The 230,686-nt window shown below is 44.4% G+C and carries 193 protein-coding genes, 3 tRNA genes, 1 rRNA gene and 1 riboswitch (2 of these 198 only partly in view); of the genes, 103 read left to right on the top strand and 94 right to left on the bottom strand.

All coding sequences use genetic code 11. The features are described 5' to 3' along the window. The 8 genes from C1N53_RS14035 to C1N53_RS14000 all read right to left on the bottom strand — a co-directional run. On the bottom strand, positions 1–680 hold the 5' portion of the coding sequence (locus C1N53_RS14035) for a MoxR family ATPase (RefSeq protein WP_137759907.1). It extends 286 nt beyond the left edge of the window; the window shows 680 of its 966 coding nt (coding positions 1–680); it begins with the start codon at positions 678–680; the stop codon falls past the left edge of the window. A 6-nt stretch (positions 681–686) separates the two neighbouring features. Beyond that, complete coding sequence (locus tag C1N53_RS14030) at positions 687–2,054, bottom strand: peptidylprolyl isomerase (protein ID WP_256377476.1); 1,368 nt, start codon at positions 2,052–2,054, stop codon at positions 687–689. 116 nt (positions 2,055–2,170) lie between these two features. Then, positions 2,171–4,480, bottom strand: a complete 2,310-nt coding sequence (locus tag C1N53_RS14025; RefSeq protein WP_137759905.1) for a peptidylprolyl isomerase — start codon at positions 4,478–4,480, stop codon at positions 2,171–2,173. A gap of 231 nt (positions 4,481–4,711) precedes the next feature. Then, complete coding sequence (locus C1N53_RS14020; RefSeq protein ID WP_137759904.1) at positions 4,712–5,122, bottom strand: ATP-binding protein; 411 nt, start codon at positions 5,120–5,122, stop codon at positions 4,712–4,714. Further along, complete coding sequence (locus C1N53_RS14015) at positions 5,115–5,453, bottom strand: STAS domain-containing protein (protein ID WP_137759903.1); 339 nt, start codon at positions 5,451–5,453, stop codon at positions 5,115–5,117. The genes C1N53_RS14020 and C1N53_RS14015 overlap by 8 nt, the downstream gene beginning before the upstream one ends. Positions 5,454–5,478: 25 nt before the next feature. Further along, the gene (locus tag C1N53_RS14010) at positions 5,479–7,539 is read right to left on the bottom strand and encodes a GAF domain-containing SpoIIE family protein phosphatase (protein ID WP_137759902.1); all 2,061 of its coding nucleotides are present in this window, start codon (positions 7,537–7,539) and stop codon (positions 5,479–5,481) included. Between the two features lie 324 nt (positions 7,540–7,863). After that, a complete protein-coding gene (gene guaB / locus C1N53_RS14005) occupies positions 7,864–9,333 on the bottom strand; it encodes an IMP dehydrogenase (RefSeq protein WP_137759901.1) in 1,470 nt (489 codons plus the stop codon). Between the two features lie 170 nt (positions 9,334–9,503). Continuing rightward, positions 9,504–9,821 carry a rhodanese-like domain-containing protein gene (locus tag C1N53_RS14000; RefSeq protein ID WP_137759900.1) on the bottom strand — a complete coding sequence of 106 codons (318 nt, stop codon included), beginning with the start codon at positions 9,819–9,821 and terminating at the stop codon, positions 9,504–9,506. Between the two features lie 118 nt (positions 9,822–9,939). Between C1N53_RS14000 and pnuC the strand changes: the two genes are divergently transcribed. From pnuC to C1N53_RS13990, 3 genes are all read left to right on the top strand, one after another. Further along, the gene (gene pnuC, locus C1N53_RS13995) at positions 9,940–10,692 is read left to right on the top strand and encodes a nicotinamide riboside transporter PnuC (RefSeq protein ID WP_137759899.1); all 753 of its coding nucleotides are present in this window, start codon (positions 9,940–9,942) and stop codon (positions 10,690–10,692) included. A 138-nt stretch (positions 10,693–10,830) separates the two neighbouring features. After that, on the top strand, positions 10,831–11,007 hold the full coding sequence (locus tag C1N53_RS22580; RefSeq protein WP_168194037.1) for a hypothetical protein: 177 nt from the start codon (positions 10,831–10,833) through the stop codon (positions 11,005–11,007). Positions 11,008–11,140: 133 nt separating this feature from the next. Further along, on the top strand, positions 11,141–11,656 hold the full coding sequence (locus C1N53_RS13990) for an AAA family ATPase (RefSeq protein ID WP_137759898.1): 516 nt from the start codon (positions 11,141–11,143) through the stop codon (positions 11,654–11,656). 57 nt (positions 11,657–11,713) lie between these two features. Here the strand turns inward: C1N53_RS13990 and C1N53_RS13985 are convergent, their stop codons facing one another. Next, positions 11,714–12,025, bottom strand: coding sequence for a hypothetical protein (locus C1N53_RS13985; RefSeq protein WP_137759897.1), 312 nt, complete (start codon positions 12,023–12,025; stop codon positions 11,714–11,716). A 264-nt stretch (positions 12,026–12,289) separates the two neighbouring features. Here C1N53_RS13985 and C1N53_RS22700 point away from each other — a divergent pair, with 264 nt between their 5' ends. From C1N53_RS22700 to queG, 7 genes are all read left to right on the top strand, one after another. Beyond that, positions 12,290–13,483: a sensor histidine kinase gene (locus C1N53_RS22700; RefSeq protein ID WP_206077577.1), complete on the top strand. Its 1,194-nt coding sequence runs from the start codon at positions 12,290–12,292 to the stop codon at positions 13,481–13,483. Between the two features lie 7 nt (positions 13,484–13,490). Next, positions 13,491–14,216: a LytTR family DNA-binding domain-containing protein gene (locus tag C1N53_RS13975; protein WP_137759896.1), complete on the top strand. Its 726-nt coding sequence runs from the start codon at positions 13,491–13,493 to the stop codon at positions 14,214–14,216. A gap of 200 nt (positions 14,217–14,416) precedes the next feature. Next, positions 14,417–15,292, top strand: a complete 876-nt coding sequence (locus C1N53_RS13970; protein WP_137759895.1) for an aldose 1-epimerase family protein — start codon at positions 14,417–14,419, stop codon at positions 15,290–15,292. A 591-nt stretch (positions 15,293–15,883) separates the two neighbouring features. Further along, a riboswitch (TPP riboswitch) is annotated at positions 15,884–15,980 on the top strand. 56 nt (positions 15,981–16,036) lie between these two features. Continuing rightward, positions 16,037–18,511 carry a TonB-dependent receptor gene (locus tag C1N53_RS13960; RefSeq protein ID WP_137759893.1) on the top strand — a complete coding sequence of 825 codons (2,475 nt, stop codon included), beginning with the start codon at positions 16,037–16,039 and terminating at the stop codon, positions 18,509–18,511. Between the two features lie 195 nt (positions 18,512–18,706). Beyond that, positions 18,707–19,885: an acyl-CoA dehydrogenase family protein gene (locus tag C1N53_RS13955; protein ID WP_137759892.1), complete on the top strand. Its 1,179-nt coding sequence runs from the start codon at positions 18,707–18,709 to the stop codon at positions 19,883–19,885. A gap of 668 nt (positions 19,886–20,553) precedes the next feature. Continuing rightward, positions 20,554–21,588, top strand: coding sequence for a Holliday junction branch migration DNA helicase RuvB (gene ruvB / locus C1N53_RS13950; protein ID WP_137759891.1), 1,035 nt, complete (start codon positions 20,554–20,556; stop codon positions 21,586–21,588). Positions 21,589–21,755: 167 nt separating this feature from the next. After that, positions 21,756–22,694 (top strand): tRNA epoxyqueuosine(34) reductase QueG, encoded by a 939-nt coding sequence (gene queG, locus C1N53_RS13945; RefSeq protein ID WP_137759890.1) that lies wholly within the window; start codon positions 21,756–21,758, stop codon positions 22,692–22,694. Here queG and C1N53_RS13940 read toward each other — a convergent pair. Beyond that, entirely contained in the window at positions 22,691–22,888 is a 198-nt protein-coding gene (locus C1N53_RS13940; RefSeq protein ID WP_137759889.1) for a hypothetical protein, read from the bottom strand. The two genes, queG and C1N53_RS13940, sit on opposite strands and share 4 nt — an antisense overlap. A gap of 508 nt (positions 22,889–23,396) precedes the next feature. Then, entirely contained in the window at positions 23,397–23,705 is a 309-nt protein-coding gene (locus C1N53_RS13935) for a LysM peptidoglycan-binding domain-containing protein (protein ID WP_137759888.1), read from the bottom strand. A 222-nt stretch (positions 23,706–23,927) separates the two neighbouring features. Between C1N53_RS13935 and C1N53_RS13930 the strand changes: the two genes are divergently transcribed. Next, positions 23,928–24,332, top strand: a complete 405-nt coding sequence (locus C1N53_RS13930; RefSeq protein ID WP_240773226.1) for a lipocalin family protein — start codon at positions 23,928–23,930, stop codon at positions 24,330–24,332. A gap of 61 nt (positions 24,333–24,393) precedes the next feature. On the opposite strand, the gene C1N53_RS13925 is transcribed toward C1N53_RS13930, so the two are convergent. The 3 genes from C1N53_RS13925 to dxs form a co-directional block, all read right to left on the bottom strand. Then, positions 24,394–25,581, bottom strand: a complete 1,188-nt coding sequence (locus C1N53_RS13925; protein WP_137759886.1) for a nitrate/nitrite transporter — start codon at positions 25,579–25,581, stop codon at positions 24,394–24,396. After that, entirely contained in the window at positions 25,574–26,359 is a 786-nt protein-coding gene (locus C1N53_RS13920) for an alpha/beta fold hydrolase (protein WP_137759885.1), read from the bottom strand. The genes C1N53_RS13925 and C1N53_RS13920 overlap by 8 nt, the downstream gene beginning before the upstream one ends. Before the next feature lie 173 nt (positions 26,360–26,532). Next, complete coding sequence (dxs, locus tag C1N53_RS13915) at positions 26,533–28,449, bottom strand: 1-deoxy-D-xylulose-5-phosphate synthase (RefSeq protein WP_137759884.1); 1,917 nt, start codon at positions 28,447–28,449, stop codon at positions 26,533–26,535. A 330-nt stretch (positions 28,450–28,779) separates the two neighbouring features. On the opposite strand from dxs, the gene C1N53_RS13910 reads away from it, so the two are divergent. From C1N53_RS13910 to C1N53_RS13900, 3 genes are all read left to right on the top strand, one after another. Further along, positions 28,780–29,550, top strand: coding sequence for a ScpA family protein (locus tag C1N53_RS13910; protein WP_206077576.1), 771 nt, complete (start codon positions 28,780–28,782; stop codon positions 29,548–29,550). Positions 29,551–29,679: 129 nt separating this feature from the next. Continuing rightward, the gene (locus C1N53_RS13905) at positions 29,680–30,732 is read left to right on the top strand and encodes a lysylphosphatidylglycerol synthase transmembrane domain-containing protein (protein WP_137759883.1); all 1,053 of its coding nucleotides are present in this window, start codon (positions 29,680–29,682) and stop codon (positions 30,730–30,732) included. Positions 30,733–30,985: 253 nt separating this feature from the next. Continuing rightward, the gene (locus tag C1N53_RS13900) at positions 30,986–32,128 is read left to right on the top strand and encodes an FAD-dependent monooxygenase (protein ID WP_137759882.1); all 1,143 of its coding nucleotides are present in this window, start codon (positions 30,986–30,988) and stop codon (positions 32,126–32,128) included. Between the two features lie 14 nt (positions 32,129–32,142). Here C1N53_RS13900 and C1N53_RS13895 read toward each other — a convergent pair whose 3' ends face one another. From C1N53_RS13895 to C1N53_RS13885, 3 genes are all read right to left on the bottom strand, one after another. Further along, a complete protein-coding gene (locus C1N53_RS13895; protein ID WP_137759881.1) occupies positions 32,143–32,346 on the bottom strand; it encodes a helix-turn-helix transcriptional regulator in 204 nt (67 codons plus the stop codon). Positions 32,347–32,348: 2 nt separating this feature from the next. Next, positions 32,349–32,927 carry a DUF2975 domain-containing protein gene (locus C1N53_RS13890; RefSeq protein WP_137759880.1) on the bottom strand — a complete coding sequence of 193 codons (579 nt, stop codon included), beginning with the start codon at positions 32,925–32,927 and terminating at the stop codon, positions 32,349–32,351. A gap of 703 nt (positions 32,928–33,630) precedes the next feature. Continuing rightward, on the bottom strand, positions 33,631–34,620 hold the full coding sequence (locus tag C1N53_RS13885; RefSeq protein ID WP_137759879.1) for an aspartate-semialdehyde dehydrogenase: 990 nt from the start codon (positions 34,618–34,620) through the stop codon (positions 33,631–33,633). A 317-nt stretch (positions 34,621–34,937) separates the two neighbouring features. Here C1N53_RS13885 and C1N53_RS13880 point away from each other — a divergent pair, with 317 nt between their 5' ends. The 3 genes from C1N53_RS13880 (at position 34,938) to C1N53_RS13870 (ending at position 39,993) form a co-directional block, all read left to right on the top strand. Beyond that, complete coding sequence (locus C1N53_RS13880) at positions 34,938–37,526, top strand: lamin tail domain-containing protein (protein ID WP_137759878.1); 2,589 nt, start codon at positions 34,938–34,940, stop codon at positions 37,524–37,526. Positions 37,527–37,862: 336 nt separating this feature from the next. Further along, a complete protein-coding gene (locus C1N53_RS13875; protein WP_137759877.1) occupies positions 37,863–39,527 on the top strand; it encodes a Zn-dependent hydrolase in 1,665 nt (554 codons plus the stop codon). A 250-nt stretch (positions 39,528–39,777) separates the two neighbouring features. Further along, positions 39,778–39,993 (top strand): hypothetical protein, encoded by a 216-nt coding sequence (locus C1N53_RS13870; protein ID WP_137759876.1) that lies wholly within the window; start codon positions 39,778–39,780, stop codon positions 39,991–39,993. Between the two features lie 71 nt (positions 39,994–40,064). On the opposite strand, the gene C1N53_RS13865 is transcribed toward C1N53_RS13870, so the two are convergent. From C1N53_RS13865 to C1N53_RS13855, 3 genes are read right to left on the bottom strand one after another with little or no spacing between them, the layout of a single operon-like run. Continuing rightward, on the bottom strand, positions 40,065–41,198 hold the full coding sequence (locus tag C1N53_RS13865; protein WP_137759875.1) for an FAD-binding oxidoreductase: 1,134 nt from the start codon (positions 41,196–41,198) through the stop codon (positions 40,065–40,067). Positions 41,199–41,200: 2 nt separating this feature from the next. Further along, positions 41,201–41,458, bottom strand: a complete 258-nt coding sequence (locus C1N53_RS13860) for a hypothetical protein (protein WP_137759874.1) — start codon at positions 41,456–41,458, stop codon at positions 41,201–41,203. Beyond that, a complete protein-coding gene (locus C1N53_RS13855; RefSeq protein WP_137759873.1) occupies positions 41,455–42,141 on the bottom strand; it encodes an alpha/beta hydrolase in 687 nt (228 codons plus the stop codon). The genes C1N53_RS13860 and C1N53_RS13855 overlap by 4 nt, the downstream gene beginning before the upstream one ends. A gap of 389 nt (positions 42,142–42,530) precedes the next feature. On the opposite strand from C1N53_RS13855, the gene C1N53_RS13850 reads away from it, so the two are divergent. From C1N53_RS13850 to C1N53_RS13840, 3 genes are all read left to right on the top strand, one after another. Further along, positions 42,531–43,370, top strand: a complete 840-nt coding sequence (locus tag C1N53_RS13850; RefSeq protein WP_137759872.1) for a UDP-2,3-diacylglucosamine diphosphatase — start codon at positions 42,531–42,533, stop codon at positions 43,368–43,370. After that, positions 43,367–44,353: a glycosyltransferase family protein gene (locus C1N53_RS13845; protein WP_137759871.1), complete on the top strand. Its 987-nt coding sequence runs from the start codon at positions 43,367–43,369 to the stop codon at positions 44,351–44,353. The genes C1N53_RS13850 and C1N53_RS13845 overlap by 4 nt, the downstream gene beginning before the upstream one ends. 71 nt (positions 44,354–44,424) lie before the next feature. Then, complete coding sequence (locus C1N53_RS13840; RefSeq protein ID WP_240773225.1) at positions 44,425–45,864, top strand: GH1 family beta-glucosidase; 1,440 nt, start codon at positions 44,425–44,427, stop codon at positions 45,862–45,864. A gap of 39 nt (positions 45,865–45,903) precedes the next feature. Here C1N53_RS13840 and C1N53_RS13835 read toward each other — a convergent pair whose 3' ends face one another. Beyond that, the gene (locus C1N53_RS13835) at positions 45,904–47,394 is read right to left on the bottom strand and encodes an APC family permease (protein ID WP_137759870.1); all 1,491 of its coding nucleotides are present in this window, start codon (positions 47,392–47,394) and stop codon (positions 45,904–45,906) included. Positions 47,395–47,741: 347 nt separating this feature from the next. Here C1N53_RS13835 and C1N53_RS13830 point away from each other — a divergent pair, with 347 nt between their 5' ends. Further along, on the top strand, positions 47,742–47,957 hold the full coding sequence (locus C1N53_RS13830) for a hypothetical protein (protein ID WP_137759869.1): 216 nt from the start codon (positions 47,742–47,744) through the stop codon (positions 47,955–47,957). 27 nt (positions 47,958–47,984) lie between these two features. Here the strand turns inward: C1N53_RS13830 and C1N53_RS13825 are convergent, their stop codons facing one another. The 4 genes from C1N53_RS13825 to C1N53_RS13810 all read right to left on the bottom strand — a co-directional run bounded on the left by C1N53_RS13825 (position 47,985) and on the right by C1N53_RS13810 (position 50,302). Then, a complete protein-coding gene (locus tag C1N53_RS13825; protein ID WP_137759868.1) occupies positions 47,985–48,326 on the bottom strand; it encodes a Rieske 2Fe-2S domain-containing protein in 342 nt (113 codons plus the stop codon). 4 nt (positions 48,327–48,330) lie between these two features. Continuing rightward, positions 48,331–48,708, bottom strand: a complete 378-nt coding sequence (locus C1N53_RS13820) for a DUF3221 domain-containing protein (protein WP_137759867.1) — start codon at positions 48,706–48,708, stop codon at positions 48,331–48,333. Positions 48,709–48,721: 13 nt separating this feature from the next. Then, the gene (locus tag C1N53_RS13815; protein ID WP_137759866.1) at positions 48,722–49,381 is read right to left on the bottom strand and encodes a DUF2461 domain-containing protein; all 660 of its coding nucleotides are present in this window, start codon (positions 49,379–49,381) and stop codon (positions 48,722–48,724) included. 222 nt (positions 49,382–49,603) lie between these two features. Then, entirely contained in the window at positions 49,604–50,302 is a 699-nt protein-coding gene (locus C1N53_RS13810) for a hypothetical protein (RefSeq protein WP_137759865.1), read from the bottom strand. 606 nt (positions 50,303–50,908) lie between these two features. Between C1N53_RS13810 and C1N53_RS13805 the strand changes: the two genes are divergently transcribed. The 14 genes from C1N53_RS13805 (at position 50,909) to C1N53_RS13745 (ending at position 69,746) form a co-directional block, all read left to right on the top strand. After that, entirely contained in the window at positions 50,909–53,458 is a 2,550-nt protein-coding gene (locus C1N53_RS13805; protein ID WP_137759864.1) for a PIG-L family deacetylase, read from the top strand. Positions 53,459–53,477: 19 nt separating this feature from the next. Beyond that, entirely contained in the window at positions 53,478–53,624 is a 147-nt protein-coding gene (locus tag C1N53_RS22575; RefSeq protein WP_168194036.1) for a hypothetical protein, read from the top strand. After that, positions 53,621–55,333, top strand: a complete 1,713-nt coding sequence (locus C1N53_RS13800) for a sodium:solute symporter (protein ID WP_137759863.1) — start codon at positions 53,621–53,623, stop codon at positions 55,331–55,333. Before C1N53_RS22575 ends, C1N53_RS13800 begins: the two co-directional genes overlap by 4 nt. A gap of 71 nt (positions 55,334–55,404) precedes the next feature. Then, a complete protein-coding gene (locus tag C1N53_RS13795) occupies positions 55,405–55,962 on the top strand; it encodes an NUDIX hydrolase (protein WP_137759862.1) in 558 nt (185 codons plus the stop codon). 169 nt (positions 55,963–56,131) lie between these two features. Then, complete coding sequence (locus C1N53_RS13790; protein WP_240773224.1) at positions 56,132–56,941, top strand: 1-acyl-sn-glycerol-3-phosphate acyltransferase; 810 nt, start codon at positions 56,132–56,134, stop codon at positions 56,939–56,941. Continuing rightward, positions 56,883–57,170: an Asp-tRNA(Asn)/Glu-tRNA(Gln) amidotransferase subunit GatC gene (gene gatC / locus C1N53_RS13785; RefSeq protein ID WP_137759861.1), complete on the top strand. Its 288-nt coding sequence runs from the start codon at positions 56,883–56,885 to the stop codon at positions 57,168–57,170. The genes C1N53_RS13790 and gatC overlap by 59 nt, the downstream gene beginning before the upstream one ends. Before the next feature lie 15 nt (positions 57,171–57,185). Beyond that, positions 57,186–60,221, top strand: a complete 3,036-nt coding sequence (locus tag C1N53_RS13780; RefSeq protein ID WP_137759860.1) for a hypothetical protein — start codon at positions 57,186–57,188, stop codon at positions 60,219–60,221. 12 nt (positions 60,222–60,233) lie between these two features. After that, positions 60,234–60,950, top strand: coding sequence for an ABC transporter ATP-binding protein (locus tag C1N53_RS13775; protein ID WP_137759859.1), 717 nt, complete (start codon positions 60,234–60,236; stop codon positions 60,948–60,950). 10 nt (positions 60,951–60,960) lie between these two features. After that, positions 60,961–61,512 (top strand): cob(I)yrinic acid a,c-diamide adenosyltransferase, encoded by a 552-nt coding sequence (locus tag C1N53_RS13770; RefSeq protein WP_137759858.1) that lies wholly within the window; start codon positions 60,961–60,963, stop codon positions 61,510–61,512. Between the two features lie 25 nt (positions 61,513–61,537). Beyond that, positions 61,538–62,611 (top strand): branched-chain amino acid aminotransferase, encoded by a 1,074-nt coding sequence (locus C1N53_RS13765; protein WP_137759857.1) that lies wholly within the window; start codon positions 61,538–61,540, stop codon positions 62,609–62,611. A gap of 99 nt (positions 62,612–62,710) precedes the next feature. Beyond that, positions 62,711–63,788 (top strand): peptide chain release factor 2 gene (gene prfB, locus C1N53_RS13760; protein ID WP_137759856.1). Its coding sequence is split into 2 segments (ribosomal slippage): positions 62,711–62,770 and positions 62,772–63,788, totalling 1,077 coding nucleotides; the frame shifts between segments, so codons are not numbered across the junction. Between the two features lie 615 nt (positions 63,789–64,403). Continuing rightward, positions 64,404–67,529: a TonB-dependent receptor gene (locus tag C1N53_RS13755; protein WP_137759855.1), complete on the top strand. Its 3,126-nt coding sequence runs from the start codon at positions 64,404–64,406 to the stop codon at positions 67,527–67,529. Positions 67,530–67,674: 145 nt separating this feature from the next. Beyond that, positions 67,675–69,060 carry a RagB/SusD family nutrient uptake outer membrane protein gene (locus C1N53_RS13750; protein ID WP_206077575.1) on the top strand — a complete coding sequence of 462 codons (1,386 nt, stop codon included), beginning with the start codon at positions 67,675–67,677 and terminating at the stop codon, positions 69,058–69,060. Positions 69,061–69,149: 89 nt separating this feature from the next. Next, positions 69,150–69,746, top strand: coding sequence for a ribonuclease HII (locus C1N53_RS13745; RefSeq protein ID WP_137759853.1), 597 nt, complete (start codon positions 69,150–69,152; stop codon positions 69,744–69,746). Between the two features lie 24 nt (positions 69,747–69,770). On the opposite strand, the gene C1N53_RS13740 is transcribed toward C1N53_RS13745, so the two are convergent. Both C1N53_RS13740 and C1N53_RS13735 read right to left on the bottom strand, forming a co-directional pair. Continuing rightward, on the bottom strand, positions 69,771–70,205 hold the full coding sequence (locus tag C1N53_RS13740; RefSeq protein WP_137759852.1) for a response regulator: 435 nt from the start codon (positions 70,203–70,205) through the stop codon (positions 69,771–69,773). 50 nt (positions 70,206–70,255) lie between these two features. Next, a complete protein-coding gene (locus C1N53_RS13735; protein ID WP_137759851.1) occupies positions 70,256–71,722 on the bottom strand; it encodes a CHASE3 domain-containing protein in 1,467 nt (488 codons plus the stop codon). 386 nt (positions 71,723–72,108) lie between these two features. On the opposite strand from C1N53_RS13735, the gene gcvT reads away from it, so the two are divergent. Next, the gene (gene gcvT / locus C1N53_RS13730) at positions 72,109–73,197 is read left to right on the top strand and encodes a glycine cleavage system aminomethyltransferase GcvT (protein WP_137759850.1); all 1,089 of its coding nucleotides are present in this window, start codon (positions 72,109–72,111) and stop codon (positions 73,195–73,197) included. Between the two features lie 96 nt (positions 73,198–73,293). Then, on the top strand, positions 73,294–74,016 hold the full coding sequence (locus tag C1N53_RS13725; protein WP_137759849.1) for a 2-phosphosulfolactate phosphatase: 723 nt from the start codon (positions 73,294–73,296) through the stop codon (positions 74,014–74,016). A gap of 59 nt (positions 74,017–74,075) precedes the next feature. Here C1N53_RS13725 and C1N53_RS13720 read toward each other — a convergent pair whose 3' ends face one another. The 3 genes from C1N53_RS13720 to C1N53_RS13710 all read right to left on the bottom strand — a co-directional run bounded on the left by C1N53_RS13720 (position 74,076) and on the right by C1N53_RS13710 (position 75,582). Then, entirely contained in the window at positions 74,076–74,402 is a 327-nt protein-coding gene (locus C1N53_RS13720) for a nucleotide pyrophosphohydrolase (protein WP_137759848.1), read from the bottom strand. Between the two features lie 11 nt (positions 74,403–74,413). After that, complete coding sequence (gene dtd, locus C1N53_RS13715; protein ID WP_137759847.1) at positions 74,414–74,866, bottom strand: D-aminoacyl-tRNA deacylase; 453 nt, start codon at positions 74,864–74,866, stop codon at positions 74,414–74,416. A 119-nt stretch (positions 74,867–74,985) separates the two neighbouring features. Further along, positions 74,986–75,582 carry a hypothetical protein gene (locus tag C1N53_RS13710; RefSeq protein WP_206077574.1) on the bottom strand — a complete coding sequence of 199 codons (597 nt, stop codon included), beginning with the start codon at positions 75,580–75,582 and terminating at the stop codon, positions 74,986–74,988. A gap of 189 nt (positions 75,583–75,771) precedes the next feature. Between C1N53_RS13710 and C1N53_RS13705 the strand changes: the two genes are divergently transcribed. Then, positions 75,772–76,674 carry a hypothetical protein gene (locus C1N53_RS13705; RefSeq protein ID WP_240773223.1) on the top strand — a complete coding sequence of 301 codons (903 nt, stop codon included), beginning with the start codon at positions 75,772–75,774 and terminating at the stop codon, positions 76,672–76,674. On the opposite strand, the gene C1N53_RS13700 is transcribed toward C1N53_RS13705, so the two are convergent. Continuing rightward, complete coding sequence (locus tag C1N53_RS13700) at positions 76,671–77,552, bottom strand: universal stress protein (RefSeq protein WP_137759846.1); 882 nt, start codon at positions 77,550–77,552, stop codon at positions 76,671–76,673. The two genes, C1N53_RS13705 and C1N53_RS13700, sit on opposite strands and share 4 nt — an antisense overlap. A 279-nt stretch (positions 77,553–77,831) precedes the next feature. On the opposite strand from C1N53_RS13700, the gene C1N53_RS13695 reads away from it, so the two are divergent. Beyond that, positions 77,832–80,558, top strand: coding sequence for a PQQ-like beta-propeller repeat protein (locus C1N53_RS13695; protein ID WP_137759845.1), 2,727 nt, complete (start codon positions 77,832–77,834; stop codon positions 80,556–80,558). Positions 80,559–80,688: 130 nt separating this feature from the next. Here C1N53_RS13695 and corA read toward each other — a convergent pair whose 3' ends face one another. Together corA and C1N53_RS13685 are read right to left on the bottom strand one after the other, a co-directional pair. Then, the gene (gene corA / locus C1N53_RS13690) at positions 80,689–81,816 is read right to left on the bottom strand and encodes a magnesium/cobalt transporter CorA (protein ID WP_137759844.1); all 1,128 of its coding nucleotides are present in this window, start codon (positions 81,814–81,816) and stop codon (positions 80,689–80,691) included. Positions 81,817–82,037: 221 nt separating this feature from the next. Next, a complete protein-coding gene (locus C1N53_RS13685) occupies positions 82,038–82,637 on the bottom strand; it encodes a YigZ family protein (protein WP_137759843.1) in 600 nt (199 codons plus the stop codon). A 264-nt stretch (positions 82,638–82,901) separates the two neighbouring features. On the opposite strand from C1N53_RS13685, the gene C1N53_RS13680 reads away from it, so the two are divergent. The 4 genes from C1N53_RS13680 to C1N53_RS13665 all read left to right on the top strand — a co-directional run bounded on the left by C1N53_RS13680 (position 82,902) and on the right by C1N53_RS13665 (position 86,610). After that, the gene (locus C1N53_RS13680) at positions 82,902–83,312 is read left to right on the top strand and encodes an FdtA/QdtA family cupin domain-containing protein (protein ID WP_240773222.1); all 411 of its coding nucleotides are present in this window, start codon (positions 82,902–82,904) and stop codon (positions 83,310–83,312) included. 7 nt (positions 83,313–83,319) lie between these two features. Further along, positions 83,320–84,441, top strand: coding sequence for a DegT/DnrJ/EryC1/StrS aminotransferase family protein (locus C1N53_RS13675; protein ID WP_137759841.1), 1,122 nt, complete (start codon positions 83,320–83,322; stop codon positions 84,439–84,441). Positions 84,442–84,453: 12 nt separating this feature from the next. Next, a complete protein-coding gene (locus C1N53_RS13670) occupies positions 84,454–85,416 on the top strand; it encodes a glycosyltransferase (protein ID WP_137759840.1) in 963 nt (320 codons plus the stop codon). A gap of 216 nt (positions 85,417–85,632) precedes the next feature. Continuing rightward, positions 85,633–86,610 carry an acyl-ACP desaturase gene (locus C1N53_RS13665; RefSeq protein ID WP_137759839.1) on the top strand — a complete coding sequence of 326 codons (978 nt, stop codon included), beginning with the start codon at positions 85,633–85,635 and terminating at the stop codon, positions 86,608–86,610. A gap of 162 nt (positions 86,611–86,772) precedes the next feature. Here C1N53_RS13665 and C1N53_RS13660 read toward each other — a convergent pair whose 3' ends face one another. Next, entirely contained in the window at positions 86,773–87,054 is a 282-nt protein-coding gene (locus C1N53_RS13660) for a DUF427 domain-containing protein (protein WP_137759838.1), read from the bottom strand. Between the two features lie 262 nt (positions 87,055–87,316). Here C1N53_RS13660 and C1N53_RS13655 point away from each other — a divergent pair, with 262 nt between their 5' ends. From C1N53_RS13655 to C1N53_RS13645, 3 genes are all read left to right on the top strand, one after another. After that, positions 87,317–88,414, top strand: a complete 1,098-nt coding sequence (locus C1N53_RS13655) for a VWA domain-containing protein (RefSeq protein WP_137759837.1) — start codon at positions 87,317–87,319, stop codon at positions 88,412–88,414. A 206-nt stretch (positions 88,415–88,620) separates the two neighbouring features. Continuing rightward, positions 88,621–90,144 (top strand): magnesium chelatase, encoded by a 1,524-nt coding sequence (locus C1N53_RS13650; RefSeq protein ID WP_137759836.1) that lies wholly within the window; start codon positions 88,621–88,623, stop codon positions 90,142–90,144. A 314-nt stretch (positions 90,145–90,458) separates the two neighbouring features. Beyond that, positions 90,459–90,962 (top strand): DUF6252 family protein, encoded by a 504-nt coding sequence (locus C1N53_RS13645; RefSeq protein ID WP_137759835.1) that lies wholly within the window; start codon positions 90,459–90,461, stop codon positions 90,960–90,962. A gap of 235 nt (positions 90,963–91,197) precedes the next feature. Here C1N53_RS13645 and C1N53_RS13640 read toward each other — a convergent pair whose 3' ends face one another. Beyond that, positions 91,198–92,028, bottom strand: a complete 831-nt coding sequence (locus C1N53_RS13640; RefSeq protein ID WP_137759834.1) for a hypothetical protein — start codon at positions 92,026–92,028, stop codon at positions 91,198–91,200. Between the two features lie 219 nt (positions 92,029–92,247). Here C1N53_RS13640 and C1N53_RS13635 point away from each other — a divergent pair, with 219 nt between their 5' ends. Continuing rightward, entirely contained in the window at positions 92,248–92,979 is a 732-nt protein-coding gene (locus C1N53_RS13635) for a hypothetical protein (protein WP_137759833.1), read from the top strand. A 55-nt stretch (positions 92,980–93,034) separates the two neighbouring features. Here C1N53_RS13635 and C1N53_RS13630 read toward each other — a convergent pair whose 3' ends face one another. Beyond that, a complete protein-coding gene (locus C1N53_RS13630) occupies positions 93,035–94,333 on the bottom strand; it encodes a dicarboxylate/amino acid:cation symporter (protein ID WP_137759832.1) in 1,299 nt (432 codons plus the stop codon). A 256-nt stretch (positions 94,334–94,589) separates the two neighbouring features. Continuing rightward, a complete protein-coding gene (locus C1N53_RS13625) occupies positions 94,590–95,048 on the bottom strand; it encodes a peptidylprolyl isomerase (RefSeq protein WP_137759831.1) in 459 nt (152 codons plus the stop codon). A 194-nt stretch (positions 95,049–95,242) separates the two neighbouring features. On the opposite strand from C1N53_RS13625, the gene C1N53_RS13620 reads away from it, so the two are divergent. Further along, positions 95,243–95,878 carry a fasciclin domain-containing protein gene (locus C1N53_RS13620; RefSeq protein ID WP_137759830.1) on the top strand — a complete coding sequence of 212 codons (636 nt, stop codon included), beginning with the start codon at positions 95,243–95,245 and terminating at the stop codon, positions 95,876–95,878. Positions 95,879–95,941: 63 nt separating this feature from the next. On the opposite strand, the gene rsgA is transcribed toward C1N53_RS13620, so the two are convergent. Continuing rightward, complete coding sequence (rsgA, locus tag C1N53_RS13615; RefSeq protein WP_137759829.1) at positions 95,942–96,865, bottom strand: ribosome small subunit-dependent GTPase A; 924 nt, start codon at positions 96,863–96,865, stop codon at positions 95,942–95,944. Continuing rightward, positions 96,862–98,115 carry a 3-deoxy-D-manno-octulosonic acid transferase gene (locus C1N53_RS13610; RefSeq protein ID WP_240773221.1) on the bottom strand — a complete coding sequence of 418 codons (1,254 nt, stop codon included), beginning with the start codon at positions 98,113–98,115 and terminating at the stop codon, positions 96,862–96,864. Before C1N53_RS13610 ends, rsgA begins: the two co-directional genes overlap by 4 nt. A 427-nt stretch (positions 98,116–98,542) precedes the next feature. Between C1N53_RS13610 and C1N53_RS13605 the strand changes: the two genes are divergently transcribed. After that, positions 98,543–100,969, top strand: a complete 2,427-nt coding sequence (locus C1N53_RS13605) for a TonB-dependent receptor domain-containing protein (RefSeq protein WP_137759828.1) — start codon at positions 98,543–98,545, stop codon at positions 100,967–100,969. Between the two features lie 284 nt (positions 100,970–101,253). Here C1N53_RS13605 and C1N53_RS13600 read toward each other — a convergent pair whose 3' ends face one another. Next, complete coding sequence (locus tag C1N53_RS13600; protein WP_137759827.1) at positions 101,254–101,892, bottom strand: peroxiredoxin; 639 nt, start codon at positions 101,890–101,892, stop codon at positions 101,254–101,256. Between the two features lie 39 nt (positions 101,893–101,931). Then, positions 101,932–102,396 (bottom strand): Fur family transcriptional regulator, encoded by a 465-nt coding sequence (locus C1N53_RS13595; RefSeq protein WP_137759826.1) that lies wholly within the window; start codon positions 102,394–102,396, stop codon positions 101,932–101,934. Between the two features lie 187 nt (positions 102,397–102,583). Here C1N53_RS13595 and C1N53_RS13590 point away from each other — a divergent pair, with 187 nt between their 5' ends. Beyond that, a complete protein-coding gene (locus tag C1N53_RS13590) occupies positions 102,584–102,961 on the top strand; it encodes a VOC family protein (protein WP_137759825.1) in 378 nt (125 codons plus the stop codon). Positions 102,962–103,031: 70 nt separating this feature from the next. Here C1N53_RS13590 and C1N53_RS13585 read toward each other — a convergent pair whose 3' ends face one another. The 6 genes from C1N53_RS13585 to yihA all read right to left on the bottom strand — a co-directional run bounded on the left by C1N53_RS13585 (position 103,032) and on the right by yihA (position 107,257). Next, a complete protein-coding gene (locus tag C1N53_RS13585; protein ID WP_137759824.1) occupies positions 103,032–103,805 on the bottom strand; it encodes an enoyl-CoA hydratase-related protein in 774 nt (257 codons plus the stop codon). 53 nt (positions 103,806–103,858) lie between these two features. Beyond that, positions 103,859–105,118, bottom strand: coding sequence for an aspartate kinase (locus C1N53_RS13580; protein ID WP_137759823.1), 1,260 nt, complete (start codon positions 105,116–105,118; stop codon positions 103,859–103,861). 175 nt (positions 105,119–105,293) lie between these two features. Then, positions 105,294–105,602, bottom strand: coding sequence for a hypothetical protein (locus C1N53_RS13575; RefSeq protein WP_137759822.1), 309 nt, complete (start codon positions 105,600–105,602; stop codon positions 105,294–105,296). Between the two features lie 85 nt (positions 105,603–105,687). Further along, positions 105,688–106,155, bottom strand: a complete 468-nt coding sequence (locus C1N53_RS13570; RefSeq protein ID WP_137759821.1) for a DUF5606 domain-containing protein — start codon at positions 106,153–106,155, stop codon at positions 105,688–105,690. Between the two features lie 21 nt (positions 106,156–106,176). Beyond that, a complete protein-coding gene (locus C1N53_RS13565; RefSeq protein WP_137759820.1) occupies positions 106,177–106,575 on the bottom strand; it encodes an energy transducer TonB in 399 nt (132 codons plus the stop codon). Between the two features lie 73 nt (positions 106,576–106,648). Then, the gene (yihA, locus tag C1N53_RS13560; RefSeq protein ID WP_137759819.1) at positions 106,649–107,257 is read right to left on the bottom strand and encodes a ribosome biogenesis GTP-binding protein YihA/YsxC; all 609 of its coding nucleotides are present in this window, start codon (positions 107,255–107,257) and stop codon (positions 106,649–106,651) included. Between the two features lie 428 nt (positions 107,258–107,685). Between yihA and C1N53_RS13555 the strand changes: the two genes are divergently transcribed. The 5 genes from C1N53_RS13555 (at position 107,686) to C1N53_RS13535 (ending at position 112,685) form a co-directional block, all read left to right on the top strand. Next, positions 107,686–109,965, top strand: coding sequence for an OmpA family protein (locus tag C1N53_RS13555; RefSeq protein ID WP_137759818.1), 2,280 nt, complete (start codon positions 107,686–107,688; stop codon positions 109,963–109,965). 155 nt (positions 109,966–110,120) lie between these two features. Then, on the top strand, positions 110,121–110,843 hold the full coding sequence (ubiE, locus tag C1N53_RS13550; RefSeq protein WP_137759817.1) for a bifunctional demethylmenaquinone methyltransferase/2-methoxy-6-polyprenyl-1,4-benzoquinol methylase UbiE: 723 nt from the start codon (positions 110,121–110,123) through the stop codon (positions 110,841–110,843). A 23-nt stretch (positions 110,844–110,866) separates the two neighbouring features. After that, entirely contained in the window at positions 110,867–111,550 is a 684-nt protein-coding gene (locus C1N53_RS13545; RefSeq protein ID WP_240773220.1) for a porin family protein, read from the top strand. Position 111,551: 1 nt separating this feature from the next. Continuing rightward, entirely contained in the window at positions 111,552–112,304 is a 753-nt protein-coding gene (locus tag C1N53_RS13540; protein ID WP_137759815.1) for an SDR family NAD(P)-dependent oxidoreductase, read from the top strand. Positions 112,305–112,403: 99 nt separating this feature from the next. Beyond that, complete coding sequence (locus C1N53_RS13535; protein WP_240773219.1) at positions 112,404–112,685, top strand: hypothetical protein; 282 nt, start codon at positions 112,404–112,406, stop codon at positions 112,683–112,685. Between the two features lie 103 nt (positions 112,686–112,788). Here C1N53_RS13535 and C1N53_RS13530 read toward each other — a convergent pair whose 3' ends face one another. The 5 genes from C1N53_RS13530 to C1N53_RS13510 all read right to left on the bottom strand — a co-directional run bounded on the left by C1N53_RS13530 (position 112,789) and on the right by C1N53_RS13510 (position 121,771). Further along, positions 112,789–114,387, bottom strand: a complete 1,599-nt coding sequence (locus C1N53_RS13530) for a hypothetical protein (RefSeq protein ID WP_137759814.1) — start codon at positions 114,385–114,387, stop codon at positions 112,789–112,791. A gap of 237 nt (positions 114,388–114,624) precedes the next feature. Further along, the gene (locus C1N53_RS13525; RefSeq protein ID WP_240773218.1) at positions 114,625–115,395 is read right to left on the bottom strand and encodes a family 16 glycosylhydrolase; all 771 of its coding nucleotides are present in this window, start codon (positions 115,393–115,395) and stop codon (positions 114,625–114,627) included. Between the two features lie 321 nt (positions 115,396–115,716). Further along, positions 115,717–117,150 (bottom strand): PKD domain-containing protein, encoded by a 1,434-nt coding sequence (locus tag C1N53_RS13520; RefSeq protein ID WP_137759812.1) that lies wholly within the window; start codon positions 117,148–117,150, stop codon positions 115,717–115,719. Between the two features lie 18 nt (positions 117,151–117,168). Further along, positions 117,169–118,665 carry a RagB/SusD family nutrient uptake outer membrane protein gene (locus C1N53_RS13515; protein WP_137759811.1) on the bottom strand — a complete coding sequence of 499 codons (1,497 nt, stop codon included), beginning with the start codon at positions 118,663–118,665 and terminating at the stop codon, positions 117,169–117,171. Between the two features lie 19 nt (positions 118,666–118,684). Next, complete coding sequence (locus C1N53_RS13510) at positions 118,685–121,771, bottom strand: TonB-dependent receptor (protein WP_137759810.1); 3,087 nt, start codon at positions 121,769–121,771, stop codon at positions 118,685–118,687. Positions 121,772–122,065: 294 nt separating this feature from the next. Here C1N53_RS13510 and C1N53_RS13505 point away from each other — a divergent pair, with 294 nt between their 5' ends. Then, positions 122,066–124,930 (top strand): triple tyrosine motif-containing protein, encoded by a 2,865-nt coding sequence (locus tag C1N53_RS13505; RefSeq protein WP_168194035.1) that lies wholly within the window; start codon positions 122,066–122,068, stop codon positions 124,928–124,930. A 15-nt stretch (positions 124,931–124,945) separates the two neighbouring features. On the opposite strand, the gene C1N53_RS13500 is transcribed toward C1N53_RS13505, so the two are convergent. The 3 genes from C1N53_RS13500 to typA all read right to left on the bottom strand — a co-directional run bounded on the left by C1N53_RS13500 (position 124,946) and on the right by typA (position 129,742). Continuing rightward, positions 124,946–126,265: a glycoside hydrolase family 2 TIM barrel-domain containing protein gene (locus C1N53_RS13500; RefSeq protein WP_137759808.1), complete on the bottom strand. Its 1,320-nt coding sequence runs from the start codon at positions 126,263–126,265 to the stop codon at positions 124,946–124,948. Between the two features lie 116 nt (positions 126,266–126,381). Beyond that, positions 126,382–127,800, bottom strand: coding sequence for a DUF6563 family protein (locus C1N53_RS13495; RefSeq protein WP_137759807.1), 1,419 nt, complete (start codon positions 127,798–127,800; stop codon positions 126,382–126,384). Between the two features lie 130 nt (positions 127,801–127,930). Continuing rightward, entirely contained in the window at positions 127,931–129,742 is a 1,812-nt protein-coding gene (gene typA / locus C1N53_RS13490; protein ID WP_137759806.1) for a translational GTPase TypA, read from the bottom strand. Between the two features lie 524 nt (positions 129,743–130,266). Here typA and C1N53_RS13485 point away from each other — a divergent pair. From C1N53_RS13485 to C1N53_RS13470, 4 genes are all read left to right on the top strand, one after another. Then, positions 130,267–131,052, top strand: coding sequence for a DUF3050 domain-containing protein (locus tag C1N53_RS13485; protein ID WP_137759805.1), 786 nt, complete (start codon positions 130,267–130,269; stop codon positions 131,050–131,052). 160 nt (positions 131,053–131,212) lie between these two features. Beyond that, positions 131,213–131,482 (top strand): hypothetical protein, encoded by a 270-nt coding sequence (locus C1N53_RS13480; protein WP_137759804.1) that lies wholly within the window; start codon positions 131,213–131,215, stop codon positions 131,480–131,482. An 81-nt stretch (positions 131,483–131,563) separates the two neighbouring features. Then, positions 131,564–131,896, top strand: a complete 333-nt coding sequence (locus C1N53_RS13475; RefSeq protein ID WP_137759803.1) for a hypothetical protein — start codon at positions 131,564–131,566, stop codon at positions 131,894–131,896. 277 nt (positions 131,897–132,173) lie between these two features. Next, on the top strand, positions 132,174–133,619 hold the full coding sequence (locus tag C1N53_RS13470) for an alpha-L-fucosidase (RefSeq protein ID WP_137759802.1): 1,446 nt from the start codon (positions 132,174–132,176) through the stop codon (positions 133,617–133,619). A 58-nt stretch (positions 133,620–133,677) separates the two neighbouring features. On the opposite strand, the gene C1N53_RS13465 is transcribed toward C1N53_RS13470, so the two are convergent. Then, entirely contained in the window at positions 133,678–133,905 is a 228-nt protein-coding gene (locus C1N53_RS13465) for a hypothetical protein (RefSeq protein WP_137759801.1), read from the bottom strand. 142 nt (positions 133,906–134,047) lie between these two features. On the opposite strand from C1N53_RS13465, the gene metG reads away from it, so the two are divergent. From metG to C1N53_RS13450, 3 genes are all read left to right on the top strand, one after another. Then, entirely contained in the window at positions 134,048–136,087 is a 2,040-nt protein-coding gene (gene metG, locus C1N53_RS13460) for a methionine--tRNA ligase (protein ID WP_137759800.1), read from the top strand. 497 nt (positions 136,088–136,584) lie between these two features. Beyond that, positions 136,585–137,682, top strand: a complete 1,098-nt coding sequence (locus tag C1N53_RS13455; protein ID WP_168194034.1) for a two-component regulator propeller domain-containing protein — start codon at positions 136,585–136,587, stop codon at positions 137,680–137,682. A gap of 44 nt (positions 137,683–137,726) precedes the next feature. Further along, complete coding sequence (locus C1N53_RS13450; protein WP_137759798.1) at positions 137,727–140,810, top strand: response regulator; 3,084 nt, start codon at positions 137,727–137,729, stop codon at positions 140,808–140,810. Positions 140,811–140,869: 59 nt separating this feature from the next. On the opposite strand, the gene C1N53_RS13445 is transcribed toward C1N53_RS13450, so the two are convergent. From C1N53_RS13445 to C1N53_RS22570, 6 genes are all read right to left on the bottom strand, one after another. Continuing rightward, on the bottom strand, positions 140,870–141,943 hold the full coding sequence (locus C1N53_RS13445) for an acyltransferase (protein ID WP_168194033.1): 1,074 nt from the start codon (positions 141,941–141,943) through the stop codon (positions 140,870–140,872). Continuing rightward, positions 141,943–142,506 carry an aminoacyl-tRNA hydrolase gene (pth, locus tag C1N53_RS13440; RefSeq protein WP_137761505.1) on the bottom strand — a complete coding sequence of 188 codons (564 nt, stop codon included), beginning with the start codon at positions 142,504–142,506 and terminating at the stop codon, positions 141,943–141,945. Before pth ends, C1N53_RS13445 begins: the two co-directional genes overlap by 1 nt. A 272-nt stretch (positions 142,507–142,778) precedes the next feature. Further along, complete coding sequence (locus C1N53_RS13435; protein WP_137759796.1) at positions 142,779–143,366, bottom strand: 50S ribosomal protein L25/general stress protein Ctc; 588 nt, start codon at positions 143,364–143,366, stop codon at positions 142,779–142,781. Positions 143,367–143,444: 78 nt separating this feature from the next. Then, a complete protein-coding gene (locus C1N53_RS13430) occupies positions 143,445–144,374 on the bottom strand; it encodes a ribose-phosphate pyrophosphokinase (RefSeq protein ID WP_137759795.1) in 930 nt (309 codons plus the stop codon). Between the two features lie 161 nt (positions 144,375–144,535). Continuing rightward, a tRNA-Gln gene (locus C1N53_RS13425) sits at positions 144,536–144,608 on the bottom strand. 595 nt (positions 144,609–145,203) lie between these two features. Next, the gene (locus C1N53_RS22570) at positions 145,204–145,371 is read right to left on the bottom strand and encodes a hypothetical protein (protein WP_168194032.1); all 168 of its coding nucleotides are present in this window, start codon (positions 145,369–145,371) and stop codon (positions 145,204–145,206) included. Between C1N53_RS22570 and C1N53_RS13420 the strand changes: the two genes are divergently transcribed. After that, positions 145,370–145,594 (top strand): hypothetical protein, encoded by a 225-nt coding sequence (locus C1N53_RS13420; protein WP_137759794.1) that lies wholly within the window; start codon positions 145,370–145,372, stop codon positions 145,592–145,594. The genes C1N53_RS22570 and C1N53_RS13420 overlap by 2 nt on opposite strands. Before the next feature lie 10 nt (positions 145,595–145,604). Here C1N53_RS13420 and C1N53_RS13415 read toward each other — a convergent pair whose 3' ends face one another. Together C1N53_RS13415 and C1N53_RS13410 are read right to left on the bottom strand one after the other, a co-directional pair. Further along, positions 145,605–146,033: a nuclear transport factor 2 family protein gene (locus C1N53_RS13415; protein ID WP_137759793.1), complete on the bottom strand. Its 429-nt coding sequence runs from the start codon at positions 146,031–146,033 to the stop codon at positions 145,605–145,607. 134 nt (positions 146,034–146,167) lie between these two features. Further along, on the bottom strand, positions 146,168–148,678 hold the full coding sequence (locus C1N53_RS13410; protein WP_137761504.1) for a DPP IV N-terminal domain-containing protein: 2,511 nt from the start codon (positions 148,676–148,678) through the stop codon (positions 146,168–146,170). A 334-nt stretch (positions 148,679–149,012) separates the two neighbouring features. On the opposite strand from C1N53_RS13410, the gene atpD reads away from it, so the two are divergent. The 3 genes from atpD (at position 149,013) to C1N53_RS13395 (ending at position 152,127) form a co-directional block, all read left to right on the top strand. Then, positions 149,013–150,524 carry a F0F1 ATP synthase subunit beta gene (gene atpD / locus C1N53_RS13405; protein WP_137759792.1) on the top strand — a complete coding sequence of 504 codons (1,512 nt, stop codon included), beginning with the start codon at positions 149,013–149,015 and terminating at the stop codon, positions 150,522–150,524. 75 nt (positions 150,525–150,599) lie between these two features. Next, positions 150,600–150,845 (top strand): ATP synthase F1 subunit epsilon, encoded by a 246-nt coding sequence (gene atpC / locus C1N53_RS13400; protein ID WP_137759791.1) that lies wholly within the window; start codon positions 150,600–150,602, stop codon positions 150,843–150,845. Positions 150,846–150,996: 151 nt separating this feature from the next. After that, entirely contained in the window at positions 150,997–152,127 is a 1,131-nt protein-coding gene (locus tag C1N53_RS13395) for a PLP-dependent aspartate aminotransferase family protein (RefSeq protein ID WP_137759790.1), read from the top strand. Positions 152,128–152,243: 116 nt separating this feature from the next. On the opposite strand, the gene C1N53_RS13390 is transcribed toward C1N53_RS13395, so the two are convergent. After that, complete coding sequence (locus C1N53_RS13390; protein ID WP_305790898.1) at positions 152,244–153,341, bottom strand: DegT/DnrJ/EryC1/StrS aminotransferase family protein; 1,098 nt, start codon at positions 153,339–153,341, stop codon at positions 152,244–152,246. A gap of 369 nt (positions 153,342–153,710) precedes the next feature. Continuing rightward, positions 153,711–154,328 (bottom strand): sugar transferase, encoded by a 618-nt coding sequence (locus C1N53_RS13385; protein WP_137759788.1) that lies wholly within the window; start codon positions 154,326–154,328, stop codon positions 153,711–153,713. A gap of 141 nt (positions 154,329–154,469) precedes the next feature. Between C1N53_RS13385 and ispE the strand changes: the two genes are divergently transcribed. After that, entirely contained in the window at positions 154,470–155,279 is an 810-nt protein-coding gene (ispE, locus tag C1N53_RS13380) for a 4-(cytidine 5'-diphospho)-2-C-methyl-D-erythritol kinase (RefSeq protein ID WP_137759787.1), read from the top strand. On the opposite strand, the gene C1N53_RS13375 is transcribed toward ispE, so the two are convergent. From C1N53_RS13375 to tgt, 3 genes are all read right to left on the bottom strand, one after another. Beyond that, positions 155,235–156,170 carry a DMT family transporter gene (locus C1N53_RS13375; RefSeq protein WP_137759786.1) on the bottom strand — a complete coding sequence of 312 codons (936 nt, stop codon included), beginning with the start codon at positions 156,168–156,170 and terminating at the stop codon, positions 155,235–155,237. The two genes, ispE and C1N53_RS13375, sit on opposite strands and share 45 nt — an antisense overlap. Then, the gene (locus C1N53_RS13370) at positions 156,170–157,246 is read right to left on the bottom strand and encodes an LptF/LptG family permease (RefSeq protein ID WP_137759785.1); all 1,077 of its coding nucleotides are present in this window, start codon (positions 157,244–157,246) and stop codon (positions 156,170–156,172) included. Before C1N53_RS13370 ends, C1N53_RS13375 begins: the two co-directional genes overlap by 1 nt. 120 nt (positions 157,247–157,366) lie before the next feature. Continuing rightward, positions 157,367–158,497, bottom strand: coding sequence for a tRNA guanosine(34) transglycosylase Tgt (gene tgt / locus C1N53_RS13365; protein WP_137759784.1), 1,131 nt, complete (start codon positions 158,495–158,497; stop codon positions 157,367–157,369). Between the two features lie 359 nt (positions 158,498–158,856). Here tgt and C1N53_RS13360 point away from each other — a divergent pair, with 359 nt between their 5' ends. From C1N53_RS13360 to rsmG, 3 genes are all read left to right on the top strand, one after another. Next, positions 158,857–159,897, top strand: a complete 1,041-nt coding sequence (locus C1N53_RS13360; RefSeq protein ID WP_168194031.1) for a glycosyltransferase — start codon at positions 158,857–158,859, stop codon at positions 159,895–159,897. Continuing rightward, positions 159,888–160,496, top strand: a complete 609-nt coding sequence (locus tag C1N53_RS13355) for an RNA polymerase sigma factor (protein WP_115567331.1) — start codon at positions 159,888–159,890, stop codon at positions 160,494–160,496. The genes C1N53_RS13360 and C1N53_RS13355 overlap by 10 nt, the downstream gene beginning before the upstream one ends. A gap of 191 nt (positions 160,497–160,687) precedes the next feature. After that, on the top strand, positions 160,688–161,320 hold the full coding sequence (gene rsmG, locus C1N53_RS13350; protein WP_137759782.1) for a 16S rRNA (guanine(527)-N(7))-methyltransferase RsmG: 633 nt from the start codon (positions 160,688–160,690) through the stop codon (positions 161,318–161,320). 6 nt (positions 161,321–161,326) lie between these two features. Here rsmG and C1N53_RS13345 read toward each other — a convergent pair whose 3' ends face one another. Continuing rightward, a complete protein-coding gene (locus C1N53_RS13345; protein WP_137759781.1) occupies positions 161,327–162,280 on the bottom strand; it encodes a YheT family hydrolase in 954 nt (317 codons plus the stop codon). Between the two features lie 130 nt (positions 162,281–162,410). Between C1N53_RS13345 and C1N53_RS13340 the strand changes: the two genes are divergently transcribed. Then, a complete protein-coding gene (locus C1N53_RS13340; protein ID WP_137759780.1) occupies positions 162,411–162,902 on the top strand; it encodes a hypothetical protein in 492 nt (163 codons plus the stop codon). Positions 162,903–162,940: 38 nt separating this feature from the next. Here C1N53_RS13340 and C1N53_RS13335 read toward each other — a convergent pair whose 3' ends face one another. The 3 genes from C1N53_RS13335 to C1N53_RS13325 are packed head-to-tail and all read right to left on the bottom strand — an operon-like array spanning position 162,941 to position 165,934. Beyond that, positions 162,941–164,038, bottom strand: coding sequence for a cytochrome-c peroxidase (locus tag C1N53_RS13335; RefSeq protein WP_137759779.1), 1,098 nt, complete (start codon positions 164,036–164,038; stop codon positions 162,941–162,943). 23 nt (positions 164,039–164,061) lie between these two features. Continuing rightward, positions 164,062–164,811 carry an MbnP family protein gene (locus C1N53_RS13330; protein WP_137759778.1) on the bottom strand — a complete coding sequence of 250 codons (750 nt, stop codon included), beginning with the start codon at positions 164,809–164,811 and terminating at the stop codon, positions 164,062–164,064. A gap of 4 nt (positions 164,812–164,815) precedes the next feature. Next, positions 164,816–165,934, bottom strand: coding sequence for a cytochrome-c peroxidase (locus C1N53_RS13325; protein WP_137759777.1), 1,119 nt, complete (start codon positions 165,932–165,934; stop codon positions 164,816–164,818). 194 nt (positions 165,935–166,128) lie between these two features. Between C1N53_RS13325 and rpsT the strand changes: the two genes are divergently transcribed. Further along, positions 166,129–166,389, top strand: a complete 261-nt coding sequence (gene rpsT, locus C1N53_RS13320) for a 30S ribosomal protein S20 (RefSeq protein ID WP_137759776.1) — start codon at positions 166,129–166,131, stop codon at positions 166,387–166,389. Positions 166,390–166,678: 289 nt separating this feature from the next. Here the strand turns inward: rpsT and C1N53_RS13315 are convergent, their stop codons facing one another. The 3 genes from C1N53_RS13315 to C1N53_RS13305 all read right to left on the bottom strand — a co-directional run bounded on the left by C1N53_RS13315 (position 166,679) and on the right by C1N53_RS13305 (position 170,077). Next, on the bottom strand, positions 166,679–168,148 hold the full coding sequence (locus C1N53_RS13315) for a sodium:solute symporter (RefSeq protein ID WP_137761503.1): 1,470 nt from the start codon (positions 168,146–168,148) through the stop codon (positions 166,679–166,681). Positions 168,149–168,243: 95 nt separating this feature from the next. Beyond that, a complete protein-coding gene (locus C1N53_RS13310) occupies positions 168,244–169,263 on the bottom strand; it encodes an MBL fold metallo-hydrolase (RefSeq protein WP_137759775.1) in 1,020 nt (339 codons plus the stop codon). A 142-nt stretch (positions 169,264–169,405) separates the two neighbouring features. Beyond that, positions 169,406–170,077 (bottom strand): hypothetical protein, encoded by a 672-nt coding sequence (locus tag C1N53_RS13305; RefSeq protein ID WP_137759774.1) that lies wholly within the window; start codon positions 170,075–170,077, stop codon positions 169,406–169,408. A gap of 160 nt (positions 170,078–170,237) precedes the next feature. On the opposite strand from C1N53_RS13305, the gene C1N53_RS13300 reads away from it, so the two are divergent. The 7 genes from C1N53_RS13300 (at position 170,238) to C1N53_RS13270 (ending at position 185,253) form a co-directional block, all read left to right on the top strand. Then, positions 170,238–172,166: a 7TM diverse intracellular signaling domain-containing protein gene (locus C1N53_RS13300; RefSeq protein ID WP_137759773.1), complete on the top strand. Its 1,929-nt coding sequence runs from the start codon at positions 170,238–170,240 to the stop codon at positions 172,164–172,166. A gap of 477 nt (positions 172,167–172,643) precedes the next feature. Next, a complete protein-coding gene (locus C1N53_RS13295) occupies positions 172,644–174,971 on the top strand; it encodes a glycoside hydrolase family 3 N-terminal domain-containing protein (RefSeq protein ID WP_206077573.1) in 2,328 nt (775 codons plus the stop codon). A gap of 968 nt (positions 174,972–175,939) precedes the next feature. Further along, on the top strand, positions 175,940–178,924 hold the full coding sequence (locus C1N53_RS13290; protein WP_240773217.1) for a TonB-dependent receptor: 2,985 nt from the start codon (positions 175,940–175,942) through the stop codon (positions 178,922–178,924). Positions 178,925–178,940: 16 nt separating this feature from the next. Further along, positions 178,941–180,431 (top strand): RagB/SusD family nutrient uptake outer membrane protein, encoded by a 1,491-nt coding sequence (locus tag C1N53_RS13285; RefSeq protein ID WP_137759772.1) that lies wholly within the window; start codon positions 178,941–178,943, stop codon positions 180,429–180,431. 113 nt (positions 180,432–180,544) lie between these two features. Next, positions 180,545–182,275: a SusE domain-containing protein gene (locus C1N53_RS13280; protein ID WP_137759771.1), complete on the top strand. Its 1,731-nt coding sequence runs from the start codon at positions 180,545–180,547 to the stop codon at positions 182,273–182,275. Between the two features lie 82 nt (positions 182,276–182,357). Further along, positions 182,358–183,785, top strand: a complete 1,428-nt coding sequence (locus C1N53_RS13275) for a glycoside hydrolase family 30 beta sandwich domain-containing protein (protein WP_137759770.1) — start codon at positions 182,358–182,360, stop codon at positions 183,783–183,785. A gap of 82 nt (positions 183,786–183,867) precedes the next feature. Continuing rightward, positions 183,868–185,253 (top strand): glycoside hydrolase family 30 beta sandwich domain-containing protein, encoded by a 1,386-nt coding sequence (locus C1N53_RS13270; RefSeq protein WP_137759769.1) that lies wholly within the window; start codon positions 183,868–183,870, stop codon positions 185,251–185,253. Positions 185,254–185,313: 60 nt separating this feature from the next. On the opposite strand, the gene C1N53_RS22565 is transcribed toward C1N53_RS13270, so the two are convergent. Continuing rightward, positions 185,314–185,484 (bottom strand): hypothetical protein, encoded by a 171-nt coding sequence (locus C1N53_RS22565; protein ID WP_168194030.1) that lies wholly within the window; start codon positions 185,482–185,484, stop codon positions 185,314–185,316. Between the two features lie 430 nt (positions 185,485–185,914). Between C1N53_RS22565 and C1N53_RS13265 the strand changes: the two genes are divergently transcribed. From C1N53_RS13265 to C1N53_RS13250, 4 genes are all read left to right on the top strand, one after another. Continuing rightward, positions 185,915–187,330, top strand: coding sequence for a hypothetical protein (locus tag C1N53_RS13265; RefSeq protein WP_137759768.1), 1,416 nt, complete (start codon positions 185,915–185,917; stop codon positions 187,328–187,330). After that, positions 187,317–187,784 (top strand): hypothetical protein, encoded by a 468-nt coding sequence (locus C1N53_RS13260; protein WP_137759767.1) that lies wholly within the window; start codon positions 187,317–187,319, stop codon positions 187,782–187,784. The genes C1N53_RS13265 and C1N53_RS13260 overlap by 14 nt, the downstream gene beginning before the upstream one ends. A gap of 44 nt (positions 187,785–187,828) precedes the next feature. After that, positions 187,829–188,296, top strand: coding sequence for a hypothetical protein (locus tag C1N53_RS13255; RefSeq protein ID WP_137759766.1), 468 nt, complete (start codon positions 187,829–187,831; stop codon positions 188,294–188,296). Between the two features lie 869 nt (positions 188,297–189,165). Beyond that, entirely contained in the window at positions 189,166–189,516 is a 351-nt protein-coding gene (locus C1N53_RS13250; protein ID WP_137759765.1) for a hypothetical protein, read from the top strand. Positions 189,517–190,662: 1,146 nt separating this feature from the next. Here the strand turns inward: C1N53_RS13250 and C1N53_RS13245 are convergent. The 5 genes from C1N53_RS13245 to thpR form a co-directional block, all read right to left on the bottom strand. After that, positions 190,663–190,866, bottom strand: a complete 204-nt coding sequence (locus C1N53_RS13245) for a hypothetical protein (protein WP_137759764.1) — start codon at positions 190,864–190,866, stop codon at positions 190,663–190,665. A 100-nt stretch (positions 190,867–190,966) separates the two neighbouring features. Next, the gene (locus tag C1N53_RS13240; RefSeq protein ID WP_137759763.1) at positions 190,967–192,805 is read right to left on the bottom strand and encodes a M61 family metallopeptidase; all 1,839 of its coding nucleotides are present in this window, start codon (positions 192,803–192,805) and stop codon (positions 190,967–190,969) included. Positions 192,806–192,868: 63 nt separating this feature from the next. Further along, positions 192,869–193,528, bottom strand: coding sequence for a trans-aconitate 2-methyltransferase (locus tag C1N53_RS13235; protein WP_137759762.1), 660 nt, complete (start codon positions 193,526–193,528; stop codon positions 192,869–192,871). Between the two features lie 51 nt (positions 193,529–193,579). Next, positions 193,580–194,071: a CinA family protein gene (locus C1N53_RS13230; RefSeq protein WP_137759761.1), complete on the bottom strand. Its 492-nt coding sequence runs from the start codon at positions 194,069–194,071 to the stop codon at positions 193,580–193,582. A gap of 40 nt (positions 194,072–194,111) precedes the next feature. Then, a complete protein-coding gene (gene thpR / locus C1N53_RS13225; protein WP_137759760.1) occupies positions 194,112–194,666 on the bottom strand; it encodes an RNA 2',3'-cyclic phosphodiesterase in 555 nt (184 codons plus the stop codon). A 154-nt stretch (positions 194,667–194,820) separates the two neighbouring features. Here thpR and C1N53_RS13220 point away from each other — a divergent pair, with 154 nt between their 5' ends. From C1N53_RS13220 to C1N53_RS13205, 4 genes are all read left to right on the top strand, one after another. Beyond that, positions 194,821–195,540, top strand: a complete 720-nt coding sequence (locus C1N53_RS13220) for a phosphatase PAP2 family protein (RefSeq protein ID WP_137759759.1) — start codon at positions 194,821–194,823, stop codon at positions 195,538–195,540. Between the two features lie 115 nt (positions 195,541–195,655). Further along, positions 195,656–195,737 (top strand) — tRNA-Leu (locus C1N53_RS13215). A gap of 186 nt (positions 195,738–195,923) precedes the next feature. Continuing rightward, on the top strand, positions 195,924–196,502 hold the full coding sequence (locus C1N53_RS13210; protein WP_137759758.1) for a histidine phosphatase family protein: 579 nt from the start codon (positions 195,924–195,926) through the stop codon (positions 196,500–196,502). A gap of 109 nt (positions 196,503–196,611) precedes the next feature. Then, positions 196,612–197,889, top strand: coding sequence for a DUF389 domain-containing protein (locus C1N53_RS13205; protein ID WP_137759757.1), 1,278 nt, complete (start codon positions 196,612–196,614; stop codon positions 197,887–197,889). 1 nt (position 197,890) lies between these two features. On the opposite strand, the gene C1N53_RS13200 is transcribed toward C1N53_RS13205, so the two are convergent. Together C1N53_RS13200 and C1N53_RS13195 are read right to left on the bottom strand one after the other, a co-directional pair. Then, positions 197,891–198,388 carry a methylated-DNA--[protein]-cysteine S-methyltransferase gene (locus tag C1N53_RS13200; protein ID WP_137759756.1) on the bottom strand — a complete coding sequence of 166 codons (498 nt, stop codon included), beginning with the start codon at positions 198,386–198,388 and terminating at the stop codon, positions 197,891–197,893. Positions 198,389–198,663: 275 nt separating this feature from the next. Next, entirely contained in the window at positions 198,664–200,103 is a 1,440-nt protein-coding gene (locus C1N53_RS13195) for a dicarboxylate/amino acid:cation symporter (protein WP_137759755.1), read from the bottom strand. Between the two features lie 300 nt (positions 200,104–200,403). Between C1N53_RS13195 and C1N53_RS13190 the strand changes: the two genes are divergently transcribed. The 5 genes from C1N53_RS13190 to C1N53_RS13170 all read left to right on the top strand — a co-directional run bounded on the left by C1N53_RS13190 (position 200,404) and on the right by C1N53_RS13170 (position 204,462). Then, complete coding sequence (locus C1N53_RS13190) at positions 200,404–201,393, top strand: enolase C-terminal domain-like protein (RefSeq protein ID WP_137759754.1); 990 nt, start codon at positions 200,404–200,406, stop codon at positions 201,391–201,393. 244 nt (positions 201,394–201,637) lie between these two features. After that, on the top strand, positions 201,638–202,309 hold the full coding sequence (locus C1N53_RS13185) for a YceI family protein (protein ID WP_137759753.1): 672 nt from the start codon (positions 201,638–201,640) through the stop codon (positions 202,307–202,309). A 243-nt stretch (positions 202,310–202,552) separates the two neighbouring features. Beyond that, complete coding sequence (locus tag C1N53_RS13180; RefSeq protein WP_137759752.1) at positions 202,553–203,002, top strand: MarR family winged helix-turn-helix transcriptional regulator; 450 nt, start codon at positions 202,553–202,555, stop codon at positions 203,000–203,002. Between the two features lie 42 nt (positions 203,003–203,044). Next, positions 203,045–203,692 (top strand): YceI family protein, encoded by a 648-nt coding sequence (locus tag C1N53_RS13175; RefSeq protein ID WP_137759751.1) that lies wholly within the window; start codon positions 203,045–203,047, stop codon positions 203,690–203,692. Positions 203,693–203,928: 236 nt separating this feature from the next. Beyond that, complete coding sequence (locus C1N53_RS13170) at positions 203,929–204,462, top strand: TetR/AcrR family transcriptional regulator (RefSeq protein WP_137759750.1); 534 nt, start codon at positions 203,929–203,931, stop codon at positions 204,460–204,462. Positions 204,463–204,532: 70 nt separating this feature from the next. On the opposite strand, the gene C1N53_RS13165 is transcribed toward C1N53_RS13170, so the two are convergent. The 3 genes from C1N53_RS13165 to C1N53_RS13155 form a co-directional block, all read right to left on the bottom strand. Then, entirely contained in the window at positions 204,533–205,960 is a 1,428-nt protein-coding gene (locus C1N53_RS13165; RefSeq protein WP_137759749.1) for a hypothetical protein, read from the bottom strand. Between the two features lie 95 nt (positions 205,961–206,055). Beyond that, complete coding sequence (locus tag C1N53_RS13160) at positions 206,056–207,375, bottom strand: M20/M25/M40 family metallo-hydrolase (protein ID WP_137759748.1); 1,320 nt, start codon at positions 207,373–207,375, stop codon at positions 206,056–206,058. 89 nt (positions 207,376–207,464) lie between these two features. Next, a complete protein-coding gene (locus C1N53_RS13155) occupies positions 207,465–208,028 on the bottom strand; it encodes a GNAT family N-acetyltransferase (RefSeq protein ID WP_240773216.1) in 564 nt (187 codons plus the stop codon). 261 nt (positions 208,029–208,289) lie between these two features. On the opposite strand from C1N53_RS13155, the gene C1N53_RS13150 reads away from it, so the two are divergent. After that, entirely contained in the window at positions 208,290–208,949 is a 660-nt protein-coding gene (locus C1N53_RS13150; protein WP_137759747.1) for an outer membrane beta-barrel protein, read from the top strand. 48 nt (positions 208,950–208,997) lie between these two features. Then, on the top strand, positions 208,998–210,344 hold the full coding sequence (locus C1N53_RS13145) for an HTTM domain-containing protein (protein WP_137759746.1): 1,347 nt from the start codon (positions 208,998–209,000) through the stop codon (positions 210,342–210,344). On the opposite strand, the gene C1N53_RS13140 is transcribed toward C1N53_RS13145, so the two are convergent. Then, a complete protein-coding gene (locus C1N53_RS13140) occupies positions 210,315–211,145 on the bottom strand; it encodes an NYN domain-containing protein (RefSeq protein WP_137759745.1) in 831 nt (276 codons plus the stop codon). The genes C1N53_RS13145 and C1N53_RS13140 overlap by 30 nt on opposite strands. 175 nt (positions 211,146–211,320) lie before the next feature. Here C1N53_RS13140 and C1N53_RS13135 point away from each other — a divergent pair, with 175 nt between their 5' ends. Both C1N53_RS13135 and C1N53_RS13130 read left to right on the top strand, forming a co-directional pair. Continuing rightward, positions 211,321–212,316, top strand: a complete 996-nt coding sequence (locus C1N53_RS13135) for a DUF1028 domain-containing protein (RefSeq protein WP_137759744.1) — start codon at positions 211,321–211,323, stop codon at positions 212,314–212,316. Between the two features lie 50 nt (positions 212,317–212,366). Further along, the gene (locus C1N53_RS13130) at positions 212,367–213,767 is read left to right on the top strand and encodes a M20/M25/M40 family metallo-hydrolase (RefSeq protein WP_137759743.1); all 1,401 of its coding nucleotides are present in this window, start codon (positions 212,367–212,369) and stop codon (positions 213,765–213,767) included. An 85-nt stretch (positions 213,768–213,852) separates the two neighbouring features. On the opposite strand, the gene clpX is transcribed toward C1N53_RS13130, so the two are convergent. From clpX to C1N53_RS13100, 6 genes are all read right to left on the bottom strand, one after another. Further along, the gene (gene clpX, locus C1N53_RS13125; protein ID WP_137759742.1) at positions 213,853–215,076 is read right to left on the bottom strand and encodes an ATP-dependent Clp protease ATP-binding subunit ClpX; all 1,224 of its coding nucleotides are present in this window, start codon (positions 215,074–215,076) and stop codon (positions 213,853–213,855) included. A 420-nt stretch (positions 215,077–215,496) separates the two neighbouring features. Continuing rightward, entirely contained in the window at positions 215,497–218,271 is a 2,775-nt protein-coding gene (locus C1N53_RS13120) for a pitrilysin family protein (RefSeq protein WP_240773215.1), read from the bottom strand. A gap of 277 nt (positions 218,272–218,548) precedes the next feature. Beyond that, a complete protein-coding gene (locus C1N53_RS13115) occupies positions 218,549–221,398 on the bottom strand; it encodes a pitrilysin family protein (protein WP_137759740.1) in 2,850 nt (949 codons plus the stop codon). A gap of 267 nt (positions 221,399–221,665) precedes the next feature. Further along, positions 221,666–222,364: a ClpP family protease gene (locus tag C1N53_RS13110; RefSeq protein ID WP_137759739.1), complete on the bottom strand. Its 699-nt coding sequence runs from the start codon at positions 222,362–222,364 to the stop codon at positions 221,666–221,668. An 89-nt stretch (positions 222,365–222,453) separates the two neighbouring features. Further along, the gene (tig, locus tag C1N53_RS13105) at positions 222,454–223,776 is read right to left on the bottom strand and encodes a trigger factor (RefSeq protein ID WP_137759738.1); all 1,323 of its coding nucleotides are present in this window, start codon (positions 223,774–223,776) and stop codon (positions 222,454–222,456) included. A gap of 77 nt (positions 223,777–223,853) precedes the next feature. Further along, positions 223,854–223,935: transfer RNA gene (locus tag C1N53_RS13100), tRNA-Leu, on the bottom strand. A gap of 439 nt (positions 223,936–224,374) precedes the next feature. On the opposite strand from C1N53_RS13100, the gene C1N53_RS13095 reads away from it, so the two are divergent. From C1N53_RS13095 to C1N53_RS13070, 6 genes are all read left to right on the top strand, one after another. After that, the gene (locus C1N53_RS13095) at positions 224,375–226,567 is read left to right on the top strand and encodes a bifunctional (p)ppGpp synthetase/guanosine-3',5'-bis(diphosphate) 3'-pyrophosphohydrolase (protein WP_137759737.1); all 2,193 of its coding nucleotides are present in this window, start codon (positions 224,375–224,377) and stop codon (positions 226,565–226,567) included. Between the two features lie 33 nt (positions 226,568–226,600). Further along, positions 226,601–227,095, top strand: coding sequence for a Fur family transcriptional regulator (locus C1N53_RS13090; protein ID WP_137759736.1), 495 nt, complete (start codon positions 226,601–226,603; stop codon positions 227,093–227,095). Further along, on the top strand, positions 227,070–227,420 hold the full coding sequence (locus C1N53_RS13085) for an STAS domain-containing protein (protein ID WP_137759735.1): 351 nt from the start codon (positions 227,070–227,072) through the stop codon (positions 227,418–227,420). The genes C1N53_RS13090 and C1N53_RS13085 overlap by 26 nt, the downstream gene beginning before the upstream one ends. A 7-nt stretch (positions 227,421–227,427) precedes the next feature. Beyond that, complete coding sequence (locus tag C1N53_RS13080) at positions 227,428–228,714, top strand: adenylosuccinate synthase (protein ID WP_137759734.1); 1,287 nt, start codon at positions 227,428–227,430, stop codon at positions 228,712–228,714. Between the two features lie 198 nt (positions 228,715–228,912). Then, the gene (locus tag C1N53_RS13075) at positions 228,913–229,413 is read left to right on the top strand and encodes a hypothetical protein (RefSeq protein ID WP_137759733.1); all 501 of its coding nucleotides are present in this window, start codon (positions 228,913–228,915) and stop codon (positions 229,411–229,413) included. A gap of 263 nt (positions 229,414–229,676) precedes the next feature. Continuing rightward, positions 229,677–230,686: ribosomal RNA gene (locus C1N53_RS13070) — 16S ribosomal RNA — on the top strand; it runs 514 nt beyond the window's last position.

The raw sequence follows: 230,686 nt of genomic DNA, 5'->3' as shown, positions 1-230,686 counted from the left end.
TCTACTACTGGCACGCGTCGTACCAGTTGCTGAAAAGCCAGTATATCATCTGCATGCAGTATCTTGTTCAGCGCGTTTTTAGCGGCTCCGGTTGTGTTCTTTACAATCTGAAGCTCCGATTCATAACTGGGGTAGCCAAGTGTGATGTTAAACATGAAGCGGTCGAGCTGTGCCTCCGGAAGAGGGTAAGTTCCTTCCTGTTCAATCGGGTTTTGGGTTGCCAGTACGAAAAATGGTTTTGGCAGCTCATATTTACGGCCAGCTACTGTAACAGAGTATTCCTGCATTGATTCCAGCAGGGCTGCCTGGGTCTTAGGAGGCGTACGGTTTATTTCATCCGCCAGAACAATATTAGAGAAAATAGGGCCGGAAACGAAGCTAAAGTTACGGTCCTTGTCCATTGTTTCTGCACCTACTATATCAGAAGGCATCAGGTCGGGTGTAAACTGTACCCTGCTGAACGACATGTCCAGCGAGGATGCGATTGTATGGATAAGTAAGGTCTTCGCCAGACCCGGAACGCCAACCAATAAGCAGTGCCCCTGACAAAAAACGGCTGTTAGCACCAGCCTGACTACCTCTTCCTGACCTACTATTACTTTCGATATCTCGGATGTAAGCTCCTGGTAAGAGCGGTATAGCGCATCAGCGGCTTCTTTGTCGGAGGTGTACTGCTTCATTCGGTTCTACTGCGTTAGTTGTTGGAGAACGTTACAATTCTGGAATTCAGGATCTATTTCTATAAAAACGGAATCAAAATTCTTTTTAAACCAGGCATCCACTGCTTTTCCTTTTTTCTGTCGAAGTGCTGCCGTTGCTATTTTCTGATAATCGTCGCGTAAGTTGGCCAGGTGAGGGGCAGACTTAGAAACTAGTTTAATGATGCGAACAGCCTCCTGGCCGTCTGCTGTACGAAACGCAATTGGTTTTGAAATCTCACCAACCTGCATCGTGTCAATCACAAAGAAAATCCCCGGATCAACCTGGTCCATTGGAAAATAAGTGCTTCCTGTTGCCGGGCTGCTCATCATACCGCCGTTATCCTTTGTATTAGAGTCGTCAGAGAAATCTTTGGCTGCTTTAGCAAATGTAATCGAGTCATTTAAAATCAAGGTACGAATGCTATCTAAAGCAGTAGCCGCCTCATCGATATCTACCGTTGCTGTAGCAGGCTTTATCAGAATATGGCGCGAATTAAACTCTTGACCTCTGCGTTCGATCAACTGGATAAGGTGAAAGCCAAACTGGGATTCTACGATGTTGGACAGTTGTCCCGGCTCAAGGCGAAGCGCTGCCGCTTCATACTCTGGCACAAGCTGTCTTCTACCCATAAAACCTATTTCACCACCTTGTTGCCCGGAGCCAACATCGTCAGAAAACTGTCTGGCAAGGGTTGCAAAATCTTCGCCTGCGAGTATACGGTCGCGTATGGCTTCCAGTTTCTGACGCGCCTCTGCTTTTTGAGCTTTACTAACGGCTGCGTATTTCACAATTTCTGCCAGTTCTACTTCACTGGAGAAATACGGAAGGCTATCAGACGGAATAGAGTTGAAATAACGTCTTACTTCTTTTGGCGTTACAGTTACTTTGCCACTAATTTCTTCCTGCATTTTAGCAGAAACCAATTCCTCACGTACAGAACGTCTGAGTTCATCTTTTAACTGCCTTACGCTCTTCTTGTAGTACTGCTCCAGGCGCTCTACGCCTCCTACCTGCGAAGCCAGGTAATTCATACGCCGGTCAAGTTCGCTGACAACCCTGGCATCTTCTACGGTAATAGAGTCGATGGCGGCTCTGGCTAGCAACAGCTTGTCTTGCACCATCGATTCGAAGAGCTGGCATTTTAATTCAGCAGAGGGTTGTTGCTTTGTTTGGTTTAAATACTGCTGGTAGCTGAACTCCAGTTCAGAACGTAGAATAATGTGGTTATCTACTTTGGCAATAATGCCGTCAACTTTTTGGCGTACTGGTGCTTGGGCGAAGGTAGCTACAGTAGCTAGCATTAAAAAAAGAGCTACTAAGGCTACTTTGGAAAATATACTATTCTTTTTCAATGTATATATAACTTAAAACTTGTATGCGCTGCTAAATCAACGCACAAATTAGTGCTTTATTCTGATAATATCTTACTTTAACTAAATCAAAAAGAGCTGCCGGAGTATGAACAGGTTTACTTTCTGATCAGCTTCTCGATTTCATCGGTTTTAACATTTACCGGGTATTTGCTTTTCAGTTCCTTTATCCATTCCTGCTCCAGGTAGTTCTGGTAATCTGATGTAGCAACTCCACGTACTTCGCTTAATTGCTTGTAACCCGGGGCCAGCACATCCGAAATAACAATCAGGTATTCGCGGCCATTGTGCTGGGTGGTGTAAGTGCCTTTTTCCCATTTAACCGAATCAAGTGCCTTGTTCTCACCTTTCTGGAATTTCTTTTCCGTTATCTGCACTCCCAGTGGGTTGCCAATATTCAGGTTGTCGGCCAGGTAGTTTAAGTCAGACGAATAAAGAACAAAAGAAGCTCTGCGGTTACGGCGACGGCCGGCTTCAGAATTATCCGATGCTACCTGCTTTGTTTTGCCTAACACCTGCGTTGCTATTTTATCGGCTGGCACACCTTTTTCTGTTAAGTAAGTTGCCGCTTTCTGCGCGCGTTCTGCTGCCAGGCTCTTCTTGCCTGTTGCTTCACGGGCATCTGTATGTCCGTTAATGGTTAAGCTTAGACTGGCATCGCTGTTAAGTCGGGCCACCAACTCATCCAGTTTTGCCTTACCCTCTTGTGTTAAGGTGCTGCTGTTGCTCTCGAATAAAACATCCGCCACTTTGGTAGAAACCAGCGGATAACGTCTTACAGCCAGTTGCTCCTGTACTTTGTTCAGGAGATCTTTGTTGGCAGCACTGATGATAGTAGCCTGAGCACGTTCGCCCCACTTATACTTCTCTTTGTTTTGTTCGAAGTAAGTTTTAAGTCCTGTAGTGTCTTCCACTGCTTTAGACCATACTTTTTCGTCCATTAACTGGAAAAGCAGGATACCATCGTGGTACTCTTTTACCAGCATGCGGTAGTCCGGGTACTTTTGCTCCAGGTTAGCCTTCTCGTAATCGAGCAACGCTTTGTTTACATAGTTGTCGTAAAGCAGGCTGAAAGCATGAGGCGCTGTACCTGTTGTTCGAGGGCGTTGTTCCGCTTTAGCATAAGCAAAGAAATCACCAACTGTATAGTTTTTACCTTGTATAGAAAACAAGTTCTGTTTTAAGGCTTTGTCGGCTGCATCGTAGTTCCATTTGCCTTGTAGGAGTTCGTCGGTTACCTTGCCAAGGGCGGCAGTTTTAGCAGCTTCGTTCTCCGTAAAGTTATTTTCAGCTTTAATGCGTTTTAAGAAAGCTGTTTTGTTAAGCTCAGACCGGGAATCTTTTGCCACTTTTGCTCGCAACGATTGCTCCATGTCTTCGAAAGATGGTAGTCCGCGTTTTTCTATTAACCGGATAATATGCCAGCCATAAGGAGTAAGTACAGGCTTGGCCACATCGCCTTCTTTCTGAAGGGCAAAGGCAGCATTTTCAAAAGACGGAATCATACGGCCTGTTCCAAACCAAGGCAACTCACCGCCATTTCCAGAAGAATTAGCGTCTTCAGAAAATTCAGCGGTTAGCTTCTCCCAGTTCTCTTTGCGTTGCACACGTTTGTAGATAGCATCAACCCGTTGCTTAGCAGCCAGAGAGTCTGCTTTTGGCATACCAGGAGTTGCACGCACCATGATATGGGCCACTTTTACCTCGCCGTTGGCAGAACGTACATCGTTTACTTTAATTAAATGATAACCGAAGCGGGTACGGACAGGCATTGAAACGTCGCCGGGGGCTGTTTTATAAGCAGCATCCTCGAATCGATAAACCATTTGCATGGCTGTAAAATAACCTAAGTTACCGCCATTTTCTGCTGCCGAAGGGTCTTGTGAGTTTTCCCTCGCCAGCTTTGCAAAATCTTCGCCAGCCAAAACGCGGTTGCGTAATTCCAGCACACGGTTATAGGCAGCTAACGTATCCTGTGGATCGGCATCGGCTGGTAAACTGATGAGAATATGCGATGCATTTACTTCTTTCTTCAGGCGCTCATACGCCTCGCGCACCAGGTTGTCTGTAACACTTTTTTCAGTGAGGTAGGGCTGTGCCATTTGCTCTTTATAACCTTCCAGTTCTCGCTTAAAAGCCATCGTGGTATCCAATCCACGGCCTTCGGCCTCCAGTACCTTCAGTTTAAAGTTGGTATACAGGTCGAGATAATCTGTTACGCTCTGGCGGGAATAGGCATCTTCGTTGCCTTCGTTATTCTTCTTATAAACGTACTGGAACTCAGAAGCGGAAATGGTCTGGGAGCCAAGAGTAGCAATGACAGGTTCTTTGTTATCAGACTTCTTGGATGCGGTACAGCCAGCAAGGGCCAGGGCAGTTACCGCAACAAGTAGATGGTTGCTGCGCATAAGTGAAATAAAAACAAACTCTTAATTAATCTGGTATGTAACCAGATGGTGCAATTTTAGTTATTTTTTCTGACAGATTTGTCATAAAGCATAACTATAATCCTATTGCACCAGATTTCGTTCCGATAACGGCTTATTATGCACGAAAAGTATAAAGGCCAGGATTTTAAAATCTTGGTTAATAGATAAGACTTTGTAAGAAGAATCTGTTAAGCGGGTAAAGCAGAGGCACTAGCCTATGCTCTTATACAGAATACAGATATTCTGGCCTCCGGTGCTTTTAAATTCGACTTTATCCATGATACGGTTTACAAGAGCAATTCCTACACCGCCCTTCTTGCCTGTGCGGATATTGTCCTGTATGTTCGGTTCTTTGTAGTCAGTCCGGCTGAAGGCAATACCGTTATCTGCTATCTCAAATTTCAGGTTCTTTCCTTTTTTGTAGATGGCAAGCGTGATAAATTTGGAGATATCCTCTTTGTTGGCGTGGATAATCAAATTAGCGCATATCTCATCTACAGCCAGCACGATCTGGTTTAATAGAATATCCGAAAGCGCACACGCCTCCAAATACTCTACTACAAAGTCGCGTATCTGCTTAAGATTTTTCTTAGAACAACTAACTCGAATTGAATTATTCATCCGCAATGGTCATTGCTTCTTCATAATTTGAAACGATGGTCATCAACAGATCGAGACCCAGAATTTCGAAGACATTGCGCACTTTATCCTGCATGTTAAAGAAGATGAGCTTTATCTGAGCGTCTTCGAAGCGTTGCAGGTGCGAAATAAATACGCCTAAACCTGCAGAAGAGATATAGTTGAGCTTCTCGCAGTCCACCAATATCTTGCTGTACTTCATGATTTCCGGATCAGAAAGCTCTTCGTCCAGCAATACAGATGAGCTGGCATCCAGTTCACCATCCAGTGTCATAACGATGGTGTTGTCTTTTATTTCATTTGTTATTTTCATCGGCGTAAGTACGTCTCGTTTATGTTTAGGGTTGAGTCTGTTTAAACTTTATCACGAGCAGTGTCTGGTCATCGTAAAGGATATCTGTTCCCGTGAAATCTTCTAAATCGTTAATAATGGCACACTTAATGTCTTCTGCTTCTAAATGGTAAGTTTGCGTAAGCATATAGAGCAACCTGTCTTCTCCGTATTCATCGTTTGCTGTGTTGCGGGCCTCTACGATACCATCTGTATAAACTACCATTACATCTCCGGGGTTGTAGTCGTAGTACATTTCCCGAATGTGGTTGGCATAGCTTTTATCCCGGATAATGCCCAGGCCTAAACCATCCGTTTGAAAGTAGAACGTATCTTCCGTCATGGAGTTATAGTAAAGCGTATGGCAATGGCCTGCCCGTGCAAACATAAAGCCCTTCATGCGGTAGTCGATAATGTATAGCGCAGAAGTAATAAAAGAGGTTTTCTCCAAGCAGCGGCTAAGGGCAGAATTGGCCTGTTTCATAAATTCGCTCGGTGCCATGTCCTGCTGCATAAGCCCATGAAAAATACCTTTCATCTGGGCCATGTGAAAGGCTGCTGAAATACCTTTGCCCGATACATCGCCAATAATAATTGCAATGCGGGACTCGCTGAGTTGCAGGAAATCGTAAAAGTCGCCGCCTACTTCTTTGGCTGCCAGTGCATGCGTGCTGATCTCAAACCAGCTGTCGCTCGGGAACGATTTCGGAATAAGGCTGTCCTGTACCTGGCTCGCAATTTTTAGCTCTTCCTTATAACGTTCGTTCTGCAGAGACTCAGCTATTAAACGCAGGTTCTCAATGGTAAGTACGGTCTGGTTTGTAAAAGTTTTCAGCACATTAATTGTTTCACGGTCAAAGCCCTGCTCAATGTCTTTCAGGAGGTATAACATCCCGAACTGGTGCTTTTTAGAGTGAATCGGCAGCATGATCAGCGACTTCCAGGGAATCCCCAGGTCGTGAAAACCAGCATTGCGGTCGAGGTTATTGTTAATGTAGTCGACACTTTGAATATTGTGCGCCACCAGCAACTGCTTAATGCTGTCGATTTCCTCCTGGCTGATGTTAAAAGGTTCGAAGGCAAGTTGCGTTGCACTGTTTTTAATGGTTTCGAACCAGGCTGCACTGGCATCTGATGCTTTAATGGTGCTTTCGAAAAGAGTTTCGTAAACTTGTGCCTCGCTCTGCCCCTGTTGTATCGATTGGCTTAACCGCTGAAAATTGAGAAGGTCTTCGCTTTTTTGCTCAAAAACACTTGATGTAGGCAAGCTGAATAAGGCCACCAGAAAGGCAAACAAAGAATACAGGCCCACAAAAAGCATGGCCAGAAGCAGGAAGCCCACATTAAAGTAATCAATCTGCAGTTCTGGCCTGTCGGACAGGTCGTAGAAAAAACGGGCGTAGATATAGCAGCTCACTAAAATAGCTCCCAATAACACCAGTGACCTTCCTTTTTTATTAAAGGTAAGGTAAGCCACCCATTTCAGGTTGGTGCACAGAAACAGAATGTAAAAGGAAAGCAAAGCCAGCAGCGGCAGGAAAATATAGCTGCTATAGTCGAAGTTTAGCACCGTAAGCAGCAGGGTGCTAAAGAGCAGCACCTCAAACCAATCCCAGGCAATCTGCAGGAACTTGTTTTTATGGTATAACAGTAGCTGCCGCCATATATAAAAGGCCTTTGCCAGAAAGAACACCATCAAACCAAAGTTAACCTGGTAAACCACCTGTAGCAGAACAGTAGCGTCTGATTCGGCAGAGTCGGCGGTGAGTAAATATCCCAAATAAAGCCCAATACCTAAATAGGCTGTTATGCCCGCTTTTGAAAACAGGTTCCATAAGTAGCCGATAAAGTCGATGCCTTTTAGGTTTTCTGACTGGATACGTTGGTAGAAGAAGACACTGACTATAAAAGCAACTATAAGGAAATTATTAGTATAAGGAAGTATGGCAGAGGGAGTACCGGTCTGGCGAACAGTTGCTGCCCCTAACAATGCACTAGAGAGCAGCAGTATCCAGCTTACAATAGCCGAAATTACCAATAAAGTTTTTGCGTTTTTGTTATTGAGCATAAAACGGTAAACCGCGTTTAGGTTCTGCTGTGACTGGTTATGGCTTGTCGGAGCCTTTAGTTGCCCGTAAGGTAAGAATTTTTTTGGTTGATGCCCAAGATACCTGCGTTATGAAACAAATGCATAACGTAAGAAATTTGGAGTTGGTTAGGCTTTTTTATGAAAGAAGCCTGAAATTTTAGCAACAACTATAAGAGTATAGTTGTTCTGTTATCTTAAAAAGCTGATTACATGTTAATTCCAGGCATCAGGTAAAAGGCAATTCTGCTGCCTCTACCTGATGCCCGTTGGAATTAATATTTGTTAAATTATACGAAAGAGGGCTTATCTGCTGTAGTTCGGAGCTTCACGCATAATCTGAACATCGTGCGGATGGCTCTCGCGAAGACCGGCTCCTGTTATTTTCACCATTTTGGCATCCTGCAGTTTTTCGATGGTTGGCGTGCCGCAGTAGCCCATACCGGCTTTTAAACCACCCACCATCTGGTATATAACCTCTGCTACAAGTCCCTTATAAGGCACACGGCCTACAATACCTTCAGGTACCAGCTTTTTGGTTTCTGTTTCGCTGCCCTGGAAGTAACGGTCTTTCGAGCCTTCTTCCATAGCTTCTACAGAACCCATGCCTCTATACGTTTTAAACTTGCGGCCTTCGTAAATAATTACTTCACCCGGGGCTTCCTCTGTGCCTGCCAGCAGAGAACCGATCATAACTGTACTGGCCCCTCCGGCCAATGCTTTTACAATATCACCGGAGAATTTAATTCCACCATCGGCAATTACTGGTACACCAGTGCCCTGCAAGCCTTTAACTGCTTCGATAACAGCAGAAAGCTGAGGCACACCTATACCTGCAATAATACGGGTAGTACAAATACTGCCGGGTCCTACACCAACTTTAACAGCATCTGCACCGGCATCGGCAAGCGCCCTGGCGCCATCGGCCGTGGCTACGTTACCGGCCATTACTTCCAGCGCAGGGTATTGTTCTTTTATGCGTCGAACAGCATCTATCACTCCCTTGGAATGTCCGTGGGCTGTATCCAGGCTGATAACGTCTACCCCTGCTTCAACCAATGCTTTAATACGGTCCATCAGGTCGGCAGTAACACCAACGGCAGCACCTACACGCAGGCGGCCATACTCGTCTTTGCAGGCGTTTGGTCTGTCTTTTTTCTTCAGGATGTCTTTGTATGTGATAAGCCCTACCAGTTTGCCATCCTGGTCTACCACTGGTAGCTTCTCAATCTTGTACTGCTGCAGAATGTCTTCGGCCTTAGCCAGGTCTGTTCCTTTTTCAGCAGTTATCAGATTGTCGCGCGTCATGATAGAAGAGACTTTCTGGGTAAGGTCTTTCTCGAAACGAAGGTCGCGGTTTGTAATAATACCTGTTAGCTTGTTCTCGGAATTCACCACAGGTATACCACCTATTTTGTGTTCTGTCATTATCTGAACCGCATCGCCAAGGGTGGCAGTTTCCTCAAGTGTGATAGGGTCCATGATCATGCCGCTTTCTGAACGCTTCACTTTGCGAACCTGTTCCGCTTGCGCCTTTACCGACATGTTTTTATGGATAATCCCGATACCACCTTCCTGCGCCATGGCTATTGCCAGATCAGCTTCTGTAACAGTATCCATAGCAGCCGATAAAAGCGGAATATTAAGACGAATATTGCGCGTCAGCTGAGTGGATGTATCTGTGTCTTTGGGTAAAACCTCAGAATAGGCTGGGAGAAGAAGCACGTCGTCGTAGGTGAGTGCTTCGAATTGAATCTTAGACTGATCAAAGATCATGGCAAATAAATTTAGGGTTCCTTATTTGCCGCGTAAAACTACGAAAAAGAAATGACAAAAATAAATAATCTGGAAAATTGAAGATTTGAAAATTTAGAGGAAAGATGTGTCAGATCTACTAACGCATTCTATCAGCGTTATTCCTCTTTTAAAAATTTACCTTATTAACCTCAGTAAACCGCCATTGTTGGGTCTATTTCTGTTGCCCAGGCATGAATGCCGCCCTTCAGGTTGAGCAGGTTCTCGTAGCCGAGGCGTTGAGAAAGGTAATTTATAGCTTGTGCGCTTCTGAAGCCGTGGTGGCAGATGACCACAACCGGTATATCCTGTCGCACGCGGTTTGCCTGCTTCGGAAGCTCTCCGAGCGGAATAAGTTCTCCTCCTAAATTGCAGATCTCGAACTCTGATGGTTCCCGCACATCCACTAGCTGCATTTTATTATGGCGGGCCAGTCTGTCTTTTAATTCTTGTACTGTAATCTCGTGCATATCTCTTATACAGGCTATTTTTGCTGCGGTTGCGCCTTTTCTTTGGCTGTTAAGCTTAGATTCGCAAAATTAGCAATCTTAATTACCTAACAGCTAAGTTTGCTTAGCATTTCTTCTAATGGAATTTTCTACACTTACCTCTAATCTGGCCGCATACAGCCAGGCAGCCTGTTCTCTGATTGCATCATTGCCTATTCCTGGAAAGCTGTTGCAGGCGCAGAGTATTACCAGCCTTGTTGGGGTGTGGCAGCAGTTTGTAGAGGGGATGCAGCAAACATCGTTACTGGAATATATAGCTGTGCTGGCCGGAATTGCCAGTGTATGGTTTTCCCGGAAAGAAAATATATGGGTTTATCCGGTGGGGCTTATCAGCACCATTATTTACGTATACTTAAGCTTTCAATATCACCTAATAGGAGAGGCCAGCGTTAATATTTATTACTCGGTACTGAGTATCTATGGCTGGGTACTTTGGGCCAGGAAAAACAAAAGCCAGGAGCATGCGCTGCAAATCACTTTTTCAAATAAAAAGCAGCTGTTGCAACAGCTAACTTTTTTCATAGTTCTGTATATTCTCATTTACTATAGCCTGATCTACCTGAAAGAGTCTTTTTACCCTGGTGTGATACCTTGGGGGGATGCCTTTGCCAGCGCTACTGCTTATACGGGCATGTGGCTGATGGCCAGAAAGAAGGTAGAGAGCTGGTACTGGTGGATTGCAACTAATATAGCCTCGATTCCGCTTTATTTTGTGAAGGGACTGGTTTTTACATCTGTTTTTTATTTTGTTTTGTTAGTGATGGCTTTTGCCGGATTGGCAGAATGGCAGAGGAGGGGCAATAAAATAAGGGCTGGTAGAGTTACTGTATAAGAAGATTCTTCTAAAAACCGAAAGCTTCTCTAAAATAGGGTAATCCAATCGTCAGTTAGTGACGTAAATGGTTTATGCCACCTTTAGCTGCGCTACCACTGAGGGTAGCGTTATGTTGAACCTTAAACCAACGGTACTATGAAGCAGCAAAAAATGGAGTTGCCCGACGAGCTTAAGTATGAAAACAGACTTAAGTGGGGATATGAGTCGCCAGATGAACGACCAAAGCGTGTTTTTTTTAGGCAGTATGGCGACAAAAGACCAAAGGAAGTAGAAGTATATAATTTCTTCGACTATAGTTTCTCTGAAAATTAGCCTTGGTTTACATTAATACAATTTCAGTATGAGTAACTTTTTCTATTATAGCCAGTGCCTCGTCTCTTTATAAAAGACGGGGCACTGGTTTTTTATAGCAGTTTTTTCTGCTGATTTTTAGCGAAATTGCCGCATGCTAAAAATTGCCGTTACGGGCCCGGAGTCTACGGGTAAATCAACCATCTCTGAAAAACTCGCCCGCCGCTATCACACCACTTGGGTGCCTGAATTTGCACGCACCTATATCGAAAACCTGAACAGGCCCTATACTTTAGCCGATATCGAAGCCATAGCCCAGGGACAGCTCGCTCTGGAACAGCAGCAAATACAGCAAGCACAGAAAGTGTTTTTTTCTGATACAGATATGCTGGTGCTGAAAATATGGAGTGAACATGCCTTTGGCTATTGCCCTGCTTTTATTGCTGAAAAGTTAGCACAACAGGAGTATGATCTATACTTATTAATGGGAGTAGACTTGCCCTGGGAGCCCGATCCGCAACGCGAACACCCGCACCTGCGCCAGTTCTTTTATGATTGGTACAAGCGGGAGTTACAGGCGCTGAAGGTAAATTTTGTGGAAATTTACGGTACCTATGAGCAACGGTTCCAGCTGGCTTGCCAACAGATAGATGAGCTCCTGAAGCCATAAAAAAAGAAAGCCATAAGCATTGCTTACGGCCTTACCTATCACACTTTTTCTAAAAATTTATTTCTTTGCATAGCTGCTCTTTAACTGAGAAGTTACAATGGAGTTGTTGACTACCTGTTGTAGCGAATTGTTGAGCAGCTTGATGGTGCTTTTGCGGGTCATGTCTAAAAAGATGCCCTCCATTTTTTCTTCATACACCAGCTGGTTCTGTGGGTTGTAAAACCGAACCACCGAAAATTTTTGTTTGCCGGGTACAGCTTCTACATTCCAGTAACCTTGTTTAGGGCCTGGAGCTTGGGCTAAGGCGGCTGTAGAGCTAAGGGAAAGCCCGAATAGAACCAGTGCAGTTTTTAAAAATTCTTTTTTCATAGTTGTAGGAATTAAGGGTTTGTGTTTGTTACTGTATTAAATGTACAACAACAAAGATTGCCTTGCTGGTATATTAGCTTAAGGAAGTGTAAATAAGGCTACTCTACCAAACAAGGTCGTTGGAGTTATTTTAGCGGCTGATTAGGTCGTTCGTCTATGTTTTTTGTAGTTCGTCTACAAACCCGCAGGAACCTCCTGTACGAGGCACACGTTTTCGTAACTTTACTTGTATAGTCCAGTTAATTTTTTGAGGAGCTTTTACAGATGCTGCATCAACAACCCGACTTTATATTTTCGAATAAGGCGCAGCATCGCATAAGCAGGCATGTTGTTTTCTGGATGTTCTGTGTCTTGTTCTTTACCCTGCTGTATGGGAGCAAACCAATCGATAACCTAACCTTTTTTGTAAAGGGGCTGCCGCAGAAAGAACTCCTGATACGCTCTTATGAGCTGGCTTTTATGGAGGCTTTGTCTTTTCTGCCGACGCACATTATACTGAGCTACACATTTATGTACCTGCTCATTCCGCGGTATCTGTTTAAAGGTAAATACCTTTACTTCTTCCTGGGCCTTACGTTTGCGGTGCTGTTGGTCGCCACGCTATCCAATGCTATTTCTGATTTTATAGTTATACCAATTCGGGAAGCTATCGGTGTTATTCATCCGGTTAGTAATTTTTACTATGGCCTGATGAGCGGTGTAAGGGGAGGGCTTACTGTTGCCGGATTTGCCGGAGCTATAAAGCTTGCCAAGCACTGGTACCAGAAAAACCAGCTAAACCTGAAGCTGGAGCATGAAAAACTGACTGCCGAACTGCAACTGCTCAAAGCACAGGTGCACCCCCACTTCCTGTTTAACACGCTCAACAACCTCTATTCTTTAACCCTTACACACTCTGCCGAGGCACCTGAAGTTGTTTTAAAGCTGTCGGGCCTGTTGCGGTACATGCTGTACGAAGGCAATGTACCAAAGGTACCGCTGTCGAAAGAAGTAAAGCTGATAACAGATTACCTGGAACTGGAAAAAATGCGCTATGGCAACCGCCTGGACCTTTCTGTAAACTTGAGCGGCGATTTTGATGGAAAACTAATCGCTCCTTTGTTATTGCTGCCCTTCCTGGAGAACAGCTTTAAGCATGGTGCCAGCGAGCACCTTGATCAGGCCTGGGTGAGCCTGGATCTTTCGGTGCGGGAAAATAAGCTGAAGTTAAAACTGATGAATGCATTGCCGGAAGCCAGTGCCTTAACTGCAGGAGGGGTCAGGTCTGGAGGTATTGGTTTGCAAAATGTACAGAAGCGGCTGCAGCTTATCTATCCTGATCAGCACGAACTGAAGATTATACGGGAGGCAGAGGTGTTTATTGTAACGCTGGTGCTGTACTTAGAGCCGGATACTATGTTTACGCATGCGCCTGCGCCTGATTATGAGATTACTCTTCCGCCTTTTTCTAATTCCTGAGCTGTATATGAAAATACGTTGCCTTCTTGTTGATGATGAGCCACCGGCCCTGGCAGTGCTGCGGTCTCATATTGAGGCGGTGCCGATGCTGGAAGTAACAGGCCAGTGCCATAATGCCATTGCCGCTTTCGATGCCTTGCAGAAACATCCCGTCGATCTGATGTTCCTGGACATAAAGATGCCACAACTGCTGGGTACAGATTTTTTAAAGTCGCTTCGGAATCCGCCAAAAGTTATACTTACAACTGCCTACAGGGAGTATGCACTGGAAGCTTTCGACCTGGATGTGGTAGATTACCTGCTCAAGCCAATCTCCCTCGACCGTTTTCTGAGGGCGGTGCAGAAGGTGATAAAATCAGATGCTCCGCTTGCACCCGCTATAACTAACCACTCAGAGCCTGCTCATACTAGCTCAGAACGATTCCTGTATTTCCGGGTAGATAGAAAAATGGTGAAAGTAATGGTTGATGACATCCTTTACATTGAAAGCCTGAAAGACTATGTGCGGATTGTAACCGCTTCCAAACAGCTTGTTGCCAAGCAAACAATTACCTCTTTAGAGGAAATGCTGCCAGAGGAGCAGTTTTTGCGCATTCATCGTTCTTTTATCGTTTCTCTTAAAAAGATAGATTCGTATTCGCCTGCGCACATCGATATTATGGGCAAAGAGCTTCCCATAGGCAGGCATTATAAAAACGAAACAGAAAGAGCCTTAAAGTTCGGGAAATCATAAAATGTTCAGTGTCAGCAGCAGTATAGTATGTCTTATATGCAAGTATCAAAGTGGCTACAAAATATTTTAGCTTCTGATGATACCTGTTCCTGCAAATACGTAAACAGCCCTGCCATAGAAGAATAAGCGCGTTTTTAATAAAAGCCTGGCTTGTATTCTAGGTAGCGTTGTTTTAATTTACAAGAGCAAATAATGTATTTATGCTATACTTTCTGGAGAATGATAACCTTAAAGTAGGTGTCGAGAGTTTCGGTGCCGAACTGCAACATTTCATCAGGCTTTCAGATCAGCAGGAGCTTATCTGGCAAGGCAATCCTGCTATCTGGCCCGGCCACGCGCCCAATCTTTTTCCTATTGTTGGTGCATTGCCCCATAATCAGTTTACGCACGAAGGCAAAACGTACCAGATGCTACGCCACGGCTTTGCCCGAAGAACCGAATTTGACCTGGTAGAAGAGAAAAAAGACAAACTGGTATTTCAGTTGAAGCAGAGCGAAGAGACCTTATCGCAATATCCTTTCAAGTTTAGCCTGCTGATTGCTTTTAAACTGGAAGGGAACAGCCTTTCCACCACTTACCAGGTAACCAACACAGATCATGAGGCTTTGTATTTCTCTGTTGGGGGGCATCCGGGTTTTAATGTGCCCTTGTACCCTGGGGAGCAATATTCAGATTATTACCTGGAGTTTGAGCAGCCCGAAACGTTGGTGCGTTACCTTATAGATGAAGCAGGCTTGCAATCAGGTGAAACAGAGCGGGTTTTAACTGAAAGTGCTGTGCTGCCGCTTCAGCATGAGTATTTTGAGAAAGATGCCATTGTTCTGAAAGATGTTAAATCAGAGAAGGTGATTCTGGCAAGCCGGAAGAGTGCCTATCGTTTAGAGATGGATTTTAAAGGTTTTCCTTACCTGGGCATCTGGACCAAGCCTGGCGCATCGCCTTTTGTATGCATAGAGCCCTGGTGCGGCATTACCAGCCACGAAGGCGATACAGGTGAATTAAAAGAAAAAGAAGGTATTGAAATGCTGAGCCCGGAAGCAATTTTCGAGCGCACTTATACGCTGACGGTTTTGTAGGCTTTGAATAGAAAGTGGGAACAGTCCCGGTTTAATAAAAAAACTGCCGCACTTATCTTTAAAGTAAAAGATCAGGTGCGGCAGTTTATATGTTGTATTCTGCTTAGAGTTCAGTTAAGAGAAGGTTCTGGAAGTTTCGGAAATCTAACTAATTTGAGATCATACTTTGGCTCAAAATCATTTATAGGTAAAGAAACCCCAGGTGGGAGATCAAGATCTGGCAAATCATCGCCTAGCGGTTCACCTCCGTCGTCGTCGCTATCTGTTGAAGAAGGGCCCTTCAACTTTTTCTGCGGAGAGAATGCGTAATATGCCAGTATTGTTAGCAAAGCTAATGTATACAGTAGGCTAATCATCATCACTTTAAAAATATTTTTAATTTTTCCAGTTTCACATTGGCTTATTCCTGTTTATAATCAGGCTTTTACGAAGCAGCAGGAAAAGCGCCTTTTATATGAGTATCAACGTACTTTACGCCTTTGTGGTTATTGCCTTTCACTAAAATTTTACAGCCACCCTCTCTTTAAGAATTTTGCTTTTACGGATAATACAGGTTTATCTTTCTGATTTGGCTTAAAACGCTGTACCTTTGTGGTACTTTAGGGGTGCCTTATTACAACGGGCTGAGATTATACCCATTGAACCTGATCCAGGTAATGCTGGCGAAGGGAAAACTGGTACAGAAACTTTGGTGGTATGCTAACCCCTGGCATAGGCTATGTTTCATTCTTAACTACTTACTTCATGAGATTTTTATTTTTTGTAATGGCGGCTTTGCTGTTGCCATTGCAGTTGCTGGCCCAGTTTGCTATAAGCGGGCGGGTAACAGATGCGACTAAAGGGGAGGCTTTAGTCGGGGCTAACATTGTTTTAGAGGGCACAGGTATAGGTGCTGTTACTACAGCGGGTGGCGAATACAGAATTCAAAATGTGTCGGCCGGCACCTACACTATTCGGGTAAGCTTTCTGGGTTTTGAGCCAGTGGTACGCCAGGTAAGCATTAGCGGAGACAGCCGTCAGGAATTTTCGCTTAGGCAGAACAACCTGCGCACAGGCGAAGTGGTAGTTTCTGCTACCAGAGCAAATGATAGAACAGGCACCACCTATACCAATGTGAGCAGCGAAGAAATTGCGGAGCGAAACTTCGGGCAGGACCTGCCCTACATTTTAGAGCAGATTCCTTCCGCTGTAGTTAACTCAGATGCTGGTGCTGGAGTGGGTTACACAGGTATCCGGATTCGCGGCTCCGATATTACCCGCATCAATGTAACGGTAAATGGCATTCCGGTTAACGATGCCGAGTCGCACGGAGTATTTTTTGTGAATATGCCGGATTTTGCCTCCTCGGTGCAGGATATACAGGTACAACGTGGTGTGGGTACCTCCACTAACGGAGCGGGAGCCTTCGGTGCCAGTATCAACATTCAGACGCAGGATGTACGCCCAGAGGCTTATGCCGAAACAGAGCATACCTATGGCTCATTTAATACCTGGCGTAACAATGTGCGTTTTGGTACCGGCCTTATCAATGGCAAGTTTGCTTTTGATGGACGCTTGTCGCGCATCTCATCTGATGGCTATATCGACAGGGCCTCCTCTGACCTGAAGTCTTTTTACTTTTCGGGTGGATATTTCGGTGAAAAAACCTCTGTTAAGTTTGTGACTTTCTCCGGCCAGGAAAGAACTTACCAGGCATGGTACGGAACACCAGAGGCATTAGTGTACGGCACTGCAGCCGACCTGCAAGCATATATTGATAGAAATTATATAGAAGGCGCAGACCTGCAAAACCTGTTGACCTCGGACCGCCGTTATAACTACTATACCTACGACAACGAAATAGATAATTATCAGCAGGACCATTACCAGTTGCACCTGTCGCACGACTTTGCGCCTACCTTAAGCTTTTCAGGTGCTTTGCATTATACCATAGGCAAGGGCTATTATGAGCAATTCCGTCAGGATGATGATCTGGCTGCTTATGGCCTGGCGAATGTTATTATTGGCGAAGACACCGTTTCATCTACAGACCTGATTCGCCGCCGCTGGCTGGATAACGATTTTTATGGCATAACCTATGCCTTGCAGTATAACCCAAACAGCCGCCTGCAGGCTTCTGTTGGCGGAGCCTGGAACAGGTATGTAGGGCAGCATTTCGGTGAGATTATATGGGCGCGTTTTGCTTCTGACTCTAATATCCGGGATCGCTACTATGACAACGAAGGCGTAAAAACAGACTTCAACTTATATGCAAAAGCAAATTATAGCCTGATGGATAACGTCAGCCTGTTTGGCGATATGCAGGTGCGCAAGGTTGGTTACTCCTTTCTTGGCTACGACAACGACTTGTCTAACATCACACAAACGGCAGCTTATACTTTTTACAACCCTAAGGCAGGTGTAACTTATAACCCTGATAAAAACAACCAGTTATATGCTTCTTTTGCCATCGGGAACCGGGAGCCGGTCCGCGACGATTTTACCGAGTCTACTCCTTCCGGCAGGCCAAGGCCCGAAACACTGCGTAACCTGGAAGCTGGCTACAGGGGAAACATGCATTTAGGAGAACTGGCAGGTACAGCGTTGCAGGCACAGGTTGAACTGAACTACTTTTATATGAACTATAAAAACCAACTGGTGCTGACAGGGCAGATTAATGATGTGGGGGCACAGGTGCGGACAAACATAGACAAGAGCTACAGGCAAGGCGTAGAATTAGCCGGCGCTTTAGCTTTGGGTGAAATTGCCTCACTGCGTACCAACGTGGCTTATAGTCAGAATATTGTCAACAACTTTCAGGAGTTTATAGATAATTACGACGATGATAGCCAGCTACAGAATAACTTCAGGAGAACAGATATTGCTTTCTCACCTGATTGGGTAACGGCTACGCAACTGGAAGTAATGCCTGTAAAAGGGTTAAGGGCAGCCTTCATTTATAAAACTGTTGGGAAACAGTACCTGGACAACACTTCAAACGAGAATCGTATTATTCCTGCTTTCCAGGTTGGAGATCTGCGTTTCCGGTACAGCATTGGCTTTCAGAATGTGCTGAAAGAACTGGAAGTGGGGCTGCTCATCAACAATGTATTTAATGAGCTGTATGCAGCAAACGGTTACACCTATAGCTATATCTCCGACGCAACCACAATTACAGAGAATTTCTATTATCCGCAGGCAACCCGAAATTTCCTTTTGTCTGTTGGTTTAAAGTTCTAAAATCAGGAATGGTTGCAGATAGTTTTCCACGTTGAGAGGTGCTTAACCCTGCCAAAGTTTTTTAGAAGTTCTTTTATACAAAACATTGGTAAAGCGGTTCCTGGTTTAAAGCCAGGAACCGCTTCTTTTTTTAAGCAATTGCGGCTTCTGCTTAAAACTTTATATTTGCGTATAGCCAAACAAACCAGAACAACTATGGCCTACGAATCTTCAGGGGCACCTGACTACTATAATATTGATGATCTGCTTACAGAAGAGCATAAACTCATCCGGCAAACAATGCGCAACTTTGTGATGCGGGAAATATCTCCGAACATTGAGCAGTGGGCGCAGGAAGCTCATTTTCCTTCGGAAATTGTGAAGAAGTTCGGTGATGTAGGAGCTTTTGGCCCGACTATACCTGCTGAGTATGGCGGTGGTGGCCTGGATTACATCAGCTATGGCCTTATTATGCAGGAAATAGAGCGGGGCGATTCCGGTATGCGATCTACAGCTTCAGTGCAGGGTTCTTTGGTAATGTACCCAATTTACGCCTACGGCTCAGAGGAGCAAAGGAAGAAATACCTGCCCAAGCTGGCAAGCGGAGAGTGGCTAGGTTGTTTTGGATTAACCGAGCCAGACTTCGGCTCAAATCCAGGCGGCATGATCACCAACATAAAAGACATGGGAGATCATTACCTGCTCAATGGTTCTAAAATGTGGATATCAAATGCTCCTGAGTGCCAGGTGGCAGTGGTGTGGGCCAAGAACGAGGAAGGTCGCATTAAAGGTGTGATTGTAGAACGAGGCATGGAAGGTTTTTCTACCCCGGAAATTCACAATAAATGGAGTTTGCGTGCCAGCTGCACAGGTGAGCTGGTTTTCGATAATGTAAAAGTGCCGAAAGAAAACCTGTTGCCAAATGTAGAAGGCCTCCGGGGACCACTTGGATGCCTCGATTCTGCCCGTTACGGGATTGCCTGGGGAGCTATAGGTGTTGCCATAGATTGCTACGAATCGGCCAGAAAATATGCGATGGAGCGGGTGCAGTTCGATAAGCCAATTGCTGCTTTTCAGCTTATACAAAAGAAGCTGGCCGAAATGCTGACAGAAATTACGAAAGCACAGTTGCTGGCCTGGCGTTTGGGTACCTTAAAAAACGAAGGCAAAGCAACTACGCAGCAGATCTCCATGGCAAAGCGCAACAACGTAGATATGGCGCTGCATATAGCACGTGAGGCCCGCCAGATTCATGGAGGAATGGGTATTACAGGTGAATATCCGATTATGCGCCACATGATGAACCTGGAGTCAGTGATAACCTACGAAGGCACACATGATATCCATTTGCTGATTACCGGAGCTGATATTACAGGTATTCCAGCCTTCAAATAACCTAAGGTTGCTTCCTGAGCATACTGACTTATGGAAGATCGGTTATTACATGAATCTAAAATAAAAAGCCTCCTCAGGATTTCTCTTGAGGAGGCTTTTTTGTTGCTGTAGGGGGAGGAGTCGAACCTCCACGGAGTAGTTAGGCAAATATCTTGGTACTAGTACGAAGGTAATATGGTTGCTTTATCCCAGATTCTCCACCCCCGAGATAGGAGGGCTTGTCTGCCAGTTTCAACACCCTACATTGTGTTGTTCTGTTATGATAATGTAAACGTACAAAAAGATATTTTTGTTTACAAATTTTTTATAAAAATTACTTATTATTTAATCTTATGTTAATGTATGTAATATAAGATTAAAAATATATTAAATGATTTGATGATCTTAAGGTATTGTAATCGAATTACTTAACTGAATAGCCGCGCAATTGGTTTTAGCTTTCTAGATTACAATATGTTGATTAATAACCAACTTAAAATTGATACACCTGCCTGTTCATAAAAGCTTTGAACTGCCAGATTACTAACAATGCTAATTATATTAGATTTATTTCTTTTTGTTATAAAATATTTAGCAAAATTCGTAATTTCGTGTAGGCTTTTGGACCAAATTACCTGAAGAATTTGTTACCTTTAGGTACAGCAAATTTGTAAGAATTAGGTTATACTATGCGGGAAGATTATCTTACAGGTGAAAACGACTATATGTCGTCTACCGAAAAAGAAATAGATAGGGCACTTCGCCCCCTCAGTTTCAGTGACTTTACTGGTCAGGAAAAGGTGGTGGAGAACCTGAAGGTGTTTGTGCAGGCAACAAAGCGAAGAGGAGATGCTCTGGATCACGTTTTGCTGCACGGGCCTCCGGGACTTGGTAAAACAACCTTGTCTCATATTATTGCATCAGAACTGGATGCCAATATAAAGATGACCTCTGGTCCGGTATTGGACAAGCCCAGCGATCTGGCAGGTTTGCTCACAAACCTGGAGCCGAATGATGTGCTGTTTATTGATGAGATCCATCGTCTGAATCCTATTGTGGAAGAGTACCTGTACTCGGCCATGGAAGATTATAAAATAGACATCATGCTGGATTCTGGCCCAAATGCACGTTCGGTACAAATCAGCCTGAGTCCTTTTACATTGATTGGTGCCACTACTCGCTCTGGTTTGCTAACAGCTCCCTTACGGGCACGGTTTAGCATCAACTGTCGCCTGGAGTACTATGATTCAGAACTGCTTACCTCTATCGTGAAACGTTCTTCCGCCTTACTGGGAGCCCCGATACACGCAGATGCAGCTTTTGAGATTGCACGTCGCAGCCGCGGTACACCACGTATAGCCAATAACCTGCTACGCCGTACCCGCGATTTTGCCCAGGTAAAGGGAGATGGTACCATAACAGTAGAGATTGCCAAGTTTGCCTTAAATGCACTCGATGTGGACCACAATGGTTTAGATGACATGGATAACAGGATTCTTTCAACCATTATTGATAAATTTAAAGGCGGGCCTGTAGGTATAACCACTATTGCAACAGCATGTGGTGAAGAGGCCGAAACCATTGAAGAGGTGTATGAGCCATTCCTGATACAGGAAGGATATATAATGCGGACAGCCCGTGGGCGTGAAGCTACAGAAGCCGCTTACAGGCACCTTGGCAAGATACCGCCTCAGCAGGCGTTAACAGGTACTTTATTTGATTAAATTTTAGTTGTTTGTTGATTACGTAAGAAGCAGGCCGAAAGCCTGCTTCTTTGTTTTGGGTGCTTTGGCATCTGTTACGGAAGCCTCTCTCTGCTAAAAATTACATAATGGATTTAAATTGCCGTAATTTTGTTTACCTGTAACATGATACGGCACACAACATTACTTTGACAAAAGCACAACATACTCAACTGATAAAGAAAAGAGCTCAGGAACTGGGCTTTATGTACTGCGGTATTTCCAAAGCTGAATTTCTGGAAGAAGAGGCTCCGCGCCTGGAGCGTTGGCTTAACCAGCAGATGCACGGCAAGATGCAGTACATGGAGAACCATTTCGATAAGCGCCTTGACCCACGGCTGCTGGTAGATGGGGCAAAATCGGTTGTTTCTTTGCTTTTAAACTACTTTCCTGAAGAGAAGCAGCCAGAAGAAAATACTTATAAAATTTCGAAGTATGCCTATGGTACCGACTATCACTTTGTTATAAAAGATAAGCTGAAAGAACTGCTGGCCTCCATACATGAAGAAATAGGAGAAGTAGGAGGGCGTTGCTTCGTAGATTCCGCACCAGTGCTCGATAAAGCCTGGGCTAAAAAAAGCGGTTTAGGCTGGATAGGTAAAAACAGCAACCTAATTACACCGCAGGTAGGTAGCTTTTACTTTATAGCTGAGCTTATTATAGATCTGGAACTGGAATATGACGGGCCGATAAAGGATTACTGCGGCTCGTGCACCCGTTGTTTGGATGCCTGTCCGACTGGCGCTATTGTAGAACCTTATGTAGTGGATGGCAGCAAGTGTATTTCTTATTTTACCATTGAGTTAAAAGACCAATTGCCAAATGAAATGAATGGGAAATTTGGCAATTGGGTCTTTGGATGTGACATTTGTCAGGATGTTTGCCCCTGGAACAGGTTTAGCAAACCTCACCAGGAACCTGCATTTGCACCTCACCCGCACCTGCTGAACATGAAAACGTCTGATTGGCAGGAGTTAACGCATGAGGTGTTTACGCAGCTTTTCAAGAAGTCAGCTGTAAAGCGCACCGGCTACAACGGGCTTGTGCGAAACATCTGCTTCATGGAAGATACTGGCGAGCTTCATTAAGCTACCATCTGTGTCTTGCCAAATACTTTGTTTAGTATGCGGAGGTATACCCCGGAAAATTTGTCGTAACACCATTTTTTAAGGTCCTGAATCTCTTCTAAAGCCAAAACCTTAAAGGCTTTTTTTAGTTCTTTCTCAAAAAGCATCTTATCGAAGCTTACCTTCAAAAGAATTGTTTTAATGTATTCTAACATTGGTATTAAAGAATTTATAGTTATTCGGCCAAAAATTAAATACGATACAAATTTATAAAAGTAAGTAGTCACTTACAAATATTTTCAAAAGTATTTCCTTTGTTTAATATTAAAGCTGGTGAACATCAAAAAATTAGCTGATTATTTATGTTCGCCTTGATCTCGATTGACTATAGTAGCCAATTATTACACCTACTGTATTGGTACCATACAGGTATGGCGAAGGCCGTTTTGTGCTTAATATACTCCCGAAATAAAGAATAGTTGCGGTTATAAATTAGCTCGTTTTGTTACGGCTGCTTATTTGTTTGATAATCAAATAGCTAGCCTGGTTAGAGCCCGGAAAAGAAAAATGCCATTTTGCCTCAGTGCCATTCCCTGATCTGGTAGTGGTGCAGGTGCAGGATAACTGCATGCAGTACCTGTCAGAGGCAATTACACGACCACAAAAAGAAAGGGTGCTTAAGTTATTTGGCTTAAGCACCCTTTAAATATAAGGCAGATAATTTTACCTTGGAATTACAAACCTTTGTCCTGGCCTGATCAGATCAGGATTATCTCCAATTTTGTCTTTATTGGCATTATAGATCTTTGTCCAGTCGTTTGCATTGCCATAGTGTTTCTTCGCTATTTTAGATAAAGAATCACCGCTTTGCACGGTATATACATCCTGATTTGCACTAGGATCAGTCACTTTTTGCTCGTCTTTCTGAGTAAAAAAGGAATGATCAGGAGTTTGTCCTGCGGTTATGTTTGGTTGGTTAGCGCCTTTGGCAGGCTCTTCCTGTCCTCTCTTAAAAAAATCTTTGAGTCCCATATTTTCAGGTATTTAGATTCAACATATTCAGCAACCTGTAAAAAGGATTGCCACTTAACTAAATACGCCTGTTGTGTTACATAGTTTTGTACTGCTGGTTGTATCCCTGGAGCAGGCAATTAACTTAATGCCCTGATTAACCGTAATCAATCAAATCCTGAAGCCATTGGTGCTGCAGGATTTTGTAAAATAAACCTAACTATGAAAAACATGAATGCGAATATGAAACGAATAGTTAATGCCTGGCAATTCTTATTGGTAGCCTTCGTATTGGTGGTGTCTTCCTGCGGCAACAACGAAAAAGTGGGCGATCAGCAAATGATTTCAGGATCGGGAAGTAAAACCTGGAAAGCATCCAAAGAATTGAACGCTTCAGGAGATAAAGAAAAATTATCGAGTGCTGAACAAGAAGAAACCATGCAGTTTTATTCTGACGGACGTTTTGCTCTGGGTGGCGGCGGTACTCTGGAAACAGGTACCTGGACATTTGATCAGGCTGCAAAACGGCTAAGCCTGCAGTTTCAGGATCAGAGTGTAACAGAAAACTTTGAAGTGGTGCAGCTAACCGAAAAGGAAATGCGCCTGAAAGATAACCAGGGAGGAGAAATGCAGCTTAAAGCACAGTAACAGGTGGCAGAAGTCAGCCCTAACACCAGGAAAGCCAGCATTCATGCTGGCTTTCCTGGTGTTAGGGCTGTTGCTTTACAGTTGTGAGTAGCTTCTGTAAAGCGCGCAGCCCCATAACAGGACCAAGAATAAGCAGCGGAAAAGCATAGGCTACAGGTATCCGGGCTAACAGCCAACCCATCAGCTGAATACTTACGATAGTGATGGCAAAACCTATGGAAGTAACAATGGTTAAGGCTGTGCCTATCAGGTGTTTTGGTGCCATTTTAGCAGTTAAAGCCGATAGCTGTGGAGAATCACCTGCTACCACTATGCCCCAGAAAAGCAGAAACGGCAGGATGATAAATGCCGCAACATCCTGAAATACGATTGCCGATAACAGGCAGCAGATACCTGAAAGAAGCAGTTGAGCAAAAGCTACCTTTGTGCTGCCCGCGCGCTCTGATATATACCCACCCCCGATACAACCCAAAGCACCCACCGCTATCACCATAAAAGCCCAGACAGACGTTTGCTCGGGAGTAAAAGCAGGTAGAAGTTTGGCGATGATAACAGGTACAAAAGCCCAGAAAGTATAAAGCTCCCACATGTGCCCGAAATAGCCAAGTGCTGCCGACCTGAAGTTGTTGTCGCGGAACACGTGCAGCATGTTGCGCGAATCGAAAACAGCACCTTTAGTCAGAAAAGGGCCATTAGGCACAAAAGCATACATTAAAATACCTCCGGCAGCAGCTATACAGCTAACCACCAAAAGCATGCTTTGCCAGTGGAGGCTGGCACCAAGGCTCCGGAGCAGATGCGGAAAGGCTGTGCCGAGTACAAGCGCCCCCACCAGGTAACCAATAGCCTTGCCTAAGTTGCCACTATACCAACCTGCCGCAATTTTCATACCTACAGGATATATGCCGGCCAGTAAAGCGCCTGTGACAAAACGCAGCAGTAAAACAATTGGTAAATTATCCGCAAAGACCAGCACCAGCGCATTGGCACCAGCTCCTGATAAAGCACATATCAGGAACAAAAGCCGTGGCGATACTCTGTCTGCCAGCGAAAGAACGGCAAAGCATAGCGTCCCGATTATAAATCCAAGCTGAACCGCAGAGGTAAGTAAGCCTAAGGCATTATCCTGTATATGAAGCGATTGCTGTAGCTCGGGCAGTACCGCATTACCGGCAAACCAAAGTGAAGTACCTGCAAACTGGGAGAGTACAATAACAGGCAGAATTCGTTTTGGCACTGCCTTAGCCATAAATAGTCTCTGCAAATTTTTCTAATGCCTTGCGTGTTTCATACGTGCGTTCAAACATGCCCATGTGCCCGGTTTTGCCTAAAAAGCAGACCGTGCTGTTATTGGGCAGGTGGCACTGTTCAAGTGCTTTCTCTAAAGGTACAGCCCCGTCATCTTTTCCGAACAGGAACAGCACAGGACACTTCAGATCTGCAAGTACCTGGCTGCGGTCGGGCCTGTCGCGCATAGCCGCAAGGGCAGCCAGTACGGCTGGTTGCGGGGTTTGTCTGCCAATCTCTTTCAGTAGTTCTATCTCTGCCTGCAGTCGTTCTCTGTTCTCTCTGTAGAACAGAGGCTCCACAAACGGATTGATAAAGTTTACAACCCCATGGCGCTCCACATAATCAATGGTCTTGTTTCTGTTCTCTTTCTTTTCATCGGTATCGGGTAGGGCAGAAGAATGAAACAGGCAGATGCCGGTAAGCATAGCACTATATTTTTCAGCGAATGCCATAGTTACATAACCTCCCATAGAATGCCCGATCATCAGGCACTTTCGGATGCCAAGGATATCCAGTTGTTCCTTCACATGGTCAGCCATGCCTTCCATGCTCATGGTGCTGCTGTTTAAGTTGCTGGTATGGCGGCCATGCCCGGGCAGGTCTAACGCAATAATTCTGAATTTCTGCTCCAGTGGCTTTGCAAATTCCTCCCATACCTGCTTGCTTTCGCAGAAACCGTGCAGAAAAACCAACGCGTCGCCAGTGCCGGTGTCTGTATATGTAGTAGTGTCTGTCATAACTTCTCTATCAAGGCTTTCAAAGAATTCAAAATTAGAAATTAAAAATCAGAAGTGGGGAAGCATCGTGATGCTTGGCAACGCAAAGTCTTTTTCCTGAAAAGCAAGAAGCCTCTAAGTGCTTTGGCAATTAGAGGCTTCTTAAAATCTTATCTTTAAGGTATGTATTACGATTAAACTTTTACCGTTGAAGCAATCATTTCTCTTACAGTGCGTTCAATAGCGGCCGGGTCTAAGCCTGCATCCCGATGCAATTCCATTTGAGAACCGTGTTCGAATATTTTGTCTGGTATGCCAAGGCGTTTTACCTGTGCCTGGTATCCGTGATCCGTCATAAACTCTACCACTGCACTGCCGAAGCCTCCGGGTAAACAGCCGTCCTCCACGGTGATAACTTTTTCGTATTTCTGGAAGATATGGTGCAGAAGTTCTTCATCTAATGGCTTGGCAAAGCGCATGTCGTAATGGCCTGGTGTAATGCCCTCTTTCTTCAGCTTCTGGCAAACCTCTACCGCATAGTTTCCGATATGGCCAAAGGTAAGAACCGCAACTTCCTCACCTTCCTGCAAAGTGCGGCCTTTGCCAATAGGAATAACCTGCAAAGGTGTACGCCAGGCCGGCATAACACCCTCACCTCTAGGGTATCGAATGGTAAACGGACCTGCACCTTCCTGAGTAGCAGTATACATCAGGTTGCGAAGCTCCTGCTCGTTCATAGGAGCACTGATGACCATGTTTGGCAGGCAGCGCATATAGGCTATGTCGTAAGCGCCGTGGTGTGTTGGACCGTCGGCACCTGCAAAACCTGCTCTGTCGAGGCAGAAGACCACATGCAGATCCTGTAAACACACATCGTGTACCACCTGGTCGTAGCCCCGCTGCATAAATGTACTGTAGATGTTGCAGAACGGAATCATACCTTGTGTGGCTAAGCCAGCTGAAAACGTAACCGCATGCTGCTCCGCAATGCCCACATCAAATGCACGGTCAGGCATAGCTTTCATCATAATGTTGAGCGAACAGCCAGAAGGCATAGCAGGGGTAACTCCCATTACTTTATCGTTCTGTTCGGCAAGTTCTACCATAGTGTGCCCGAAAACATCCTGGTACTTAGGCGGCTGCGGGGTATCGTGGTAGGTTTTATAAATTTCACCCGTGATTTTGTCGAACAGACCCGGCGCGTGCCATTTCGTCTGTTCTTTTTCAGCCTGGGCAAATCCTTTTCCTTTGGTGGTAAGGCAATGCAGTATTTTCGGACCCGGAATGTGTTTCAGATCATTCAGTACCGATACCAGATGATTGATATCATGGCCATCAATCGGACCAAAGTAACGGAAGTTTAAGCTTTCGAAGAGATTGCTTTGTTTCAGCAGAGCCGTTTTAAAAACACCTTCTATCGTAGAAGCAATCTGGCGGGCATTTGGGCCAAACTTGCTGATTTTGCCTAAAATATTCCAGATTTCATCGCGTACCTTGTTGTAGGTGCGAGATGTGGTGATGTCGGTTAGGTACTCCTTTAAGGCACCCACATTCGGGTCTATGCTCATGCAGTTGTCGTTAAGCACAACCAGCAGGTTAGCATTAGAAACACCAGCATGATTCAGGGCTTCAAAAGCCATACCACCAGTCATAGCACCGTCGCCGATTACAGCTATGTGCTGGCGGTTGTTTTCGCCTTTATATTGTGAGGCAACAGCCATGCCCAGTGCCGCAGAAATAGAGGTACTGGAGTGGCCAACGCCAAACGTGTCGTATTCGCTTTCTTTTCTTTTCGGGAAGCCGGAGATGCCGCCATACTTACGGTTCGTATGGAAGTTATCGCGGCGGCCAGTCAGTATTTTATGACCGTAAGCCTGGTGGCCTACATCCCACACCAGTTGATCGTAAGGCGTATTAAACACATAGTGCAGGGCTGTAGTTAGCTCTACAACACCTAAACTTGCACCAAAATGACCACCGTGGATAGACACCACATCGATGATATATTGCCTTAGCTCCTGGCAAACCTGCAACAATTGCTCTTCCTTCAGGTTCCTCAGGTCGGCAGGTGTGTCTATGGAGGCAAGCAGCTCTCCAGGTTGAATAATCATAGAATTGTCTTTATAGACTTTCAACAACTTTTTCCTGCAAAAGTTTGCAACGAGTGAATTTCATTTGCAGGACAAAACGTAAAGTTAACAAAATAATAGAAAAGGGAAGCCATTTGTGCTCTTTTCACTTCATCTTGCAATTAAATCAGAACTGAATAAGAGGCAATATATTTAAACTACTTCTGTTTCAGGCACCTGATTTGAATGTATACCTGTAAGTATAGCATATAGTTATATTATATGCTAAAGCTATGGTTGCATCTAATCAAACTAAATTGTTTATTTTTGCAGTTTTCTAACTGCGCCAGGCGCTTAAAACACTATAGTAGATTGAGTTTCGAGATAAAATTACCGTTGTTTGAGGGGCCGTTCGACCTGTTGCTATTCTTTATTGAGCGCGATGAACTGGATATCCACGATATCCCGATTTTCCAGATCACCAATGAGTTTATAGGATATATCAGGCAACTGGAGCAGCTGAACATTGAGGTAGCCAGCGACTTTATTTTAACGGCTGCCACGCTTATGCGCATTAAAGCGAAAATGCTGCTGCCGCGCACCGAGAAAGACGAAGAAGGCAACGAAATTGACCCGCGCCAGGAACTGGTGCAGCACCTGCTCGAGTACAAGAAGTATAAAAGTGTGCTCGGAGATCTGGCCGCTATGGAAGAAACACGCCTGGCACAGGAGAGCAGAGGGAACTTGGCGGGTGAGGTAGAGCAAATCGCTAAAAGCAACCATTTTGAATATGAACTGCAGGACCTGAGCCTGTACAAGCTGATGCGGGTGCTCGAGAAGGTGATGAACCGCTACGAAGAAGAGCAAAGCCGGCCAAAGCATACAATTATAACCTATCCCTATACTTTGGAGGAGCAGCGCGATTACATTATGCAGAAAATTCAGCAGCGAAAGAAAATGGCCTTTTCGGAAATCATCTCCGCCTTCCCCGATAAAATTGGTATGATCTTTAACTTTCTGGCTATTCTGGATATGCTGCAGCTGAACCTGATAGGCGTAGAGATTGGCGAAGGTTTCAACGATTTTATAATAACAGTTTCCGAAGGGGAAACGGCGCAGGTAACGCAGCTTATTTTAAATTAAGTTTAAGCCTGTTGTAAAATCATTAAAATATTCAAACCTCTTCCCCGTTTTGCCGAATAGTTTATAGTTTTACAACAGAAAAAAGCTAGCAAATTATCTTACAAGGAGACAGGTTGCGACGACACCTTCATGGATCAGAACAAAAAGACAATTCTCAAAAATTTCAGTCCTGTTAAGATACTCATTCCTGTTCTGCTAGGGTTAGGCGCAACGGTTTGGCTCTTTATTAAAGACGACCGCTTAAACGACCTGAAAGGCATAACAGAGGCAAACATATGGTGGCTATTGGCGGCGGTGCTGGTGCTGGTGATCCGCGATGCCGGTTATATGTACCGCATCCGGAGTTTAACCGATAAATTTCTTTCCTGGCGAAACAGCTTGGATGTGATTATGCTCTGGGAGTTTGCTTCGGCCATTACACCTTCTGTGGTAGGAGGTACAGCTATTGCCACTATCATCCTGAACAAAGAAGGTATACCCTTAGGCAAATCGCTGGCATACGTAATGTTTACAGCGGTGCTGGATAATATGTTTTTTATCGTGGCGGCCCCACTGGTACTGCTGCTCACACAAGGGGAGGTTTTTCCGCAGTTCGACCTTGATCCAGATTATGTAAACAGCCTGAAGATGGCCTTCTACATCAGCTATAGTTTAATTGCGATCTATACCTTTATCATGATCTATGCGCTTTTTGTACGGCCCCGTGCATTTAAGTGGCTGTTGTTAAAAGTTACTTCCTGGGGCTTTTTACGCAGATGGCGTGTAAGTGCTTTCCAGCACGGCAACGAAATTGTGTGGGCATCGCAACAGCTAAAAGGCAATAGCTTTAACTATTGGGCCCGGGCCATCATTTCTACTGTATTTGTTTGGAGTGCGCGTTATTTCCTGCTAAACTGCCTGATTGCCGCTTTTGCCGATGTTAGTTTCGGGGAGCACATGCTTATTATTTCCCGCAACCTGATTTTCTGGATTGTGATGCTGGTAGCCATTACGCCTGGAGGTGCCGGTATTGTAGAAATGGCTTTCCCAAGCTTTTTCGCTAGTTTCCTGGGGCGCTTCAGCAGCATTGTGGTAGTGCTTTACCGCCTGATTACTTATTATCCTTACCTGTTGCTGGGCTCTGTGTTTCTGCCAAAATGGGTAGCCAAGGTATTTGGAAGAAGCGGATTGAAAGAGAGTTAAAAGTGAAAAACTAGAATTCTGGAAGCACTTTGACTCTAAGATTAGGTAAAGCTTAATTCAATAGTGGGTATTTATTTCGGATAAGACCGTACAGGTATACCTTTAATGCAGGTGAAGGTATACAGCGGAATTAGCATCACCTCCAAAGATAAGAATGTATCATTCCAAGATAGGCAAAGGCGATCATTGAAATGGCCTCGCAGCGTGAGCAGTTCGTGCGAGTGCCTATACCTAAAGCAGCCATAGATAAACCATGAAAGCTATAATAGTAGGAGGTGGGATAGGTGGTTTATGTACCGCTATTGCACTTCAGCAAAGGGGGATAGAGGCAACGGTATACGAAGCAGCTCCTGAACTGAAACCAGTAGGGGCAGGCGTGGGGTTGGCAGCCAACGCCATTCAGGGTTTGGAAAGGCTGGGTGTGGCAGAGCAGGTTGTGGCAAGAGGAAAGCAGTTGAATGCCCTTGTGATATTTGATGAAAAAGGTCATGTGATCAACAACATGGATACCAGACCGCTCAGCAGGCGCTATGGCATCAATAACTTTGCTATCCATAGGGCAAACCTGCACGAAGTATTGCACCAGCATTTGCTGCCCGGCTCGCTTGTGCTGAACAAGCGTTGTGCTGAAGTCATACAACAGGGGCAGCAGGTGCAGGTAACTTTTGAAGATGGTACACACGCTACAGCAGATTTACTTATTGCTGCCGATGGGATTAACTCCAGAATCAGGAAACAGCTTTTACCCGATAGTCAACCACGCTATGCAGGCTATACCTGCTGGCGTGGCGTAACGGATAACCCGGGAGTAGAAATCAATACAATGATTTCGGCTGAAACCTGGGCTCCGCAAGGGCGCGTAGGTATTGCTCCTTTACAGGGAAACTCAATATATTGGTATGCTTGTATAAATGCGCCAGCCCAGGATGCGCGTATGCGGCAAATGACACCAACCGACCTGGCAGAACATTTTGAAAATTTACCAGAAGCAGTGCCTGCCATACTAAATGCTACAAAACCTGAACAGCTACTCTGGAACGATATTGCCGACCTGAAGCCGCTAAAGCAATATGCTTTCGGGCGTATAGTGCTGTTAGGTGATGCAGCCCATGCTACCACACCCAATATGGGGCAGGGGGCATGTCAGGCCATAGAAGATGCCGTGGTGTTAGGGCAATGCCTGGAGCAGGAGCGAGACATCACTGCTGCTCTTGCCAGGTATGAAAAGCGAAGAATTACGAGAGCCTCTAAAGTAATTCGCCTATCCAGAATGCTGGGAGCGGTATCGCAGTGGGAGAATCCTTTATTGGTTAAATCCCGAAACGCCCTGTTTCGCCTCATGCCTGCTGCTCTAAACCAGCAGCAGATGGAGGAGTTGTACCGGGTGGATTTTTAATGAGTAAACAGTAGCTACGGCCTATACTCTAATATATCACCAGGTTGGCATTCCAGCACTTTGCAAAGTGCCTCCAGTGTGGAGAAACGAATAGCTTTTGCTTTTCCATTCTTCAGGATTGAAATATTGGCCATTGTTAGGCCTACTCGTTCAGATAGCTCTGTAACAGACATTTTACGTTTTGCCAGCATTACATCGACATTTATAATAATGGGCATAGTTAAACAGTAAGTTGATTCTCTTCCAGTATGATATTGCCCTCTTTGAATATTTCTGCCATGATAAAGGCAATAAGCATTAATACCAGCGGTGTTAAATGTAAGTAGAAGCCATAAAATTCACCCTGTGTAGCTATCACGATATAGTAGCTGGTCAGTAAAAAGTACAGAAAAAGGTACTTCCCAATTTTCCTAAATGAGGTTATATTATTTGTCCTGAAGCTCTGTACCAGCCTTACCGATTTTATAATTGTTAAAAATTCCTTCATAATAAAAAAGACAATAAGATGTATGGCCGTTGATTGAAGGTAGATTAAATACAAAGGAATATGACTAATATTATTCAATGCAAATTGCTTTATTTCAAGTGTTTCTGCAGTGGTCCAAGTTTCCTTCCTTTCATATCCTAGAAAGTTAGTAGGGTGAGGACCATCATTTACTAGCAGAAAGTCAGCATAGAAATTTGGATTGAAGTGCCAATGGATTAAAGCTAATGTAGTTACAAACAAGCTTATAATTGCGACAGCGCAAAAAAACAGGCAGATAATAGAGGCTATGTTAAGGATTACATTCTTTTTCATTGTATAATATTGGCAAGGTGAAAGATCAGTATTGATATAGAAAGTATAGTCAAATGTTCATTGTTTTGTGGTGAGAGCTAGTTTCTTGGAAGCTGAGAGTAAAACGGGTTCAAGGCAAATGCTGGTATATAAGAATAAAAGTGAACCCAGAAAGAGTAACTTTTTTCATGGCTTTGATGAATTTGTATACTACAAGTATAAAGAGATATTTTCATATTACAATAAAAATTTATTGAATATCAATAAATTTTTATTGTAGCTATTTCTGTGTGGCAAAAGTATATCTTAGTAAGATTTACTATGAGGCGCAACAATGTAGTTGTATAGCTTAGGTCTTTGATGAAAGCGGGAGGTTGATAAAATACAGGAGGTAATATTTTATCAGGGGAAAGATTACTTAATTCTTAAGTATATTTTTTATCAAAGAAAAGCTGGCAATAGTTTACTGCTCCTGTTTTGTTACTACTGTTAATAATAGTTGTATACAGGAAGAAGTAGAAAGACTATGTCTGGTTACTGCTTACTTGAGAAATCTTTTCTTAAGCAGCTCTTTTTAAAAATTAACAACTTGTGATATTTTAAAACAAAACAGAAGCTGGATAAAATAAAAAAGCCACTCCGTTTCCGAAGCAGCTTTTCTGTTTATCACCCCCCTGTTGCTAAACAACAAGAAATCTCACTTCTAATATCTAACGTCTAACAACTATACCAGCTCTTTCTCTACCAAATACTCGGCAATCTGAACGGCGTTGGTAGCGGCACCTTTGCGCAGGTTATCCGCTACAATCCACATGTTCACGGTGCGCGGCTGCGTTTCATCTAAGCGGATACGGCCTACAAAAACCTCGTCTTTGCCGTGTGCATCTTTTGGCATCGGGTATTGCAGGTTTTTCACGTCGTCAACCACAACTACGCCTTCTGTTTCGCCCAGAATGCGGTAGATGTCATCCAGCGTAAAATCATGCTCAAATTCCACGTTTACCGATTCCGAATGGCCGCCCATTACCGGAATACGTACTGCTGTAGCGGTTACACGTATAGAGTCGTCGCTCATGATCTTTTTGGTTTCCAGGATCATCTTCATTTCCTCTTTGGTGTAACCGTTGTCCTGGAACACGTCGATGTGTGGCAGCACGTTCAGGTCGATGGTATAAGGGTAAGCTTTATCACCTTCTTTGCCGGCACGCTCATTCATTAGCTGATCAACTGCTTTTACCCCAGTACCTGTTACCGACTGATAGGTGCTTACTACAATGCGTTTCGCCTTCAGTTCCTGGTGCAGGTTGTTAAGGGCAACTACCATCTGAATAGTAGAGCAGTTCGGGTTCGCTATAATTTTATCTTCTTTTGTAAGCTCTTTTGCATTGATTTCCGGTACCACCAGTTTTTTGGTAGGATCCATGCGCCAGGCAGAAGAGTTATCTACAACAGTAGTACCTGCTTCAGCAAAACGAGGCGCCAGCGCCAGTGAAGTGCTGCCACCGGCAGAGAAGATCGCAATTTGCGGAGCAGCGGCAATCGCCTCTTCTACTCCGATAACCTTTATCTGTTTACCCTTAAACTCCATCTGTTTACCAACAGACTTTTCTGAAGCAACCAACAATAATTCTGTTACCGGGAAGTTACGCTCCGCCAGCACTTTCAAAATTTCACCGCCAACTAATCCTGTGGCGCCTACAACTGCTACTTTCATTGTTTAAAGGTTTATATAAATTACTAATGTGCTCAATGTTTAATGTGCTGGTAAATTAGAAGAAATTACTCTTCAGTTTTAGCAAGAACCAATATACTGCACTCCCTGAACTTCTTAATCTTCTAAATTTCTAACTAATCTCCTCTGCTTTAACTCATCTTCCTGGTTCCCGTAAAAGTTCTACAACATCACGTATAAAACTTATTTACTGGTTAGCACTGCCCTTACATGCCTTAGATGTTTGTGAGTGCTACCACGTTTGAGTCAAACTTTACGCGGGGGTGCAAAGTAAATAAGTTTTTGGCACAAATGTATACATGAAACAAACTTTACTCACTCTATTCCTGCTATTTCCGTTCATTTTATTTGCCCAGCTCCAGGAAAACTTTTCGGATGGCGACTTTACGCAGAACCCGCCCTGGACAGGCAATACCAACAGCTTCAGAATTAATGCCGAAGGACAATTACAGAGTGCTGGCCCGGCAGTAACAGGCACTGTTTTACAGCTGGCTACGGCTTCGCAGGCAGTAGTAGGCACCACCTGGGAGTTTTGGGCAAACCTGCGCTTTGCTACGTCTGCCACTAATTATGCCGATATATACCTGATGGCTGGCTCCGAAGATATGAATAACGCAGCTACCAGCGGATACTTTGTGCGCATCGGCAATACGCAGGATGAGGTGAGCCTGTACAGAAAAGAGGCAGGGAGAGCAGCCGTAAAGATTATAGATGGAGCAGACAGAACGGTTGGTACCAGTAATAATGTGGTGAGAGTGCGGGTAACACGCAGCTTAGAGCATGTGTGGCAGCTGTGGATTGATGTAACTGGCACTGGCCAGAACTTTGTGAGTCAGGGTACGGTAACAGATGCTGCCATCAGGCGCTCTGCTTATTTTGGCGTAGTGGCGCGTTATACTTCAGCTAACAGAGAGCGTTTTTATTTTGATGACTTCAGCATAACCGATACACAGCCGCCACTGCTGGAAGAACTGCAAACAACTAACCCGCAGGAGTTGGTCCTGCGCTTTAATGAGCCGCTGCATCCAGAACAGGCGCAGCAGGTTGCAAATTATACCTTGAACGGTAACACCAGGCCAGTGGTAGCGGAGTTAACAGAGGCGGGAACCGTGCGATTAGTATTTGCTCAGAATTACAGTGTCGGAACCAATACATTAGTGATAGGAAATCTGGCAGATTTGTATGGGAACGCCATCACCAGCCCGATTGAAAGAAGCTTTATGTATGTGCCACCAGCCGTACTACCAGGTTACAACGAACTGATCATTACCGAAATCATGGCGCGGGAGTCGCCGGCTGTCGGTTTGCCTGCCCAAGAGTATATTGAGCTTTACAATGCTACCACAGACAAAGTGCTTACGTTGCAGGGAATCCGCTATGCAGATGCTACTTCTACTGCTACTTTGCCCAATGCGCAGTTATTGCCCGGAGAGTATGCGGTTATCGTTCCGAATAATTCTGTTGCCAGCTTTACGCAGTTCGGCAGAGCCATCGGCATCAGTAATTTTCCGAGCCTGAATAACAGCGGTGAACTGCTGCAGTTGCGCCAGCCAAACGGCAGGCTGATTTATGCCGTGCAATATAGCGATACCTGGTATCGCGATAACAGCAAGCGCAATGGTGGCTGGAGTCTCGAAATGATTGACGTTGCTAATCCTTGTGGCGGAGCAGAAAACTGGACTTCCTCCACTGATCCTCGTGGAGGAACGCCTGCGCAGGCTAATTCCGTAGCAGCTTCTAACCCCGATAATACAGCACCTGTACTGGAAGATGCTTTTGCAGTTTCGCCCACACGCTTGTTACTTCGTTTCAACGAAAAGCTAGACAGCACCCAGGCTGCCGTTGTGGCTAACTATAGTTTAAATCCGAGTGTACCTATCACAAGTGTGTTGGTACAGGGTCCGCTGTTTACACAGGCAGAACTAATCCTGGACTCTCCGCTGCAGGAGCGAACGCTATACACCTTGTTGGCCAGCAGGATCAGGGACTGCTCTGGAAACACAAGCAGCCAACCTTTGCAGGTTACCTTTGCCTTACCCTCAGCACCCGAGCCGGGCGATGTAGTTATTAATGAGGTGCTTTTTAACCCCCGATCAGGAGGCTCTGATTTTGTAGAGCTGGTAAATCGCAGCGATAAGTTCATCAACCTGCAAAACTGGCAATTGGCCAATACCAGCAGCGACAGCATCACCAATTTAAGAGTAATAACTGGCTCCAATTATGTGCTCAGGCCAGGGCAGTATGTGGTGCTAAGCTCTAATCCGGAAAATATTAAAATGAATTATCCTGCTGCCCGCGAGGAGACGTTTCTGCGCATGAGCAGTCTGCCGTCTTATCCTGATGCAGCAGGGACAGTGGTGGTATTGCAACCCGATACACGCGTAGCCGACCGCTTCACCTATAGCGAACGCATGCACTTTAACCTGATCGACGACCTGAACGGTGTTTCTCTGGAGCGGATCAGGCTGGAGGGGCCAACTATAGGCAGTAACTTTCATTCGGCAGCCAGTACAGTAGGATATGCTACGCCTGGTTACCGCAACTCGCAGTCGCAGGCAGAGGTGCAGGCGCAGCAAATGTTTCAGGTAGATCCAAAGGTCTTTTCTCCCGATGATGATGGCTATGATGATTTTACCACCATCAACTATAGTACAACCGCCCATGGTTTTGTTGCCAACATTACTGTTTTTGATGCGCAGGGCAGAGAAATCAGAAAGCTGGCACGGAATGAGCTGCTAGCTACAAACGGGTTCTTCCGCTGGGACGGTGTTCGGGATGATGGCAGCAAAGCAGCTATGGGTTATTATGTTCTGTACATCGAACTCTTTGATCTGAACGGGCAAAAAAGCATGCACAAAGAAAAGGTAGTAATAGGGGGCAGGCTGTAAAATGCGACATACGTAGCACGTATCAAGTAGCACGATTTTATTTTGGAAAGTCATTTTGCGTTGATTATTAAAAGTTAGTATAATGATTTCTGGCCTTTTAAATAAACAGATGCTATAGGAGAATTATATATGTAGCAGGCAATTGCATTGCCGATAAAGATTTACAACAGGACAAAAAAGTCTAGCATCTAAGATATAGCTCCTAATAAAAAGTTTGTGTCTTGCTAATGGTCCCTGTGTCGTATTAAAACTCTACATCTGTCGCTTTAAAGAAAGCTTTTGTCTCCCGCTCAAAATTTCCTAATTTCCATCAGCTAAACGAAACAAAACGACTATATGAAACCACGTCATTTTATGGTTGCTTCGGCCCTGGCAGCAATAACCCTTGGCTGTACCAGCAATAAGCCTGAAGATGCCAGTGCTACCGCTTCTGAACAATCTGAGGCAGACACGGCACTACAGCAAAAGCTGAATACCTATACCAGCGTTCGCCTGACAGCAGATATAAACAGCTTAAGTAGCAACGAGCGCCAGATGGTCCCGCTACTGATCGAGGCCGCACAAATTATGGATCAGCTTTTCTGGTATGAGGCCTATGGAAAACAGGATTCGCTTTTAGCAGCCCTCACTTCAGATGCTGCCAAACAGTATGTGCAGATCAACTATGGCCCCTGGGACAGGTTAGACGATAATAAACCCTTTATACCTGGTGTCGGGCCTAAACCTGCGGGGTCTAATTTCTACCCGCACGACATGACAAAAGAAGAATTTGAGAAAGCGAATCTGCCAGATAAAAACAGCCAGTATACTTTCTTGCGTCGCGATGATAACGGAAAGCTGGTGACAGTGCCGTATCACGTACAGTTTAAGCAACAGGTAGAACGTGCCGCTGACTTAATGCGCCAAGCAGCCAGTTTAACCGATGATGCAGGCCTGAAGAAATACCTGAACATGCGTGCCCAGGCCTTGCTCACCGATAATTACCAGCCCAGTGATATGGCCTGGATGGATATGAAAACAAATAAAATAGACGTGGTGATCGGGCCAATCGAAAATTATGAGGATCAGTTGTATGGTTACAAATCAGCACACGAGGCTTACATACTTATTAAAGACATGGAGTGGAGTAAGCGGCTGGAGAAATACGCAGCTTTCCTGCCTGAGCTACAGCGTGGCCTGCCGGTTGGTGCCAGCTACAAAAAGGAAATGCCGGGTTCCGATGCAGATCTGAATGCCTACGATGTGGTATATTATGCAGGCGATTGCAATGCCGGAAGCAAAACTATAGCGATAAACCTGCCAAACGACGAAGAGGTGCAGTTACAGAAAGGAACGCGCCGGTTACAGCTAAAGAACGCTATGCAGGCGAAGTTCGACAAAATTATGGTGCCTATTGCCAACGAACTGATTGTAGATGACCAGAAGCAGCATGTTACCTTTGATGCTTTTTTTGCTAATACCATGTTTCATGAAGTAGCACATGGGCTTGGAATTAAGAACACGATAAATGGAAAAGGAACGGTGCGCGATGCCCTACAAGAACATGCAGGTGCCCTGGAAGAAGGCAAAGCCGATATCCTGGGACTATATATGATAACTCAGCTGCATGAGAAAGGAGAGGTAGAAGGTAGCCTGGAAGATTATTACACTACTTTTCTGGCAGGCATTTTCCGCTCTGTTCGTTTTGGTGCAGCCAGTGCGCATGGTAAAGCCAATATGGTACGCTTCAATTTCTTTAAAGAAAACGGCGCTTTTGAGCGCGAGGCACAAAGCGGCAAGTACCGTGTAAACTATATAAAAATGCGTGAGTCTATGAATAAGCTTTCAGAGCTTATCCTGACACTGCAAGGCAATGGCGATTATGCCGGTGTAGGTAAACTTCTGAATGAGCAGGGGCAGATAGATGCATCTTTGCAGAAGAGCCTCGACAAACTGAGCAGTGCCAATATTCCTGTAGACGTAGTGTTTGAGCAGGGAGTAGAAGTGCTGGGCCTGAAGTAGGCTCTGATCTTTTTTGCTGAAGTACGCTCAATAAAGCTGCCAAAGTAAATCTGAATGGCAGTAGAAATACAATTTATTTTAGGTGCCGACTATATCTTCTTGGTGTAGTCGGTTTCTTTTTTAGTAAGCGTGCTTCTACAGCCGTTGTTATGCATTATATGTTAGAATTTACTATAACAATTAAAGTTTATTAAGAGTATGTTAACTTTCGAACATATTATAAATCAATTTATTAACTTATAAGACAGCTATGAAAAAGAGCTTTTATGATTTTAACAGCAGCAATCCGCAAGAGCGACAGGAAAGAAACCAATTGTATCCGGAACTAGCCCAGTTTCACATTGCTTTAAGAGAGGAATTAGGGGAAGAAGAGTATCAGTTATTTTATAAAGCAGAAAAGGAATCCATAAGAAAGGTGCCGGCTGCTATGTTATACCAAAATACTACTAAATGGATAACCGCCTGAGTATGATGAATTATATGTAGAAGGGAAACTGACACCACAGTTTCCCTTTTTTATGTACAAAAAATAACTGATTACAGTTGCTGCATAACCAGTTCGGCTCCTTCTTCGCCAACCAGAGAGCCAATGGCGACACCCATGCCACTTAAACGAATAGCGCAACTAATTTTTTCTGAAACAGGCTGAACAAGAGTTGTTTTCTCGTTGCCCATACCCATAATGCCACTCCAGCGATGTTCCACTTCAAAAGGTGTGTCCGGCAAAATTACCTCCTGAAGCAGCTTTTCCAGTTTCTGTTGCACCAGGTCTGTTAAACCAAGTTCGGACGTTTCTTCTGCGTTAAAATCAAGATGGCGGCCTCCTCCAAATAAAACTCTATTGCCAATGTTGCGGAAATAATAATAGCCTCTGTCGTAGTGGAAGGTGCCTTTAACTTTTAGATCTGGTATGGGTTTGGTAATCAGTACCTGTGCTCTGGCAGGAACAACAGAAAGGTTGGGCAGAAGTTGTTGCGCAAAGCCATTGGTGGCCACTAAAGCAGCCCGGGCTTTTATTGTAATACCTTTATCGGTAGTGGCTGCTATGCCTGTACCTTCATCGTATAGCTGCTTTACTTCCAGTGCATTCAGTACCAGCACTCCCATCGACTGTACTTTTTGGGTAAGGGCCAGAATCATTTTGCCCGTATCTATCTGTCCTTCTGCTGTGCTTTCGATCAGGTGCAGTACCTTGTTAAATCCAAAAGCATCGATCTTATGGTCGGCATGTCGGTAAATATCGGGTTCGCCAACTATCCTTTGCAGGTGGCGGTTAAAATAGCTTAACCGATCAGCACAGGTTTCGTAAAGCGCTTCCTCATCGAAAAGTTCATAGCCGCCCCAGCGATGATAGTCGATAGCGGAATCGCCCAGGTTGTGGCGCAGGCGTTGCAACCCTTTCCAGCGACGCTCCACCAGGCTGAATACCTCATCTTCGGAATGGCGGCTAAGATCTTCGAGCAGTTCGGAGGGGCTGCCGAAGCAGGCAAAGCCTGCATTCTTCGAGCTTCCACCTGTTGGTAGCAAGCCCCGTTCTACAACCATCACCTTCAGCTGTGGCTGTGTGTTTTTCAGGTGCAGTGCCGCATTCAGGCCAACTATACCGCTGCCAATCACGAGCACATCAAGGTTGCCGAAGTACGTGTCGCGCTCCCAAAAGCTGAACTGCATGCTTAAAATTCGTCTTCTCTGATGTAAGGATGCTTATACGTGTATGCCTCTTCTTCATTTATCAGTTCGTAGCAAGTAAGCATAATTTCACGCGCTCCTGTATTCAATCCCTTTATAAAATAACCTTCTGGTGTTTCATAAATGGCATAATTGTGTTGTCCGAAAGGGTATAAATTATTGCTTTTTACCACTTTTGCCTGCGTAAGGTCTACCTGCTGACCATCCTGTACGGTAACAATATATCTGTTCTTATCTGTCATACCTGTTGTATTTCTTCTAAAATGCGGTTCAAGATAACATTTATTTCATCGAAGCGGTGTGTGATCATCAAATGTTCCCCACCTTTTATCTTGATGATATCGGGCCTGTCGCGCAAAGGAAGAATACGATCAGCTGTGCCATGAATATGTACCAGGCCGGGCCATACAGTTGCTTGCTTCCAGTTCAGCAGTTGTCCCAGCGCCCACCTCAGGTATGTTTCGTTGGTAGTGAGGATATATTCTTTGAGCAGCTTTTTCTCATAGTCAGATCTGGCACCAAACAGCAGTGGTGCTATAGGGTGCAGACTGCGCAGCAGGCTCATAGGCGTGTACCGGTGCATCCGGAGTAGTCCCATCAGGCGGTAGTACCAGGGTAAAGCACGGGAAGTAGACAAACTGGAAATCAGGATTACCTTTTTGGGGTGGAGTATCTTGGCCAGTTCGATGGCTGTTACACCACCAAAAGAAAGCCCGATCAAAATCGGGTTAGGGTCCGTTATCTGAACGGCCAGCCTTCTCGCATACTCCTGAAGCGGTTCGTTTATACTGTCAGGAGCAATCCAGGGAACGTGTTGATACGGCTGATCGGGCGGCAAACGTAGGAATTGGAAAGCCCGCCAGTCGGCCCCTAACCCGCTGACGAAGTAAATGGTGCTGCGCCTGCTTTTTGCTTCTGTAGCCAAAATAGGGTGTTGTTGATGTGTTGAAATTTACGGGTGAAGATAAGGATTGTTTTGGACCTTCCGTTTAGCTTCGCACATTCCCCTACCACCACCTGTCTTTTTGCTGTGCAATATTCTGACACTCGCAGAAGCAAGGTCTTTAAAATCCTTAACGTAATCATAACCATCTCATAACCTGTAGTTAATACTGGTTTAGTAGCTTTGGTATGAAGAAAAAATGCTTTAGCCAAAGGCAGTTTTCAACAAAAACAACAATACTATGAAACAGGCAAAAAACTTAATGCAGTTGGCAGCGGGAAAGCTGCTGAGCATTTTCCTGTACAGGCTACACTCATTCTACTCTCCTTTTAAATTCAACCGAACTTAAATCTCTTATCCTCGCCTTTCGAATGGCAAAAAAAAGAAAAGTAGAAGTAGCCGTTATTTCAGATGTACACCTTGGTACCTATGGCTGCCAGGCAAAAGAACTGCTGACCTACCTCAAAAGCATCAAGCCGAAGATCCTCATCCTGAACGGGGATATTATTGATATATGGCAGTTTAGTAAAAGCTATTGGCCCGCCTCCCACATGAAAGTGGTGAAGTACCTGTTAGGCCTCATCGCGAAAGGTACCAAGGTGTATTACGTGACGGGAAACCACGATGAAATGCTGCGTAAATTCGTTGGCTTTAAAATGGGTTCCTTTCAGATTGTGAACAAGCTGGTGCTGGAGCTGGATGGCAAAAAAGCCTGGGTGTTTCATGGAGATGTGTTCGATGTAACTATGCAGCACTCCAAATGGCTGGCAAAACTGGGAGCACATGGCTACGATCTCTTAATTCTGATTAATAGCATGGTAAACTTTTTCTGCCGGAAGTTCGACAGAAAAAAGGTACACCTCTCCCGCAACATAAAAAACCGGGTAAAGAGTGCTGTCAAGTTTATTAACAATTTCGAGGAGACCGCCTCTGATATTGCCATCTCCAATGGCTACAACTATGTGGTATGCGGTCATATCCATCACCCCGAAATGAAGGAAATTTCCAAAGAGGAAGGCACTGTTACCTACCTTAACTCAGGCGACTGGATCGAGAACCTGACTGCCCTGGAGTATGATAAAGGAGAGTGGAGCCTTTACAAGTTCCAGGATGATGTGGCCCTGGTGGAGGAGGAAGACGAAGAGCTGGTACCAACAAACGTGCAGCTGTTCCAGAGCCTGATGGTGGAATTTAACCTGAAAACTGCTTGAGAATATTGTATGCTATTCAGGGGACAGGCAACGGTCACCTGACCAGGGCAATGGATGTAATTCCGGCTTTACAGCATCATGGAGAGCTGGATATTCTGGTGAGTGGGTGCCAGGTTGATCTGAATTTGCCTTATCCGGTGAAATACCGGCTTAAAGGGCTAAGCTTTATCTTCGGAAAAAGCGGCGGTATAGATTACCTGCGTACTCTGGCCCAGGTTAACTCCAGAAGCTTTTACAAAGAAGTGCGGCAACTGCCCGTTAAGGATTACGACCTGGTAATTACAGATTTTGAGCCTATTTCCTCCTGGGCCTGTGCCATGGCAAAGAAACATTGTGTCGGGCTAAGCAACCAGGTGTCGGTGCTTAATCCTAAAGTGCCCAAACCCGAAGAAGCTGATTTTATAGGCAAGTTTGTCTTAAAGAATTATTCTCCTACTACTGTACAATATGGCTTCCATTTTGCCCGCTTCGACGACACCATCTTTACACCGATCATACGCAGGCAGGTGCGGGAACTGGAGATAAGCAATAAAGGACATTATACAGTTTACCTGCCTGCCCACGACGATCATAAAATCGTAAACAGGCTCATGCATTTTAAACATGTAGAGTGGCAGGTATATTCAAAACATAATAAGCAAGCCTTTCAGTACGAAAACGTGTCGGTGCAGCCGATACAGAACGAGGCGTTCCTGAAAAGTATGGCTTCTTCGGCAGGTGTGCTCTGTGCTGCCGGGTTCGGAACGCCATCAGAAGTGTTGTACCTGCAAAAGAAGCTGCTGGTAGTACCTATGAAAAACCAGTTTGAGCAGGTTTGCAATGCGGCAGTGCTGAAGCACATGGGCGTGCCTACTATTAAAAGCCTTAAGAAAAAACACCTGCCTGCCATACAGGAGTGGCTGCTGCATGGCAAGCCTGTAGCCGTAGATTATCCCGACGAAACAGCAGCTATTGTAAGCAGAATTGTGCAGGAAAATACCTGAGGTAGAAAATCAGATACAGAAGACTCATCCCGGGCAATAAAATCGCGTTAAGCAGTTGGGAGAAACACAGCATGGAAATGAACGCTAAAAGCGATAAACAAACAGCAGATCAAACTATATTCACTTCTAATCAACATCCTCCTGGAGCCATAGAGCACAGTGCTGCTGTAAAAAGAGCAGCTTTCGGCGCCGATTTTGCCTGGGGCGTTTCTACAGCAGCTTATCAGATTGAAGGAGCACACGATATAGAAGGCAAAGGCGCCTCTATCTGGGACGTTTTTTCTGGTAAAAAGGGCAAAGTAAAGCTAAACCATAACGGCAACTTCGCCTGCGACTTCTTTAACCGCTATCCCGACGATCTGGAGCTGATGCAGTCGCTCTCCATTCCGAATTTTCGTTTTTCACTGTCCTGGCCACGCCTGCTGCCTGACGGGCATGGGCGCGCCAACCAAGCAGGCATCGACTACTATAACAGGTTGATAGATCATTGCCTTGAGTTGGGGATTACACCTTGGGTAACGCTGTACCATTGGGATCTTCCGTATGAACTGGAGAAAAAAGGTGGCTGGGCAAACAGAGATATAGTAGGCTGGTTTCAGGAGTATGCGGCGCTTTGTGCCAAACATTACGGAGATAGGGTAAAACATTGGATGGTGCTGAACGAACCAATGGTGTTTACCGGAGCCGGATACTTTTTAGGCGTGCATGCACCAGGGCGCATAGGCTTTAAGGGTTTTGTTCCGGCGGTGCATCATGCCACGCTTTGCCAGGCAGAAGGCGGGCGTGTGTTGAGGGACCTGCTTCCTGGTGCAGAAATCGGCACGACTTTCTCCTGTTCACACGTGGAACCATACAGGCCCCAGGAGAAAGATATCAAGGCTGCTATACGTGTAGATGCGTTGCTGAACCGGCTTTTTATTGAACCATCACTTGGCCTGGGCTACCCACTGCAGGACTTGAAGTTTATGCGCCGCATCGAGAAATACATACTGGCGGGAGATGAAGACAAAGTTAAGTTCGACTTCGACTTTATCGGGATTCAGAACTATACCCGGGAAGTAGTGAAGCACTCTTTCTGGACGCCTTTTGTGCAGGCAAACCTGGTGCCGCCTAAAAAGCGGGGCGTGCCGCAAACGCAGATGAACTGGGAGGTGTATCCGCAAGGCATTTACCACATTCTGCACAAGTATAACCAGTACAAAGGCATTAAGAAACTGATTGTAACTGAAAACGGTGCGGCTTTTGCCGATCAGTTGCTGGATGGGGAAGTGCATGATACCAACAGGGTAGATTTTCTGCAACGTTACCTGCATCAGGTACTGCGCGCAAAGCAGGAGGGGGTAAAGGTGCAGGGGTATTTCGTGTGGTCCTTTGTAGATAATTTTGAATGGGCAGAAGGCTATCATCCCCGCTTTGGCCTGGTGTATATCGATTATGAAACCCAGCAACGTACGATTAAAGATTCAGGACATTGGTACCGGGATTTCCTGGAGGGGAAACAGAAGTTTTAAACAGAAAGGGCTGCTTCTACAGCGGCCCTTTCTGTTAGCTTAAGATGCTGCCTCGCTTTTAAACTTGCTTCCGAAGAAATAATACACAGGAATACCCAGGCCAACTATAATTAGTCCGGGCCAGGTGAAATAAGGTTTGTAGATAAGCAAGGTAATACAAATGGCGGATGCTAAAAGGATGTAAAGCGCCGGCAGGATAGGATAACCGAAGGCCTTGTAAGGGCGTGGCAGGTCCGGGCGTTTTACTCTTAACACAAATACACCTGCTATGGTAAGAATGTAGAACAGCATAACCGCAAAAATCACATAATCGAGCAACTGGCCATACGAACCGGAAAGGCAGAGAGCACAGGCCCAGATGCACTGTAGCCAAAGAGCTGCAGCAGGTACTCCGTTCTTATTCAGGTGCCCCATACGCTGGAAGAACAATCCATCTTTTGCTATGGCATAATACACGCGGGCTCCCGATAAAATAGCCCCATTATTACATCCGAACGTAGAGATCATGATCAGGATAGCAATGGCAATCGTAGCAGGGTATCCGCCTATGACATCAGCTACTGCGGTAGCCACACGATCGTTGGTGGCGTGCTTTATACCCTGCCCAATGGCATCAGCTGCCGCAGGATCTCCATTTATAGGCAGCACCAACAGGTATACCAGGTTAATGAGCAGGTAAATAACGGTTACTATACCAGAGCCTATCACCATACTCATTACAATGGTACGTTTCGGATTTACGATTTCATCGCCGGAAAACCCAATGTTGTTCCAGGAGTCGGAAGAGAAAAGCGCTCCTACCATTGCAATACCTATAGCCGATATAAATGCCCAGCCTGTCGGCGGAATTTCGTCTGGTGTACCCGCTGCCGTGGCTGCCTCACCCCAAAAGTCGGAGAAGTTTGCCTGAACAGCAGTCTCGTTTATCCCGAAGAGGAATCCAAAAAGAATCAGGCCAAACAGAGCGATAAGCTTGGTGCTGCCGAAGATGTTCTGAATCAGCTTTCCGCTTTTCACGCCCCTGGAGTTAATATAAGTAAGATAGATAATACTGGTGATTGCCAGCAGTTGTACGGTGGTAAAGTTACGACCTGCAAAAGAGAACAAGGCATTGCTCTCGCTGAACCAGGGAATGATAACACCGGTAAAGCGTGCAAAGGCCACAGCTACCGCTGCTATAATACCTGTTTGGATTACCAGGAAAAGAGTCCAGCCATACAGGAAGGCCACCATTTTATTAAATGCCTCTTTCAGGTATACATACTGGCCGCCCACATTGGGAAACATAGAAGAAAGCTCGCCATAACTGATAGCGCCTACCATTGTCAGGAAACCCGACAGCACCCACACCAGCAGCATGTTGCCAGGCGTTACAACGGTGCGCGATATATCGGCAGTTACAATAAATATACCCGAACCAATCATACCACCCGTTACAATCATGATGGCATCAAAAAGCGTTATTTCACGCTTAAAACCTTCTTTCGACTTCTCCGAAGTCTTTGCTATTCGCTCTTGCAGATCTTCCATATCTAAAGTAAAATGACACAAAAGTACTTCTTTTTGACCTGTGTATTGCTGAGCCGGGCCGGTAATTTATCAGAAGTATTTTCAGGAGGCAAAGTAATTGCCAGGAGAACTCTGCAAAACAGCTTCAGGAATTGTTGCAAAATGTGTTTTAAGCGTAGCGGCACATATACAAGAAGATATGGCAAGGCTGGCGCTTTTATAGCCAAGGTTTTATCTGATTTTTAAAGGAGTTAATGGGTAAGAAGAGCAGGTTTGTCTATTTGTTTATACAGTACCTTGCAATGCAAAGTACTGTAGCGTATCTTTGGAGCATCAATTAAATATTAACCGCTCTAAAAAATAAAACTATGAAAATGTTATTCGTATTCGCCGCTTATTTATTTGGTTTTGGTCTTGTATGCAACGAAACCGTTCGCACATCACATGTTCAACCTGCTGCAGCAGACGAAGCTGTTGCAATTGATGTAGAAGTACCTGTTATGACAGTAATGCTGGATACTGTGGTAGTATCCGCCTCTGCTTCTCATGTTACTACTGGTGCTGTAGCTGGTAACCTTAAATAAGGTGCCAGCCAGCAGCAGCTGGTATTTTCAAATACCGATAAACACACCGTCTTCGCGCACTTCTACAGGGTATACTCTGGCATTACGTGAGCGATAGTCGCATTCTTTGCCGTTGGTAAGATCATAGCGATAGCTATGCCAGGGGCATATCACTTCGTTGAGGTAATTAGTATTGCCTTTGCTAAGGGAGTGGCCCATATGCGGGCAGGCATCTTCGATGCCAAAGAAGCCGGCAAAGGTATGGGCAAAGCAGATGGTGCGGCCATCGAGCGTAAATTGCCTGAGCTTGCGCGGTGGCACCTGCTCTTTAGCCTCTGCCTCGGAGTTAAAGATCTTGTGCCAGGTATACGCTTTGGTAGTTTCTGCCATAGCTTTATTCTACAGTTATCCGGACAGCGGCTGCATGTGCCTGAACAGGTAACGATTCCAGAACAGGTTCATCAAACCAAACCTCTGCCGTTAATCCTTCCCGCAAATGTGTCGGTTTAAGTATCGTGCCTTCCTGATCCTGAATTATAGTCTTTTCATCCACCGTTATAGTGGCCTTCGGGTAATTGCTTTCGATGCCGCCTACGGTTTCAACCAATATTGTAGCCACCGACTTGCCGTTTTTAGCTGCCGTTCTTTTTAACTTCGAAATCGGGCCCTGAATATCAGGTTGCGTGTCGGGTATTCTGTTGTTGGTATTCTCGCCGCTACAGGCCGAAAACAATACAATACAAATTAATAAGAGTGATGATAGCCATTTCATAGGGTGCTTGCCATTATTCCACAGTTCTATTCAGAAAATCGTGTAAAGGTTTTACAGTTGTATACAGCGGCTTTAACTGTTTTAAGAAAGAGAGGTTACAGATTTCTTCATCTGTAAAATAATGTAGGGCCAGGTACTGTTTGTGCTGCAGTAAGCCGAGAGCTGTATGTGATTTGCTATAGCCTTTAGGAGTACCTTGCATCTTGTCTCCCTGCAGTGTCCCGAATTGTGCTTTAAAGTCAGGAGCCAGTAAGATTGCCTCCAGTTCGCCGGGGTTATAATCGATCTCTTCTCTGACCAGGGCAAGCTGAGCAGGCGTTGGGTTGGCCATGCCTCCTCCAATGCGCGACCTGCCCCCGGGCTCCAGTACTAGTATATAGTTTGCGTAAGGCGAATGCCGGCCACCTTCTGAGATGCCTGCTCCCATTCGTCCTTTGTAAGGTGCTTCTCCCTTTTTAGAAAAATCGTTTTTATTTATCCTGAACAAGCATTCCTGGGGCTTTACACCATAGAGCGTGGCATCCAGTTGCTGCAGCTCATCTATCGCATAAGCAACAAGTTCTGTGAAGCACTGCCTGGCCTCCTGGTACTGCTCCCTGTGCTGGTCCATCCACAGCTTAGAATTATTAGCCTGGAGTTGTCTCAGAAAACCGAGGATATAAGACGTATTCATTTCTTGTTGCCGTACTTTTGAACAGAGGGTTTTTATTTAGGAGTTTTAGCTTTAAACCAGATAATACCAATAACAATTACTATCACCAGCACTATTATAATCATCAGAGTCATGTGTTCTTGCATTTAAGGTGAAACATTACCCTGTTGTACTACATAACAAAGCCTCTTGTTGCAGCTAAATGTATGGCAACAAGAGGCTTTGTTGTTATATAGCCGTATTTTAGGCCACTTTCATGGCTGTGTCAGAGTCAAGGACTTTTCTGATAGTGGCTTCAGATGCATAGTGCACCAGGTAATCCCTGTAATATTTTTTAGAAGAATCTGGTTTGGTGTGTAGCACAACCTTCGAGCGCTTGCCAACAGTTATAAGACCAATGCCGCTTGCTTTGCATGCTTCCACTAAAGTTGTAGCCAGGGCATTGTTGCGGAAAACAAGGCTGCTGATGGTAATGCCTAACCAGAGGTTATTGGCAGGCATTTCTTTCAAGGTTTCAACAGATTTTAGTACTTGCGCTTTTAAAAAGCGTTTCTCCAGTATAGTATGGCCGGTAAAGCTTGCAACTAAAACTATAAATGTAGCTGGAATAACATAAACAAGGCCAGCCGCCATTACCTTAAAAACCAACGCAGCTACCAGCGTTGCTGAAAGTGTAGCACTTAAGAATCGCCATTTACTCACTCCCTGCTTCTTATACTTTTTAAGTATACGGGCGACATTTTCTGTGCCACTGGCCTGAAAAGATGCTGTAAAAACAGCGCCATCTTTCTCTTTCAGAGCAAGTAAACCATCTATAAACTGTCCTTTCTTGGTTTTCTCGTCTTTAAAAGTATAGGTGGGAGAATTAAATCTGGTAGAATAATATGATTGGAGATAGTTGTAGGCAAGATCTTCCATCTGAGCTTTTTCTGTTATAGCCATTTGCCTGATAGAAATTGAATTTGAATACCCTCTTAACACACAAACCTGATTATCTGAAACGGGCAGTTAGGATTTATGTCTTTCGAACAAAAAAATAAAAAATGTCAGTTCCGTTTGCGCGCTAAAATTAGGTGTAAATCTAAAATAATACAAAAATGAGGAACTGGTAATTGGAGAAAGAAGCTGGTGTTGTGAAGTTAATTGCATGAATTTCAATTTAGAGCAATGCTAAAAGGGGAATATTTTAGATAAAATGAATGAAAAGGAGTTGTAGTGTTTGGGTTTTTGTGTAATTTTTTCAAATTCATATTTTTGTAAAATGGTTTAGCTTTTAATGAAATATTAAAAAAGCAATATTATTTAACTTTAGACTATTGCTGTTTAGCTACTATAAAATTCTACAGGCCTGAAACGTTAAAATCAGTTTTCTATCACAAAAATCACTCTTTATATCCTTGAAATTAAGCAGGTGTGCCATAAGCTGCTATAAAATGGTTAGTTTTACCATTGCATGAAAAAGTATGCTGTGGTTTCTATATAGAAGGAATGATTATTGCTTGTGTAAATTGGGAATTACAGCCTGCTTGAATTGTATAAGAAGCCACTATGAAGAAGTTTATTCGTTTACACCTCCTCTGTTCGTTATCACTGCTTGGTTTGCTGCCTTTTACTGCACTGGCACAGGCTCCTCGTAAACCTACGGCATCGCAGGTGCTTCAGGATATAAAGAAACTGAATGTTCTGGGGAGTGTGTTATATGTAGCCGCTCATCCCGATGATGAAAACACCCGCCTGATCGCTTATCTGGCGAATCATGAACTTTATAACTCGGGCTACTTATCTTTAACAAGAGGCGACGGCGGGCAGAACCTGATCGGGCCGGAGATACGGGATGGGTTAGGTATTATCAGAACACAGGAACTCCTGCAGGCGCGGCGAACAGACGGTGGCAGGCAGTTCTTTACCAGAGCTAATGATTTTGGCTTTTCTAAAAATCCTGAGGAGACCTTTACGATCTGGGACAAAGAACAGGTGTTAGCCGATATGGTATGGGTAATCCGTAAGTTCAGGCCTGATGTTATGATTACCCGTTTTTCTCCGCTTCCTTCGGATACACACGGGCACCACACCAGTTCGGCAATACTGGCCGGCGAGGCTTTTGAGGCTGCTGCAGATCCAAAGCGTTTTCCGGAGCAACTGAAATACGTAGAAGTATGGCAGCCCAAGCGACTGCTTTGGAATACAGGTATTTGGTCTTTCAGAAGCCAGCAGGAGTTTGAAGAGCAGGGTAAACAACTGCTGCAGGTCGATGTTGGGAAGTATAACCCGCTGCTGGGCAAATCTTATACAGAGATTGCTGCAGAAAGCCGCAGTATGCACAAGAGCCAGGGTTTCGGCTCCAGCAGCTCGCGGGGAGTAGCCATAGAGTACCTGCAGCATACAAAAGGCGAAAAAGCCCAGGCAACGCTTTTTGAAGGTATAACATCCAGCTGGGCCAGGGTAAAAGGTGGCGATAAGGTGGCGAAGCTGGTGCAGCAAGCTATTGCCAACTTCAAACCTGAAAATCCTTCGGCTGTAGTGCCTGTTTTGCTGCAGGCAAAGCGAGAAATGGAGAAATTACCCGATAGCTACTGGAAAAGTACGAAACTGGCGGAGCTGGATGAGGTAGTTAAATCTGCCTTAGGCCTTTACCTGGAAGGAGTTGCTACAGAATATGCCGTAACCCCTGGAGAGGTACTGCAGGTACAGTTAGAGGCGGTAAACCGATCCGAGGTGGCTGTGCAGTTGCAGAGCATTCGCACAGGAGCCTCAAAAGACAGTACCATTAACCTGAAGCTTCAGCCGAATGAAGTAGTACGTATCCCGGTGAAGCTGCCATTGTCCGCTGCCAAAACCCCGATTTCACAGCCTTACTGGCTGAGCACCGAGGGAACAATAGGTATGTTTGCTATAGAAGGACAGCAAATGGTTGGTTTACCCGAAAATGAACCTGCTGCCTCTGTTGTGTTTCATCTGACTATAGGAGGGCTGCCTTTCAGTTATACAGTGCCTGTAGTTTATAAGCGCACTGATCCTGTGCATGGCGAACAATACAGGCCACTGGCTGTTACGCCTCCGGTGTATGTAAACATTCCGGAGAAAGTATACATGTTTGCTTCCAATGAACCAAAGGCGGTACAGGTGCTGGTTAAATCGGGTAAAGCAAATATAAAAGGGAGTGTTGCGTTGCAGCTACCTAAAGACTGGAAAGTAGAACCTGCGCAGGTAGCATTTAACCTGGGCCAGAAGGGGGCAGAACAGCAGGTGCAGTTTATGGTGTATCCGCCTAAAGGCCAGCAGGAAACCTTGCTGAAAGTGGTTGCTACTGTAGATGGAAACGCGTATACCCGGGGCTTGAATATCATAGATTACCCGCACATTCCCACGCAAACTACCTTTCCGGAGGCTACTGCTAAAATGGTGCGGCTGGACCTGAAAAAACAGGGAGAGCATATAGCCTATATTATGGGAGCCGGCGACGAAATACCAGCCAGCCTGCAGCAAATCGGTTATCAGGTAACACAACTGAAGGAGGAGGATATTACGCTGCAGAATTTAAGCCGTTTCGATGCCGTTATTCTGGGCGTTAGGGCTTATAATACAGTTGAGCGCATGCGCTTTTACCAGCCAAAACTGATGGAGTATGTGCAGCAGGGCGGCACCATGATTGTGCAGTATAACACAAACGCTGGGCTAACGACCAATAATCTGTCTCCCTACTCGTTGTCCTTGTCCAGGGATAGAGTTACGGTGGAAGACGCCGAAGTGCGGTTGCTGAAGCCAGAGCACCAGGTCTTAAACTGGCCAAATAAAATTTCGAAAGCCGATTTTGAAAATTGGGTGCAGGAGCGCGGGCTATACTTCCCAAATCAGTGGGGAAGCGAATTTGATGCTATCCTATCCAGTAACGATCCCGACGAGCCTGCCAGGAATGGAGGTTTGTTGGTAGCCAGGTATGGCAAAGGCCACTATGTGTATACTGGTTACTCCTGGTTCAGGCAGTTGCCGGCTGGAGTGCCAGGAGCCTATCGTATTTTTACCAACCTGATCTCATTAGGCAAACAAAGCAATACTAGCAGTAAAACTGAACAGGGCACAGGTTCTGTGCAGCAATAACATCCACCCTTTACTAACCATGATCAACCATACACCTGATAAGTACGATGAGGAGACAGATAAGCCGCCTTTGCTGGGTAGCTGGAGAAACATATACCTGCTGGTGCTAGCAAACCTGGCAGTGCTTATTGTTCTGTTTTATATCATTACCAGATTGTACGAATGAGGCCTCTTGACTGGATCGTGCTTCTAGGCACACTTGGATTTATTGTAATTTATGGCGTCTGGCGTACACGGGGTAGCAAAGATATCGAAGGCTATCTGAAAGGCGATAATTCCATGAAATGGTGGACCATCGGTTTGTCCGTAATGGCGACACAGGCCAGTGCAATCACTTTTCTGTCTACCCCTGGGCAAGCCTATGAAGATGGGATGCGCTTTGTGCAGTTCTACTTTGGCTTGCCGATAGCAATGGTGATTATCTCCATAACAGTTATCCCGATCTTTTATAAGCTAAAGGTTTATACAGCATACGAATACCTGGAAAGCCGATTCGATTTGAAAACCAGGACACTGGCTGCATTGCTCTTCCTGGTGCAGCGTGGCTTTGCAGCTGGCATAACCATTTATGCCCCTGCCATTATTCTTTCCACTATACTTGGCTGGAACCTGACTTTAACTAACCTGATTATAGGTGTGCTGGTGATTCTGTATACCATGTCTGGTGGAACCAAAGCTGTAAGCGTTACGCAGAAGCAGCAGATGGCTGTTATGATAGGTGGCATGCTGGTAGCAGGATATATGGTAGTTAGCTTTCTGCCGGAGGACGTTTCGTTTGGCGATGCGGTTGCGGTGGCAGGCAAAATGGGCAAAATGAACCTCGTAGACTTCTCCTTTGACTGGAACGATCGCTATAACTTCTGGTCTGGTATAACAGGAGGCCTGTTCCTGATGCTGTCTTACTTTGGTACCGACCAGAGCCAGGTGGCGCGTTATTTAAGTGGTAAATCTATAACAGAAAGCCGTCTTGGGTTGCTTTTTAACGGGCTGCTTAAAATACCGATGCAGTTTCTTATCCTGTTTGTGGGAGTGATGGTATTTGTATTCTACCAGTTTAACCAGCCGCCTGTTTTCTTCAACGATGCTGCCAGAAGCCGGGTATACAATTCTGACTATGCCTCAGAAATGCAGGAGCTGGAGGCAAAGCACACAATAATATTTAATCAGAAGCAGGCAGCGGTTAGAAGCCTGGTAACGGCTCTGAAAGCTGATAACGACATAGCGGCAGCCAATGCCGAAGAGCAGGTGAGCGTATTAGAGGCGGAATCCAGGGCGGTACGAAATGATGTGAAAGAGCTGGTGCAGAAAGCTTCGGCCAATGCCGAAACAAAAGACACCGATTATATTTTTATCTCTTTTGTTATGAAGTACCTGCCAACAGGTCTGGTAGGCTTGTTATTGGCTGTTATCTTTTCAGCTGCTATGTCGTCTACAGCTTCAGAGCTAAATGCCTTGGCTTCTACTACCGTTGTGGATATTTACAAGCGCTCTTTCAGGAAAGACGGTGACAGCAAACATTACCTGAATGCTTCGAAGCTGTTTACAACGGCCTGGGGTGTGCTGGCTATCTTTTTTGCTACTTATGCCTCTTTGTTAGATAATCTGATTCAGGCAGTTAATATTATAGGGTCCATTTTTTACGGAACCATTCTCGGTATATTTCTGGTTGCTTTCTATTTTAAATTTATAAAAGGCAACGCTGTATTTATAGCAGCTATTCTGGCTGAGGTAATTGTGCTGTACTGTCATTTTTTCACTGATATTGCCTTTTTGTGGTTCAATCTGATTGGTTGTATTTCTGTATTCGCCTTCGGGTTTATTATACAGATAATTATGGGAGATAGTGAGGAAGAGAAGACTTCTTCAGAGGCTTAGTCGTGCTGCACGATTTAGTGACTGCTTTTATTTAAAGATTATCGATATTTGTGGCAATCCAAAGCATCAACATGATAGACGAAAAACATAATCCCTGGACAACTCTTGCTACACGTGCAATCTACGAAAACCCCTGGATTAAGGTGCGGGAAGACCAGGTGCTGAATCCTAAGGGAGGTGAAGGTATTTATGGCGTGGTTAGCTTCAAAAATAAAGCGATTGGCATTATTCCTATCGATGATGAAGGTTACACTTACCTGGTGGGGCAGTATCGCTATGCCCTCAACGAATACTCCTGGGAAATACCAATGGGAGGGGGGCTGAATGAGCATGATATATTAGAATCGGCGAAGCGTGAGTTGCAGGAGGAAACGGGATTTACAGCCGCCAAGTGGACCAATATCTGTCGCCTGCATACAACCAATTCTGTAACCGATGAAGAGGGATTTGTTTTTCTGGCCCAGGAACTAAAGCCAGGTGAAACAGCATTTGAAGATACGGAAGAGCTTCATATAAAGCGTGTTCCTTTTGAAGAGGCTGTTCGCATGGCTATGAATAACGAAATTACAGATGCTATCAGTGTGGCCGGTATATTAAAGGCAGCCCTGTTGCTGAAAGACCAGAAGTAGCAGCTTTTATGAAGTATTCAGCAGAAAAGTCATACGATTAAGGTAGATAACTAGGTTCTTCGTAAGATTTGTGCTGTAATTTCCGTTTATTTAGTATCAATTACCGCTGCGATAAGTACAAACATTTAAGGGTGTATAATTGCAGCTTTTATTTAATGAGTGAAAGTGTATGAAGGCTCTCAAGTTTGTTGCACAACGCGTTTATGCTACCTGGTGTATTACCTGGTTTATACTGCCTTTTGTGGTAACATATCCGGCCCAGGCTGTTCTGGTGAGAAAGCCAAAGTGGTACAGGCATGTGCATAGCATTAACAGGGCCTGGTCTTCTATTTTCCTGCGCATGTTTATGGCGCCGCTTATTGTGGAGTGGCGTGCAAAACTGGACTACCGGCAGCAACAATATATCTTTACACCCAATCACAGCTCTTACCTCGATATACCCATGGTCATGCGTATTATCCCAGGTTTTCTTAACTTTGTTGGCAAAAGCTCGCTTTGCAAGGTGCCTTTGTGGGGAAAAGTGTATGAAAAGCTATACATCTCGGTAGACCGCAAAAGCGCCATTAGTAGTGCCAAGAGCTATATACAGTCGGTAAGATCGCTGGAACAGGGGCGGAACCTGGTTATTTTTCCGGAGGGAACTATCCCTCCAACGGCAGGAGAAAAACTGCTGACTTTTAAAGACGGCCCGTTTAAGCTGGCGATAGAGAAACAGGTGGCGGTGGTGCCGGTTACCATGCCTTATAACCAGAATTTTATGCCAGACCTGGATGGAAAGCTGAAGATACGCTGGCATCCGCTCAAGATAGTGGTGCATGAGCCTATCGAAACAAAAGGAATGACGCAGGCCGATTTGCCTGCACTAAAAGAAAGAGTACATTATATCATTCAAACAGAACTTTCGAAACATAACAAGACACATGTCAACAGATATTCAGACTATCAGGAAATTAGCACACTTAGCGCGGCTGGAGTTTAACGAGGAAAAAGAGCAGGAGATGCTGCAGGATCTGAATAAAATCCTGAACTGGGTAGATCAGCTGCGTGAGCTGGATACGGAGCAGGTAGAGCCCCTCATTCACATGACTGAAGAAGTAAATGTAATGCGCAACGATATAGCTCGAAACCAGATCACACATGAAGAGGGGCTGCTGAACGCCCCCAGAAAAGACTCCGATTATTTCCGGGTGCCGAAGGTGCTGGAATAGTCTGCCGGCTTATTTATGGATAAAATTAAATTTTATAAAAACTGGGATACTGATATAAAGTATCCCTATCTTTTTTTATTGCTGATCGGAATTCTCTCGCTGCTGCTGGGCGTTGTATGCTATTTTGCGGGAGATAACCTGGCTTATGCCTGGGATAAGCTATCTGAACTACAGGTAGTGCCTGTGCCGGTACATGAGTTTAACCGCCTGCTGATGCCATTTGCGCTGTCAGCTGATGGTTATTTAATTCTGGAACGATACGATGTGAGTGCTCCGGCAGTGCATACAGGTGCTGCCATACTGTTTTTAGGAGCACTTGCCTTATGTATTGCTTTTTATACAGCAGCGGCCAGTACGATGCGCCAATACGGATATTTTGGAGCAATCCTGCTGTTAATGCTTTTCCTTTCTTCTTTTAGTCTGGATGCGCTTGGTGTTTTTGCGGGGGGCTACAGCCAGACGCTTCTGATCGTATGTATTGCGGTGCTGGCTTCTTTAAGTTATGCGTTTCAGGCTTTTTTAACGAATGTAAGATTTTTGTGGCGCGTGTTGGCCATGCTGGCGGCGGTGCTGTTTCTGGGGGCGCTTATTTTTTCTGAGGCAAACTATCCGGCCCCACTTACCGCGCTGCATCTGGTAAACTATAGCAGTATGGGTACCTTAGTGGCTACCGTGTTATTCTTTATCTGGGTTTCTTATGCCAATGTGCAGGCCTTGCTGTGGGTAAACACGCAAGGGAAAACGCCAGAGCGAAGGTTTGGTCTTGGCCAGTTCTTCCTGATCGGGATGCTATACCTTGTTAATCTGCTCTTGCTGTTTTTAAACCACCTTGGCTATATACAATACTCCTTTATTGTAAACGGCTACGTCATTTTCCTGCTTTCTGCTATAGCCGGATTCTGGGGCATGCAGCAGCGGGAGGCATACTACGGAAAGCTTTTTCCTTTTAAGCCAACAGGTGCTGTTCTGTACCTGGTATTTGCCATCATCTCTTTTCTGAGTATAGGCTATGCCTTTGCTACAGCCAATGACACACTGGTTGTGCTATACCAGGACCTGGTGATTTATACGCACCTGGCGTTTGGCTTCATGTTCTTTGTATATGTGATCATGAACTTCAGGGTTTTGCTATCGCAGCGTTTAGCGGTATACAAGGTGGTTTATCAGCCTAATGTGCTGCCACTCTATACGGTTTATACTATGGGAACCATTATATTGGCCATTTTTGTATTCCGGACGCAGTATCGTTCCTATTTTTATGCACACGCAGGTTATTACAATTACCTGGGCGATCTGTACCATGCCGCTGATAACGATGTTCTAGCAGAACGCTTTTACCAGGAGAGCGATGTGTACGATAATCAGAATGTAAAAGCAAACTATAACTTAGCCAATATTTACCGCCTGCGGCAGGAGCGTAACAACGAAATTGTACAGATGAAGGAGGCGCTTTCGAAAAGGCCTAACCCGAAGATGTATGTGCGGCTGGCAAACCTGTATGACGAGAAGCAGTACTTCTTTGAAAAGCTATATGTGTTGCGCGAAGGAATTGAAGTGTTTCCCAAAAGTGCAGAACTATACAACAACATGGCACTGCTTTACATGCAGACCAGTGTTACAGATAGTATAGATTATTATTTTGATCTGGCGCAGCAGCACAGTAACAATCCGGAATTTATACGAAGTAACAGATTAGCCTACTATACCCGCCAGGCCATGCTGGATGAGGCCACTAATCTGTTAACTGAAAGCCACGGAGGCAACTACCTGCCATTGCGCACGAACATGTCGGCGCTTCGCCAGCTAATTGGCCGTAGCCCCGAATCCAGAAATGACTTTACGCCTGATTCTATAAAATCGGTAGAGGAATTCACCCTCTTTTACAATGCCTCTATCCGCAGGCTTGGGCGCGAAGATACTACCAGGCTTAACTCGTTGAACAGCTTTATTGCTTCTCCCGGAAATCAGTTGTTTTCCGAAGACCTGCATTACCTGAAAGGGCTGGTGCATCATTACGATGGCAGGCCAAAAGAAGGCAGAAGTATTGTAGAGAATCTGGCCTTAGCAGCGGGCGAGAGAAGCGCCTACTACTATCATGTGCTTGGCCTTTGGATGATGGAAGAGCGAAACTATATAGCGGCGGCAGCTTACTTTAAACTAGCGAAAGACAGGGGATACAGCGAGGCGTTTTTGCCACACGGGTATGCCCTGGCCCTTGCTCACCAACCTGTAGCGGCTGTTGATGCACTCGAGGAGGTAGGGTATCTGGATGTGGAGTCGGTTAAAGAAGTGGCACAGACGTTTATCCAGGTGCTGGAACAGGATGTGCTTTCTATTGTGGCACAGGCGCCTGATACAGATAAAGTACAGTACCTGCTTACCTACCTGCCTCAGCTAAGCTTGTACGACGTGAATTCTATTGTAAATGCGGTGCAGGAAAAGGAGCTGAAACGCCATGCATTGGTGGCAAAAGTAGAGTATTTAATGAACAAGCACCGTTGGAAAGAAGCTAATGAGGCTATAAAAGAAGCGGCACCAGTACTGCGGCCGGAAGATGAATTACGTTCACAGCTAAACTTGTTCCAGCTGGAGTTGTGGCTGCAAACCAACAACCATGATGTGTTGCTGAGCCGCATGAACAATTTATATTTGACAGAGAGGGACAAGCGGCAGAAAATCTATTACAGAGCCCGGATAGCTGAAGTGAAAGGCAGAGAACGAGAGGCAACAGAATACTATAACCAGGCGCTTGCCATGCTGCTGTATGATGAAAAAGTGGTTGAGGCTGCGGCAGCCTTCTTCCAAAAGCAAGCTCCGCAAGAGATGACAGCTTATAATATCCTGCTGGATGGGATCACTTATAATCCGTATGCTGTAAACCTTCATAAAGCGTATGCGCTGGAGAGCTTAAACCAAGGCTTAACAAGTTATGCCGATCAGGCATTATCTACTCTGGAAGATTTGCTTCCTGCCTCAGAATACACTACATTTAAACAGAAATTTGAGGAGCAACGCCAGGAAATACAGGCTAAAACTGAAGACTGGCAGTAAAAATTAAGCTGCATGAGCACGATCATCGAAACACACGACTTATCCAGGGTTTACCGTATGGGCACAGAAGTTATTCATGCCCTTAAATCTGTATCTATTACGATACAAAAAGGTGAGTATGTTGCTTTTATGGGACCATCAGGTTCTGGAAAGTCTACTTTGATGAATATTATCGGTTGCCTGGATACTCCCTCTGGCGGCACTTATGTTCTGAATAACAAGGATGTAAGCAACATGACCGATAATGAGCTTGCCGAAATCCGCAATAAAGAGATCGGCTTTGTGTTCCAGACCTTTAACCTGCTGCCACGGCAGTCATCGTTAGAGAATGTGGCGCTGCCCCTGATCTATGCCGGTTACGGAAAGTCGCAGCGGGAGGAAAAAGCACAGCATGCGCTGGAAAGTGTTGGCCTGGGCAACAGAGGCAAGCATAAGCCAAACGAATTGTCGGGTGGCCAACGGCAACGTGTGGCGGTAGCCAGAGCACTTATCAACGATCCAAGTATTATTCTGGCCGACGAACCGACAGGTAACTTAGATACCAAAACCTCTTATGAGATTATGGAGCTGTTTGAGAACCTGCATTCGAAAGGCAATACCATTATTATGGTAACGCACGAAGAAGATATAGCCAAGTACGCACATCGTATTATTCGTTTAAGAGACGGACTCATTGAATCGGACCTGATTAATAACGATGTGACTACTTTTGCTAAAATTCAGGCGTAGCGTTTTTTAGATGAAGATATACACTAAAACGGGAGATAAAGGTACAACAGCCCTGATAGGCGGTACCCGCGTTACTAAATCTCATTTGCGCATCGAAACATATGGCACAGTAGATGAGCTAAACTCCTATATCGGCCTTGTGCGCGATCAGGAAGTTAATAAAAAGCGTGCGGATCTTCTAAAGGAAATACAGGACAGGCTTTTTACAGTTGGAGCCACCTTAGCCACCGATCCTGAAAAAGCTACTAAAATGACTACTCCCGACTTGTATGAGGAAGATGTGGTACTGCTGGAGAAAGAGATAGATCTTATTACAGAGCAGGTGCCGCCACTAAAGGCCTTTGTATTACCGGGAGGGCATCAGTCGGTTTCATTCTGCCATGTTGCGCGTTGCGTTTGCCGCCGTGCAGAGCGCCTCGTTATCAGGTTGCAGGAGGAATCGTATGTAGACGAGCTGGTGGTAAAATATTTAAACCGCCTTTCAGATTATTTATTTGCACTTTGTCGTATAATGACGCAGGAGTTACAGGCGGAAGAAATAACCTGGAAGCCTCGCGTCTGAAATTTTGAAAATAAAAACTATCGTTATGTCAGTTGATACTTTTACAATACCAACGCAGCAGGTGGCTAAGTCGCGTGTTTCGGAAGTAGACTTTGAGAACCTGGTGTTTGGCAAAACATTTTCTGACCACATGTTTGTGGTAGACTATGTAGACGGAGCCTGGCAAAATGCTCAGATTCTGCCTTATGGTAACATGTCGATGAGTCCGGCAACATCTGCCCTTCATTACGGACAAGCTATTTTTGAAGGAATGAAGGCTTACCGGGACGAAAATGATGACATCCTATTATTCAGACCTCTGGACAACCATAAGCGTCTGAATGCTTCGGCGCAACGTTTATGTATGCCGGAGTTGCCGGAAGAGCTGTTTATGCAAGGCCTGGAGCAACTACTTCGTTTAGATGCTGCCTGGGTTCCTTCTAATCCTGGGTGCGCGCTGTATCTGCGTCCGTTCATGTTTGCCACCGATGCTTTTATCGGTGTTAGGCCTTCACTAACGTATCGTTTTGCTATTATTACCTGCCCGGTAGGAGCTTATTTTGATAAGCCGGTAAAGGTGGCTGTTGAGACAAACTATGTGCGTTCGGCAGAGGGTGGTGCAGGCTATGCAAAGGCTGCAGGTAATTATGCTGCGGCACTGTTGCCTACTCAGAAGATGCATGAAAGAGGCTTTCAGCAGCTTATCTGGACGGATGCGCGTGAGCATAAGTACATTGAGGAATCTGGCACCATGAACGTAATGTTTGTGATAGATAACGTTGTTGTCACACCAAGCCTAAGCACCAGTATTTTGCATGGCGTTACCCGTAGCAGCGTATTGCAAGTTGCAAAAGATCTGGGTTATACTGTAGAAGAACGTAAAGTTTCTGTAGATGAAGTTATAGAGGCGTATAATGCCGGTAAACTGCAGGAAGCCTTTGGCACCGGAACAGCTGCTGTTATATCTCAGATAGCCTTAATTCATCATAACGGGCAGGATTGTGAGCTTCCACCGGTCGAAACGCGTACGATCTCCAACAGCATTGCAGCCGAGCTTGATAAAATAAGAACAGGTAAAGCAGTTGATTCCCACGGCTGGGTATATAAAATCAGTCTGTAGTACAGCTTAGCATCAAGAAGTGCTGAGGTTAAAGCCGTTAGGTTTGAACCTCAGCACTTTGCTTTTATAAATTATTAATTACATAATTAAAATTCTACAATGACAACAGAACAGGTAAAAGATTTAAAAGCCAGAGTAGAGGCTTTGAGGAGGTATCTTTGACTACGATATCAAGAAGCAACAAGTAGAAGAAACCGAGCAACAAACAACAGCACCCGACTTCTGGGATGATCCCAAGGCTGCAGAAAAGGTGCTGAAAGAAATTAAATCTGTTAAAGTCTGGACAGACCATTACGATGAGGTAGAGAAATCGCTGGCAGATTTCGAAGTACTTTTCGACTTTTATAAGGAAGGAGAAGTATCGGAAGAAGATATCAGGGAGGAGTTTAAGAAAACTTCTGGAGCTATAGAACAGCTGGAATTCAAGCGCATGCTAAGCAGCGAAGAAGATCAACTGAATGCTATTATTGAAATAAATCCGGGTGCAGGCGGAACAGAAAGCCAGGACTGGGCAGAGATGCTTATGCGCATGTACATTATGTGGGCCGAATCGCACAAGTTCAGTGTAAAGCAGTTAAACTATACAGCAGGTGATGGAGCTGGTATAAAATCGGCTACGCTCGAAATTACAGGTGATTTTGCCTATGGATACCTGAAATCTGAGATAGGAGTGCACCGGCTGGTTCGTATCTCTCCATACGATTCCGGGGGCAGGCGTCATACCTCTTTTGCTTCAATATTTGCTTATCCTGTGGTGGATGATACCATCAATATCGAGATCAACATGAGTGATATTGATTGGGATACCTTTCGTTCGGGCGGAGCCGGAGGGCAGAACGTAAACAAGGTAGAAACGGCAGTTCGTCTGAAACACAGGCCAACTGGCATCGTGATTGAATGCCAGATTGAGCGTTCGCAGCTGATGAACAAAGAGCATGCGCTAAGAATGCTGAAATCGAGGTTATACCAGATGGAGATTGAAAAGCGTAACGAAGAACGCGATCGTATTGAAAGCACCAAAAAGCGGATTGACTTTGGTTCACAGATCCGGAACTATGTGCTTCATCCATACAAGCTGGTGAAAGATGTTCGCACTGGCGTGGAGCGTTCGGATGTGCAGAACGTGTTAGACGGAGATTTAGATGAGTACATTAAAGCCTATCTGATGCAAGCATAGGCAGTAAGAATGGTAAATATGATATTTTTTAGAAAAGCAGGCCAAAGGCCTGCTTTTTTTATTTTGAAGTAATGGGTAAAATGCAAAAATGATTGTATGGTAGGAGTTAACCGTCATTAAGGTATTTTTACTTAATTGTTGCGCTTATGTAATATAGTTAATTATACTTATTTTAACTGAAGTGCAAATTTTGATATGTAATGTTACATGAGTTATAAGTAAACTTAATGTTTAAACTTTTAATTTTATTTATGTTTACACATTAAGTTTTTATTTTAAGTGTCTTTTTGTTTTAATTTTTTAAAAAATTAACTGTGCTATTGCTTTTATTTAAAATGGTGGTTATTATTGAAAAAATAATCAAGCCTAAGCTATATGATATAACTTTACTAATCCCTCTTTAAACAAGTGGCTTAATCAAAGCCCTCGTAGCGGATTTAAAGTTTCTAATCCGGTATTTGATTTTCTTTCAAGGTATAATTGATAAGGCATTTTGTAATATAAATGCTTACAGGTAAGGTACGCCTTTACTTTTGTATTTATGCCTGATAAACTCTGCTGTGTTTCTTACAAACCTTAATAACTAACTCTAACTTTCACTTAATTCAAAACACAATGAGAAAATTACTGCTTATCTGTTTTGCTTTGCTATGTGTGCTGCATCAGCATGCTTATGCGCAGGGCAAAACTGTATCCGGAACTGTAACTGATCAGGCTACTGGTCAGGGATTACCTGGTGTATCCGTACTGGTTAAAGGTACAGGTACGGGGGTAACAACAGGAGCGAATGGTACTTATACTATTAATGTGCCTGCAAATGCTACTACACTGGTTTATCGCTTTTTGGGATATGTTTCAGTGGAAAGAGAAATTGGTAACCTTACATCTATCAATGTAACACTTGGTACAGATGATAAAGTGCTTAATGAAGTTGTTGTAACCGGATATGGAACAACGAACAAGCAAGAGTTTACCGGCGCGGCTGCTACTGTAACAGGTGAAGCTATCAAAGAAAGGCCAGTTCAAAGTTTTGCACAGGCACTTACAGGTCAGGCAGCAGGTGTTAATATTGTGCAGCCTAACGGACTCTTAAACAACCCGCCGGTTATTAGAGTGCGTGGTGTTAATTCCATTTCATTAAGCTCATTCCCTTTGGTTGTTGTGGATGGTATTCCAATTTCAACCGGAGGAGTTTCAGACAACAGTGCCTCAAACAACCCTTTAGCAGATATAAATCCTGCTGATATTGAGTCAATTGACATTCTGAAGGATGCCGCTTCTACTTCTATTTATGGATCGAGAGCAGCAGCAGGCGTTTTAATTATCACAACAAAGAAAGGAAAACAAGGGCAGACCAGAGTTAATTATGACGGTTGGGTTGGCGTTAGTAAGGCAACCAGATTACCTGATATGCTTAATGCCCAAGAGTTTATGGATTATAAAAACATGGCTCGTGCAAATGCCAATTTAGCAGAAGGCTTTCTGCCTTCTTATAATGCGGACGGCTCTATGGTAGATACAGACTGGCTGGATCTGGTTTACCGCAACGCTGTATCACATAACCATGCATTATCAGTATCCGGAGGTACAGATAGAACATCTTACTACTTTTCTGCAGGCGTTTCAGACCAGGAAGGTTTTATTAAGAACAACGTTTTTAATCGTAAAACAGCTCGTTTAAACATAAACCACAAGGTAACAGATTGGTTTAGTTTGAGAGGTAATGTTACTTACTCAAACAGCTTGAACCAGGCACCGAACAGTGGTTCTTTACCAGGTCAGGCATTCAGTGTTGCTGGTTTAGGTAGAATCGCTTTGGTGATGTCTCCAAACGTTTCACCTTATAACCCAGATGGTAGCTATAACCTAAGCGGCAACGCAATAGGCGCCGGAGCCAACGTGGGCAGTGTTGGTTATTATAACCCTGTAGTGCTACTGGATTTAGATAAAATGACATCTGAGTCTAACAGGATTATAGCGAATATGGGTGCAGACTTTACTCTTTTCAAAGGTCTTACATTTAAAACAACATACTCGTATGATCTAAATAACACAGAAGGTAAGTTGTTTTACAACCCTCTGAATGGTGATGGCTGGGTTGCAGCACCTGCAACAGGTGGTTCATCTTCAAACTCAAACGGCAGAAGAGAAAACTGGAACTGGGTAAATACTTTACAGTATCAGACAACTTTTGCAGAAAATCACAATTTTAGCCTTTTAGTGGGTACTGATGCTCAGGAAATGACGTCAGATTACTGGTGGGCAACACGTTCTCAATTAGCTATACCAACTTTTAATGACTATGGTGCGACATATGGCATCAATAGTGCTGGTGGTTCTTTAGGGAAGAGAGTATATGAATCTTATATCTCAAGTTTGAATTATAACTATGCCAATAAATATTTCCTGAATGCTAATTTCAGACGAGATGGTAACTCAGCGTTAGCTTCTGAGGTAAGATGGGGTAATTTTGGTGGTGCTTCTATTGGTTGGGCTCTGTCTGAAGAAGATTTCTTTAAAAATGCTTCTTTTGCGAACACAGTTTCTAATTTTAAACTGAAAGCCAGTTGGGGTAAAGTGGGTAATGGTAACATTGGAGATAATTACGGTTCTTATACGCAATATTCAGACGGACTTTATGCTACAGTTCCAAGCCTTGTGTATGCGCAGGCAGGAAATAACGAACTTACTTGGGAGACTAGTAATCAAACCAACATTGGCTTCGATTTAGGCTTATTCAACAACAGGTTAACTTTAGAGGCTAATTACTATAACAATGATGTTGATGGTTTGATATTGGCAGTTCCACAGGCACCTTCAAAAGGGATACCTGGTAACTCTATTTTGCAAAACGTAGGTTCCATGTATAATAAGGGCTTTGAATTTGCCATCAGCGGTTCCCCAATCGATAAAGGAGGATTTACCTGGACAACTAATTTTAACATCACAACAGTTAAGAATGAAGTTACTGCACTCGTAGGGGAAGATCCTATCTTAGGAGCAACCAGTTCTTTAGAAACAGCAAACATCACAAAAGTAGGTTATCCTGTGAGTAGTTTATATGTGGTTAAAACTGCTGGCATAAATCCTGAAAATGGTAGAAGAATCTTTATTAACAAAAACGGAGAGCAGGTACAATACTTACATGGAGGTGGTGCCAACGCCTGGACTTACCTTAACGGAACGCAAGCCTCAGCGGTGTCTGGTGCAGATGCTCAGATTGCAGGTAACACAATTCCAAAATGGTATGGTGGTTTTACAAACAACTTCTCCTATAGGAATATTGATTTAAACATCTTGTTTACTTACTCCGGTGGCAACTATATCTATAACGGTACTCAGGCGGGCTTACGTGATCAACGTATCTGGAACAACCACACAGATGTGTTAAACTACTGGTCAGAAACCAACAAAGATACAAATATACCACGCCCTGTATTTGGTGATAACGTTTCAAATGGCTCTGCTTTCCCGATTGATGCCAATGTGCAGAAGGGAGATTTTCTTCGCCTACAAAACATTCTGTTGGGCTACAGATTACCCAAGAGCTTGTTTGGTAAATCAGGTATTAATTCACTAAGAATCTACGCTCAGGCTGATAACCTGTTCTTACTTACTGGTTATACTGGTTCAGATCCTGAAATTTCTTCAAACGGAAACTCTAACATTGCTTCTGGTATCGAACGAAACTCTGTTCCTCAAGGAAGGGTGATGACTGTTGGCTTAAACCTAGGATTCTAATCTACTTTAAATTTGAATGAAAATGTTGAATATAAAATCAAGTAAAAGATATATAGTTAAGCTTGCTTTTTTAACTATACCTTTAGTGCCTGTTGTTTCATCATGTGATGAAGATTTCCTTACAGCTGAACCAGAACTTACTGTTTTGGAAGGGAATAACTTTGCAACGCCGGCCCTTGTGCTGGCGCAGGTAAATGGATTGTACAGTTCTATAAAGCATGGTCGCTTTTTAGGAGGACGTTATCAGATCTATAACGATATCAGGGGAGAAGAATTTGTAAACAGAACAGCAAATAACGTTACAGGCTATAGTATCTGGAACCAGACAGGCGGTGCAGATGAACCATACTTAACAGATATCTGGTCAAGAGGTTACTTAACCATCAACAGAACAAACCTGTTCTTAAAAGGTTTAGCTGAAAACCCTAACAGCGTGCCTGCCGAAACGGCTAAACAGTATGAGGGCGAAGCTAAATTTATCAGAGCCATGTCTTATTTCTATCTGGTTCAGATGTTTGCAAAACCTTATGTGGCTGATAACGGAGCTTCACCTGGCTTGCCACTGCGCTTACAGGCTGAGACAACCAGTGCTAATAATTCTCTAGCCAGAAGTACTGTAGCCCAAGTATATACTCAAATTCTTAAAGATTTAAATGAGGCAGAAACAGCATTACCTGAAAAGTACAGCACTGGTGCGAACAACACTACTTTAAACATTACACGTGCCAACAAAGCAGCTGTAATAGCACTGAAGGCTAGGGTATATTTGGTGATGGGACGTTATGCTGATGTTATTACAGAGTCAGATAAAATAGTTTCTGCTGCAGCTCCTTTTACTAGCCCTTTGGCAGGAGCTTACGCCTATAAACTGGAAAGCTCATTGGCGAACAACTTTAGTAACTATTCTACTACTACTGCTACGGCCAATACAAATACTGAAGTGATATTAGCTGCCCCCTTCGCTGATTTAGATGCTCCTGGTACCCAAAACCAGATAGGATATTACTACAATGCCGGGAATATTGAGTTTACGCTGAATACTACAACAGGAATTTATGCTGATACTCAATTCAGGACTGAAGATGTACGTAAATCTGCTCTGACTGCTACTTATACTGGGTTAACTGCCCAACCTAGAATTTTAACTAAGTTTAGTGGAACTTCACCTTACACAACCTGGGTGCCCCTGATCAGGTATGGTGAAGTGCTTTTAAACTTGGCTGAAGCAGAGGCCAGAGTTGGAAGTGAAGTACGGGCTCTTGCTTTACTTTTAGCAGTTCACCATCGGTCAGATCCTAGCTGGATTTATGTGCCAACAGGCAAGCAAAATCTTATTAATACTATTTTAACAGAGCGTAGAATCGAATTATTAGGAGAAGGATTCAGAACAAATGATGTGTTCAGAACACAGCAGCCTCTACTTTCAAGAGGAGCTGGATCTGCCACTGTATTAGCAAGTATACCTACAACAGATCCTCGCTATCTGTTACCTATTCCAACAGCAGAAGTGCTGACAAATGGAGCCTTATAGTCTCTAATGTTTTCTTTTGAGAAGCCCGTTCTTTAGAACGGGCTTTTTTTTATACCCAAGCTTATTTACCTTGTCGAATAAAAATTCGAATGCTTTACTCTACCTACACCTCCTTACCCTTCGAAGCCGGCATCGACGAAGCGGGGCGTGGCTGCCTGGCAGGGCCTGTTGTGGCTGCTGCAGTTATATTGCCACTAAACTATACGCATCCCTTACTCAACGACTCTAAGAAGTTAAGTAAAATCCAGCGGGAGGCGATCAGGGAAGATATTAAAAGAGATGCTGTTAGCTGGGCCATAGGAGAGGCCAGTCCGGAGGAAATAGATGAAATCAATATTCTGCAGGCAACTTACCTGGCCATGCACAGAGCGGTAGAGGCGTTAGCCAATGTGCCTGCGCATTTAATTGTGGACGGAAACAGGTTTAAGCAGTACAAAGAAGTGCCTCATACCTGCATTATAAAAGGCGATGCAAAGTACTTGTCGATTGCTGCTGCCTCGGTTTTGGCAAAAACATATCGGGATGATAAGATGGCTGCTTTGGCAGCAGAATTTGCAGACTATGGTTGGGAGCAGAACGCAGGTTATCCAACCATAAAACACAGAGAAGCGATTCTAAAAGAAGGGGTGTCTCCCCACCATAGAAAATCCTTTAGGTTATTACCAGAGCAACTGCCTTTGTTCTAGCATCTCTATGGAGGGTGTTAAAGCTTATTTCAGCTTAATAAGATCTAAAAATAAGCTAAAGCTGTCCAGCGACGAAATGCTGTTTTCGAAGTTGTCAAACGATAAAGGCTTTACAATATAGCCTGTCACATTTAGTTTTTGCGCAGCGAAGCGGTCTGACTCTTCATTGGATGTAGTCATGATAAAAACAGGAACGTGGCTGAATTCCGGGTCGTGTCTTAATTCAGTAAGAAACTCAAGTCCGTTCATGCGCGGCATGTTAATGTCGAGTAAGATGACACTTGGCGCAGGAGAAATCTTCGGTACACCATTTCCTTTCAACATGTCCAAAGCCTCCCGACCGTTACGTGCAACGTGTATCGGATGGGTAATATTTATTTTTTTTAACTCTCTCTCAACGTTCATAATATCCAGATAGTCGTCTTCCACTAAAAGAATATTAACTGATTTATCACTCATATAGTAAGTTCGTAATCCTGTATTTTACAAATGTATAAAAATTATACCTTTTATGCTTCCACAATCGGCCATGTAAAGGTAAATGTTGCGCCTTGATCAGGTTCGGAGTTTATACGAATTGTGCCTCCCTGCCACTCTACAATTTTTTTCACAATGGCTAAGCCTACCCCTGTACTTTCTACGGCGTCTCTTTCTTGTAACGTTTGAAAGATAACAAAGATACGGTCGTGATATTCTGTATCTATACCCGGACCATCGTCTGTAACAGAGAAAACATGAAAATCATTTTCGATCTGATGTCTTATCCACACATTCCCCGTATCTTTATGATGGTACTTAATGGCGTTACTGATCAGGTTGGAGAACACTTGCTGCAGTTGTATGCGAACAGTGTATATAACAGGCATTTCGTCCTGAATATGGATGTTAAACCCTTTGGGAGGAGACAGCAGGTCTATTATTTCAGTTAAGAGCTGCTGCACGTCTACTACTTCTTCGGTATGGTTGGTTCTGCCAATACGTGCCAAAGCCAGTATACCATTGATAAGGTTTTCCATACGATGAACACGTACACGCATCATAACCAGGTATTCTCTGACATTGGCAGGCAATTCCTGTCCCATATCCTCTTCTACCCATCGCGAGGCCACCTCAATGCCCCGAAGGGGGGCTTTCAGGTCGTGCGATACTACATACGCAAACTGGTCCAGTTCTTTGTTTTTTCGCTCGAGTTCGCTAACCGTATCGTCAATGGTGGCCGACATACGGTTCAGTGATAACGAAAGCTTGCTTAGCTCATCCTGTGAGGTGTCAACTATTTGGGTTTTGTAGTCTCCCTGGGAGATTTTTTCTGCCAGAGACACCATTTTTATGATTCGGCCTGTAATAATTCGGGTAATATAAAAAGCCCAGCAAAGGCCTAGTACAACAGATACAACGGTAAGAATGGTAGATATCTGGCGCGTGTCCTGTATACTTTCGCTCAGGATATCGCTTCGGGTTTGCCGCAGTTGGTATTCAAAAGCATTAAACTCTTTAAAATCATTTCTGATTGTATCCATCAACGTTTTTTCACCTAGCACCAGGCTATCTATAAGTACGTTGAAGCGGCCATTTTCTAAAGTGTCGGCCTTTATCAGTTCAATAAGGGGTTCGGCGTAATTCTTATGCCACCTGCTATGTGTATTTTGGATATTATCCAGTTTCTTCAGCTGTTCTTCAGAGCTGCTTGTATAGCTTCGTACCTCCTGTAATAGTTTGGGAACCTGCTCCTTTGCCTGAAGATACGGCTCCAGAAATGTTTCATTTCCATTTAACAGGTATCCTCGTATACCTGTTTCCATATCAATTATATAGCGTTGAAGAGCCGCAGAGTTACGGACTACAATCTGCGATCTCGAAACCCATCTGGAGTTTTCTACTACTACTTCAGATAATCTGAAGTTTACGATTGCAACAGCAGTGAAAAGAATAGATATAAGGAGAAAGCCTGCAAACAGCTTAACAGATAACTTCATGTAATTAATAAAACCTTATAAGGGTAATTTATAATGTTAATTTAAAGATAACGGTCGGGTTCACCGGATGCTTTATGAGAACGAAAATAACAGGAATAAACGAAATTAAGGCTTTTTTGATATTGATAGCTATGTTTACAGGCTGGCGTAGTCATGTTGGCTGGTTAAGAATTTGCTATACGTATATATAGCAAAAAAGTTATAAACTGCGCACCACATATCACTGCAGCCAAATAGAAGCAAAAGGAATAACTGGTTATTTAATTAAAGGCAGTAAGGCTGCTAATACCGCACAAGAAGAAGCTACCCGATACTATATAAGGTTAGGATGGAGTATAAATTTAGTTAATTTTGTGACCCAATCGCTAGAACAAGCCTGATTAAGAATGGAATTAAAGAAGATTGCTTTAAATGATGTGCACGAAGCACTCGGAGCTAAAATGGTGCCTTTTGCAGGATATAAGATGCCTGTGCGTTATTCATCCGATTTAGACGAGCATCATACGGTACGCAATGCCGTTGGTATTTTTGATGTATCGCACATGGGTGAGTTTTTATTGAAAGGACCGCAGGCGCTGGATCTGATCCAGCGTGTTACTTCTAACGATGCCGCTAAACTTACCGATGGTAAGGTGCAGTATTCCTGCTTCCCTAATACAGAAGGCGGTATAGTAGACGACCTGCTGGTATACCGTTTAGGTGAAGAAGAATATATGCTGGTTGTAAATGCTTCCAACATCGAAAAAGATTGGGAATGGGTAAATAAATTTAACACCCAAGGCGTTGAATTAGAAAATATTTCTGATCAGGTTTCCCTTTTTGCCGTTCAGGGTCCTAAAGCTACAGATGCGCTGCAGTCGCTTACTTCTGTAGACCTGGCTTCTATGGTATACTATACTTTTGAAAAAGGTGAATTTGCGGGTGTGCCGGATGTTATTATATCAGCAACAGGTTATACTGGTGCAGGTGGCTTCGAAATTTATGTGCGCAACGAAGATGCTAAAAGAGTTTTCGATGTGATTATGGAAGCAGGCAAGGCGTACGGTATTAAGCCGATTGGTTTGGGAGCCCGCGATACGCTGCGCCTGGAAATGGGCTTCTGCCTTTACGGAAACGACATTAACGATACAACCTCTCCACTGGAGGCTGGACTAGGCTGGATAACGAAATTCGATAAAGAATTTACTAACTCCGATCAGCTGAAAGAACAGAAAGCAGCTGGCGTTTCGAGAAAACTGGTTGGCTTTGAAATGGTAGACAAGGCTATTCCAAGGGCGCATTATGAAATTGTGAATGCTGCCGGAGAACCGATAGGCGAAGTAACTTCAGGTACCATGTCTCCCTCTTTAGGAAAAGGTATTGGTTTAGGTTATATCACCCAGGAATTTACCAAACCTGGTTCCGAGGTTTTTGTGCGTGTGCGCAACAAAGACATGAAAGCTCAGGTAGTAAAACTGCCTTTCTATAAAAAGTAATTTATCAGGCAAAAACAAGGCATGAGCTGCTGCCGCAGAAAACACTGTGCTTTATGACCAGCTTTGTGTTTGCCTAATTAATAAAAACGATTTAGTATGCCTTCTATTGATGTTTGTTATAGCCCTGAGCTTATACATTTATATGATCTGAAAGGGAAAGCGGTAGTTGCGGTTGATATCTTACGGGCTACTTCTACCATGGTAACCGCTTTTGCCCATGGAGTTGCCCAGATTATACCTGTTATGCAGTTGGAGGAGTGCCTTACTTTTGCCAGCCAGGGTTGTTTAACGGCTGCCGAGCGCGATGGTATAAAGGCTGAGGGCTTCGACCTGGGAAATTCGCCTTTCAGCTATATGGAGGGGCTGGAAGGGCGCACAGTGGCTATTACCACTACCAACGGTACACGTGCTATACGCTTATCAGAAGATGCCCAGGAAATTGTCATTGGTTCTTTTCTGAACCTGCAGGCAGTGGTGCAGCATTTGGTAAACCTGCAGTTAGATGTAGTAGTGGTTTGTGCTGGCTGGAAAGGTAAGTTCAACCTGGAAGATACGTTGTTTGCGGGTGCTCTGGCAGAGAGGCTTCAGGAAGATTTTAGCTTTGAAAACGATGCCACATTGGCCTCTTTGCACCTATACCAGGCTGCAAAAGCAGATATCGTAAAGTACCTGGGCCAGTCTTCTCACGTAAAGCGCCTGGCAAACTTGAATATTCACAAAGATGTATCATTCTGCCTGCAGCACGATGTGTATGATGTAGTGCCTGTGTGGCAGCAGGATGCTTTGGTGGACGTAAGAGCCAACTATAAACTAGCATAAGTTATATTAATTCAGGTGAGAGCTTCACTAAGAAAAGCCGGCACTAGTGCCGGCTTTTCTTAGTGAAGCTTTTCGTTGTTTTTGTGGCGGTCTTTATCACGCTTCGTTTTTTTATCCAGGTTCTTCTGCATCGCCTCGGTCAGGTCGATACCTGTCTGGTTGGCCAGGCAGATGAGTACAAACAGCACATCTGCCAGTTCGTCGGCTAACTGTTTGTCTTTATCGCTGGCTTTAAACGATTGCTCGCCATACTGGCGTGCTATAATGCGTGCCACTTCACCTACTTCTTCTGTAAGAATGGCCATGTTGGTGAGCTCATTAAAATAGCGAACGCCGTTTTCTTTTATCCAGGTATCAACAATCTGTTGTGCTTCTGCTAAGGTCATGGTAAGGGAAATTATTCTCTGTTTTTAGAATCAATAACAATGGTTACAGGCCCGTCATTCAGCAAGGCTACTTTCATATCTGCACCGAATTCGCCAGTCTGTACCTTTTTGCCTAAAGCAGACTCCAGCAAAGAAATAAACTGCTCGTAAAGTGGAATGGCAATGGCTGGTGGGGCAGCATGAATATAAGATGGCCGATTCCCTTTCTTTGTATTGGCATAAAGCGTAAACTGGCTGATCACTAGTATATCCCCCTGTACATCCTGTACACTCAGGTTCATTTTATCCTGCTCATCGCTGAAGATGCGCAGTTGTGCCACTTTACCAGCAATCCACTTTAAATCTTCTTCGGTATCGTCGGAGGTGAAGCCTGCCAAAAGTAAAAGCCCTAAACCGATTTCCCCTTTTACTACCTGGTTGATGGTCACAGATGCCTGTGTTACGCGTTGTATCACTATCCGCATAGTTTGCAATGGTTTTATGAAGTCTGTAAAACCGGCAAGTTAGGAATACTGCATGCTTTGCCCAATTAAAAAAGGGAATAATGAATGGTGGGTACTAGGAAGATTTACAGGCACAGAGACTAATCTACATAGCTCTCATACCTGATGCGGTTCACTTTCCCGTTTTTGAGGTAAAACCTTAAGGCAATAGGGGCACCCTCTGCCGTGGTGGCTACCACTTCGTTGGTGGTTTGTAAAATGCGAACGTCGTGCGCTTTTAGTTTGGTCATTAGTTCAGGCTGGCTCATCCCCACTTTCATGTTATTGCGCAGGATAATTCCTGTGTTACGAATGTCGGCATCCTGCAAAAGCAAATCGCCTGTTTGAGTGGGGGCATAGAGCTCCAGCACCGACTCCCCAAAGCGGATCGTGTAAATGGTATCGCTTATATCTGGTTTGTGGCGGTTCTCAATGGGCATGGCATCCAGGGTAAAGTCAGCATTAATTCTGACAAAATAAGCCTCAAGCTTATTTCCCTGTTTACGGTCGGCAATAATCGGGTTTCCTAATAAATCATAGGTATTAGCGGCTATAGAACGGCTTACTTTGCTGGATAAGGTGTCTTCGAAGCTAAGTTCCTGAAAGTCTTGTTGTGGCATATCGTCGGCCTCGTTGCTGGTAATAGCGGTATTGCAGGCACCTGTAAAGGGACTGAACAAAAATACCAGTGCCAACATTCTGGATACGAAGCTATTATAGCAGCTCCAGCTGTTGTAAAAAAGAGACGACATCATGTAAGTGGTAAAAGAAGTGCGAGAACTATACCTTACATACGATAGTAGTCCTGGCAAAAGTTTTGACTAAAGGGCCTTTAATCTTGGTTTCTGCGAGGGAGAAAGTATAATTTCGCACAAATATCAACATTTATGCAAACTCTACAAATAGCGCTGGTAACTTGTGTAAGTTTAGGCAATTATACCGCGAATGCCGATAGCGAAGACGACCGCCTTTTCAGGTTTTTAAAAGATAAAGGACATCAGGTTTCCTTTCAGATCTGGGAGGATGAACGTGTGGATTGGTCGGCCTTTGATGTGGCTATTGTTAAATCGCCCTGGGATTATTTCGATAAAATTGAAGCTTTTTATATCTGGCTCCATAAAATGGAGCAGCAGAGATGCCAGGTGCTGAATCCTGTTAAAACGATCAGATGGAATGCCGATAAAATTTATTTCAGAGATCTGGAGAAGCAGGGGGTAAGCGTAGTGCCGTCTTACTGGCTGGAGCAGGGAAGCGAATTTAATGCAGCGGCTATCTTCGAAGAACTAGGCACACCTAAAATTATAGTAAAGCCCCGGGTAAGCGGCGGTTCCAAAAATACCTTTGCACTCAACAAAACAGAAGCAGCGTCTGAAACAGCTAAAATAAATGAGTTGCTGCAAAAAGAAGGCTTCCTGGCGCAGCCATTCCTGGAAGAGATAAAAACTAAGGGAGAGTGGTCGTTTCTTTTCTTTGGAGGCAAGTATAGCCACGCTGTGCTTAAAACTGCCAAACCAGGCGATTTCAGGGTACAGCATTTCTTAGGAGGATCTGTGCATACCCCAGAACCTCCGGCACACTTACTGGCAACGGCTGAAGATATTGCCTTAAAGTTTGCCTCAGATTGCCTTTACGCACGCGTAGATGGCGTTGAGATTAACGGTCGGCTGGTTCTTATGGAGCTGGAACTGATAGAGCCTTTCCTTTTCCTGTCTACCAATACAGAAGCTATAGAGCGCTACTATGCTGCTATGTTAGACCTGCTGGCAGTGCAAGAGGTACTGAGCCGTTAAACCGTCTGGCTGCTGTGAAAAATAAGAAGGGGTAAGTTGGTATGCAGAACCATCTTCTTGGCCAGGCTCGGTTTAAAGATGCTGTTCCAGGTGCTGCGCTCATGTGTGGTAAGCGCAATCAGGTCTACAGCTTGTTTAGAGCCGAAAGCCTGCAGCGCTTCTGCTACATCATCACCCTCCAGCAGGGCGAATTGAATAGGATGGGCAGCCGTAGTGGCAGTTAGTTCATCTTTGAGTTTAAGCAGCTTTTCTTGGTCTTCGTCGCCATCATTGGAAATATGTACACATAATATCGAAGGCTTGAAAGGCGCCAGCAGTTCTGCAAGTGTGGTAATGGCATTTACATCTGCCTGATCGAAATTTGTGGCATAAAGTACTTTACTGATAGCGCGTACTTCGTGGTGCAGAGGTACAGTAAGTACAGGCGTTTTGGCATCTTCTATCACCTGCGTGGTAACGGTGCCAAAGAAAGAGCGGGATATATTAGTCTCGCCTTTGGTGCCCATTATAATAATATCGGGTTTAAAGCGGGAAACTTCCTCTGTTATCACTTCCTCTGCCACGCCATTCATAAAAACAGGTTCAATGCGTACATGTGAGCCTGCTGCCCTTGATTCCCTAAGAAGCGTTTGGTGCAACTGCTCGAGCTGCTCCTGGGCATCCGCCTGGTTGCGGTATAAAACCCGTTCTGTAATCACTTCCGAAGCAACTACTTCTTCATCTGCGGGTATTGTGTTGTCGGCATCGGCTAAGTAATCATAAAAGCAGTGCAGCAACACAATATGGGCATTCGGTACCTTTTCTGTTAAACTAAGCGCGTATTCGCACGCATTGTCTGAGCTTTCAGAAAAATCTACTGGTAGCAGGATTCGGAACATGAGATTCTTATATTAACAAAATATGAACAGTAAATTATTAATGAATTGACAGGCTCAGATCAGCAATGCTGTACCAGCTATTACCCGATCGGATGAGCCTCTTTCTCTTCGACCTTGTATACGTGGCCGGTTAAAAATAAAGCTGAAGAATCTGAGCTAAAATAAGGCGGTACCTACACTAACAAACAATTTTCTAACGCATTAACTTGCTAACTTTTTACCGCTCTAACTTCCTAACTCTTTTATTTCGATTAAATTTGTAGCCTGACAAAGCTTGCCATGGCAAAACGCATCTTATTTATCTTTCTTGGATTTGTTGTGCTGGCATCGTTGGCCTATTATGGTCTTAACAGATGGAAGGATGCCAGAGAAAAAATAAACCTCTGGGATTTAGTGCCTGAGAACGCTGCACTTGTAGTAGAAACAAACAATCATACCCAACTGCTAGAGCACCTTAACCAAACGGAGCTGTGGGAGAGTTTTCGTGTGCTGCCCGCTGTACAGCGGTTCCAGGAAAATATTTCCTGGCTGGATAGCCTGTCACCCGGCAATCAGCGGCTGGCTCGTTTCCTTGATAAAAAAAATATTCTTACCTCGGTGCATGTAGTAGCCAGAACAGACATGGAAATGGTATACTATATACCTGTTGCTTCGGTAGGTGAACACCGGTTTCTGCGCACCTTAACAGAAAATGTAGCCAGAAGTACTATTTTTAAGGAGGAGTCGCGCGACTATCAGGGGTATTTACTTACCGATATAACCAATACACAGCTCAATACCAGCTTTACCTACTTTTCCTACCATAACAACATTATTCTGAGTGCCTCACCTGTGCTGATCGAGGAAATTGTGCGAAGGATAAACAGGGGAGTAAAAACGTCTGTTGCAGCCGACTTCAGAAACACGAATTACCTGACACAGCCAGACATCTATGCCAACGTTTTTATCAATTACAGGGAGCTGCCCGATGTGCTCGGCCTTTTTGTGCGGGAAGATATTATGCCGCAGGTTCGTTTTCTGTCGAGCTTTTGCCGGAACGGTATGCTGGAACTGAAGCTGGAGCGGAATAAGATCTTCCTGAATGGCTTTTCTAACCCTGAGGACCTGCAGGGTTCTTTGCACAATAAGATGAACCCTGTTGCGGCAAGGCCTTTCCAGGTGAAGGAGTATCTGCCAAACAGGACCGCCCTTATGTTTCATTTCGGAATAAACCAGCTGGCTAAGCTACAGGACGATTCGCAGGATAAAATTAAAACCGAAGCTGCTTACGCTGCCACAGTAGATAGTTTGTCGAAAAATTTCAGGCAGGAACTGGCACTGGTTTACCTGGAGTCTTACAACATCAATACCAGTCCTGAGAAAATTGTGTTTGCCCGCATGGGTAACCAAGAACATATGAGAAGCCTGCTGGCACAATTAAGCCGCCAGGTAAGTGAGGTGCAGAAAGAAAAGGAGTTTAGCGAGCAGTACGGTAACTCCACCATAAGCTTGCTGGATGTGCCTGAACTGCCCGCGCAATTGTTTGGGCAGCTTTTCACAGGCTTTGAGCAGAGCTATGTGGTGCAGGTAGGCGATTATCTGCTTTTCTCTTCTGAAATAGCCACATTACGCTCACTGTTGGATGATATAGCCAACGATCATGTATGGGGAAGATCGGTGCAACAAAAGGCTTTTCTGGAAGAAACACTGCAGGATGGGAATTTCAGTTTGTTCTTAAACACTGTAAATGCCTGGTATGTGCTGAGCCGTTACATGCAGGAAGAAAACAGGGAAGATCTCTTGCAGCATTCCTCGTTGATCAAACGCTTCAATCAGGTAAGCCTGCAGTTTTCCAAGGTTGAAAACCAGTACTACACCAGCTTCCTTTTTAGAAGGCAGGAACGTGCCGCTGTAGCAGGTGAGGCAGGTTTCGAAGAGGAGTTATCGCTTCCGTTTAACAGCAGAATTGTTTCAATGCCTTTCCCGGTTAACAATGCGGTAGATAGAAGCAGAGAAGTAGTGGTGCAGGATTCGGCCAATGTGCTGCACAACATTACGGCAGCCGGCACCAGAGGCTGGGCCGATACATTATCCGGTGCAGTGCGGGGTACAATAAAGCAAATTGAAGTTGGGCCAGATAAAAAACTGAGGTATGTGTTTGCCACCTCAAACAGGATACATGCCATCAATAACCAGGGGCAGGAACTAGAGAACTTCCCCTTTAATTTAACTGATACATTGCGTGTGCAGCGGGTTTCGGTGTTTGACTACGAGAAGGATGGTAACTATCGTTTTCTGGCTGATGATAACCTGGGCAACCTGTATATGTACGATTTCAGGGGCAATGCCATGCCTGGCTGGCAGCCCCGCCGTCTGGACTACAGGTTAGCTGCCGAACCGCAGCATATTCGTGTCGGAGGGCTGGATGTTATATTAGTGCTGCTTGAAAACGGCTATGTGTATGCACTGAATAAAGAAGGAGAAACATACCCTGGCTTTCCTTTTAGCTTAAGGGTGCCGCTTAACTCTGGCGCTATAGCAAAAGCAGGTGCCGATTTAAGAAGAACAGAAATCACTACAGTTACCAGGTATGGCGAAGTGGTGGTGTTTAACCTGCAGGGAACTGTGTTGCGACGAGAACAGCTCCTGCGGCCAAGCAAACGGGCCGTGTTTGAGCTGGTACCGGATAACAGCAACAGGTCGTTTATTATTGTAAGGCAGGATTTAGGTAAAGTTGCCGTATTTAACCAGGACCTGGAAGAGATTTTTGAAAAGAACTATGTTACTTCAGCTCCTAAGATTGTACAATATTTTCACTTCGGAGGCGATAAACGGGTGTATGCCATTACAGAAACCGGCCCTCAGAAAACCTACCTGTACGATGCCCGCGCAGCATTAATAGGTGGCAGGTCACTTGAAAGTAATCAGCCTGTAAACATCTTCTTTAACGAAGCAGCCAACAACTACACCCTATACAAAGTGTACAGAAGAGAGTTAAAGCGCTTGAGCTTCAGGCTGCCAAACTAGAGCATTACACCAGCTATAAGCCTGATAGCAACTCTTGTTTGACAGGCGCATGAATACTTTAGCAGCCAGGTTGCATTGCTTACCGGTAAGCACATTGGCAGGTAATGTAACTCTGCTATAGCTGCAAGCCTTAAAAGCTCTTAAACCAGCCTTTGCGGTAGAAGAAATAAAGCTGAAGAACCACTAAAACCGTCATTATAAAAAGAAGGATTGGGTAGGAGAAAGGCTGGTATAGTTCGGGCATGCTGTAACGGAACACTTCGCCTGTTTCCGGGTCCTCCCGTGAGAAATTCATGCCATATACCCCTGCCACAAAGCTTAAAGGTATAAATATACTGGAGATAATAGTAAGCACCTTCATGATGTTGTTCATGCGGTTACTGACTGTGGACATGTAAAGCTCCACTAAGCTGGAAGTCATCTCTTTATGGCTATCAATCAGGTCGATTAACTGAATTGTGTGATCATAAGCGTCCCGGAAGTAGATTTGCAGGCTGGCAGGTATAATATGTTCATCCATACGCAATAGCTCATTCATCTTATCCCGCTCCGGCCACACAATGCGGCGCAGCCTGATAAGCTCATTCTTCAGGCTCAGTACCTGCCCCAGTGTTTGCTTGGAGGGCTGCTCCAGAATAGTCTGCTCCAGTTCCTCCATGTAAGAACTTATCTTGCCTATAACAGGAAAGTAAAAATCCAGCACCACATCCAGGATGGCATAAGTAATGTAGATGCTGGGCCGCTGCCGTATGACACCTAAGCCTGACCTGATACGGTCGCGCAAAGGGTTCAGGCAATCGTCGTAATCGCTTTGCAGAGTGAGCACATAATTAGAGCCCGTAAAAACAGAAAGTTGCACATCCTCCAGAATATGCTGCTCAGCCGACCAGCGCAACATGCGGGTAATAATAAACAGCCTGCCCTGGTCCTGCTCAACCTTCGGCCTTTGGTAATCGTTAAGCACGTCCTCCATCTGGAGCGGGTGAATTTTAAAATCAGCAACTAACTTTTCGAACAGGCCCTGGCTGTTGTAGCCCCTGATATCGATCCAGTGTCTGGCATCGGGTAATTCGTGTACACGCTGCTTCAACTGCTCATACGTAGCATACTCCTTCTCCTCAAAAAACTGGTCGTGGAAGGAAATCAGGAAAAAACGGGGTGTGAAGGCCTCGGCAGGTACTGCTAAATGGCCAGGCCTGTTGCCTGCCTTCCTATCCAGAATCTTATTTCTCGACCTGCGTGTTTTTCTTTTAGCCATAAGAGCTTGTTTAATATTCATCCTGTATGCTGCAAATATCCTGTAAAATGCCTGCATCTTTGCCACGTAGCGCTGCTTCGCAGCTAAAAACCGCTTCACCAGCTCTGCCTCCAAAGCGAATATAAGCAAGTACTGAAATTGTACTAAGAAAGCAGATGAGTAATTCTTTGATAAGGCTGACAGCTATTTAGGTTATGCCTGGCAGAACCTGGTTCAGTGGTTTACAGTACTGCCACTTCTACGGCATCTAAATCTTCGAGTTTGGCCTTTACGTCTTCCTGTTGCTCCTTCCTTACTTCCAAGGTAATAAGGCACTCCAGTTCAAACTGCTGCTCCTTAATTTGGAGATTGTATTCCTTTATCAGGCCCATCACGTCGTTCATTTGCGGGTAGGTAAAGTGCACCTGCATGAGGGCTGTCTCGTGCCGCTCTATAATGGTGGCGCTGGCAATAGCTTCTGCAGCAGCTGTTTTGTAAGCGTTAATTAAGCCGCTCACACCTAGTTTGGTGCCTCCAAAGTACCTGATCACTGCAACTAACACATTGCTCAAGTTTGCAGAACGGATCTGGCCCAGTATAGGATCTCCTGCCGAATGATTCGGCTCTCCGTCGTCGTTGGCCCGGTAACGGCTTTTATCGGCTCCTAAGCTATAGGCGTAGCAATGGTGGCGGGCATCGTAGTATTCTTTTTTGAGCCCGGCCATTATTTCTTTTACTTCTTCTTCAGAATGCACCTGGTAGGCAAGCGCAATAAATTTGCTTCCTTTTTCTTTGTATAAGCCTTCGCTTGGCGATGCAATCGTATAATATGTATCTTCCATGTGGCCTTCTTTGGTGTGGAGCCATTGTGGAGCAAAGGTACAACAAGTGCTTCGCCAAATTAAAGATTAATTAAAAATTAGGAATTAACTAGCAGAAAGGGAACTTTAACGTAAGGCCAGCAACGTGTATTTAGTTTATCATTTTCAAAAGATTATGGTGCATACGGATAAGGTAGAGGTAAACAATCAGTTTGAAGATCAATTCTAATTTTTAATTTGGACGAGCAATAGTTAATTTGCCACTAACAAACCTGATAAAGATTGTTGCAACAGCCTTACCTTATACAATTTGATCAAATAGGCAGCGCAGTAGAGGGCTATATTGCCACCACTCAATATGCAGAGAAACTGCCTTTCCAGGTAAAGCGCGTTTTCTGGACTTATAACATCCCGGCAGGAGTTGTACGTGGTAATCATGCCAATAAAGCGACACAGGAAGTTCTAGTAGCAGTTCAGGGAGCGATTAGGGTAGAGGCGGAGTGGGGAAAGGGGCAGCAAGTTTTTTTACTCAATTCGCCTGCTATTGGGCTTTATATTCCGCCATTATGCTGGACTAGGCTCTCATTTCAGGATGGCGCGATGGCTGTTTGTTTAACTTCTACCGATTTCTCTGAAGAAGATTATATCCGGGACTATCAGGAGTTTCAGACGCATGTAACGAAAGCCTTTAAGTAGTGGTGATATGGCAGCAGGTAAGGTTCCTTTTTTTGAGTTCAGAGACTGGCCCGCCGGAATAGAAGGCAGCGTGACAAACGCACTGCTACAGGTGCTAGACGAAAAACAGTATATACTCGGAGGCGCAGTAGCAGATTTTGAGCAGGCTTTTGCTAAAGTTATCGGGGCTGGTTTTGCCGTAGGTGTAGGCAACGGCTATGATGCTCTTGTAGTTGCTCTGAAAGCAATGGGCATACAGCCAGGAGACGAAGTGATATTGCCTGCTAATACCTTTATAGCCACCGCTAACGCCGTAGTACAGGCAGGTGCTATTCCTGTTTTTGCCGAACCAGCCATTGATACCTATAACCTGACTGCAGCAGGTGCGGCCCCTTGGGTAACATCTAAAACCAAGGCTATCGTACCGGTGCACCTGTATGGGCAAACCTGCGCCATGGAAAGCCTGTTGAACCTGGCCAAAGAGGCAAATGTGCAGGTGCTGGAAGATGCTGCTCAGGCACACGGCGCCCGGTATAAGCAGCAATATGCAGGCGCCATAGGCCATGCAGGCGCTTTTAGTTTTTACCCCACCAAAAATTTAGGAGCTATAGGAGACGGAGGCGCTGTGGTAACTTCTGAACCTGGCCTGGCCAATTTTATGCGCATGTATCGTAACTATGGCGGGTTAAAAAAATACCGGCACGAGCTGGTTGGCATTAACACCCGCCTGGATACACTGCAGGCGGCAGTGCTGGAGGTAAAGCTTAAATACCTGAAACTGCTTAACCGGGAGCGGCAGCGCTTGGCTGCTGTTTACCTGCAAGAATTAAGTAATACCGGCGATCTGGTTTTGCCTTTTACAGAACAGGATTGTGAGCATGTGTACCATATCTTCTGTATCCGGACGAAGCACCGGGATGCATTGCAGGCATGGCTGCAGCAACTTGGAGTGCAAACTGCCACGCATTACCCTGTGCCTGTGCACCTGCAGCAAGCTTACAGGCAATTTGGGTATAAACCCGGCAGTTTACCTGTAGCAGAAGAACTGGCTGCTACCTGCCTGAGTCTTCCTTTGTTTCCGGGCATGCGGGAGGCGGAGCAGGAGGCCGTTATAGCAGGTATCAAACACTATTTTAACCAGCAACGTTAATTACCGCTACCCATGCACCCTCTGCCTATTATTTCTGTTATTTGTATTTGCTATAACCATGCACGGTTTCTGGCCGAAGCACTCGACTCGGTTTTAGCGCAAACCTATCCTGCTATAGAAATAATAGTGGTAGATGATAGCAGTACAGACAACAGCGCTGCACTTATAAAGCAGTATGTGCAGCAACACCCGCAAGTCAAATTCATCAGCACAGGAAAGAACATCGGAAACTGCGCGGCTTTTAACATGGCCTGGAAAGCCTGCAAAGGAGACTATATTATTGATTTTGCCACTGATGATGTTTTGTTGCCTGAGCGCCTGGCTGAGCAGGTGCGGGCATTTGAGCAATTAGGGCCGCAGTACGGGGTTGTGTATACCGATGCCCAGTTAATAGACGAGCAATCCAGACCGATTGGGTTCCATTATAAGCGGGATAAACAGGGGCGGCTGCAAAGTTTTGCACCCTCGGGAGATGTATTTATACCTTTGCTAAAGCGTTATTTTATCTCTCCGCCTACCATGATGATACGACGTGCTGTTTTAGAAGAGTTGGAAGGGTACGATACAATGCTGGCTTATGAAGACTTCGATTTCTGGATCAGATCCTCACGAAAGTACCTGTACTTTTACCTGGATCAGGTACTTACAAAACGGCGGCTGCATGCCAGGTCGCTCTCAAAGCAAGTCTACAAGAAAGGTGATAGGCAGTTAGCTTCAACTGTTAAAGTATGTTACAAAGCAGCGGGCCTTATTAGAAATAATTCAGAGAAACAGGCGCTGATACACCGGGTAAAGTATGAGTTGCGGCATGCGGTTTTTACCGAAAATTTTGAAGAAGCCAAGGCCCTGCAGCTATTACTACAGCAGTTGAAGGGGAGCAGTAAAACCGGCAGCATTTTTAAATTCATGCTGGATAAGCAGGTAAGGCTGAGATCTTTCTGGAAGCTTTACCAGTACCTGCGTTACAAAAAATAAATTATTAAAATGTTACTTCATACGGCTGAATGGGCCAATCAGTGAAAAACACTTCAATAACTATAAACACTTTCCGTATTTTACGTAAGAAGAAGTTACAGGCTTTACATTTCATGCTTCCTGTTTCTGCAGGCGATGGCTTATTTAAGCAGGAGGCGCGGTAATATAGCTTTAAACCCCTATATTTGATTTTTAAAACACTAACTACTAACTAGAATGATTTCAGCTGTTGCCACACGCGTAGAAGTAATTAAATGGATGGAAGATTTCGTCGGTGAAAAGATGTCTGAGCTTTTGAAAAAGGTAGAAGATAGCTGGCAGCCTGCAGATCTCCTGCCTGATTCGCGTTTAGATAACTTTTTCGACGAATTAAAAGCTTTGCGTGAACGTGCGAAAGATCTTTCTTATGACCTGCTGGCTGTTTTGGTTGGTGATACGATTACAGAAGAAGCGCTTCCTACTTACGAAAGCTGGCTAATGACCATAAAAGGTCTGCCTCAGGACGAGGAAAGCCCCTGGATGAAATGGAACCGTGCCTGGACTGCCGAAGAAAACAGACATGGCGATTTGCTTAACCGTTACCTTTACCTGTCCGGCCGCATAAACATGCGCGAAATGGAAGCTTCTACACAATATCTTATTGCCGATGGTTTCGATCTGCAAACAGATATGGACCCTTACCGCAGCTTTGTTTATACCAGTTACCAGGAAACAGCAACCAATATATCGCACCGCCGTGTAGCCCAGATTGCCAAAAGAGAGGGTGATACCATGCTGGCTAAGCTTTGTGGTTTTGTTGCCTCAGACGAAGCCCGCCACGCTAAAGCATACAAATCTTTTGTAAGTAAGATTTTCGAAGCCGATCCAAATGAAATGATGCTGGCTTTTGAAGACATGATGCGTAAGAAGATTGTTATGCCGGCTCACTACATGCGCGAACTGGGAGTAGACATTGGTAAAACATTCGGACACTTTACAGATGCGGCACAACGCATCGGTGTGTATACCGCAAACGATTATACCGACATCCTGGAAGGGTTAATTGAGGAATGGAAAATAGAAGCTCTTACAGGGCTGAATGAAGCTGGTGAACGTGCCCGCGACTATGTTATGGCATTGCCAAACAGGCTAAAACGTGTGGCAGAGCGAATGCGGGTTCCTCAGTTAGAGTATAAATTCCGCTGGATTGACTAGGTTAGAACAGACACAAGTATTACTACGACACAAGACACACGACTTTTGTTAAGATAAAAGCAAAGGCTAAAGAGATAAGTAGCAAACTTATACCTTTAGCCTTTTTTGTTGCCTGTTCAGAAGTTTTGCCCGAAGAGTAGAAGCAATTTTAGCTCATAACTTCTAACTTTTTACAGTTACTCCTTTCCAAAAGGCGGTATAGCCTTTTATTTCTTTCGCTGCTTCTTTCGGGTTTGGGTAATACCAGGCGGCATCAGGGTTAACATCTCCGTTTACTTTTACATGATAATAAGACGCCTGCCCTTTCCAGGGGCAGGTGGTGTGGGTTTCGCTTAGTTCGAAGAACTCTTGCTTGATAGCGTTCGGCGGGAAATAATGATTTCCTTCGATTTGTATGGTTTGGTCGCTTTCGGCAATTACCATTTCATTCCAGACTGCTTTCATAGGTTTATGTAGATGAAGTTTTTATCTATTATACTTACTGCATATCAGGCTGATTGTTTTGTGTTTAGCTTTTTACATTGTTCTTATACTTTGGAATAATGTATAGCAGTGAACATTGCCGCAGCATGAATTGTTGTAGAAACAACAAAAGCAGCAGTAGGAAGTATAAAAATAAAGTTCAGCTATCTTTTACCGCTGATTTTTCCGTTATTGAAGTAACAGCTGTACCGGCTGATCTTTTAACCTCAAATTAGGCCTCACTATGGCATCAGGATACAGATTTTCAGAATACATACCACCGCAGGGCAACGAAGCAAATTTTGAGTCGCTGCTTAAGATATTCCTGCAGCTGGTAACCATGACCTCGGGCGATGCGGCGGAAGCACTGTCGTGGATGAGCTCATTGGATAAGCAGTATAACCTCACCTCCGACAGCTACGGCATGGGTGACTTTATAGATGATTTAAGAAAAAAAGGCTATCTGCAGGAAAACCCGGAAGATGGCTCGATGCAGATAACTGCTAAAAGTGAGCAGAGCATTAGAAAAAGCGCACTGGAGGAGATTTTCGGAAAACTGAAGAAAGGCAATGAAGGGAACCATGCCACGCCACATACAGGTATAGGCGATGAGGCAACTACCGATAGGCGAGAGTACCGCTTCGGTGATGCTTTGGAGCAAATTTCCATGACAGATTCGATCCGGAATGCACAGGTAAACCATGGGCTTTCTGACTTTATGTTGACGGAAGACGACCTGGAGGTAAATGAGAGTGAGCACAAAACCCAGACCTCTACGGTGCTGATGATCGATATTTCGCATTCTATGATCCTGTATGGAGAAGACCGCATTACACCAGCAAAAAAAGTAGCCATGGCGCTGGCCGAGCTGATTAAGCAGAAGTACCCGAAAGATACACTGGATATACTGGTTTTTGGAAACGATGCCTGGCAGATAGAAGTAAAGGACCTGCCGTACCTAGAGGTTGGGCCATATCATACCAACACAGTGGCAGGACTGGAGCTGGCTATGGACATTCTGCGCAAGCGCAAAACAGGCAACAAGCAGATATTCATGATCACCGACGGAAAGCCAACCTGTTTAAAAGAAGGCATTCATTACTATAAAAACAGCTTCGGGCTAGATAGAAAAGTAGTTAACAAAACGCTGAATCTGGCAGCTCAGTGTCGTCGCATTCATGTGCCTATTACTACTTTCATGATTGCTTCCGATCCTTACCTGCAGCAGTTTGTGGAAGAGTTTACACGTGTAAACAACGGGCAAGCTTACTACAGCAGCCTGAAAGGCTTAGGGCACCTGGTGTTCCGCGACTACCGCCGTAACAGGAAAAAAACTTTTTAAATTTGAAAATGGCTTCAACTCCTGTGAGAAGAATCTTAGTAGAAGGAGGGTTAGACAGCGCTATTATATAATCCGTTTGATACTCACCCAATGGCAGTATACCAAATTTCATTTTAATCTATAATCTTAAAATATAGTTGTCTCATATCTATTCTAATAAAGGTTAATAGCAACCACACATATTAGCTAAACAAGACAAAATAAGCATGAACTACAAAGATATACCTGCAGAGAACCTGCATAAAATAAAGACACTCGGGCAGCTGAAAGCAGCTGGTTATGAACCGCAATCCGTAAAGCAGGAGCTTCGCCAGAACCTTATTGCAAAGCTGAAGGCAAAAGAACCTGTGTTTGCAGGCATCTGGGGTTATGAAGAAACTGTTATCCCTGATTTACAACGTGCGATTTTATCGATGCACCACATCAACCTGCTGGGTTTAAGAGGGCAGGCTAAAACCAGAATCGCCCGGCAGATGGTAGAGCTGCTTGATGAGTATATACCTGTTGTGCAGGGCTCCGAGCTGAACGATGATCCAATGCAGCCGCTCTCGCGTTTTGCCATAGACCTTGTGGCTGAACATGGCGATGATACGCCTATTGCCTGGTTGCACCGCTCTGACCGCTATACAGAAAAGCTGGCCACGCCTGATGTATCGGTTGCCGACCTGATTGGGGATGCCGACCCGATAAAAGCTGCCACCATGAAACTACCTTACTCTGATGAAAGGGTAATTCATTTTGGATTGATTCCGCGCTCTCACCGCAGCATATTTGTAATAAACGAATTGCCCGATCTGCAGGCGCGTATACAGGTAGCGCTGTTTAATATCTTACAGGAAGGGGATATTCAAATAAGAGGCTTTAAAGTACGTTTGCCACTTGATATTCAGTTTGTATTTACCGCTAACCCGGAAGACTATACGAATCGGGGCTCCATTGTAACACCTCTCAAAGACCGCATCGATAGCCAGATTATCACACACTATCCGAAATCAATTGAGATAGGCAAGCGTATTACACAGCAGGAGGCAAAGCAAAAGCCAGAGCAGCAAGGTATGGTACAGGTAAATGAGCTGGTGCGGGAGCTGGTTGAACAAATAGCTTTTGAAGCCCGTGAAAGCGAATACGTAGATGCCAAAAGCGGGGTATCAGCACGTTTAACAATATCAGCTTTTGAAAACCTTTTAAGTGCTGCAGAACGTCGTGCCTTACTAAACGACGAAGCTAAAACCTATATCCGTGTTTCAGACTTTATGAATACCATTCCTGCTGTTACAGGTAAAGTAGAACTGGTATATGAGGGGGAGCAGGAGGGAGCAGGCCATGTGGCGCAGATTCTGATGGGCAAGGCTGTGCGTACTTTATTCCTGAAACATTTCCCTGATCCCGACAAGGCAAAAAAGGCCAAGCAGGTAAGTCCGTACAAAACGATTACCGACTGGTTCGGCGACGGAAATACGCTTGATGTTTTAAATGATGCTTCGGCACAGGATTACAAGAAATCATTACAAAAAGTACCTGGTCTGGAAGAGCTGGTTAAGAAGCAGTATCCTGACACTCCGGGTGATGAAAAGCTGTTCCTGATGGAGTTTGTGCTGCACGGCCTGGCAGAGCATAGCCAGATTAGTAAAAACAGGTTAAACGCGGGGCTGCAATTTAAAGACATCCTGAGCGGCATGTTCTCCATGCCCGACTTTGGTGCTGAAGAAGACGAAGACGACCAGTACTGATAAGTTAAATAGTTAAACCCATAGAGAGGTAGAAAGTTTATAAACTTTCTACCTCTTTTTATTTATGCAGATGCCTGTTCACGCCAAGCCTTCTGGTTTCAGCAGTTAAACAAATCCTATTCACCAGCCTCCTTCACCAGGTACAGCTGATAATCCGTCTTGCGTAGAATTCTATCCTTTTAGCGTAAGCAGCTTCGCTCTGGCATTGTGCAACTTTGTACCATCATCAGGCAATAAAAGAAGCCGCACAAGAATGGGCCGCCTCATTTGCCACTCTGAAAGATTTTTGTTTAACCATTTAATTTTTTAAAACCATGTTTACCAATCTTCTAAAAAAGAGCATTCTTTATGTAACAATGGCTGCCATAGCCATCACCTCTGTAAGCTGCAGCGACAGCGATAATGCAGAGGAGAATCCGGGACCGATTATCAATGCAAGTGTAAAGGCTAAGATTAATAATGCAGAAGTATCGTTTGGCGGTGCCGCTGCTTCTGTGGAGGACAGTGAATTGGTTTTTGCTACCAGTGGAGGTACTGCTACAGTCGGTTTTATAGTACCGGCTGTGTTAGGAACCTATGAGTACGTTGCCAACGATGATGAGAATGAGCAGGGATACTATATAACGTACATAAAAGACGGGAAAATCTGGATAAGCGAGTTTGAAGGCGGCCATGTAAAAGTAACTATTACAAAGCTGGATAGAGCTGCCAATAAAGTGTCAGGCACATTCTCCGGAACGGTTTTATCACTTGAAGATGACATGGCTGTTACTATTACCAACGGCACTTTCACAGACGTAGCGCTGATAAAAGACTAGCATTACCGCATTCGAATTGCTTGAAATATCTGATTAGGAGTTCGATAGCCGGATGATCTGAAATTTTAATAGTGAAAGGCCGCTGATTCTGCTTGTTTTCTGAGAAACCTGTAGTGGTTACAGACTTCAGGAGCAATAAAACTATGATTATAAAATATTTGCAAAGAGCAGGGAGGTAAAAAGCTTCCCTGTTTCTTTTTAGGCTGGGTATATAAGCTCTGGTAATGATTATAACTCAACGTTTCAGGAACCAGTCTTTAAGTCTTTTAAAGATGTCTTTTTTCAGAGGCCTTGGCTTTCCATCATGCGTAATGTCATTATGGTAATTATAAGAGAGCTTTTCTGCGTATGCTGCTAACTCAGGTTCGGTTTTAAGTTTATCTATAAATGGCAGGGCAAAGGGATTTAAAGTACCATTTATAGAAACGCAGTAATATTCACTTCGGCTGTTTAGTGCCTGGTTTTGATTAATGGGAGAATGGCCATGTTCAGCAAAATAGTCGATGTGTAGAATTTCGGGGTTTAATTTTTTTAACCTTTTTGTTCCTTTTCTTTCGTTGCGCCAGGGGTGTTCGTTTGGCTTGAGTTGTTGCAGTAAAAATTTTTTGTTCCAGAGCGTTACCTGGTGAGACATGAGAAAGTCGCTTTCATCATTTTTTAACTTTGAAACATTAAGGCCTTCAATAGTTAAACGGCCTTTCTCAGTCTTAAATATACCTGATGAATTTAGCTTTACCTGATTCCAGTTATTAGTTATAGCCAGGTTGAAAAGCTCAGTAAAGAAACCTTTGCTAACAGGTTTGTTCAGCCACATATCCTCCTGAAAGTAAAGGATGTATTCTTCCTGTACCTGGTTCAGTATGGCTGCAAGGCGGTTGCTCCATTCACCCTTGCCTGATTTTATATTGCTGAACTGCCCTACTGTGGCAGACTTTTCTTCGGTTGCAAAATAGTAGGTGCACGGAATACTATAATCCCAGTTTTGATTGAAGAAGTACTCAAAGCCTTTGTACAATAATTCATACCTATCACAGCTATGCACAAGTAAGGCTACTTTATTTTTCATCTCTAGCGCTCAATATAGGAATTATTGTTTTTTAAGCTTCTCCTCATCAGGAAAGGTATACAGTTCTGGCTTCAAGTCCAAACATAGAGACAACTAGTCGTGTAGAGCCTGCTGTAAAGATTTGGTTGTTAGGTATAAGTGTTGCCAGGTTCTCTTTAAAAAAAGCTGTTGCTTTTAGGAGAAAGTAACATTAAGCTCTTAGCTCTAGTACCAAACGCTATGGAGCATCCTGTATCTATCTGGCCTATTATTGGATTAGCACTGATCCACTACTTTGGCAGCCGTATGTCTTTTCTGAGTGGCTTACCCCGCAGTGTGTGGTTATCAGTTGCTGGTGGCGTGTCAGTGGCCTACGTTTTTCTGCACCTGTTTCCGGAGCTTGGAGAAGGGCAGGAGCATATCAGCCAACTGGGAATAGCCATGGGGTTTCTAAAGCATCATGTGTACTTGGTGGCCCTAATTGGTCTCGCGCTTTTTTATGGGCTTGAGAAGTCAGTTGTGTCTTCTAAACAACGAAACGAGGCAAAAGGAGCAGATGATACAGCAGAAGCAGGCGTATTCTGGGTGCACATAGGCAGCTTTGCATTTTATAATGGCCTGATCGGGTATATTTTATTCAGACGGGAGGAAGGGGAACTGCAGGAAATGATTTTGTTCTCTATTGCCATGGCGCTGCATTTCATAGTAAACGATTACGGCTTACAGGAACATCATAAGCAGTCTTACAGGCGCATAGGCAGGTGGATACTAGTTATAACCTTAGTGCTGGGATGGGCAACAGGCTTTTGGGTTACCTTATCTGAAGCAGGTGTTGCCGTGCTATTGGCTTTTGTTGGAGGCGGGGTGGTGCTGAACGTGCTCAAGGAGGAACTCCCGGAAGAGCGTAAGAGCCGGTACTGGGCCTTTTTGCTTGGGGCCAGCGCTTATGCGGTGCTGCTACTTTCTCTATAACCAGGTACGAGCAGCGTTTCTACTTGTACCTGGTTAAGACATTCTCAGGTTTAATTTAATCGGGATGTTGAACGGGAACATGCTGGCCTTCTGTGCGAGCCACCATCATAGCCACCGTTGAGTCGCCTGTGATATTCACCGTAGTACGGAGCATGTCTAAAATACGGTCAGGAGCCAGAATAAGGGCAATGCCTTCAATCGGTATACCGGCCTGTTGTAATACAATTACCAGCATAACCACTCCTGCCCCAGGCACTGCAGCAGCACCAATAGAAGCCAGTGTTGCCGTTAACACAATGCCGATCTGCGTTGTCAGGCTCAGGTCCATGCCATAAGCCTGTGCTATAAAAACAGCGGCCACTGCCTGGTAAAGGCTGGTGCCATCCATGTTAATTGTAGCGCCTAACGGAAGTACAAAGCTGGTGATCTCACGATTGATGCCCAGGTTGTGCTCACAGCGCTCCATCGTGACAGGCAAAGTGGCCGCACTGGAGGAAGTAGAAAAAGCCAGCATCTGTGCCGGGAAAATTCCCTTAAAGAAGTCAAGGTACCTGGTTTTACCTATCGTTACGACCAAGGCAGGGTACACTATAAAGATCATGATGGCCAGTCCGATAATTACAATAATGCAATAGTAGCCCAAGACAAGGAGTAGCTCAACTGCTGCACCGGGATCGTCTCCTGCAAATTCTACCACCAGTCCGGAAAGCAGGGCAAATACGCCGTATGGAGCCGCTTTCATAATGATATCTACTACCTTCAGAATAACCAGGTTAACGCCCTCAAAAAACGCATTAACCGGGGCTGCTTTATCTATGGGTATCATGATCAGGGCGATACCAAACAGCAGGGCAAAGAAGATTACCTGTAGCATTCTTCCATTATCGGTAAGCGAGGAGAAGATATTAGCAGGAACAATATCGACTAAAGGCTGCAAAGGACCTTGCTGTTGCACCTGCTCAGCATCAGAGGACCGCTGGCTGGTGGTAGAGGCAAACTGCTCTTTAAACTCTTCGCGCTTCTCCTGAGAAAAAGCTTTGCCTGGTTCTGTGATATTTACCAGAAGCAGGCCAATAACAACTGCCAGTACAGTGGTAAATAAGTAAATGCCAATTGTTTTGGAGCCGATCCGGGAAAGTTTGCTGACGTCGCTCAGGCTAGTGACGCCTGTAATAAGAGAAACAAGCACAAGGGGAACAGCTATCAGTTTCAGGAGGTTGATAAAAATAGTGCCAAAAGGCTTAATCCAATCAGTTGTAAAGTTTACCAGGCCCATAGAACTGGCAAACATACCCCAGGCGATACCAAGGGCCATACCTATCAGAATCTGCCAATGCAAAGCTAAATTTTTCATAAAAGATAAAGGCAGGGCTGCTAAATAAAACCTGCAAATTTATTAGAGTAAAGAAATAAGTGGCATCATAAAGTATGGTTGTGGCAGGTATGCGTACCTACGGATGCCAGGTAGTTAAGGTAAATCTATGAATAAAAATGGAGCTATCGGAGAAAAAGATCAAAAAAGGATGGCTTTAGCAGCATTTTTATAGTCATTTTCATACAAAAGGCTGCCTTTTGAGCAGCCTTTTGTATGAAATAATCAGTGTAAGCTATTAAGCTTCGTTTACTACAATCTTCTCGATTTTATCGTTTGCTCTGATCTGGTCGATCACATCCAGGCCTTCTACCACTTTGCCAAAGCAGGTATGGTTGCGGTCTAAATGGGCTGTGTTGTTTCTGCTGTGGCAGATAAAAAATTGCGAGCCACCCGTATTGCGACCTGCATGTGCCATAGAAAGTACACCACGATCGTGGTATTGGTTATCACCGGTAAGTTCGCAGTCGATTTTGTAGCCTGGGCCGCCTGTGCCTGGTACACCTTTGGCGCCTTCGCGGCTGTTAGGGCAACCTCCCTGTATCACAAAATCAGGAATTACCCTGTGAAAAGTTAAGCCATCGTAAAAGCCTTTTTGGGCAAGTGACACAAAGTTTTCTACTGTTTTAGGAGCGTCTTTCTCGTAGAACTCCACTTTCATAACACCTTTACCTGTATGAATTTCTGCTGTCTTCATTCTGAAAAATTAATTCTGATGTAAATACTTATACAAAAATAAGCATTTTATAGTTTAGGAGTTCTATAAATGCGGCTTTGTACTATTTATAACTCAGTCAGAAGGTTTTAAGAACCAGCATCCTATAAAACTACGTACTACATAGTTAGTACAAGGGAGGTATCAGAACCGGAACTTAAAACCATGACCAAGCTATGAAAAAAACAAATTTAATGTGGGGGGCTATCTTTGTGCTTGGCATCAGTACAATGAGCTGCGACCTGCGCAGAGATACTGAGGCTGAAGAAGAAACCCAGAGTGAGAACCTGCGGGGAGAAACGCGGAATCAGAACCCTGCTTTTCATGTGGATACAAAAGACGGACCTGAAACAGGGCTTACCAGGGCTGATGTAGGAGGCCGGGAAATGACTTCCGGGAAGAATATAATGGAGAATGTGACTGTTAATAAAGAGTTAACGATGTTCACGTCTGCACTTAAACAGGCAGGTTTAATTGAAACGCTTAATGGTACGGGGCCCTATACCATTTTTGCACCTACTGATCAGGCCTTTGAATCGCTTTCGAAGGATGAAATGAAAGAAACCTTTGATCCTGATAACCGGGAAAAGCTAAAAGAACTGGTAAACAACCATCTGGTTACCGGCAAACTAACAGCAGCCGACCTGCAGGATGGCGCTATGCTGAAAACAGTTGGCGGAAAGCAGTTAAAAATTTCTAAAGCAGGAAACCAGTTAACAGTAAACGGAGCCGCAGTACAGGAAGCCGATCAGGAAAGCAGCAATGGTGTGATCCATACGATAAGCCAGGTACTGGAACCTGCTCAGCAATGAGAAAACACCAGGTCAGGCTGCAAGTGTAATGCGTTTGCAGCCTATTTTTTTAAAAGCATTCTGTTACTTCCGGTTGTCATCGCCGTGTAGCATGCTCAGGTAGCTTTCGAAGCGGGTAAGGGAGATCTCATTCTTTCGCACGGCCTCTACCACAGCACAACCAGGCTCGTTAAAATGCGTGCAGTTGTTAAAACGGCACTGATTCAGTCGTTCGCGCATTTCCGGAAAAAAATGGCTGAGTTCGTTTTTCGGAATATCTACTATGCCCAATTCTTTTATACCGGGAGTATCAATAATAAATGTTTCCGGGTCTATTTCAAACATCTCAGCAAAAGTAGTGGTATGCACGCCTTTGTCGGAAAAATTAGAAATCTCAGAGGTTTTTAGCTCCAGGTCGGGCACAATCAGGTTAATGAGCGACGATTTTCCAACGCCGGAATGACCGGAGAGGAGGGTGGTCTTGTGATGCAGCAGCTTCTTCAGCTCTTCTATACCTTCGTTGTTTCTGGCTGATACAGCCCTTACATCGTACCCGATCTGTTCGTACATGTGCGTGATCTGGCGCTGGTAATTCTGCATTTCCTCATCGTAGAGGTCAGTTTTGTTATAGACAATAACAGTTGGTATATCGTATGCTTCTGCGGTAACCAGAAATCTGTCTATAAAGCCGAAGGAGGTGCGCGGAGACACCAAGGTAACTATGAGCAGCGCAAGATCTATGTTAGCCGCAACAATGTGTGCATGTGCTGTTTTGTGGGTAGACTGCCGGATAATGTAATTTTCACGGGTCTCGATTTTATTGATTACAGCTGTATCTTCCCCTGTCGTTTCTACATCAAATTCCACTTTGTCGCCAACTGCCAGCGGGTTGCTCACCTTCATACCTTTTAGCTTAAATTTGCCACGCAGGCGGGCACGATGCAGTTTGGCTGCTTCGTCACGTACCAGGTACCACGATCCGGTGGATTTTACAACTACTCCTTTCATGAGTTAGGGTTTAACAGACGCTTTATATCTTGAATGATTTTAACAGTAGCACCTGCCTGCTGTTGTACGTATTGTTTTTCGCTATTGGTTATGCTTTGGTGCAGCGCTTGTTGCCGGTGCACTTTTTCAAAGGCACTTATAAGTGCATCGGCATTTGTAACCGGGAAGGCACAGCCCAGGTTTACCAGGTCTTTTGCTTCCTGAAACTTAGTATAGTTGGTGCCAAAGAAAAGCGGAAGTCCGAAAACGGCTGCTTCTAAAGTATTATGCAGGCCTTTTCCGAATGCGCCTCCCACATATGCGTAGGTGCCATAGCTGTAGAGCGATGAAAGCATACCGATGTTATCTATGATAAGAACTGTTGCTTCAGAAGCTGCTGAGGCAGTGGCTTGCGAAAACCGCACCGTGCCTGCACCCAGCACCTGCAGTATATCATGTATGCCTGCCTCATGTATTTCGTGCGGGGCAATAATAAACTTGAGCTGTTTCCTGTATTTTTGGATAAGAGGCACTAACACTTCTATATCAGCCGGCCAGCTACTACCGATAATAAATGCTTTTTGCCTTTGCAGAAAAGCCTCAACCAATGGTATGGCTTTTACACTGGCCGCAGTTTGTAATACCCTATCGAAACGGGTATCGCCGGCGACACTTACCTGGTGTATACCATTCTGGCGAAGTAGCTCGGCAGAACTTTGGTTTTGTGTATAGATATGCTGAAAGTTGCGCAGGATGTTTCTGTAAAAGCCGCCATAACTTTTAAAGAAAACCTGGTCTGGGCGGAAAATAGCCGAAACAGATAAAGCCGGAATATGGCGCTGGTGTAGCGCCTGCAGGTAATAGTGCCAGAACTCATATTTTACAAACACAGCCAGCTTAGGGCGCACTGTTTCCAGAAACTGGCTGGCATTGGAAGCACTATCGAGCGGGAGGTAGAATATATAATCAGCTCCGGGGTAGTTCTTCCTGATTTCATAACCTGAAGGAGAGAAGAAAGTGAGAAATACCTTATAGGTAGGAAACGCTTCTCTAAAAGCCTCTATAACAGGCCTGCCTTGCTCAAACTCACCCAGTGAAGCACAATGAAACCATGCGATCGGTGCCTGGTTGTGTTGTAGCGCCTGCTCTATCCGTTCGAACTGTTGCTTACGGCCCTCCAGCATTAACCTTGCCTTTTGGTTAAACGGTGCTGCCAGTGCAATGGCAGTTGTATAAGCTCTAAGTCCGATGTTGTAAAGTAATTTAGGCAAAACTGTGCTTCATGTTTCTTTTGCAAATATAACAGCTATTCAGCCAATTGTTGTGCAAAACAGTAGTGCCGGTAAAATGAGCTGCTAAACAGACAGTAGCTTCTCCGTTAAATCATGCAGCTGGTGCAGCTTGTTTCTTATTTTAAATTGAAGTGGCAACCTGCATCTTTTGGCAGTTAGTCCTCATAAAAGTGCAGTTTATCCATTTAATTATTCTGTTAATCACTTGTGTTTCTGCTTCCACTCTCTTTTCTGCATATTTGTATTAACCAACAGATAGTCAATAATATACATGCTAAATAAAATAAAGTATGAGGCGCAGGCAACCATATTATATTTTCTGCATCTTTTGGTTAACGCTAAGTGCGGCAGGAGGAGAGAAGACGGCAAAGCTTATCTGTGATTTTAAATTCTACAAAATAAAACCATGAAAAAACTTTTTACTCTATTGCTGCTATTGGTGTGGGCTGGTAGCGCAGTGGCACAGTCTGGTAATCCGGGTAAGCTTAGCGGTACTATTGTTGATTCGCTCACAAACGAGGCTGTGCCTTATGCTAATGCCGTACTTAAGGATGGCGGAAAATTACTGACAGGTACGGCTGCCGATGGTAAGGGAACGTTTGAATTCTCGAACCTTCCTTTAGGCAGCTTCACGCTTGAGCTGACTTTCCTGGGGTATCGTACCAAGATAGTTCCTGTAAAGCTTACAGCTGCCCAGCCTGAGCTTAAGCTTGGGCCTGTAAAGCTTAACTCGGATAGCAAAATGCTGGATGCCGTGGAGGTAACAGGTATGAAAGCAATTGTAGAAGATAAGGGCGACCGATTGGTGTATAATGCTGAAAAAGACATTTCCAATGCAGGAGGTACAGCTGCCGATGTATTACGTAAAGTGCCCACACTTAATGTAGACCTCGATGGCAATGTACAGATGAGAGGCAACAGTAACATTAAGGTGTTGATCAACGGAAAACCTTCTGGCATGATGGCACGGAACCTGGCCGATGCCTTAAGGCAAATGCCTGCCAATGTTATTAAAACAGTAGAGGTTATTACCAGCCCCGGTGCAAAATACGATGCCGAAGGTTCTGCCGGAGTAATCAACATTATTACTAAAAAAGGACTGCAGGGCTTTAACGGATCTACTAACGTAACTGCCGGCAACTTTAACAGAGGACTTGGCACAAATCTAAACTATAGAAAGAAGAAATTAGGCATCTCGCTTTCGGCGAATGGCTATCAGTACCGCAATCAGTGGGAAAACAGCATTACACGCACAGCTCTGGTAGATGGTGCTCCTGTATCTGTTCTCATGCAGAATAGCAGTGCCGACAATACCGGCACAGGTGGTTATGGCGAAATGAGCATCGATTACGATCCTGATTCCACAAGCCGTATCAACTTTTCAGCCAACGTGTGGGGCGGAAACTATCCTAATAATACTACCCTGTTCAGCAGGCTACAAGATACGGAAGGCAACAGCCTGCAGTCTTACCGGAATGAAAGCCGCTTTAGAAACCCATACGGAAACGGACAGTTGGATTTAGGCTATACTAAAACTTTGAAGAAAGAAGGGCAGGAGTTCTCTCTGTTAACACAGTTTAGCAGAATGCCGGATAATTACTTTTATGAAACAGATATCTATTCTGAAGCAAACGAAATCTTAAGCAGGCAGCACAGCGATAACTATAGCCGTAACAAGGAATATACGGTGCAGACCGATTATGTGCATCCCTTCAAAATTTATGGCAAGCGCGATACAACTAACCTTAAAATGGAAATTGGTATTAAAGCAATTCGCCGCGATATAGGCAGCGAGTTCCGGGTAGAAAATGCCTTGGGCAACAATACTACCTTTGTTCCTGATCCGACGCAATCCAACGACTTTAACTATTTTCAGAAGGTGTATTCTGGCTATACGTCGTTAAGGCTGGACACCAAAAGCAAATGGAATGTAAATGCTGGTGTGCGGTTAGAGCGTACTGAAATTGAAGGCGATTTTTATACTACTAACACAGACTTATCTAACCAGTATAATAATATCATACCTAGTGTTACTGTTTCTAAAGGCGTTAAAAACCAGACGTATAAGATGAGCTATACGCAACGCATTCAGCGGCCGCTTATCTGGTACCTGAACCCTTGGGTAAATGCGACAGATACCTTAAATCTTGTAACCGGAAATCCTAAGCTGAATGCAGAACTGAGCCATGCCGTAGAGCTGGCACACAGCCTGAACACAGAAAAAGGGTTATCGGTGAACAGTTCCCTGTACTGGCGCTATACCGACAACGCGATTGAATATCTGTCTACAGTCAGTGAAAACGGTGTGTCTACCAGCAAGCCGGAGAACATAGCTAAACGTGCAGCTTACGGCTTAAACCTTAACCTGGCAGGGCAGCTGAACAAGAACTGGAACCTGAATGGTGGTGCCGACCTGCGCTTTATAGAGTTAAGTAGCCCAAGCCTGGGGCAAAGTACCGATGGCTTTATCTGGAATTTTAATTTAAATACTTCCTATAAGCTGCCAAAAAATTACTCTGTTCAGGCTAACGGAAGCATGGGCTCTGGCTGGATTAACCTGCAAGGAAAAAATTCGGGATACTACTGGCATAGTATTGCTGCCAAGAAAGAGTTCCTGGACAAAAAGGCAAGCTTAACTGTAGGACTTAATAGTCCCTTCGCGAAAGGAGTAAGGCAAACCGGAACCCGCTCAGCCCCCACTTTTGAATCAGAGTCAAGGTCATTTTATGTGAACCGCTCTGCCAGAGTTACTTTTGAATGGAGGTTCGGCCAGATGAGCGACGGCAGTAGCAAACAAAGCAAAAAGATCAGAAACGACGATACAGGAAGGTAAGCGCAGCCTGTTAATTACTATGGTGATGTGCTACTGAGAAGAATGTGGAGATCTGAAAATTAATCTCTGTAAAAACAGAAAGCGGCTGTTCCAATTGGAACAGCCGCTTTCTGTTTTTACAGAGATTAAAGCGTTTCGTGCTGGCGTTCTTCCTGAATACCATCAGAAATATAGCAAAAGATACAACTGAGCCACTATTTCTGATTTATCGTTTGGCGATTACTGCCTTACAAGCAAACCGGAATCGTCAGGTTTTTGTAATTGTGCCGAAACGGCTTTATTTCTTAGTGAGCTCTCTGAGCCAGGTAGTTAGATACGCCTTCTTTTGTAGCTTGCATACCTTCTTTACCTTCTTCCCAGTTAGCTGGGCAAACTTCGCCTTTCTCTTCGAAATACTGCAATGCATCTACAACACGCATCGCTTCATCAATGCTGCGGCCAAGCGGAAGGTCGTTTACAACCTGGTGACGTACAACACCTTCTTTGTCGATCAGGAACAGACCGCGGTAAGCCACAGGCTCTCCAACGAAAGTTACTTCACCTTCTTCGGTGTAGTCATAGTGTCCAGCTAACACGTCATAGTTCTGAGCAATAGTTTTAGCCGCATCTGCTACTAATGGATAAGTAACACCTTGTATACCACCTTGGTCCTGTGGTGTGTTTAACCATGCAAAGTGAGAGAAGTGTGTGTCGGTAGAGCAACCTACCACAGCTACACCTTTACGCTCGAAATCAGCCAGCCTGTCCTGGAATGCAAGAATTTCAGTTGGGCAAACGAATGTAAAGTCCATTGGCCAGAAGAAGAAAACAACATGCTGTTTTCCGATGTATTGTTCTAATGAGAAGTTTTCTTCGAATTCTTCGCCGTTTACAACAGCGGTAGCTTTGAAAGAAGGTGCTTTTTTACCTACTAATACTGCCATTTTATTTTATGGTTTGGGGTTAAAAAATCTAAAAAATTATTATTCTGTTCTGGTAATACTTATTTGTTTGTCAGGATCTTTTTTAGTGCCCGTGAGCTGCACCGAAATACTTTTGATTTCGAAGTTTTCCATATTTCTTTTCTGGAAAAAACTAACCAGCAGTGCCTCCAGCTCTTCGTCCTGGTAATCCATTATTTCTTTGGTGTTGCTGCAATAGATGTGGTTATGGGCAAGGTTATTGGCATCGTAGCGTTTGCCTCCTTCCTCCGACAATACACGCTTAACAAGCTCCCTTTCTGCAAAAGAATCTAATGTTTTGTAAACGGTTCCCAGCGATATACTAGGGTTTACGGGCCTCAGGCGTTGAAAAACCTCCTCTGCAGTAGGATGGTGCCCGTGCAGTTCGTGCAATGCTTCATATACGACTATTCGCTGATGAGTAGCTTTTAAGCCAGCCTCTATAATCTGCTGTTTTAAGATATCTCTGCTATAATGCTGCTCCACTTCAGTTAAGAAAAATTCTTATTTAAGAATTACTGTGCAAAGATAGACTTCGATGTCTGAACACGCAAGCAGATTTTAAAAAGAGCAAGATGGGATTATTAAACCTAGCTAATATATAGTGTTATACTATGTTACTTTTTTACTATATTTAGGCGGCCTAATAACAAACTAAACACTAACAAACCACATGCAGAAGAATATTATTAGCTGGTTCGAAATACCAGTGAAGGATATGGCACGTGCTTCAAAATTTTATACAAATGCTTTTGGCGTTAACATAATGCCGGATGGAGTGGCAGGGCCAGAGTTTGAAATGGGTATTTTCGAATATTCAGAGAACCAGATTTCGGGTGCCCTTATAAAAGGAGAGGGGTATGAGCCATGTGAAAAAGGCTTGCTGATTTACATGAATGCTGAACCAGATATTGCTGCCTGCCTGGACCGGGTAGAGGCAGCAGGCGGGAAAATAGTTATTCCAAAGTTTAAAATATCAGATGAGTATGGGTATATCGCTTACTTCTATGATACTGAAGGTAATAAGGTAGGAATGCATTCGAGCAATTAAACATAGAGTGAGGTAATGTGCCAGTATACTATTTATCAAGAGCACATTACCTTCTTTTATGCCGCCATACCTATCTTCCTGAAAAAGAAGGTTTTCTTTTTTCAATAAATGCAGCCATACCTTCTTTCTGATCTTCTGAAGCAAAGCAGAGGTAAAAATTCTTCCGCTCAAAATAAAGCCCTTCTTCCAGGCTGGCTTCAAACGAACGGTTTACGGCTTCTTTGGCAAGCTTTGCAGCCACCGGAGACATTTGGGCAATTTCGCCGGCCAGTTTGAAGGCCTCTTCTAAATAGAGTTCCACAGGCACCACTCTGTTTACCAGTCCCTGTCTTTCAGCGTCTGTAGCCGTCAGAAACTTTCCTGTTAACACCATTTCCATTGCTTTGGCTTTCCCCAAGGCTTTGGTAAGCCTTTGTGTGCCACCTGCGCCGGGCATAACGCCAATTTTAATTTCCGGCTGGCCAAACATAGCTGTTTCAGAAGCAATAATCATGTCGCAGGTCATGGCCAGCTCGCAGCCTCCTCCGAGTGCAAAACCAGATACAGCCGCAATAAGTGGCTTTTTCGTTTTCTTGATCTGATCCCAGGTGGAGAACTGATCTATGTTCAGCATATCGATGGCTGTTTTGCCTGCCATTTGCTTTATATCGGCCCCGGCTGCAAAAGCACGTTCGTTGCCTGTAACAATAATTACACGCACCTGCTCATCTTCATCCAGTTGCTTCAGGGCGTCGCGAAGTTCTCCCATTAGTTGCAGGTTCAGAGCATTTAACTCCTTTGGGCGGTTTAACTGCACAAGCGCTACATATGGCCGGGCCTGTGCTTCTACTTTTATAAATTCCATTGTGTTGTCTATGAATTTAAACTATTTATACGACTATGGGCCTACAGGCTGCTTTACCTGCTCACTACCTGAAATGTTGTGCGGGTTCTTTGCTCCAGGAGTATTTCCTTTCCCTGAATTATTTTGGCAATATCGGAGCTGTTATAATTCTTGATAGTAGTAAGGGTAAGCTCTGTGTTGTAATGTATTGTAAAAGTATCCTGTAAGGTAAGCAGCAGTTGCTGAAGGCGATCCTGATTAACATCTGTGCAGATAGAGAATGAAATAGCGGAGTTCTGCATCATGTTTATTTTAATACGTAGTTCAGAGAGGGCGTTAAAAATGGTTCCCAGGTTCTTTTCGGTGATAAAGGTGAAGTCTTTTGCACTAAAGGAGATCAGGCACTGGTGTTCTTTCCTGATGAAGGCTGGAGCTATGATTTCAAATTTACAGTCACAGATTTTAGTGCCTTCCCCTGCCGGATTCAGAAAAGACTTAACATAAAGCGGAATAAGCTTGTTAGCCAGCGGCTTGATAGTTTTAGGGTGAATAACCGTAGCGCCATAATAAGCCATTTCTATGGTTTCCTGGTAAGATATTTCAGGGTAGCGCACCGTGTTTTCGAAATGTTTGGGATCGGCATTTAATAAGCCTTCTACATCTTTCCAGATATACATTGCTTCTGCTTCGAGGCAATAGGCAAAAATGGCCGCACTAAAATCAGAACCCTCACGGCCAAGGGTGGTGGTATAGCCGTTATTGGTACCACCCAGAAAGCCCTGGGTGACAATGAGCTGTTTTTCTAAAAGGGCTGGTAAGTCCCGTTTTATCATACGCTCTGTCCAGGCCCAGTCTACTTTTGCTTCCCGCCAGCTGTTATCCGTTAGGATATACTTTTTGCTATCTACTAATTGATTTTTGAGGTTCTGCTGCTGCAGGTAATAGTGCAGTATGGTAGAGGAGAGCAGCTCTCCGTAACTTACAATCTGGTCGTATGCCTGATCGTAATCGCTGATCTGCTTTATTTCGTGCAGGCTGTTCTGTAGCTGTTCGAACAGGTGCTCCAACTGTGCATGAACCTGGTGGTCTTTACCTGAAAAAAGCTCCCTGGTAATATCGGTATGATAGAGGTGGAGGGTACGAAGGGATTGGCTATAGTCAAGCGACTGATAAGCTTCGTTGAATACGAGTTCCAAGGCATTAGTGGTTTTACCCATGGCCGAAACAACAATCAACAAACGCTTATTGCCGCCATGCTCCTGTACGATGTGAGCCAGGTTTCTAAACGCATCTGCGTCTTTTACAGAAGCCCCGCCAAACTTGAATATTTTCATTCAGCTGTCTACGTGTTACTGCCTAAAAATAGTGCTTCTTCCAACGCTCTCCAAATAAATACCTTGTATAAGGGCAGGAGAAAGTTTCTGCAGCAGGAGTAACAATTACTGATTCGGCACAAACCAGCTTTCAGTTGAAAAATGCAAGAGCACTTTGCAGCAAATGAGGGCAGGTTTAGTTGTGGCGGAACATGGTACGGGTCCAGGCTCTTTGCATTTCCCTTTTTAAAATGAGGTCGGCCAGCTGCATACAGATTTGCTCTTCTGTTGGGGCCATCATTGCCTCTTTTACCAGGCGTTCTTCAACATCAATGCGGTACAGGATGTGCATAAGGCGGTTCAGATCGTTATGGAGTAATTTTTTTACCAGGCGCGCTACCTGTACTGAAATGCTTTCTACATCATCATCTTGTGTGAAGTCCAGATCAAAATATTTGCAAAGGTGTTGAACTGCACTTGCTAAAATAGCTGGATGGTATTGCATGGCTAAAGCTGAAAGAGTATTCTGATACACGTAAGAACGAAAAAGGCCCTCTGCTGGAGGGCCTTTTTCGGATGTATTAGCAGGTTTATGCCTTATCTTCTGTTTCGTTGTTGTCTGATTCTTCCCCTGATTCAGACGTTGCTTCTTCTGAAGCTTGTTCCGTAAAGCCTACGTACTTATGAACGATTGTATACCAGGTGGCAAGCTTCTTCATATCCGACACATATACACGATCTTCATCGTACTCCGGAAGCACATCTGCCATAAAGCTTTTCAGCTCCTCATTGCTTGGCTTGTCGTTAAGAGGAAGTTCTCCGCTGTATTTTTGATGAATGCGATCGAAAACATCAGCCAACGGAACTGTTGTTTCTTCGTCGGTAGTATAAATAGAAATCTCATCCAGTAACGACATGCGGTGGCGTGCCTGAGCCACTAAACGGCTTGGGTTATCGGCTAAACTTTCCACAATTACCCCAGTACGAGTAGGTTTTACAATGCGGTATAAGCCACTCATGCCAGAAATGGCAGCAACTTGTCTTAAATCAATAGGCATAGTTAAGAATAGAACTGTATGTTATAATTTAAATAGAATTGGCAGGCTGGTTACCTGGCTATAGCCGGGAGCTTTGAACTTGATAAGCTTAGCAACTCTAAGTGCTTCCTCACCTGTGCCTCCACCCGGGTTTTTTAAAATTTTAAATCCTGAAGTAGAGCCGTCGTCGTTTAATGTAAAGCTGATAATAGCTTCTCCCTGAATACGGTTGCGCTTGGCAAGGGGAGGGTACTTGGTCTCGTTTTTAATGAATTTATACATTGCCTCTTTGCCTCCTTCGTAGTGTTCGGCAGCGGCAATTACTTTATCAGGTACCCAAACCTGCTCTTCTTGTGGCTTTTCTGTACTGGCTGTTTGCGCATTAGAGGTAATCGCCATAAAGGCAAACAGAACCAATAAAAGAGAGAATTTTGTTTTCATATTGAATTAAACATTTAAAATTTTCAACAACACTTCAAAGCTACAACCATGCCATTTTAAATGACCAGAAAGGTTATTCCTGGTTTTTTATCTGCTTATTCACTTCGTCGATAAAGTTAAGAATTTCTTCTCTACCTTGGTTCCCAACAGCCGAAGTTTTAAACATCTGCGGTAGCTCATCCCATGTTTCCAGCAGTTTACGTGTATAGGCGGCAACGGTTGAGTCTGTTTTGGAGCCTGACTGCTTGTCTGTTTTTGTAAATACAATAACAAACGGAACCCCTATATTTCCGAGAGAATTTATAAACTCTAAATCCTGTTTTAGAGGTTCGTGCCTGGAATCTACCAATACAAACACGCAGGTTAGGTTTGGGCGCTCTTTAAAATAGAAGTTAATCATTTTGCGCCAACTCTCACGCGACTCTTTGCTAACCTTTGCATACCCATACCCTGGTAAATCAACCAGAAACCATTCGTTGTTAATGAGGAAGTGGTTGATAAGCTGCGTTTTACCTGGAGAGGATGATGTTTTAGCAAGGCCTTTATGTTGTGTAAGCATGTTGATGAGTGAAGATTTACCCACATTAGACCGGCCAATAAAGGCATATTCCGGTTTATCAGGTGCAGGGCATAGATCTACACGTGTATTACTTACTAAAAATTTGGCTTCTTTAATAATCATGTTCAGCTTAATCTGGTACAGCAGATGCAGCAAAATCAGCTTTATTAGTGCTGAAAACTACATTGGCTTGAAAGAGGCTTCAAAGTTACCAATAAATTTTAACATGAGGTACGGCACTAACCTTTTAGATTGTCTTCCTTAAACGGATTAATGTGCTATTGTTGTATAATGCACCCTTTTGAATTTACTTTGCAGTGTAAATCAGCAGGATGTGCTATTTTTAACTAAAGCAGAATATAGAAAGTAAGTAACCTAAAACATTAAATACTTGGTATATTTACCTGTTCTGTTTTATAACAGGTAAGCCCGTTCTTACAATTATAAATAGTTTAAGCCCTGGCACTACTTATAGTAAGTTGGGCAGGCGGCGGCTCTTCTGTATTTTCAGGCATTAGCTCATGTATTACAACACCCTTATTAATAGTTAAATGAATCAGTTAGGTAAACCGGCTTTCCGGTTTTCGGTTTTTCTCGTGTTCCTGCTATTGTGTACTACAGTAGCATCTGCTCAAAGTAACAGAAAGTTAATGCGTAGCGGGAATAAGTTTTTCGACAATAGTAACTTCAGGGCAGCTGTTCCTTTTTATGAGCAGATAATTGCCAACAGTCCTAACAATGCCTTGGCGTATTATTATGCAGGCATCAGCTATATGTCTTTCGACAAAGAACGGGCCGCCGACTATGTTTACCGTGCCCAGGAATTAGATGCAAATGTAAACCGTGACCTGCTTTACTGGATTGCCCGGATCGAACACATCAACTATAGTTTTGATGAGGCCATAGCCAACTTCGAAGCGTATAAAAAAACAATCAGCAAACGTGATAAGGCGCGTATACAAGAGATTGACATGCGGATACAGCATGCCCGTAACGCAAAAAAGCAAGTAGAAAATCCGAAAGATGTGTTTGTGAGAAATTTGGGCGGTACAATCAATACTGCATACTCAGAGCATAGTCCGGTAATTTCGACAGACGACAATTACCTGCTTTTTACCTCCAGAAGCGCTTCTGTAACAGGAGGTACTGAAGCAGAGGATGGGGAGTATTACGAAGATATTTTTGAATCGAGAAGAGTGCAGGGCGGAGATTGGGATGAACCACACTCATTAGCTGGCCGCCTTAGCAGCACCGGCCACGATGCTTCTATTCAGCTGTATGATAAAGATACGAAGATGCTCCTTTACCGGCAGGAGAACAACGGCGATATTCTATTTTCTGAACGTGGTGCAACAGGGCAGTGGGGGCTGCCACAAAGTGTAGGAAGCAATATCAATACCCGCGATTTTGAATCTGATGCCTATATTACAAAAGACGGGAAACGTTTATTCTATTCTACAAACCACTACTCTAAAAATCGCGACCTGGATATTTATGTGTCGGAGCGCCAGCCTGATGGCGAATGGGGGAAGCCGGTTAGCCTGGGAAACGTTATTAACACGCCTTACGACGACGACAGTCCTTACCTGGCTGATGATGGAGTTACCCTTTACTTTAGCTCCAGGGGACACAATACGATGGGCGGTTATGATATTTTTGTAGCCGTTTATGATACAGTGGCGCATCAGTGGGGGCAGCCTCAGAACATGGGGGCGCCTATTAACACACCCGACGACGATACATATTACCGCCTAAGCCCCGACGGGAGTTATGCCTACCTCTCCTCATATCGCATAGGAGGCTGGGGAGAAAAAGATATTTATACTATAAACTACCTTCGCCCGATCCGGATTGTGGGGCAGGTGTTTACCATGCAGGACAGCATTCCCATTCCGGATGTGAAACTGGTTTTCAGTTCTACTACAGCCGATCAGCGACCTATTTCTTACCTGGATATAACCAGAGCCGGCAAGGGTAACTATGAAGTAAATGTATTGTCTGGCAGAAAATTCCAGGTGCAGCTTTCCAAAGATGATAAAGACATACTGTATGACGAGCTGGAGGTGCCCGTAGCGTTATCTGAATCGAATACCATTGTGCAGAACTTCTATATACCAACAACGGGTGGTGCTATTGCAAAGGCCGAACCTAAAGCTAAAAAAGCAGATGGTTTTGTGATTTGTGGTACAGCCTTACAGCAAATGGAAGGTGCACGCAGAAAAACTCCGGTTCAGAACACGCTGGTGGTGCTGGAAGATGATAAAGGGCAGAAGCTGGGAGAAACCCATACCGATGCTAATGGTGATTTCTCTTTTGATGTGAAAATACTGGAGAACTACTCTATCCTGATTAAAAAGCAGCGCTTCTTTGCCTCCCGCCAGAGCTTTGAGCCGGACGCTAAGCGGGAGGTGCTGGAAGAAGGAGGTAGAAGATATTGCTTGGTGAGGCCTTTGCTGATTGAAGAAATTGTGATTGGCAAAAGCATTATCATAGATAACATCTACTATGATTTTGATAAAGATAACATCAGGCCCGATGCAGCAAGAGAGCTTAATAAGCTGGTGCAGGTGCTGAAAGATAATCCGGAGATTGAGATTGAGTTAAGCTCCCATACAGATGCAAGAGGTGTGGACATATATAACCTGGATCTGTCGCAGCGCAGAGCAGAGTCGGCTGTGAAATATATTATTTCGCAGGGGATAGATGCCAGCCGTATTACAGCTAAAGGATACGGCGAAACAAGGCATAAAGTGCCTGATGCCAAATCGGAGCGGGAGCACCAGATGAACCGCCGCACCGAGTTTACAGTAGTAAAAATCAGGGAAATTTAACAGACAAGGCTGCTCTCGCAGAGAGGGAGCTAAAGCTGCTAAAAAAGCAGGCTGAGGTAAAATCGGCCTGCTTTTTTTATAATTTGGAACATAAGTCAAGGATAATAGTTATAGGTAGCGTAATTTTGCCGGACATCACTATTTAAATTCAGCCCATGGCGGTAGTACCTTATAAAGACCAGAATGATGGAAAGAAGTCGCAGGTGGCTTCTATGTTTAATAACATTGCAGGGAAGTACGATTTTCTGAACCACTTTCTGAGCGCTGGTATCGACATTATCTGGCGACGCAAAGCGGTAAGTCTGCTGGCACCTGAAAAACCGAAGCTGGTACTGGATATAGCTACCGGTACGGCAGACTTTGCCATTGAAACACTAAAATTAAAACCCGAAAAAATAGTTGGCGTAGACATCTCGGAAGGTATGCTGGCAGTTGGCCGGGAGAAGCTTAAAAAGAAAGGCCTGTCTCATAAAATTGAGCTCAGATACGGTGATTCTGAAAAGCTGCCCTTCGAAGATAATACCTTCGATGCCATTACTGTAGCCTTTGGTGTTAGAAACTTTGAGAACCTTAGCAAAGGACTTGCTGAGATGAACCGGGTGCTAAAACCAGGAGGAACAGCTGTTGTGCTGGAGTTTTCCAAACCCAAAGCCTTCCCAATGAAACAGCTCTATCATTTTTATTTCAAAAATATACTACCAGTAGTAGGTAGAATCGTTTCTAAAGACAATGCTGCTTATACGTACCTGCCGGAGTCGGTACAGGCTTTCCCGGATGGGAAGGATTTCATCAGCATTTTTGAAAACGTTGGATTTAAATCGACTAAATGGCACTCACTCACTTTCGGAATAAGCTCAATTTATACAGGGAAAAAATAATCCTTGTTTTTAGTCTTATCATATTGCTTTCTGCCACAAACGTTGCCTCGGCACAAAAGAGGATCGTAGGGCTTAATAAACCAGGCTACGACGACAGGCCTGTACATTACGGATTTTACCTGGCGCTTCCTTTTACAAAGTATAACATTCAGCATTCGCAGGAGTATGTAAACCAATTAAATACTTCTGATCCGATGACGGTGAATGCGAAGGTTAGCCCCGGCTTCTATACCGGCTTGGTACTGAATGTGCGTTTAGCCGAATACCTGGATGCCCGTTTTGTGCCGGGCGTTGGCTTTTATGGCAGAACTATAGAATATGATAATGTGCCTCAGGCAACAGAAGAAAATGCTACTGAACTGGTAACTATACCTTCAACTATGGTGGAGTTGCCTCTTCTGCTGAAGTATAAATCGAAGAGGCGCACCAACTACAGAGTATACATGGTTGGAGGAGTAAAACCGGGTATAGACCTGAACAGCCGGAAAAACGATCGTGGGGTAGAGGGGCTTCGCGCTGAAAAGTTTGATTTAGCCCTGGAGTATGGCTTTGGTGTGGATATGTTTTACCCATACTTTAAGTTTGCGCCGGAAATCCGTTTTTCTCATGGTTTGCTGAACCAGCACATTGCTGATGATAACATGTATAGCCGTAGTCTGCAGCGCATGACCAATCATAACGTTTCACTAATACTTTACTTCGAGTAAAATGCCTAAAATTGCACTTGTTACCGGAGCAACGTCCGGTATAGGCAGGGCTACGGCCATTGCACTTGCCAAACAAGGTTATCAAATTATAGCTACAGGACGCAGAACAGAACGCCTGCAGGAGTTGCAGCAAGATTTAGCAGATACACCGATGCTGCCTTTAACATTTGATGTGCGGGATAAGGAAGCGGTGCAGCAAGCTATTGATTCTCTTCCTGATGCATGGAAAGAAATAGAAGTTCTGGTAAATAATGCCGGCAACGCGCATGGTTTGTCGCCCATACAGGAAGGTTCTCTGGAAGATTGGGATGCTATGCTGGATATAAATGTAAAAGGACTATTGTACGTCAGCCTGGCTGTGATGCCTTTGATGGTAGCTCGCAAAAAGGGGCATATCATTAATATAGGGTCTATAGCAGGGAAGGAAGTATACGCCAATGGCAATGTATACTGCGCTTCAAAGCATGCAGTAGATGCTATCTCCAAAGCCATGCGTATTGATATGGTGCACGAAGGTATTAAAGTATCGGAGGTGAATCCCGGATTGGTGGAAACTGAGTTTTCCGAAGTGCGCTTTAAGGGCGATAAAGAAAGAGCTGCAGGAGTATACAAAGGTTTAGAGCCGCTCAGAGCAGAGGATATTGCAGACGTGATAGCTTTTATCGTGAGCCGACCTGCACATGTAAACCTGGCTGAGGTTCTGATACTTCCAACAGCTCAGGCTTCTGCCACGGTGCTGGATAAGAAGCTTTAACTTCCATACCTGATAACCCCGTTAAGCCGGCTCCCGTAACTTAAAGAGAAGTCTGCAAAGGTTGCGGACTATTTTTCTAAGATTATAACAAACGGAGCTATGGCAAATAAAAATGAAATTCCAAACGGAGAAAACAGGAAGGGAGACGGACACGCAACAGGGAAGCCAAGCAGAAATGCTAATTCACAGCCCATGCCCGAAGAGTTCTCTAATACCGCAAACCACAAAGGCGCTATTGATTTAGGTACCGACGGTACTAAAGCAACAGCCAGTCAGCAACAAGGCCAGGGAGCCTGGAATGCAGCTGCACCAAATAAACGTACGGGTAGTTCTAGAGACAACAGTGGCGGACAGGGTGCAAAAAACAAAACGGGTAAGTAGCAAACAGCTATTTAGGTATAATTAGAAAAGAGCAGGAAAATGAGGTATAGCCTTCATTTTTCCTGCTCTTTTTCAGTTTTATAAAGAGGTGTTTTACCTGCTGTTAGTTGAATCCTTCCCGGTCAAAAGCATGTACCCGTACATCCGGCGTTCGTTTATCTTTAGTTTCTTTGCTGGTTTCGAGCTCTGTGCCTCTTTTGGTATCATATACAATGGTTTTTTTGCTCCAGCCCTTCACACTGGATTTATCGGTTATTTCGTCTTCTCCTCTACCGCCGATTATGACTACCTCAATACCCTTGTTCACGTCTCCCGTTATCGTAAACTCATCGTCTTCAGCCAGTCCATACAAAGAGATTTGTTTCGTGTCGTGTCGGTTAAAAATGCGGTGATAAAGTTGCTTGTTATCTGAATTGCGTAGCACCGTAACAGATGTTTCTTCGTCGTTTAGCCGTTCTACTTTAAATACTTCTTCATCATCGGTACCCACCACCAGCACATTTCTGGCCATTACCCGGTAAAATACATCAGCTGCCTCTTGGAGTTTATCTCGCCTGTTCTTTAACTTAGCCAGGGTGCTTGCCCCGATTAATTTATAGACCGAATCCGGATACTGGCGGACTGCCCGCTCCAGCACTTCATCTGTCAGAGCTTGCTGTAGTTCCTGGGCCAGGGCCTGATATTCTGCAGCTGTTACCTCTGAGAGTGCCCGATAATCTATAAAGTCTGAATTCACCATCAGGGCTTCCACATCTTTATACTCTTTACTAAAGGAATGGAATTTACGGATAGCCCATTTTCTACTTAGAATCCAGGTAATCAGGCCATCATCGAATTGAAAAAAAGCGTTGTCCCGATCTTTGGGAATGGGGCGGTAAACGGTCTCTCCATTTTCTTTATATTCTATCCACTCCCACTGGTCCTCATGCCTGTCCCAGTCTCCTACAAATACATCAAATAGCCTGGCTTTGGCAAAGGCACGCTGATCAATGTGGTGCGAGTTCTTCCCAAATCGCTTTTTGAGCATTTTTTTTGAGCTAACAATGTCCTCGGCACTGCCAAGTTCTGGGGTAATAGCTCGATCATCGGTATATTTTTCTTCTATCATGAAAAGCTTATCCTGCACCTCCTCGCTATGCGTGCCAAATGTTGTATCGTTGGGCATTACATAAACTAATGTAGGAGTAGAGTGCGGAATGCCTACACTCTCTGCCAGCACAGGTAGCACAAGAGCTGCATAAGGATTTACGGCAGAGGTCTGATAACGGACGATGTTGCCGACAAAGGTTTTCTGCCAGAAGTCAGGTAAAACACCAACAGGGTCTTTATCTATCGAACGTAAAGCATAAGGAAATCCATCTTTGCTTTCTAAGGTGAAGCTGGTGGTTTGCATGCCGCCTCCGATCTTCTCCACTTTAAGACCGCCCTTGGTGCGGTTCATATCAAAGACTTCTACCTTAACAGGAGCCTTCCAGGTATCGCTATAGTGTTTGCCCCAGAATAAATTATGTATCCCGCTTCTTTTATAGTGTTTACCTGCCTGTACTACGACACTGTCTACCTCGGCAGGAGACTTGTCTTTTATGGTTTGATAAACACTTTGTTCGGCAATAGGGGTGGTTGCAAAGAAGTTTTTCTTTGCACAGCTGGAAAATAGTATAATTGTTAGAACAAGTAATATTTGTTTTTGATGCTTTATCATAGAAATAGCGTAATCTAGGAATAACTCTATCTAACGTAAAAGCACTATAAAGTTTGCAGGTGAAAGCTGTATTTTGAAATGTGAACTAATAAAACTGAGAAGTTAATGATATTAAAAAAGGGCAACAGATTGATATGGAGGATGAATATCAGGAAGAAAGGAGAGAGACTCTTTAAATATAATTTTAAGCTGACGTGTAAAAAAATACCCCTGCAAGAAAGCTTGCAGGGGTAAAAGTTACTTTTCAATCATTTTATAAACCCTAACATAGTCGATTTCCATTGATTTAGGGTAAATATCCGGATCTACTCCTTCGGCACCTCCCCAATTGCCGCCTACTGCCAGGTTCAGCAATATATGGAATCTTTTATCAAATGGCCAGGAGCGGTAGCCTTTGCCGTCGTTTACGAATTCAAAAATCTGTTCATTATCTATAAATCCGCGAATGGCATAGGGTGTCCAGTCAATGCGGTAAAGGTGGAACGCTGTACTGGCAGTGGAAACTACCTTATTTTGCCCTACCTGTGTGCCGATGCCATGGTTATATGCCTCCGTATGAACTGTAATATGCACACGATTCTGGTCGTAACCTACGTGCTCCATAATATCAATTTCACCTGATTTAGGCCAGTTCCCGTACGCCCAGTCGGTTGGCAACATCCAGATAGCAGGCCAGGTACCTCTGCCCGTTGGCAATTTGGCTTTTACCTCTACTCTGCCGTATAAAAAGTCGCCTTTATTTTTGCTGATTACTCTGGCAGAAGTGTATTGCATGCTATTAGAAGCTTCTTTTCGAGCCGTTATAGTTAAAAGGCCATTGGCTACATTGGAGTTTTCTCTTTTGTCGCTATAGTATTGCAACTCGTTGTTGCCCCAGCCGCCGCCTCCAATGTCGTATCCCCATTTTGCCGGATCCGGCTGACCTGTATATTCAAACTCATCGGCCCACACAGGAGTAGTTTCAAATGTCCAGGCTTTGTCTTCGGGCGGACCCTGAGGTTGTGGCATTGTTATTATTGGTCGTGGCTCTTCCTTTGTAGCACAGGATGAAATGCTACTTAAAAAAAGAAAAGCAATAGCGGCACTTATCATTCTCATTTAATCAAAAGTTAAGATATACTTACTACATGTATCAACCGTAAAGCTGTGATACGTTTATAAACTTTAGTGAAAATAATAATCGGCCGACAAAACCGGCCGACTATCTTCACATTAACAATAATCCATATTTATTGTAACTGGGGCCCGTCGTTTTTACTACAAGCCTATTTCCTAAGGAATAGCCAGTGTACCATGTCTGGCATAAAAAGCTGGCTTCTAACCTTACTATTATTTCTCAAGTCTGAAATCGTCTAAGAAGAATACGCCAGGTATATAGTTGCCTTCGCCTCCTACCTGAATTACAACTCTGTCCAAGTCTTTCCTTTCAGCATATGGGCTAAAGTCGAAAGTAAGCTCTACCCACTTGTCCAGCACATTTACCGCCTGTTTTACCTCTACCTGGTTTACCCAAGGTTCAGGAGCTGAGCCATCCTGTAGTTTGATAGACACCTGGCGCAGCAGTGTTTTGATAGCCCAGGATTCACCGTTTTCTGTTGTGAAATCATTATAGCCTGGTATAAAAACTTTGATTTTAAAGATGTTACGATTTGTGATGTCAAGCTTGTGGTCGAAATCAGCAAACATGTTAGCAAATGCATAAGCCTGTCCTTCCTGCTTCGCATACATGGCCACCTTAGCCGAATTATTGATAGGGAATGGAGCAGGGTTGTCGTAAGACTCATTTAATGTAAGCGCGTCTTTCTTCCAAACTACAGTACCTTCTGTATCAAAGTTATCCTGAATGTCTACGATTTTGTAAGGTTTTGGCTCAACTGGCCTTGTGTAGCCTTTCGGTATAAGGCGCAGCCACCAACCATTGGCTGCATTGGCAGCATCTGTGGTTTTCAGGTACAATTCGTTCTCTGTTAGCTTTAGAACCTCATAGCGAGATGATCCTGTATAGTAAGCAATAAATCCTCTTTGAGAAATTACAAGGTATTTTTTCCCTCCTTCTTCTACCATACTCCAGACCATATTAGCAGGAGGTGTATGGTTTAAGGTATAATCATCTGTCTGGTTAGTACCTCCTAAGCCTGCTGCATTACCACCGTTCACAAAAGTATCACCTTTGTTGTCATACGTGTAGGCAAAGCCGTTTAGGTTGAAGGTCATTTCATCGTTGTATAAGCCTTGCCCTGCTTTGTCGTTAGCAGGAGCCTGCCACCAATCTGGTGTGGCAGAAGCAATAGGTCCTACACCCATATGGCCAACAAAATCTTTGTCGATTACCCAGGTTTTTCCAGTAGTGTTGCTTGCACCACCTGTCAGAAAATTATAGTCTTCCCGGTTTAGCATAGTTACATCTGTACTGGCAATACTTACCGTTTTTGTGTTGGAGGTATAGCCATCTTTGGTAAATACTGTAAGTTTTACTGTATAATTACCTTGTACTGGATAAGGGTTACTTACCTGATTCCCTTCACCGGTTGATCCATTACCAAAGTCCCAGATCGCCTTAATAGTACCAGGAGTTTCATTTTTAAACTCGATGATGTTTGGATTGCCAGTACTTGGTGTTGTGGAAAACTGCACCATTTCCGAAGTTGGCGTTGGGCCAAGTGTGAACTCGTTGTCATCGGGTGTACACGCTGCAAAGGATGCTAGCATCAGCAGGATTGCCAGGTGCATGTAAAAATTAGAAAATTTATTTATCAGTTTCATGATTCAGGTAGTTATGGATTAATTGTAACCAGGGTTTTGCTTAAGAGTACCTTTTGTGATATCTATCTCTTGTTGTGGAATTGGCAGCCACTCGTGCTTACCAGTCTGGAAACCAAGAGGACCAAGTACTGTTGCAGCTCTTCCTGTGCGTACCAGGTCAAAGAAGCGGTGTCCCTCTGTTGCTAATTCCAGTTGACGTTCCCGATAGATGTTATCTAGTGTTGGTGCAACTGATGGTAAACCCACACGGCCTCGCACAGCATCCAACAAGTCTTTTGCTCTGTTGGTATTGCCGCCACTACGAACTAAAGCCTCTGCCTCTAACAGATAAGTATCTGCTAACCTAATCTCAATTTCATTGATCGGCCAGTTAAGCTCAGGCGTACCTACCGAAGATCGATAAGCGCTAATTGGTGCGTATTTTTTAATAAAGTAATCTGTATTCTGGTATCTAGCTGAATAAGTTGCTCCGTTTTCTTTTAGAGCTTTACCATCTATGATAGTATGCTCAAAACGCGGATCACCTTGTAAAGCATTGACCAAGCTTAAAGAAATTGGAGCAAATCCCCAACCTCCAGAGTAAGTAGGGCCGTTATAGTCGGCTATTCCTATAAATTGTGGAGCGACATTGCCTTCTCCGCCGTTTACCCAACCCCAGTCTCCCCAGGCCGCCAGGTTTGAATGAGGAATTTCCAGAATAGATTCAGAATGAAATTTATTATCGGGCCTGAAAATGTCTCCATAATTCTGTAGCAACTGATAACCGCCTTCTGTGTTGACTCTGTTAAAAATCTGAGCTGCTTCGGCCATGCGTGCATTGTTGTTCTGGTGCATTATGGCTTTGCCTAGAATTGCCAGAGCGGCATATCTCGATAAGCGGCCTCTTTGGCCTGACGGAATCGTTGCAGGTAAGTTTGGAATGGCATCGTTTAAATCCTGCTCTATCTGACCAAAAATAACAGATGGTGCAGATTGTTCTAAACTATAAAGCTGGTTTGTTGGAATAGTTGCTGTTATAAGCGGAACATTACCAAAGTAGCGAACCAAATCGAAGTAAAAGTATGCTCTTAAAGTTTTAGTCTCTGCAATTACTCTGTCTTTGAATGCCTGGCTTAGTGGGGCAGTCTCAATTTTCTCCAGTAAAAGATTAGCGCGGTATATACCGGTATAACTCTTTTGCCATAAACCGGGTGCAGGACTGTCAAAAGGATTTACAGTAAAGTTGTCCCAGCGAACCCAGCTTGGTTGATCCGCTGCATCGCTACCTCCGGCATGAGCTTCATCTGATGCTACTGTGAGTAAGGGCATTTTCATGGTGTAGCCACCACTGGTACCCCATTGCATGACATCATAAACAGCTATCAGACCTTGATATACTTGTTCTTCGTTTTGGTAAAAGTTACCTTCCAGCTCAGTTCCTCTTGGCTGTAGCTCAAGAAATTCTCTGTCGCAGGAGCTGAATACGGTAATTCCTGATAATAAAAGGGCAGGATATAAAATATTTTTAAGTTTCATCTAGAATGAGTGTTAAATGTTAAAAACCAACATTAATACCTAGCATATATGAGCGAGCCTGAGGGTAAATACCCCTATCTACACCAAAACTTCCTCCTCCAATTTCAGGATCGAAGCCGCTATATTTAGTAAAGGTAAGTAGGTTATTGCCTGTTGCGTAAACGCGTAGTTTGCTTAACCCAACTTTGCTGATAATACCTTGTGGCAGCGAATAACCCAGTTGTAAAATCTTGATGCGGAAATAAGAGCCATCCTCTACATAAAAATCAGAGCTACGGCTGAAGTTTCTGTTTCCTTCTGCATCATTCAGGTTTAGTCTAGGGAAAGTGTTTGATGTTCCTTCACCGGTCCAGCGGCCTAAGGCAGCTGTAGTCCAGTTAGCTCCCTGTAAGTCGTAGCGTCTGATAGCCTGGAACACATCGTTACCTGCTACACCCTGTCCAAATACTGTTATATCAAACCCTTTCCAATTAGCTGAGGCAGTTAAACCATAAGTCCAATCCGGTGTTGGATTACCAATAATAGTGCGGTCGTCGTCGCTAATAACGCCGTCTCCGTTTACATCCACTCTTCTGAAGTCGCCGGGTTTTGCATTAGGCTGGAGTATCTGACCATCAATATTTTTGTACTGGTTAACTTCTTCCTGGTTCTGAAAGATGCCATTGTTTTTAAACCCGTAGAATGAACCGACTGCGTAACCAACCTGTGTGCGAGTAAACTGTTCTCCAGATGGGCCAAATGTTTGTCCTGTAAGGAAAGTTCTTTCATCCCCCAGGAAAATCACCTCATTTTTCAAGTATGATGCATTCGCATTTAAAGAAAAGTTAACATCGCCTAACACTTTACGATAGCCCACTTCAAATTCATAGCCCATGTTGTTCATGTCAGCAATATTTGCAACTGGCCCCGTATTTCCTACATACCAAGGCACATCTGTGCCAAGCAGCATGCCATATGTTTTTTTTGTGTAATAGTCGAAGGTTAAGCTAAAGTCTTGGAAAACAGTAGCCTCAAAGCCAATGTTGAACTGAGATGTTTCCTCCCATTTAAGGTCAGGGTTAGATATTCTATTTGGGCTTACTCCATTTACAAGGGTTGGATTAGGATAACCTAATGTATAATTTCTACCACCACCTACTGTGGATAAATATTGGAAATTGGGAATATTATTATTGCCAACAATACCATAAGAACCTCTAACTTTTAAGAAGTTTACTACTTCATTAGTTGGAAAGAAATTTTCACGTGAGACAACCCATCCTAAAGACGCAGAAGGGAAAAAGCCATATTTGTTGTTTGGGCCAAACCTAGAAGAACCATCTCTGCGAAGAATACCTGTAAACAGATATTTCTCATCGTAGTTATAAATTACCCTTCCAAAAATCGAAGATAAGACATTCTCGTATTCTCCTCCCCAAAAGAACTGGTTCTCGTTTGTTACAGGAAAGTTTAAAGAAGCATCATCAATATGGTTTACTGGTAAACCTGTTTTAGCACCACCCTGATTTTCGCCGTAATTTCTTTGAGCTGTTGTTCCGGCAAGTAAAGTTATATCGTGAGCACCTAATACTCTGCTATAAGATATAGTGTTTTCCCACAACCAGTTCAGTCCACGGTTGCTATTTCGGGTATACCTGTTAAGGGTATTGTTATTGGTAGTATTCAGGTAAAAGACAGGGTTAAAACCTTCATCCCCCCAGAAAGCTAAGTCGGCACCTATCGAAGATCTTAGCCTTAAGCCGCTAACGGGTTCAATCTGTACAAAGGCATTGCTCACAATTTTGTCAGCCCATCCTCTGCCTTGTGCTACCTGAAGGGCTGCAACAGGGTTCAGAATTTCAGAAGATATATATTGAGAGATACCATATGGTCTGCCATAAGCATCTCTTACCACAGGCTGGTTGCTGAAGATAGGGTTGCTAAGTCTTGCTGGATCTGTTTCAATTACAGGTGTCAGAGGATCCATGTTAATTGCTCTGGATAATGGAGATCCCCATTCGCTGTTAGTCTCTACTCCAATAGATGAGGTTCGTGTATAACCTATATTATTACCAAATGTGATTGCTTTGTTAATTTTGTGATTGGAGTTGAAGCGGAGCGTAATGCGGTTATACTTTGAGTTTGAGGAAGCTACGATACCTTCCTGATCCCAATAACCAAAAGAAGCAAAGTATGTTGATTTTTCACCACCACCAGATAAGCTAACATCGTGGCTCTGTATTGGTGCGCTGTTGTTGAAAACTGCATCCTGCCAGTCGGTGCCTTCACCTAATGAGGCCGGATCTTCAAATCTAATAGCACCACCACTAGCTATACTTGCTTCATTAAAGAGTGTAGCATATTCACGGGCATTTAGTAAATTAAGACGGCGCCAAGGCTGCTGTATACCATAGAAACCATTGTAGTTAACAGATAACTGGCCGCTTTTTCCTTTTTTCGTTGTAACTAGTATAACACCATTAGCTGCACGTGCACCATATATTGCTTGAGAGGCTGCATCTTTTAAAACTTCTATAGATTCTATATCAGATTGGTTCAGGTAATCAATACCTCCTTCTACTGGTACACCATCTACAACATATAGTGGGTCACTGTTTCCTATTGTGGTTGTACCTCTTACTCTTACAGTAGATGCAGCACCAGGCTGGCCAGAGTTTTGAGTAATAGTAAGGCCTGAAGTTCTTCCCTGTAAAGCCTGTTCAACACGAGTAATTGGCATGTTCTCTAAATCAGAAGCTTTGACGCTAGATATAGCACCGGTTACAACGCTTTTTTTCTGCTCGCCATAACCAATTACAACTACTTCTTCCAGTGTCTTCACATCTTCCTGTAAAGCAATATTAATAACAGAACGATTACCGATAGGCTCTTCGACTTTAAGATAACCAAGGAAGTTAATAACAAGTGTTTCTGCATTGTCTGGAGCATTAAGCTGGAAGTTACCTTCTAAGTTTGTTGTAGTAGCAACATTGGTTCCTTTCACAACTACACTAACACCAGGTAAAGGATCTCCTTCCTTAGCTGAAGTGACTTTACCAGTAATAGTGTTCTGAGCATAAACTATTCCTGAAGTCAGTAATAAAAAGATAAGTAATAGGTTTTTCATAAGCAGTTATTTTTGTGAGTACTCAATCATGAATGATGTTGTAAAGAACCCCCGGATATGTTATTATTGCAAAGAAATGAGTACAACATTACTACATCAGGAGCAGCAAAATTACTACAACAATACTACATCATGCAACTTAAAATATGCTTATATTACGTTATAATGCACTTTTTATTAAAAATAGTATGCAAGTGGCTTTAATTAATAATTACATCAATTAAGATTTTTGTTGCTGGTTTATTGGTCAATTTTAAAATGCACAGATTACAACTAGTGATTAAAATAATTCTAATGCTGCACTTACTTTTGCTGGTAACAAGCCTGCATGCACAGCAGTATTTTTTTGGAAACCCTATCATCAGGAACTATACACCTGAAGCTTTTAAAGGTGGTATACAGAGCTGGAGCATAGCACAGGATGCACGTGAGGTAGTATATATAGCCAACAACTTTGGCCTGTTAGAATTCGATGGCGCTACCTGGAACAGGTACAGTGTAGATAATTCTACCAAAGTGCGCTCAGTGCATATTGGCAAGAATAACAGGATATATGTAGGGAGCCAGGCAGACTTCGGATATTTTAAGCCAGGAGAAACGGGTGTTCTGAAATACTTTTCATTAGCGGATAGCCTGCCACAAGAATACAGAAACTTTGATGAGGTGTGGCGGATCTATGAAATTAATGATTGCATTTACTTTCTGACCTTCAAGTACATTTACTGTTATACACCTGGAAAAGCTGTAAAAGTTATCTCAACAAACAGTCCACTGGAATTTTCTTTTCTGGTGAACAAAAAGATTTACTCTCTGGCCTGGAATACAGGGCTGTCGGTATTAGATGGAAACAGGCTCAACCTGGTTCCGGGAGGAGAGTTTTTTGCACAACGCCAAATTGCTTCTATTCTGCCTTTCGATAAAGAAAAGCTCATCATTTTTACAATGCGACATGGCGTATATTTATATGATGGAAGAACGGCGGTGCCTTTTAAATTAAACGATGAAAGCCTGCTGAAGAGTTCTCCAATCAACCAGGTGATCACGCTTCGGGATGGCTCCTTTGCTGTTGCTACACAGAATACAGGTGTGGTTCTTTTAAACAGAGAGGGTGAAGTGCTGGCGCATATATCTAAAAGAGAAGGCCTGCTGGATAATACTGTTCACACACTGTACCAGGACACGCAGGACAATTTGTGGTTAGGCCTGAACAATGGCCTATCTATTATTGAAGTTAGCTCTCCCTTCACCAGGATCGACGGTACAATGGGGCTTTCCGGTACAGGGTATGCTGCTATAAAGGCAGGTGATGCATATTACTTTGGTACCAATAGTGGCTTGTTCAGGCTTAATAAGCCCAAATTCAATGCAAAGCAACTGTCACTGGTGCCGAATAGCACAGGACAGGTATATCATCTGCGGAGTATCTCCGGCCAGATATTAATGGGGCACCACAATGGCCCTTTTGTGGTGGAACAGGATGCTGCCAGGCAAATATATCCCGAGAAAGGCGCATGGGACTTTATTTCTATGCCAGGAAACCCGGATAAGCTAATACTTGGAACATACTTTGGGGTAAGGCTTTTAGATGCTGCTTCAGGCAAACTGAACCTGATGAATACCTTTAAAGGATTTGAAGAGTCTTCGCGGGTGCTTGATTTTGATAGTAATGGCGATTTGTGGATGGCACATGGGTATAAAGGACTATATCGGATTAAGTTCGATCCCGATTTAAAGAAAATCGCTTCCATCAGGTTCTATAACTCCAAAGATGGTTTGCCTTCCGATCAGCTCATTAATATGGAGCGAGTGAAGAATGAGTTGATATTCCCTGCTTTGTATGGCATTTACAGGCATGATAAAGCTACCGATAAATTTGTGCAGGATAAAGCATTGTCAGCACTATTTAAGCCAGATGAACATATTGTGGAAATGGAGGAAGATATACAGGGGAATATTTATTTTATATCTGATCAGCGGGTGGGGCGCTTGTCGTTTGACAAGTTTGGGAAGCCTTCCATTGAAGAAAAATTGTTCAATAGTATAAAGGACCAGCTAAACGACGATCTGAGCTATATTCATGTGCTGGACCTCAACAACGTGCTTTTTGGTGCGAAGGATGGCTTTATCCACTTTAAAGCTGATAAGGTGAAAGAAATAAAAGATTTCAAAACACATTTATCCAGCATTGTAATCACTTCTCTGAATGCCGATTCTCTCTTATTGTTTGGAAGAAAGATAGAAGAGAAAGAAGGTACTATACTGCCTTTCGATCTGAATTCTTTGCGCTTTACGTATGCGGCCTCTTTTTTCGAAAGCCCTGAAAAAACCCGCTACCAATTCTTCCTGGAAAACTTTGACTCCGGATGGTCGGAGTGGACAAACAAAACAGAGAAAGAATATACCAATTTACCTGAAGGCAATTATTCCTTTAAGGTAAGGGCAAAGAATGTTTACGGAGCCATAAGCGAGGCAAAGAGCTTTACCTTTACAGTAGAGCCCCCTTTTTACCGCAGCAAGGTATCTTATGTTCTGTATACGTTCTCTGGCTTTTTACTGATCGGGTTGATTTTCTTTCAGGCCGACAAAAGGTTTAAGAAGGCAAAGCACCTGATCATACAAGACAAGGAGGAGATGCTGAGCCAAAAGGAAACCGAGCTGAAAGAAATAACCACTCAAAGCGAGCAGGAAATTATTCGGCTTCGCAATGAGAAACTGCAGTTTGAGGTAGACCACATGAACAGGGAATTAACCTACTCTACTATCCACCTGATGAACAAAAGTGAGCTGCTGAACAGCATAAAGCTGGACTTGCAGGGCATTTTAAAGAAAGGCGATAAAACCAGCCATCAGGAAGAGCTTAAAAAGATTATCCGCAGTATTGATAACAACTTAAACAGCGAAGATGACTGGAAGCAGTTTGAGCTGCACTTTAACCATGTTCACGGCGACTTCACAAACAGGCTTCAGGAGAGGTACCCTAACTTAACGCCTCAGGAAATAAAACTATGCACTTACTTGCGCCTCAACCTGACTACAAAAGACATAGCGCAACTGCTTAATATATCGGTGCGGGGAGTTGAAATAAGCCGTTACCGTTTGCGTAAGCGCCTTGGCCTTGACCGAAGCGAAAACCTGACTGATTTTATGCTGAAGTTTTAGATAAGCAATCTGCCTTTAAGGTTTTACAAAGAAAGGAATATTGGCTGTGGCTACCTTATTTTTTCCATCCTGCGCATATATAAACAGTCGGTAGGCTCCTTCTTTATCCGGAGCCTTTAAGGTTGTTTCAGTTGCATTGCCTGTAACATAGCCTTCAAGCGCGGTTGGGCGGCTTTCTGCGTCTCCTCCCTCTCCTAAATCAGTGCTTTCCGGTAATAATTCCCAGCGGTAGGTAAGCTGGTTTTTATCCGGATCGGTAACAGAGGCTTGCACAGGATATGCTTTGCCTGGTTGCAGGTAAATAATGTCAGCTGCTTTTTTGCCCGCAAGCGTAAAAGAGTCAATGTGAGGCGCACGGTTCTGCGGCCAGCTGCCTGTCCAGAGGTATTGCATGGCGTCAATCACCTCTGTTTCTTCCCCATTTTCAGTAAACAGCCCATACCAGGTAGGAGTTCTTTCCTGCTTCTGTCCCCACAGAAACACATAGGAGCCAAGGCACTGCTCTTTATCCTTTGCCATAGAAGCCTGGTAACGGCTTTGGTATACGGCAGCCTTCTGGCTGCTGGTTTCCTCTATAGCAGCTTTCCAGGGCGTTTCTTTTACTTCCCAATGTCCGGTTGGTCCCCATTCTGTAATTATATAGGCGCCTTCCCAGCCCAGGGCTTTAATCTGGTCAGGAATGGTAGGCAGAGCGCCATAAACGTTTATAGCAAGTATATCAATTTCCGGGCAAGTAGCCTTGATAGCGTCTACTTCTTTTTTATTTAAACCGGCCAGCATGGTCGCAGTAGGGTGGTTGGGGTCCAGCTCGTGTATCATTTTAGCAATGTCGTTCACTGCCTCCCATACTTTAGGGTTAGTATAGTTAAGGTTAAGTTCGTTGCCGATGCCCCACATGAGAAGGGCAGGATGATCTTTGTACTTGAGTATATCTGCCTTTACTGCTTGCAGTTGTTTGGCAACAGCTGCTGTATCGTTATAGTCAAAACCGTGGCGCTCTGGCTGCACATACAAACCCATTGTTACGGTTAAACCATATTCATAGGCCTCATCTAACACCTGTTCTGCATTGTTGGTGCTCCAGGTACGTACCGAATTTCCTCCGTAAGCGGCTAATCTGTCTAAGTACTTCGAGCCGCCAGCCCCCTTAATATAGTAAGGCTTGCCGTCTCGGTAGAGACTGTAGTGCCCGTTTTGGTTGCGTAACTCTACTATTACAGCCTCTGATTCTTCTGTAGTTTGCTGTTTATCGGTAGGATTTGTACAGCTTAAGATCAAAGTCTGTGATAAGATTGCCAGGAAAAGTAGTATGTCTCGGTATGATGCATCTTTCATAGGGCCAAATATAGAGTTTATTCGTTATCTTGTATAGGTAGGGGATAAATATTGGTGAGGTAGCCTTTACTTAAAGGAGTAGGTGCCCTAGCTTTGAAAAGAGTATTTCTTTCTCCTTATTTTTTACTTTGTTTCTTTTGAGCGAATACTATACCCTTCACATCATATTCTCCTTTAGCTTTATCTACTTCTTGCAAACTGGCCTTGTTAGTTGTAGTCTTATCATTCAGGTTGCAGGCGATATAGTAGGTTTTTTTACCTGCGGGCAATAAGCTAATACAGTTGCTCTCATCTTCTGAAAGGCAAACTATGGTTTCAGCTTCGGCAGCACTCAGGTACAGTTCAATCATCTCACCCGGGTTCAGATCTCGCTCCACACCGTTAACCTTTACATGTACAGGCATAGCTTTTTCACCTTTGGCAGATCTGTAAAGGATCAGTTTTGTGTCCGTAATATTTGTTTCGCCATTTTGCTCCTGTGCATCGTTATAGCTCTTATCAGGAGCAATAATACCTGTAACCAAATCAAGAGAATAAACAGCAGGTTTGGCAGTGGCAGCAACGATACCTCCTGCAATTGCTCCCCCAATAATTCCGCCCACAGCAGCACCTGCAGCTACTGCACCTGTGCCGCTAGCTAATGGAGGACCTACAAATAAGAAGTTCTGACCGTTGGAGGCTAGCGGGAAATAAACGCCATAGTAATTAATGTAAAGACTGTTGTTGTAGGCAAAGCCCCAGGCGTCTTTCAATTTCTTATCCTTTCCATCAGAAGATAGCAGAACTGGTGTCAGGTCGCCTCCGCTTGTCATTGGTTTTTTAAAGTTGCTTTTAGATTTTATTTCATACCCAGAGGTAATACCAGGTGTGTTGGCACGGAATTCGTCCAGTGTCATGTAAATACCTTCAGTATAATTATCTGTTTGCATAACAGGAAAACTGGCTGTAATCCTGCTGTTATCATAAGGAGCTTTTGCTTCGGCTTCTGTAAGCGCTACAGACTGAGCAAGTAACATTGTAAAATCTTTAGAAGAGAAAGTTTGCAGGCATTTATCTAAAACTTTGGAGATATTGGCTGCATGCTTGTTGGTGACATCTAGGCCTCCTTGTGAAATAGTTGCGGAGGCTGTATACAATCTTTGGTAATTGTCCTGGTTCCTATATAGAAAATCAACCACTATTTCAGCTATTCCTGCCTCAGAGCTCATGGAGGTTACCTCTGAAATCCATAGCTTATTCACACGAAGAGTAACAGGTGTTTGTCCCTCCTGTTTCGGATAAGTGGCTGTTGCATATGCAAGCAACTCCTGCTCCAGGGGAGCTGCGAAATTAGCATTTACTTTATTGTTAAACACCCCTTTCTGCACTTCTCCGATAGCATACTTCACATTCCTGGTGTCGAGTACCTGTTCAATATAAAAATCTCTTTCGAGAGCAGGTAAGGCCTGGTTACTTAACTTTATAGTATGCACTTGTGCATAAGAAGCAATGGTAGTAATGAGCAGGAAAAATAGAAGGGTAAAAGTTGATTTCATATATTCAATGTTATTAATATTTAATGATAAAAATATTATAAAATCAGCTGATATCCAGCAATTAAGGCAAAAAAAATACCAGGTAGTTTACACTGCCTGGTATTCTAAAATTTAGAGTATGTTTTATTGCTTATACAGCTTCTTCTTTCTTAGACATACGGTTGCGCTCGTTCTCATCAAGATAGATCTTGCGCATACGGATGCTCTTAGGCGTTACCTCCAGGTACTCATCTTTCTGGATGTATTCCATGGCTTCTTCTAGAGAGAAGTTTTTAGCAGGAGCAATTTTTACGTTATCATCAGAACCGGAAGCACGCATGTTGGTTAGCTTCTTACCTTTCTGAATGTTTACTGTAATATCGTTCTGGCGGCTGTGCTCTCCAATAACCTGACCCATGTATACATCTACACCCGGGTCTACAAAGAACACACCACGATCCTGTAGCTTATCTATAGAATAGGCCGTACCCGGTCCTGTCTCCATCGAGATGATAGAACCATTGTTTCGACCAGGGATCTGGCCTTTGTAAGGCTCGTAGGCCAGGAAACGGTGGTTCATAATTGCCTCACCAGCTGTGGCTGTTAAAACGTTATTACGAAGACCGATTAAGCCACGTGCCGGAATGTTGAACTCCAGGTGCTGTAAATCGCCTTTTGGCTCCATAATAGAGAGCTCGCCTTTACGTTGCGTAACCAGTTCAATTACTTTACCGGCAGTTTCTTCCGGAACGTCAACAACCAGGTGCTCGATCGGCTCGTGGCGCTGGCCATCTATTTCTTTATAAATCACCTGAGGCTGACCTACCTGTAGCTCATAGCCTTCACGGCGCATTGTTTCAATTAATACCGACAAGTGCAGGATACCACGACCAAATACCAGGAAGGTATCTTCTCTGTCTGTTTCCTGTACGCGTAAAGCCAGGTTTTTCTCGGTTTCTTTGAACAGGCGGTCACGCAGGTGGCGTGATGTTACAAACTTACCTTCTTTACCGAAGAAAGGAGAGTTGTTAATCGTAAACAGCATGTTCATAGTTGGCTCATCTATAGAGATACGCGCCAATGGTTCAGGATTTTCTGCATCAGCGATTGTGTCACCAATGTCAAATCCTTCAATACCTGTTACAGCGCAGATCTCTCCGGCTGATACTTCCTGAACAGCTTTTTTGCCTAACCCTTCAAAAACCTGAAGTTCCTTAATACGGCCTTTTTTGATGGTGCCGTCTGCTTTACACAAGCTGATAGGCATACCTTCTTTTAGGGTGCCACGGTGCACACGACCAATAGCAATACGACCTACGAAAGAAGAGTAATCCAGCGATGTGATCTGCATCTGAGGAGAACCTTCACGATACGGAGCAGCAGGAATAACCTCAATAATTGCATCTAAAAGAGGCGTGATATCTTCTGTTGGTTGAGTCCAGTCGGTGCTCATCCAGCCTTGCTTCGAAGATCCGTACAGCGTTGTAAAATCAAGCTGGTCTTCTGTGGCATCCAGGTTAAACATCAGGTCAAAAACCTGCTCATGCACCTCGTCCGGACGGCAGTTTTCTTTATCTACTTTATTTACCACCACAATTGGCTTAAGGCCTAACTGTATGGCTTTGCTCAACACGAAACGAGTCTGAGGCATAGCTCCCTCGAAAGCATCTACCAGTAGTAGTACGCCATCGGCCATTTTCAGAACACGCTCTACCTCGCCACCAAAGTCGGCGTGACCAGGCGTGTCGATAATGTTGATCTTAACGTCTTTGTATCGAACAGACACGTTTTTAGAAACGATCGTAATTCCTCGTTCACGTTCCAGGTCGTTGTTGTCGAGGATCAGGTCGTCGAACTGCTGGTGATCAGCAAACAGCTTGGAAGCATGAATGATCTTATCCACGAGAGTAGTCTTACCGTGGTCAACGTGTGCGATAATCGCAATATTTCGAATGTTTTGCATTGAATAAGTTTTTCGAGCCGCAAAGGTACATAAAAGGCTTTACATTTATAGTATGCTTCTCGAAATAAACAGGTTATGTTAATATTAAGTTCTGATGCACCAATATGCTGCATCAGTATTGGGCAAACATCACACGCGTATTCTTTGTTCAATTTAAGGCTAAGATTCTCATAACTAGAGAGAAAGTGGTTCTACCCTGATTTACAAAGGCATTGGATCAACTGCTAAGCAGGCACTATTTCTGCTACAACTTTAATGCATCCTTCGCCCGGACATAAAGGCTAGCTTTTGGGAGGGAACATTTGGCAGTAGCTGATAATTTAGCCGGATTTGTAAACTAATATATGAGGCGTGTGTTATACTTTTGCAGCTGTAATAGTAGCTGTAGCGCTGTATTGCTTTTTTTATTTTGTATTTTTAATAGTATATTCACTATCCAGCAGCCTTTATAAATATACCTGACTTAAAGCTGCACCGGAACTTCAATTGTAAAAAAATATCTTTAGTACATTCGATTACCTATTATGAACAGCCGAATAGAAGAATTGCAGAAGGCTTTAAACGTGCATCGTAAGCGCCTGCTGCAGCATAATGTATACCAGTCGTTGCACACCCTCGACGATCTGAAAATATTTATGGAGCATCATGTTTTTGCCGTATGGGATTTTATGAGCCTTCTGAAAGCCCTGCAGGCAGACCTGACTTGTGTAACGCTGCCCTGGGTGCCCAAAGGTAGCCCTAGAACCCGCAGGCTTATCAATGAGATAGTGCTGGAAGAAGAAACGGATGTAGACCAGGCTGGTAATCCTGTGAGCCACTTTGAGCTATACCTGCAGGCTATGAAAGAATGTGGTGCCGATCATGCCCTGATCAACCAGATGCTGGAAAAAGTTGCAGCAGGAGAAACTGTAGAAGCAGCGCTTGGGCAGCTACCAATACATGCTTCTGTTAAAGATTTTGTTTACAATACCTTTAGCATTATAAACTCCGGAAAGAGCCATGCCATTGCGGCTGCCTTCACTTTTGGCCGTGAAGACCTGATCCCTGATATGTTCCGCCACCTGACAGCCGATTTGAATGCCCGTTTTCCTGGCAAACTGAATACCTTTATTTATTATCTCGACCGCCATGTGCAGCTGGATGAGGAGGTACATACACCGCTGGCTTTGCAGATGGTGGATGAGCTGTGCGGAGACGATGAAGATAAATGGCAGGAAGCACTGGAAGTTTCTATTGCCTGTATAGAACAGCGCATCCAGCTTTGGGACGGCATCAGGAACCAGCTCAATTCTGAAGTTCTGCTGAACTAGCATGCCCGGTTAAAGCTTGCGAGTCAGAAGCAGGATAATTCCATTCCTGACTCGCAGGCTTCTTGCCTTTCTAACAATAAGGCGCCTCGCGCTGCTTCTTGCCATATCTTTTAATAGTGTTCAGTCGTATTTTTTACCCTGAACTAAATCAAAAGATACTATGGCATTAACATCAGAAGCTGAAAACATACAAAACACAGCACAGCATATATTAAATGCTTTCAAGGAAATGAATATACAATCTGGTGATGTATTGCAATACCAGGAATTGTACCCATACCTGCAGGACCACTATCCAAAGTATAAGGATGTGCAAAAGGAGGCGGAACATCATTTAACCAAAGAGGCATTTGTAACACCCGCACCAGATGGACTGATGCTGACCCAGGTAGGGCACAAGCTGCTCTACGGCGAAAGTGCTGCAGAATAACTACTTTTGTACTTTATTTTGCGTATAATTTATATACAAGCTCTTTAATGAGTTTATTTTTAAATTATATGAAGAATAAAGATGAAGATATACAAAATTTACGGGTTGATTGGTGTGCTGTTTGGTGCCATTTCGTGTACTTCACTCTCAGAGGGGGAAGGAACTTTACCTCCTGATCCGGATCTGAACAGAAGGGTAGTGTATAGCAACAGAAGCAACCAGCAGTTGCGCCGCCAGATGTACGAACAATCCAGCGACATCAACCGGAAACGCAATATTGAAGAATTCAATGGTAATGGGCCTGCAACCACACCAAATACACTCAGGCCGAGGCTTCTTCCGGAAGCTCCTCCCGTTGATGAAAACAGACACAATGTGCAGGTGCCAATGCAGCACAGGGTACCTGTCGATTAACTTAAAGCGTTCTATTGTGGGTGATGCCATAGTAGAACGCTTTTTTGTAAGCAACTGGTAAAACTGTTTTAAAGCTGTGTTTGAAATTCTGGGGAGGTTGCTTATCTTTAAAAGAAGCTACTGGCTTTATGAATGTTATCCAGCAGGTGGAATTTGTGAAGGAGGCATGAAATTGTAAAAATGTCCTGCCAGCTAAGTGCTAAAACAGCAACCTAATTATTCTGCTTTGAATATAAGACAAGCAACCTGTAGAAGAAGCACCTTGATTTGTGCTTTTATGTGTGCAAGTATAGCCATTTCCTGTTCTCTCAGAACCAATACAGCTGCACCTGTTGCTCCGCCAAAGCCTCTCCACCCGGTCCCGTCGGAGGCTCAGCTGGCTTGGCACGAAATGGAAATGAATGCCTTTATTCACTTTACTACCAATACGTTCACAGATCTTGAATGGGGCTATGGCGACGAAAGCCCTGAAATTTTCAATCCCACTGAGCTGGATGCTGATCAGTGGGTGCGTACACTGAAGGAAACAGGTTTTAAAGGTATTATTCTTACCTGTAAACATCATGATGGATTTACGCTCTGGCCTAGCAAGTATACAGATCATTCTATCAAGAACAGTCCTTATAAAAGCGGTAAAGGAGATGTGGTAAGAGAGGTGGCAGAAGCCTGCAGGCGGCACAGCTTAAAGTTTGGTGTTTACTTATCTCCCTGGGACCGGAACAGGGTTGATTATGGACAACCTTCCTATGTCGCTTACTACCGGAACCAGTTGCGTGAGCTGTTCAGCAATTATGGCCCCATCTTCGAAATGTGGTTTGATGGTGCAAACGGAGGCGACGGATTTTATGGTGGAGCCAGAGAAAACAGGAAAATAGCCGGAGCTACCTATTACGACTGGCCGGGCACACTTGATCTGGTAAGGAAAGTACAGCCTGAGCCACAAGTGCTTTTTTTTAGCGATGCCGGTCCTGACCTGCGCTGGTGCGGCAACGAAAAAGGGATAGCTGGAACTACGAACTGGAACACCATCAACAACGATACACTTTATGCAGGCAAGGCTGGTATAGAAAGCCTGTTAAATAAAGGTGCTGCAGATGGTAGCAAATGGATTCTTGCCGAGGTAGACGTGTCCATTCGGCCGGGCTGGTTTTATCATGCCAAAGAAGATTCTTTGGTGAAGTCGCCTGAAAAGCTTTTTGAGATCTACCTGACATCGGTGGGGAGAGGTTCTACCCTGCTTCTGAATGTGCCACCCGATGGGAGAGGTTTGCTGCATGAGGCGGATGTAAAGGTACTGAAGGACTGGCGTAAACTATTAGAGGAGAGATTTAGAACCAACTTGGCTGCCCAGGCAAAGGTTAAGGCAAATGCTTACAGAGGAAACGCAAAAGCTTTTGCTGCTTCTAATGTAACAGATGGCGATAAAGAAACCTACTGGGCTACAGATGATGAAACGACAACCGGCAGCCTGGAAATTGACCTGGGGGAAGTAAAGCCGGTGCGGTATGTGCTGCTGCAGGAATACATAAAGCTGGGCCAACGGGTGAAATCTTTTACAGTGCACGCCTGGCAAAACGGAAACTGGCAACCAGTAGTGACGGATGGAACAACAATTGGCTATAAAAGAATTCTGCCTGTTAATTCCATCGGAACAGACAAAATAAAATTTACAGTTACAGCTGCAAAGGCTTGCCCTGTTATTTCTAATGTGGAGGTATATTAAACATAAGGCAAGCCCAGCAGCCGCCTTGCATCCATAAGCACTGCTGCTGGGTTGGCTTCTATTCTCTTACATCGATCTCTTCTAAATCATCTTCATCCGACAGGTGAAGTTCGTCCGGCTCAATGTCTACATAAACTTCATTTTCGGGAGGCGTGGTTTCTGATTCACGATCAGGATCTGTGCCTTTGGGGGCAGGGTTTTCTGATACTTTATGCTCATGGTCTTTTTTGCCCAGATTATCTCCGTCGTCGCGCCTTGTTCTGAAGTTATCATCTTTATTATGCATGGTTTCTATATCGTTGGTGATATAAAGGTTTACGGAAACAGGTAGGGGTAAGTAAACTTAATAAAGCAATTTTAGCTGAATAGGCTGTAGTATCGGTGCATTACGTATGTGATTTGTATATTTGCTTCTTTAATAAGAAAACATGACGCAAACACCAAAACGTTATACAATAACAGCTGCACTTCCCTATGCCAATGGTCCTGTTCACATTGGGCACCTGGCCGGAGTGTATTTGCCTGCCGATATTTATGTGCGCTATCTGCGCTCCCAGAACCGTGATGTAAAATTTGTGTGCGGATCTGACGAGCATGGCGTGCCTATTACCATACGAGCCAAAAAAGAAGGTATTACACCGCAGCAGGCCGTAGATAAATATCATGAGCTCATTAAAAAATCGTTTGCAGATTTCAATATCTCATTCGATATCTATAGCCGTACTTCATCGCAAACACACCACGAAACGGCTTCCGGCTTCTTTAAGAAGCTATACGACGATGGTAAGTTTATAGAGCAAACCACGCAGCAGTACTACGACGAGGGTGCGCAGCAATTCCTGGCCGATCGTTATATAGTGGGTACCTGCCCCAAATGTGGTAACGAGAATGCTTACGGCGATCAATGCGAGTCTTGTGGCACTTCGTTAAATGCAACTGACCTCATTAACCCTAAAAGTACCTTAAGCGGCCTTAAGCCGGTGATGCGTGAAACCAAGCACTGGTACCTACCTCTTAATGAGTACGAAGACTGGTTGCGGGAGTGGATTGTTGAGGGGCACAAGCAGGACTGGAAGCCGAATGTATACGGGCAGTGTAAAAGCTGGATAGACCAGGGGCTGCAGCCACGTGCCGTAACCCGCGACCTGGACTGGGGAGTGCCTGTGCCAGTAGAAGGTACGGAAGGCAAGGTGCTCTACGTATGGTTTGATGCTCCTATCGGTTATATTTCTGCCACAAAAGACCTTACGCCAGATTGGGAATTATACTGGAAAGACAAAGACTCCAAGCTGGTTCACTTTATCGGCAAAGATAATATCGTATTTCACTGTATTATTTTTCCGAGTATGCTGAAGGCGCACGGAGATTATGTATTGCCTGACAATGTGCCTGCCAACGAATTCCTGAACCTGGAGGGCGATAAGATTTCTACTTCCCGCAACTGGGCGGTATGGCTGCACGAATACCTGCAGGATTTCGAGGGTAAAGGCGATGTTTTGCGCTATGCACTTTGTGCCAATGCCCCGGAGACAAAAGACAATGATTTCACGTGGAAAGATTTCCAGGCCCGTAACAACAACGAATTACTAGCCATACTGGGTAACTTTATCAACAGGGCTGTAGTGCTTACTCAAAAGTATTATAGTGGTGAAGTGCCGGCTCGTGGAGAGTTAAGTGATTACGATAAAGAAGTGCTTGGCGTGCTCGAAAATATGCCCATGGTAATAGCTACTTACCTGGAGCGCTATCGCTTTCGCGATGCTTTGGGTGAGCTGATGAACCTGGCACGCCTGGGCAATAAATACCTGGCCGACACTGAACCTTGGAAACTGATTAAAACAGACCAGGAGCGGGTAAAAACTATCATGAATATTGCTTTGCAAATTTCTGGAAGCCTGAATATTCTGATGGAGCCATTTCTGCCGACAGCTGCTCAAAAATTAAGCAGCATGCTAAACAAACCAGTGGGCAAATGGGCAGAAGCAGGCTCTGCTGATCTTATAGCAGCAGGCCATACTATAGGAACCCCCGTACTACTTTTCGAAAAAATTGAAGATGCGGCTGTAGAGGCACAGGTTCAAAAGTTATTGGACACCAAGAAGGCTAACGAAATAGCAAATGCTGTAGCTGAACCGGCAAAAGAAAATATCACCTTCGACGATTTTACAAAACTGGATATACGTATTGGTACTATTCTGGAGGCGGAGAAAGTGGCTAAAACAAAAAAGCTCTTGAAGCTTAAGATCGATACAGGTATCGATCAGCGTACGGTGGTAAGCGGTATAGCCGAATTCTTTAATCCTGAAGAAATTATCGGGCAGCAGGTAAGCATTTTAGTGAACCTAGCACCGCGGGAAATAAAAGGTATCACCAGTCAGGGTATGATTCTGATGGCAGAGAATGCCGATGGTTCGCTGGCTTTTGTGCAGCCAGGTAAGGCTATTAAAAACGGCGGAAAAGTGTCTTAGTACTTTCCTGACTATTTAAAAAAGGCTCAGCCGCACCGGGAACCGGTGCGGCTGAGCCTTTTTTAAGGTATCTGTATGCTTACAGCAAGGCATGCTTTAGCTACCATATTTGAATTAAACTGCTATTATTCCTGTCTGAGTTCAAATACAGTTTAAATTAGGTTCTGAGAAAAGTATAAAAACAGTTTTTTGTTGTACCTGATGTTATAACTGATGATTTATTTGTTGTTTTGTTGTTTAAACATTGTTTTGTGAAGGTGATTATCTTTAGAATAAATCTATATAGGGTTGGTTTATATAGATTTATAGTTGATGATATGAAATAATTTATATTTTAGCAGTTGTATTGTCGGGAAAAGCAAATGTAGTTTTTCCTGATTTGAACTTTGATTAGTATAACAAATAATTGCAAAAATACGGGGTAGTAAAGTAAGGGGTAGGTGTTGGTAAAGTACATAAGGCAGCATATCCCGCTTTTACTGTTTCATTTTATGAACATGAAAACAATTTTATACCTGCTCCTGCTATGCTTAGGAAGTAGTGTGGTGGCTTTTGCGCAGCGAGAGGATGTAAAGTTTACACACCTGACAAACGTACAGGGGTTGTCACAGGGAACGGTGCGAAGCATTGTGAAAGACAACTATGGCTTTGTCTGGTTTGGAACACAGGACGGCTTGAATAAGTATGACGGCTATAAGTTTACAGTCTACCGGAACATTCCCAAAGATAAGTTCAGCCTACGTTCTAACGACATCAATGTTGTTTACGAAGATAGGCAAGGTAATCTATGGATTGGTACAAACGGTGGTGCCTTAAACCTGTATAACAGGAAGACTGATACCTTCACGAGGTTCTATGAGGGCAGAGAGGGAGCATCAGGGCTGAGTCACCGTGATATTACCTCCATTTACGAAGATAAAAAAGGCAATTTATGGATAGGCACGAACTGGGGCCTGAACTTGCTGGACCGGAAAACAAATGAAATTACGCCCTACGTACCTGATCCTGCCAAAAAGAACAGTTTGAGCCACGGCACTATAAGTGCCATTCTCGAAGACAGCTACGGAAACTTATGGGTGGGTACAGGTGGGGGGTTAAACCTCATGGATCGTGGTACCGGAACTTTCCAACATTTTTTACATCAGGAAGGTAGTAAGGGCTCTATTAGCCATAACCAGGTTACTTCTCTGATAGAAGATGACAACAAGAACCTTTGGATCGGGACGAATGGAGGCGGTTTAAATCGCTTCAATACCAGGTCGAACACCTTTACACACTTTGTTCAGCAGGCAGATCCTCTGTTTTCTGTAGGCAGCAATAACATTAACTGTATGGAGAGTGCAGGGGATGGAAAAATATGGATTGGTACAAGTAACAGCCTTGACCTGTTCGACCCTAAAACAAAAAGGTTTAGCCACTACAGTAGCAATACAAGTGATGTCAGTTCTCTCAGCAATGGCACCATTATATCTATGCTGCAGGATAAAGAAGGTATCCTTTGGGTAGGTACCTACTCGGGAGGCATCAATAAGTACGACCGCAACCTGATCTTTTCAAAACCTACCAAAGTAACTATTCCGATTACTTCAGTTTAAGCTTTAATGTAGTAAGTTCTTTTGCAGAGGCTTCACAGAAAGAGATGTGGGTGGGTACCGATGGAGGAGCATTAAACCTGCTAAATAAGCAGACGCATCAGTTTGTGCGTTATAATCCCGATCCGCAATACCCAGAGAATTCATTGCTAAACTATTCGGTGCTGGCACTGCTGAAAAGTAAATTTAACGACCATGTCTGGATTGGTTTGTATGGAGGTGGCCTAAACCGTTTTAATCCGAAATTATACGAGTTTAAGTATTTCAGAGCAGGCGAAGGGGCAGATAAGCTCAGCAACGATAATATTTATGCGCTGTTGGAAGACAGGAAAGGGAACATTTATGTTGGCACTAACGGTGGTGGACTAAATATCCTGGACTATAAAGCAAATGTTTTCAGGAAGCATCGCTATAATCCGGATTATGCTGATAGCCTTAGCAACGATTATATAAGAGCCCTGCTGGAAGACAAACAGGGCAATATATGGATTGGCACAGCCGGAGGTGGAATAAACATGTATGACCCCGATACCGGAAAGTTCGTGAGGCTGGACCGGGAAACCAGCGGAATTGGCAGTAACGTTGTCTTTTCTATTTTCGAAGACAGCAAAGGAAACATCTGGGCCGGGGCTATGGGCGGCGGGCTCAACAAATATGATAAAAAGACAAACAGCTTTGTCTCTTTTAATGAAGCAGATGGCCTGCCAAGCAATACCGTTAATTTTATAACAGAAGATGCAGCAGGCTTTTTGTGGTTGAGTACCAATAATGGGATATGCCGGTTTGATCCTGCTGCTAAGAAATTCAAAAGCTTTGGGGTGTACAATGGCTTACCGGGCACAGAGTTTTTACCGGGCGCCGGTTTTAGAGCAAGTACCGGAGAAATCTACTTTGGAGGAAGCAATGGTTTTAGTGTGATAAAGCCGGACAAACTGCCTGAAAACAAACACATACCTCCTGTAGTAATCACAGATTTCCTGTTGTTTAACAAGCAGGTGCAGATTGGTGCGAAAGATTCTCCTCTAAAGCAGCATATTAGTTTAACAGACACAATAGAGCTGGCTTATGGGGAGGATGTGCTCTCTTTTGAGTACGCATCTCTGAATTTTACCATTCCGCAGTTAAACCGTTATGCTTACATACTGGAAGGGTTTGACAAAGACTGGCATTATGTAGGCTCGCAACGCATTGCTACCTACACAAACCTTGATCCGGGAGAATATGTTTTCCGGGTGAAAGCTTCGAATAACGATGGCGTCTGGAATGAAGAAGGCACATCTGTGCGTATTATTATTCGTCCTCCTTTCTGGATGACCTGGTGGTTCCGTGTTATAGCCGGCATTCTGTTTATCTGGCTGATGGTGCTGATTTATCGGTTTAGGGTAAAAGTAATTGAAGAGCAGAAGCTTGAACTGGAGAAGCAGGTGCAGTCCCGTACGGCAGAAATAAATCAGCAGAAAGATGAGCTGGAGAGCCAGGCTGCCAACCTGAGTGAACTGAACAGGCAATTGCTTCGTCAGAAAGAGCATGAAGAAGCGGCCCGGAAAGAAGCGGAAGCAGCCAGGCGGGAGGCTGAAATTGCAAACCAGGCAAAGAGTGTTTTCCTGGCCACGATGAGCCACGAAATCCGCACTCCCCTGAATGGTGTGCTTGGCATGGCCTCGCTGCTTGCCCAGACAAATCTCAACGCAGAGCAACGGAACTATATCGAAATAATTAAAAGCTCCGGAAAAAGCTTGCTGTCAGTTATAAGCGATGTGCTGGACTTTTCTAAAATTGAATCGGGTAACCTGGAACTGGAACAGCAGGAGTTTAACCTGCGGGCTTGTGTTGAGGAGTCGCTGGAGATGTTTGCAGGCAAGGCCTTTGCGCAGCATATAGAGCTTTTATATGAACTAGCGCCTAATGTGCCGGAGCAGATAACAGGCGATAGTGTACGGCTAAAACAGGTGCTGGTAAACCTGATCAGCAATGCTGTGAAATTTACCTCACAAGGTGAGGTTCTGTTACGGGTACTTGCTGCAGATCAGGGGGCTGGCAAAACAGAACTTACTTTTGAAGTACATGATACCGGTATTGGCATACCTGCCAGCAAGCAGGAATACCTTTTTAAACCTTTCTCACAAGTAGATTCCTCTACAACACGTAAATATGGTGGCACAGGGTTGGGACTTGCCATTACAAAGCGGCTGGTTGAGCTAATGAACGGTAATATTTGGGTGGAAAGCAAACCTGGGCATGGCTCCTGCTTCCGTTTTACAGTGCAGGCTGCCAGAGTGGGGGCTTCAAAAGCAGAAGAGCAACATATACCAGAAGTCCTGATAGGCAAAACGGTACTGGTGGTATGTGGGCATGAGCGTTTACGTTCTATTATAGCAAGCCAGCTGCGAGCCTGGGGGCTGAAAACGCTGGAAGCCAGTTTGGCAACTGAAGCTCTGGCAACAGACGAAGTATATGATCTGGTAATTACAAATATCTCCTTACCCGATTATGACGGGGTATGGCTGGTAAAGAAGCTGAAAGGGAGAGTGCCTGTTATTCTTTCCAGCCCACTGGGAGAAGAACTATCTGCGGCTGATCAGGCACTTTTTTGCGGTGTTGTGCCAAAGCCGGTGCGTTATTCGCAGCTGTTAAACCAGGTAGTAACGTGCCTTCGTGCCAGGGTGCAGGAAAAGGTAGAGGAGGAAGTGCAAGAAACATTAACTGAGCATTTCGCTTCTGCTTATCCTCTCCGGATACTGATAGCAGAAGACTACCCGATTAACCAGCTTTTCGCACAGATGGTTCTTGAGAAACTTGGTTACCAGTGGCTGTTAGCCGAAAACGGGGTAGAAGTACTACAGCACCTGCAGGAACAGCACCTTGATGTAATTCTGATGGATGTACAGATGCCGGAGGTGGACGGGCTGGAAGCAACGCGCCTGATTAGAGCTGGAGGTGGCAGGCAGCCTTATATTATTGCCACCACTGCGAATGCTATGCCGGAGGATGAGCAGGAGTGTATGCTGGCCGGTGCCGATGCCTATATCAGTAAACCCATCGATCTGGACGATCTGATGGAAGCACTGAAAAAAGCTTTTTCCGCATTGAAAAAGAAAGTAAGTCTGGAGGACGATAGGGCAGGACATTAATCTAACAGCTATAAAAGCATGGCTGCTACCTCTGATAAATATAATGAGTCCGCTAATGATCAGAACCTGGAGGCAACAAACCTGCTGACTTTCTGACCCAGCCGGATAAATGGTCGTTCGTAAAACTGAAAGATGAACAGGCTGCTGATGACGGAAACGATAGTAGCAAGAAGCATAAAAAGCAAGGGAGAAGCAACCACAGCATCAACTTTAGCCTTTACAAGCTCATTATATACGATTGGGTGCAGGAGATAAAGCGCATAGCTGATTTCCCCTAGTTTTACCAGCAGTATATTAATAGGTGCCGGAAACTGAACTGGTAGCTTATAGATGCTAAAGCATATAAGCATGCAAAGGCCAGCCAACAGGAAGCGGTTGCCCTGGGCAACTAACACAGCAGTTTCTCCGCTGAACGGCAGAAAAATAAAAAGCAAGATGGCTGCCAGCAGGGCAGAGGCTAGGGCAAGCGTGTTATATCTTTTCGCTTTTGTAAAATAGCCGATGGCAAATCCGCCAAAGAACAGGAATACCTGGTTCAGCGGATTCGTATAATCGCGCCATTGTTTAGCCAGGGAAATGTTGGGGTCAATTTTCTGAAACGCAAAGTAGCAAGCAACTGCTACAGTCACACAGCCAAATAAGCTTAAGGCGATGCGGTTGTATCTTCCAAGAAATATAAAGAAAGGAAAGAGCAGGTAAAAAGTAAGTTCATTACCGATTGACCAAACACCTACACCAATAGCCTTATCCCAGTCAAGCAGGCTAAAAAGGCCGGTATAGTTTAAAAATATATCCCACCAATCCGGGAGGTTAGGTTCCCGGATCAGGTATACCGTGAATACTACCCAAAGGAGCGGGAAGAGCCTGAAAAGGCGCTTTATATAGAAGTCTGCTATAGGTTGTGCCTCAGGCCTTAGCCTGTCTTCATACACATGGTAGAGCGTCAGGCCACTCAGCACATAAAATATAGCTACACCGTAAATGCCTACGCGCCCCCAGAAGCTGCCAGCATCAAAATTACCAAAAATCCAGCTTTGATAGTGATACAGCAAAATGCCGAATGCAGCCAGCCCTCTTAAGTAGTCCAGGGAGCTGATTCTGCTTTGTTTGCTAAGGGGGCTGGAGTGCACCACTACTTCGTGTTGTATTGGTTCATGGTACGCTCTAAGCCTATCGTTCCGAAGGCAATAACAGCCTCGGCTGCTTTTTCTATCAATGTTTGTAGCTCTATCTGTTCATCGTTGCTGAACTTGCTGAGTACATAATCTACTTGTTTTCCCTTGCTAAAAGCGTCGCCCACACCAAAGCGCATGCGGGGGTAATTATTATGCCCGAGTGTTTGCTCAATGTGCTTGAGGCCGTTGTGGCCGCCGGCGCTTCCTTTCATCCTGATCCGAATCTTTCCGAAAGGAATGGCGATGTCATCGGTGATCACCATCAGTTGTTCTACTGGTAGTTTCTGGCTGCTTAAGTGGTGGCCGACTGCTTTGCCACTCAGATTCATGTAAGTGGTGGGCTTTACCAGCACAAAGGTTCTTCCTTTGGTTTTTATTTCTGCTGTAAAAGCGTGACGGTCGGAGCTAAAATTGCCATCATATTTCTGAGCCAGGTAGTCGAGCACCATAAAGCCGATGTTATGGCGTGTTTCAGCATACTCAGGCCCAATGTTACCAAGCCCTACAATGAGGTATTTCATAGATATATCTTCAAAAGTAGCTGGCTCATCTGCTGATAAGCCAAACCACTGTTTTATAGTTTGCAACATGGTGTTAATAGCAGCTGGATGATAGGCTTCTACGATGATACCAGGCTTTTAGGATCCTGTTATCAGCCTCTAAACTAAAGCATGATCACATAATATCTATAGCCTGACACCTTCTATCTAACGTCTGCCGGATCAAATTTAACAAAAAATCCTGCCCTACTCGGAGCAGGACAGGATTTTTGATGCTTTTAAAGCAGGGTAGATTACTTCTTACCGCCGCGAGCTTCTTCCATTTGTGCACTCTTAAGAGCACGAGGAATAGTAACAGTTGCTACTGGTGCAAGTGGGTTGGTAAGGATTTCGTAGTTACCAGTTTTAATCTTACTAACTTTGATAGACTTACCAAGCTCAAGCTCAGAAATGTCAACTTCGATTGCATCTGGCAAATTAGCCGGAAGAGCTTTTACTTTAAGCTTACGCAGCTTTGTAACAAGCTTACCACCCAGGATTACACCAGGTGAGTTACCTACAAATTTAACAGGCACCTCAAGTTTAACAGGCTTGTCATCCTGTAACTGAAGGAAATCTACGTGCAGTAATTGTTCGTTTACTGGGTGGAACTGCACATCCTGCATGATAGCTCTATAATGAGCACCTTCGATATTCAGGTCTACTTCGTATACTTCTGGAGAATAAACTAAGTCTCTGAACAGGATAGCTGGTGCATAGAAGTGAACTTGCTCAGCGCCGCCGTATAATACACCTGGTACATAAGACTCACTACGCAGCTCTTTAGACTGCGTCTTGCCGAGATTTGCTCTTTTAAACCCTATAATCTCTAAAGTTTTCATAAAAATGAATTTGTTAAATGTTTTGAGGGTGCAAAGGTAAAGAATTTTTTGTATTGGTAATTAGTAACTTGTAATTATTTATATAAACAGGGAACTGATTGACTCGTTTGTCACTACGTTATTAATAGCACGGGCAAATAACTCAGAGAAGGAAAGAACTTTGATTTTCGAGCACTCCTGCTTAAGTGGTATAGTGTCTGAAACAACCAGTTCTTCCAGCACTGAATTCTCGATGCGCTCATAAGCCGGTCCTGAAAGAACAGGGTGTGTTGCAATAGCTCTAACAGATTTGGCTCCTTTCTCTTTCAGTAGCTCCGCAGCCTTAGTGATTGTGCCTGCCGTATCTACCATGTCGTCTACCAATACCACATCCATTCCCTCTACATCACCGATTACCTGCATAGAGGCTATTTCGTTGGCTCGTTTACGATGCTTGTCGCACACGACCATCTCAGCTCCAAAATTTTTGGCAAAGGCCCTTGTTCTAACCACACCACCCACGTCTGGCGATGCAAAGATCAGGTTGCTGCCCAGGTTCAGGCTGCGCAGGTAAGGCACAAAAATAGCAGAGCCATCCAGGTGATCTACAGGTATGTCAAAAAAGCCCTGTATCTGGCCTGCATGCAGGTCGCAGGTCATTAAACGGTCAGCGCCGACAGATTGTATAGCATTAGCCACTACTTTTGCACCTATCGATACACGAGGTTTGTCTTTACGATCTTGGCGGGCAAGGCCATAGTAAGGCATCACGACAATAACTTTGTGAGCGGAGGCACGCTTTGCTGCATCTACCATCAGCATGAGCTCCAGCAGGTTATCAGCCGGTGGAAAAGTAGATTGAACAATAAATACTTCTGCGCCGCGAACAGATTCATTTAAATGGGGTGCTATTTCTCCGTCGCTAAAGTGCTGCAGGGTAGCATCGCCAAGTGGCTGACCATAAGCATTTGCAATCTTTTCGGCCAGGTAACGGGATGCGGAGCCGGAGAAAATCTTAACGTGTGGCATAGTGTTGCTAAAAGGGAAATGGTAAGTTTAGTTTGCTATGCCTGCAAAGCTACCAAAAAATAGCGATTTGCCACTCCTTATCTATCTATATTTTAGAAAGTTATAAAAGCCACAAAAAGCAAAAAGGGATAACACAAAGTAGCTGTGTTATCCCTTTTAAGTTGTCCGACCAGGTTTCGAACCTGGACTCTTCTGAACCAAAATCAGACGTGTTGCCAGTTACACCATCGGACAATCTCTACTAAACTTTGGAGTTTGTTACCCCTTTGTCGTTTGATGATGCAAAGATAGGCAGGCGATTTTAATCCGCAAACTTTTCCTGCAAAATTTTTTAAATATTTTAATCTAAAATCTGCTCCAGCGCCTTGTCATAGTGCTTTTTGGCAACTTTTAGCCATGGGAAAGCGTGCCGTCTATCTAGCAGTTATGGCCTGTAGAAGTATCTAACGGAGTGAATTTCACTTGCTTATTTTGAAGCTTTTGCCCAAAAGCCGCCTGTTGTTCTGGACTAACTGAAACTACAGCCCGGCTCTGACTGTTTTTGAATAAGGATGCGTCTTTTCCGAAATTTTTAGCGGTCTCAATATCGAGCTTAAGCTCTCTTGGTATGGCAGATTTCAGCAGTGCAATATATAAACCTCCGGTTGCCACATCGTAAGCCGACTGAATTAGTTTTTCAGATATCGGTTCTTCTAAAGCAGCCTGTAGCTGCAGTTGTTCTCCTATGCTAAATTTAAGGAATAGGCGAAAGCTCTACATGGTAGTATTATAATAAAGGGATTAGAGTAGTAGGAAATTACGGGCTAAGTGTACAGCTCAAATGCTCTTTTTATGTCTTAAGCATAAAAAGAGCGACATCTGGGGGCTTACATAAAGATGCAGGCACCTTTATACCTAATTTATATGAAAAAAATAGCTGATTTTCTGCTGCTTTGCTGTCACATCTTGAACCGTTATGCGTAAAGAAATCTGCTTTTATAAAATCTCTTTTAGCCATGATGACTACGCATTCCGAAATTATTACCACTACATGCGGCCGACAACTCGATTTAAGTAATACAGAACTTGTCATTGAGCGTTCTAACAGCCTGTTTAGCTATAACATACATAAGCTGACCACAGGAGAGTATGTGATAGCGGAGAAATTTTACGCGAACCCCTTTAACAACAGGTATATTTTGCTAAACGACGACCAGATCGAGATGCTGAAGAACCTCTGATTGTTCAACACTAAATTTTATATGCCTGCCTGGCAAGCAACTTCCAGGAGTTATTTTGTTTTTGCCAGATGAGCATAACACCTATCTTAACGTTGCCGGGGATGCCGCCGTCGTTTGTCTGCGCATCTAGTTGGTGTCGTACAATGGCAGTACTGCCCACAACTTTTATAGTTTGATTAGACAGTTCGAGCGTTACGAAATCAGATTTTCCGCTTACTATCGATTCTACAAAGGCTGCCTTGTCTTTTATTGTGCCACTGGAGTGCCCGTAGCTAAGTTCTGCGGCCGCCATATTTTCAAGCTGCTGTTTATTTGCATCTACCATGGCTGTTCTTAACTTTTCTACAGCGCTTGCCACTTCTTTTTCTTCTCTGCTTTGAGCAGTAGCGGCAAGAGTTATGCAAAGGAAGAGCAGAAGAAGGGATAAGTTCTGTTTCATAGATGTACCGGACTAATCCTGGTTAAAGAAAAGGGTGTAAAGAACTAATTTATACAAATTAATACATCAAACAAAAGAGGGTTGAAACTGATAGAATGCAGTTTCAACCCTCTTTTGTTTACCTGAAGCTATTTCTATTCCTCTTCAGGCCTTGCAGAAATCCTGCTTTTAGAGATTCCTGTGTTCTCTGTTTCCCTGTTGATTTCAGCAATATCCACTGTTTGGGAATAATCGCCTAGCAGGTGTTTTGTAAAATAATCGCCCATCAGCCAGAAGAAATACTCTGTCATGTCGCCAAAGGCATGCCGTTGCCCTGGCATCAGCATAAAGTCAAAGCGCTTATTGGCCTTTATAAGTGCGTTCGCCATCCGAATAGTATTGGCAGGATGCACATTATTGTCTACATCGCCGGTAACAAGCAGTAAGTGCCCTTTCAGGTTCTTCGCCAGATCGGGGTTCTTATCGATGGCATACTGAAAAGTGGTATCTCCTTTCGGAGAAATTATTTCTTTTACACCATGATGCTTCTCGCTCCACCAGCGGTTGTAGATGTTGTTTTCGTGGTTGCCGGCTCCGGATACAGCTACTTTAAAGAAGTCAGGGTATACCAGCATGGCGGCAGTAGACATAAAGCCACCTCCCGAATGCCCTGTTATACCTACACGGTTAATGTCGATGTAGCGGTAGCGGTCAGCAAGTTGTTCAATGGCCGCTTTTTTGTCGGCCAGGCCATAATCGCGCAGGTTGCCGTAGCCGTAGGTGTGGTACCATTTGGAGCGGGCAGGGTGGCCGCCACGGTTACCCACTGTAATAACAACAAAGCCAAGCTGAGCCAGGCGGTCTATGCGGTCCATGCTTCTGCCAAAAGATTTGTTGACCGCCTCCGTTTGCGGACCTGGGTAAACATAGGCAATAACAGGGTAGGTTTTGGTGGAGTCGAAATCGAATGGCTTGTACATTACCCCGTAAATGTCAGTTACGCCGTCATCAGCTTTCACCTGGAACGGTTCCGGGAATTTATATCCCGTTGTCATCAGGCGTGAAAGGTCGGCCTTTTCCAGGTCCATCAGCTTACGGCCTTTGCTGTTATATAAGGCAGAGACCGGAACTGTGTTTACTCTCGAAGCTGTATTTATAAAGAATGTGTTTGCGTCGTTCATGCTCACATTGTTATCAAAGTTGCCTTTGTTAAGCAAGGTGAGGCCCGTTCCATCCAGTTTTACACTGTAGAGGTGCATCAGGTAAGGGTCTTCTCCGTTTTCGCGGCCATTAGCTGTAAAGTATAGCACACGGTTTTTCTCATCAATACCTACAATCTCTTCACAGTGAAAGGAACCGGAGGTAATTCTGTTTTTTAGCTTTCCGGCAGCATCGTATAAATAAAAGTGCCCCCAGCCATCGCGCTCCGACCAATGTACCAGTTCCCGGCCATCGTTCACCAAGCCAACGCGCGTTACCTCCACATAGGTGTTAAAGCGTTCGTTAATTACAGGCGTTACAGTACCGCTTGCCAGGTCGTATTGGCAAATATCAATTTTCTTCAGGTCGCGGCTGGTGCGGGTAAAGTAAAATTTGCTGTTGTTGCCGTGCCACAAAAATGGCCTGTGCTCATCGTCACGGTTTTTTTGCAAGGCCGGAGCAGGCCATATAGATAGCTCCTGGTCTTTAAAAGCTGCTGCATTTATTTTGGCTGAAGTTTTAGCTGCTACATCAAATACCAGCATTTCACGCTTAGGTGCTTCTTTTTCGCCCGGCATGTGGTACTTGTATGTTTCAAGAGCTGGTCGGCCTTGTGCCGTATGGTGTATTACCCAAAGGTCTTTTACCTGTCGCTCATCTGTTCGGATCATGGCAAAATGCTTCGAATCAGGCGACCAGAGTATTTGCGCTGGCTTGCGGTCTTTTTTGTTTTTCTCGCGCTCCACGTTAGTTTCTCCCCTGGAGTCGCCGTAGCTGTAAAACTCAACACCATCTTTGGTTAACTGATGCTCTACGATAGTTGTGTCCTTGTCATTTTTAAGGGCCTTTTCGTAGTTGGCCTTATCCATCCAGTATAGGTTAAAGTTACGGGCAAAGACTACCATCGACTGATCCGGAGAAACAGAGGCCCATCGTGGTTTAGCCTTTGGTTTCTCATAATCTTTCAGTTCTTCCAGTTGCTCTGTTTGCAGGTTATACCGGAAAAAGAAAGTTTTCTTTTGTAGTGAATCCGGAGCAGTTTTGTTGGGCCTGTCTTTTTTTACCTCGTCTATCGTGCTTTTAATTTCAAACTGGATGCTTTTTTCATCGTCAGAGAACTTCAGGTTTTCGATAGGGAAGTGCTGGGCATCGAAAGGGTCCTGTACAATCATGGTAACAGCAGATGCAAGTTTATCGGTGTTAAACAGCAACTTTTTAGATTTAGTAGCCGGATCTACTATATACCAGTTTTTGCCATTAGACGTCTCATACTCATACCAGAAGCGGTCGGAGTTCCTGAGCCAGTGCGGATCGAGGTTTGTAGTGAAAATAAGCTTTTGCAGCTTTTTAGGTGAGAAGCGGGAAGCTAACTGGTAATTGCCTTTGGCCGGGGCAGAGGCAGTTGGCTGCGCCCACACACTAAGGCAGGTTAAGGTGGCTAAAAGGGTTAGATAAAGTTTTCGCATCATAAAAGTTAATTCAGCATAATTTATAATGTTACAAGAAAAATAAAGACATTTATAGCATGCAAGGTAAGTAAACCAGTGCGCTGGCAGGCAAGCGCCCCGGCTGAAAAATTTAGCACTGCGGTTTAGACTAAACTTTGATTTGGAAGTTTAAAGAAGGAAGAGCTACTGGCCTGAAAAAAAATTGCTGTAAGACCTTTAGATAAAGGTCTTACTATATGGCAATGAGTAAGTTAAAACTTTTTAATGTCTTATGTGGAATTACCAGATTTATGCATTAGTTTTGCACCCTGAAATAACTCCATTACAATAGTTAATCAATATATAAAGTCAAATGGCGAATATTGGCAGAATTACCCAGGTTATTGGTCCGGTTGTGGACGTTAGCTTTGTGGGTGAAAATAGTAAGCTACCAAATATTTTGGATGCCCTGCAAGTAACGAAAGACAATGGCCAGGTAATCGTTCTGGAATGTCAGCAGCACCTTGGTGAAGACCGTGTACGTACCATCGCGATGGACTCTACAGAAGGTTTAAGCCGTGGTGTGGAAGTACTTGATCTTGGTGCTCCAATTAAAATGCCGACAGGCGAAGGCATTAAAGGACGTCTTTTCAATGTAATTGGGGAGGCTATAGACGGTATTGCACAGCCTGTGAGCACTGGTGGTTTGCCAATCCACAGACCTTCGCCACGTTTCGAAGACCTTGCAACTTCTTCTGAAGTTCTTTATACAGGTATCAAAGTAATCGATCTTATCGAGCCTTATGCAAAAGGTGGTAAAATCGGTTTGTTCGGTGGTGCCGGAGTAGGTAAAACAGTACTTATCCAGGAGCTGATCAACAACATTGCGAAAGCACACGGTGGTCTTTCTGTATTTGCCGGTGTAGGTGAGCGTACCCGTGAAGGAAACGACCTGCTTCGTGAGATGATCGAGTCCGGAATTGTACGTTACGGCGAAGAGTTCTTAGAGTCGCTTGAGCACGGCGGATGGGATCTTTCTAAAGTGGATACTGCTGCACTGGCTGAATCTAAAGCAACATTCGTGTTTGGCCAGATGAACGAGCCGCCAGGGGCACGTGCCCGTGTAGCGCTTTCTGGTCTTACCATGGCGGAATATTTCCGTGACGGTGAGCCAGGTGAGAGTGGTGCTGGTCGCGATATCCTGTTCTTCGTAGACAACATCTTCCGTTTCACGCAGGCGGGCTCTGAGGTATCGGCTCTACTTGGCCGTATGCCATCTGCGGTAGGTTACCAGCCAACACTGGCAACTGAAATGGGTGCCATGCAGGAGCGTATTACGTCTACAAAACGTGGCTCTATTACTTCGGTACAGGCTGTTTACGTACCTGCCGACGACTTAACTGACCCTGCTCCAGCAACAACCTTTGCTCACTTGGATGCAACAACGGTACTTTCCCGTAAAATCTCTGAGCTGGGTATCTACCCTGCAGTGGACCCGCTGGATTCTACATCCAGAATCCTTACTGCCGACATTGTAGGTGCAGAGCATTATAATACAGCACAGCGTGTAAAAGAAATTCTGCAGCGCTACAAAGAGCTTCAGGATATCATTGCTATCCTAGGTATGGATGAACTTTCTGACGAAGACAAGCTGGTAGTACACAGAGCACGTCGTGTACAGCGCTTCCTGTCTCAGCCGTTCCACGTAGCAGAGCAATTTACAGGCCTTAAAGGTGTGTTGGTTGATATCAAAGACACCATCAGAGGCTTTAACGAGATCATGGACGGTAAGCATGACCACCTTCCTGAAGCTTCTTTCAACCTGGTAGGTACTATCGAGGATGCAGTAGCCAAAGGTGAGAAAATGCTTGCCGAAGCAAGATAGTTTTAATTAGTTCTGAGTCCCGAGTTCTGAGTTTTATGACTCTAACTCGTGACTCAGAACTCAGAACTCAAAGAAATGTATTTAGAAATAATCACACCTGATAAAAAGGTATTTGCCGGTGAAGTGGAAGCTGCTCAGTTTCCTGGCACAAATGGGTCTTTCGAGGTTTTAAACTCGCATGCTCCACTTGTAAGTACATTGGAGAGAGGCAGGCTTCGTATCACAACCAAACAAGGGCAAGAATTCTTTACTGTAGATGGTGGTGTGGTGGAAGTGCTGAACAATAAAATTATTGTACTTGCTGAATCTGTAGTTGAGTAAGAGTACCATCTAACATAAAAAACAGCAGCGCCTTCTGTTCTGATAGAGCAGAAGGCGCTGCTGTTTTCAGAGCTTGCCAAAGAATTTGTGCCGTGTGCCGCTCCTCCTTTCAATTTCCTTCTTATATTTAGCTAATCTATTTTAAACAGATATGTCTATCATCAAGCCAAAAACCACTCCCATATACCAAACATCTGTTTTTACTTTTGAAGATCTGAACGAGCTGGAGCTTTACTTTGAGGAGCCAGGGCAACATTATATGTATACCCGGCATGGTAATCCTAATTCAGATGAACTGGCAGAAGAGATTAATAAACTGGAAGGTGGGGCAGGAGCAATTGTAACATCTTCGGGTATGTCGGCTATACTTGCCGGAATACTGGCCTATTGCCAGGCAGGCGATCATCTGCTTTGCGCCGAAGAAATTTACGGAGGATCATCTGCCCTTATTTTACAGGAGCTTTCACGTTTAGGTATCTCCGTTTCTTTTGTGCCCAACGAAGAGCTGTATGCGCTGGATGCCTATGTGAAGCCGGAAACGAAGATGTTGCTTGCCGAAACCATGAGTAACCCTCTGCTCCAGGTAATGGACATTGAACAGTTGGCGCAAGAGACAAAGCGGGTTCATATAAAACTTTTAGTTGACAATACCTTTGCTACTCCGGCAGTAGTTAAGCCGCTGGAGTTAGGAGCTGATATAGTAATCCATAGTGTCACAAAGTATCTTTCCGGGCATAGTGATGTAACAGCTGGTGTGGTGATTGGTAAAGAAGAGGCAGCTTATCTGCGGGCAAAGCAAATTGTGATGGTATACGGTTTAAACCTGAGCCCTTTCGAAAGTTGGCTGGCAGCCAGGGGGCTGAAGACATTGCACCTGCGTATGCGGCAACACAGCAGCAACGCCTTAACCATAGCCAGATTTCTGCAGCAGCATCCGAAGGTAAGTCAGGTGTGGTATCCGGGCCTGCCGGAGCACCCGCAACATCAGGTGGCCAGCAAGCAGGGGCGCGGCTTATTCGGTGGAATGCTTTCTTTCAGAATCAGCGATACATTAGAAGACGTGAATCACTTTATGCAATCGCTGGAGCATATCCCGTTTGCGCCATCTCTGGCGGGAGTTAGTACTTCTATCTCTTCGCCTTTGCGCACCTCTCACCGTTCCCTAACACCCGAAAAGCAGCAGAGATTAGGTATCACGCTGGGTGTAATACGTTTGTCGGTAGGAATTGAAGAGCCGGAAACACTGATTGCTGACCTGAAACAGGCGCTGGATAAAATCTGAAACGATGGTCACCGTGGGGACCTAAGCCTGAATTCCTGACAGAGCTTTAGAAATGCTGTTTAAAGAGCCATTAGGGGTAGTTAATACAGCTAATGGCTCTTTAAATATGCCGGTACTTAATATACTTCAGGCAACACTTTCTTCAGCACCTGCACTACTTTGGCCAGTTCTTCTTCGGTTAAACTGCTGCTGGAAGGAAGGCAAAGCCCTCTTTCAAATAGCTTTCCACTCAGGTTGTCGCCGTAGTAGGCAGCTTGTTGATAAAGTGGTTGCAAGTGCATAGGCTTACACAGCGGCCTAGACTCAATGTTATGCTCCTCCAACTCCAGCCTAAGGTTTTCAGGTGTCTTTCCTGTTTCAGGATGAAGCAGTACAGTTGTGAGCCAACGGTTAGAAAAGCAGTTCTTAGGTTCAGGCAAAAACTCTAACCCGAAGCTTTCCAGGTTTGCCTTGTAGTAGTTGTATATTTCTCTGCGCTGCTGTACACGTTTTTCCAGTACCTCAATCTGGCCGCGTCCGATTCCGGCACTCACGTTGCTTAAGCGGTAGTTATACCCTAGTTGAGAGTGCTGGTAATGCGGAGCATCTTCTTTGGCCTGATTTGCCAGGAAGCGAGCCTGATTAGCTGTTTCTTCGTCGGGCGTTACCAAAGCTCCTCCGCCTGAAGTCGTAATGATCTTGTTTCCATTAAAGGAAAAAATGCCAATGCGCCCGAAGGTGCCAACCTGGTGGCCACTGTAACGGGAGCCTAAAGCCTCAGCAGCGTCCTCGATAATCGGAATGTCATACTCTTCGGCAATAGCTACTATTTTTTTTAGCTTGGCAGGCATTCCGTAAAGGTGCACCAAAATAATACAGGCAGGTTTTTCACCGGATTTCATGCAATCCTCTATCGCTTCGCGCAAGGTATCCGGGCACATGTTCCAGGAATTAGCCTCACTCTCTACAAAAACAGGCGTTGCACCCATGTATAATATAGGGTTGGCCGCTGCTACAAATGTAAAGGTAGAGCAAATAACTTTATGACCAGGTTGTACGCCTAATAAGCGTAATGCTAAGTGTATAGCTGCTGTCGCAGAACTTAATACTACAGCATGGCGGGCATTTGTGTGCTGGCAGATGTCGTGCTCAAATCCAGCCAGATTTGGTCCGGCAGTTGAAACCCAATTGTCTTCAAGTGCTTTTTGCACATAGTTCTTTTCGTGTCCGCCCATGTGAGGAGCTGATAAGAAAATTCGGCCAGGCTTATAATGCATGTGTCTGTTATGTTTTGAAGGAGCACCTGAGGCGCTTCGTTTCGGGTGCTGTTTATGGTAGTATGTTAGGTATAGGCCAATGCTGTTACATTTACCATCACATCGGCACCTCACAATACGCCTCTTTCTATTTTCAAGTTTTCCCGAAGGCTTTAAGAGCTAAGGAAACCTGGTTACAGGCTCTAAAGCGACAACCTAACTAATTATGTGTTAATTTCCCAATGCGGTTTAAAATTAATCAGAGCTTGCTTCACCTCTTTTCTTAATGTAAAGTTGTTTAATGAGGTTTATAGGTAAACAGCTTATTTTAGAAAGGCAAACGGGATTTCAATCTCTTAGCGGCTGAGTTCCTTTAAACTTACTGGTGGTGGCATGGCCTTCCAGGTTTACACCTCTGCCATGCCATACCTGTTTTATGCTTTTAAAAAGTATAAGCGTATCGGTTTTAAAAGAAATATGTTCCACGTACCACAAATCGAGTATAAATTTTTCTTCCCAGGAAATAGCGTTTCGGCCGTTAACCTGTGCCCAACCCGTTATACCGGGCCTCACCTCATGCCGCCTTGCCTGATCGGCAGAATAAAGAGGCAGGTACTCCATTAGGAGCGGTCGTGGCCCGACTAAGCTTACATCTCCGCATAGCACATTGTACAGCTGCGGCAACTCGTCCAGCGAGGTTTTTCGTATCCACTTGCCGATAGGTGTAAGCCTTTCCCCGTCTGGTTTAAGTTCTCCCAGAGCGTTGCAGGCATCAGTCATGGTTTTAAACTTATAGATGTAGAAAGGCTTTCCAAGCCTGCCGGGGCGTTGCTGCCTGAAAAGGATAGCACCTCTGTTTGCTATGCCTAAACAGATTGCCACACCTGCCAGCAAAGGCAGGCACAGTACCAACATAACCGCAGCTACTATTATATCCAGCAATCGTTTGACAAATTTTACATACATACGTATGGGGTGTTTAATTTAACAGCTTGCTTTACAACAGAAGGCTGGGTACCATAATTCATCCTCTACAAAAGTCTTGCACGTGATGCATGGATACTACTGCCTTCTTATTTACTTTGCAACATAAACAATAATGCTGCTATGCTCGATTTCCCGAATGCAAAATTAAATATTGGTTTGTTTATTACAGAGAAACGTGCCGACGGTTTTCATAACCTGGAATCGTGCTTTTACCCTGTGAAATGGTGTGACGCGCTGGAGATATTACCAGCCGAAGAAGAGCAGTTTTCTATGAGTGGCTTACCTGTGCCCGGCAATCCCGATACAAACCTTTGCCTAAAAGCATATAAGCTGCTTCAGGAAAAATATAACCTGCCTGCCGTGCACATACACCTGCACAAAATTATACCAATGGGTGCAGGCCTTGGAGGAGGGTCTTCGGATGCAGCCTTTACGTTAAAGCAGTTGGACAAGCTGTTTAGCCTGAACCTTAAAGTTGAAGAACTACAGGATTATGCCCGCCGACTTGGCAGCGATTGTGCTTTTTTTGTGAGAAACCAGCCTGTGCTGGCGATAGAGCGGGGCGATGTATTTAACGAGCTGCAACTCGATTTGAGTGGGTACAGCTGCCTGGTTATTTACCCTGGTCTACATATTACCACTGCAGAAGCCTATGGTAATGTGGTGCCAAAGCAGCCCAAAAATTCTCTAAAAGAACTGTTGCAGCAACCGATCGAAAGCTGGAAAGATAGCGTAAAGAACGATTTCGAGGAAGCGCTTTTCCCAAAATACCCGGAGCTTGCGCATCTTAAGGAGCAGTTGTATGCTGCGGGAGCAGTATATGCCTCTATGACAGGCTCTGGCTCTGCTTTGTTTGGTCTGTTTAAAGGAAACGTGCCGGAGAACTTACTTTTCCCCGACCACTACCTCCTCTGGAAAGGACTCCTTTAACTTTCTACGCCGCTCTGCCTGCGCATCCAGGATAGGGTAAATAAACACACTGAGTAGGATAACGCCGGTGCCATAGTAGAATCCGGCAGACATTTGTTCGTTTTCCTTAAAAATAAACCAGGCGAGTACAATGCCATACACAGGCTCCAGGTTTACAGTAAGGTTCATGGCGTATGCCGTAATCCGTTGCATCAGGCGAACAGCCGCTGTATAGGCATACACGGTGCAAACCAGTGCCAGCACCAGCAGGTATACCCAGTCCATCGTACTCAGGCCAAAATTTAATGTGCCGCCTTCGGCAAAAAGGTGTGCGTAAAGCGGGAAAAACAAGCCTGTGGCTATACAGGCACCTGCCATTTCGTAGCAGGTAATGGTGGTGGAGGCATGCACCTTTGCCAGTTTGGCATTAATGATGGTGAATACAGAAGCCAGGAAAGCAGAGCCTACCGCCATTAGAATACCCAGGGCATGATCAAACTCAAACTGGAAAATAATGTACAAGCCAATCATGATGAGCAGGGCAAGCAGAATCTCATGGGGTTTGATTTTTTTCCTGGTAAAGATGGGCTCCAGAATGGCTGTCCAGAGGCTGCAGGTGGCCATGCCCGCCAGGCAGATAGAGACCGATGAAACCCTGGCCGAAGCAAAGAACAGAATCCAGTGTGCCGCTATCATAAAGCCGACTCCCAGTATTTTAAGCACGTTGCCAGTACCCAGCCAAAAAACAGTTTTTCGCCTGTAAATGATAACACCTAATGCTATTGCTGTGATCATGGTACGCAAAAAAACAAGCTCAACAGCTGGTATGCTGATGAGCTTGCCTAGTATGGCTGTAAATCCCCAGAGGAATATGATAAAATGCAGTTCGAAGTAATCTTTCAGACGTGGCATTAACGCGGTATATAACGGTAGAGAACGAAGCCGATTCCTGTAAAAATAACAGTGGGAATCCAGGCTGCATATTGAGGTGCTATGTCGCCAACCTGTGCGAAGCTGCGGCTGGTAATTACAAAAATTATGAATACGAAAGCCAGAAAGAACCCTAGCGCGATTTGCAGTCCAACTCCTCCTCTTGCTTTACGGGCACTCACAATTACACCGATCACGGTTAGAATAATGATGGCAAAAGGATAGCTGAAACGCTCGTATTTTTCTATCAGGTATGTTTCGATGTCATCAGCACCACGTTCTTTTTTCTCAGCTATAAAAGCATTCAGTTCGGGCAGCGTTAATGTCTGCTCCAGTTTATAGGTGCTTTCAAAATCCTTTGGGTGCATGTTCAGGGTTGTGTCCAACGTGGTTCCTTTGTAGATGGTTTCCTTCTCTCCATCAAACGTGCGCAAGGTATAGCTGCTCACATGCCATTTCTCTTTATCCGGCATCCAGGTAACGCTGGGGCTGGAAAGCTTTGTCCGGAGATTAGTGCCGGATATGTTTTCGAGTGCGAAATTATAGCCTATATGGGCATTGTTGTTATAGCTCTCCATATACACATAGGTATTCGGAGCAACCTTCATATGAATATTGCGGCCATCAAAAAAGTAAGGCCCTTTGGTATACTTCACCTGAAAAGCAACACTTTCTTTATTGGCATTTGGTATGATCCAGCCAATTAAGCCGAATATAGCCGCTCCAATGATAGAAGCACCTATTACATAAGGTACCAGCATTCTCCTGAAACTCACACCGCTGCTCAGAATGGCTACAATTTCTGTGTGTGAAGCCAGTTTGGCGGTTACAAAAACGGTAGCAATAAATACGGTAATCGGGCTTAAGATATTGGCATAGTATGGGATCAGGTTGATATAGTAATCAAAAATGATCTCATTATAAGGCACATTGTTCTTGATAAAGTCGTCGTTCTTCTCTGTAAAGTCGATCACACAGATAACCGACACCAGTATCAGCACCACAAACACGAAGGTGGTGAGGAACTTCTTTAAAATATATTTATCGAGCAGCTTCAAACTTCGTTAAATTAAGAGTTAAAAGTTATGAGTTAAGAGTGTAAAAGTATTTCCTACAACAGGACTTGTCTGATTGCAATTTCCCATTAAACTTTTAACTCTTAACTTTTAACTGGCTCGCTAGAGCCTCGTCATTAGTTTCTTTACCATTATGTCTTTCCAGTCGCGGAAAGTTCCGTTTATAATTTGCTCTCTTGCCTGTTTTACCAGCCACAGGTAAAAAGTAAGGTTGTGCACGCTGGAAATCTGGGCTCCCAGCATCTCGGTACTGTGTACCAGGTGGCGCAGGTAAGCCTTGCTATAGAACGTACTTACATAGCCTCCTAGTTCAGCATCGATAGGAGAATGATCGTTTGCCCATTTCTGATTGCGGATATTCACAATACCCTGCGTTGTAAACAACATCCCATTGCGGGCATTGCGGGTAGGCAATACGCAATCAAACATGTCCACACCCAGCGCAATGTTTTCTAAGATGTTGGCAGGCGTACCCACACCCATCAGGTAACGGGGCTTATCGGCAGGTAATATATCGCATACCAGTTCTGTCATCTCATACATCATTTCGGCAGGCTCACCTACCGATAAGCCACCTATGGCATTTCCTTCACGACCGAAGCTTGCAATTGTCTCTGCCGATTTTACGCGCAGGTCTTTGTAGGTGCTACCCTGCACAATCGGGAACAGCGTCTGGTTATAGCCATACTTAGGCTCGGTGCTGTCAAAGCGATCTATACAGCGTTGTAGCCAGCGGTGCGTGCGCTCCATAGAGTTTTTAGCATAAGTGTAGTCGCAAGGGTAGGGAGTACACTCATCAAAGGCCATGATAATGTCAGCGCCGATGGTGCGCTGTGTATCCATTACATTTTCGGGGGTAAAGTTGAGGGTAGAGCCATCGATGTGCGACTTAAACCTTACGCCTTCTTCTTTTATTTTGCGAGTCCCTGCCAGCGAGAAAACTTGGTATCCGCCACTGTCGGTCAGGATAGGTCGGTCCCAGCCATTAAACTTATGCAGCCCGCCGGCATTCTCAAGCACCTCCAGCCCCGGGCGCAGGTACAGGTGATAGGTATTGCCAAGAATGATCTCGGCTTTTATATCTTCTTTTAATTCGCGCTGGTGCACTGCTTTTACTGTGCCTGCTGTACCAACTGGCATAAAAATAGGGGTTTCTATAGAGCCATGGTCGGTTTGTACCACACCTGCACGAGCTTTCGACTGCTTATCTTGGGCTAATAATGTAAATTGCATAGTTTAAAATTCAGGGGCTACTCTCGCAAGAATAACGCCACAAATAAGCTGCTCTACTTTAAATGCAGCTGGTATCAAGGTTAATTTAAAATAATCGGCAAAGATACAAACTACTGCGCACAAAGCTTCTATAATTATAAAATCGAACCTATGTATGGAATTGGCTGTAGAATAGCTAATTTTGAATATTAAACCTTGTAATGTGCTAATGAGGTAATGTGCTCATGTGGTAATTCAATTTACAACAAGATAAGCACATTAGCACATTGAGTAATTAACACATTAAATTTTCTCTTTTGATACCAACTATACTCCTTGCTTTACTGGGGCTCTGCGTATTGATCCAGCTTTTTTATGCTTTGTACTATTTCCTGCCGCTTGCCAAGTATAAAGATCCTGAACCGGATGTAAGGCCACCGGTTTCGGTAATAGTGGCGGCTCATGATGAACTGGAGAACCTGGTGGTGCTGCTCCCGATGCTGCTTGACCAGGAATACCCAGAGTTTGAAATAATTCTGATAAATGATCGTTCTGAAGATGATACAGAGTTCTATACTTATGAACTGGAGCGTCAATTCCCGAACTTCAGAGTAGTAACAGTTAAGAAAACACCAGACTATCTCAATCCGAAAAAGTATGCGTTGGCCCTGGGTATCCGATCAGCAAAATATGAGCACATGCTGTTTACTGATGCTGATTGCCGCCCCTGCAGTTCATACTGGATTGAGAAGATGTTAAGCGGTTATAAAGACGGGGTAGATGTGGTGCTTGGCTACTCGCCGTATATAAAATTAAAAGGATTTTTAAATCATCTTATCAGGTTTGAAACCTTACTGTCCGCAATTCAGTATTTGTCTCAAGCAAACAAAGGTCGAGCATATATGGGAGTCGGCCGAAACTTATCTTATACTAAAACGTGTTTCTTTAGGAATAAGGGGTTTGCATCGCATATCAAGACATTAGGCGGCGACGATGATCTTTTTGTTAGAGACGCTGCAAGTAATAGCAAAATAAATATTGTTATCGACAAAGAAGGGCAAACCTCCAGTATTCCCAAAAAGACGTTTCGGGAGTGGTTGATTCAAAAAAGAAGGCACATGTCTGTCGGAGGACAGTATAAAGCAGCTGATAGAAGGAGAATAGGGGCATTTGTGATGTCAAATATATTTTTTTACCTGCTTGCTATACTTCTTCTGGTAATACATAGTAATTTACCTATATTGGGTGCGATTGTAGGAATAAGATATCTGGCGGTTTTTATCGTATACATGCTTGCTGCACGCAGGCTTAGCGACAAATTATCTTTACCACTATTACCTGTACTAGATATTGTCTACTTTTTCAACTACCTGCTACTTGGGGTATCTGTTTTAATGTATAAAAAGTTCAGATGGAAGTAAACAAACAATTCTCAGCAAAAGCAAAGCATGACTTTAAGCTCATCCAGGCTGCCGTAGAGGAAAACGATGAGAAAGCGTATGCCGAGCTGATGAGTATCTATAAAAAGCCGGTGTATCACGTGGTTCTGAAAATGGTGCGTAATGCCGACGATGCAGAGGACTTAACCATTGAGGCCTTTGCCAAAGCATTCCGTAACCTGCACAAGTTTAACCCGGAGTACGCTTTCAGTACCTGGCTTTTCCGTATTGCCACCAATAATTGCATCGACTTTATCCGTAAGAACAGGATTAAGACGATGAGTATCGATTCGGCTATAAAAATCGATAATGGTGATGAAATTACCATTGATTTTAAAGACAAGAACCTGAACCCGCAGGAAGAAGCTATAAAAAATCAGAAAATTGAAATTATGCAGTATGTGGTGGCGAAGCTGCCGGATAAATACCAGCGCCTGGTAACACTGCGATATTTTAATGAGCTTAGCTACGAAGAAATTGCAACAGAGCTAAATGCGCCGCTTGGAACTGTTAAAGCACAGTTGCACAGGGCCCGCGAGCTGCTCTATGACATGGTAAAAAATAAGAAGCACTTAATATAATCCACCTCTGTAAAACAAACTTTTTTCTAAATTAGATTGCCTTTACTTAGCTGTGAAAATTTAAATTGAGTACCGCAACTTAATGAAAGCCCGGACTGCTGTTAAACAGTCTGGGCTTTGTTTTTGGTGGTATACCTATCTATTTACTAATTTGCACCCGTTTTAAACCTGATCTCAATCCTGTAAACGCTATGTCTCAAGCTATTCGAACACTTCTTTCCGGCTATTTTCCTGAGCTTACCGAATACCAGCTGCAGAAATATGAGCAAATGGGGCATTTATACCAGGAGTGGAATCAAAAAATTAACGTTATCTCCCGCAAAGACATGGATCAGCTGGGGACACACCACATCCTGCATTCGTTGGGTATTGCCAAGGTAATACAATTTCCGGAGCAGGCGCATGTGCTGGATGTAGGTACAGGCGGAGGCTTACCAGGTTTGCCTTTGGCAGTTATGTTTCCTGATGTCCGGTTTCACCTGGTCGACTCTATCGGTAAAAAGATTCATGTGGTAGAGGAAATTGCAAGAGAACTACACCTGCAAAACGTAACCGCCTCGCATGCAAGGGCAGAACAGGTGCGGGAAAAATTCGATTTTGTAGTGAGCAGGGCCGTAACACGACTGGCAAACTTCTATCCTTGGGTAGCTAACAGCTTTAAGAAAGGCGCTATACCTGATAAAGGCATTTATTACCTGAAAGGCGGCGACCTGGAGGAAGAAATTGCGGAGTCGGGACTAATTACAAAGGTGTATGACCTAAAGCACTATTTTGTAGAGGATTTTTTCGAAACCAAAAAAGTGGTGGTGGTGCCGATGCCCTAAAACAGGCTACTGCTCTAACAGAAATTCAATAGCTCTTCTTTCTGAGTAATACACATCTTTCCGGAAATCCTCTGCAAAGCCGACATGGCCACCTTGTGCAGGCGTTTCGAGGTAGAGATGAGTACTTTGTGCAGCTTCTTCTACGGGGTAACAGGCGCTTCCTAAAAAAGGGTCGTTTTGGGCGTTTACCAGCAGCGTAGGAATTTTAATTTGAGGTAAGAACTGCCTGCTGCTGACGCGGCTATAATAATCTTCGGCATCTTTAAAGCCATGCAACGGTGCCGTATACCTGTTATCAAATTCAGGAAAGGACCAGTACAGGCTAAAGTTGCTTAAATCTACCTGCCCAGGGAACATCTCGCTTTTTTGTTCCAGCTTTTTGCCGAGTGTTTTTAAAAAGCGTCGTGTATAAATAACGGGGATACGCTGTGCAGAGCTCTTCAGGTCTACCGGCACCGAAAATACCGCTGCACGTTTCACCTCCTGTGGTACCAGCTCGGGCTTCTCGCCCAGGTACTTTAAAGTAATATTGCCGCCCGCGCTATAGCCTAATAAATAAAGTGTCGTGTATTTGCCGGTTTTAAGCGCATGCTGAATTACAAAATTCAGGTCATCAGAAGCTCCTAAATGGTACGAGCTTAACAACTTGTTGGGTTCGCCACTACAACTGCGGTAGTTCCAGGCTAATGCATCTATTCCGTTCTGGTTTAAAGCTTTTACCATACCCAATATGTAGCTCCTGCTACTGTCGCCCTCTAAACCATGCGAGAGTATAGCCAGGCTTTTTGATCCTGTTTTATACCAATCGGCGTCCAAAAAGTCGTCGTCGGGTGTAAGTAGTCGTTCCCGCTCATAAGAAGGCATCTCTCTTACTTTTCGAAACAAAGCAGGTACGATAGTTTGTATATGCCCGTTAAATAAATATGCTGGAGCCCTGTAAGTAGAAGAAAGAAGTGGCATTAATTAAATATTAGTTATTATATATTGAACTTTTTAAAGTTGATATGCTGAAATTAATAAATTTAGCATATATCATATATCAATATTTTAGATTATCCGTATTAAGCACTAGAGTAAAAACTATTGAACTATGGAAATTTCGTCAAAGATAAGAACATTCGTGTTCGCATTGGCTTTGGGCGCTTTTATGTATGCCTGCAGCCAAGGGGCGGGCAGCGAGAATAATTCAGAAGTAAGTACAAACCAGACAGAGGTAAATGAAGGGTTGGTAGAAGATGACGCAACCTATGAAGCTGATAATACTTCTGCTGAGGCCAGGGTAGAGGCTGGTGAGGAGACGGCAGATGCCAGAAGGGAATTAGATGAATTTCAGGCCTGGGTATCTTCTAACGCAGCTCGTGCTGAAAATGCAACAGAGGAAGAATGGAAGCAACTGAAAGCAGAGTATAAAAGACGCGAAGATGCAGTAGAAGCTAAATCTGATGAAATGGATGCTAAAACCAAAGAAGAGTGGAAGCAGACTAAAGATAAGTGGAAAAATACAGAAGAAAGCTTGAAGCGTCGCTTTAAAAGCCTAGATGATGTACGTGTTGATGTAGATGTTGAGAGAGAAGATAATTAACACGGCATCATCTGTTTTAAAAAAACCAGCTGTGGTGTTTACTGCAGCTGGTTTTCTGTTTTAAAAGGGTTGCCATACCGTTTGTCCTGTATAAAGCTGCTATCGGTAAGGGTAAGCAGAAACGAAACGATTTTGTTCTTATCGGATGAAGAAAGTGGAATACCTAATTTATTGTTTTGCTGCAGTTGTAGTGCCAGAGAAGGAGAATATGTTACGCCCGTACTATAATGGTCCAGCACTTCCTCTAAAGTTGAAAACCTGCCATCGTGCATGTAAGGTGCCGTAAGAGCAATATTGCGTAAAGTTGGTGTCTTGTACTTGCCTATATCAGCAGCCTGGTTAGTAATGCGGCCCCTGGCAAAATGAAGGGCCTCGTTTGCATCTGAGAATTCACTGTCAAGCCCGTTGTTATGGTAGCTGTTATCGGTAAATAAATCGCTGGAGTGGCAGTTGCTACAGTGTTTTTTAAAAAGCGACAGCCCTTCCAGTTCGTAGCTGGTTAGCGTTCCCTGTGCTTCATTTCTGATGTACCGGTCATAGCGGGAGTTGCCGGAAATTAAAGTGCGCTCAAACTGTGCCAGGGCGCGTGTAACGAAAGCTGAGGTAATGCTATCAGTTTGAAAGGCCTTTTTAAACAGCTGTGGATATTGCTCGTGTTGCTGAAGCTTTTGTACCAGCTCTTTTACATGCTGGCCCATTTCATCAGGGTGGGTGAGAGGCCCAAACGTTAATGATTCTATATCCTTGGCACCTCCGTCCCAGAACAGGCCATCCTGCCAGGCAACATTAACCAGTGTAGGTACGTGTCGCTGCAAAGGGGCCCCGCTTACTCCGGCCCTGGAAAGAGCCACACCATCTGTAAAAGCTTTTTCGGGTTGGTGGCAGCTGGCGCAGGAAACAGTGCCGTTTTGTGAGAGGATAGGATCGTAAAATAACATCCGGCCCAATGCCACTCCTTCTTTTGTAGGCGGGTTACGTTCCGGGTAAGGTAGAGCCGCTGCAAGGTTCACAGGTACCTCAGGAAGGTAAATCGTTTCTTGGTTTGGTATAGATTGCTGGTATGGTGCAGAATCGCAGCTAACCAGCTGTAGCAGGCACAGGCTTACCAATATTCTGCCTATTCCGTGGAAAAACATTGTTGTAGCAGCTACGCAATAATTCATTCTGCCTGTAGTGCAGTAGTACTTACCACCTTCAGGAATCCATTACTATAGTTCTCCGCAATGATACTTGGCCCCATGCCATGACCTGAAGAGCTTGTCTGGTCAAAATCGATCAGGTTAGGATTTTGAAATATCTCATTTACATCGGCCTGCAACAGTACCTGATAGCGTTGACTTTTCTGGAGGTTTATAGGTTGAGGCAAAGTATACTGAAGCGTTTTGTAATTTACATCGCCTCCTACATGGAAAACAAGTCCGCCATTTCGGGTATTGCCCGTAAAATTGCCTACAACCATCAGAAATTTATAGCCGGAGTCCCAGTCCCACACCATTTCGTTGGCAGGATCAAGATCTCCCTGATGATCAATGCGGTGGTTCAGTTCCTCATCTACGCCAATGGATAGCTCCAGGCCGGAGTAAGTAGCAGCCGGTATATCTTTTAACTCAAAAAATGTTTTCCCGCCCTGTTCTATCAGATGATAACTTTCCGGCTCTACATAAGTAACCTGGCCGGCATCGTTGAGTAATTTTACATTACTGATATAATATTTAAAGCTACTAACAGTATAGGGAATGCCTGCCGGACTGGTATAAGATTCATCTTCAAGCTGTAGAACCTGAGAACCCACCATATGCTCAAATTGAAGCACTACACTTCCATTGGTGGCAATGTTGTCGTCGGAGCAGGAGGTGATAAGGGTAAGAAGCGCTAGTGCCGGTACTAAAGATGCAAAAAGCTTTTTCATATAACTACTGTTTAAAAGGGTCTGAAAAACGCGGATCAGTAATAAAAGACTCGTCGGTTAGGGTGTGAAGGAACTTGATGATTTTCTGTTTTTCTTCCTCTGTTAGCTTCAGGGTTCTGCCATTAGTCATATTGGATGCTTCCATAATAAGCGGATCAAGGTTTGGGTTGTTAAACAGGTGAAGTTCGTTATAATGATCCAGTACCTGCTCCAGTGTCTCGAAGCGGCCATCGTGCATGTAAGGTGCTGTTAAGGCAATATTGCGGAGCGAAGGCGCTTTAAACTTGCCATTGTCGGTTGCTCTGCCTGTGATAGCTCCTAAACCATTGTCTTTCAGTTCTACATCTAATCCATTGTTATGGAAAGTGCGGGTTGTCAGAAGGGTGCCGCCATGGCAGTCGCCACAGTTGCCGCCTCTTAAGTTTTGAGCTGGTTCGGGGTGAGTCATAAAAAGCGCCATGCCTTCCATTTCGTCAGGTGTCAGGTTAATCTTGTTTTCGAGATACTGATCATAGCGGGAATTGCCGGAAATGAGTGTGCGCTGGAACTGCCCAAGCGCTTTAAGCACGTTTTCTTCGGTAATAGTGCTGGAGCCAAATGCCTTCTGAAACATCGGGGGGTAAAGACCTGTTTCCTGTAGTTTTTTAACTCCGTCGCTCAGCGACTGGTGCATTTCCAGTTCGCTTTCCAGGGGAATAAGCGCCTGTTGTTCCAGGCTGTTTGCTTCGCCGTCCCAGTTAAAACGGTTGAACCACAACATATTGGCCAGCGACATAGCTCCACGTTTGGTAGGCCGCCTGGCAATGCCAAAACTTACTGCTTTGCCATCGGTAAAGGCTAATTGCTGTTGGTGGCAGGTGCTGCACGACATGGTGTTATCACCTGAAAGTTTTCTTTCGTAGAACAAGTGCCTGCCAAGTTCTACCCCTTCTACTGTAAGTGGGTTGTTTTCGGGTATAGTGAAGGTTTTAGGCAGGTTATTGGGGATAACCAGCTGGTAGGGGGTAGGTTTATTAGGTTCCACTACAACATCCGGCTCCTCTAATGGTCCTGGTTCGCTGGAGCAGGAGAAAAAGAAAGCAGAGGATAGTAAGAGTAAAGCTGTATATTTGAGGCGAATCATTACTGCAAAGGTAATTAGTAGGTAATCGGAAATCTAGTTACAGTGCTATATAGAGCAAACAGGGGCCTTTTGTTACGTTTTAACATAAAATAGATTTTATCCGAATGAGTTGTTGGAAATTAACTATTAAGGTTTTACCTTTGCAATCCATTTAAGAAACGGAAAGAAGCATTCATTTATTACGATAAAATAATATGGCTAATCACAAGTCGGCATTAAAGAGAATCAGATCTAACGACGCTAAACGTCTTCGTAACAGGTACCAGGCGAAAACTACTCGTACTTTCATCAAAAAATTGAAAAATACGACAGATCAAGGTGAAGCGCAGGAACTGTACAAGACAGTTTCTTCAATGATTGACCGTCTGGCTAAGAAAAACATTATTCATAAAAACAAAGCTGCTAACAATAAGTCTAAGTTAGCTAAATTCGTTAACAGTTTAGCGGCAGCTTAATTTTTTGAATTTCCTCTTCGTGAAGCCTTGCATGCCTATGCAAGGCTTTTTGTGTTTGGGTATAGCAGGAGTATTGCTGCTGCCCATGTTTTACCTCACCGGGCACTTGTACATAGCTTATTCAATCTCTGTTATTGAAAATCTGCTTCTGCAAGAGGTGGTGCTATCAAGCAGGAATAGCTTAAGCTTTTAATGGTGACTTTTTTGTCTCCATTAAAAGCTTATAACAAACGCAGCCCTTACTCACTCCTGCAAGAAGGTGCTTTCCTCCGGAATTAAATTTAGTCTCTTATAGTTGCTCCTGGGCTAATTCTAAATCTGTGGCTTTGGTAGAAATGCCATACAAGCCAATAAATGTCAGGAAACCGTTCAGAATAAGCACCTCAAAGCCGAATTCGTAGCCGCTAAACCATTCTGCGGAATTAGAACTGATGACATAGGTCAGGATAGGTGCAACAACACAGATGATCGGTACAAATCTGTCTCTGACAGGGCGCTTGGTATAGAGGCCAAAGGAGTAAAGGCCAAGTAAGGGGCCATAGGTATATCCTGCCACTTTAAATACAGCATTAATAACACTCTCGCTGTTTAGTATATCAAAAGCAATAATTACCAGCACCATCACTACGGAGACACCAAAGTGTACGATATAGCGCATGCGCACACGCTCTTGTTCGCTTCTGTTCCGGAAGTCCAGGAAATCAACGCAGAAAGAGGTGGTAAGTGCTGTGAGGGCAGAATCGGCAGAGGCATAGGTAATGGCAATAATGCCCAGTATAAATACAATGCCTGAGAAGCTGGAAAAGTGGTTAAGAGCCAGAAACGGAAACACATCATCGCCTTTTGCCGGTAAATTAATGCCTTTGGCGTTAGCATAAAGGTATAGCAGCGCGCCAAGAGCAAGAAACAGCAGGTTTACAAATACAAGTATAACGCTGAACCAGAACATGTTTTTCTGAGCCTCGCCAATGTTCTTGCAGCTCAGGTTCTTTTGCATCATATCCTGGTCCAGTCCTGTCATAACAATCGCTATGAAAGCTCCGGAAAAGAACTGCTTTAAAAAGTATTTGCTGTCTTTAAAATCCCAAAAGAATACCTGAGAGTAGTCGCTCTCTGATACAGTGTTTACAAGACCTTGAAACGATAAATTGAGTTCATCCGAAATAAGGGTGATACTTGTGATAACCGCTAAAAGCATAGCGGTAGTCTGGAAAGTATCTGTCCAGATAATCGTTTTCATGCCTCCCCTGAAAGTATAAATCCAGATCAGCAGAATGGTAATGATAACGGATACAGAAAAAGGCACACCCAGATCGTTAAAAACGGCTAACTGTAGCACCCCTGCCACCAGGAATAGGCGAATAGAAGCACCCAATGTACGGGAAAGCAGGAAAAAAGCAGCCCCTGTTTTATAGGACCAGTAGCCAAAGCGCTGTTCGAGGTAAGTATAAATAGAGACCAGGTTAAGGCGGTAGTAGAGCGGCATCAGGATAGTGGCAATTACCAGGTAACCCAGTAAGTATCCAAGCACCAGTTGCAGATAAGAGAATTGAGCTGTTCTCACCATACCAGGTATAGAAACAAAGGTTACACCAGATAAAGAGGTACCTATCATGCCAAAGGCTACAACATACCAGGGCGATCTTCTATTTGCCAGAAAGAACGTTTCAGAATCCGTGTTCCTGCTGGTCAGGTAAGAGATGAAAATCAGGATCAGGAAATAAGCTGCTATCAGGCCGAGTATTAATTGGGGAGATATATTCTGAGGAGTCATGGTTAGGTTTTGTAAACCGAAAGATTTATCAGTCTGCAAATATAGAAAATTATGTTGCTACTCCAGCCCCGGAGTCTTTTCTATACCTGTAGCTGGCTTAAAAGAACTGGCTCCCCGATAGCAGGTATTTTAAGCCCCTGCAGCATGCCTCCTGCGGCTATTTGCTCTAATATGCGCACAGGTTCGCCTGCGGGCTCATCTGATAAATCGAAGGTGCCGTAGTGCATTGGGATAAAAGTGCCGCCGCGGAGCAGGTTATAGGCTTTTACAGCTTCATGCGGGTTCATGTGGCTGCCCTGCATTAAATAGGCCGGCTTATATGCTCCGACAGGCATCAGGCACACATCCATAGGCCCAAAGAGAGCTTCTATTTCCTCAAAATGAGAATTAAGGGCGGTGTCTCCGGCAAAGTACAGCAGTGTGTTATTGGTTTTCAGCAAGAAGCTCCCCCATAACATTTTGTTCATGTCGAAGGGCGTGCGCCTGTTCCAGTGTGAGGCAGGTAAAAAGTATACTTCCACGCCATCCGGAGTCAGGTCATACTTCTGGTACCATCCGGCCTCCTGGTAGGGCAAGTGTGGGTTTATGCCTCTTAGAATACTTCCTACCTCAAGCGGAATAAGTGCTTTTAAGGATGGGCTGCTACTAAACACCTGGTTTACGGAGCTTTTATCGAGGTGATCGTAGTGGGCGTGCGAAAGCAGCAGGAAATCAATGTTTTTGAAATCTTCTGGCGCACAGGGCATACCTGCTTTGCGTTTAACCAGCGGAATGTCGTTAAAAACCGGGTCAGTAAGAAACGTAACACCATTCAGGCGGATAAAAAAGCTGGCGTGCCCGAGCCATACCACCATTTCTTCGGAAGAAGAGATAAAATCGGTACCTTTTTGAACAGGAGGAGTATAAGTATCTCTTTTTTTCTCTTCCCGCTGCGGGTTTTTAGATAGCTGCCACTTTAGTACATTGGCTAAGGCAGGTTTATATACTTTATCTCCGTTGGCAAAAACGCCATCAATCACCTTATTACCCCTGTAATCTGGTTTTATGGTTTCCAACCGCTCATTGCGGATATGCCTTTGTTTAAGTTTCTTTTGTTCCAAGCTTTTTCTACGGTTCTTCTGGTTACTTTACAGCTAAACGCAAAATAGGAGGAAGAGGTACAATGCTAAACTTTGAAACGCGGCTAAAATAAAAAAAGCACTTTCCTCTTTCAAGAAAAGTGCTTTATGTAATTTTTCATTCTCACCACCAGGCGCTACTTCTATAGCCACCTAATCCGGGGCCATACAAACCTTGCATCGGCGAGCCGCCATTAGAGTACCGCACACCACCTGTAACAGAAAGATTTTCTGTTATTTTATAGGTAGCTCTAAAATCGGCCCCTTGCCTGGATGGCTGAAAAAGGCCATTGTACAGTGGGTTTGGAGCCGGTACATTTGAAAAATCCTTCCAGACACTGCCACTCAGTATCAGGCGGTCGCTGGCGAGGTAATCTACTCCCGCATTCACGATGTAATGGTTGCTGGGGCCACTGTTAGCTACAACTGTACCGCCCTCCGGGCTATGCATGGTATACTGCTGCGACATTACATTCATGTAAGTAAAGCTGCCAAACACCCGAAAGCGATCGCTGACCTGGTGCCTGACCGAAGGTTCTGCAAAAGTAGCACCAAAGCCACTGCCAAAGCTGGAGCCTAAAGATAAACCATAGCTGAACCGGTTAAGAGGCAGTGTGGCAGCTGGTGTACTTTCAGTTTCCCGGGTTACAGGCAAAGTTTCTGTTGTTGCCTGCTCTACCGTTGCAGGTGCTGCGTCGAGGCTGGCTTTTACAGGAGGTGTGGCTTGCTGTGCCAGGGTTGTAGAGCCTGCAAAAAGCAGGCAGCAGGCAAATATTGTTTTTACTATATTTTTCACGGTGAAGTCGCTGATGTCTAAAATCTTATACTAAGATAAGAATGATGAAGTTTAGAAGCAAATATCTTACCAGTAAACGATAGACTGTAATTAAGATGCGTACTTTTGCGTTAGCTAAGTAAGTGTTATATTTAAATCTTTATCAGCATCTAATGCTACTATGCCTATTCATATAAAGTTCTCCTTTAATTTATTGTTGTTTCTGGGGCTTTCGTTGCTGCTCTTTCCGGCAATGGCACAAAAGCCCGTTCAGGTAGGGGATGAGGTACAGGAACATATCTTTACATTTAGTGAAATAGAGTATCTCGAAGATCCTGCAGGGGCGTTAACATTCGAACAGGTGCAGGCAAAAAGCAATAGCTTTCATGTTCTTAACAAATGGTGTCCGGTTATTAATAACCAATCTGCCTACTGGTATCGGATTAAAGTAAATTATGAGGATCAGTTGAAGGATAACTACATTATTGAGTTCTTCGACCAGACCATCGATGATATTACAGCTTACATACCAGACGGAGAAGGAAAATACAACGTTTATAGAACCGGAGCTAAACACGAGTTTGGGAGCAGGTTATTCAGCCACAAAAATTTTGAATTTGCCCTGCAGGATTTTGAGGGCAAGGAACAGGTTTATTACTTCAGGGTAACGGTATCGCAACGGGCGAATGTCATTATCGTGCTCCGGAGTGTAAGCTGGTTTATCCATTACGCGCTGGATGAATACTTTACGTTCGGGATCTTTTATGGCATGATTCTGATTTTCTGCTTTTATAATTTCCTGATGTTGTTGGTTATGAAGCAGCGGCAGTATGTTTTTTACATCTTATACATACTGAGCATCGGCTTTTACGAAATGTCTACCGATGGAATTGCTTTCCAGTACCTGTGGCCGGAGTCGCCCTGGCTGAACAGAAACGCCTATGGTATTGCGCTGTATTTTATGAGCACCTTTGCTTTGCTTTTCGCACGCGACCTACTGCACGTAAAGTCTAAGGCTCCTAAGCTGGATAAAGTGCTTCTGGCAGTTATAGGCTTACGAACGCTTTATTTTCTTTTCTGTATAATTGTTAAACCGGAATGGTTCGAATATCGCTTTGTCGAAATTATCCCGCTCTCGATCTCTTTTGCTACCGGTATTTACATATTTAAGCATGGATACAGAGCGGCTCGCTTTTTCCTGCTGGGCTACAGCTTTGTTTACCTGGGCTTCCTGGTAAAAGTACTGATTATATTCGGTTATGGCGATATATTTGGCAGTCCTGCAGGACACTATATTCTGGCAATATGTTTTGTGATGGAAATGGTGCTGCTTTCGTTTGCCATTGGCGATAAGGTGCGTTTACTTAAAAAGAAGAAAGAAAATGCGCAGAAGCGGATCATAAAGCAGATGGATGTAAACCTGAAGCTAAAGGATACGCTGAATAAGGAGCTGGAAAATCAGGTGCAGTCGCGTACCAAAGAAGTGGTTGAAAAGTCACGGGAAATTCTGCTGAAATCGCAGGTAATTGAGCAGAAAAACGATGAGCTGCTGGCGATGAATGTGCTGTTAAAGCAACAGGCAGAAGAGATATCCAGAATGAATGCGCTGCTAAAAGAAGACAATGTGGAGCTGCAGAGCAATATTCAGAAAGTAACGCAGGCCAGGGCTCTATCTACAGAAGTGGATTTCGAGGAATTCAGTAAGATTTATCCTGACAACGACTCTTGCTTTAAATTTCTGGCTGATCTGAAATGGGAAAATGGGTACAGCTGCTGGAAATGCGGGCATAAACATTTCTTTCATGGCCGTTATCCTTATAGCCGCCGATGCGCAGCATGTAGCTACGACGAGTCTGTTACTGCCAATACCATTTTCCAGGGCACCCGGATTCAGATTAACAAGGCTTTTTACATGGTATACCTTATTTATACTACCCAAGGAAAAATATCCTCTCATAAACTTTCAGAGATTCTTTCCATCCGGCAAGGCACCTGCTGGACTTACAGCAGTAAGGTGAAGAAAGTAATGGAGGAACGAAAAAAGGACCTGCACAATGCCGGAGAAAAAGGCTGGAGTAAGCTCGTGCTCGAAACAAACCAGTTTGCCTGAGCAGGCAAAGGTTACCTGGTAAGTGGGCTTCAAAATCAGAGAAATTTGTTTTGCATTATTCAAATAAGTTTAGGGATGGGCTAAAGCGTATCATCTATGGTTTACGGGAACCAATTGTAAAGCTGTACCTGATCTCTGGGCCTCTATCTTAGTGTCCTGGATGCTCCTTATCCCGTTGTTTTTTCGGTTTTTCCAGCCTGATGGCGTATTCTGTCACGATCATGAACCGTATCAGATGTCCATGAAACGCTTTTCTGTAAATTTCCCGGAAGAGAAATGGGTTTGACTATTTCGGTAAAAGGCATCTATCTTTGAAAAATAGAACCTGAGAAAGTAATTACTTACATCTATTATGAGGGGCAGTAATAAAGAGGAGCCTCTAAAAAATGATGAGAAGTAATGCCTTTTACAGGCGAGATGGATTGTAGAAGATGTTTAGATTTTGATTACCCTTATAGCAAATAGTTAAACTTTATTATGAAAATACACTCTTTACAGGTCGGCACAAGGGCATTGAAACGTTTATGCGTTTTAGCTGTAGCTCTTGGTTCGATGCAAAGCACTTTTGCGCAGGACAAATACGATGCTCAGATCAACAGTCTGCTGCAAAAAATGACAGTGGAGGAAAAGGTGGGGCAGATGGCCCAGATTACGCTGGACGTGATTGGAAAAGGTCCGAACCGTTATGCCAGCGATGAACCTGTTGTGCTTGATAAGGCCGAAACGAACAAGGCGCTGGTAAAATACCACATCGGATCGGTATTGAATACAGCTAATAACAGAGCCCGTACACCGGAAGCCTGGTACAAAATCATCAGCGACATTCAGAACATTGCCCTGAAACAAACACGCATGAAGATACCTGTGATTTATGGTGTGGATGCGATGCACGGGGTTACTTACACAGCAGGTGCTACTATGTTTCCGCAGCAAATTGCGCTGGCGGCTACTTTCAACCGTCAGCTGGTACGTTCAGGAGCCGAGATAACTGCCTATGAGTTACGCGCCAGCAGCATTCCTTGGAATTTTGCTCCGGTACTCGATTTAGGTGCAGATCCGCGTTTTCCGCGCCAATGGGAGACATTTGGCGAAGACCCATATCTGGTAACAGAACTGGGTAAGCAAATGATCAAAGGAATGGAAGGCGAAGACAATAATGTGGCGCATCCTGAAAAAGTAGCCACTTCTTTAAAACACTTCCTGGGCTACATGGTGCCTGTTTCAGGTAAAGACCGTACTCCTGCCTATATCTCAGATCAGGCGCTGCGTGAGTATCATTTACCTGCTTTTAAGGCAGCCATCGAAGCTGGAGCACACTCAGTTATGATTAACTCAGGTATTATCAATGGGGTGCCGGTGCATGCCAACTACAATATCCTGACAAAGCTGTTGAAGGAAGAGTTAGGCTTTAAAGGTCTGGTTATTACCGACTGGGGTGATATTGAGAACCTGCATACACGCGATCGTATTGCCAAAGACCACAAAGAGGCTATTATGCTGGCTATTAACGCTGGTATAGATATGTCGATGATTGCCTATAATTATGAAGTATTTTGTGATAACCTGATAGCACTGGTAAAAGAGGGCAAAGTATCACAGGAGCGTCTGGATGACGCAGTGCGTAGAATTTTGTGGGTTAAGTACAGATTAGGGTTGTTCGAAAAGCCGACTACCAATCCCAAAAATTATGCAAAGTTTGGCAGCAAAGAGTTTGAAACCCAAGCTTACCTGGCAGCACAGGAAGCTATTACGCTGCTGAAAAACCAGAACAACCTCTTGCCTTTGGCTAAAAATAAGAAGATACTGGTAACAGGGCCGAACGCAAACAACATGCGCACCCTAAACGGTGCCTGGACTTACTCCTGGCAGGGAGAAAAAGTTGATGAGTTTGCCGGGAAATACAATACTATACTGGAGGCAGTTCAGAAGAAAGCCGGTGCCGGTAACGTAACGTATGTGCCTGGTGTCAGCTACAAAATGGATGGCAAGTACTTCGAAGAGTATGCTGATAAGATGGACGAAGCCGTGGCTGCTGCCCGAAATGCAGATGTGGTGGTGCTTTGTGTGGGAGAGAATACTTATACTGAAACACCGGGTAACATGAGTGATCTATACCTGTCTGACCTGCAAACAGAACTGGCCCTGAAATTAGCGGCTGCAGGTAAGCCGGTAGTGCTGGTGCTGAACGAAGGCCGCCCGCGTGTAATCAGCAAATTTGAAGATAAAGTGCCTGCTATTGTACAGACCTTCCTACCTGGAAACTATGGAGGGGATGCACTGGCGGATGTGCTTTTCGGCGACATAAACCCTTCTGGTAAACTGCCTTACACGTACCCTCGCTTCCCGAACTCTATTGTAACCTATAACCACAAGCCTTCAGAATCAAGATCTACTGTGGAAGGGGTGTATAACTACGATGCTGATTATAACCCGCAGTTCGAGTTTGGTCATGGCTTAAGTTATACAACTTTCAGCTATGGAAACCTGAAGCTGAGCAGCAGCACCTTAAAAGCCAATCAAACGCTTACGATAACAGTAGACGTAACAAATACAGGCAAGCGCGAAGGAAAGGAGACTGTGCTGCTTTATATCAGCGACATGGTAGCTACGCTTATGACACCTGATGTTAAAAGGCTGAGAGGGTTTGATAAACTGAGTCTGAAGCCCGGAGAAACCAAAACAGTGAGCTTCCAGATTAAACCAGACGATATTGCCTTTGTAAACCTTGAAAACAAGCGAGTTACTGAGCCTGGGGAATTTAAAGTACAGATAGCCGATAAAACAGTTTCTTTTCAGTTCGAATAGAGCTACCTGATAAGATGTTGCATACATACCTTTTGGGTATGTGCTAGAACGAAATGTACACAGGTTTACTTAAACCTTTAGATGGTGTACACTCTAAACCGCCCCTGCATTGCAGGGGCGGTTTTTTCGTTTTAAAAAGGCGCCTTAAGGATGCTTTTATGGCTCTGCTGCTGACTTTTGAAGGGCCGCTGTTTTGCTGGTGCCACTTGTACATGTTGCTATACAAGAGGACATTGCGGATTATATGCCTGTTTTAAGATGCGTATTCAATTTACAATTCTTTACAGGTGGTTGAGCGTTCTCTCTTCTTTGGTATCTCTCCACCATATCATCTTTCGTTTTCTGCATAAAAGGCTAGGTTTGATGGCTGGAGGTGGCTGTTTTCGTTTGATAAATAATAGCTGCTAAGGTGTAAGTAACAGCTCAAATTGACGGTTTCAGTAGATGAGAAAGCAATGTTTGTGAACGAGGTAAGTAATGCCTCATTTTTAGCTAAATTAAAATTGTATCTTTTAAAGAATTTGATTGCGGTGTTAAAGCGATCAAATGTTTTTTACGTCATATTAAAGCAATAGCGCCAAACCGTATTAAATTTAACGATTATCAAACAAAGTATTCTGTTTTTACCTAAAAGATGTAGTGCTGATGTGATTTTGTGCCGATATGCTATGTTGCTAAAGCGTATCATGTTGTTGTTTGGGTTGCTTGGGTGAATATTTTGAGCATGTTCATGAGTTTGATTATTCCGTTAAATGGTTCATATTTGTTGTATAAATTCTAAAGTGATCACTTACATCATTTTGGAATTCAAGGACTCCTAATAATGTTATTCAAATATGAACCCAATTAATAATTTCTTCTAAAGTTAAGCCCTTGCTTCTGATTCGCTTACCAACCAGATCAGGGATCAGAGCACCCAGCTTTATTTACATTCACTTTTTTTGCTTTAACAATTAATCCAATAACAAATGAAAAAAATTTTATATCCGGCAGTCGGTTGTATTGCAATGGTTATTGGGATAGGCAATATATCCTATGCCAGTACTGCAGCAAGCACTCCGACTCCTTCCGTAGAAGGTAGATTCGATATAACAGTTACAGGTAAGGTTACTTCAGACACCGGTGAGCCATTAATCGGAGCAAGTGTTTCCCTGAAAGGTACTTCATCAGGTGCCATTGTAGGTGTAGATGGCACTTACAGACTTTCTGTTCCAGATGAGGGTGGTGTACTGGTTATATCTTATCTGGGCTATGTGTCACAGGAGGTTGCTGTAAATGGCCGAACCGTTATTGATGTTGTACTACAAACCGATGCCAAAGCATTGTCAGAAGTAGTTGTAATAGGATATGGTACACAGGAGAGAAAGGACATTACAGGTGCTGTGTCAACTGTTTCCTCTGAAGCTTTCGAATCGAGGCCAAATACGCAGGTAGCTTCACTAATACAGGGTAAAGCTGCCGGTGTGCAGGTAAACTCCAGTTCAGGTAGACCAGGGCAAGGCCTGAACATTAGAATTCGTGGAACGAATTCGATTAATGCGGGTAGCGATCCGCTATATGTTGTAGACGGCGTACCAACAACTGATACGCGCTCTTTGAATCCGGCTGATATAGAAAGCATTTCTATTTTGAAAGATGCTTCTTCTGCTGCTATATATGGTGCCCAGGGCGCAAATGGTGTTGTGCTGATAACAACAAAAAGAGGTAAAGAAGGTAAGCCCCGCTTCGAACTGAGTACCTATACTGGTTTCTCAAGCGTTTGGAAAACACAGCGTGTGCTCAACAGCGAGCAATACCGTGACCTGATGACAGAGCTAGGGTATAACACTGACTGGAGCCGTTATACTGAAAACACTGACTGGCAAAAAGAGGTGTTCCAGAATGGTTCTTCTCAAAACTACCAGTTGTCCCTTTCAGGTAAGTCAGACAAAACCTCTTACTATTTATCCGGAGGTTGGATGAAGCAGGAGGGTGCTGTTCGTAGTTCGGAAATGGACCGCTATAGCTTTAAATTAAACCTGGATCAGGAAGTGAACGACTGGCTAAAGTTAGGAACCAGTGTTAACTACTCCCGATATGCGGATGTTGATGTTACTCAAAATCAGGCCGTGAATCAGGGCGGTGTCATATTAGGCGTATTGTCTACGCCTCCTGTTATCGGTTTCTATAATTCTAACGGAACCTTTACAAGTAATCCGTTCCAGAACTGGGAGAACCCGATTTCAAGTACAGATGGTGCTATCAGAGGGTATACCAACCGCAGGTTCCTGGGTAATATTTACGGAGAGGTAGAATTCCTGCAAGGCTTTAAATACAGAAGCAACTTTGGCGTAGACTATAGCAATGCGATGAGCGATTATTTCCTGGACCCGTTCCGCACCAGTTATGGTATTGCAATGAAAGGCATTGGCCGCAATCAAACATGGCAGACAAGCTACCAGATTTGGGATAATACACTGTCTTACGATAAAGAATTTGGGCAGCACAAAGTTGGTGTGTTAGTAGGCTCTGTGATTCAGAAATTCCTTTGGGAGGATGCTTCTTTGGAAACAAGAAACTTTGCAAGTGCTGCAATTACTACACCTAGTGCCGGTGCTGAATTGATTTCTGCTACTGCTACGAAGATAGATAGAGCAAATGCCGCTGCTATTGGCCGTATTAACTACGATTATGCTGGGAAATACCTGCTTACCGCCAACTTTAGAGCTGATGGTTCCAGTAGGTTTGGTCCTGGAAAACGTTGGGGTTATTTCCCTTCTCTCTCTGCTGGATGGAGAGTATCAGAAGAGGCATTTCTGCGAAATGTTGAATTCCTAAACGATTTGAAATTAAGAGCAGGTTGGGGTATTGTGGGGAACGACCAAACTGAGGACTATGCCTACACAGGTCGGGTAGGTAGCGGTGCAAACTATCCTATAGGCGGTGTAGTAATGCCGGGTACATATCCTGCGTCTATTGAAAACAGAAATCTAAAATGGGAAGAATCCGAGCAGACAAACCTAGGTATTGATATTTCTGTATTAAATAACAGGCTATCTTTTACAGCTGATGCTTATCTGAAAAATACAAGAGACCTGCTGTTAAACGCACCGTTACCGAGGACAACTGGATACAACCAAGCTGTTCAGAACATAGGGAAACTTCAGAATAAAGGGCTTGAATTCCAAGTTGCATCTAGAAATTTAGTGGGAGATTTTACTTGGGATACCGACTTTAATATTTCTTTTAACCGCAATAAGGTGGTAAATGTGGTTGGCCAGGATCAGTTCTTTGGTGGTATACCAAGCCGTGGAGAGATTAGTTTAGTGCGTGAGGGATTGCCACTCGGAATTTTCTATGGATATGTTTTTGGAGGTGTTGATCCAGAAACGGGAATGGCTTATTACATCAATAAGGAGGGAGAGTCAACTTTTAGTCCTACTGCCGATGACAGAGCTATCATTGGTAATGCTAATCCAGACTTTCAGTATGGCCTGACAAACGATTTTGGTTACAAGGGTGTACGCCTGAGTATCTTCCTGCAAGGAGTTCAAGGGAATGATATTTTTAATGCTACACGCATTGAAACGGAAGGAATGCTGGACCCAAAGAACCAGACTATTGCTGTACTGGATCGCTGGAGACAACCAGGAGATATCACAAACATACCAAGAGCAGTTGCTAACAGTACTGCCAATTCCTTAGCTTCTACTCGCTTTGTTGAAAATGGCTCTTACCTAAGGGTGAAGGCGCTTACATTAAGCTATGATCTTCCTACTTCGCTGCTTAACAGAATACATATCTCTAATCTTAGAGTTTATGCGACAGGGGAGAACTTGCTGACATTTACGAAATATTCCGGCTTTGACCCAGAAGTAAATGCCTTTGGGGGAAGTAACACTGCTCTGGGAGTTGATTTTGGTACATATCCACAAACTAGAAATCTGATTTTAGGTCTGAATGTTTCGTTTTAATCAATAACATGAAATCATGAAAAAGAAAAATATTCTTCTATATACTTTAGGCCTTTCCTTATCTCTAGGTCTTTACTCCTGTGATAATTTTCTGGATCTGGAGCCAATATCCATGATAACAATAGATAATGCCTATGTAACGGGTAGCCAATTGGAAGCTGCCCTCACAGGTACTTATGAATCATTCCAGTCCAGTGACTATTATGTGTGGGATCATGTACTTTTCCAGGATGTACGCTCTGATAATCATTATGCCGGCGGCGATAACCCGGAAATTTTTCAAATTGACGCTTTAAACATCAATCCTACTAATGGCCGAGTTTTTAACGCCTGGTCTAATATTTATAATGCAATAGCAAAAGCTAACCTCGTACTGGAAAGAGCTCCTGCTATTACAGACCCGGCTCTTACAGAGCAGCGCAGAGCCCAGATTATGGGAGAAGCAGCCTTTTTACGTGCGTATCATTACTATAACCTGGTGAAGCTTTGGGGAGGCGTTCCTTTAGTACTGGAAACTGTAAAATCAGCTGATCCGGCAGTTGTACGTGTGCCACGCGCAACAGAACAAGAGGTGTATGCGCAGATTATCGCCGATCTGGAATTTGCGCTGGATAATCGTTTGCCGGATACCTACGGTAGCGATGCCAGTGTAAATAAAGCTCGTGCTACCAAAGGTGCGGCAAATGCTCTATTAGCAACAGTATATGCTCAAATGCCTACTCCTAACTATAATAAGGTGTTGGAACATGCGAATGCTGTTATCAATAGTTCTGCCGGTTACAGATTACTGGAAAACTATGATCACTTGTATGATGGGAACCATTACAATAATGATGAGTCTATTATGGAAGTGCAGTATCTGGGAAGCAACGAGGGTAACTGGGGGCCGCAAATGCACCTTCCTCCATCACTAAGTGGCGATACCTGGAGAAAATTTACCACGCCATCACATGATCTGGTAAATGCCTTTGATGCCGAAGGCGACGAGATTCGTAAAAACGCTACCATGGTTTTTGAAGCTGTGCCTTGGGCTGATGAGTATTGGAGCAACCAGACAGGAAGCCAGGTGCCGTTTGCCTATAAGTGGAGAAATGCCAGTGGCTGGGCCAGTGCGGATCGCCCGTACATTTTCCGACTGGCTGATATCATTCTACTGAAAGCAGAAGCTTTAAATGAGTTGAACAGACCAACTGAGGCAGCGCAGGAAGTAAACAGGGTCAGAAGCCGTGTTAGCCTGGAAGATGTGCCACAAACTACTGCAGCTTCTCAGACTCAGATGCGCACTGTTATTTTAAAGGAGAGGCGTTTAGAACTTGCTCAGGAAGGACGCCGTTGGGATGACTTGGTTCGCTATGGTGTGGCCCGTGAGGTTATGAATAACCTGAATGAAACAGACCTGCGTACCGGCCAGCGTGTAAATTACAATGTAACGGATGCAGATCTGCTGTTGCCTATCCCGCAGCAGGAGATAAACAGAAATCCTACACTGGAGCAAAATCCATTATAAACCATAATACAGTCGTTCAGCTCTGTGCTTACAAGTTTTGCCGGAGCTGAACACATGACTAGATTATATCTAAAGAATGATGAAAGTTTTATTAGAAGAGTTAATCTAAAAAGATGAAAAAAAATTATGCGCTTTTAAGCTTTGTAGCCATGCTGTTTGTAGTATGGTCGTGCAAAGAAATGGATAATCTGGATCCTGTGGGCAATTGGGAGCTTACAACACCTATTATCTCTACTCCTTCCGACAACGCAACGCTTGTCCTGAACCAGGATGAGCCAACTGAACAGATTCGTTTTGAGTGGCAGGCAGCTGTTTCCAGCGAGCGTTACCAGGTGAGGTATACTTTCGTGCTGGACTCGGCAGACAACCCGGATTTTAGCTCACCTATACTTTCTATGACATCTGGTGGCAGCGGGAAAAATCTGTTTGTAGCACCAACAGCCAGGCAGATCGACCAGGCTTTATCTGCTGCTGGTTATGAAGCCAATACAACAGCTAACCTGAAGTGGGCGGTAATGGCTCAATCCCTGGATAAAGTATCTGTAGCATCACAGGCCGTGCGTATAACCCGGTTTGAAACTGAGTCGGCACCGGCACAACTATACGTATCAGGTTCTGCCACAGAAAAAGGCGCAAACGTAACGTTGGCAATACCAATGAAAGCGCTGAAAGACGGGGATGGAAACCTTACAGGGATATATGAACTTTATACAGGTCTGACTGCCGGTGGAACCCTGCAGTTCTATGGTGCTCAGAGTGCAAGTGCTGTAAGTTTTGGCGGTGCAAGTGGTCAACTGCAGCGAAACGGAGCAGCTATAGCTTCACCGGGTGCGGGTGCATATCGTATTACGGCAGACTTTAACAACAACACCTACAGCTTTTTAAAAATTGATAAAATAAGCGTGGTAGGCGGGAACATTACGAATGGCTGGGGTGGCGATGAACCATTGCAGTACAAAGGTAATAGCGTTTGGGAAGGTTCCGTGAATCTGGTGGCAGACGCAGGGTATATTTTCAGAGTGAATGGTGACTGGGCCTATCAGATTAAAAGAATTGTAGGTACCACAAACCAGTTGGTGATGCAGTCTTTTGCTGAGGAAAATAAAATTACTTTTGAAGATCTACCAGCTGCAGGGGGTACTGGCAAGTACAAGTTTACAATAAACTTTGCAGCAGATAAGTACACGTATGCTGTTGAGAAAGACAATAGTGTTACGCCGCCTACAGAAGTTCCGAATCAACTGTTTCTGTTATCAGATGGTGCCAAGGTAGTAGAGTTAACCAAGTCCGGTAGCACTTTCAGTTCTGGTAAGTACCTGGCTTTGCAAAAAAGCAAGACGTATACTTTAAACACAAAAGAAGATGGCTCTGGTACTGCTTATACTATAACAGGAACCATCGGAGAAGCAGCTACTCCTACTGCTGATAAAGTAGAAAATAAGGTACAGGTTGGTGTTGGAAACACTGCCATAAATGTAGCACGCGATCAGGCTTACCAGCTATCGGTAAATTTTTCGAATGCAGAACTTGCCTGGAAGTACTATAACTTAAAACTTTTCCATTGGAGTACAGCAGAAGGCGGATGGGATGCCAGAACAGAAACCCCCATGACCTACGTGCATCCTTATAAATTCGAAGTTACCACTAACCTGCAGAAAGACTTTATTACTAAATTTAACTCGCCATGGGATGTGCAGTTCGGCACCAACGGAACCGCGCTGAGCGGCACCATGACAAATGGAGGCGAAGATTTCAAAGGTATCTCTGCAAGCGGAAGCTACATGGCTACCATTGAAATTGAGCCTGATTATGCTTCTGCAACGTATCAGTTCGTAAAACAATAAAATCTATTCTTGCTGCTCATTTCTCTGTTCACTAACAAGGGAGATGAGCAGCATTATTTTTATCTATAACTCAATTGCAGTGATGAAATATAAATTCAAACTAATTCTTCTTTTGTTTCTGACCAGTTGGCTAACCGCTTGTGGCGATGCTGACGAAGGACCAATTGCTCAACCACCTGCCAGTAAGGGAGAAGTAGACTTTTGGCTGACAAATGCAGACAAATCTGTATTGTTTACAAAGCAAAGTGGAGCTATAAACTTTAAGAGCGGCACGAACAGCTTTCCTACTATCACAATAGATACAACTACCACTTACCAGCAAATAGATGGCTTCGGATTTACACTTACCAGTGGCAGTGCACAGGTGTTGAGCCAGATGGGCAATAGTACAAGAAGCCAGCTGCTGAAAGAGCTATTCGGCGATACAGAAACAAACATTGGTATTAGTTATCTGCGCCTGAATATAGGCGCATCAGACTTAAGTGCGAATGTATACTCTTATAACGATTTGCCTGCCGGGCAAACAGATCCAACTCTGGCTAACTTCAGCCTGGAGCCGGACCGAGCCTATTATTTACCAGTTCTGAAAGAGATATTGGCCATTAATCCTGCTATTAAACTGCTGGCTACTCCCTGGTCGCCACCAACCTGGATGAAGACAAACAACAGTACTATAGGCGGAAATCTTAAATCGGAATACTACGACGCTTATGCCTTATACCTGGTAAAGTATATCCAGGCCATGCGGGCAGAAGGTATTACAATAGATGCCATTACTTTGCAAAACGAGCCACTGCACGATGGTAATAACCCAAGCATGTATATGTCTGCCGCCGATCAGGCCAGTTTTATTAAAAACAACATTGGTCCGGCTTTGCAACAGGCAGGTTTAACAACCAAAATCATTATTTATGATCATAATGCTGATAAACCTGAATACCCGCTTGCTATCCTGAACGATGCACAGGCTAAACCTTATGTGGATGGCTCCGCTTTTCACCTCTATGCCGGTGATATCTCAGCTCTGTCGCAGGTAAGGACAGCACATCCGGATAAGAACATCTATTTTACGGAGCAATATACTGGCACCAGCGGGAGCTTTGGTGGAGACTTAAGCTGGCATACGAAAAACCTGATAGTAGGCGCTACCCGCAACTGGAGCCGCAATGTATTAGAGTGGAACCTGGCAGCAAATCAGAATAATGGCCCTTATACAAATGGCGGATGTAATACCTGTTTGCCTGGAGTGACCATCGGTAATAGTGTTACCCGTAACGTGGCTTACTATATAATAGCCCACGCCTCTAAATTTGTTCGCCCTGGTTCGGTGCGTGTTGCTTCCAATATCACAGGATCACTTCAGAATGTGGCCTTTAAAACACCAGACGGAAAGAAAGTACTGATCGTGTTAAATGAGGGTACTGCTGCTCAAAGCTTTAATATTGCCTACAAAGGTAAACTGGCAACGGCTACTCTTAACGGTGGTGCTGTAGGAACCTTTGTGTGGTAACTGAACTCAAACTTATTACAGTGATATGCTTAAATATAAAAAACGATTTTATTTTGTTGTAACTGCGCTTTTAAGCTGTTGCATGGCTGGTTGCCAAAGGTATACCAGTGCTGAATCAGCTACCTCCGTTCAAAAAAGTACCGGTGAAATCTGGATTACCAACCCTGATCGCTCTGCCTTGTTTCAGCGTCAGGCAGTACCTCTTGCCTTTGGTACTGCTACTACATCAGAGCAACCGGTTATAGAAGTAAATGAGCAGGAAACCTATCAGGAAATAGACGGATTTGGCTTTACCTTAACGGGAGGCAGCGCTATGCACATGATCCGGATGAACCCTGCCAAGCGAGCAGCCATGCTGAAAGAGCTTTTTGCTACCGACGGTAATAATATTGGCATCAGCTATCTGCGGTTGAGTATTGGAGCCTCTGATCTGAACGAGCGTGTGTTTTCATACAACGATTTACCAGCCGGTCAGACAGACGCCAATATGGAAAAGTTTGACCTGGGGCCGGATCGGGAGGATGTTATACCTGTCCTGAAGGAAATTCTGGCTATCAACCCGAACATTAAAATTCTGGGTTCGCCGTGGTCGCCGCCAGCCTGGATGAAAACCAACAACGATACCAGGGGAGGAAGCCTGAAGCCGGAGTGGTATGATGCCTATGCAACGTATTTTGTACGCTATGTGCAGGACATGAAAAAGGAGGGGATTAAGATAGATGCCATTACAGTACAGAATGAGCCGCTGCACCCTGGCAATAACCCGAGTCTGCTGATGCTGGCTGATGAACAGGCGCTGTTTGTAAAAAAACACTTAGGACCAGCCTTTAAAGCGGCCAATATAGATACAAAGATCATCGTTTATGATCATAACGCGGACCGCCCTGATTATCCAATCTCCATTCTCGATGATCCTGAAGCGAAGCAGTATATCGATGGCTCTGCTTTTCATTTGTATGGCGGTAAAATAGAAGCTTTGTCTGAGGTGCACAATGCACATCCCGACAAACACCTGTACTTTACAGAGCAATGGATGGGGGCACCTGGAAACCTGGAAAAGGATATGGCAAACCACATCAAGAACCTGACCATTGGTGCAACCCGTAACTGGAGCCGTAATGTGCTGGAGTGGAACCTGGCAAATGACCCGAACAACAAGCCCTATACCGATCGTGGCGGCTGCGACAGGTGCCTGGGTGGCATCACCATCGATAAAGATGAGTTTACCAGAAACCCGGCTTATTATGTGGTAGCACATGCCTCTAAATTTGTTCGTCCGGGCTCTGTGCGTATCGAATCCAACTACTTAGATGAATTACCTAATGTAGCTTTTAAAACACCGGAAGGCAGAACTGTTTTGATTGTGCTGAACGATAGCAAGGCTGACAGTACCTTTGGTATCCGATCTCAAGGAAAAACAGCTAATGTTAAGTTAAATGCCGGAGCTGTTGCTACATACGTCTGGTAAAATGATCCAAAAGTGAATTTCTGCTAATAATCATGACTCATCCCTAATTTTAATAAGGGGCTAAAAAAGAAAAAAAGGCGTCTCTGGAATATCCCAGGACGCCTTTTTTAGGTTATTATCTGCCCACATACTGTAAATGGCAGTTGGCAATAACCTTAAAATAGCTGCTTTTACCTGCGCTAGGACTAATGCTTCCCTAAAAAGGTCTTTTGAAAATTCGGGATAAGTCATGTTTATAAAAATTTTAATTATTTTTTGTTTCTAATGGTATATATATATTATTATTATATAACAAATTATGCTATTATTATGAAATACAAACTTTTTCCCTCATCAGAATTTTATGGATGTTATTGTTCATCTCTTCATGTCAATTGCATGAAACAGATAGTATTGTAGAGCCAAAGCAGAACCAAGAGCAGAGCATTAACAGAATTCAGTATACTACTCTTGAAAATGAGCCGCAGTTAGCAGCTGTTCTGTCAAGAATTAGCCAAGATAATTTAAGAAACAGCACTGGAATAATTATGTCTGCTTTGTCAGGGCTGGATGCAGACCATATTCTGCGCGCACTTCAGCATGACAGTTCTTCTTATGCTTATCATTTGCCATACCTGGCTCTGCAACAAACAAGAAATTTTCGAACTTGGTGCTAAGGCAGGTGCCGGGAGGAGTTATTGGCAATATATATGAGTATGAGGCCAATGATAAGTTATACTACAATGAACAAGGTGCTCTGGATTTTGGCCGATTTACCAGAACTTTGAAAATATATGATTTAGAAGGTAGGTTATTAAAAACAAATAACCTGATTAATGGCAGGCAAGAAAAACCAGTAAATGCAAGAGTGGCTACTACTTATTGTGTAGACCATATCAAGTATAACTATGAATGTGTAGACGGCTCAGTAAACGATACGGCAGCAGGAGGTTACGGTTTAAATTGTGATGGGGTCATTTATATGGATATTTTTGTTTCTGAGTGTGATGGAGGAGGTAGTGGTGATTGGGGCGGAAATTATGGCAACGGTTATTATGGAGGAGGGTCTTACATACCTGATGACTCATATTATGGTAGTGGGGGTGGTTATGGAGGAGGGACAGGAGGTTCTAGCGGAGGATCAGGTGGAAATAGTTCTACTTATCCTATCACCATTAGTGTTGCAGCCCCACCTCTTGTTATAGTTCCGAGTGCCTGGGAGTTAAAAGAGCTTATTGAGAATAAACCTTTTGCTTTATACGGGGAGGATATTCCGTGTGCACTGATACAGCAGTGGATGGCTCTGGCGAAGTTTAAGGTCAGTCCTGAGCTAAAGCAGAAAGTAAACAATATTGTTGCTCTTTCTGCAAATACGCCAGGGGTTCTCTTATATGGGCTGCCATCAAACTCAGCTTATATATCTAAAGTATTAGACATTGACAATGCCTATAGCTCGGTTGTAAATATGGACTACTTCAGCGTGAATGTAAAAATACTTCCTATTATTAACGGGCAAAGGGCAACCCCGCAGCAGTTCTTGAATCACATACGTACGAACATTAACACTTTTGTTGATACAAAAAAATCAAAATTTACAGCATATAACCATTACGGTGTTGATGATCATGCGCTTTGGAACTCTTCTAATCCTACAGGGGCAATTGTAAGTATAGATATTCCATTGAATGATGGTTCTGTTATAGTTTCAAAATATTCGCCCAATAGCTGGACGTTCTCAACTATTAAAGACCCTTATAACGGACTGCACCCCGTTAGTGGGAATAGGGAGTTTGGCTATACAGCTAATGCAGATGGTAGCTATAACTTCTATGTTATGGGTGTGGATCGCCTAACTGATGTGTGGGGAACAATCGCACAATCAGCGAGTGGCTTCCCTTTTGACCAAGCAGATGCACTATGGACATCTTTTCAAGATAAGATTGTTGCTTTCGTAAATGATCCTTCAAATGGTGGAACTCCTGGAGCAGCTGCCAAAAACAACACAGATCCCGAGCCTTTAAGACCAGACTGGGTAAAAGTAATAAATGTAATAGACGGAAAACAACCATTAAGCACTTTATCCAATGACTGTAACTAAAGAAAATAATTTGTTGCCTTACCTAACAGTAAAGCTTTTGGGTATAATGCTACTTATATTTCCTCTGTTTACTGGAATACTTACAGCAGCAATAGAGTCGGTTTTTGATAATAGTAGTACTTCTTATTATAAAAATGCTAAGATTGTCTGGGGCGGAACACTATTTTATGGTACTTGGTCCTTCCTCCTATTTATATTACTCCCTTATAGTCTAGTTTATATTTACTCGTCCTTAAGCCGAAGAAACATATTTCTTAAGTTTTTAGCTTTCTTTGTGTTGCTGACGTTGATGGGGTTTGTTGTTCCAGAAGGCTCTGTGATTGATTTTTTTGGTTCGTCCCCTTATCCGAGGGTGTTGATTCTATACTTTTTTCTAACAATCACGCTTTGCCCGCTGTGCAACATAGCTTTGGATAGAATTGTTAAGAATAGAAGTATTGGAGAGCAGGAATAAAAGAAATGTAAGAGACTGCATCAAACCCTTAAGCACCCTGAGCAATGACTGCAACTGAAACGAAGAATCCATGGTCTTATTTAATTGTAAGGCTGTTTGCTATTACTATTTTGGTTATACCATTAATTTCTGGTATCTCTGCAGCACTAACAAATGCCATATTCAAACCAAATAAAGGTTTTGAAATAGGCTTTGCTTACATAACTTGGGCATGGTCACTCTTTGCTTATACCTGGACTTTTTTGCTTTTTGTTCTTATACCTTATAGTTTATTTTATATCTATACTTCATTAGAGGGTAAGGGTATTTTCTTGAAGTTATTGCTGTTTTATGCGTTGATGGCTTTGGCTGGTGTCATTGCACCAGAACTAACTGTTGGAGGTGCTTTCAATGTGAATCTATATCCAAGGGCATTTGTCCTTTACCTTCTGTTAGCCATAACTATCTGTCCGCTAGTCAATATTCCCTTGAACAGGATTGTCAGGAACAGAGCATTGGCAGGAAAGAGCTAATGTTATCTTAGGGAGTCGAAGCTATAGGGCTCTCTGGGATATTAACAACTGGAAGTCCTCAACCATCTAAGATCATGAAAATGGTTTGCGCCCTATTAGCGGTAACCGGGAATTAGGTTTTACAACCAATACCGACGGTAGCTACACTTTTTTTGCTAGAGGTGTAGATCGACTAACCATTCCGATTACTACTAGGGGAAATTACTTTATATCTGCACCAGTATTAAGTTTAAAGGGACTAGCGTTTGAAGGTGCTGATGCTACTTGGGAATCTTTTAAAGATGGTATCACAAATTATGTAAATAGTAATCAGGGTGCAACAACTAGAAATCCCACACAAATCTACCGTCCGAATTGGAGTGTAGTGAAAGATGTAAGAGACGGTATCAAACCTTTAAGCACTTTGTCAAATGACTGTAATTGAGAAAAAGAATCTATGGCCTTACCTAATGGTAAGGCTTATAGCAATTGTACTACTTGTAGTCCCTGTGTGTGCAGGTATTTCTATCACCATAACAGATTACATTTTTAGTATAAAGAGTACGTCTAGTTTTAAATTGACTGATTTCTATTTAGGCTGGGGTTATACCTTCATTTATGGTACGTGGTCTTTTTTTCTATTTGTACTACTTCCCTATAGTTTAATTTATGTCTACACTCAAGTGGGACAAATATATATATATGTTCGGCTGTTGTTATTTTATGTTTTACTGATGATGATGGGGACTATACTTCCTCATGTCTCTGTTATAGGTTTAGCTCCCTATCCAAAATCACTTATGTTATCTCTCTTGCTGACCATTACCATTTGCCCTTTAGTAAACATTCCCTTGAATAAGATGGTCAGAAAAAGAGATACTACCAATTGAATGTTCTCAACAATTAAAGAACTTTACAATGGTCTGCACCCTGTTAGTGGTAACAGGGAGTTTGGTTTTACCTCAAATGCCGATGGTAGTTATACTTTCTATACCAAAGGTGTGGATCGGTTAACTGACATTTGGGGAACTGCAGCACAATCAACAACAGGATTCCCATTCAAAAGTGCTGATGCCTTATGGGAGTCCTTAAAAGATGGTATTGTATACTATGTTAAGACCCATCAAGGTGCAGCAACAAAAAATATTGATCCAGAACCATTACGTCCCGACTGGGCTGTGGTGAAACAAGTAAGAGACGGTATCAAACCACTAAGCATTTTATCGAATGACTGCAAGTAGAGCTCAAAAAAATTGGCCTTACCTGTTATTAGTTGCTGTTTGGCTTATAGTTTTTCCTATTATTGCAGGGATAATTGTTGCCGTATTACAGATTCCCTATAGGCCCGCCTATAATCAGAGTATAGACTTTAATTATGTGTATATAATATGGGGAACAATCTTGTTTTACGCTACTTGGTCATTTTTACTTTTTCTCTTGCTTCCTTATAGCTTAACATATATTTATACCAGCTTAAGATTAAAGAACATTATTTGGCAGTTCATTTACTTTTTCGGGCTTTTAGTAGTAATGGGGTTTATAGTTCCATATGGGTCTGTTATAGGTATGTTCTTATCGGACGCTTACCCCAGAGCTTTAGTTCTATATTTCTTTCTAACCATCATGCTCTGTCCCCTATGCAACATAGCCTTGAACAGGATTGTCAGGAGCAGAACATTGGCAGGAAAGAGCTAATGTTATACCAGGGAGTCGAAACTAAGGCTCTCTGGTATATTAACAACTAGAAGTTCTCAACAGTCCAAGGCCCTTTCAATGGTCCGCACCCTGTTAGTGGTAACAGGGTGTTCGGATTCATTAACAATGCCGACGGCAGTTACACCTTCTATACAAAGGAGGTAGATTGATTATCTGACGCCATTATTACTGCTTCGCAGTCAGTTTTTGGCATTCCTTTCAACAAAACAGATGAGTTATGGACATCCTTTCAAGACAAGATTGTAGCCTTCGTCAATGATCCTGTAAATAGAGGAACGCCCAATTCTGCATCTAAAAATAATCTACAACACAATATCGGCCTGACTGGGTAGTAGTAAAAGATGTAGTGGATGGAAAGAAACCATTAAGTACTCTATCGAATGATTGTCAGTAGAAAGACTAAGTTTGCATTGATTTGGGCACTGCTGTGCCTCCTTTTCATCCCTGTCCTAAACGCTGGGCTTACTATCGCCATAAAACTAGCGTTTGATCTTGAGGGTTATGACAATACCTACAGGTTCGGCTTCGCCAAGATTGTGTGGGCCTAGACGCTTGTCTTGTTTGGGTGGACACTGTTCACTTTTGTAGTGGTGCCATATTCTGCGCTTTGGGTGTACACATCCTTGAGGAGAAGACCCTTTTTACTGCAATTGCTAGCCTTATACACTTTGTTAGTTCTTATGGGCCTGCTGCTGCCGGAGGCCTCCATCCGGGAGTCCTTCAACCGGGGCGACCATAGTAGGATATGGGTGCTCTACTTTTTTATAACGCTTACCGTCTGCCCGTTGTGCAACCTGATATTGAAATGGCTGACGAAAGAGCAGCGGCAGTAAAGCTCTGTTTATTGGAATTACTAATGTGCGGTAACTGCTCATTGGAGAATTTTCCCTTGGCTAAAGTAGACAGAAGCGTGAAAGGTACTAAAGAAAATAAAGGAGTCTGATCTGAAAGGTTAGACTCCTTTATTTTCTTTAGCTACTTCACTTTTGCTCCCAGCCATTCCTCTCTGAACTTCTTTACTTTGGATGTCACCTTCTGGCCTGCATCCTCAAACAGCACCACTTCCAGGTTTGGGTTCTCCTCCAGTACGATAGAAGCATTTCTGGTTTCACCATATCGTTCAAAAGTGACAGGTATGGTTTCACCTGGCTTGTGCGCAGCTAAAATGGCATCGAAGGTTTTGGTATCCGTTAGTTTTTTGCCATCTAACGTCAGGAGCACGTCTCCGCCTTCCAGACCAGCTTTGTAGATCGGAGAGCCAATCACAGCGCCGTTCAACAAAGTAGCGCCAGTACTGTCTTTGGCATACTCAAAGTAGGCAGTTCCTAGGGAAGGTTTTCCAGGATTGGCTTTGCGCAACACCAGACCTGCCTGCGCCAACAGAGGGGCAAAATCAGGAAGCTCGCTGCCATGTACACTGTTTTTAAAGAAAGAAGCAGCCCATGCTTTATTTCCTGATACTTCTCCCAACGTTTCTTCCAGGTCTGCCATGCTGTACGGTTTTTCGGGTTTACCATACTTGCGCCAGAGTGCCTGCATGTATTTGTCGAGCGTAGTTTTATAGTCGCGGCGCAAGGTGAGATCCAGCGCCAGGCCAACCACACTGCCATAGGTATAGTAAGAAATGAAGGTGTTGTGGCGGTTTACAGCATCTACAGACCGGGCAGCATCCACATAAGGAGCCTGCATGCTCATTTCTACCAGGCTATGGTACTGGCGACCGGGAGAAAGCAGCACATAGTTCAGGCCTCCTGCCAGACCTCTGGCATAGTTTTGCAGACTCGTGATGCCGCTGCGTTGCATGGCTAAGGGGCCATAGTAGCTGGTAAAGCCTTCGGCCAGCCAAAGGCCTTCCGTCATGTTAGCCTCCTGAAAATTGAAAGGCTCCAGCCCCTGCGGACGGATGCGTTCTACGTTCCAGGAATGGAAGAATTCGTGTGATACAGTGCCTAATACGCCTTCCATATTGGCGGCAAGTGGTCTGGAACTGGTAACAATAGTAGAGTTGCGATGCTCCATGCCATCTCCCACAGCTTGTGGCATATAGCACCCAATAAAAGTATAACGACCAAAGTCGAAGTCAGGCAACTCCTCAAAAATAGCGCGCTGTTCTGCTACTATCTTTTTTGCCTGAGCCGCATATTCTCTGAAAAGCTCTTTGCTGGCGTTGTGGTGCAGCGTTACCTGTATGGTTTTTGTTTTACCGTTTTCGTTTACCGTCCATTCTTCGAGGTCGAAGTTGCTGAGTTCGGTAGGGCTATCCATCAGGTACTGGAAGTTAGGGGCAGAATAAGTAGTGCCAGATTCTGGTTTAAGCTGCGTGGCTACTTTCCAATTGCTGCCCTGGGGCATGTTGAAAGTTACCTGTGCCGGCACTTCTTCAAAGCCTTTGGCATACATAAGTGTTGCAGGCATGTTCAGGTGCGCATGGGTTTCATCAATACCTGCATAAGTGCCGTCGGCATGATTGCCAAAAAGCGTGTAGGTAACCGTAACGGATCCTTTATGTCCTGTTACATTCCATTGGTGCAGGTTCGATTTTTTAATGGATAGCTGCTTCCCCTGTGCATCGGTAGCACGTACACCATATACATTTTTCGAGAATTCATGCAAGGCATAGCGGCCGGGAGAGCTTCGGCTCATGAGTACGGCCAGCGTATCGCTTGTAATGCCCGTAAAGGTGACGCTAATCTGGGCTTCGTGGTGAACCGCGTTTGGAAAAGAAAGCTGGTAATTAACTTTTTTCTGAGCCAGTGCAGGATTGAGCACAAGTAAGGCCGCAAAAGCAAAAAGAGAGGTTAGTCGGTTTAGCATTTGTTTTAGAAGAGGTAGAATAATCTCTAAAGATAAAGACTGTCCGCAATTTTGACAAACCTGCTACGGTTGTTGAAATACTTTTGCCTGAATCATTTGTTGGTAGAAGCTTTTGGAAAAGGTTTCGTGCAGCCGGAGCTGCTGAAAGTGTTGCTGATAATCGGGAAGCCTTTTCGCTTTTACACCGCTAAGCACACCAAAAAAGGCGTACATGCTCCAGAGCAGGAGGCGTTGCCAGCGTGGTGTTGGCTGTTGCACTGGCCAGAAATCAGCAAAGAGCCAGTAGCCTTGCGGAGCTAACGCAGCCTGTAACCGTTTCATGAGCCCCGACAAGCGCTGAGGAGGAAACAAATCTAATAGGAAAGGCGTAATGATGGCTTCAAACTGCTCCTCCGGTTTTACAGCGACTTCGGTACCTGTCCTAAATTCCACTGCTGCCCTGCCTGTAGTGGTTGTTGCTAAACGGTTGTAACGTTTCCGGGCAAGTGTGAGCATGGCAGGAGAGGCATCAATATAAAGAATGTTGGTGGCACTACAACAGTTCAATACCTGCTCCAGTAGCCAACCGCTTCCGCCACCTATAATCAGTACACGTGCTCCGGCTGGGATAAAAGGCAGTAGAGCCAGCTGTGCGTTTTCCTGAGCAGAGCCAAAAACAAGCTTTGCTAAGCGATCATAAAAGAATGCCGTACGGTCGAAACCACTTTCTGGTAATGAAGACAAAATGCTTGACAGGTTGATTGGCTTATGCTCTGCAAAGTAGCAGCTAAATTACTACCTGTTGTAGTGCCTTTCCAAAAGGCCTTTTAGTTTCTCATAAATATACTGTGTAAGCTGTTCGCGTATCTTTAGGCTGTTGCCTTTAAATACCTCTCTGAATTCTTCTGCTTTACCATCATACAGCATAGATACAAACATAGTACCTACCGGCTTTTCAGAATTTTCCGAAGCTCCGGGGCCGGCCAATCCGGTTGTCGCAATAGAAATAGAGGCATCCAAAGCTTTCTTGAGCCCCATGGCCATTTCGTTTGTTACCTGCTGCGATTCAGCCGTGTATAACTCCAGGGTTTCGTCTTTCACGCCTAATAATTTCTTCTTCGCCTCCGGCTGATATACCACCAGGCTGCCTATCAGCACATCGCTGCTGCCTTTTGCTTTTACGAATTCAGAGGCCAGCATGCCTGCAGTACAACTTTCTGCAAATGCAACAGTCAGGCCTTTGTCCTTCAGGCCCATCATCAGTTCGGTTAGTTCTTCTTCGCTCATTTTTCTTCTGTAGTTGTGCTTATCATACTATATACCCGGACTATAGGTTTGGTTTAAGCGGATAGCTTTCCAGAACAGAATAAACAGGATGCGGGGAAGCCAGTTCGGATTGCCATAAGGCAACTGTGTTTACAGGTAGCTGCAGCAATTCATCGGGTATAATGTGCGGTAAATTTGCAGGTACAGGTTTGTCTTTTCTGAATCGGGCCAGCGTAACGTGGGGTATTGCCTTTTGCTGCTTCGGAGGCGCTTTGGCTAAGGCTTGAGTAAGCGCCGTACTTAATTGCTCGAAAGTGGCATCAGGTTTAAACCGGGCCCACACCAGGCGTGGAGAGCGGAACTTCGGACCGGGTTCCAGTTGCTCCAGCTCCAATGTAAAGGCGGTATGCTGTTGGGCCACCTGCTCAATTTTATGCCGAATGGCTGGCAGTTGCTCTTTGCTCACGTTACCAATAAAAAACAGCGTGAGGTGTAGGTTCTGCTCAGGTATAACACGTACTGCCGGATGGTGAAAGGGAGAAAGGCGCTGCATTAAAAATTCTTTTGCTTGAGCTGGCAATGTGGCTGCTACAAAAAGCCTGATCTCGTCTCTCATAAGGTATATTTATATTTAAAAGCCTTTCCTGCTGAAATACGTAAGGTAGAGGCGGCTAAGTTTAAGTTACTTCTTGTTTCTGGTGCGGTTGGCAGGCTAAAGGTGTCGCAACACGAACTAAACCAGCTATTCTAAATTTAAATTCTAACATAGTATGCTTCGGAGCGCTTATAAAAAAATAATTGCGGCCTTTGCTTTATTTACGGTCGAGCTGATACTTGTCTGGGCTCTTTTTATAGCCAGCATTGTTATTTTCCTGTACCTAAGCAGTGAAATTCGCGCAGGGGATGAGGTTGGCATGGATGAGGCAGCCTTTCAGTTTGCACAGGATATCTCCAGCCCCGGCTTTACACGTTTTATAGAGTTTATTACTTTTTTTGCTTCCAGGCAGTTTTTAACACCGGCTGCTCTGCTGTTGCTGTGCTACTTCCTGTTTGTGCGCAAGCATAAGTGGTATTCGCTCAGAGTGCCTGTGGTGGCACTGGGAAGCAGCACGCTGAATGTTGTGATGAAGTTTTTCTTCGACAGAGACCGTCCTGCTGCTCCCTTGGTGGAAGCCTCGGGGCTTAGTTTCCCGAGCGGGCACTCTATGGTAGCCGCCTCTTTTTACGGCCTGATTATTTATATTGTCTGGAAGCATGTGCAATCGCCGGTACTGCGGTATATATTAACGGCACTGCTGGTTGTGTTTATTTTGCTGATTGGGTTTAGCAGAATTTATCTTCGGGTGCACTATGCAACAGATGTAACAGCTGGTTTTGCAGCAGGATTTTTATGGGTGGTGATTGGGTTGTGGGTACTACGGAGGTTAGAAAAGCTTTCTAAAAAAGAACTAAACCAGGCGGTACTGGAGGAACCAACAGAAAACTCTTAAGAATATTTTTTGCATGCTATTGCAGTATTTAAAAACTGTCGTACATTTGCAATCCCGAAGCAGTTATAGCAGCAGGGTTTACGAAGTGAGTCGTTGTAAAATACCGAAAATACCAGCGCACGTGGCGAAACTGGTAGACGTGCAGGTCTCAGAAGCCTGTGCCTTCGGGTGTGGGAGTTCGAATCTCCCCGTGCGCACGATAAAAAGGATCAGCTCTTACTGGGCTGGTCCTTTTTTTATTTTCGCTCCGGGCTATTTGTTCTTTTCCGGTCTATGCTGCATTTGATTTTGAGAATGTAGTAGCTAACTTGTTAATATAAAGTTAAACTGAGCTTGCCTGTGCTTTGCTGCTTGGCTATCAAGAAGTCTTAAAAGTTTATAAAATGAAGTATAATTCAATTTTAAGAGCAGTAGTTTTGCTGCTGCTTATTGTGGCAGGGTGCAGAACGGCTGCCACTACTACCGGTACCGGATCGGCAGGTGCGGAAGCAAAGTCAGCTGACGAAACGACCATATATGTTGTACGGCATGCCGAAAAAGATACCTCTGTGCCCAATAACCCCGATCCGGATCTGACAGAAGAAGGCAGAGCACGGGCTAACGAATTGCGTATGCTGCTTCAGCAAGAAAAGATTGACGCACTTTATACAACCAACTATAAGCGTACTAAAAATACCTTGCAGCCTTTGGCATCGGAACGTGGCTTAGAATTATTCACCTATGATTCTAAAGATTACCAGGGACTGCGCCAGCGCATCATGGCGGAGCAAAAAGGTAAAACAATAGTAGTAGCAGGCCATTCCAATACCTTAATTCCGCTGGTAGAAGCCTTTGGTGTGGAAAAACCATTCGAGCAGATCGATGAAAGCGAATACTACTATCTCTTTAAAGTAGTTGTCGCTAAAGATGGCCAGGCTCAGTTGGTGGTGAGCAGGTACGGGAACCTGAGCAGACAGGAATAAATGAAAAACCACAGCGCCCCTGGTATTGCAGATTCCGGGGGCGCTGTGGTTTTAGGAGGCTATGTAGCTTTGGGAAAGTTTACTCCGTAGGTACTATAAAAGAGCAGACATGAGAGAGCTAACTATAAAAGTACCCAGAGGAAGAGGAACAGATGTATTAAAGATGGCGGAGGAGATGCAGGGGAAAAACCTGTCGAAGTGGGAGGGAGAGGATGGCGATCTTATAAAAGTGCATGTGAATAACCAGAAGGTGAGTCAGCTGCTGGATAAACTGAAAGACATAGAGGAAGCCGAAATAACCCTTATCCCCCGCGGTGTTGTGGCCATGTATCCTCCGCCGGAACAAGCTCCTGAACAGGTGGTAGACGTTAACTACCGCAGCCCCATCGAGATCTTCTTTGGTGGCTTGCAAAGTGTCGGCTCAAAAGTCGGCTTAATTAGTTATGCGCTTTCCGGGGGAATAATTGCCTGGATTGGCCTTTATACCGAAACCAGTTACCTCTTAGTGGCTGCCATGCTGGTTGCACCTTTTGCTGGTCCGGCCATGAATGCTGCCTTAGGGGCTGCAGCAGGTAAGGGAGGTTTACTGCTGAAAAGCCTGGGCAGGTACTTTCTTTCTATTGGAGTGGCCGTAGCTGTTTCTTACCTCCTGAGCCTGCTGATTCAGCAGAAGCATGCTACGCAAATGATGGTTTCTATAAGTCAGATTTCCGAAGTAACCATTTTACTCCCGCTGATTGCCGGTTTTGCGGGAGGTATCAACCTGGTGCAATCGGAGCGGGATAGCCTGGTGTCGGGTGCGGCTGTGGGGATGCTGGTAGCGGCTTCTTTGGCTCCTCCAACCAGTATGCTGGGTATGGCCCTGAACTTCGGTAACTGGCAGATGATACGCAGCAGCCTTTTTTTGCTGTTGCTCCAACTAGCGGGTATACAGCTTTCTGCTGCGATGGTTTTCCGTTACATGGGCAAGGTAACTACAAAAGGAGTCAGGTTTTCCGACGGCAAAGAAAGTGTGTTTATTACTTCCCTGGTTGTTTCGGCCTTAGTAGTTGCAGGTATGATGTACTGGCAGTTTTCTACAACGCCCCAACTCCGCAAAGCAAGCATCGACACGCAGGCAACGGAGCTGATAAAAACATCTCTCAGCGAAATGCCGGCCATAGAAACCATAGAAGTTACTGCACATTTTACACGGGGCACGCTTCCGGATCGTAATCCATTGGTATGCCAGGTAAGTGTGATCAGGGAAGAAGGCAACGATAAGCTAAGCGATGAGGAACTAAAACAGCAGATTGTTGAAAAGTTAACAGCGGCAATCGCGCAGGAAGAATATAATGCCTATCCTGTTTTTGATGTGACTATACTGCATAAGCCCCGGTTGCAATAAGTCAGAACAAGGAAAGCTGCTCCGGTTTAGGTTGCAAAACGCCTTCATGCTGCAAGAGCCATTCTTTGCGCCAAAGCCCGCCGGCATAACCAACCAGGCTTCTGTCGCTGCCAATAACGCGGTGGCAGGGTACTATAATGCAGAGCGGGTTCTTTCCGTTGGCCGCGCCTACAGCACGTATCGCCTTTGGCCCCGATACAGCCTTCGATACACTCAGGTAAGAGGTTGTGGCGCCATAAGGAATCAGCTTAAGGTGCTCCCATACCTGCTTTTGGAAAGTGGTGCCCTCCGGAAGCAAAGGAAGGTCAAACTGCCGTAGTTCTCCATGAAAATAAGCCTCCAGCTGGCTTACGCAATCGATCATGCTTTGGGGAAGCTCAGGAGTTTTACCTCCTGCTATGTCACAAAATCTAACACTGCAAATACCTTCTTCAGAGCCTGTAATGCCTATAATGCCAATAGGTGAGTAATAATAGGTGCTGTGTGTGGCTACAATCATAAGTAAATATAAAAATAGCTCTGTTTAAAAGAAAGAAAAAGCGTAGGGAGCTTCTTTTCAGCAGCTAATCATGCTTTAAACTTACATAATTAGGTGTTTTAACTTTTAGCTTTTGCTGGAGTAACTTGTAGTGATGTGTGCGGATGAACCCTGGTTGCTTTGTGTGCTGCAGGAAGGCTTTTCTCCACAAAGGTAGCAGTTGGAAAGGCTTTAAATAACAACAGCGAATTACTTAACCAGTAACTCGCTGTTGTATTAGTTCATGATGTACCTGCTTACACCAGTTTGGTTTCTCTGTCAGCCTCTTTTTCTGGCAATACATCCATTTCCGGATTTGTTGTCTCTACCAGGCCGGCTTCAGGCTGGGGATTAAATTCTCCTTCCCAGCGGGCCACCACAGCTGTAGCCAGGCAATTTCCTGTTACGTTCACAGAGGTACGCGCCATGTCCATCAGTTCATCTATACCAAGTATGGCGAATACAGGCCACACGGGCAGGTTAAAAGATGCTACTGTGCCCAAGAGGATCACCAGCGAGGCTCTAGGCACCCCGGCAACACCTTTGCTGGTGAGCATGAGTGTGAACACCATCAGCAGCTGCTGTTCCAGCGTCAGGTCTATGCCTGCTGCCTGGGCCACAAACACCGATGCCAACGATAAGTAAAGGGTGGTTCCGTCGAGGTTAAAGCTATACCCTGTGGGCATGACAAAGGCTACAATCTTCCGCGGCACGCCCAGTTTTTCCATCTCTTCCATGGCGCGTGGCAGGGCAGCCTCCGAGCTGGTGGTGGCAAAGGCAATAGACACAGGGCCGGAAACCGCCTTCAGGAAGCGCTTAACCGGTACGCCTGCAATAAGAGCGACCGGCAGCAGAACCAGCACGACAAAAGCAATAAGGGCTATGTAAAGGGTGGCCAGCAGCTGGAACAGGTTCACCAGAATGCCGAAGCCCATGTGCCCCACCGTATAGGCAATAGCCGCACCAACCCCCACAGGCGCAAAGTACATGATCACGTTTGTGAACTTGAACATGGTTTCTGAAAGGCTCTCGCAGAAGTCGAGCATAGGCTTGCGCTTGCGCTCTGTTACCATAGCCAGGCCAATGGCAAAGAGCACGCTGAAGATAACGATCTGCAGTACCTGGCCCTCCGCAATAGATTTGGCAATATTCTCGGGGAAGACGTGCAGGATAATATCGGCGGCCGACTGTTTGGCCGGGGCCTGGATTTCCTCTGTCTGAGCAATGCCTCGCATGTCGATGCCCTCACCGGCCTTCGTCAGGTTGATGGCCGCTAAACCTATAAACAGGGCAATGGTGGTAACAATCTCAAAGTAAACAATCGCCTTCCAGCCCATGCTCCCCACCTGCTTCAGGTTAGAGTGCCCGGCTATCCCCACTACCAGGGTCGCGAAGATAAGAGGCGCTATAATGGTTTTTATCAGTTTCAGGAAAACCTTGCTGAGCACGTTCAGGTTCTGGGCCAGTTGCGGAAAGTCATACCCGATCTCGGCGCCTACCACCATGCTTATGAGTATCCAGCTGGTGAGAGAACGCTTCTGCAGGCCGTATAGCAGGAGCACCCCAATGCCGATCCATCGGGCGGTCAGCAGCACACCCGCAGGTAAAGTTAACAGCTGGTATTGGTTTAAAAGTGTGAGAATGGCCGCAACGGTAATGCAAAGCAGGGTGGCAAGCGGAATAAATGATTTCTTCATAAAATGAATAAAAGGTAAAGCAGCTGGTTTGGGAACTGCCGGTATGTTTTTTAAAGTAAACAACACCTCTGAAAAGATCCTGAATCAGAAATTTTAAAGGCAGGCATAGTTATTAAAACTTAGCAAATATAGGGTGTTGTTGCACATCTGCAAACAGGTGAAATCGTATTATTTAATTAATTTAGTGAATCATGTTACCGGCGGGATATAGTTTAGCTTTTGCCTGATTTTGCATAAGCCAGAGCAGGTGCTGTTGGTATCATTGCTTATGCTCCATCTTCAAATCCTGATCCTTGTACTATGTTAAACTGGCGCATTGAGGTATTGCACCTTAAACTAAAATATACCTGGAAAATTTCCCGTGAGGCGAGTAAAGAGAAAACCAACTTCCTGATTCAGGTCTCGGATGCCAAGTACAGCGGCTTTGGAGAGGCTGCGCCCAACATCCGTTACGGCGAGTCTCCTGAACTGCTGCTGCAGCAATACCAAGTGTTGCTTATGGCAGGCCTGCCGCTCGTAAAGTCGATGGAAGAGCTGATGCAACTGTTGCTCGAGCACCCTCCGGTAAACTCACTTCGTTTTGCGATTGAGTCTGCTTACCTGCACTTTTACTGCCAGCACAGCCACATTGCGGTTCACCAGATGCTGGGGCAGGCATCTTCTGGGTATCAGACCACCAGCTTTTCACTCCCTATTATGCAACCTGGTGAAATAAAACCTTTTATAGAAGAGCATGACTTGAGCCGTTTTAAAAGCTTGAAAATTAAAGTGAACAGCGATAACGGCCTTGCTGCAGTGGAGCAGGTGTTGCAGCTTACCGAGCAGCCGCTGGTGATAGACGCCAACGAAAGCTGGCAAAACCCGGAAGACCTGTTACGGTTTCTACATCAGCTTGACCGGGAGCGGATACTTTTTGTGGAGCAGCCCATGCCTGCTACGCATGCCTCTGCCTATGCACATCTTAAAAAAGAAAGTCCAATACCTCTTGTTGCCGACGAATCTGTAACCGACGATGCCGACTTCGATCTGTTGCGGGAGCAGTTTCATGGTGTGAACATCAAACTGATGAAAGCCGGAGGTTACCTGAACGCCATTCGCTTATTAAAGGAAGCCAGAAAGCATAATATGATGACCATGATGGGTTGTATGGTAGAAACTTCGCTTGGAATCTGGAGTGCCATGCAATTAAGCAATGCCTGTCACTTTGCCGATTTAGATGGATTCCTGATTATTGAGCAGGAGCCTTTCGGATTGGTAAAAGAGAAAGACGGTTTACTTTACCTGAAATGATTTGGTAAAGGATTTATTTTTAATAAATGTGGGAAAGGAGTGAAAAATTTTAGGTACAGTTGTTTGTACATTAAATGTATATACATATATTTGTGCCATCATTTAAACGTTAATTCATTTAGAGGCTTTCTAATCGGTTTAAGTACAAGAATATAATTAACCGGAAGAGCGCCAAACCTTGATTGGTGAGATAAATGATAGTATAAAACTGAAACAACAAAAAACAACCAACAGATTTAGTCAAATGAAAAAGACAACTATTTTAGCTGCATTCGCAACCGCACTTATTTTCTCAGCATGTGGAGACAATGCAAACAACACAGCAGATAACGCTGTGGTAGAGTCTGCTGAAGCAACTGAAACAGCAACTGCAGAAGGTGACACTTATGCCGTAGATACGGAGCAAAGCAATGTGAAATGGCATGGGACAAAAGTAACTGGTGAGCACAACGGTAACATAGAGCTGCAAAGCGGAGAACTTACTGTGGCTAACAACCAGGTAACAGGTGGCACTATTGTTATAGACATGAATACCATCACAAACGAAGACATTACAGATGCTAAGTACAACTCTGACCTGGTTAACCACCTGAAATCAGACGATTTCTTCGGTGCAGAGAAATACCCAACTGCTACTTTTAATATTACCAGCCTGACTCCAATTGCCAGTGCGGCACCTGGTGAAGCGAATTATACAGCAACAGGTAACTTAACAATCAAAGACAAAACAAATCCTGTGACTTTTCCTGTTTATGTAACAGTTGAAAACAACGAGGCGAAAGCAAAAGCAGACGTAACTGTAAACCGTGCACAATACGATGTACGTTATGGTTCTAACAGCTTCTTCGAAAACTTAGGCGATAAAGCTATTTCTGATGACTTTACAGTGTCTTTTGATATTGTAGCAAAAAAATAATATAAGTTGCTATACATACAGTCTGAACCGTTCCTGCTCTTAAAAAAGCAGGAACGGTTCTTTTGTTAATAACCCTTTCAGCAGGACAAAGTCATGTATTGTACTTTCAGAATAATTAAAATAGTGTTTAATTAATATTGCTGAAAATCAGTTTGTTGCTTTTTTGCTTAAAGAAATATTTATTCAGATATTGAAAGATAATGTTGCTACATTTATCTTGTAGGTATTATCCGGGAAATGGGGATGAAAATAGAAGAGGAGATACAACAGCGCACTTTTAAATCGGAGCACCAGAAGGCTTACATAAACGTGCTATACACTTCTAACTGGCTACAGTTGGCACAGGCAGGGGCGTTTAAGCCTTTTGGTATTACACTGCCGCAGTATAATATTTTGCGCATTTTGCGCGGGCAATATCCGAAACCCGCTACCGTTAGTCTGCTGATAGAGCGAATGCTGGATAAAACATCAAATGCTTCCCGTATTGTTGATAAACTGGAGGCGAAAGGACTGGTAACGCGTAAGCAATGCCCGCAGGACAGAAGAACAGTTGATGTGCTGATCACAGAGAAAGGACTAAGCCTGCTGCAGGAAATGGACCCTCTGGATGGTGGCAGCAAAACAGGGCTGATGAACCTTTCCGAAGAAGAAGCCATTGAATTGAATCGCCTTCTTGACAAAGCAAGAAGCTAGTATAGTATATTTTTAACAGCGACTGTTTTAAAATTTTCAAGTATGAAGAAGACTGCATTACTAAGCCTATTGGCTGCCGCAACTTTGTTCTCAGCTTTTACTGCTGGAACAACCACCGATTCTACAGCCGCTGCAACTGAAGCGGTTTTACCTGCAAAAGGAACACCTTATACAGTAGAGCTTGATAAAAGTGAGCTGAAGTGGCGAGCCAGTAAAGTGGTAGGAGAGCATTATGGAACCATTAAGCTTTCCAGTGGCCAGATGACAGTAGATAAGAACAAAGTAACCGGAGGCTCTTTCGTGATGAACATGGCCTCTATAGAATGTACCGATAATGCAAAAGTAGGAGCACACCTGCGAAACGACGACTTCTTTAGCGTTGAGAAGCATCCGACTGCTACATTTGTGATAAAATCGTTAAAGCCGGTAGCAAAAGCAGAGGCCGGAAAGCCGAACTATACGGTAGAGGGCGACTTAACGATTAAAGGAATAACAAACCCGATTAGCTTTCCGGCCATTGTTACAGTAAAAGATGGGATTGCTACAGCAAAAGCAGATGTTACCGTTAACAGGGTAAAGTATGATATCCGTTACCGTTCCAGCAGCTTTTTCGAGAACTTAGGCGATAAGGCTATAAACGATGATTTTACTGTTTCGCTTGATGTAACAGCAAAACAAAGCAATATTTAACCTGAAGCTAAACCCATCTGGTTGTACTTCTGTAAATAGCCGTGGAGAAATTTTATTTTTTGTAGATTAACTTTATCCTTTTTTTAATTTTAATTTAAAACAGCTTAAAAACTCCTAAAATTTATTACTATACCGTACTTTTGCGTACAACTCTTGCAGTGATGATTTTTAGTGTTGATAGCTGTCTGCAAGAAATCAGAATTTGATATTTGGTTTTTAAAGTATATACTTAAACAATGGTCAAAACCAAGAAAGAGATTATCCTGGATACTGCTTTAGAACTCTTTGCTGAAAAGGGATATGATGCAACGCCTACAAGTTTAATTGCCAAAGAAGCTGGTGTGTCGGAGGGGTTGATCTTCAGGCATTTCATTAACAAAGAGAACTTGCTGGAAGCACTTGTAAAAGCAGGCTATAGAAGAATTGCAGATAAAAGCAGAGGCCTTCTTACAGATCATGATCCCGCTTATCTTATTCAGGATGTACTGGAGCTGCCATTAAGATTGGTTGATGAGGAAAAGAACTTCTGGCGTATGCAGTACAGGCTTGTGAATGATACCATTGCACAGCGGCATCATGCACGGTATATGAAGTCTGTAAATTATAAACTAACAGAAGCTTTTGAAAAGCTTGGCTATGCCGAGCCAAAGCTGGAGACAGAAGCGCTTATGATTATAGTGGAGGCACTCTGGAAGTTCTATGTTGCCTACGACGACAGAAGCCACCTGGTAAATATCATCGGTATATTCAAAGAAAAATATAAGCGCTGATTCGCGCGCTGCAAAAAAATAAACAAACGCCACAGATAAAATGTCTGTGGCGTTTGTCGTTTACACCCTGTCAGAACTTTAACCTGCCGAACCTGTAGCTTCCGGAGTTGCTTCCTAATACAATAAACTCCCTTTTAGAAACAGGAAACGATACAGCAGGTCTTATCTGAATGCTTTCAGCTGAGTCGGGCTTCTGCTGCAGAGGGGTTGTTTGCTGTGTTCCGTCAGGCAGGATGGTAGTAAGTGTTGCTGCCTGTGCAAGGCTTCCCTGCTTTGGGGCTGTAGCCTCGCCACGCATCATGTTCTGATAAACAATAAAGAGGTTATTGCTCTGCAGGCTCGAGAGAAAAGAGTACAAAAACCTGTTACCGCTTGTTCCGCTTTGTGATTTGGCAATGCTTGTATTATAGTCCAGGAAGCCGTCTTCTTTTAACCTTGTAATAATAAGATCATGGCTGTTGTAAAGCCGCTGGCCATTGCCGTTCTCCTGAAACCATACTTCACCTATCACATAGGTGCCTCCCTGGCCTGCTGTTTCAACTTCTTTTAACTCCAGGTTCCGGAGGCGTTTGCTCCGGTCGAAGTCATTGGTTTCACTTTTATAGTTCCGTATAAACTGCTGGTTGAAGGGTATAATGGAAGTTAGGTTTCTTTTGTTTTTATCACCGCTAAACCTGTAAAAGAAATTGCCGCTTGGTTCGGGCTGCTGCTCTGCCGTTCCTGCACCGGATGCATATAAACCGGCCACAACCAGATCGGTGCCGCTTGCAGCCATCATGGCTTGGGTAAAGTTATAGTTCTGATGGCCTAAAGGAGTATCGCGTATGCTGCCACTCCGGGCGTTGAGGCTGTATAAGTGATACGCAGCTGTAATGGGTGCCGAATCATTACTCTCTGTCAGAATAAAGGAAGAGCCATCTGTAAGCACAACGCTTTGCCTGAAAACACCGCTCATCGAGAATGTCTGGGTCCATCTGGGGCTGAGGCTGGCGTTAAAAAGACTTGCCGTTAGTTTTTGCTGCGGTCTGTCGGTTAGTACAATCAGCACATCGTTTTTGTCGTCTGATATACTTACGGAAAGGGTGCCGTTTGTTCGGGCGCTGGTAACGCTTCGGATGGTTGGCCTATAGTTGCCGGTAGAAGTAATCTCCTGAGCGTAAACAGTTGTTACTCCGTTCTTGCGGTGCGTTGACAGGAGCTGAAGCTTGCCTTCGAGCAGCAGCACATCATGAAATTCGGCAGGCTGGCCATCGGCTGTACGGGGTAAAAGGGCCGTTGCCCAGAGGCGCTGATTCGTAGCATCGTAGCGCTCCAGCGTAGCCTGTCCGTCAGCTTGGTGTACTGTATAGAAGTCGGTTCCGCTGATGCCTATGATATGCAGGTTTTGTAGTTCCGCTACATCGCGTTCGATGGAAGGGCCCCAGGTAATAACAGGTTCCTGTGCCAGGGCAGACGGAGCAAGCAGGAGTAGAAGTAGGAAGCATAGTGTTTCTTTCATGTTGAGAGAATTCTAACCCGTTATACGCGCCACACCGTTTGTGTTGCTTTACAGGCACTGAAACCTAACCGAAAGTCTCAGTGCCTGCAGAAGATTTATTGCCTCACCTGCGCCTTATCAACGCGGGAAGGTGTATCGGAGCCGTCTACAACACCTTGTGCAGCCAGCGCGATAGCTTTTATCATGCTGGTCATGTGTGCCATGTCCAGCATGCCAAACTCATCTTTTACCGAATGGTAGGTTTTATCCTGATCAATCTGTACCGATGATATGGTATGGGCCGGCACACCTAAACGTGCCAGCGTGGCATTATCGGAACGGTAAAAAAGGTTTTGCTCCGGATAAGGGTCCGAGTGAATGCTGTACGCAGTTCCCTGCAGGCGGTTCTGGAGCAATGTGCCTAAATCAGACTTATCAAAGCCTGTCATGTAAGCACTGTTCGGACCAAATTTAGATGCTTTACCAATCATCTCGATATTGAACATCGCCATGATCTGGTCCGGGTTAAGCTGTTCGGAAAAGTAACGGGAGCCATAACCTCCTATTTCTTCGGCAGTGAAAGCCACGAACAAGAGTGTGCGGTTTGGTTTCCGCTGCTTTTTAAAATGTTTGGCCAGCATGATCATAGCTGTTGTGCCTGAGGCATCATCATCGGCACCATTGGCTATGCTATCGCCTTCCATTGCTTTCAGTATACCAATATGGTCGTAGTGCCCGGAAAATACCACAAACTCATCTTTGCGTTTTCCTTCTATCATGCCTGCTACATTAAATAGCGGTAGCTTTTCCACCTGGTTCTGAACTGCAACCTTATATTCCTGTGCACTGCTTTGCCCGGTCAGGACCACAACTTTGCTGCTGCCTTTTCCGATTCCCTGCTTTATACCGCCTTTCCCAAAGTAATTTTTGTAGGTCTGAAAGCTTTGTGAGTGCTTCGGGTGCACCAGAATCAGAGCATCCTGGTCGGATGCGTTGGCTTGCATAAAAGCTTGCCTGAAGTTATCGCTTTCCTGAATCAGGATAACTTGCCTGTCGCTACTTTGTTGCCAGTTAAGAGTTTCCTGGGCAGTAGAAACGAACATGTTTTCGGGTGCAATGTCTTCATTGCCCAGTCTGGCAGAGCTGGAGATGGGGGTTAAGCGGAAAACTGTAAAAGATTGCCTGTACGGGTTTCCTTTTGCCGGACTGGCGGAGGATAGCGGTTTTAAACCAATCTTCTTAAATTCTTCCTGGATAAAGTTTGCTGCTTTTTCGATTCCGGGTGTAAAAGAAGCACGGCCTTGCATTTCGTCGGCGCTAAGTGTTTTAAGAAGACGTGCTGTTTCCTGTTCTGTGATCGTAGAAACATCCTGGGCAACTACAGGGCTGAGAGCTACCAATGCCATTACGGCCACAGCTAATACATTCTTTTTCATAAAATTGTAATAGGATTAAGTATTCTGAAAGAAGCAAAAAGCAGTTTCAAATGTGTGTGTGTTTGTTTTAAGTTTGCGTAAATATTGGGCTAGGATAAATTCTGCCATTCGCTTCGTAGCAGGCTAAATACCTGCAGGTCTACAAACGTATCGCGAATCAGTTCACCTGCCCGTTCTGTGCCTTCCAAAGTAAAGCCCAATTTAACAGGAATTTTGCGGCTTTTCTCATTGCCTACAGCAACTTTTATCTGGATACGGTTTATGCCCATATAATTAAATGCGTGTTTTATCAATATAGAGCAGCTGCGGTAAATAATTCCTTTTCCCTGATATTCTTCTCCCAGCCAATACCCTATTTCCAGCTTCCGGTTCAGTAAATCTATCCCCTTCATGCCAATGATGCCAACCAGCTCTTCATGCAGCAGAATGACAAAAACCAAGTCGGTATGATGGCCGGCTGTGTTCAGAGAATTTAAAAAGTAGGTCGTGTCGTCTACAGATAAGGTATTATCTATAAAAGGCAGCCACTGCCGCAGGTAGTTTCTGTCTTTATCTATAAGCCTGTACATAGCTGTTGCATCTGCCAGCGATGCCTCTCTTAAGTATAAATCAGGAGCAACAGTTAGCCTGTAATTGTCTGAAGTGCCTTCCACAGATAAAATTTATTGTTTAAACAATATACTCTAATTGATGTTTAAGTGCAAAAGCTGAAGGTCCTTAATTAGCTAGCGCAAAGAGAAATAGCCTGAACCATAATCTGAAGCACTGTCCTGAGAGTCATTTTTGATAGTTTATAAAACAAAGTGCGGCCATTTAATGTAAATATTCAAAGCTATTCTATCAGTAAGAATAAACTTCAGTAGCTAGTTGAGGAACAGTGATAGAAGCAGGTAATTAAAATTAACCATAAAACTATGAAAAAGCTAATACTATTCTCAATTGTGGCCCTGATCAGTTTTAAAACTTCGGCACAATTTGGCAATACAAATCAAGATGTTTATGATGCGCAGTATAACCGGGTAAACGATCCTGCCACTACTGTAAGATACGGCATCCGTGCAGGTTTAAATGCTGCAAATATTACTGATGATCCAACGGTTGTAGATGCGAATGCAGGTATAGGAACCGAATTCGGGATCTTTGCCAGAATCGGGCAGCGTTTTTATGTGCAGCCGGGTGTCGATTTTGTGAACAATTCCATAAACATTATCCGGGCTTCTCAGCCAAGGCAAGGAGAACGTGACGAAGTAGTTGTGCGCTTTATCAGGCTGCCTGTTCTGGTGGGGCTCCAGACACAGTCTCAGCAATTTGGCAGGAACAGGAGCTTTAGCAGATACCGCTTATCGGTGGGCCCTTCTTTCGCTTTCGGAGTGGGTGTTTCCGATAATAACCTTGATGTGCGCAGAAGAAACGTAACAAATGCGCAGTTCGCTTTAAACGGGGGCATTGGTGTTGATATCTGGAGGTTTGGAGTAGATGTGATGTATCATCACGGACTGTCAAACGTTTTTAATGACAATACAGCAACAGGCAAGTACAGAAACTTTTCTCTGGCACTCAGTCTGGTACTATAGATCTATAAAGGCTTGAACAGTGGCTATGTTTAATTTACATTGGCATACATGAAAGAACTGTTCAAGCCTGTTTCTATTTACCCCCTCGTTTATTTCAGAATTGCCTTTGGCCTTCTTATGTTTTTCGAAGGCGTTGGCGCGGTAGCTATAGGCTGGGTACAAGAGCATTACCTGGAGCCAAGCTGGCATTTTAACTACATTGGCCTCGACTGGATAAAGCCTTTGCCCGGTAACGGCATGATTTACCTTTACCTGGTAATGGCGTTGCTGGGCCTGATGATGATGATAGGCTGGTATTATCATATCAGTACCTTCCTGTTTTTTCTGCTTTTTGGGTTTAGCTTCTTTGCTGAAAAAACACACTACCTGAATCACCACTACCTGATCTTTCTAATGAGCGGTATTATGGCTTTACTGCCAGCCAACAGAAAGCTATCGATGGATGTGCGCCGGAAGCCGGAACTGGAGCAGGAAGCAGTGCCTCAATGGACACTATGGATACTTCTCATTCAGCAGGTTATTGTGTATTTCTATGCCGGTATTGCTAAAATACAGCCCGACTGGCTAATGGGCAGGCCAATGCGCATCTGGCTGAGCTATAAAACAGAATATCCTGTCATCGGGCCCTTACTTGGTGCAGAACCTACTGTGTATATTATCTGCTGGGGAGGGTTGTTTTTCGATCTGTTTATTGCCTGGATGCTTTTGTGGCCCCGTACCCGCGTAATCGGCTTTTGGGCAGCCTTCGGGTTTCATATCTTTAACTCTGCTGTTTTTCATGTAGGAGTGTTCCCTTATTTTATGATTGCGGCTGCAGTGCTGTTTTTTAAGCCGGAACAAATTGCCAGGTGGTTTTTCCGGAAACAGGTATCACCTGAACTACTGGCGGCTCAGCCTATTCCTTACTCTTTGCCGAAACGAAAGCTTGTTACGGCCTTCTTCTCCGTGTATATATTGTTTCACTTAACGTTTCCTTTGCGCCACTTCTTTATTCCGGGCGATGTAAACTGGACAGAAGAAGGGCATCGCTACTCCTGGCGAATGATGCTACGCACCAAACGGGGAGAGGCATTCTTTACGGTGCGGGATAGTAAAACGGGAGAAGAGCAGCAGGTATTTCCCAGGCAATACCTCACCCGGCACCAGGCTTCCGAAATGGCCGATAACCCTGATATGCTCTGGCAATTTGCGCAGTTTCTTAAAAAGGAGTATGCAAAGAAAGGAGTACAGCAGCCCCAGGTATACGTGCAGTCTTATCTTAGTCTGAACGGTTATGAGCGGCATCCACTTGTAGATCCAACCGTTGATCTGGCTGCCATACCTTATACAATGGGTGCGAAATCGTGGGTGACTCCAAGGCCTGCATCAGATGGCTGGGCTGCTGTTTTTAAGTAAGGCTACAGGTGTACTTCCTTTTTTGCTTCTGCTGCTCTGTCGTTTTGCTTTCGGCTTCTTCCGCATTTTAATGTAAACCGCCGATGGTCCTTTGTCATCTTCTTTACGAATGGTAAACAAATCCTTGTGCGCCTTGATCAGGTGAATAAGCTGGTTGTATCCAAATGTGCGTGAATCGAAGCTGGGGTCTAGCTGGCGCAGGTTCATACCCATGGCTCCTAAATGTGCCCAGCCGTCTTCATCAGCAGCCATGTCAAATGCTTCTTTCAGGAGCGGAATAGGGTTTGGTGCATGGTTCCCGTTTTCGCTGGACTTTTCCTGCTGTTCTTTTTTCTTTTCTTCGATATTATCAACCAGGTTTTCTGTATAGATAAAGATATTGCAGGCATTCACGAAGGGTTTAGGCGTTTTGCGCTGGCCTATGCCCATCACAAATATGCCTGCCTCCCGTATCCTGGTGGCCAGGCGGGTATAGTCGCTGTCTGACGAAACAATACAAAACCCGTCTACCAGCTGGCTGTGCAGCAAATCCATGGCGTCTATGATCAAGGCACTGTCTGTGGCGTTTTTACCCACAGTGTATCGGAATTGCTGTATAGGTTGAATGGCATGGTTGTTCAGGCAGTCTTTCCAGCCGTTCATCTGAGGGGTGGTCCAGTCGCCGTAAATACGCCGGATGGTGTTTATGCCATATTTGCCTGCTTCAGCCATTAATTTTACAATCAGGCTTGGCTGCGCATTATCGCCATCTATAAGCAAAGCCATGCGCAGCTTTTTCTTCTCTGGATAAGGGTTTTTCATGTATAATGAGTTTTCTGTGGTTGTAGAGAAACAACCAGTGTTGGAGCTGTGTCTTTTTTCTGTTATACTTATAGTTTGGAGTTGGGTTGTGAAAACTATATGGCGCCCTCCCGAAGCTTTACAGATAAAAACAAAAGCCCGTCTAACTTTAGTATATATTATGAACCTCAGATTTATGAAACGCACCATTTATACGGTTGCTTCACTCTGCTGCCTGGCTTTGCCTGCTGCAAAGGCACAAGTGTATAAAGCCGAAGAACCTTTCGCCCACACTTATTCTATTGTAGCGCGCGATGCAAAGACAGGCGAAATGGCTGTTGGCGTGCAAAGCCACTGGTTTTCGGTTGGTACTGCCGTGCCCTGGGCTGAAGCCGGTGTGGGTGTGGTGGCAACACAGTCTTTTGTAAATAAGTCGTTTGGCCCGAAAGGGCTGGAGCTGCTGAAGCAGGGCAAATCTCCCCAGGAAGCCCTGGATATACTGTTGGCCGAAGACGAAGGCCATGAAGTGCGCCAGGTAGCCATTCTGGATGCGCAGGGAAGGGTTGCGGTGCATACTGGCAAGCAGTGTGTGCGCTTTGCAGGACATACAACCGGGGCCGACTTCTCGGTACAGGCAAATATGATGCTGACAGACAAAGTATGGCCTGCCATGGCACGTGCTTTTGAAAAGAATGCCGACAAACCTCTGGCAGAAAGAGTGCTGCTGGCGATGCAGGCAGCAGAGCAGGAGGGCGGAGACATTCGGGGAAAACAATCAACTGCTCTGGTGGTGGTGCGCGGTACTGCAAGTAAGCAGCCCTGGGATGATCGCCTGATCGACCTTCGGGTTGATGACCATGAGAAGCCATTGGATGAACTGGCAAGGCTGCTGAAGGTGTACAGGGCCTATGAGCACATGAACAACGGCGATCTGGCTGTAGAGAAAGGGCAGATGGACAAAGCCATGGAAGAATATGGGAAGGCAGAAACTATGTTTCCGAACAATCTGGAAATGAAGTACTGGCATGCCATTACACTGGCTAACAACGGCAACATAAGCGAAGCAAGCAAACTGCTGAGCGAGGTTTACAAGAAAGACAAAAACTGGAAGGAGCTTACCACCCGCTTACCTGAAGTGGGATTGCTTACCCTCAAACCACAGGACCTGCAGCGCATTCTGAATGTGAAGTAGGCTGTCAGAGAGACTCAGATTGAATTAAAACCAATTATACTAACCTTTACATGTTAATCAGAAATAAAATACGCGCTATTGTAGCAGCGGCAGCTGTGTTTGCGGCTTTGCCTGCCATGGCACAGCAGAACCAGGCTGCTGATTCTGTCATTATCCGGAAAATTTATGATAATGCGCTGACAAGTTACGAGAGCTACGAGAACCTGCGCTACCTGACCAAGAAAATCGGTGCCCGCCTTAGTGGTTCTCCTCAGGCGGCGGCGGCGGTAGAGTGGAGCCGCCAGGTAATGGATAAAATGGGGCTGGACCGTGTTTACCTGCAGGAGGTAATGGTGCCATACTGGGTGCGCGGCGATAAAGAAATAGCTCGCATCAACAGTCCGAAATCAGGGGGATATACAGATGTAAATATTCTGGCTTTGGGTGGCTCTATCGGTACAGGCACGCAAGGACTAAGTGCGCAGGTGGTAGAGGTGAAGAGTTTTGAGGAACTGGAGAAACTCGGAAAGAAAAAGGTAACTGGGAAGATCGTCTTCTTTAATCGCCCGTTTGATAATAAAATTATACAAACCGGAACGGCCTACGGTGGAGCCGTAGATCAGCGTGGCGGCGGTCCGGTGGCTGCTGCCAGGTTAGGGGCTGTAGGTGTAATTGTGCGCTCCATGACCAACGACCTGCAGGATGTTGCTCATACCGGTGGTACGCGCTATGCTGATGATGTGACTAAAATACCGGCGGCTTCCATTAGCACCAATGGCGCTGAAAAACTGAGTGCGCAACTGAAGGAAGACCCGAATCTGAGCTTTTATATGCGCATGACCTGCGAAACACGGCCTGATGTTTTATCATACAATGTGATAGGAGAGATTAAGGGCTCTGAAAAACCAGACGAAATTATAGTTGTTGGCGGCCACCTCGACTCCTGGGATGTAGGCGAAGGTGCTCACGACGACGGGACAGGCTGTGTGCAGTCTATAGAGGTGCTTCGCCTGATGAAAGATTTAGGCCTTAAACCAAAGAGAACAATACGTGCCGTGATGTTTATGAATGAAGAAAACGGTTTACGAGGCGGGCTGAAGTACGCTGAAGAGGCCAAGGCTAAAGGTGAGAAGCATATTGCTGCTATAGAGTCGGATGCAGGAGGTTTTACGCCCCGAGGTTTTGGCATTAGCGGTACAAATAATCAATACTCAAAAGTTTTAACTTGGAAGCCACTGCTGGCACCATACGGCCTGCACGAGTTAACAGAAGGTGGTGGTGGTGCCGACATTGGCCCGCTTAAAGGACAGGGCACAGTGGCTTTGATCGGCTTTCGCCCAGACTCTCAGCGTTACTTCGATTATCACCACACAGTTATAGATGTGTTTGAAAATGTGAACCGCCGCGAGATGCAGCTCGGTGCCGCTTCTATGGCATCCTTAATTTACCTGCTGTCTCAGTACGGCTTGTAGTGCTATTGCAGCACATGCCGAAAAGAGAAGAGGTCCTGCAAGCTTTGCAGGACCTCTTCTCTTTTTACTTACAAGATTTCAGAAATCAGGCTACTTTAAGTTGCTTTAATGAAGATTTCTCAAATTTTTCACGGGCATAATCGCCGGTGATTGTCAATTCTTTTGTGCCTTCGATAGATGGCAGTTCAAACATGGCATCCGTCATAATGCCTTCACATATAGAGCGAAGGCCACGAGCGCCCAGCTTATATTCGGCTGCTTTTTCTACAATATAATCCAACGCGCTGTCGTCGAAGTTAAGAGAGATTTTCTCCATATCGAACAGGCGCTTGTACTGCTTGATAATTGAGTTCTTTGGCTCCAGCAGGATCATGCGCAGTGTTTCCTTATCTAGCGGGTCCAGGTGCGTGACAACTGGTAAACGGCCAATTAACTCCGGAATAAGGCCAAAGCTCTTCAGGTCCTGTGCTGAGAGGTACTTCAGGAAGTTCTCTTCTTCTCCTACTTCATCAGAAGCTGGTTTGGAGAAACCAATAGGCCGGGAGTTCAGGCGGCTTTTAATCAACCTGTCTATGCCTACAAAAGCTCCACCGCAAATAAACAGGATATTCTCTGTGTTTACGGTGATCATCTTTTGCTCAGGGTGCTTACGCCCGCCTTGTGGCGGTACGTTTACAACAGTGCCTTCTAAAAGCTTTAAAAGCGCCTGTTGCACCCCTTCGCCACTCACATCGCGAGTGATAGAAGGGTTATCGCTCTTGCGGGCAATTTTATCAATTTCATCAATATACACGATGCCACGTTCAGCTGATTCTACATTGTAATCGGCAGCCTGTAGCAGGCGTGTTAAAATACTTTCTACGTCTTCGCCTACATAACCAGCCTCTGTCAGTACGGTAGCATCGGCAATACAGAACGGAACCTGCAGTATACCGGCCATCATACGAGCCAGGTAAGTTTTACCTGTACCTGTTTCGCCCACCATAATGATGTTTGATTTTTCAATAACCACATCATCTTTCTCTGTTGGTTGCATCAGGCGTTTGTAGTGGTTATACACTGCCACAGACATTACTTTTTTGGCTTCATCCTGGCCAACAACAAACTGATCCAGGTATTGCTTCATCTCCTTTGGTTTCATCAGGTTAAACTTAGGAGAGCGGCCGTTCGCACGAACTTTATTTTCCTCATTCAGTATTTGTTGTGCCTGTCCGATACAACGGTCGCAAATGTGCGCGTTAATACCAGAAATCATAACAGATACATCTTTCTTGTTTTTGCCGCAAAAAGAACAGGTAATTTCAGCCATAAAAGTCAGTTGGTACAGATAATAATTCAGCTTGTTTTATAAAGCTTCAGACAAAGGTACAAAATAGAAAGTTTATTAAAACAAAAATGGAATTTACGAAATGTTGATATCGCAATAAAAAACCCCTTTAAATTTTAAAATTTATATTCATTAATTTTTATATAACTTATTGATTATCAATATATATTAAACGATTTGTTTCCACAAGTAGCTGTTGATAAATTTTTTATTAAATTTTAATTTTTCATATAAAATCTAAAGTTTCGCAGGTGCTGTTCAGCTTGAGCTGGCTGATATTCTCTTTTCCGGCAGTTTTCAGGCAGAGGTGCAGCTGGCAAAGGCATTGGCAGAAGCCGGGAAGATTAGGGTTTAACTATCCTGAAGAAAAAAGAAGCCCTTGTAAAAGGGCTTCTTTTGTTGTTAGTTGATGGATGAAGTTCCGATAGGGTTGCCTTCTATATCAAGTTCAACAACCTCGTATTCCAGGTCTTGCAGTTTCGAAAGCACTGTTTTTTTATAGCCTACCACTACAATGTGCATGTTATCAGAAGTTAGGTATTTAGTAGCCAGGGCATCAATATCCTTCTTGGTCATACCACTAAGTATAGCCGTCTGCTTTTTAACAAAGTTTTTATTCAGGTTATACTCACTGATTCTGCTCAGGAATCCGGCTTTCTGAGAGGGTGTTTCATACTTACGCGCGTCGGCCTGGCCCATAGAGTTTTTCATAAACTGCAGCTCCTCTGCTGTTATACCTGCTGTTCTGAAATTGTTGATCTCTTTCATAAACTCTACAACAGATTCGGCGGTAGCGTTGGCTCTAACGCCAGCCGAGGCTGTAAATGGGCCCGCGTATTTATTTCCGGCAAAGTAGGAGTGTGCACCATAGGTATAGCCTTTGTCTTCGCGCAGGTTCAGGTTAATGCGGCTGTTAAATGCGCCCCCCAAAGTATAATTCATCAGGCCTAGTTTGTAATACTCTCCTGTTGCATCATAAGGCAGCGACATGTAACCTATCCTGATCTCAGACTGTGCTGCATCCGGCTTATCAACAAAATAAATTCTTGTTTTGGCAATCGGAGAAGCTTTTACATCGGCAGGAAGTTTAACATCTTTTTTCTCCCAGTTTTTCAGGAAGTCCAGTTTAGCCAGTATATCGTTGTTGCTGATATCGCCTACCACAACCAGGTTCGAAACAGATGGAGAATAATTGGCTTTATAGAATTGCTTTACATCATCTAACGTAATGCTTTCAACCGAAGCCGCGGTACCTAAAGATGGAATTGCCATGATATGACCTTCTCCATACAGCAGTTTATAGTAGACATTACTGGCAATAGAGGTAGGTTGGGTGGCCTGGTTGGCTATTACTTCCAGCCTTTGTTTCTTTAATCTGTCAAAATCCTCCTGAGCAAACTTAGGATGGAACATTTTCTCCTCCATCAGTTTTAGGGTCTTATCGAGGTTTTTAGTAAGAGACTGCACGAAAACATAGGTTTCGTCTGTGCCTGCCATCACACTAATAGAACTGCCTAATTTATTCAGCTCGCTATCCAGTTCTTCGGAAGTATAATGCTCGGTGTCCTCATTTAGCATGGCTGCTGTAAGAGAGCTGATACCTGCTTTGCCAGGATTCATGGCTGATAACCGATGGCCGCCTTTAATAGATAGCTGAAGTGTTACGGTTGGAATTTCATCTGATTTAGTACCGATCACTTTCAGTCCGTTCTTGAATTTGGTTGTATAGTAATCAGGAACAGTTATAACCGGATTAGGCCCCGCTGCCGGGCGTTTGCTGCGGTCGAAGGTGTCTACTGCTTTGGTGTATGCCAAACCAGAATATTCATCCGGACCGGCCGCATAGCCATCTTTTGAAACAGTATAGTTATCTACTTTAGCTACCAGTTCTGGCTTGCCTTTAGGCACCACACTCAAAATTACGCTGTATTTCCCTTTAATATATTTATTGTAAACACGCATTACGTCTTCTTTGGTAACGGCATTATGGGCTTGCAGCTGTTTGGCTAAAAAGTTAGGATTGCCTGTAAAGGTTTCGTAGGATGCCAGGGTAGATGTCTTTCCGGATACACTTGTTAAGCTGCCAATCGTACCTGATTCATACGATGCTTTAAAACGCGTAAGAGCATCGTCGCTAACGCCTGTTTTCTCGAACTCATCCAGTGCCTCCCGTACCAGTTTTTCCATATCGGCCAGCGTTTGCCCAGGGTAAGGCAATACTGTAAACGTAAACTCGCCGGCTAGCTCAGAGCAGGGGTGCCCGGCACTGGCCTGTACTGCTTTCTGGGCTTTTGTTAGGTTTTTATAGAGGATAGAGTTTTTATTGCCTCCCAGGATTTCCGCAAGTACGTCTAAAGGCACTTCGTCCGGGTGATAGTTTGGAACGGTTGGGAATACCATCTGCAGCATCGGGAAGCGGATATTGTCTTCATAAGACACATAGCGGTCCTTTTCCAGCACAACAGCAGGCAGTTCCATTTTCTGAACAGCAGGGCCACTTGGAATGCTGCCAAAATATTTTTCAGCCAGCTTGATAACTTCCTGTGGGTTTACATCGCCGCCGATGGATAAAGTGGCGTTGTTAGGACCATACCAGCGCAGGAAAAAGTTTTTAAGGTCGTTTGCATTAACCCTGTTCAGATCTTCTATATACCCGATCGTCATCCAGGAGTAGGGATGGCCATAAGGGTACAGATTTTTTGCGACCATTTCGCCGGCTAAACCATATGGGCGGTTGTCATAATTCTGGCCGCGTTCATTTTTTACTGTTTCGCGCTGTACCTCAAATTTTTGTTGTGTAACAGCGTCCAGCAAGAAACCCATACGGTCTGCCTCCAGCCACAGTGCCGTTTCCAGTTGGTTGCTCGGTACAGTTTCGAAATAGTTGGTGCGGTCGCGGTTCGTGGTTCCGTTTAGCGTGCCACCTGCATCCGACACAATTTTGAAATGCTCCTCGTCAGCCACGTTGTCGGAGCCCTGAAACATCATGTGCTCGAAAAAATGAGCAAAACCGGATTTACCTACTTCCTCACGGGCAGAGCCTACGTGGTAGGTAACATCTACGTGCACAACCGGATTGGAATGATCTTCGTGAATAAGCAGTGTAAGGCCGTTGGCGAGTTTATACTTCTCATAAGGAATTACTATCTCGTTTCCTTTTTTGGTGACCTTCTCCACCAGTTTTGTTTGAGCCTCCGCAGCACCTATAATACTGGCTGTAAGGACAATACTTAAACCAATTTTTGAAGCATGATGATAAAATTAGGTAATGGTAGGAAATATTTTAAATCAATATATTTAAAATATTGGGATAAATCAAAGAAAAATATGAAAAAGGTAATCTGGTTATGTGAAGAGCAGATTGTGTTAGTGTTTTGCGAAATAACTACGGGGCTTATAAAACAAAACAGGCCACTCCGTTAACGGAGCGGCCTGTGCAAAAGGTAAATGTGCTTTATTTTATGGATGATGTTCCAATTGGGTTACCATCCGTATCCAGCTCAATTACTTCGTAGTTTAAAGCCTGTAGCTTCGGAAGTACTGTTTTCTTATCGCCAACAACAACAATATGCATGTTGTTAGCTGGCAGGTTTTTGGAAGCCAGCGCGTCGATCTCTTTCTTAGAGATGTTCTGCAGAATAGCTGTCTGCTTCTTAACGAAATCCTTGTTCAGGTTATACTCTATAATTTGACCCAGAAAACCGGCTTTCTGACGTGGTGTTTCATACTTACGGGCATCAGCTTGGCCAATAGAGTTTTTCATAAACTGTAGCTCATCCTCGGTAATTCCACTGCTCTGGAAATTAGTAATCTCCTTCATAAATTCCGTTACAGACTCAGCTGTAGCATCGGCACGCACGCCTGCAGAGGCTGTAAAAGAGCCGCCATATTTGTTGCCGCTGAATCCTGAGCGGGCACCATAGGTATAGCCTTTATCTTCGCGCAGGTTCAGGTTTATGCGGCTGTTAAAAGCACCCCCTAAAGCATAGTTCATCAGACCAGCTTTGTAGTAATCGCCTGTTGCGTCGAAAGGCATTGCTAAATAACCGATTCTAATTTCAGACTGTGCCGCATCGGTCTTATCTACCAGGTAAATTCTGGTTTTTTCAATAGCTGGTGTCTTTGCTGTCGCAGGAATCTTAACGTTTTTCTTTTCCCATTTATTTAGGAAAGAAAGTTTGTTCATGATGTCTTTCTCGCTAATGTTGCCCACTACTACCAGGCTAGCCACAGTTGGAGCATAATTGTCTTGGTAAAATTTCTTCACATCGTCTAACGTGATGCTAGAAACGGTTTCAGTTGTACCAGAAGTTGGCACAGCCATGAAATTGCCTTCGCCATAAAGCAATTTGTTATAAACTTTACTGGCAATGGCTGTAGGTTGAGTGGCCTGGTTGGCAATTCCTTCCAACTGCTGCTTTTTTAGTCTTTCAAAATCATCCTCTGCAAACTTTGGCTTAAACAGGCGCTCTTCCAGCAGCTTTAAAGTTTGATCGAGGTTTTTGGTAAGCGAAGAGACATATACTGATGTTTCGTTTGCACCGCTGCCTATAGAAATGCTGCTGCCCAGTTTATTCAGTTCATTTGTGAATTCTTCTGCCGTGAAATTCTCAGTATCTTCATTCAGAAGAGAGGCTGTAAGAGTACTGATACCTGCTTTACCAGGGTTTGCAGCAGATAGCCTGTGGCCTCCTTCAAGGGTGAGTTGAAGCGTAACAGTAGGAATTTCGTCTGTTTGTGTACCGATTACTTTTATACCATTCTTAAACTTGCCTGTATAATAGTTCGGAACAGCTACCACAGGGTTGGTTCCGGCTGCCGGTCGCTTGCTGCGATCGAAAGTATCTACGGCTTTGGTATAAGTTAAGCCTGAGTACTCATCCGGTCCGGCAGTATAACCGTCTTTTGTGGGAGTGAAGTTATCAGCCTTTGCAATAAGCTCTGCTTTTCCTTTTGGCACTACGCTTAATACAACGCTGTTTTTACCTTTAATGTATTGGTTATACACCCGCATTACGTCGTCTTTGGTAACAGCCTGGATACGGCGAAGCTCTTCCTGTATGTAGTTCGGGTTACTTCTGAAAGTTTCATAGTAAGCCAGTTGGGTAACTTTACCGCTTACGCTGGCCATCCTGTTAATCAGGCCGGATTCAGCAGAAGCTTTAAAACGTACCAGGTCTTCGTCAGAAATACCACGTTGCTCAAAGTCGCTGAAGGACTTCTGTATCAGTGCCTCGGCATCGGCCAATTTCTGGTTAGGGTACGATGTAATTGAAACCATAAACTGTCCTGCCAGTTCGGAAGCAGAGTTGAAAGCCATTGCATTAACAGCTTTCTGGTCTTTTACAAAATTTTTGTAAAGAACAGAGTTTTTGCCTTGCCCGAATACCTCTGCCAGTACATCAAGGGCTGCCTCGTCTTTATGCCCGGCCTGCGGAACAGGATATGTTATGCGAAGCATCGGAAAACGCACGTTGTCTTCGTAAGATACATAACGGGTTTTGTCTAACACCGGTACCATAGGCTTCATATTCTGCACGGCAGGACCGGTAGGTATAGAGCCAAAATATTTTTCGACCAATTTTACCACTTCTGCTGGCTTTACATCGCCACCTACGGTTACGACAGCATTATTCGGGCCGTACCAGCGCAGGAAGAAGTTCTTCAGGTCGTTCAGCTGTACACGGTTCAGGTCTTCCAGGTAGCCGATCACTGGCCAGGAGTAAGGGTGGCCGTAAGGGTACAGGGTTTTAGATATGATTTCAGAAGACAAACCATAAGGCTGATTATCTACCCGCTGGCCACGCTCATTCTTTACTGTTTCACGCTGCACTTCAAACTTTGGCTGTGTAACAGCGTCCAGCAAAAAGCCCATACGGTCTGCCTCCAGCCACAGCGCCGTTTCCAGCTGGTTGCTCGGCACTGTTTCGTAATAATTGGTGCGGTCGCTGTTGGTAGAGCCATTTAAGGTGCCACCTGCATCCGACACAATTTTGAAATGTTCTTCGTCAGCCACGTTGTCGGAACCCTGGAACATCATGTGCTCGAAAAAGTGAGCAAAACCGGATTTGCCGATTTCTTCCCGGGCAGAGCCTACGTGGTAGGTAACATCCACATGTACTACAGGGTCGGAGTGATCTTCGTGCACAATAAGGGTAAGTCCGTTTGCCAGTTTATACTTCTCGTAAGGTATAACCAGTTCGCTCCCTTTTTTGGTGACTTTCTCAACTTGTTTGGTCTGAGCTTCGGCAGCACCAATAATGCTGGCTGTAAGCACAATACTTAAACCAATTTTTTGAAACATAAGGATTAGGTTAGGTAAATAGATTAGGTTGTAAATTCAAGGTAGTTAGATTAAGGTTAGTAGCCAAGGTTTAATGTTGCGATGTTAATAAGCAAAAATAGTTGCCGTTAGGGCAGTACTTTATCAGGAGGAAAGCTGTTCAGTTAAAATGTATTGAAAGTTAAGAGGGGGAGGTATAGCTAAAGCAGGGCAGCAGTAGTAGGGGTGGGTATAAAGCACAAAGCCCGCACTGTTAGCAGTGCGGGCTTTATATGTATTTCAGGCTGATTAAGATTTCTTGCGAACCAATACTTCGTCAATCAAACCGAATTCTTTAGCTTCCTGTGCGATCATCCAGTAGTCACGCTCAGAGTTGTCATAAATATCCTGGTAAGATTTACCAGAGTGATCAGCTAAGATTTCATAAAGTTCCTTTTTTAGCTTCAGGATTTCACGTGCTGTGATTTCGATATCTGTAGCCTGACCCTGAGCACCACCCATTGGCTGGTGAATCATAACGCGGGCATGAGGCAGAGCAGATCGCTTGTCTTTAGCACCGCCAGCTAATAATACAGCTCCCATAGAGGCAGCCAGCCCAGTACAGATGGTTGCTACATCCGGGCTTACATACTGCATGGTATCATAAATACCTAAGCCGGCATATACAGAACCACCAGGACTGTTGATGTAAAGCAGGATATCTTTCTTAGCATCAGCCGACTCTAGGAAAAGAAGCTGTGCTGTAATAATGTTAGCGATAAAATCATCTACTTGTGTGCCCAGAAAAATGATTCGGTCCATGATCAGCCGGGAGAAAACGTCAATCTCACGGAAGTTAGTCGGGCGTTCTTCAATAACAGAGCGTGTCATACTTTCAATAGTATGCATTGCTCTACCTTCGATATGATGTATGTATTGATCTACGCCCAGGCCACTTAGACCCTGGCCTTTTACGGCAAATTTCCGGAACTCGTCTTTGTTAAACATATATGTTTTGGTTTACGGTTTAGACAAAAATAAAAAAGTCCTTTTTAAAAAAAAGGACTTTTTACGAAATGGGTTATATAATGCGTTCGTTAAAACGACAGATTCTTGAAGTCCTCTGCAGTTATTGTTTTCTCAACAACAGTCATTTGCTCTTTCAGTTTAGCGAGCACCTTCTCTGCCAGTAGTTGCTCGTACTCATTAATGTAGTTGCGACCGTTGTCCTGGCTCAAGTATTGGTTAGCATAGTTGTTCATGCTTTCTACCAGTTCCTCAGGAATTTCAAGCATGTTAAACTGCGCCAGCATCTTCTGCTTCGTGCTTTCTACCACTTCTTCGTTCGATACTTTCAGCTCGTTTTCCTCAACTACCTTGTTTTTGATCATAGACCATTTCAGCTCGCGTGTATACTTATCGAAGTTTTCTTCGATCTGCTCTGCTGTTAAACGACCTTCGTTAGTTACCTGCAGCCAACGCTTAAAGAATTCAGTAGGAAGTTCTACTTCCAGGTTGTCAACCAGCGTATCAATAATGTTACGGCTCAACAGGTTGTCAGCTTCACGATCATAGTTTTCCTTGATCGTTTCACGGATTTTCGCGTCGAAGTCTTCTTCTGTTGTTACTTCATCTTTACCAAATAGCTTGTCGAAAAGCTCCTGGTTCAGTTCGGCAGATGCTGTACGAGAGATTTTATCTACAGTAAATTCAAACTCACCGTTCAGGTCAGCAACCACTTCTTTGCTCAGGCCAGTTACATGTGCCAGGGCCGAATTATCATCACCGAAAGTTTTACGGATGTCGAAACGAATCACATCGCCTTCTTTCAGACCGATAAATTGCTCCTGCCCCTCCACTACGCGATTTGTAGGAATAAGGGTTTTAGAAACAAAATCACCTTCTACCTGCTTTAGCTCACCGTTAATAAAATCGCCTTGCTCAGAAGTCTCAGGTTTTATTGTTTCACCGAATTGGCGCTTGATATTTTCGTATGCTTCGTCAATGGTCGCCTGGTCAACTTCTACAGTGTAACCCTCTACGCTTTTATCCAGCGGAAGGTTAATTTCAGGTAGTAAGCCTACTGCATAAGTAAACTCAAACTGCTTTTGGTTATCCCAGTCGATTGCATCCTGCGTAGGCTCAGGAAGTGGCTCTCCTAAAAGCTTTACATTGTTCTCACGAATGTAGCCAGATATCTCTTGTTGCAGAAGCTTGTTGATTTCTTCTACCAGGATGCTCTTGCCATACATTTTTTTCACAAGCCCTGCCGGCACCTTTCCAGGTCTGAAGCCTTTGATCTGGGCTTTTTTGCTGTATTCTTTTACCTGCTGGTCTACTTTCGGAGCGTAGTCTGCTTCTTCCAGTACAACCTTCAGTTGTGCATTAGTGCTGTCGGTTTGGTTTAATGTAATATTCAAGGCTAAACAAATTTTTATTTTGAGACATCTAGTAAAAACAAACCCCCAACGTAAAAGTTGAGGGTTCTTTTATTCAGTGCGGATGGAGGGACTCGAACCCCCATGCCTCGCAGCGCTAGATCCTAAGTCTAGTGCGTCTACCAATTTCGCCACATCCGCATGTGTGCTTGTTTCTAATAACGATGCAAAGGTACGGACAATAATTTTATTTGCAAGTACCTGTTCAAAAAAAACTCAAAAAAAATACCCTGTATTGGTTATTTTTATGTAAGTAATTAAGTATGAGTTTCTTATTTTTTTATATATTATACGACCTCACGCTGGTGTATTCTGTACGCTGTAGCCGGAGCTGCCTGGAAGCCTGTGGATACTGCTTAACAGGGAACGCTACTATACAGAAAAGCCTCCGGTTTCCTGTGTTTCTATTCGTTTTGAAGTCCTCAACCCTTTTCTGAGCCTTTGGATGGAGGGCTTGTTGGTTGCACGCGATAAACAGTTATATTTGAAACTTATAAAGCCGCTGCATTCTTTATACTTATAGGTATAAGGTTCAGAGCTGTTATGAACCATCAGCTCCAATTTCTATTTGAATACTATTATGATTGATCCGGAAGCAGAACGCAAAGAGATCTTAAGACACTATCGAAGACTACTTCGACATGCCAAGCCTTTCTTAAAAGACAACGACGCTAAAATAATTAAGAAAGCTTTTAATACTTCGCTGGAGGCACATAAAGACATGCGCCGCAAATCGGGGGAGCCTTATATTCTGCACCCCCTGGCAGTGGCTCAGATTGCAGTAGAGGAAATTGGTTTAGGTACAACCTCTATTGTGGCTGCTCTTTTGCACGATGTGGTAGAAGATACCGAGCTCGAAACTGCCGATATTGAGCGTGAGTTCGGGCCCAGTGTGGCAAAAATTATTGAAGGCCTGACCAAGATATCAGGCGTTTTCGATTATGGCTCGTCGCAGCAGGCGGAGAATTTCCGGAAGATGCTGCTTACGCTGTCAGACGATGTGCGGGTAATCCTGATTAAGTTGGCTGACAGGTTGCACAACATGCGCACACTGAGCAGCATGCCACGGCATAAGCAGCTAAAGATTGCTTCGGAAACCATGTACTTGTATGCGCCGCTGGCACACAGGCTGGGGCTCTACGCTATAAAGTCGGAGCTGGAAGATCTGTACCTGAAGTATACCGATACTGATACTTATAAAGATATATCAAATAAAATCCGCCAGACGCGGGCAGCAAGAAGTAAATTCATTAAAGAGTTTACCTCTCCGATAGAAGAAGAGTTGAGGCGCTATGGCTTTAATTTTACTATAAAGGGCCGGCCTAAGTCAATTTATTCTATTCTTAAAAAGATAAAGAAGCAGAATATAACCTTTGATGAAGTGTATGATCTGTTTGCGATCCGGATTATTCTGGATGTGCCGCTTGAGAAAGAAAAAGCGGCATGCTGGCAGGTATACTCTATTGTGACCGACTTTTACCAGCCAAACCCTGATCGCCTGCGCGACTGGGTGAACACTCCGAAAGCAAACGGTTATGAATCGTTGCACACTACTGTTATGAGTAAAACCGGGCAGTGGGTGGAGGTGCAAATCCGGACCAAGCGTATGGATGAGATTGCCGAGCGAGGTTATGCAGCGCACTGGAAGTATAAGAATGGAGGAGTTGCGATGTCAGAATCTGCCCTTGAGCTCTGGATAAACAAGGTGCGGGATATGCTGGAAAACAACACCGCCAACGCGCTTGAGTTTATGGATGAATTCCGCAAAAACCTTTTTGTGGAGGAAGTCTTTGTCTTTACGCCAAAAGGGGAGCTTATCATTCTGCCAGATCGGGCTACTGCGTTGGATTTTGCCTTCGAAATACATACCCATATCGGGCTGCAGTGCCTTGGTGCCAAGGTTAACCAGAAGCTGGTGCCACTTAGCTATAGGCTGCACAACGGAGACCAGGTAGAGATTCTTACATCACAAAAGCAGAAGCCAAACGAAGAGTGGCTGAATTATGTAGTAACTTCTAAAGCCCGTTCCAAAATAAAAGATGTGCTGCGGGAGGAACGCAAAAACAAAGCAGAACATGGTAAAGTTGTGTTAGAAAAACGCCTGGCAGCTCTGGGTATACCTGATAACCAGGCTAACCTGAACAAGTTAATGGCTTTTTTTAATGTGCCTACCGTACTCGATCTTTATTATAGAGTGGCCACAGGCTATATAGATGTGAAGGAGATAAAAGAGGTTATCTTTACTTCATCGTCTGATAAAACAGCTTCTATGCTGGAGCCTAAGTCCTTCGATAAGGAAGTGCAGAAAATAAGAGGCGTTAATTCTGATATGTTGGTGATTGGAGAGAAAACCTCAAACATCAACTACAAAGTAGCCAACTGCTGCAATCCGATTCCCGGCGACGATGTGTTTGGCTTTCAGGGCGAAGACGGCGAGATTGTAATACACCGCACCAGTTGCTCTAAGGGTATGGAGCTGATGTCTAATTATGGAAACCGTATCATCAAGGCGAAATGGACGGATCAGAAGGAGTTAGCATTTCTGGCAGGCATCCGCATCAAAGGAACTGACCGCGTTGGATTAGTAAACGATTTAACCAAAGTGATTTCGAATAGTTTAAAGGTAAACATGCGCTCCATCACAATAGATTCGAATGATGGAATCTTTGAGGGTAATATTATGGTTTTTGTTAATGATACCGGTCATCTGGAAAAGTTGATCCAGCGCATGAGTAAAGTAGTAGGAGTGCTAACGGTAGAGCGATTCGACTAAATTAGCACTTGATAACATAGAGGACTTAGAGAAATGGCATTTGACCAAAACAGAATAGAAGAAGTAAAGAAAATCTTTACAGCATACTTAGAAAGCAAAGGCTTGCGCAAGACACCCGAACGTTATGCTATACTGGAAGAGATTTATTCCCGTTCAGGCCACTTCGATGTAGAGGAGCTTTACATCAGTATGAAAAATAAGAACTACAGGGTGAGCCGTGCCACAGTATATAATACCTTGGATTTGTTGGTGGAAAACGACCTCGTGAGCAAACACCAGTTCGGAAGAAATCTGGCACAATATGAGAAATCGTATGGCTATAGGCAGCACGATCACGTTATTTGTACAGAGTGCCACAAAGTAGTTGAATTCTGTGATCCGCGAATCCATAATATTCAAACGATGGTGGGTGAGCTTTTAAATTTTCATATCTTGCACCATTCGCTAAACCTGTATGGGGTTTGCGGTGATTGCCGTGCAAAAAAAGCAACTGAGAAACAGTATGAAGTACCAAGCCGAGCTGAATGATAATATACTGTTTGTAAGGCTTCATGGCGATCTTATTGCCGGAGCTGATACAGAAGAAATGGTTTCTGCCGTAGATGGACAGGGAGATGGTAAAACATTGCTTTGTGCAATAGATTTATCAGATGTCCGGTTTATGGATAGTAGTGGAATGGGGGTGCTGGTTTCGCTGCTGACCAAGTTCAGGAACAGGGGAGGAGAGCTTGTTCTTATTAAGCCTTCCGATCATATTCGAAAGCTGCTGATCGTAACAAAGCTAAATGCTATTTTTACTATCGCAGAAAACGATATCTTTGCAACTCAATTTTTGAAAGAATCAATTTACTAGCGTTTAAATGGCAGTTGACATATTAATAGGCCTGCAATGGGGCGACGAAGGGAAAGGTAAAATAGTTGATGTACTGGCTCCAACTTATGATATTGTAGCCCGTTTTCAGGGTGGACCTAATGCAGGACATACTTTAGAGTTCGAAGGAACAAAGCACGTTTTACACCAGATCCCTTCAGGAATATTTCATCCGCATATCACAAACATAATTGGTAATGGTGTTGTACTGGACCCTATAGTGTTTAAAACGGAAATGCAGAAGTTGCAGGACAGAGGAGTGGATGCTGCCCAAAACCTGTTTATTTCTAAAAAGACTCAGCTTATACTGCCTTCTCACAGAGTATTAGACCGAGTGTCTGAGGAAGCTCTTGGAAAGGGAAAGATTGGCTCTACTTTAAAAGGTATAGGCCCTACGTACCAGGATAAAATTGGCAGGTTAGGGTTGCGTGTGGGAGATATCCTTGCGGCAGACTTTAAAGACCGTTATGCTAAGCTTGTGGAACGCCATCGTAAAACAGTGGAGTTCTATGGTCAGCAATTAGAGCTGGGCGAGCAGGAAGATGCCTTCTTCGAAGCTGTGGAGTACTTGCGTACCCTTAAGCTGGCAGATACAGAATATATGATTAATGAAGCCATTAAGAGTGGCAAGCGTATTTTAGCTGAAGGAGCCCAAGGTTCGCTTTTAGACGTGGATTTCGGAACATATCCTTTTGTAACATCTTCTACAACCTTGGTTGCCGGAGCTTGTACCGGTTTAGGTGTTGCGCCACGCCATATTGGTGAAGTGTATGGTATTTTCAAGGCTTACTGTACCCGTGTAGGTAGCGGTCCTTTCCCTACAGAACTTTTAGATGAAGTCGGTGAGGAGATCAGGCAAGCTGGTAGAGAGTTTGGTTCGACAACTGGTCGTCCCCGTCGCTGCGGCTGGGTAGACTTGCCAAGCCTGAAGTACTCGATCATGCTTAATGGGGTAACACAGTTGAACATGATGAAAGCCGATGTGCTTACTGAGTTCGATACGATTCGGGTTTGTACGCACTATAAGCTGGCTTCCGGAGAGGTTACAGACCAGGTGCCTCATTCATTAGATGGAGAACCTGTTGAACCCGTATATGAAGATCTGCCAGGATGGAAAGTTGATCTTAACCAGATTGAGCATGTCGAAGATCTGCCTGAAGCTTTTGTTAACTATATCACCTACCTGGAAGAGCATCTTGAAGTGCCTGTTACTATCGTATCGGTGGGGCCTGATAGAAAGAGCACCATGAAGCGGGAAGTGGAAAAAGTAGGTTAACTAACTCAACATATTCAAACGAGCAAAGCACTAACGATCTGTTAGTGCTTTGCTCGTTTATAGGCAGTAGTCTGCATCATTCTATTTTTTTCAATAGCCTTCTAAGGAAGCTCAAAACTTTCTTCAACCGGCCCTTGGTTTGAGCTTAGCTGTTGTTTTGCCAAGGCGCTGCCTCCGGGTGCGCAGCCTTGGGCACTCATGAAAACCTTGGCTTCTCCGGAACCCCGGGCAGGGGTGCGGGTGTTCTCTTTAAGCGCCCCTGCTGCATCAGGTGCTTGCTTGGGCGCCTTTTCCCATCCCGCTGAAAATTATTTTGAAACCATTGCGGCTGAGGCAGAGGGGCTTAGCCGCTCGGGGGGCTGCCGGGGCTCTTTTTTCAGGGGCCGGCGCTTGCGGGGCGGGGAAAGATTGCTACCTTTGCATCCCCGTTCGGCAGGAGCGGTTTGGCTAACAGGGGCTGCAGGGCCTCTGGGGGCTGCCGATGAGGAGGCGGAAGGGAGCGGGGGCGGCGAAAATAAAAAGTTGCCTGGTTGCTTGCAAAGCGGGAAAAGGTTCTTACCTTTGCATCCGCTTCGGACGGCAGGTCCGGAAGTGAGGGCCAGAGGCTGCGACGCCGGAGGGCAGGGAAAAAAGAAAAAAAAATATTTTTCGCTTTTGCTTGCGGTTTTAGAAAAAGTCCTTACCTTTGCACTCCCTTAACGAAAGGGGCTCAGCAAAGCGAGCGCGACACAGTGCATCACACGGCAGGGAAGGCTGCCGCAGGCGGGAGGAGGAAGTCCTCCCGGCAAGTTCTTTGAGAGATTGGTTGAGACAGAAATTCAAGGTAAGTCCGCGCGGGTGATCGCAACAGATCAGCTGCGCCGAGGCCCCTTCCCCCGCCGGGGGGAGGGGCGGAAGTGAAAAAGGAAAGCCTGGGTCGGACGAACACATTTGCGGTAGCGATGCTGCATTAAGTAATTTTTACAATGGAGAGTTTGATCCTGGCTCAGGATGAACGCTAGCGGCAGGCCTAATACATGCAAGTCGAACGAGTCCAGGGGCTTCGGTTCCTGGGTTAGTGGCGCACGGGTGCGTAACGCGTATGCAACCTGCCTTCCATAGGGGGATAGCCCACCGAAAGGTGGATTAATACCGCATAAGACAGCGGGGTGGCATCACCCTGCTGTTAAAGCTGAGGCGATGGAAGATGGGCATGCGTGCCATTAGCTAGTTGGCGGTGTAACGGACCACCAAGGCGACGATGGCTAGGGGTTCTGAGAGGATGGTCCCCCACACTGGTACTGAGACACGGACCAGACTCCTACGGGAGGCAGCAGTAGGGAATATTGGGCAATGGCCGCGAGGCTGACCCAGCCATGCCGCGTGCAGGAAGAAGGCCTTCTGGGTTGTAAACTGCTTTTACACGGGAAGAAAACGCCCCTGCGGGGGTAACTGACGGTACCGTGTGAATAAGCACCGGCTAACTCCGTGCCAGCAGCCGCGGTAATACGGAGGGTGCAAGCGTTGTCCGGATTTATTGGGTTTAAAGGGTGCGTAGGCGGCCTGCTAAGTCAGCGGTGAAATCCCGGGGCTCAACCCCGGAACTGCCGTTGATACTGGCGGGCTTGAGTTCGGTAGAGGCGGGCGGAACTCATGGTGTAGCGGTGAAATGCATAGATACCATGAAGAACCCCGATTGCGAAGGCAGCTCGCTGTGCCTGCAACTGACGCTGAGGCACGAAAGCGCGGGGAGCGAACAGGATTAGATACCCTGGTAGTCCGCGCCGTAAACGATGGTCACTCGATGTTGGCGATAGACGGCCAGCGTCCAAGCGAAAGCGTTAAGTGACCCACCTGGGGAGTACGCCCGCAAGGGTGAAACTCAAAGGAATTGACGGGGGCCCGCACAAGCGGTGGAGCATGTGGTTTAATTCGATGATACGCGAGGAACCTTACCTAGGCTAGAATGCGCGTGACGGCCCCAGAGATGGGG

The sequence above is a fragment of the Pontibacter sp. SGAir0037 genome, assembly GCF_005491705.1.
In the GTDB taxonomy this organism is placed as follows: Bacteria; Bacteroidota; Bacteroidia; order Cytophagales; family Hymenobacteraceae; genus Pontibacter.
Note: the sequence above shows the minus strand (reverse complement) of the source record. Positions and strands in the feature narration are given on the sequence as shown.

Excerpts from the sequence above, each read along its gene's own strand:
- C1N53_RS13080 (WP_137759734.1), top strand. The coding sequence starts at position 227,428 with ATGGCAGTTGACATATTAATAGGCCTGCAATGGGGCGACGAAGGGAAA.
- C1N53_RS13455 (WP_168194034.1), top strand. The coding sequence starts at position 136,585 with ATGAAAACAATTTTATACCTGCTCCTGCTATGCTTAGGAAGTAGTGTG.
- yihA (WP_137759819.1), bottom strand. The coding sequence starts at position 107,257 with ATGATTATTAAAGAAGCCAAATTTTTAGTAAGTAATACACGTGTAGAT.
- C1N53_RS13540 (WP_137759815.1), top strand. The coding sequence starts at position 111,552 with ATGCCTAAAATTGCACTTGTTACCGGAGCAACGTCCGGTATAGGCAGG.
- C1N53_RS13895 (WP_137759881.1), bottom strand. The coding sequence starts at position 32,346 with ATGCCCATTATTATAAATGTCGATGTAATGCTGGCAAAACGTAAAATG.
- C1N53_RS13535 (WP_240773219.1), top strand. The coding sequence starts at position 112,404 with ATGGCAAATAAAAATGAAATTCCAAACGGAGAAAACAGGAAGGGAGAC.
- ubiE (WP_137759817.1), top strand. The coding sequence starts at position 110,121 with ATGGCGGTAGTACCTTATAAAGACCAGAATGATGGAAAGAAGTCGCAG.
- ruvB (WP_137759891.1), top strand. The coding sequence starts at position 20,554 with ATGCGGGAAGATTATCTTACAGGTGAAAACGACTATATGTCGTCTACC.
- C1N53_RS13340 (WP_137759780.1), top strand. The coding sequence starts at position 162,411 with ATGGAAATTTCGTCAAAGATAAGAACATTCGTGTTCGCATTGGCTTTG.
- C1N53_RS13710 (WP_206077574.1), bottom strand. The coding sequence starts at position 75,582 with ATGTTGGCACTGGTATTTTTGTTCAGTCCCTTTACAGGTGCCTGCAAT.
- C1N53_RS13675 (WP_137759841.1), top strand. The coding sequence starts at position 83,320 with ATGGCAGCAGGTAAGGTTCCTTTTTTTGAGTTCAGAGACTGGCCCGCC.
- C1N53_RS13920 (WP_137759885.1), bottom strand. The coding sequence starts at position 26,359 with ATGACAGACACTACTACATATACAGACACCGGCACTGGCGACGCGTTG.
- C1N53_RS13335 (WP_137759779.1), bottom strand. The coding sequence starts at position 164,038 with ATGTTTTTCCACGGAATAGGCAGAATATTGGTAAGCCTGTGCCTGCTA.
- C1N53_RS13790 (WP_240773224.1), top strand. The coding sequence starts at position 56,132 with ATGAAGGCTCTCAAGTTTGTTGCACAACGCGTTTATGCTACCTGGTGT.
- C1N53_RS13245 (WP_137759764.1), bottom strand. The coding sequence starts at position 190,866 with ATGAGCAGTTACCGCACATTAGTAATTCCAATAAACAGAGCTTTACTG.
- C1N53_RS13260 (WP_137759767.1), top strand. The coding sequence starts at position 187,317 with ATGACTGTAACTAAAGAAAATAATTTGTTGCCTTACCTAACAGTAAAG.
- C1N53_RS13090 (WP_137759736.1), top strand. The coding sequence starts at position 226,601 with ATGGCATTTGACCAAAACAGAATAGAAGAAGTAAAGAAAATCTTTACA.
- C1N53_RS13555 (WP_137759818.1), top strand. The coding sequence starts at position 107,686 with ATGAATCAGTTAGGTAAACCGGCTTTCCGGTTTTCGGTTTTTCTCGTG.
- C1N53_RS13655 (WP_137759837.1), top strand. The coding sequence starts at position 87,317 with ATGGCATCAGGATACAGATTTTCAGAATACATACCACCGCAGGGCAAC.
- C1N53_RS13390 (WP_305790898.1), bottom strand. The coding sequence starts at position 153,341 with ATGGGCGGACACGAAAAGAACTATGTGCAAAAAGCACTTGAAGACAAT.
- C1N53_RS13645 (WP_137759835.1), top strand. The coding sequence starts at position 90,459 with ATGTTTACCAATCTTCTAAAAAAGAGCATTCTTTATGTAACAATGGCT.
- C1N53_RS13475 (WP_137759803.1), top strand. The coding sequence starts at position 131,564 with ATGAAGATATACAAAATTTACGGGTTGATTGGTGTGCTGTTTGGTGCC.
- C1N53_RS13570 (WP_137759821.1), bottom strand. The coding sequence starts at position 106,155 with ATGCCTATTGATTTAAGACAAGTTGCTGCCATTTCTGGCATGAGTGGC.
- C1N53_RS13600 (WP_137759827.1), bottom strand. The coding sequence starts at position 101,892 with ATGGCAGTATTAGTAGGTAAAAAAGCACCTTCTTTCAAAGCTACCGCT.
- C1N53_RS13250 (WP_137759765.1), top strand. The coding sequence starts at position 189,166 with ATGTTCTCAACAATTAAAGAACTTTACAATGGTCTGCACCCTGTTAGT.
- C1N53_RS13580 (WP_137759823.1), bottom strand. The coding sequence starts at position 105,118 with ATGAAAATATTCAAGTTTGGCGGGGCTTCTGTAAAAGACGCAGATGCG.
- C1N53_RS13620 (WP_137759830.1), top strand. The coding sequence starts at position 95,243 with ATGAAAAAAACAAATTTAATGTGGGGGGCTATCTTTGTGCTTGGCATC.
- C1N53_RS13495 (WP_137759807.1), bottom strand. The coding sequence starts at position 127,800 with ATGAAATCAACTTTTACCCTTCTATTTTTCCTGCTCATTACTACCATT.
- C1N53_RS13135 (WP_137759744.1), top strand. The coding sequence starts at position 211,321 with ATGAAACGCACCATTTATACGGTTGCTTCACTCTGCTGCCTGGCTTTG.
- corA (WP_137759844.1), bottom strand. The coding sequence starts at position 81,816 with ATGGCTAAAAGAAAAACACGCAGGTCGAGAAATAAGATTCTGGATAGG.
- C1N53_RS13085 (WP_137759735.1), top strand. The coding sequence starts at position 227,070 with ATGAAGTACCAAGCCGAGCTGAATGATAATATACTGTTTGTAAGGCTT.
- C1N53_RS13870 (WP_137759876.1), top strand. The coding sequence starts at position 39,778 with ATGAAAAAGAGCTTTTATGATTTTAACAGCAGCAATCCGCAAGAGCGA.
- C1N53_RS13205 (WP_137759757.1), top strand. The coding sequence starts at position 196,612 with ATGAGAGAGCTAACTATAAAAGTACCCAGAGGAAGAGGAACAGATGTA.
- C1N53_RS13395 (WP_137759790.1), top strand. The coding sequence starts at position 150,997 with ATGTCTATCATCAAGCCAAAAACCACTCCCATATACCAAACATCTGTT.
- thpR (WP_137759760.1), bottom strand. The coding sequence starts at position 194,666 with ATGAGAGACGAGATCAGGCTTTTTGTAGCAGCCACATTGCCAGCTCAA.
- tgt (WP_137759784.1), bottom strand. The coding sequence starts at position 158,497 with ATGCAATTTACATTATTAGCCCAAGATAAGCAGTCGAAAGCTCGTGCA.
- C1N53_RS13515 (WP_137759811.1), bottom strand. The coding sequence starts at position 118,665 with ATGAAACTTAAAAATATTTTATATCCTGCCCTTTTATTATCAGGAATT.
- C1N53_RS13990 (WP_137759898.1), top strand. The coding sequence starts at position 11,141 with ATGCTAAAAATTGCCGTTACGGGCCCGGAGTCTACGGGTAAATCAACC.
- C1N53_RS13565 (WP_137759820.1), bottom strand. The coding sequence starts at position 106,575 with ATGAAAACAAAATTCTCTCTTTTATTGGTTCTGTTTGCCTTTATGGCG.
- C1N53_RS13735 (WP_137759851.1), bottom strand. The coding sequence starts at position 71,722 with ATGAAGTTATCTGTTAAGCTGTTTGCAGGCTTTCTCCTTATATCTATT.
- C1N53_RS22570 (WP_168194032.1), bottom strand. The coding sequence starts at position 145,371 with ATGGCTAAAAGAGATTTTATAAAAGCAGATTTCTTTACGCATAACGGT.
- C1N53_RS13180 (WP_137759752.1), top strand. The coding sequence starts at position 202,553 with ATGAAAATAGAAGAGGAGATACAACAGCGCACTTTTAAATCGGAGCAC.
- C1N53_RS13630 (WP_137759832.1), bottom strand. The coding sequence starts at position 94,333 with ATGAAAAATTTAGCTTTGCATTGGCAGATTCTGATAGGTATGGCCCTT.
- C1N53_RS13160 (WP_137759748.1), bottom strand. The coding sequence starts at position 207,375 with ATGAAAAAGAATGTATTAGCTGTGGCCGTAATGGCATTGGTAGCTCTC.
- C1N53_RS13960 (WP_137759893.1), top strand. The coding sequence starts at position 16,037 with ATGAGATTTTTATTTTTTGTAATGGCGGCTTTGCTGTTGCCATTGCAG.
- C1N53_RS13825 (WP_137759868.1), bottom strand. The coding sequence starts at position 48,326 with ATGGCAGAAACTACCAAAGCGTATACCTGGCACAAGATCTTTAACTCC.
- C1N53_RS13590 (WP_137759825.1), top strand. The coding sequence starts at position 102,584 with ATGCAGAAGAATATTATTAGCTGGTTCGAAATACCAGTGAAGGATATG.
- atpD (WP_137759792.1), top strand. The coding sequence starts at position 149,013 with ATGGCGAATATTGGCAGAATTACCCAGGTTATTGGTCCGGTTGTGGAC.
- C1N53_RS13685 (WP_137759843.1), bottom strand. The coding sequence starts at position 82,637 with ATGGAAGATACATATTATACGATTGCATCGCCAAGCGAAGGCTTATAC.
- C1N53_RS13575 (WP_137759822.1), bottom strand. The coding sequence starts at position 105,602 with ATGCAATACCATCCAGCTATTTTAGCAAGTGCAGTTCAACACCTTTGC.
- clpX (WP_137759742.1), bottom strand. The coding sequence starts at position 215,076 with ATGGCTGAAATTACCTGTTCTTTTTGCGGCAAAAACAAGAAAGATGTA.
- rsgA (WP_137759829.1), bottom strand. The coding sequence starts at position 96,865 with ATGAAAGGAGTAGTTGTAAAATCCACCGGATCGTGGTACCTGGTACGT.
- C1N53_RS13985 (WP_137759897.1), bottom strand. The coding sequence starts at position 12,025 with ATGAAAAAAGAATTTTTAAAAACTGCACTGGTTCTATTCGGGCTTTCC.
- dxs (WP_137759884.1), bottom strand. The coding sequence starts at position 28,449 with ATGATTATTCAACCTGGAGAGCTGCTTGCCTCCATAGACACACCTGCC.
- C1N53_RS13975 (WP_137759896.1), top strand. The coding sequence starts at position 13,491 with ATGAAAATACGTTGCCTTCTTGTTGATGATGAGCCACCGGCCCTGGCA.
- C1N53_RS13355 (WP_115567331.1), top strand. The coding sequence starts at position 159,888 with ATGGAAGTAAACAAACAATTCTCAGCAAAAGCAAAGCATGACTTTAAG.
- C1N53_RS13280 (WP_137759771.1), top strand. The coding sequence starts at position 180,545 with ATGAAAAAAAATTATGCGCTTTTAAGCTTTGTAGCCATGCTGTTTGTA.
- C1N53_RS13865 (WP_137759875.1), bottom strand. The coding sequence starts at position 41,198 with ATGCAGTTCAGCTTTTGGGAGCGCGACACGTACTTCGGCAACCTTGAT.
- C1N53_RS14020 (WP_137759904.1), bottom strand. The coding sequence starts at position 5,122 with ATGAATAATTCAATTCGAGTTAGTTGTTCTAAGAAAAATCTTAAGCAG.
- C1N53_RS13700 (WP_137759846.1), bottom strand. The coding sequence starts at position 77,552 with ATGTTCCGAATCCTGCTACCAGTAGATTTTTCTGAAAGCTCAGACAAT.
- gatC (WP_137759861.1), top strand. The coding sequence starts at position 56,883 with ATGTCAACAGATATTCAGACTATCAGGAAATTAGCACACTTAGCGCGG.
- C1N53_RS13780 (WP_137759860.1), top strand. The coding sequence starts at position 57,186 with ATGGATAAAATTAAATTTTATAAAAACTGGGATACTGATATAAAGTAT.
- C1N53_RS13385 (WP_137759788.1), bottom strand. The coding sequence starts at position 154,328 with ATGTATGTAAAATTTGTCAAACGATTGCTGGATATAATAGTAGCTGCG.
- C1N53_RS13650 (WP_137759836.1), top strand. The coding sequence starts at position 88,621 with ATGAACTACAAAGATATACCTGCAGAGAACCTGCATAAAATAAAGACA.
- C1N53_RS13670 (WP_137759840.1), top strand. The coding sequence starts at position 84,454 with ATGCACCCTCTGCCTATTATTTCTGTTATTTGTATTTGCTATAACCAT.
- C1N53_RS13860 (WP_137759874.1), bottom strand. The coding sequence starts at position 41,458 with ATGACAGATAAGAACAGATATATTGTTACCGTACAGGATGGTCAGCAG.
- C1N53_RS13500 (WP_137759808.1), bottom strand. The coding sequence starts at position 126,265 with ATGAAAGATGCATCATACCGAGACATACTACTTTTCCTGGCAATCTTA.
- C1N53_RS13480 (WP_137759804.1), top strand. The coding sequence starts at position 131,213 with ATGGCATTAACATCAGAAGCTGAAAACATACAAAACACAGCACAGCAT.
- C1N53_RS13850 (WP_137759872.1), top strand. The coding sequence starts at position 42,531 with ATGGCAAAAAAAAGAAAAGTAGAAGTAGCCGTTATTTCAGATGTACAC.
- C1N53_RS13375 (WP_137759786.1), bottom strand. The coding sequence starts at position 156,170 with ATGCCACGTCTGAAAGATTACTTCGAACTGCATTTTATCATATTCCTC.
- C1N53_RS13285 (WP_137759772.1), top strand. The coding sequence starts at position 178,941 with ATGAAAAAGAAAAATATTCTTCTATATACTTTAGGCCTTTCCTTATCT.
- C1N53_RS13210 (WP_137759758.1), top strand. The coding sequence starts at position 195,924 with ATGAAGTATAATTCAATTTTAAGAGCAGTAGTTTTGCTGCTGCTTATT.
- C1N53_RS14015 (WP_137759903.1), bottom strand. The coding sequence starts at position 5,453 with ATGAAAATAACAAATGAAATAAAAGACAACACCATCGTTATGACACTG.
- C1N53_RS13900 (WP_137759882.1), top strand. The coding sequence starts at position 30,986 with ATGAAAGCTATAATAGTAGGAGGTGGGATAGGTGGTTTATGTACCGCT.
- metG (WP_137759800.1), top strand. The coding sequence starts at position 134,048 with ATGACGCAAACACCAAAACGTTATACAATAACAGCTGCACTTCCCTAT.
- C1N53_RS13665 (WP_137759839.1), top strand. The coding sequence starts at position 85,633 with ATGATTTCAGCTGTTGCCACACGCGTAGAAGTAATTAAATGGATGGAA.
- C1N53_RS13840 (WP_240773225.1), top strand. The coding sequence starts at position 44,425 with ATGGAAATGAACGCTAAAAGCGATAAACAAACAGCAGATCAAACTATA.
- C1N53_RS13415 (WP_137759793.1), bottom strand. The coding sequence starts at position 146,033 with ATGAAACAGAACTTATCCCTTCTTCTGCTCTTCCTTTGCATAACTCTT.
- ispE (WP_137759787.1), top strand. The coding sequence starts at position 154,470 with ATGCTCGATTTCCCGAATGCAAAATTAAATATTGGTTTGTTTATTACA.
- C1N53_RS13955 (WP_137759892.1), top strand. The coding sequence starts at position 18,707 with ATGGCCTACGAATCTTCAGGGGCACCTGACTACTATAATATTGATGAT.
- C1N53_RS13140 (WP_137759745.1), bottom strand. The coding sequence starts at position 211,145 with ATGAAAAACCCTTATCCAGAGAAGAAAAAGCTGCGCATGGCTTTGCTT.
- C1N53_RS13295 (WP_206077573.1), top strand. The coding sequence starts at position 172,644 with ATGAAAATACACTCTTTACAGGTCGGCACAAGGGCATTGAAACGTTTA.
- pnuC (WP_137759899.1), top strand. The coding sequence starts at position 9,940 with ATGGAATTTTCTACACTTACCTCTAATCTGGCCGCATACAGCCAGGCA.
- C1N53_RS13195 (WP_137759755.1), bottom strand. The coding sequence starts at position 200,103 with ATGAAGAAATCATTTATTCCGCTTGCCACCCTGCTTTGCATTACCGTT.
- C1N53_RS13770 (WP_137759858.1), top strand. The coding sequence starts at position 60,961 with ATGAAGATATACACTAAAACGGGAGATAAAGGTACAACAGCCCTGATA.
- C1N53_RS13165 (WP_137759749.1), bottom strand. The coding sequence starts at position 205,960 with ATGAAAGAAACACTATGCTTCCTACTTCTACTCCTGCTTGCTCCGTCT.
- C1N53_RS13290 (WP_240773217.1), top strand. The coding sequence starts at position 175,940 with ATGAAAAAAATTTTATATCCGGCAGTCGGTTGTATTGCAATGGTTATT.
- C1N53_RS13875 (WP_137759877.1), top strand. The coding sequence starts at position 37,863 with ATGAAACCACGTCATTTTATGGTTGCTTCGGCCCTGGCAGCAATAACC.
- C1N53_RS13200 (WP_137759756.1), bottom strand. The coding sequence starts at position 198,388 with ATGATTGTAGCCACACACAGCACCTATTATTACTCACCTATTGGCATT.
- rpsT (WP_137759776.1), top strand. The coding sequence starts at position 166,129 with ATGGCTAATCACAAGTCGGCATTAAAGAGAATCAGATCTAACGACGCT.
- gcvT (WP_137759850.1), top strand. The coding sequence starts at position 72,109 with ATGGAATTAAAGAAGATTGCTTTAAATGATGTGCACGAAGCACTCGGA.
- C1N53_RS13485 (WP_137759805.1), top strand. The coding sequence starts at position 130,267 with ATGAACAGCCGAATAGAAGAATTGCAGAAGGCTTTAAACGTGCATCGT.
- C1N53_RS13075 (WP_137759733.1), top strand. The coding sequence starts at position 228,913 with ATGAAAACCTTGGCTTCTCCGGAACCCCGGGCAGGGGTGCGGGTGTTC.
- C1N53_RS13525 (WP_240773218.1), bottom strand. The coding sequence starts at position 115,395 with ATGCCACAACCTCAGGGTCCGCCCGAAGACAAAGCCTGGACATTTGAA.
- C1N53_RS13170 (WP_137759750.1), top strand. The coding sequence starts at position 203,929 with ATGGTCAAAACCAAGAAAGAGATTATCCTGGATACTGCTTTAGAACTC.
- typA (WP_137759806.1), bottom strand. The coding sequence starts at position 129,742 with ATGCAAAACATTCGAAATATTGCGATTATCGCACACGTTGACCACGGT.
- C1N53_RS13325 (WP_137759777.1), bottom strand. The coding sequence starts at position 165,934 with ATGATTCGCCTCAAATATACAGCTTTACTCTTACTATCCTCTGCTTTC.
- C1N53_RS13530 (WP_137759814.1), bottom strand. The coding sequence starts at position 114,387 with ATGATAAAGCATCAAAAACAAATATTACTTGTTCTAACAATTATACTA.
- C1N53_RS13800 (WP_137759863.1), top strand. The coding sequence starts at position 53,621 with ATGAGGCCTCTTGACTGGATCGTGCTTCTAGGCACACTTGGATTTATT.
- C1N53_RS13520 (WP_137759812.1), bottom strand. The coding sequence starts at position 117,150 with ATGAAACTGATAAATAAATTTTCTAATTTTTACATGCACCTGGCAATC.
- guaB (WP_137759901.1), bottom strand. The coding sequence starts at position 9,333 with ATGATCTTTGATCAGTCTAAGATTCAATTCGAAGCACTCACCTACGAC.
- C1N53_RS13175 (WP_137759751.1), top strand. The coding sequence starts at position 203,045 with ATGAAGAAGACTGCATTACTAAGCCTATTGGCTGCCGCAACTTTGTTC.
- C1N53_RS13150 (WP_137759747.1), top strand. The coding sequence starts at position 208,290 with ATGAAAAAGCTAATACTATTCTCAATTGTGGCCCTGATCAGTTTTAAA.
- C1N53_RS13220 (WP_137759759.1), top strand. The coding sequence starts at position 194,821 with ATGCTTCGGAGCGCTTATAAAAAAATAATTGCGGCCTTTGCTTTATTT.
- C1N53_RS13660 (WP_137759838.1), bottom strand. The coding sequence starts at position 87,054 with ATGAAAGCAGTCTGGAATGAAATGGTAATTGCCGAAAGCGACCAAACC.
- C1N53_RS13190 (WP_137759754.1), top strand. The coding sequence starts at position 200,404 with ATGTTAAACTGGCGCATTGAGGTATTGCACCTTAAACTAAAATATACC.
- C1N53_RS13130 (WP_137759743.1), top strand. The coding sequence starts at position 212,367 with ATGTTAATCAGAAATAAAATACGCGCTATTGTAGCAGCGGCAGCTGTG.
- C1N53_RS13755 (WP_137759855.1), top strand. The coding sequence starts at position 64,404 with ATGAGAAAATTACTGCTTATCTGTTTTGCTTTGCTATGTGTGCTGCAT.
- pth (WP_137761505.1), bottom strand. The coding sequence starts at position 142,506 with ATGAAATACCTCATTGTAGGGCTTGGTAACATTGGGCCTGAGTATGCT.
- C1N53_RS22565 (WP_168194030.1), bottom strand. The coding sequence starts at position 185,484 with ATGACTTATCCCGAATTTTCAAAAGACCTTTTTAGGGAAGCATTAGTC.
- C1N53_RS13625 (WP_137759831.1), bottom strand. The coding sequence starts at position 95,048 with ATGAAGACAGCAGAAATTCATACAGGTAAAGGTGTTATGAAAGTGGAG.
- C1N53_RS13880 (WP_137759878.1), top strand. The coding sequence starts at position 34,938 with ATGAAACAAACTTTACTCACTCTATTCCTGCTATTTCCGTTCATTTTA.
- C1N53_RS13740 (WP_137759852.1), bottom strand. The coding sequence starts at position 70,205 with ATGAGTGATAAATCAGTTAATATTCTTTTAGTGGAAGACGACTATCTG.
- C1N53_RS13185 (WP_137759753.1), top strand. The coding sequence starts at position 201,638 with ATGAAAAAGACAACTATTTTAGCTGCATTCGCAACCGCACTTATTTTC.
- C1N53_RS13930 (WP_240773226.1), top strand. The coding sequence starts at position 23,928 with ATGAAACGAATAGTTAATGCCTGGCAATTCTTATTGGTAGCCTTCGTA.
- C1N53_RS13925 (WP_137759886.1), bottom strand. The coding sequence starts at position 25,581 with ATGGCTAAGGCAGTGCCAAAACGAATTCTGCCTGTTATTGTACTCTCC.
- C1N53_RS22575 (WP_168194036.1), top strand. The coding sequence starts at position 53,478 with ATGATCAACCATACACCTGATAAGTACGATGAGGAGACAGATAAGCCG.
- C1N53_RS13420 (WP_137759794.1), top strand. The coding sequence starts at position 145,370 with ATGATGACTACGCATTCCGAAATTATTACCACTACATGCGGCCGACAA.
- C1N53_RS13830 (WP_137759869.1), top strand. The coding sequence starts at position 47,742 with ATGAAAATGTTATTCGTATTCGCCGCTTATTTATTTGGTTTTGGTCTT.
- C1N53_RS13640 (WP_137759834.1), bottom strand. The coding sequence starts at position 92,028 with ATGAAAAATAAAGTAGCCTTACTTGTGCATAGCTGTGATAGGTATGAA.
- C1N53_RS13465 (WP_137759801.1), bottom strand. The coding sequence starts at position 133,905 with ATGCATAATAAAGATGATAACTTCAGAACAAGGCGCGACGACGGAGAT.
- C1N53_RS13635 (WP_137759833.1), top strand. The coding sequence starts at position 92,248 with ATGGAGCATCCTGTATCTATCTGGCCTATTATTGGATTAGCACTGATC.
- C1N53_RS13745 (WP_137759853.1), top strand. The coding sequence starts at position 69,150 with ATGCTTTACTCTACCTACACCTCCTTACCCTTCGAAGCCGGCATCGAC.
- C1N53_RS13905 (WP_137759883.1), top strand. The coding sequence starts at position 29,680 with ATGGATCAGAACAAAAAGACAATTCTCAAAAATTTCAGTCCTGTTAAG.
- C1N53_RS13330 (WP_137759778.1), bottom strand. The coding sequence starts at position 164,811 with ATGAAAAAGCTTTTTGCATCTTTAGTACCGGCACTAGCGCTTCTTACC.
- C1N53_RS14000 (WP_137759900.1), bottom strand. The coding sequence starts at position 9,821 with ATGCACGAGATTACAGTACAAGAATTAAAAGACAGACTGGCCCGCCAT.
- C1N53_RS13095 (WP_137759737.1), top strand. The coding sequence starts at position 224,375 with ATGATTGATCCGGAAGCAGAACGCAAAGAGATCTTAAGACACTATCGA.
- C1N53_RS14025 (WP_137759905.1), bottom strand. The coding sequence starts at position 4,480 with ATGCGCAGCAACCATCTACTTGTTGCGGTAACTGCCCTGGCCCTTGCT.
- C1N53_RS13300 (WP_137759773.1), top strand. The coding sequence starts at position 170,238 with ATGCCTATTCATATAAAGTTCTCCTTTAATTTATTGTTGTTTCTGGGG.
- C1N53_RS13115 (WP_137759740.1), bottom strand. The coding sequence starts at position 221,398 with ATGTTTCAAAAAATTGGTTTAAGTATTGTGCTTACAGCCAGCATTATT.
- C1N53_RS13255 (WP_137759766.1), top strand. The coding sequence starts at position 187,829 with ATGACTGCAACTGAAACGAAGAATCCATGGTCTTATTTAATTGTAAGG.
- C1N53_RS13430 (WP_137759795.1), bottom strand. The coding sequence starts at position 144,374 with ATGCCACACGTTAAGATTTTCTCCGGCTCCGCATCCCGTTACCTGGCC.
- C1N53_RS13230 (WP_137759761.1), bottom strand. The coding sequence starts at position 194,071 with ATGAGCGAAGAAGAACTAACCGAACTGATGATGGGCCTGAAGGACAAA.
- C1N53_RS13805 (WP_137759864.1), top strand. The coding sequence starts at position 50,909 with ATGAAGAAGTTTATTCGTTTACACCTCCTCTGTTCGTTATCACTGCTT.
- dtd (WP_137759847.1), bottom strand. The coding sequence starts at position 74,866 with ATGCGGATAGTGATACAACGCGTAACACAGGCATCTGTGACCATCAAC.
- C1N53_RS13410 (WP_137761504.1), bottom strand. The coding sequence starts at position 148,678 with ATGCGAAAACTTTATCTAACCCTTTTAGCCACCTTAACCTGCCTTAGT.
- C1N53_RS13510 (WP_137759810.1), bottom strand. The coding sequence starts at position 121,771 with ATGAAAAACCTATTACTTATCTTTTTATTACTGACTTCAGGAATAGTT.
- C1N53_RS13820 (WP_137759867.1), bottom strand. The coding sequence starts at position 48,708 with ATGAAATGGCTATCATCACTCTTATTAATTTGTATTGTATTGTTTTCG.
- C1N53_RS13240 (WP_137759763.1), bottom strand. The coding sequence starts at position 192,805 with ATGCTAAACCGACTAACCTCTCTTTTTGCTTTTGCGGCCTTACTTGTG.
- C1N53_RS13270 (WP_137759769.1), top strand. The coding sequence starts at position 183,868 with ATGGCTGGTTGCCAAAGGTATACCAGTGCTGAATCAGCTACCTCCGTT.
- C1N53_RS13110 (WP_137759739.1), bottom strand. The coding sequence starts at position 222,364 with ATGTTTAACAAAGACGAGTTCCGGAAATTTGCCGTAAAAGGCCAGGGT.
- C1N53_RS13585 (WP_137759824.1), bottom strand. The coding sequence starts at position 103,805 with ATGGAATTTATAAAAGTAGAAGCACAGGCCCGGCCATATGTAGCGCTT.
- C1N53_RS13815 (WP_137759866.1), bottom strand. The coding sequence starts at position 49,381 with ATGAATACGTCTTATATCCTCGGTTTTCTGAGACAACTCCAGGCTAAT.
- C1N53_RS13605 (WP_137759828.1), top strand. The coding sequence starts at position 98,543 with ATGAAAAAACTTTTTACTCTATTGCTGCTATTGGTGTGGGCTGGTAGC.
- C1N53_RS22580 (WP_168194037.1), top strand. The coding sequence starts at position 10,831 with ATGAAGCAGCAAAAAATGGAGTTGCCCGACGAGCTTAAGTATGAAAAC.
- rsmG (WP_137759782.1), top strand. The coding sequence starts at position 160,688 with ATGTCTCAAGCTATTCGAACACTTCTTTCCGGCTATTTTCCTGAGCTT.
- C1N53_RS13705 (WP_240773223.1), top strand. The coding sequence starts at position 75,772 with ATGCAAACTCTACAAATAGCGCTGGTAACTTGTGTAAGTTTAGGCAAT.
- C1N53_RS13795 (WP_137759862.1), top strand. The coding sequence starts at position 55,405 with ATGATAGACGAAAAACATAATCCCTGGACAACTCTTGCTACACGTGCA.
- C1N53_RS13890 (WP_137759880.1), bottom strand. The coding sequence starts at position 32,927 with ATGAAAAAGAATGTAATCCTTAACATAGCCTCTATTATCTGCCTGTTT.
- C1N53_RS13450 (WP_137759798.1), top strand. The coding sequence starts at position 137,727 with ATGTGGGTGGGTACCGATGGAGGAGCATTAAACCTGCTAAATAAGCAG.
- C1N53_RS13470 (WP_137759802.1), top strand. The coding sequence starts at position 132,174 with ATGTGTGCAAGTATAGCCATTTCCTGTTCTCTCAGAACCAATACAGCT.
- C1N53_RS13720 (WP_137759848.1), bottom strand. The coding sequence starts at position 74,402 with ATGACCTTAGCAGAAGCACAACAGATTGTTGATACCTGGATAAAAGAA.
- atpC (WP_137759791.1), top strand. The coding sequence starts at position 150,600 with ATGTATTTAGAAATAATCACACCTGATAAAAAGGTATTTGCCGGTGAA.
- C1N53_RS13345 (WP_137759781.1), bottom strand. The coding sequence starts at position 162,280 with ATGCCACTTCTTTCTTCTACTTACAGGGCTCCAGCATATTTATTTAAC.
- C1N53_RS14010 (WP_137759902.1), bottom strand. The coding sequence starts at position 7,539 with ATGCTCAATAACAAAAACGCAAAAACTTTATTGGTAATTTCGGCTATT.
- C1N53_RS13970 (WP_137759895.1), top strand. The coding sequence starts at position 14,417 with ATGCTATACTTTCTGGAGAATGATAACCTTAAAGTAGGTGTCGAGAGT.
- C1N53_RS13435 (WP_137759796.1), bottom strand. The coding sequence starts at position 143,366 with ATGAAAACTTTAGAGATTATAGGGTTTAAAAGAGCAAATCTCGGCAAG.
- C1N53_RS13145 (WP_137759746.1), top strand. The coding sequence starts at position 208,998 with ATGAAAGAACTGTTCAAGCCTGTTTCTATTTACCCCCTCGTTTATTTC.
- C1N53_RS13695 (WP_137759845.1), top strand. The coding sequence starts at position 77,832 with ATGGCAAAACGCATCTTATTTATCTTTCTTGGATTTGTTGTGCTGGCA.
- C1N53_RS22700 (WP_206077577.1), top strand. The coding sequence starts at position 12,290 with ATGCTGCATCAACAACCCGACTTTATATTTTCGAATAAGGCGCAGCAT.
- C1N53_RS13775 (WP_137759859.1), top strand. The coding sequence starts at position 60,234 with ATGAGCACGATCATCGAAACACACGACTTATCCAGGGTTTACCGTATG.
- C1N53_RS13885 (WP_137759879.1), bottom strand. The coding sequence starts at position 34,620 with ATGAAAGTAGCAGTTGTAGGCGCCACAGGATTAGTTGGCGGTGAAATT.
- C1N53_RS13835 (WP_137759870.1), bottom strand. The coding sequence starts at position 47,394 with ATGGAAGATCTGCAAGAGCGAATAGCAAAGACTTCGGAGAAGTCGAAA.
- C1N53_RS13275 (WP_137759770.1), top strand. The coding sequence starts at position 182,358 with ATGAAATATAAATTCAAACTAATTCTTCTTTTGTTTCTGACCAGTTGG.
- C1N53_RS13940 (WP_137759889.1), bottom strand. The coding sequence starts at position 22,888 with ATGTTAGAATACATTAAAACAATTCTTTTGAAGGTAAGCTTCGATAAG.
- C1N53_RS13725 (WP_137759849.1), top strand. The coding sequence starts at position 73,294 with ATGCCTTCTATTGATGTTTGTTATAGCCCTGAGCTTATACATTTATAT.
- C1N53_RS13765 (WP_137759857.1), top strand. The coding sequence starts at position 61,538 with ATGTCAGTTGATACTTTTACAATACCAACGCAGCAGGTGGCTAAGTCG.
- C1N53_RS13505 (WP_168194035.1), top strand. The coding sequence starts at position 122,066 with ATGCTGCACTTACTTTTGCTGGTAACAAGCCTGCATGCACAGCAGTAT.
- C1N53_RS13810 (WP_137759865.1), bottom strand. The coding sequence starts at position 50,302 with ATGGCTATAACAGAAAAAGCTCAGATGGAAGATCTTGCCTACAACTAT.
- C1N53_RS13935 (WP_137759888.1), bottom strand. The coding sequence starts at position 23,705 with ATGGGACTCAAAGATTTTTTTAAGAGAGGACAGGAAGAGCCTGCCAAA.